This window comes from Pseudomonas sp. NFACC46-3 (assembly GCF_900114515.1).
Taxonomy (GTDB): domain Bacteria; phylum Pseudomonadota; class Gammaproteobacteria; order Pseudomonadales; family Pseudomonadaceae; genus Aquipseudomonas; species Aquipseudomonas fluorescens_Q.
Map to the genome: position 1 here is coordinate 133,106 of NZ_FOTH01000001.1, position 230,686 is coordinate 363,791.

Consider the following 230,686-nt stretch of genomic DNA (forward strand, 5'->3'; position numbering starts at 1 on the left):
CCAGCCGCTACCAAGTGTTTGTATCCGGGTTGATTCATTCAGATAGATGAAGCACCCGGGCTAATGCCAGTCAGTTAAGGATCACATGACACAAAACCTGTGGGAGCAAAGCTTGCTCCCACGGGGTTGAGGCTTAACTGATCGGCATTAGCGCTTACCCTTTCATGGGATAAGCGCCTTTTTCTTGACTCAGCCAGCAGTGACCGTCATGCCACCATCCGCCATGACCACCGAACCGACGATAAAGCTGGCACGGTCCGACGCAAGGAACGCAACCACCTCGGCAATTTCTTCCGGCTGTGCGGCTCGGCCAATAGGCGCGGCTTCACCATGCTGGGCAAGGAACGCCGGGCCGTCCTCGACCACGTCATTAAGGATGTTGGTGACCACATCGCCAACGCCGACCGCATTGACGCGAATACCATCCTCGATGACTTCCAGCGCCAGGGTCCGCGTCAGTTGTGCCAGGGCACCCTTGGAGGCGGTATAAGCGGCAATGGTCGGGAAGGCAAAATAGGACGCGTAGGACGCTATGTTGACGATGGCCCCCGACTTGTTCGGCATCATCGCCTTGACCGCTTCGCGTGAATGCAGGAAGGCCGCGGTGGCGTTGACCGCCTGGATGCGCTCCCAGTCCTGGCGCGTCATGTCGATCACCCGCTTGTTGATGATGATCCCGGCATTGTTGACCAGGATGTCCAGCCGACCGAACTGCTCGACGGCCAGGCCGACGGCGCGCTCGGCAGCGCCATCCTCGGTGATGTCGGCCTCCAGCGGCACCAGCCCGGGACGGGCCAGTTCATGGACGGCGGGGTTGATGTCTTCCGCGACCACCTTGGCGCCGCGGGCGTGCAGCAACAACGCGATGGCCTTGCCGATGCCACTGGCGGCTCCGGTGACCAGTGCCACCTTGCCTTCGACTTCCTGGGGAATGCTGTGTTGGATATCGGTCATGATCGCTCTCCTGCGTGAGCGGGCCGCCGAGACATTCGCCGGCCCGGCGCCCGTGGGCGCTGTCGTTATCGACGGCTTCACTTTCTCGCAACGGCGACTGCCGGGCTTTCGCAGGCTTGCTGGGACTGTCGGGGTTTTGCGCGAATCTGCCCACGCAGGCTTAATCCCATTGCCGGTGACATAGGCCGAAACTCCCACCCCGCCTGGGAGTATCAGCCGATTCAAATTGGCGAGACAGCTGGGCCCGGTCGTACAAAACACTGTTCCGTGACGGGTCGCCCCCATTGCTGTCCTTCTTGCTCCAGTTCCAACTTGAAACCGAAATCCTCGTACAGCTTGCGGGCAGCATCGAGCCCCTGGAACGTCCAGAGGCTCGTTGAACTGAAGCCCCACTCGTCACAGAACTTCATCGCTTCAGCCAACAGGCGTCTGCCAGCGCCCTTGCCTCGTGCCGAATCCTCCAGGATGAAGCAACGCAGTACCGCACTGCCGTCCTCTCCTTCTCCGTCGATGGCAATCGAACCGACCACGCGTTCGCCATCCAGGGCCGACCAGACCTCATTGCGCGGGTTGTGCAAACGCCCCATCAGTTGCGCCATGTCCGATGCCACCAGGCTTTCGAACAACTGGCCGAAGTTCGAATGCCTGGAGTAATAGTCCGCATGCATTTGCACAATGCGGCCAATCACGCCTGGACGGTAGCCCCGGGCAATCTCCAACTGCGCCGGCGCAGGCGGCTCCGTACCGAGTCGATGAGCGTGCAGCGCAACGGCATAGCTGGCAATCCCCTCGCTCACGGTCTGACATTGCTCGCTGGATAAGTGAGACATGGCCGCGACAACCTGTTGGGTGGCGAAAGCATCGATGGCTCGAAGGGTCTTTTGCCCCTGCGCGGTGAGCCGCAGTCGCTTGGCTCGGGCATCCTGTTCATGGGCAATTTCTTCAATCTCACCGGCCTCGACGAGCTTGCGAACCATCCGGCTTACGCTGGATTTCTCCAAGCCAAGCAGCTCGACAAGCTCACCCGCCCTCAGGGATTGGCGATTGCCGAGTTCGACTATTGTGTGCACCGACGACGGCGGATAACCCGTCGCAGCCAGCGTGGCGTGCATGAACCCCAGCTCCCGCACCATGAGACGCGACGCCGAACGGATTTTTTCAATCAGGTCTGGTGGGCACTGGTTCACGGGGGGGCCTCGGACGCAACGAGCCATTAGTTGTATTGCACAACTAAAGACCCATCCATGCGTTCAGTCAAACCTTGCGGTGCATCCCGGATAACTTCAAGACCTTCCAGGCCCATGGCATTGCCGATTGCTGGGCCAATAACGATAACGCCAGGGACTTATAGAGGCTCTGCGGTCTGGATGAGCGAGTTCAGCACCAGCTTGATTTCAACAGCTGGGTCTTTATGCCCTTGCAATATCAGGCCTTCCGCCAGGGCGGTGAAGGTCTTGGCAAGCGCGGCGTAGGCCAGCGGCGGCTTCTTGCCGGCATGATTGAATATGATGGTAATCAACTTGCCCAAGGCCTCGCTGTTTTCCTCATGCAAGTCGTAGTAATGCGGCGAGAATTCTTCATCGCGCAAGGCGATCAATTGCAACTCGGCATCGAGGATCGCACAGCGGGTATTGTTCTTCAGCGTATCGATATAGGCATTCAAGCCGTGGCTCAACTGTTCCGCCGAATATCCCGATGCCAGGGTCGTACTCAGTCGCTCGATCTCAACTCGCTTGAAGCGTTGAGTCAATTGCAGCAGCAAGTCCGATTTACTTGAGAAATTTGAGAAAAAGGCGCCTTTGGAAAAGCCCGCCTCTTCGGCGATAACGTTGACGCTGGCGGCATGAAAGCCCTTGCGGATCATCAGCTCAGTGGCTGTGTCGAACAATTTGTCTCTTGTTACTTGCTGGCTCTCTTCTCGACCTAGTCTCTTTTTAATCACGCCCTCGGCTCCTTTGGCCAAACAAGATAGCTATGTGTGACTGAATGCAACGAATCGATTACTCACTGTACGGAACCCGTTTTCGCCATCATATCTTATACGCGCCTTGTTCAATCATTTACATTTTAACTTTCAAAAAATGCCATGTATGTGCCATGTAGTTGGAACAGCCGCAAAGGCCCCCTAGATGGGGCTACCGGCCCCAGTTTTTGCCGGATAGGCGTGACTCACAGTCTTCGTTTCGCGCCCCTTGATGAGCCCTTGCCGTCCCTTTGAGCGGCTCAAACCGGATATTTTCCTGCCCTCGAGCATGCACCGGAACCTGAAAAAACCTGCACGAAGCCCGATGCAGAGCCATCAGCTCGTCAATCCGACGAAATACCACTTGATTTTCAGATACCGAATGGTTTTTACTTGCGCCGTTGGTGGAGCCCAACGCCTGATCAGCGCATCGAGTCAGTGACACCGCTCTCGATGCAATGCCAGGTCACCTCACAGGAGCGGGATTTTAATGGAATATGCCTTCGTTACAGGCGCTACTGGCCTGCTCGGGAATAATGTCGTTCGTGCGCTGTTAAAGCGGAACATCAAAGTAAAAGCGTTGGTTCGTTCCGTAGAGAAAGCCAGGAAACAGTTCGGCAGCCTGCCTGTGGAGTTCGTCGAAGGCGACATGCTTAATGTCGAGGCCTTCGCCCATGCCCTGCAAGGCTGTGACGCCCTGTTTCATACGGCGGCCTATTTCCGCGACAGTTACAAAGGCGGGAAACATTGGCAAAAACTGTATGACACCAATGTGACCGGCACCGAGCGCTTGTTGCAAGCCGCTTATGACGCCGGTATCCGTCGTGCGGTCCACACCTCCTCCATTGCCGTATTGAAGGGCACTCGGGATCAAGTGATCGATGAAACCATGTCTCGCAGTGAATTGGAGGCTGACGATTATTACTTGAGCAAAATATTGTCCGAACAGAAGGTCCAGCAATTCCTGGCGCAGCACCCGGACATGTTTATCGCCATGGTCCTGCCAGGGTGGATGTTCGGCCCCGGCGATATCGGCCCTACTTCCTCAGGACAGTTCCTGCTCGACTTTGTCGGACAGAAATTGCCCGGTGTACTCCCCGGAAGCTTTTCCGTTGTCGATGCCCGGGATGTGGCCGAGCATCAAATCGCGGCCATCACCCGTGGCAGGTCCGGAGAGCGCTACCTGGCCGCCGGCAATCACATGGACATGAAGAGCATTTTCCAGGCGCTGTCCAGCGTCAGTGGCATAAAAGCCCCAGAGCGAAAAGTGCCTCTGTTCATGCTGCGAATCATCGCGCTTATCTATGAAGGTTACTACCGGATCACAAAAAAGCCGGTGCTCATCAGTACCTCCACGGTCAAGCTCATGGAGCAAGAACAAGGCCGCACTCATTTCAGCCATAACAAAAGCTCAAGAGAATTGGAGTGCAAGTTCCGCCCTGTTGCTGAAACCCTGACCGATACCCTGGATTGGTATCGGAATAACAACTACACAGATGCTTAATTGAAACAATTCATATATAGCCTGCCTCTGTAGTACTTTTTTTGACTAGCCATACATCCAAGGATTGAGAGAGGTTGGTAAATGAAAAGCCTTTCATATAAAGAAGGTTTTCTGCATCGCTTTGTCGGTTTTTCGGAATCGTTTCCCGAGCAAGTTGCTATTCGGCATCTGGACACGGAAGAAGATACCGTTACTTACCGCGAGTTGCACATCAAGGCTGAACTATGCAATGGCGCTCTTACAGCGCTTGGTGTATTGCCTGGCGACAAAGTAGCGCTGGTGCTGCCCAATGGGGTGGCATTCATCGCTTACTACTTGGCGATCATCGGGCGAGGCGCCATTCCGGTCATCCTCAACTACAAGTTGACCCCTTTCGAAATGGCCAGTGTCGTCAGCCTCGCCAGGCCGACGCTCGTGGTCACGACCGAAACGCTATGGGTGCAACACAGTGAGGTGTTCCAGGCTGACAACGGTGTCAGGCACTCCCTAGTGCTGGACGGTGGGAGCGAACCGTCATCGTCCCTGCCCGCCAACGCAACGGCCACCTCTCAACTGCCTTGCCAGGTCGAACCCTTGTTGCTGCCCGAGGGTAATCCGGTCGTCTCGGTCCAATTCACCTATCGGGGCATCGGCAGGCCCCTGGCTGTTTCTCACCGTTATCTCGACCTGACGCAATCGAGCGACGGGCTGCATGAGCACTTTCATCTGCAAGGCGTCGGCTCCGTTCATCTGGTGACGTTGCCACTGTATGCCATCTTCGGCCTGTCCGTGATGATGGTGTTTCCCTTGAGCGTGGGCGCCACCCTGCTGATGACCAACACCCTGCTCAACCGAGACCTCGCTGAAGTCCTGTCCGAGCATCAGGTCACCTTTGCCTGCCTGGTTCCCGATGTCATTCGCTACTTCAATACGCGCCTGGCCAAACGCAAAGGTGCGCTCCTGCCGTTGCACCCGCAGTTGATGATTTACTCGGGGGGCAGCCACCTGCCGGCCGATGAAGCCGAGAAGCTGGGGAAGTTGCTGGGGTGCAATCCGGTGCTGCAGGGCTATGGCTTGACCGAAAGCATGCCCGTAATCGTCCAGAGCTCGATTGGTACGGTCCACCGTGGCGCCATGGGCCAGCCGATCAGCGGCGTGGAACTGCGCATCGTCGATGCCCAGGGCCGGGACGTAGCGCCTGGGCGTATCGGCGAATTGCTGATACGTGGCGCGATGGTGATCGACGGCTATAACGATGCCGAGGACACCAATGCGCGGTTCTTCCGCGATGGCTGGTTCCACAGCGGTGACCTGGTCTGGCAGGACGACGATGGCCATGTGTTTTTCTATTGCCAGCGCCTGCGAATCTCGAAGATCAAGGCGCAGATGGTCGACCTGGTGGAAATCGAATCCGTCGCCCTCAAGCACCCCGACGTGGTGCGCGCCAAGGCCTATATCGTCCCGGACCACAAGGAAGTCAACGTGCTGCACCTGAGCGTCGAAGGGACCGGCGAGCTGACCCAGAACGCACTGTCCACCCTGCTTTCGCGCTACCTATCGGGCTTCAAGCTGCCCAAGACCATCGAGATTACTTCTCTCAAGGAAGAGGCCCATGCACGCTAACAGCACACAACCGGTCCTGGCCGTTTTCGACTTCGACGGCACATTGACCGACCGGCACACGTTCTGGCGCTACATGCGCTTTATCGTGGGCACCCGCTCGTTCTGGCTGCGGATCATTCCCCTGCTGCCCAAGATGCTCAGCGTGATCGTCGGCATCACCCCACTGATGCAAGCACGGCTGGCGTTCATCGCCTGCTACCTGGGCGGCCTGTCGGTGGAGCAAGAGCGCGAACATGCCAAGTACTTCATCAGCGAGCTGCTGCCGCTCTGGCTCAGGCCCGAGGCGTTGCGGCGGCTGCAATGGCATCAGTCCATGGGGCACGTCACCGCGCTGGTGAGCAATTCGCCGGAAAACTACCTGATCCCCTGGGGCCAGGCCGCAGGTTTTGACTATGTGTGCGGCACCCGCCTGGCAACGGCAAAGAACAAGCTGACCGGCGGGATATCCGGTACCAACTGTGTAGAGCGAGAGAAAGTCACGCGGCTCAAGGGCTGCTTGAGCAACCTTGATGATTTTTACATTTATGCCTACGGCGACTCATCGGGCGACGACGCCCTGCTCGGCATTGCCAACTCTCCCTTCTACAGAAACTGGTACTGATCGATGAACACTCTGAGCACGTTGGCCCCCAATCATTTCAAGCGCCCTGGCAGCGCCCCGACCGTCATGATCGTCGGAGCCGGTCCTGTTGGCCTGTCCCTGGCAATCCTGTTGAAGAAATGGGGCGTGTCGTTCCGCATCATTGAAAGGAACGCCGGCCCCTCGACGGCGACCAAGGCGATGGCTATCCATTCCCGGACCCTGGAAATCTTTCGGGACCTGGGCGTTGCCGAACAAGCCATCAGCGACGGCTTCACGATCAACCAGTTTTCGGTGCAGTCGAACGCCAAGCGGGTGCTGAACTACAACTTCTCCTACCTGGACGCGCCCTATCCCCTGCTCCTGAGCCTGCCACAGCCGCAAACAGAGAAAATTCTCCTGGAGCGGCTCAGGGAGCTGGGCGCCGAGGTGGAGTGGAATACCGAACTGGTGGACATCGAAAACCTGCCGGGTTCGGTGCGCATGACGCTCAAGCATGCCGACGGCACCGACGAACACTTCACCAGTCGTTGGGTGGCCGCGTGCGACGGTGCTCGCAGCAACATCAGAAAACGCCTGGACATGACGTTCGAAGGCTCGTCCTACGACCGCTTCTTCATGCTCGCCGATGCCGATATCGAGTGGTCCGGAAGCAAGGATGAGGGCGCATTCTTCCTGGGTGCGCAGGACGGTTACGTGGCCGTTGCACCGATCAGCGCTCAATCGCGTTATCGGCTGTTCATCGAAATGCCCTACAACCTGCCACCAGAAGGCGAGCGCCCGTCCTTGAGCCTGGAGAACTTCCAGCGCTTGTGCGAAGGGCGCGGGCAAAAGATGACGCTGTCCAACATTTCATCGACCACCATCGCCTCTTTCCAGCATCGCCGCGTGCAATCGATGCAACAAGGTTCCGTGTTCCTGCTGGGGGATTCGGCGCATATCGGCAGCCCCATCGGTGGGCAGTGGATGAACCTGGGGGTTTCCGAGGCCTATAACCTGGCCTGGAAAATGGCCTATGTCGATCAGGGCCTGGCGAATCCGTCCTTGCTCGACAGCTACAACGAAGAGCGCTACCCGGTTGCCCTGGAAGTCGAGAACACCGCACACCGGCTGACGGGGCTGATTACGGTCCGGCGTCGCGCCCTGGTGTGGCTGCGCGACAACGTCCTGCCGCTGTTGAGCAACCGCAAAAAGGTCCAGCGCAAACTGCCGTCGATGATTTCCGGTCATCAATATCACTATGAGAAAAGTGACTACATTCAAGAATCGCTGACGAAGAAGCAGCGCAAGAACTGGAGCAAGAAAGGGAAAAAACCCGAGTTCCAGACCGCAGCGCCTCGCGCCGGGCAACTGGCGCCCGATGTCGAACTGTGGCAACTGCAAGGGATGCCGACAAAACGCTTGATCGACTTGTTCCACGGGACATTCACGCTGTTGATTTTCAGCGCGGCCGATCAGTTTTCGCCGTTGTTGCCAGGCTACTACACGCTGGCCAAGTCGGTGGAACAGGACTACCCAGGCATCAAGGCCTACTGCGTGATCGACGCCCTGAGCAGCGCCGGCCTGCCGGCTTGGCATTCGACGTTGCTGGACCCCGATTGGCGACTGCATAAGCGCTATCACGCCAAGGAAGGCACGATGATGCTGATTCGTCCTGACGGCTATATCGCTTTCCTCGGCGCCGATGCAATAACGCTGATGACGTATCTGAACGTAAGGTCCGGGTTGCTCAAGGGCGCCAGGAAAACAATAACTTGCGAGACCGACGCAGTGGAACTCCAACTTTAAGTCGCTCCATGGCTACTGCCAGTTTGATGATTTGATATAAACAAGGCCCTGCCCTGGGCCATGATTTTTGATCTTTCTTACTTATAGAAATATCGACCGACTTGGTTAGGAGAACTTTATGCGCTTGCAACTTAACGATGTTGTGCAGGAATTCATCGTATCCAATGGGAGAATAGCCCATAGCTATTTCTCTCTTTCCGAAAAGATTATTGATTCACTGTGCGAATCCAATGTCGCCAAAGAAGCAATATTGCTGCGACTGCTGGAACAGGCTGAAACAGTCACTGCGCATTATTTCAATGCTCATCAACAAGTCCTTGAAGGCGTTTATGCCAATGGGACCGAAGCAGCTGTCAACCAGAGTGTTCCCGTGCTGGAGCCGGTGCACTTGAACCCGACCATACTGGCGCCGGCGCCTGTCGTCGAAGCCGTCGAAGAGACAGATGCACTTAGCTACGGGCAATGGTTGCGTGCCGAAATCAGCACGGTCACCGGCTTCCAGCCGCAACAGATCGACTTCGATCAGAGCTTCGAGAGCCTGGGGATCGACTCGCTGGGGCTGGTCGATATTTTCGAATCCCTGGCCCAGCACTTCCCGGAAAAGAAAGACCTCACCTCGCAGCTCTTCGATGCCCCTACCCCGACCGCCTTGCTGGCACGGCTTGAAGCCGATCCGCAGGCACCAACGGTGGATGTCCAAGCATGGGTGCTCGACCAACTCGCGGCCATCACCGGCTTTACGGTTGAGCAGATCGACCCGTCACAAAGCTATGAAAGCCTGGGCCTTGATTCGCTGGTGCAGTTGGACTTCCTGGAGTCGGTAGTCGCCATGTGGCCACAACTCAAGGCGCACAGTTCCGAGCTGGCCAACGCCAAACTCCCGCAGGCAACCATTGCCCTGATTCAAGCCGCCCTGGCCGATCCAACACCGCAGGCAGCGCCTGGCGTCGAGCCTTCAGCTGCCACGACGAACACTCAGGGGCAGGAAGAAAACCTGCTGCTCAATGCCCTGTCTCCGTTGATCCCGGACGCAGCGCAGTCGATCGACATCCAGACGCCGTTCGCACAACTGGGCCTCAACGGCTTTGCCCGCGAGGCGCTCTGCCAATCCATGGCGCAACAGTGCTCTGCCAGCGAGTTTGCCGGTGAAGCGCTGATGTCCCGTCGCACTCCTCAAGATGCCTTGTCGCTGCTGGCCAGGCTGAGCTGAGCCCAGCAGCAACAGGAATGGAATCCGGGTGATCGAACAGGTCACCCAGCATTTTGGCGATCAGGGAGACAGGTATGAGTGGCGCAGTAACAACAATGGGCGATTTCTGCTTCAGCGCGATGGCGGGCGAGTTTCCGGGGGCGCCGTCCACGGATGCTCTTTGGCAGTTGCTCTGGCAAGGGCAGATCGCACCGATCGAATCCATGCCGACACGTTGGGAATTGGACAAGGCGTCGATCTATTCAACCAAGGCCGGCGAGAAGGATCGCACGTACCTGGACAGCGCTTTTTGCCTGACCGATGACGCTTCGACCCCGTCACGGCACGAAGGACGACAGGTCGCCATCGGCAAGAAAGTGCTCCAGACGTTGCTCACCCAACTCGCCGGACAAGGCTCGGCGCTGAGCAGGGAGCGCACCGCGCTGGTGGTCGCGACCTCCTGGAGCGACGAGAGCTATTTCGTCACCGGCGTATCCGGAAAAACCGACACGCCGTCGGGCTTTACACCGGGTGAGCAAGTGGCAGAACTGGCGGCAGCCTTTGCCTTGGGCGGGCCGGCGTTGTCGGTAGACACCGCGTGCAGTTCGTTCCCTTATGCCTTGGATATGGCCCAGGCGCTGGTCAACAGTGGCCAGGCTGACAACGCGATTGTCATGGCCCTCAACACCGTGCTGCCGCCCGCACTGTTCCTGGGTTTCTCGCAGTTGACGGCTTTTTCCGCCCGCGCGCGGATGGAAGCGTTCGGCCAGGACGCCGACGGCATCGTGCCGGGCGAATGTGCCGTGGCCTTTCTGGTCGAACCGCTCGCCCAGGCCCTGACAGCGCAGCGTCGTCCCCTGGGCGTGCTGCGCGCCTTGGGCATGTCCGCCGACGGCGCCGAAGGCTCGGTGTTTGCGCCCGGCAAACAGGCCCAGTACTCGGCCTACCAACGTGCCTATCGCGGCCTCGATCCAAGCGATGTGGACTACATCGAGACCCACGGCACCGGTACACCGCTAGGGGACGCAACGGAGCTGGCCTCGCTGAACAGCTTCTTTGCCCCCCATCGTCCGGACGGCAAGAAAATCATCATCGGTTCGATCAAGTCGGTCATCGGCCATCCCCTGGCCGCTGCCGGAGGGGCCTCGCTCGCCAAGGCCTTGATGATACTGCGCCATAAAGGCATCCCCCCGCAGCCCGGTTACCGCCCCAGCACCAAGGTCGACGAGACCTGCCTGCGACTCGCCACCCAGCAGGTACAGCCCCTGGAGGATCATCGATCTGCACTCCGGATCGGCATCTCCAGTTTTGGTTTCGGCGGCGCCAACGCGCACCTGGTGGTGGATGAATACATTCCCGACAACCACTCTGCCGCCCCCCTGACCGCCCCGGCGAGCGCCAGTGGCGTGGTAATGCTCGACCTTGCCATTGTCGAGGCTGAAGCAGCGCTGGGCAGCCACCGTTCCTTGCAGTCATTCCAACAGCAACTCGATCAACCCGCCGCCCCCTCGGTCATGTTCCCTTATGGGCGCTTCGTTGATTACACCCCGGCGCCCGGTCAACCGTTGCTGGGGAAATTCCTCGCCCAAGACCACGTTATTGATATCGATGGCTTTGGCATGGGTCCCAAGCCATTGGCTCATGTCGACCCGTTCAAGCTGTTGATCACCGATCGCGTCAATCATCTGCTGCGACGTTTGCCAGGCGTGGCCGGTTCGCCCGGCACTGCGATGGTCATGTGCTGCAACATGGGCGGCGAGCGCTTCAGCAATGCCTACAGCAGCGCCCACAACTTCTACTCCCGGGCGCAAGGTACGGCACCGGGCGTCGAGGTGACGGACGTGGCAACCATGCTGCCGAACATGTTGTCCGGCTACCCGGCGCAGATTTTTGACTTCAAGGGTTTCCATCAGACCCTGGTCGGCACGGCGGGACTGTTCTGGCAAACCCTGCTGGCCTCGCCGCAATGGTTCAACGATGGCATCACCACGCTGCTGCTCGGCGCAGGGCGTTTTTTCAGCGGTGAAATCGAGGTCGAACGCGCCCGGAGCAACACAATCACGCAAGGTGAAGGACTGGGGCTGATCGCGCTGCGTCGTTATCAACCGGATGCCGCTGACAAACCCTTGCTGGTGATCCGCGCGGCGGTCCTCGCCCACGCTGCCGACTCGTTGGAAGAGGCTTGCCAACGGCTGGGCAAAGCGCCGAGCGACTATCCGAACGTTGACGTCTGTGAGTTGCAGCCTGCTGCGACGCCTGCCAGCGGATCGCTGCAGGAGATGACCGGCTTCCTGGCTGAAGCCAGTGGCATCGAGACCCTGTTGGCGGTGATGTTGAAGGGCAAGACCCATTCGGTGATCGAGGTGCGCGATGCCGGCAAGACGGTGATGTGGCTGTTTACCGAAAAACTTCGCCAATGGAGCCCGGCGGCGGCCGAAGCCAGCTCGCCCATCAAGCATCCCTTCATGTTGCGCTTTGCCCATTCGTCATCCCACGAACTGCAGCAGGTCATCACGCCAGCCCGGCCTGTCAGCGTGGTTCGCGAACCGCAGAACGATGGCGTCGACGTGCAGCAACTCAGCGACATGCTCACCAGCACCTTGCTCTCCGGGCTGCGGGTGCGGGTTCGCGCCATGGAAAGCCTGTTCGCCCTGCACCGTGGCGACACATCCCAGCGCCCGACACGCTGGCAGCGCAGCGCGGAACATATCGTGATCGCCAACGCCCAGCGCAGCCCACAGTCGCTGCACGCCCAGCTCGTGGTGGATGAAGCGCACCCGTACTTCTTCGATCATCCCCTGGATCACGTCCCGGGCATTTTGCTGCTCGAGGGCGTGCTGCAACTGATCGAACTGGCGATGCCCCCTCTGAGCGGACGGGTCGCCTACATCAAGACCCTGACAATCAAGTTCCAGCAATACGTACAGAAGCAAGGCGTGATCGATCTGCACGTCGAGCAAGGCCAGGATCCCCAGGTGTTCAACGCGAAGGTCATGCAGGCCGGGAAAGTGATGTGCACCTGCGTCCTCGGGATGGCCTACAGCTCGGCGTTCGAGACATCGCCAGCCGGCGAATTCACCGCCACGCCGTGCCGTAACAAGGCCCTGTTGCACAAGGCCAGGGAGGAGAACGTCATCGTCAGTGACATGAGCGGTGTCGCCCAGGGCCTGAGCGTGGACACCGTGAAACTGCCGCAGGAGCACTTCTTCCAGGCAGGTGATCCCGAGCACTATTCGATGGTGTATTTCCTCGAAGTCGCTCGCCAGTGCTACATGCAGATCGCCCACAGCCATCTGCGGATTCCACTCAACACCCCGATGAATCTGCTGGCCTTGAGCTTCACCCTGGATCGCCCCATCCCCAGGAACAGCCCGCTGTCATTGGCGCCGCAAGCCGGCTTTGATGCGGCGCTCCAGGCATTCAAGACCAACCGCATCTATATCGACCTGTTCAACCGGGGTGAAAAAATCGGTCAAGCAAGTATTACCGCCCAGGTGCTGAGTCAATCCGCACCGGCGGCCTGAGCATTGAATGGATCTGCCCTGCGCATGACCGTGCCCCCCACAACCAAGGTGTCGCCGTGAACGATGTCAAAGTGCAAGTCATAGTCAAATCGCCCCCTTCTGAAATCTGGAAGATCTGGAGCAATTTTGCAGAAGCGCCGTTATGGGATACCGACGTTCGCCAGTGTCAGCTCGACGGCCCTTTCCAGGCGGGGACACGCGGCAAATGTGTGCTCAAGAACGGCTTGAACATGCCACTGAAACTGGAAGCCGTGAGCCTGCACGAAAGCTATCGCAACAGTGCACGGCTGCTGTGGATCGACCTCGAATTCGATCATCAGATGCGCAGGCTTTCTCCCGACGAAACCCATGTCATCCATAGCGCGAAAATTTCCGGGCCGTTGAGTTTCCTGTACCGCGCACTGCTGCGCAAAGCGTTGACCGCAGCGATGACCACGGCACTGGACAACCTGTGCACGCTGGCTGAACAACGGGCCATCGCTACCCCAGGACACGAGAAAACCGCGACGCCTTTGCACCTCGTGTGAATGCCTCCCGGAGGCATGCGTGCAGAACGCGCCTTCCCGGACTCGCTTTGCTTACTTATCGATAACAGTACATTTCGGATCTAGCATGAACCTACAAAAAAACACCCAGTATCTGCTCATGGCAATCGTTGGCCTGGGGGCTATTGCCCCAGCACCGAGTTTCGCCGACAACCTCGGCCCCTACATCAGTGGCATGGGCGGCGTGAACTGGGTCTCCAAACAGGACCTGACCCAGAACAACAATGATTTCGTCGAGATGGAATACAACCAACCGCTGCACTCGGGCTACGCCACCGGGCTGGCACTGGGCTGGCGGTTCCCGGTCGGGCTACGGCCCGAGGTGGAACTGAGCTACCGCCGCAACACCCTGGACCAATTCAATAACCGGATCTACGAGGGCGGGAGCAGCATCGAGGGCAAAGGCGAAGAGGAAGCCAGCAGCCTCATGGCCAACCTCTGGTATGACATCCCGAACCTGCCTGCCCCCTTGAGCCGGTTCACACCCTATGTGGGCGGTGGCCTGGGCTACGCGGTGCTGACCATCAAGGGCCTGGAAGCCGGTGGCGTCGAGTTCGGCGGCACCCATCGTGACACCGTCTCGGCCTGGCAACTCGGCGCAGGCGTCGCTTACGAGCTGAGCGACCACTGGTCCATGTCCCTGGATTACCGCTACTTCAAGACCGGCGAAGCGAACTTCGGCCAAATCCAGGGCCTGCCCCCGGCTGACGTGGAAACCGAATACAACGCCCAGTCCTTGATGCTCGGCCTGCGGTACTGGCTGTAAGCGCTAGACGGATCGGCGCCTGGTTTTGGCCAGGCGTCAATCATCATCCCGACTAACGCAAAATGCCTGGCGCCTGCCGCCTTTCCGGCAAATCTTCTGGCCCGAAACACATCGTTCACCGAGCCCCATACTGCATCTTGATGACTTCACTGATTCTCTGCGCAACGCCGTTGGCCGGCGGCGTGACGGACCGGATCGACTGACCACGGTAAGGTCCGTCCGCAGGAAACCAATTCTGGACAACCACGACGTTTTTCGGCTGCGCAGCGGAAGCCGAACCGGTAGAGATTTCATTGGTGAACTTGCAGGTATCAAACGTACCGAGGGCCGTCTTGATCGTTTCGCGACCGTTATAAGTCAGCTTCTCGACGACATCGAACTCGATGGTCGCCCCGGCGCTCACGGCTTTGTTTTTGTAGCTGACGGTGACGGTCTGCCCGGGTTGCAGATCAATCGGTGTGGAGGCGGGAGGTTCGTAGGTGGTGGTCACCAACGATGCCCCGGCGCCATGGCGATCACCGTAACGAATCAGTCGACCGTCCTTGATCTCGGCGAAAGTGGTCGTCAGAAAGAACGGCGCGTTGTTCAAGTACGACGTGTGCACCGAAGCCACCGGATTGGCGTCGGCAAATGCCTCGCGCCCCAACGTCTCGGTTTTGCCGCGACTGATAGCCGATGACAGGTTGTCACGGCTTTCATACTCCACCACTGTCCCGGCCTGAAAGTCCACTTCGTTGGTACAAGCCGCAGAAGACGTTGCACTGGCGGTCGAGGCCGACGCATCGGCGCTAAAAGCCCCCCAGCCACTGACGGCAAAGGTCGAGGCGGTGACCGCCGTTGCCAGGCATTTGCGCCAAGCCGGATTGACGTTGGACTTTCTGGCAGGTGTGCTTTTCAAAAAACAGATCCTTGTCCCGATGTGCTCATTGCGATCGATCGAAAAACCGATAACGCTCATAGGTTATGGGACGACTGAAGAACGGCGCTATAGCGCAAGTGTGCTATAGGCTCTGACCTTGTCTGGTCCATTATTCAACCTTGAAACCCTATCGGAGGCTCGCATGACCGAATCACTGGAGCGTTTTATCCAGGCGCAAGCCTCTACCTATGACCATGCCTTGCTGGAACTGCGGCGTGGCCGCAAGGAAGGCCATTGGATGTGGTTCATCTTTCCGCAATTACGCGGCCTGGGCGTCAGTGAGAACGCCACCTACTATGGCCTGCGCGGCATCGACGAGGCGCGTGACTATTTGCAGCACCCGCTTCTGGGACCGCGACTCGAACGCGCGACTCGTGCCGTACTGGACTCGGGAGCCGCTTTGGAGAAACTCCTCGGGACCATCGATGCCATGAAGTTCGCCTCCTGCATGACGCTTTTTGCAGCGGCTGCGGGCGGGCAATCCGTGTATGCCCAGGCGTTGGAGGGTGGGCTGGTGGTCGACTCAAGGACACTGGATCTGCTCAAGGAGCAGGAGAGCAGGAATGTCTGATTACGAAACATGGACGCTGGCAGTACACGTGGCCCAATGGCGCTCCTGCGCGGATTAACGTTCTAGATCGACAACACAAAGCGGCCTCCGCCCTCGATTTCCTCGCCACCCGACAGCGCTTCAGGCACGAACCCGCACCGTTCAAGGACCTTCCTTGAGCCGACGTTGCGCTCATAGACATAAGCCACCAATTGCGTAAGCGCCCAATGCACCCGTGCCGCCTCGATCAGGTGTTGCAGGGCCTGCGTTGCCAACCCTTGCCCGCAAACGCGTTGATCAATGCGATAGCCCACCTCGGCGCTACCGGGTGGTGAGTGGATGCCTTTCAAATTCGCCCGCCCCACTATTCTCCCGCTGGAGTCTTCGATCACGAACGGGTGCCAGGCGCCGGCAGCACAATCGGCCAGATAGCTTTCAACGTGATCGGTGACGCCCGTCCATGAATAAAAGGCAGGGTCGCGTGCGTCGATCTGCGACTCGAACCATTCACGGTTGTGGATTTCGAAGGCCAGCAGCGCTTCAGCATCGGTACTCTTTAACTCACGAATCCTGAATGGTTTCACTGATTGCTTCTCCCTGAGCCTTGAAGCGTAATCGTAAGGTCGAAGGATCGTTCATGGCGAGGATTTCTGCTTGGACGGTCTTGCGTGGGGGCCGCTGCGCGCCCCAGCGGGAGCAAGCTCCCTCGCCACGGGGCTATTGGATGGCCCCTCTAAACGAAAAATGCCCCGTACCTTTCGATACGGAGCATTTCTTCAAGGCTTCCCGCGGATTGCCAGGTATTCACGCGACGGTGAGTATCCTGGTTCAATCGCCTGCAGAATTCAGAGAGATCCTGCAGTTCCGGCGGAACGGAACCTGCCTGGCGTCCTTCAGGCGTTTTGGTTCCAGGGACGGTCTCCATGCTCGTCCTTGATGCGCGTCGGCAAGCCCATCACATCCAACGCCTCGAGGAACGCCTCGGCAGGCAGCTCCTCGACGTTGACCATGCGCTGCACGTCCCACTCGCCACGGGCCACCAGCAAGGCTGCGGCCACGGGAGGCACACCTGCGGTATAGGAAATACCCTGGCTGTCGGTTTCGGCGTAGGCGTCCTCGTGGTCGGCCACGTTGTAGATGAACATCTCGCGCGGCTGGCCATCCTTGACGCCCTTGACCAGGTCGCCGATGCAGGTCTTGCCGGTGTAGCCCGGCGCCAGCGAACTCGGGTCAGGCAGCACGGCCTTGACCACTTTCAGCGGCACGACTTCCAGGCCTTCGGCGGTCTTGACCGGTTGCTCGGAGAGCAGGCCGAGGTTCCTCAGTACGGTGAACACGTTGATGTAGTGCTCGCCGAAGCTCATCCAGAAACGCACGTTGGGCACGTCGAGGTTCTTCGACAGCGAGTGCACTTCGTCGTGGCCGGTCAGGTACAGATTCTGCGAGCCTACGACCGGCAGGTCGTCGGTGCGCTTGACCTCGAACATGGTGTTGCTGGTCCACTGGCTGTCCTGCCAGCTCCACACCTGTCCGGTAAATTCGCGGAAATTGATTTCCGGGTCGAAATTGGTGGCGAAATATTTGCCATGGGAGCCGGCATTGACGTCGAGAATATCGATCGAATCAATGCGGTCGAAATGCTGTTGCTGCGCCAGTGCCGCATAGGCATTGACCACGCCCGGGTCGAAGCCCACGCCGAGAATGGCGGTGATGTTCTTTTCCTGGCACTCCTGGAGGTGGTTCCACTCGTAGTTGCCGTACCAGGGCGGCGTCTCGCAGACCTTGCCCGGTTCTTCGTGGATGGCGGTGTCCAGGTAGGCCACGCCGGTATCGATGCAGGCACGCAGCACCGACATGTTGAGAAAGGCAGAGCCGACGTTGATGACGATCTGCGACTCGGTTTCGCGAATCAGCGACTTGGTCGCTTCGACATCCAGAGCGTTCAGTGCAAAGGCCTTGATGTCGGCGGGTTGCTTGAGGCTACCCTTGGCCTTGACGCTGTCGATGATGGCCTGGCATTTGGAGATGTTGCGCGACGCGATAGCAATACGACCGAGTTCGTCGTTGTGCTGCGCGCACTTGTGGGCCACCACCTTGGCGACACCTCCTGCACCAATGATAAGTACGTTCTTCTTCAATTTCTTCATTTCTCCTTCCGCCAGCTCAAGACAGGCTGGACAGATAGTCGTCGTAAACAAACTCACGAACCACCTCGACGCTGCCGTCGAGCTGCTTCACTACGATGGACGGCATTTTCAGGCCGTTGAACCAGTTTTTCTTGACCATGGTGTAGCCCGCTGCGTCGATGAACGACAGCCGATCGCCGATGGACAGCGGACGATCGAATTGGTACTCGCCGAAAATGTCTCCGGCCAGGCATGACTTGCCGCACACCATGTAGGTGTGTTCGCCTTCGCTCGGCGCCAGCTTGGCGTCCAGGCGATAGATCAGCAGATCGAGCATGTGCGCCTCGATGGAGCTGTCCACCACGGCCAGGTGCTTGCCGTTGTAGAGCGTGTCGAGCACGGTAACTTCCAGCGACGCGCTCTGAGTGATCGCGGCCTCGCCCGGCTCCAGGTAGACCTGCACGCCATATTTCTGCGAGAAAGCCTTGAGCCGTGCGCAGAAGGCGTCCAGAGCGTAGCCCTCGCCAGTGAAGTGAATGCCGCCACCGAGGCTGACCCACTCGACCTTATGCAGCAAGTGACCAAAGCGCTCTTCGATAGTGCCCAGCATCTGGTCGAACAAACCGAAATCGCCGTTCTCGCAGTTGTTGTGGAACATGAAGCCGGAGATATGCTCGATGACTTGCTCGATTTTCACCGGATCCCATTCGCCCAAACGGCTGAAGGGGCGCGCCGGGTCGGCCAGCAGGTAATCGGAGCTGCTCACTTGCGGATTGACCCGCAGGCCGCGGACCTTGCCGGCCGACGCCTCGGTGTAGCGCTGCAACTGGCCGATGGAGTTGAAGATGATCTTGTCGCAGTTGGCGAGCATCTCCTCGATCTCATCGTCGGCCCAGGCGACGCTGTAGGCGTGGGTCTCGCCAGCGAACTTCTGCCGGCCGAGCTTGAGCTCATAGAGCGACGACGACGTGGTGCCGTCCATGTACTGCTGCATCAGGTCGAACACCGACCAGGTGGCGAAGCACTTGAGCGCCAGCAAGGCCTTGGCCCCGGACTGCTCACGCACATAGGCGATCTTCTGCATGTTCGCCAGCAGCTTTTGTTTGTCGATGAGGTAGTACGGCGTTTTGATCATTTTCGAGGCCTCCGGGCAAGGCGAGCCAAAAAAGGATGCGCATTGTGCCTTCACTGACTGCATATCGAAAGAGCGAAAAGCCCCGTTCACGCAATCATCCTGATCCAGGCCCACGCTTTGCGATCACCGGACGTACCGGCTGCCCAGGCGATGAAATGCTGGATGATCTGGTAAAGAAGGGGTCGCCGAAGAGGCGTCGATGCTCGAAATTGAGCCATCGCTGATAGACGGCAATGGGTAACAACCGTTCAGTGCTGATGCATCAGGCCATGCAGCACGCCGAACCTCAGGCCCGGCTCGGAAGCAATCATTTGCGAGATACCAAAGACCTTGAATGCCGCCAGCATGATCGCCAGGCCACCGGGCAGGATGCCCAGGCGATGGCTTTGCAAGCCGGCCAGGCTGAGCTGGTCGACATGGCCGACTTCCAGCAACCGCAGCGACAGACGCAACAATCCACCGTAGGTAATGCCGCCTTGCCCAACATCGTTGAAACCATTGGCCTTGAGCACTTTGGCCAACATCCGCGCCGTACCGGAAGAACCGATTGCCTGCTGCCAGCCCTGGGCGCGATAACCCGCCGCGACTTGTTCAAACTGTAGGACCGCCACCCGCTCAGCCTCCAACAGCGCCTGGGCGGTGATGCTTCCGCCCCGAAAGTAACGCGCACCAAAGGTGCCACTGCCGATGGCGATGCTTTCCGTCAGCAGCGGTTGAGCGCCCTGCCCCAGAATCAGTTCGGTCGAGCCACCGCCGATGTCCACCACCAGCCGCGTGCGCTCGACACCGGGCACGGTATGGGCAACACCGGCATACACCAGCCGGGCTTCTTCATGCCCGGACAGCACGTCGATCCGAAACCCCAGGTGCCGCTCGGCACTGGCCAGGAACAACTGGGCATTCGCCGCTTCGCGCACGGCACTGGTCGCCACCGCCCGCACCCTTGCGGCTTCAAAGCCACGCAGTTTCTTGCCAAATCGGGCGAGCGCCTGCCAGCCCCGATCCAGCGCCAGCTCGTCCAACGCCCCGGCCTGCAGGCCCTCGGCCAATCGGACCGGCTCACGCAGGGTTTTCACTTCCTGGATCACCAGGCGTCGATTGCGCTTGACCGACTGGCCGATCATCAAGCGGAAGGCGTTAGAGCCCAAGTCAATGGCCGCGAACAGGGGGGCGTCGCCTTTCATAGCGGTGTTCCTTGCTTCATCAGCCAGCAGGCACAGGCGCTGCCGGACTTCCCACGATGGTTTGCGAAGATCCTGCCATAGCTTCGATGACACCTGGATGACACACCTTGCACGTTGCCATGCAAGCAGACGCTTGTTGGGGAAACTCCGGGCGCCCCTTGCGCGGTCGAGCGCAATCGATAACCCCAATCTTGCCGACATCCCCTTGGGAAAAACGTTTTAGCCAGGGGAAAAAGCGTGAAGCACAGATGTCAGTCACCGCCATGTAACAAATTGCAACTAGCGTGGATGAAGCGGTGCGATTGCCGGCCATCGAACTGCCACAGCGGGACGACAAGAAGATGCTTGCGCAGTCCGAAGCCACCGACGCGTATCGTGCCCCGGGACTTTCACAGCCCGCCAGGGATGCCCGGCACCGAGCCTTACAACCCCACTGCTCACCGAATCGGATTTCATCATGACAAACCAGACCCTGGTCATGGACTCATCGAGTTCCATCGCCCCCAGTTCAAGACCGCAGCTCAACCGCAAACCGAGTGTAATCACCCTGGTGGTGTTTTTCGCCGTGCTGGGCTGCGGTTTGCTGTTTACCGCCTACAGCCTGATGCACGACATGAACGAACTGGGCACCGTGGTGACCACCTGGACACCGTTCCTGCTGTTGGGCGTGGCGCTGCTGATTGCCCTTGGCTTCGAATTCGTCAACGGTTTCCACGACACCGCCAACGCCGTGGCCACCGTCATTTATACCAACTCCATGGCGCCGAACTTCGCCGTGGCCTGGTCGGGCTTCTTCAACTTCCTCGGGGTGCTGCTCTCCAGCGGCGCCGTGGCCTTCGGCATCATCGCCCTGCTGCCGGTGGAACTGATCCTGCAAGTCGGTTCCTCTGCCGGCTTCGCCATGATCTTCGCCCTGCTGATCGCCGCCATCCTGTGGAACCTGGGCACCTGGTGGCTGGGCTTGCCGGCGTCGTCGTCCCACACGCTGATCGGCTCGATCATCGGCGTGGGCGTCGCCAATGCCCTGATGCACGGGCGTGACGGCACCAGCGGTGTGGACTGGGCCCAGGCGACCAAGATTGGCTATGCGTTGCTGCTGTCGCCGCTAGTGGGTTTCGGTTGCGCTGCCTTGCTGCTGCTGGCCCTGCGGGCCTTCGTCAAGAACCGCTCGCTGTACAAGGCCCCGGAAGGCAATACTCCGCCGCCCTGGTGGATACGCGGCATGCTGATCCTGACGTGCACCGGCGTGTCATTCGCCCACGGCTCCAACGACGGTCAGAAAGGCATGGGCCTGATCATGCTGATTCTGGTCGGCACCCTGCCGATGGCGTATGCGCTGAACCGCACCATGCCGGCCGACCAGGCACTGCAATTCGCCGCCGTGGCGCAAGTCACCCAGCAAGCCCTGGTCAAGCACTCGCCGCTGCCGGCCCCGGAAAATCCGCGAGCGATCCTTTCCACCTACGTGGGCAGCAAGGAGGCGACGCCGCAATTGGTTCCGGCCCTGGCTGCGATGACCGGCAGCATTGGCGCCGAGGTCAAGGGTTACGGCTCGCTGGCCAGGGTCCCCGCCGAAGCCGTGGGCAACGTGCGCAACGACATGTACCTGACCAGCGAAACCATTCGCCTGATGGACAAGAACAAGGTCGGCAACTTCGACGCCGACACCAGCGCCCAGCTGCAATTGTTCAAACAGCAGATCGACAATTCCACGCGGTTCATTCCACTGTGGGTGAAAATCGCCGTGGCCATCGCCCTCGGCCTGGGCACCATGGTCGGCTGGAAGCGCATTGTGGTGACGGTGGGTGAGAAAATCGGCAAGTCCCACCTGACCTACGCCCAAGGTGCCTCGGCCGAAACCGTCGCCATGCTGACCATCGGCGCCGCCGACATGTTCGGTTTGCCGGTGTCCACGACCCATGTGTTGTCCTCCGGCGTGGCCGGCACCATGGTCGCCAACGGCTCGGGCTTGCAGATGCGCACCATTCGCAACCTGGTGATGGCCTGGGTACTGACGCTGCCTGCTGCCATCCTCCTTTCCGGCAGCCTCTACTGGTTGTTCACCAAGCTGTTCTGACCTCTCATTCGCCGAGGCCTCACCCGACGAGGCCCCGGTTCTCCCGCCCGCCTCCCCCCTGTGGGAGCGAGCTTGCTCGCGATAGCGTCAACCCAGACAACCCAGAACCTGTGGCGAGGGAGCTTGCTCCCGCTCGGCTGCGCAGCAGTCGCAAAACCAGACAATGCGGTCTGCCTGTCAGCATGCTGGGGCCTGCTGCGCAGGCCAGCGGGAGCAAGCTCCCTCGCCACGGGGGAATGAGTGAGTTCAAGGCCAGAAACGGTTAATATCGCTCTCCTTCGTCTACCCTCACAGAGCGGCGTACCGCCATCCCCGTGGGCGTGATGCTTCACCATTCCTTGCCTTCATGTACCGGAGATCCTCCATGCTCAAGCGTTCCCTGGCATTGGCCGTCGGCGTTGCCCTGTCTTTTAGCAGCCTGCTGACCCAGGCCGCTGACACCTTGAAAGTCAGTGCGATTCCCGATGAGGCCCCGACCGAGCTGCTGCGCAAGTTCAAGCCGCTGGGTGCCTATCTGGAACAGCAAACCGGCATGAAAGTCGAGTTCGTACCCGTCAGCGACTACCCCGCCGTGGTCGAAGCGCTGGCCACCGACCGCATCGACATGGCCTGGCTGGGCGGCTTCACCTTCGTGCAGGCACGCCTGAAAACCGGCAATGCCATTCCCCTGGTACAGCGCGAACAGGACGCCCAGTTCACCAGTAAATTCATCACCGCCGATCCGGCCGTTAAATCCCTCGCCGACCTCAAGGGCAAGACCTTTGCCTTCGGTTCGGTGTCGTCGACGTCCGGTAGCCTCATGCCGCGCTATTTCATGCTCAAGGACGGCATCAAGCCTGAAAGCTACTTCAGTCGTGTGGGCTACTCGGGCGCCCATGACGCCACCGTCGCCTGGGTCCAGGCCGGCAAGGTGGACGCTGGCGTACTGAACGCCAGTGTCTGGGAAAAACTGGTCGCTGCCGGCAAGGTCGACACGACCAAGGTCAAGGTCTTCGCCACCACCCCTGCCTACTTCGACTACAACTGGACGGTGCGCGGTACCCTCGACCCAGCGTTGGCGGCCAAGATAAAGGCAGCCTTCCTGGCACTCGATCCGGCCAACCCGAAGGACAAGGAAATCCTCGATCTGCAGGCCGCCAGTCGCTTCATCGAAACCAAGCCTGAGAACTACAAGGGCATCGAGGAAGCCGCACGCGCCGCCGAACTGCTCAAATGACCCTGCAACTGACCCAGGTCAGCGTTACCCATGCCAACGGCGTCCAGGCGCTGCGGGGCATTGACCTGCACATCGGCGCCGGTGAGCAGGTCGCCATCATCGGCCCGTCCGGCGCGGGCAAGTCGAGCCTGCTCAACCTGCTGGCCACCGCCCTGCGCCCGGGTAACGGCGAGCTGCAGTTGCTCGGCGAACGCGCCTGGCAGCTGTCTGCCCGCCAGCGTCAACGCCTGCGCGCACGCATCGGCCTGATCCACCAATCGCCCCCGCTGCCGCCGCGCCAACGTGTGGTCACGGCAGTCCTGGCCGGAAAGCTCGGTCAGTGGAGCATCGGCAAAAGCCTGTTGAACCTGTTGCACCCGCTGGATATTCCAGGTGCCAGGGCGGCATTGGCCCAGTTGGACCTGGGCGACAAACTGTTCGCCCAATGCCAGCAGCTGTCCGGCGGCCAACTGCAACGCGTGGGCATTGCCCGGGTGTTGTACCAGGCACCGGAGGTGTTGCTGGCCGACGAACCGGTTTCGGCCATGGACCCGGTATTGGCCGAGCACACGCTTTCGGTGCTTTGCCGCCACGCCCGGGAACACAACGTCACCCTGGTCGCCAGCCTGCATGCGGTGGATCTGGCCTTGGCGCACTTTTCCCGGGTCATCGGCCTGCGGGACGGGCAGATCCTGTTCGACCTGCCAACCGAGGCGGTCGACCGTCCGTTGCTCGACACGCTTTACGCCAACGAACAACTGCAGTCTTCACCAACAACACCCCCCTCTTCCTTGAGCGTGCAGATCCCCCGATGCTGATACGCGATACCCGAGACCCCGCTACCCGCCCGCGCCTGCTGCTCACTCTGCTGGCCCTCGTCTTGCTGTGGCCGGGCATCCAGTTCAGCGAACTGGACCTTCGCGTGCTGGTGGCGGGGGACAGCCAGAGCGAAATGGGCCGGTTTTTAGCGGCCTTCTGGCCTCCAGCCCATGGCGACGAATTTGTCGAACTGCTGTGGCAAGCCACCTTGCAGACGCTGGCGATCGCCACGGCCGGCATGGCCTTGGCGCTGCTGTTGGCGGTGCCCGCGAGCCTGCTGGCCAGCCGCGCCTTGTCGCTGTCGGCGGCCTCCCGTGCCGGGCACCCGGGGTATTGGGGCCAACTGCTGCGCTGGCCTGTGCGCGGCCTGCTGATCTTCCTGCGCAGCGTCCCGGAAATCGTCTGGGCCTTGCTCTTCGTCCGTGCTGTCGGCCTCGGTCCCACGGCCGGCGTACTGGCGATCGCCATTACCTACAGCGGCATGCTGGGCAAGGTCTACGCGGAAATCTACGAGTCGGTCGACCAGCGTCCGGCCCATGCGCTCTTGCAATCTGGCAGCAGCCGGCTCGCCGCTTTCTGCTACGGGATCCTGCCCAATGTCGCGGCCGAACTGTTGTCGTACACGGTGTATCGCTGGGAATGCGCCATCCGCGCCTCGGTAGTGATGGGCTTCGTCGGTGCCGGAGGCCTGGGTCAGCAGATGGACCTGTCGCTGCGAATGTTCGCCGGCGGTGAAGTGGCCAGCCTGCTGCTGACGTTCCTGGTGCTGGTGCTGCTCGCCGATCAACTCAGCCGCCTGCTGCGCTGGAGGCTGGCATGAATCGCCTGATCAACGCGGTCATTGTCCTGGGCATCGGTGCGGCAGTCATTGCCTCGTTCGTCTACCTGGGCATCGACTTGGGCGAACTCGGCGACAGCGGCAACCTGCACCAGATGGGCGCTTATGCGCAGCGCTTTCTCAGCCCGGACCTGAGCCCGGGCCACCTGAAAGCCATCGGTCACGGCGCCTTGGAAACCCTGGCCATGTCCGCCCTCGGCACCCTGCTCGCGGCGGTGTTCGGCCTGCTATTGGCCTTGCCGGCGGCCGGGCGCTTCGGCTGGCCCCTGCAGAGTGCTTCGCGGCTGGTGCTCAATGCCTTGCGCGCGGTTCCGGAACTGGTGTGGGCGGCGCTGATGGTCCTGGCCGCCGGGCTCGGCCCCAATGCCGGCACCCTTGCCTTGGCCCTGCACACCACCGGCGTGCTCGGCCGGCTGTTCGCCGAAGCCCTGGAAAATACCCCTTCGGAACCTGCCGACGCCATCCGCCTGCAAGGTGGCAATGCGGTATTGGCGTTCTGCTACGGCACACTGCCCAACCTCTTGCCCCAGCTACTGGCGTATGTCCTGTACCGCTGGGAAAACAATATCCGCATGGCCAGCGTGCTCGGCTTCGTCGGTGCCGGGGGCCTGGGGCAAATGCTCTACGTCAGCCTCAGCCTGTTCCAGGAGGCCCAGGGCAGCACGGTGATCCTGGCGATGTTGCTGCTGGTTTTCGCGGTCGACACATTGAGCAGCTGGAGCCGTCAACGCTGGGTCAAGGCTTGAAGCCCTAGGCAAAACCAACACTTTCCGTGAAACCACACAACCTGTCGATCGTTCCCACTCCGCGTGGGAATGCAGCCATGGACGCTCTGCGTCCACTCAAAAGCCGAACGCGGAGCGTCCGAAGCGGCATTCCCACGCGGGAACGATCGAATCTCTGATAGCGGCTCGCTCCCACAGCGATTCGGCACTGCTCTACACCCTCTCCATCAGTGCCATCTGGGCAGCCGCGTCTCCCTGCAACAGCTCGATCACCCAGTCGATAAAGACCCGCACCCTGGGCGACAACTGTCGATGGGGCGGGTACACCGCTGAGATCGGCCACGACGGCACGCTGTAGTGGTCGAGCACTTGCACCAGCCGGCCTTCGGCCAATTGCCGTTGCACGTGATAACGCGGCACCTGAATCAAGCCGAATCCCGCTTCACAGGCGGTCACATAGGCGTCGGCATTGTTGACGTTCAAGTCACTGGGCAATTGCATTTCGCGCAGCCGCCCCGCCACCTCGAATTCAAACGGGAAAAACCGCCCATTGCCGGACGCAAAACCAATGGCCCGGTGCGCCGTCAAATCGTCCAACCGCCCGGGCGTGCCGGCGCGGGCCAGATAGCCAGGGCTGGCACACGTCAGTTGATGCAGGCGCACGATGGGGCGCGCCACCAGCGCCTGGTCGACGACATTGCCGGCGCGGATTGCACAATCCACGCCTTCGCGCTGCAGATGAACCTGGCGATCGTGGAAACCGATGTCCAACTGCAACGCCGGGTAGCGCCGGTAGAAATCCGGCAGGCGCGGCAGGATCCAGGTGCAACCAAAGGCAATGGGCATGTCCACCTTCAAGGTGCCGCGCGGCTGGCTCCGTTGCACCGACAGCGAACTTTCCAGGTCATCAAGGTCGTCCAGCAACTGGCCGCTGCGCTGGTAATACGCTTGCCCATCGAGCGTTGCGCGCACCTGGCGGGTGGTGCGTTGCAACAGTTGCACGCCCAGATGGGCTTCCAACTGCTGGATCAGCAGGCTGACGGTGGCCCGGGGCAGTCCAAGGTCATCGGCCGCCTTGCCGAAACCGCCCAGTTCAACGATGCGCCGGAACACCTGCATGGCCTGTAATCGGTCCAATCTCACGCCTCACTATTTAGATATCACGAATAGTTAAACCAATAATCGTGGATTTATCCAGGAAACCCCTTGATAGAGACTGCACAGGTCGTTCATTTCCAGGAGCTATCAACATGAAGACTCGCCAACTCGGCCATCACGGCCCTCACGTTTCCTCCCTCGGCCTGGGCTGCATGGGCATGTCGGATTTCTACACCACGGGCGTGGACGAGCGCGAAGCGATTGCCACGCTGCACCGCGCCGTGGAGTTGGGCGTGACGCTGTTCGACACCGCCGACATGTACGGGCCGCATACCAACGAAGAACTGCTCGGACGGGCCCTGCGTGGCAAGCGTGAAAACCTGTACCTGGCGAGCAAGTTCGGCCTGGTGCGCAGCAGCGATCCCCATGCCCGCGGCGTCAATGGTCGCCCCGACTACGTCCGGCAATCTGTCGATGGCAGCCTCAAGCGTCTCGATACCGATTACCTCGACCTCTACTACCAGCACCGCATCGATCCTGAAGTGCCCGTCGAAGAAACCATCGGCGCCATGGCCGAGCTGGTCAAGGCCGGCAAGGTCCGCCACATCGGGATCTCCGAAGCCAGTGCCGAGACCATCCAGCGAGCCCACGCCGTGCATCCCCTGGCAGCGGTACAAAGCGAATACTCGCTGTGGTCCCGTGAGCCCGAACACAATGGCGTGCTCGATACGTGCCGGCGCCTGGGCATTGCATTCGTCGCCTACAGCCCCTTGGGCCGGGGCTTTTTGACCGGCGAGCTGAAATCACCGGAGGATTTCGCCGCCGATGACTATCGCCGCTTCAACCCACGTTTCCTGGCCGACAACTTCAATCGCAACCTGGTGCTGGTAGAGCAGGTCAAGGCATTGGCCTTGGACAAGGGCATCAGCGCTGCGCAATTGGCCTTGGCCTGGGTATTGGCCCAGGGTGACCATGTCATCCCGATCCCGGGCACCAAGCAACGCAAGTACCTGGAAAGCAACGTGGCAGCGGCTTCGGTGGTGTTGAGCGCTGGTGAATTGGCCCGGCTGGATGGGATTTTCGCAGGCGAAGGTGCCGTGGCGGGCGACCGATACCAGGCGCACACAATGACGTTGTTGAACGGTTGATCCTTCGGCTGGGCTGGCGGTTTCGACAGACCGGATTCAAGCAGGCGCCAGCCCAGCCGATAACCCTATCAATAATAGCTCCCAGACCTCCGGGCTCTGCCAGTTGCATAGGGTAATGATCAATGGGTTTGCCGCTGAATCGCCTGCTAGTGTGGGGCGTCCTGATGTTCCTCACTGCAAGTGTTTGTGCGGCAGAGGCGCCGCTGCGCATCGTGACCGAGGAACTACCGCCCTACAACATGACGCAGAACGGCCGAATGACCGGCATGAGCACCGAGGTGGTCCAAGCCGTGCTCAAGGAGGTCGGCATGGACGCGCCTATCCATTCCATGCCGTGGGCCCGGGCCTACGAACTGGCGCTCAATGAAAGCAACGTGTTGATCTACTCGATCGTCCGCACGCCTGCACGCGAATCGCTTTTCCAGTGGGTCGGCAGCATCGGCCCGACGCAGTGGTACATCTACTCGCTGGCGGACCGGCCGGTGAAACTCGACTCGCTGGCCGATGCCCATGGGCACCAGATCGCCACGGTCAATCAGGACGTGGGTGAGCAATACCTGGTATCGAAGGGTTTTCGCATCGGCGAAGAACTGCAGTCGAGCACCAAGTACGAACACAACTACCGCAAGCTCAAGGTCGATCACGTGGAGCTGTGGATTTCCAATGAGCTCAACGCGCTGTACCTGACGCGCCAGAATGGCGAAGACCCGGACAAGTTGCTGATCCGTTCGCTGGCGCTGCCCGAGCTAAGCAGCGCCGACGGCTTGAGCATGGCGTTCAGCCGCAATACGCCTGCCGATACGGTGGCGAAATTCCGTGCGGGCCTGGAGACCATCCGACGCAATGGCGTCTACGATGCCATCCTGCGCAAATGGTTATGACATGGATGCCAATTTTCGTACGGCCTCCTCACAACCACAGACCAAGGCGTTCAGCTCCCTGGGACGCCGCCTGGTACTGGCAACGCTGTTGTTCTGCCTGCTTTTTACCCTGGTGATGGTCACCTGGCGTACCTGGATGGCCTGGGAAAACAACCTGGCGGAAATGAATTCGGAGCTGGCCCTGATCGACCAAGTGTTCCAGAACACCCTGGCCCATGCCATTTGGGAACTGGACCGTGAATCCCTCGACCAGCAAATCGCCAGCGTCGCCATGGCAGCACCCGTGGGACGCCTGGTGCTGAACATCCTGCGCCCCGGGCAAGCGCCTGAAGTCATCGAACTCAATCGATACCCCGTCGCTCAATCGGGCGTGGTGCCGGTGCTGCATCGCCAACTCATCGCGCAGCCCTACGCCGGGGCCCATGAAAAGGTCGGCGAGCTGACCATCGAAGGCGACAATAACCTGCTGTGGGAGCGCCTCTGGGGCGAAGCACGCAGCATCGTCATCACCCAGCTCATCCAGTCCCTGCTGCTGGCCGGGTTGATCATGACCGTGTTCAACCGCCTGGTGACCGTGCATGTGGTGCACATCGCCCGGCACCTGGGCGAACTGGCGCCGCAAACCCTCAAGCGTCACCTCAAGCTGCAACGGGCGGTGCGGCGCCAAGACGAGCTGAGCCTGCTCGAACGCCAGGTGAATACCCTCCAGGACAACCTGCGCGCCCATTTGGAGCGCCAGCATTCAGACGAACTGGCGCTTGCCGCCAGCCGCGACCAAATGGCCGAACTGGTCGAGGCGCGCACCGCAGAATTGAAGGCGGCCAACCAGGCCCTCGAAGCACTGTCACGTCACGATGATTTGACGGGGCTGGCCAACCGTCGCTATTTCGACGAGTTGAAGGAGATCGAGTTTCGCCGGGCGATCCGCCACAAGACCCCGCTGGCGGTGCTCATGTGCGATGTCGATTTCTTCAAGATCTACAACGACACCTACGGCCACATGCAGGGCGACTTGTGCTTGAAAGAGATCGCCGAGACCCTGCGCAGCGTGTTCGGCCGTTCTGGCGAACTGACTGCGCGCGTGGGCGGCGAAGAGTTCGTCGTGGTCCTGCCCAACATCGACGCCGCCCAGGCCTGCGAGGCCGCCCAACGTTTGCGTGCAAGCCTGGCGGAACGTGAACTGCCCCACAGCGGCTCCAAGGTATCGCCGTTTGTCACCGTAAGCATCGGCGTCGCCGAGCTGGACCCGGAGACCATGGACCATTTCGATCAACTGCTGCAACGCGCCGACCAGGCGCTGTACCGGGCCAAACATAAAGGGCGCGATTGCATCGCCCTGTGAACCATCACGTGCCATGAGGTCTGTATATGCACTATCGCCTAATGCTCTGCTCGTGCCTGCTACTCACCTCGATCAGCCTGCAAAGCCACGCCGAGGCGATCGAAGTCGTGACCGAAGATTCGCTCTATGCCTACCAGCGTGACGACAAGGTCGTCGGGCCGGGCATTCGCATCGCCGAACAAACGCTGAAAAACGCGCAGTTCACCGACTACAGCCTGTCGCTGTACCCGTGGGCCCGGGCCTACGAAAAGGCGCTGCACGAGCCTAACGTATTGATTTTCCCGCTGGACCGCACCCCGGCCCGCGAGCAATTGTTCAAATGGGTCGGTGAAATACATCGGGTGGCGAGCCGGCTCTACAAGATGCGCGACAGTGAAGGCATCGCCGTCAACAACCTCGAGGATGCCAAGCAGTACAGCATTGGTGTGGTGCGAAATGACGCCAAGCAGATTTACCTGCAACAGCGTGGGTTTACCCGGCTGGTCATCTCGGCCAACAACCACGACAACTTTCAAAAGCTGCTGAATCACCAGATCCAACTGCTGCCGATGCCGGAGAACACCGCGCGCCTGATGAGCAAGGATGCCCAAGTGGATTTCACTTCCCTGCAAGAGGTCTATACCCTCGACGAGCAACCCCACAGGGTCCACCTGGCGTTCAGCCTGAGCACACCTGACGAAGTCGTCGCCAGGGCCCAGCGCGCTTTCGAGCAGCTCAAGGCTTCCGGTGAAGTAGCGCGGATCATGAACGAACAGCGGTAGACTCTGGGGGATCACATCACAAGCAAACGATGAGGTATGTCCCGATGAGCCAAGCGTCCTACGTTCCGCCCAAGGTCTGGAAAAACGACGCCCCGTCTGGCGGCCAGTTCGCCAGCATCAACCGCCCTATCGCCGGGCCGACTCACGAAAAAACCTTGCCGATTGGCAAACACCCGTTGCAGCTGTATTCCCTGGCCACGCCCAATGGCGTGAAGGTGACCATCCTGCTGGAGGAACTGCTGGCGTTGGGTCATACGGGTGCGGAATACGACGCCTGGCTGATCAGCATCAGCGAAGGTGACCAGTTCTCCAGCGGTTTTGTCGAGGTCAACCCCAACTCCAAGATCCCGGCCCTGCTGGACCGCAGCGTGGAACCCGCCATTCGGGTCTTCGAATCCGGCTCGATCCTGCTGTACCTGGCGGAAAAATTCGGCGCCTTCCTGCCCACCGATCCGGCGGGCCGCACCGAAACACTGAACTGGCTGTTCTGGCAGATGGGCTCTGCCCCGTACCTGGGTGGCGGCTTCGGACATTTCTACGCCTATGCGCCGGAGAAACTCGAATACCCGATCAATCGCTTCACCATGGAGGCCAAGCGTCAACTCGACGTGCTGGATCGCCGCCTCGGCGAAAGCCAATACCTGGGAGGCGATGACTACACCATTGCCGACATCGCGGTCTGGCCCTGGTATGGCCAACTGGTGCGCAACAACGTGTACGGCGCCGCCGAATTCCTGAGTGCTCACGAATACACCCATGTGCAGCGCTGGGCAGAGGCGATTGCCAAACGACCGGCCGTCCTGCGCGGGCAGCGTGTCAACCGCACGTGGGGTGACGAAGCGAGCCAGGTGCCGGAGCGGCATGAGGCTGCGGATCTGGGCTAAGGGCCAATCGCCACACCTGACGCGCTCAAGCCGGCAGCGTCAGGCCCCGGTCGCTGAAATACCGGCTCAACGTTGCCGCAGACGCTTGGGGATCCGCCAGGGCGACGTAGGTGTCGGGACGCAGCAGATAGGCGGCGTCCCGACACAGCCCGGCTTTATGATGCTCATCCTGCCAGGTAAACGTGTGCAGAGGGATCCGCTGCTGGCTGCTCCAGGCTCTCAGGTCCGCCCGGGCCTCGCCGTAGACGTGCACCTGCCAGCCGATGGAGGCGAGCGGTTCGTAGTTATCGGCGCCCGGCACCGGTACCCAGGGCAAACGGTCACCGCCCAGTACGTCACCGGCCTTGCCGGCACTCAACGGGCTCTCGTGATAATTCAAGGTGGTTTGGGACACTATCCGGAACAGGTACTCACGCACGTTCTCGCTTTTGTAGGCAACACTCGCAAAAAGCGGTGCGATGCGCGTGCGCACGAAGTCGGCAAAATTGCCTTGGGCGGTTGCAAAGGTGAACAGCCGGTCCGTCGTTTCCACAAGCTTTTGCGCAAACGCCTGGCGTTCGGCCTGATAGCTGTCGAGTAATGCATCTGGCGCCTGTCCCTTCACGACCGCCGCCAGTTTCCAAGCCAGATTGATCGCGTCGAGGATGCCTGTGTTCATGCCTTGTCCACCGGCCGGGCTGTGGACGTGCGCAGCGTCTCCCAGCAAAAACGCCCTGCCCCAGCGGAACTGATCCGTGACGCGATGATGGACCCGGTAGGTGGAAAACCAATTCACGCCATTGATCCTGATGTTCAGACCGTTGATCGCGTCATGGCCAACGTCCTCGAACGTCAGCGTCTCTGGACGTTCCGCGCGCTCGTCGCGAACCGTACCGATCAGGCGATATTGGCCAGTTTCGCCATAGAAAAACGCCAACACGAATTCGGATTTATCAAAAGCGATATGGGCCTCATCCGCAGGCTCGAAACCGCTGGCAGACACGTCCGCCACATAGAACAGCTGCTTATAGGTGCCGCCCTCGAAGCCGCTTCCCACCTGATGACGCACGAGCGAGCGCGCGCCATCGCAGCCTGCGAGGAAAGCAGTCGTCAGCACTTCTTCGCGGCCATCGGCGTGCTTCAAGCGCGCGATAACGTAGTCGCCACGGTCCTCGAAGGACAGCAGTTCGGTCTGCCGCTCGACTTCGAGGCCCAGGGACTGAAGCTGTTCGACCAACAACCGCTCATGACGATCCTGGGGGTATATGAGGACAAAAGGATAAGGCGATACATCCCCGCCAGCCTCCACCAGAGGAATCCGCGCCTTGCGTTTGCCCCGGGCCCACATGTTCATGGCCGGGGTCTTGTACCCCGCTTCGATAACCGCATCGGCCATGCCGAGCTGGCGATACAGCTCAAGTGTGCGGGCCTGGACGGCCATGGCACGCGAGGTTTCCCCCGGCCCACTGCTCTTGTCGACGATCCTGACAACAAGCCCCTGCCGGGTGAGCCACAAAGCCAGGACCAATCCCGTAGGGCCGGCTCCCACAATGAGAATGTCCGTTTGCGCCATGTTCATGCCTCTGGAGAAGTGATGACTCTGGAGGCACTTAATGATGGTCGAGGAAGGCCGAATGTCAACGAACGAGCGGCGTGCGAGCTGACTGCTGGGGTTCTGTGATCACTGTGGCTACTGTGGGAGCGGGCTTGCTCACGAAGGCGTCATGACCGTCAACATCGAATTCGCCTGACACACCCAGTCCGATGACCATGAAAAAAGCCAATGCGCCAGTCAGCAAAGGCAGGGAGGTTCAAGGCTCTGCCCTTGCCCAACGGCTTCATTGCCTCGCCTGCTACGCAATACAACACAGCGACCAAGTCTGGGTTTGCAAACCGTCGTGGAATCCAAGTGCGCCTGATTTGCGTGCAGTGCTGCTGAGTCAATTGTCTTACTTTTTTTATAGTGTTTTCTTAGGTTTCGCCGATCCAACGGCATCTGCTGCGGCTTTGCCCGAACCCTACTTCGCCCACCGATGCTACCAACTATCCCCGGCCATTAATCTTGCATGGCTTATCCGAATATTTTTCAACGCCTGGGCGTGCAATTGGGAAACGCGTGACTTCGAAACACCCATGAGTTCACTGATCTCGGTAAAACTTAAATGCTGGTGATAGTGAGCTTGGATAACCCGCTGTTCGTTCGCCGAAAGAAGCTTCACGCACGCCTCCAGCGTGTCGCTCTCACGCTCAACTTCGTAGAGGCTTAGGGGGTTATTGTCCTTGGGTTCCGGATCAACGATCCCAGATTCCAAAAACAGCCCGAACGCCAAGCCAATAGCGACGTTCGCCACCTGCTCCAGATCGGACTCCGCTCGCCCCTCCTCTTGCATGCCGGAAAGACTCTCCAACCGCTCTCGGTAATAGCGCCGTCGATCACTTACGTAACAGGACAAGCCCTTGAGAACGCTACCTCTCACATAAGGTTCGGCATAGGACTGGAAACGCGTGCCCAACCCCGGATTAAACCGGTCAATGGCCTGCAGAAGACCAATCGAGGCCAGGTTCACATAATCCCCCCACTCAGCCAACGGATGCGGGTAGCGAGAATACAAAAGCCCGGCAATCATCCGAAGCCACTGGCCATAAAAAAAGAACAACCGACTCCTGGCCGCCTCTGTTTTGCTGTCCAGCCAGTCGCGCCACAACGCTTGCTCGTCATCGCCTTCATTGCTGGGCTCATCCGTCACCATGGAAGGCTGCACCTTTGCCCTAGCCGAGATTGCGCATCAACGTCTGGGCAATCAGGCCCCAACCGTCGATCAACAGAAACAGCATGATCTTCAATGGCAAAGAAATCGTGATCGGGGGCACCATGATCATCCCCAGCGACATCAGGATTGACGCCACCACCAAGTCGATGATCAAGAACGGCAGGAAGATCATGAAGCCGATCTGAAAAGCCAGTTTCAGCTCGCTCAACATGAATGCCGGCACCAGCTTCACCGGGGACAGCCCTTCCGGTGCTTGTGGCAGCGGATCCTTGGCCAATTCATAAATCAGTCGCAAATCCTCTTCATGGGTCTGCCTGATCATGAAATCGCGGATCGGCACCCAACCTTGCAACGCGGCACCGTCAAGCCCTACTTTGTTCGCTAGGAATGGCTTGATGCCTGCGTCATAGGCTTTTTCCAAGGTTGGAGCCATGGCAAACAACGTCAAGAACATCGACAGGACGATCAACACGATATTCGGCGGCGTCTGCTGCAACCCCAATGCCTGCCTGGTCAACGACAACACCACAATGTTGCGCGTGAACGTGGTCAGGGAAATGACCAAAAACGGCAGGAACGACAGCGCCGTCAATAAGGCCACAACGCTGACCGGCGATTGAATCTGATTGATGTGCAAACTTCCCCATTCAGAGAAGTCATCCGCGGCTGCCGCGAAGGGTGCAAAGCCACTGAGTATCAGGAACAGCAAGCGGCGAGTCATATCGAATACTTCAAGGGCAGACATCCAACGCAGAGGATGAGGGTTGTTCTGGCAAGAGGGTCACGGTCGCTCCATTTGAAGATTCAGTGACCAGGACCTGAGACGTTTCGGTCTTGAGCAGATACACCTTGGTCTTGGTAGACAATCGCACAGCGCGTACACAATGCAACTCGGTCAGATCCGCTAAAGGTTTGCCGGTGCCCACTTGACGTCGCGCGTACCAACGCATCACGCCGTAGACCACGGCCAATAAAACAGCCGTAATCAGCATCACTTTGATCATCAACACAAACGACAGCGGATCATCCTGCCGTAACGCTAATCCAAGCGGTTGGGCTACGGTTTCAGACGTCACAGTATTTCCGTCAACTGAATGCCAAAGTTGTCATCGACTGCCACCAGATTGCCCCGGGCAACCGGTTTACCGTCCAGGCACAGCGACGCCGGTTCATGGACCTGCTCCAACAGCTTGACCACGTCGCCAGCCTTCAGCGCGAACAACTCATCCACGCTCATGGAGGCGTGACCGAGCTGCACCACCAATTCCACGACCACATGCTTGATCAAATTCATGTCTCGCTTGATCAGCGGTGACTGCCCGTCGTTGGCCGCCATCCGGGCTTCTTCCAGCTCAATTGCATCTACCGTTGCCGTCACACCAACACTCCTGATTCATTCATGGGAAATCAACTGCACGGCGACTTGACCTTGCTGCTTAGCCAAGTAGCCACTCGCGATCGCTGGGCCTTCGGCCAGCTGTAGCGAGACCGGATCGGCCAGCAATGCACTGGCCCGTAAGGTGTCCCCAGGACGCAAGTCCTGCATCTCACCGATGGAGAGGCTTGCCAAGGGGATACGCACCGACAACTTCACCCGAGCGTTACCCAAGGCGTGCTTACGCTCAACCAACGGCGTGCGCGCAACGGGCTTCTCAAGCGCAGCATTGAACAATGCCGCATCCAGCGACAGATGCAGCGTCGATTGACCGACGCGCAGTTGCAGCAATACCTGGGCACCGAGTAAACCCCAGGACGGCCGGCGTGACTCAGCGGTTAAATGGGAGACGCCGCTTTGCCCGAGGACCTCAAGCACATCATTGATCAGCGCCAATTGTGCTTCGCGTACCAGATGGCTCGCGGTTTCGTCCTCGGGCGCGTCATGCATGAAAGGACCAAAGATCATCGAAGCCCCATCACCTGCCAGGCTGATTGAGCCATTGACAGATTTGGCGCTCTGCCAAGCCAGTGCCGATGCCCACTCACTTGAATCATCCAGGGCCGAACAGCTCACTTCGCAGGTGTGGTGTGCATCCGGCATACACCACTGCTCATACCAGTGCCTGGCCACGGCCGGTAATCGCTCGCAGGCCATGCGCAGACGAGTCGTGCCGACAAATCCCAACATTCTCATTGGTCAGCCCCCTCTCGTTCCGTTGTACAACTGCTCCAGCATTTCATTGGAGACCGTCATCACCCTTGAGCTGGCCTGATACCCGCGCTGAATAATCAGAATGTCTCCGAACTCCTGGGCCAGATCGACATTGGACAATTCCAGGTAACCACCCTGGACACGCCCAAACTGCTTCTCCCCCGCACGGCCGAACTCGGCCTTCATGGAAGAAGGCGCGTGGTAGAGCGAATTGGCGCCCGCGATCAAGGCACTTTCATCCGCGAAATCCGCCAGCGCCAATTGGCTGCCATCACGTTTCTCGCCGTTGGCGTAGGTGAATTTGAGGATGCCCTTCTCATCGAATGCGAAGCTATTCAGGCCGGCGACTGCGCTACCGTCGACCACACGCGCACCCAGTGTATGGCTCGGTCCGCTGGCGACCTGGGAGGCCAAGTTGAAGCTACCCGGTGTTCCGAAATCCAGCACGATGCTCTGGACCTTGCCATTAACCGTCAACGGGACCGACAACGTGTTGAAACCGGTAGCGGGGCTGCCATCGATACCGAAGGCGATGGTGCCGGTCTGCAACTGAACGCCGCTCGCGTCGGAAACCGTGACACTCCAGCTATTGGCGGGCGTCGTTTTCGGTTCGAACTTTACGCTCAGGGTATGGCTCGCACCGGTCGAGTCGAACACCTGGATCGCGTTGATCTGATGGGTCGCCTCCGTAGTACCGGTGCGAGCCAAGGCCCCCACCATCTCGACTCGAGTGGTCGCCTGCGGCGGCAAGGTGCGCTGCCCCTGGATATTGATATCGCGCAGATTCCCGGACGAGTCGATACCCGCAATGCGTTGCTGGCTGATGGTATCGACCAGATAGCCGTCCTTATCCACCTCGAATTGCCCTGCGCGGGTGTATGACAGCGCGCCCTGCTCATCGCGCAGAACAAAATAACCGGCACCATTGATCGCCACGTTGGTGTTATTACCGGTCTGGCGATTCTCACCCGGCTTGATACGGACTTGGGTACCGGCGATGCCTGAACCAAAACTCTGGCCATCCTGCCCGTTAACGGCGCGGTAAAAAGTATCGCTGCCCCTGTAGCCGGGCGTGTTCATGTTCGACACGTTGTTGGAGACGTTATCCAAGCCTTTGGCGAAGGAAAACAGGCCACTCATTCCATTAAAGAAAGCTTGCAGCATCACGCCCCCTGCCTGACCAGTTTGATTTGTGACAGCCGCACGTCAGTGAGGACCGTACCGTCGGTTCGTTTGACTGACAGCACCGGCCCGGTCGACGAAAACGCAATCGCCGTCACTGAGCCAATCGCCGTTCCCCCCGTGGTGATGCTGACTTCAACTTGGCGCCCCAGCAGGCCCAGGGACTGCGAAGTGGCATTCATGGACACTAGGTTGTCGGTGTTTTCGTTGGTGATCCGGGTTTGCTCAAGGTTGGCGAACTGCGCCATCTGCGCCAGGAACTCACGATTGTTGATCGGCTCCAGCGGATCTTGAAATGTCAACTCGGTCAAAAACAACTTGATGAAATCTTCCTGCCCCAGACGGCTCTGGGCCAACTCCGACGTGGTGGAACTCAGCTCATTACCGATCGCTTCAACGGCCATCGTGTTCACCTATGTAATCGTTCGAAAGAGGCGATGCGCGCCAGACCTGCTGACCGTTGAGCCAGATCTGCTGCGGGCGTTCAGACATCGATGAGGCCCGGCGAGCGAGCTCTTCTATCAGCTCATCGCGTTCTTGCGCGGTGAGCCGGTAGTCACGTACCAACAACTCAACACCTTTACCTCGAGGCAGGAACTGAAAATGTCGATCCGGCCATTTCCCATTCAAATAGCTCAACAGCGGCTGACCGGTGGAGTCCTCTGTGCCCTGCTGCTCGATGGTAACGGGCTCGATCCGGGGTCTATCGGAGCCTTGTGCCAGGACAGCACCGGGCACGGAGGAAATCGCCGAGGTCGTCGACAAAGCGCTGGAAGGGGCTGAATAGGCTTGCTCAGTGTCGATTGAAGCAACGCTGTGCACTCCCGGCTCCGCCAGGAATGTATCGGGCAGATAAGACAGGTGATGCCCGGCGTGCGCACCCAGCGCATACAGCTCAAGCGCCTCGGCAGTCATGGACGTTGACGCGCCGATGGAACGCAATAGCACAACCCGCGCCAGATCCGCGTCAGCAATGGCGGAGTGCACCAGTCGCTCTTCTGACATCACCTGAGGGTTGCGCTGCTGACCTGTGCTCTCGTTTGAGGCGGGTGATTGATCATACAGGCCTATTTTTCGCTCGAAGTCCTTGGCCTGTGTGTCACGAGCGGGAGGACGTTGCTGATCCGCCGCCATGGTCCACAACGATGCCCCTACTTTAACGGCCATGTCCCATCCCCTGAGCTTGCTGTGCATCAAAAATGTCGATGGCTTCGTATTCGCGCGCCGCTTTATCCAGCAGCACCTGCAGTCGATCCTTGGCCTTGTCGATCAGGTCTTCGTTCACTTTGCACTTGAGCAGCTGTGACATGGCCGAATGCGACAGGCTTCGCGCCTCGATGACGGGCTGATGCGCGGCTTCAAGTCGCTGAAAAGCGGCTGTCTGCGCCAATAGGCGTTGTTCGTGCTGGGAGGGATCGAGCGTGGCGCCAATGCATCCCGACGCTTCATGGTGCGCCTGGACGCTGTCGTAGCGTACCTGCTCCACCCTCAACCGATGCTCGGCTTGGGCCAACTCACGGAGACTGCGGTTGTAGGCGAGCTGCGCCCTTTCCCGCTGTATGGCACGCAAACGAGAGGCCGCATTCAACTGCCGCGACTTGCGCCACTCATCTTGCATCGTTCACCCCCTTGCCCAGCCGCTGGAACAACTGATGAACCGTTTGCCAGGTGCTTGATGCGGAGAAATGTTCTTGCGGGGTTTGCTGCAACAACGCATCGAACTCGGGCTTCAAGTCGATCATGGTGTCCAGCAGCGGCTGTGAGCCCTTTTCATAGGCGCCCAGTTCGATCAGGTCCACGCTGTTCTGATAATTGCCGAGGGCTGACCGCAGGCGCTCGACTTGGGTTTTGCGCTCTTGGGTATGCAGGGCGCCCACCAATCGACTGATGCTATGCAACACATCGATGGCCGGCCAATGCCCACGGGCAGCCACACTGCGACTCAAGACAATATGCCCGTCGAGAATGGCACGCATATGGTCAGCCACGGGTTCATTCATGTCGTCACCCTCGACCAGTACCGTATAGACCCCCGTAATGGAGCCTTGCCCATACAACGCCCCAGCGCGCTCCATCAGCGGCGGTAACAGGGCAAATACCGAAGGTGTATAGCCTCGGCTCCCCATGGGCTCGCCCGTTGAAAGACCAATTTCGCGCTGAGCCAGGGCAAAACGGGTGATCGAGTCCATGATCAGCAGCACATGCTTGCCTTGGGCCCGGAACCATTCGGCGATTGTCGTCGCCGTGTAGGCTGCCTGGCGTCGCAGAACCGCCGGTTGCTCGGCCGCCGCAGCGATCACCACAGCCTTTTTCAAACCCTCCGGCCCCAGGCTGTCGCGAATGAAATCCCCTACCTCGCGACCACGCTCGCCGATCAAGGCGATCACGATCACATCGGCTTCTGCATATTTGCTCATCATGCCCAGCAAGGTGCTTTTGCCCACGCCACTGCCGGCAAAAATACCCATCCGCTGGCCGCGCCCAAGCGGTGTGAAGACATCGACGGCTTTCACTCCGGTGAGCAGCGTGGTGTCGATCGGCGAACGGTGCAAAGGATTGATCGGCGCCACGAACCGCGGCATCCGCGTCAGCCCTTCAGGGGCCGGCAAATCATCCAGGGGGTTGCAGGTCGCATCCAGGACACGTCCCAACAGACTGGCCCCCACGGGAACCGTGTAAGGGGTTCCACGGGCATGGACTTCGCTGGCCAGGCATAAACCATCCACCGGGCCATAAGGCATCAACAGGGTAGATTCACTGCGCAAGCCAACCACCTCAGCCGCGATGGCTTCGCCACCGCGAGCCGGGTGGATGTCGACCAACTCACCCAGCCGGACATCCAGGCCGGTGGCGTGCAGCACCATGCCCTGAATCGAACTCAAACGGCCCATCCGCCGACAGAGTCGGGCCTGGGTAAGCTGCGTCAACAGTCGATGCTCAAGCCCCTGCCACACGGCCATCTCCCCCGTTCAACACGGCTGCGACATTGGCCAGTTGCGTCTGCACACCGACATCCAATTGACCGCCGTCGAAGTCGATCAGGCAGCTACCTGGAGAGGCCTGCGGATCGACCTGGAACGACGCCAATAGTGCGTCATCCGGCGCCAGCCGAAGCAACGTTTCGTAATCGCCACGGGCAACACGAATCCGCAGTGGACCGACCAGTTGATATTCTTCGATGGCCCGCCTCGCCAGGTCGGCGATTAACGGACGCGTTTCGGCATGCAGGTCTAAAAGGCGTGTTACCACCGCCAGCGCGAGCCGTCCTACCGAGGGCTCCATGGCTACCATCAACTGTTTCCGTTGCGCCCCCAAGGCTTCAATCAAGCGTGCGAGTTGAAGGCGTTCCGTTTCGAGCGCGGTACGCAAGGACGCCTCCTTCTTCAGCCACTGCTGCTCCTGATGAGCCAGGGCCTCGCTCAGTTGCGTACGGGCCTGCTTGCTGCCTTCCAATAACCCCCTCTCGAGACTCTCTCGCTCTATTTCCGCGAGCTCCAGCGCGAAGGTCTCGCGCAACGCCTGCTTCACATCCGGTTGACGCTCTTCATTGGGCGAGGTGTTCGTCTGGACATTGGCGCCAAGGGTTGGCAGTCGTCGAGTCCCCAGGCTCTGGGAAGGTTGACGCAACACCGTCGACGACAGGGGCGGCTTAGGCGTGCTCATCGCCTGCCTCCTGGACATCCAGCCGGGTCTTTAAACTATTCATCAGTGCCGGAGGCAGGATCTGCTTGGCAAATTTGCCATCCCATCGACGAATCTCACTGCTGTTGGCCAGGCCACCCAACACTTCACGGCGTGCAGTGGATGTCTCCAACTGAAGGACCAACGCGCTCCAAAACGGATGTGTCGCTTTCGAAAGCCTGGCCTTGATGGGGGCAGTGTCGAGCGTCGTGCGGGCTGCCGCTGGCGCTACTGCCAACTCGCTCATCAGGGCCGCGACAACGGAAGGATCGTTGCTCAATCCCAGAAGATTGATTTCTTCCAACAGCACCTCAACCTGGCGCCGCTCCTCAGGTTCCAGTCGCGCCAGAATCCACTCACGGTCTTCGGCATGAGAACAGGCAAGGCGAATAGCCGCTTTACGAAGCGCTGAGAATTCCATGACGTTAACGCCCCTCCAACAGCCAACGGCGCAAGTCCACCAGCAATTGCTCGCGCTCGACTGATGTCAATCGCGGCACCGTGGCAGGGACCGAAACAGACTTGCGTCGTCCTTTTACCCAAAGCAGCAACAGAGCGATCGCCAAGGCAGCCATCGAGCCGATACCCAACCAGCGCGCCCATGGCAACGACAGCTCAGCATCGACGGGGGCAGGCAACTGCGCGCTGCTCACCGGCACCGGCTGCACCGAGGGCTCAGCTACCGGCGTTGTTTCTGGCACGGGCATATCGGGGATGTACACCATTACCAAGCGATCGCCCCGCTTGAGATCCAGCCCCAGCGCCGCTTCAAGCAACGCCTGGATATCTTTCATTTGAGCGTCCGACACCGGTGTGCTGAGCACCACACCAACGGTAATGCGCTCGATTTTGCCAGCCGCATGCTCGGTTTCAGCACGCGCCTTACCCACTTCGTAATCGATTTCCCGGTTGTTCTGGGAACGCTTGCTCGTGGACTCGCCACTGGAGTTCTCGGTGGACTCCGTGCGTTTTTCACGCCGCATTTTGTTCGTCAGCGGTTGCTCGCTGATGGATTTGACACGGTCAAAGTTCATCAGCACCCGCACAGACACATCGACGCCACGATGACCGAGCGGGCGCGCCAGCAATTCTTCGGCCTTCAGTTTGAGCGCCTGCTCGACCTGGGCCGTCAACTGCAGATGCTCCGGCGCCGCCGCTGCGCCATCGGAAGCACTGAGTACCTGCCCGTCTTCGTTGAGCACCGATACGCGCTCAAGCGTCATGCCCTCCACCGCTGACGACACCAGTTGCTGAATACCCCTGACTCGCTGCGGCATCAACGTCCCCGCCGAACGCAGACGCACGATCACCGAAGCCTTGGGTGGTTCTTCCGCCTGTTGGTAGAGGCTGGTTTTCTTGAACGTCAGGTGCACACGGGCATATTCGACTTCGGACATGCTCATGATCGTGCGCGCCAGTTCCCCTTCCATGGCCCGTTGGTAGTTGATTTTCTGGCTGAACTCCGACATACCGTAGTCGGCCTTGTCGAACAACTCGAACCCCGTGCCGCCACGGGTCGGGATACCCGCCTCAGCCAGATACATACGGGCAGAGGCCGCATGATCGGCCAGGACTTCAATCGCACCCTGCTGCGTATTGATCCGATAGGGCACATGCCGTTGGCTCAATGTAGCCAGGATCTGGGCCTGGGACGCCTCGTCGGCGTTTCTGTACAACGCCACATATTGCGGTCGGATCACCCACCACGCCGACACGGCCAGCAGGCCGACAATCAGCAAGGCACCCATCAGAAAGACGCGAGTACGACCCGCCAGGAACGAGGACACCGGTTGATTCTCCATGGCTTAGATCTGCAACCGCGTGAGTTCCTGGTAGGCATCTACCAGACGGTTGCGCACCTCCACGGCCAATTGCAGCGACAGCTTCGCTTGCTCCATGGCCATGACCAGATCGTGAGGCGCAATGTTGTCGCCCAGCGCATAAGCCGACAGCATCTCGCTGGCCTGGCCGGTTTGTGCATTCAGTTGGGTGGCACCCGATTTCAGCAATTCGACAAAGTCGGTGCCCTGAGGCCCCATCGGTCCGTCCGCCAAGGCAGCGGCCGGTGTAAGGTCGGGGGTCAATGCGATAGGCGCAATGGCGGCGGTCATGTCACTTTCCAATTTCAAAGGCTTTGAGCGTCATTTCACGCAAGCTGTTGTAGGAGCGGATATTGGCTTCATAGGCACGGGTAGCCGATACCAAGGTCGCCATCTCCCTGGCGGCTTCGATGTTGGGGTAATGCACCATCCCATTCTGGTCAGCCATGGGATGGCTCGGTTCATGGACCAAGCGGCTGTCGCTACGTGCTTGAGCGTGAACCCGGGGCTGCTGCAACCCCAGTTGGCCGACAAAGCTGGTCGGAGGCGATACGCTGAGCAACGGTGAGCGTTCGCCCGGCCCTATTGCCACGTTGGCGATCGCCAGGTTGTAGCTGGCGACTTCCGCTCGCGAACGCTCATAAGCCATGCTCCCGCGAACGATCTCGCTGATGTTGTCCAAAGGCATCTTCAGCGACCTCCCCGGATAGCCAGCTGCATCAATGCGAACTGGCGTGATACACCGTCTGCCAAGGCTTGGTAGCGACCGCTCGCGGCGGACATCTGCGCCACTTCACCGTCCAGTGCCAATGGCGCGCCCGGCGTATAGCTTTGCAAATACGGTGTGAGTTCGCTGTCCTGCAGCGAACGCAACGATTGGGCGAACAACTCAGGGTCGTTGTGCAAACCGCGCAAGGCGGCCATCGGCTCGTAGCCGTTGAGGCGCATGGCCTTGCCCCCCGGAACGTTGGCCATGGCGATATTGTGAGCCGCGACTTTCGCCCGCAATTGTTCCAGGCTCATGGCGAAGCGCACGGTCTCTATTGCAAGATTCATATCGGTTGACATCAATCTTCCTTATTGAACGATGAGTTCAGCGTGCAGAGCGCCCGCCTGTTTGATGGCTTGCAACACGGTGATGACTTCTCGCGTGCTCAATCGAACCTGATTGAGGGCTTTCACCAGATCTCCCACCGTCGCGCCTTCGGCCAATTTCACCGGGCCGTGTTCTTCTTCATTCACCGTCAGCTCGGTGTCAGGCACGACCACGGTACCGACACTCGGCCCGGTGCGGGCGACCCACGAGGGCTGCGACACCTGGAACTTGGTGCTGATCACGACACTCAGCGATCCCTGGGAAATGCTCACCTCACCCAATCGGACATTGGCGCCCGCGACCACTGTGCCGGTGCGTTCGTTGACCACCACCCGGGCGGCATAATCCGGTGCGACTGAAACGTTCTGTACCCGCGAAATCAACCGCGGCACGGTCATGCCCGCTGACACGGGCACTTCCACTTTGGCGGCATGCACGACACGCACACCGGCCACACCCAACTCGCGACTCAAGGCATCGGCAATACGTTGCGCGGTGGTGTAGTCCGGCTCGTTGAGAATCAGCACCAGTTTTTTCGAAACCTCATCGTTTTCCGAAAAGGCCGAACGTTCGACACTGGCGCCGCGGGGTATACGCCCGACGGTCGGATGGTTCTTCTGCACGGAATTTTCGTTGGCCTCGAAGACATATCCGCCCACCGACATCGGCCCTTGGGCCAGGGCATAGAGCTTTTCATCCGGGCCATACAGGGGGGTCATCAACAAGGTGCCCCCCAGCAGACTGCGTGCATCGCCCAGGGAAGAGACTTCGACGTCCAGCTTGTCCCCGGACTCGCTGAACGAACGCAGGTTGCCGGTGACCATCACCGCCGCCGTGTTGCGGGTATTGAGGTCTCCATCAGCGACATTCACGTTGAAGTTCTTCAGGGTATTGACCAATGACTGGCGAGTGGCCCGATTACGGTCGGTATCGCCGGTGCCGGCCAGCCCCACCACCAGCCCATAACCGATGATGGAATAGTCCCGCACGCCTTGAATGCGCGTCAGCTCCTTGATCCGGACATCAGCCAGCGTCGGCTGCAGCCAAAGGGCGAGCAGCAGGCCCGAGAGCAGTCGAGCAATCATTTTCATAAGATTCGCAGCCACTTGAGCACCCGGAAAACGATGTTCTGCTTCTGAGCATCGGTCACCACACCGTCACCGACGATGTCGATTTGTGCGTCTGCCAGGCGATAGGAAAGCACCGTGTTGTTGTAGGCGATGTCATCGGGTCGAACGAGACCGGTGATACGCACTTGTTGTTTTTCATCGTTGACCGTCACCCGTTGCTCGCCGCTGACGCGCAACAAGCCCTCGGGCAGTTGTTCAATGATCCGTACCGAAACGTTGGTACGAATCTGTCCGCTGCGGTTGGTCTGGCCCGTGCCGTTGGTATCGCCTCTCAAGCCCAGGTTCGCTTGATGCGTATTGCTGTCCAGGCCGGTGCGCGCGGAAATATCGGTATTGCTCTCGGCCCCGGTGCCGGCCGCACTCTGCGCCGTGGTCGATTCCACCACCAGCACCGTCAGGGTATCGCCCAAATGGTAGCCACGGCGGTCTCCCGTCAGTGAGCGATAGCCATCGGGGTTGATCAGGCTCTGCGCGCAAGCCATCCCCGGCAGCAACAGCATCACCAGCCCAGCCTTGCGAACGTTACGGGTCGACATGAACCTCTCCTTTACCGACAACCACCGCCAACAGGCTCGACTCGGCGCCGTCCAACATCACCGGTACGCGTTCTCCCAACACACCCGGACGCAGTGCCTTGCCTTCGGTGCGCAGCATCAGGCCCGGGCCATAGACCACCACGGTCACCGGGGCGTCGCGGTACACCAAGGGCTCGGCCTTGAGATGACGCTTGAGCACCGGCATGCCGGCATTGACCGATTGCGTCAGCCATTGCCCTGCAAGGTCGCCAGGCAAATCGCCGGGCGACAATTGCGCTGCCGCCAGGTCCACCCGCTCCAACCGGGGCTGAGCATCGGCCACCATCTGGTCGGCTCGCCCGTTGCGGCCATAGACCCACGCCTGTTTCCAGGCTTGGACCTTGAACCACACCGTCACCACGCTCGGCCGCTCATGTCCGCACACGGTGCCGCTCAACGCCACGGACACCCGGCTGCGGATGCCCTGGCTCAACAGCCGGATCTGTGGATGCGCCATGGCCGGCAGCTCGCCCATGGGCGTGAGCTGCAGCTCAACCTCAGGCGTGGCCAACTGCGCCTGGATACGTTGGGTGGCCATGCTCAAGGCTTGATTTGCCGCCGAATCGCAACCGGCATCGGGCATCGCCTGGGCGTAGCTCGCACTGGCGAGCCACAGCCCGAGTCCGGCCAACCAATGGATATTCATGAAGGTCAACGGCGCAGGTTATTGATGGTTTCCAAAATCTGATCGCTGGCTTGCAGCAATCGCGCGTTCATCTGATAAGCGCGCTGGGCCAGCACCAGCCCGCTCATCTCGTCGATCAGGTTAACGTTGGACATCTCGACGTAGCCTTGCAACAACACACCCTGACCGTCTCGACCCGGCTCGGCATAAATGGCTTCGCCACTGGCCTGCGTCGGTCGATAGAGGCCGTCGCTGAGCTTCGTCAACGCTTCGGCGCTGGCGAACTTGGCCAATTGCACCTGTCCAACGCTGATGATTTCTCCTGTCTCGGTAATAGTCGCCTGGACTTCCCCGTTCTGCTTGATCACCAAGTTGCGTGCGTCCGGTGGTACGCGCAGGTCGGCCGTCAGCGTCTGCCCGTCCGGCATTGCCAGTTGCCCTTCGCTGTCGAGATGGAAACGTCCCGCGCGGGTGTAGGCCAGCTCGCCCGTCGGCAACGCGACTTCAAAGAACCCATCGCCCTGGATGGCCAAGTCCAGCGCGTTGCCACTTTCGCGGACAGTGCCCGGGCTGAAGACCTGACTCGGCTGCGAAGCCTGGATACCTGCGCCAGTCAGCAAGCTCTCGGTCATGCCACCGCCATCATCGCGTGTCCCAACCTCGCGAACCATGTCGTGAAAGTCCACCTGGCTGCGCTTGTAGCCAATGGTCTGCATGTTCGCCACATTGTTCGAAATACTGTCGATCCATGCCTGGTTCGCGGTCAGCCCGGAGCTGGCAATACTTAATGAGTCAATCACAAGCACATCCCTTGATCAGTTCTTGCCAATTTGGTTGATACCGCTGTTGAGCATGCCGTCGTAGGCCGACAGCGCTCGCTGCATGGTTTCGACATGCCGCGACACTTCCATCATCTTCACCATGTCGGCGCCCATGGCGGCGTTCGAGCGCTCCAATAGCCCCTGATGCACCACGAAGCTCTTGGCGGGTGTGATCCCGGTACTGGCCGCGTATAACCCATCCCCAACGGCCAATAGCTGCTGCGGATTGTCGACGCGCACAATACTCAGGCGCCCTACCGGTCGATCAGCGACACTGACTTCCCCGCTCGCGTCGATCTTGAGCACCCCATCCGCCACTTGCAGCGGACCGTCATCGGCCAATACCGGATAACCCGCCTTGCTGACCAGATAACCGGCCTTGTCGACCTGGAAACGCCCGTCACGACTCAACAACACACCGCCCGGCGTCTTTATCGCAAACCAGGCATCCCCTGACAGCGCCAGGTCTGTGGCCCGCCCGGTGTGTTGCAACGCACCGCCATCGGTGCTGATCCAGGTCTGCGCCTGAATGTCGTCTAGCCCACCTGCAACGCCCGGCCCGGCCACGTTCGACGCCATGACATTGAAGGTGCGCTCGGCCTTGTAGCCAACGGTATTGGCATTGGCGACGTTCTGCGACACGGCTTTCAAGTGATCGACATCGCGCTGGATGACCCCAGCCAGTTGCATGATCAAGTCGCTCATGGGGACTCCAGGCTGGGGAAACCGGGCAGGTCAATCATGCCGGCCGAGGTCACGCGGGCGTGCTGCCCCACTTCATTGACCGAGAGCACCGCCATGTGCGGCACGGCTCGCGCCATGAAGGCCCGCAAGACCCGTCGCAATGGCGCCGCACACAACAGCACCGGTTGCTTGTTGCCGCTGAGCTGGCGTTCGGCTTCCCGGGCGACGGTGGTGACAAATCGCTCCAGTTCCTGGGCCGGCAACAACGCCGATTGCAAGCCTTCGCGAGGACGCGAGGCCGCCAGCATGTAGCCTTCCAGTTGCGGTGCGATCGTCAACACGTTGAGCTCGCCGTTCTTGTCGACCAACCGTTCATACAATGCCGCGCCCAGACGCTCGCGCACCCGCTCGACGAGGTCTTCGGCGCTCTTGTTGCTCCGCCCAGCATCCACCAGCACTTCGAGAATGGTCTCAAGGTTGCGGATAGACACCTGCTCGCGCAGCAACAGTTGCAGCACCCGCTGGATATCCGAGTAGCTGAGGACTTGGGGCACCAGTTCGTCCACCAGGCTGCCCAAGCCGACGCGCTTCTTCTCGATCAACCGCTCGGTCTCGGCACGGGTCAGAAACTCCGGCGCATAGCGGCGGGCCAGCTCGGACAAATGGGTCAACAGCACGGTGTCAGGCTCGACCAGGGTGTACCCCGCCGTGCGCGCCTGGGCCCGTTGCGCCACCTCGATCCAGAGCGCCTTGAGCCCGTAGGTCGGCTCTTTGGTGGCACGCCCTTCGAGAGCCAGCGTCGCGCCACCTGGGTTGATCGCCAGTAACTTATCGAACTCCAACTCGCCTGTCGCAATCACCGCGCCCTGTACACAGACCTGGTAAGTGCCACTGGCCAATTTCTTATCGGCATGCACGTTGAGCGATGGCAAGGCAAAGCCATAATCCTTGGCGAACTGCTTGCGCAGGTTTTCGATACGCAGGCTCAAGGTACTGGTGGCTGCCAGGACGTGAGTCGCGAGGTCAGCGCTCAACCGCAGTTCAAACGCATCGGTGTTCATCAATGCGTAGACATCATCGGACTCGCTGTCTTGCCCTGTCAGCACGTCCTTCTGGGAGTCCTCACCAACGCTGGCCTTGTCCCGCAACTTGCGGTAGGAAAACCACGCCGCCGCGGCAAACGCGCAAAACAGCATCATCAGCGGAATCAAGGGCAATCCTGGCATCATCGCCAGGAACAGGGTGACCAGCGCCACCACCACCAGGGTCTTGGGATAAGCCGAGACCTGTCGCCCCAATTCAGGGCCCAGGCGCGCATCCGTCGCGGCGCGGGTGATGATGATGCCCGCCGCCACGGCAATAATCAGCGAAGGAATCTGCGTCACAATACCGTCGCCCACCGTCAGCAACGTGTAGTGATGCAGCGCATCGCCCCAGCTCTGGCCTTTTTGCAGGATGCCGACCGAGAGGCCGCCGATGATGTTGATCGCAATGATCACAATGCCGGCAATCGCATCGCCCTTGACGAACTTGGACGCGCCGTCCATGGCCCCGTAGAAGTTCGACTCACGCTCCAACTGGCTGCGTCGGCGCTTGGCTTCTTCCTGGTCGATGATGCCCATGTTCAGGTCCGCGTCGATGCTCATCTGCTTACCCGGCAACGAGTCCAGGGTAAAACGAGCGGCGACCTCGGCCACCCGTTGGGCGCCGCTGGTGACGACCACGTATTGCACCACCACCAGGATCAGGAAGATCACGAAACCAACGACATAGTTGCCTCCCACCACGTGGGTGCCCACGGCCGCGATGACCAGCCCCGCATCACCGTCGGTGAGGATCAGCCGCGTCGCGGAGATGTTCAGGGCCAGGCGAAACAACGTGGTCATCAGCAAGAGCGACGGAAAGGTCGAAAAGCTCAACGGCTTATCGATGTCGAAGGTCACCAGCAACACCATCAACGCAACGGCAAAGTTGGTCAGCAGCAGCAAGTCCAACAGCCAGGTAGGGATCGGCGTGAACAACACCAGCAAAATGCCGATGACCGCCACAGCCAGCAGCAGATCGCTGCCCTCGGAAAGCAGGCGTGACAAGAGTGGCTTCATGGCGCAAGCACCTTATTGCCTGGCAGTGCGATGACCCAGCGATAAATCCGCGCTACGTCGGCCTGCGTCGAATCCGGAATCGCCGAATCGACCCGCGCCAAGGCATGCAGCGCCCGCGCCAAGGGCGGACGACGCAAAATCGGTACCTGGTGTTTCCTGGCAACATGGCAGATACGTCGGGCATGCAGGCCGCGTCCCATGGCGAGCACCTTGGGCGCGAGCATGCTGGACGGTCGGTATTGCAAAGCCACCGCGTAATGAGTCGGGTTGGTAATGATGACGTCGGCATCCTTGACCTGCCCCAGCGCAGCGGCCTTCTTCAACAGCGCCTGCTGGATACCTTTGCGCTTGGCACGTACTTCAGGGTCACCTTCGCGGCGGCGATGTTCGTCCTTCGTTTCCCGGCGACTCATACGCATCTGCCGCCCGAACTCACGCCGCGAATACCAGATATCAAACAGCGCCGCGGCCGCCATCACCGCCAATACCGTAAACCCCAACTGCATCAGCAATTGTTTGCCGGCCTGCGGCAACTCCAGGGGAGAGATCGTCGCCATGCCCAACAACTGCGGCAGCACGCTTTGGAACAGGTAATACAAGACCAACGAGAACAACGCGCCCTTGACCAGCACCTTGATCAGCTCAACGAACATGCGTCGCGAAAAGAGTTTCTTGAGGCCCTGGATCGGATGGAGTCGTTTGAAATCGGGCTTCAAGGCCGTCATTGAAAACACCGGGCCACTGAACAACAGGTTCGTCAGGATCGCCATCAGCACCAGCGCACCAATCAACGGCAACAATCCGTACACCACTTGTCGCAGGCTATAGCCGCCCTGCTCGCCCAGGTAACCAAAGCCCTGCCCCAACTGCCCGGCATTGCCGAGCCACCAATGGGTGTGAGCAGCAATGACACTTGCTAACGGGTAGGCGATGGCCGAAAAAACCATCAGGAAGGTCAACAACATGATGAAGGACAACAGATCGGGGCTGCGAGGCACCTGCCCTTTCTTGCGCGCCTCTTCGAGTTTGTAGGGCGTGGCCTCTTCGCTCTTGTCCTGCTGATCGCTCATTGCACACCTGCCGGTGACAAGGCAAACCGCAAGGCGTTTTCAATCAGCAGCGGCAGACGCTGCACGATCATCGGCAAGGTCAGGATAAAAATGAACATGCCCACGCCCAACTTGAGGGGCAAGGACAGGAAATAGACATTGGCCTGGGGCATGGAACGGGACAAGAACGCAAACGCCACATCGATCAGCCACAACCCGAAGATCACCGGCACGACAATCATGAACGCCAGCAAAAACTGCTGCGTCATGACCGTCGCCAAAGACACGGACAGCGTGCTCAGCGACACACTGCCGGGCGGAACCGCCACCAGCAACTGAGCGAACACCCTGAGCAAATCGTGATGCAGATTGAGCACGACAAACAGCGCACCCAACGACCAGACCAACAGCTCGGCCATCAGGCCGGTCATGTTAGAAGTGCCCGGATCAAACACCCCGGCCGCATTCAAACCGATTTGAGTGTCGATCAACTTACCCGCCATATCGACACCGGCATGAGCGGCATGAAAACCGAAGGCCATCAACACACCCAGCAGCAACTCGCCCAACACCACGGGCAGCGTGAAAACAGGGGCCTGGGTGAGCGTCATGCTGCCCACCAACACAGCGGACAGCGCCAGCGCCAAGATCAACCGGACGGTCAATGGAATGCGCGAAAAAAACAGGATCGGCGAAACCACCACGAGCGGAATCAACCTGACCGACACGAGAAGCGCATTGAGGAAGAAGGATGTCAGCACAAACTCACACCAAAAACGCTGCTAGAAGCTAGCGGCCTGAGTTAATGCACTGAGTGCGAATTGTTTGAGGACCGTCAGCATCCAGCCTCCAAAGACCAGCAACATGACAACTGTCACGATCAGTTTTGGGATGAAGGTCAGGGTCATTTCCTGGATCTGGGTCGCGACTTGCAGAATGCTGACCGCAAGGCCGACGATCAGAATGGCCAGGAGTAACGGAGCAGCCACCATTGCGGAGGTTAGAAGCGCTTCTTTGAGCGCGTAGAGCATGAAATCCTGCGTCATCCATAACCCCAACTGAACTTGATCCAAGGTGCACTCTGGGCGCGCCATAGCCTGAATGGCAGATCGCCATGGTTTTGCCATGGTAGCGATTTAGTGTCAGGGGATGCAACAGGATGTTACGTGGTGGGGACGAATGGTGGTGGGAGTGGACTAGGATATTCAGGGAAGCCCGGGAAGGGAGCCGGGGACAGACCACGATTTGAGTTCCTGTAATCGGTCCGCCCCATATATCGTGGTCTACCCCGCTTTTCCCCGTTCCGGCGAATCTAATGCTTGCTGTCTCGGTGCGTCCGTTAGCTATTGGAGTGTTTTGATCCCTCCGATCTAACCGTCATGACTTTCACTACATCATCAATCACTGCTTTGCTCATCTCCATTAGATAATGAGCGGCCCAGGCATGGCGGTCCGTTTTCCTTTCGAAAGTGGCGTCCTCTGCAAGCCGGTAGGCGAGATGCAAGAGATCTGACGCTTGTTGCAACGCTTCATTTAACGGGACACCGCCGTTAACGCGGAACAGCGGACGGTCGGAGCAATAATGGAATGGGGTGTAGCCGATAGTTTTTGCTTCTGCCTGTTCGGTCATTTGCTATCTCCACTGACTGAGATGCAGCGGGACCGCGATACAGAGCTGCAGAGCAGAAGAGGCCGTTTTCTTGATCTATCGATATGCATTGTTCAACTCCCTTGATTCGAAGAGCTGCCGCATCCGTTACCAAGCGAATGGGTGGCAGCTGTGCGCAGGTTGGTAAACCGGGGAATCAAGGAAACCGGCACGTCAGAAGACGTCCCACGCACAGCTGCCATAAAACAAAATCGCAGGCCTGAAAGCCTGCAATCCTGTCCGTGCACTGTTACGCCTTATTCCACCGGGTTACCAAGCCCGGTCGCTGAATGTGCAGCGACATCCAGAGCGTAACGCGACAGAAAACCTCCGGCGAGAGGCTTAGGGCCAGAATAGTGCTTTTGGTGGAATTTTCAGAAGTTTCCTACGTGAGAACCCAGTGACCGCAGTCCCTCAGGGATAGACACGTTTCGCGGACGCAGCTCAAGGTCTCGAAAAATTCTGGAGAAGCTTGAGCACGCGTTGCGAGCAGAGGTACATCAAGAGGCGCGGGCATTGGGAGAGGCCGCAGGGACTGCCTCGTCACTCTCTCCCGCTCACTCCCCGAGCGCACTCTGTCTTTAACTCTTCTACAAAGAGTGACATTTGAAGCGAGGTGAGCGCGAAGAATAGAAATTTCCTCTGCCTCGTGAGGACCAAGCCCAACATATAAATAATTAATTAACACATCATCTACGCACTTGCACATACCTTCCAACAAGATTGTTCCGGAATATGACAGACCACGCTCAAATAAAAAATGGCCGCATTCACCAATGCCCGGAAGGGATTCCTAAGCGCCTACCCCGCCACTATTTCCCTCGCCTAATTTTTTTTCACTCATCAATTATTAATTCGAAAGACTCCGCTAAAACATCCCAGTCAACCCAAGCGACAGGATCCTCAAACAAACCCTCAAAAAGATACATTCGGCAGTCACCAGACTCATTGGGATTAGGAGGTAAATCCTCCACTGAATATTCATCTTTGAAACCGTCTGGATTTTTTGGGTCCCCTATATATTCGGTCACCCCCCTTCGCGACGTAGCAACACCTCGAAACATTAGCTTTCCGGATAATAATCGCGGACCATCGTCCATTAATGGATGTCCCATCATAGGAAGCACCCCATGCACGGGAATACATAAGGTCCTTCCTTCGACCACAGGATTACCTAACCGAGATTCCGTAAAGTGAAGCCTGTCAAAATTTTCAGATACATACTTCATCTTTCTCACCTTTTTTCAAGAATCGTACTTTGGACCTTCCAGTTCGGAATCTTGACTCCATCAGTCGTCCTGAAAATATTATTCTCAAACTGAGGTAACAGCGATCCAGATTCCCGCACTATACGAAGCCCCATACCGTCTAACACCTTGATACTTGGCAAAATAGCTGTTGTATTTCTGGATGTAGAATTAATGATGAGCTGGCCACCCGACTTTAAGGCATCTGCTGCACCAGGGAGCCAAGCCTCGCTTGTGAGCCCTTTAATATATGGATTACTTGCAATAATTTGATCCGCAACACCAGACTTAATTGGTAGCTGCAGAGCGGATGCTCGAATTCCCTGCTCCGCCACAATATCGATATTAATTGCTCCAGGAATCTGAGACGTACGGCCACCGAAGAGATCAATAACTACGGGCCCCTCAACACTGCTTGAGCCAATCTTACCACCTGCCTGCACTGTATACAACTTAGTCCAATCTAATGACGTTTTGATCTCAGCGGAAATCTCAATTGCAGCTCCTTTTAGATATCGCGAGACAGCAGAGGCCCCACTTCCCACCCCACTCCCACCCGGATTACTTAAAGCAAGATCATAAAAAAAGCTTCCAACTCTGGACTCAGCAGCGTCTGCCAATAAGGCAGGGGCGACCCCAAAAGTAAAATTAAGCGGCGTGTTAAATACGTTGCTAACCGTTGCTAGGTTATCGTGTAAAAAATCACCATTCATTGGCTCCCGAGGGATAACCGAATTGTCATTCAAATAAGTCAAAACACTTTCTACGACAGGAATCTCAGGAGCATACGTCTTAACCGCACTCACATTATCACTAGGAACGTCCGAATCTCGAATCGAAATCTGATAATCATAGATTGACGGCCGGACCGTTTCGCTCTCTGAATAAGCAGCTCTCTCCCCAAAGACCATCCCGTACAAATCGGCAGGAAGGATGTTGCCATTATCCAGTGAAGCCCTTGCAAATCTGGCAAGATCGGACCGAGTCATAGTATCCGGCTGCTCCCCATTCTGAAGCATTTGCTCAAATAAATTGCTCCCTACGGATGCATACAATGGGGAATTATTTTCCTGAGTAGCAACCGAGTTATGGACCATATAGTTACCCAGAGCATTCCCAAAAGCATCCGCCGCGACCTGCCCATAATCAGGTCGCCCACCTCCAAACCACTTGTCCTTGATAGTCGCTGACGCGTAGGCACTCACCTGGCCTCGTATAGTCGAGTTCACCAAGCCACTGCTACCGCCTCCAGCGTATCCGGCAATGGTTGCCCCTACGGCCGATGCAGCGACATTGCGCCAACTGAACGACGTATCAAGCCCCACTATTCGGCTGGCGAGCTGGCTATTGGCGTAGTTGAACGTACCCAGCGCCGCATAGCCGGCACCATAACCTCCTCCGTCGCTCATGAATTTAGCAGCTGTCCCTGCCCATGAACCGATGGCACCGGTTTGGGCGAGCGTTCCAAAGCCCGCAGTAGCACCCGCGGTGATTCCGCCCACTGCAACTTGGCCCCACGAAAAGCTATCAACGACCCCCATAGCTTTGCCGGCGAGCTGTGATGCGGCGCTTCCCACCACACCGCCGAGAACTGCGGCCCCTAAACCAGCCCAACCAGCTGCACCAGAGAGAACCGCCACGCCCGTCGCCGCGAGCCCGCCGATCGCCGATGAACCTACGACTGCAGCCGCTGCCGGCGCAGCAGCGCCAGCGGTCAGAACTGTCGCAACAACCGCTACAACGACCATCACAACACTCGCAAGACCACCGCTCTTCTTTTTCTTTGGTTTTGGCGGTGGTGGAGGCCCGGGCGTTGGAGTGTTATCACCAATTATTTCGTCGGGATTGTAAGGCTTGAAAGTAGAGGCATTATTATGCGTGCTACCGACCACATTTGGAATACGTATAGTGCTGCCAGGAATTAAGGGATTAGCAACATCCAGACCGTTAGCATCTGCGATCAGATACCACATCCCTGAGTCGCCCCAAACAGTTTGAGCGATGCTCGCAAGAGTATCCTCCTGACTAACCACATAATTACTTGGACTCTGAGCAGGGTACTCCTTTGAAATCGGCGTCAATGTATCGCTAATTTCCGCAGCACTTGCAGTCCCAACATTAGCCAGGGCCTTACCCTCATGATAAAAATAGTTTTGAGTTTTCTTATCCTTTTCATATCTTGTGGCTATTTGCCCGTCTTTATATGAGGAAAAATTCCTGAGACTAAGCCTGGCACTTACACTACTTACAGCCCCATCCCGATCATAGCTAAATACAGTTGTGCCCGGAGTACTGGGGAGACTTGACGTTACGGTAATAGCGCTTTCTTTATAGGAGCCTGCTGATGGAGTATACGTCGTAGCATAAGTACCCGTATAGTTTACACTCAGACCATCTGACGTATAAACCACATAGCGGGACAGGACTTGGTTGCCTGCTTTATCAAACATTCCCGCCTCACCAAAATAACTTGCTTGCGATTTTTTCTGCACGCCACCTGAAACATTGTACCGTTCCTGCGCCATGATTTTACCGTCACCACGGTAACTATAGTTATTAATAGAACTAACCACGCCAGAAGCATACGAAACTTGAGAAACCCTACTCCCGAATGAGTTATAGACATTCGCAAAACTAAGAGTAGAGGGATCTTTAGAATAAACCGACCCTGCACTATCAGCCCCAAGACCACGTTTGAGCTTAGAAGAATTAGAGCTCAGCACCTGATCCAGGTCATTATAAACATATTCATTGCGCACATATAACTCATTAGAACCGACAGTGCTATCCCACTGCTCCGTGGCGAGACGACGCCCCGCAACGTCGTAGGTCATAGCTGTACCTTTGGATTTACCGCTTACTTTTCCCGCCACTACTTGGGAACCATTAGAGTACCCTTCATCAATCAGAACCCGCCCTTCTTTATCAAATCTGTACCAATTATCAATTTGTGTACGTATGCCCACTTGGTCAGTTGCATCCAAGTAACTTCTACGACGATTCCCAAGTTCGTCAAAATAATATCTCAGGGAGTCTATCCGTGCGCTCTTAACAGCAGCCGTCATCACTCCCGGCGCGCTAGCTCCTACAGGGGCCTTCACCTCCCTTAGCCTGCCCCCCTCATCTAATTTATAGCGAGTTTCCATGCTCACGCTTAAATTCACATTTCCAAATCCATATTTAACACTTTTCGCCGTTACCTCCCTTACCTCCCTCCCCGACAGATCATATTGAAAAGTAAATTCCTCGATAGAAACATCCCCAGGCAACACCATAGGATTTGTTTTCGTTAATGACTTGGACAGGCCATTGGCATAGTATCCATAGTCGACACTCCCTCCCAGATCAATAACTGGCGTCGGAGCGGCCTCTGTTGAAGCGGGAGTATTTACCCGCAGCAATTGTCCAAACCCATTATAGACGTAAGTAGATTGAGCTTTTAAAGGCACCCGACTCGAAATCAGCCGACCAAAATCAGATTCACTATAAGTCCAACTTAACGAATTATTCAATCCGTCACTTTCAAGAACCTTCCTATTCGCCTCGCTATATTCATAAAATCTCTCAACCTTCGATTCATTACGAGTCCTAACAATATTTCCCCGCTCGTCAAACAACGTGTAACGCACATTCCCAGAAACACCAGTAATCGTACTGGACTTATTTGCATTGGCCGTACTAGCCAACGTCTCCTCAACCGCCATACTACCGCTGATCTCACCAACCAACCGCCCCGCTTGATCATACTGGTTGGTTAGCAACGTAACAGCCACCCCATTGCGAACAATCCCATGACTTAACTGACGATCCATTGCGTCATAACGGTCTACCAGCACCGCGCCCAAGGCATCTTGGGTTGCTACTCGATTGCCATTGCTGTCTACTTTGTATTTACGTGAATAACCCAACGCATCAACGTCGCGAATCAACTCTCCGACTTGGTTGTAAACATGTTGACGGGTGCGAAGTTCGGTACTGCTGGCCATTCCCGCATAGGGCCCAACCAAATCCGTCTCCTGAATCAACCGACCTAAGCCATCGTAGCGTTTTTCATGAATCAGACTCGCGCGATAACTCGTGCCATTTTCTCGCAGGATGTCGGTCACCGGCAGAGTTTCAGTCAGTTGTTTGTTGTTGTGGTCATAGGTATAGGTGGTGATATAGCCTCGCGCATCGGTACGGCTGAGCATGTTGCCCCAGCGGTCGTAGGTCTGCCGAATAATTGGGGTCGCCAACGTCAAGGTGATGTTATTGAGAGTGTCGGTATTAAGGTTCGCCTCGAAGGCCGGCAAGTGCTGTTCCAAGGCTCGACTAAGGATGTCATAGCGGGTGTACGTGATGCGGTCGTCGGTGGCGATTGTCGCGTCGCCGACTTGGTTACTGCGTGTGGCTTTGCCGCTCAGGTCATAGTCGAACTTAGCGATGCCTTGGGAATTCCTTTGCTGGATTACCCGCCCCGCCTGATCGTACTGATAGCTGGCTTGCAGATTGCCATTGAGCAGCTGACTGGTCACTTCGCCAAAACGGTTGTACAGCGCCGAGTTGGTCGTGCCTTTTTGCGTATTATCTGCCGCCGTATACCAATCGGTGGTCGAGAGTTGCTGGCCCACAGCATCGTAGATGAAGCTGCGACGCAGGGTTTGGTTTCGCGTCAAAGCCGAGCCACCTACCGTCCAGCCGTTAAGCGCGATGCTGGTCTGCAAGCTCTGTTCGGTACGACGCCCTGCCACGTCGACCTTGTAATTTGTCGCAACGCCATTCGCATCGAGACTTCGTATTTCATAACCATTTGAATCGTATCGCGTGCGGGTAACCTGAGCCAAACCAGCCTGTACGTTACCAGCGCTGTCGGTACCCGCCGCGCGAATCTCTCGGATCTGCTGCCCAAAAGCGTTGAGCAGGAGCGTAGTGATCGGTGATGCAATGACTTCGGCACTGGCAAAAGGATCGACGGCGCCGTTCTTGGCGGTAGCCCTGGCGGGCTCGGTGACTTTGATCACTTGGCCGAGGGCGTTGTAGTCCGTGCTGACGACGTTGCCTTGGGCGTCAGTGACCGTCTTGACGTTACCTACGCCGTCGTAAGTGCTACGGCTGAGCGACAGGTCGGCGGTCACCAACGTGGCGCTGACCACTCCTGTGGTGGCGTTGATGCTCTGCTGCCAGTAGCGCGCACCTTCCACAGTGGTCTGACTGAGACGCCCCATGGCGTCGTAGCTGAAACGAACGCGGCGGTCGTTAACACTGGCCGTCGGGGCCGTCGGCACAGCGCTCTCGCTCCAACTGGCGAGCTTGGTCGCGTAGTCGATCTGCCGGGTCAATTGACCGAGGGCGTCGTACTCCATGCGGGTGTAATAACCAAGGGCATCCACACTGCCGATGCGCTGGCCCCCCATGTCGTAGTAGTACACGGAGCTGGCGCCGGTCTGCACCGTAGCGCCGCTGGCGTTGCGCGCTACCTGGGTCTCCCGCACCAGTTGCCCGAAGGCGTCGTAGCTGTAAAGCGTAGTGGGTGCCAGGTTGGTCAGGGTTGAGGTCGCCACGTTACCGGTGAAGGTGAACAGGCTGACGATATTTTTCTGCACCGCGGTCTTGCGCCCGAGGGCGTCATAGCTGGTGATCAGCGTGCGGTCCTGGGTGGCGTCGGGAACCAGGGTGGTAGCGGTGACATCGGTCGAGAGGTAATAACCCCTGGCCGGCACGGCTTGGGTCAAGGCATTGGCGTAGCGAACGGTACGAATGGTCTGGCCCAGGCCGTCATACGAATAAGCGGTTACGCCCTTGAGCCCGTCGATGTCATAACTGACCCGTCCCAGTACGTCGTAGACCTTATAGCTGTCGACGAAATCGGTGGCCACCGCCCCACTGTTGTTGACTCGCACGCGGTTGCGCACCGCATTGCCGAGGCTATCGTAGGTGACTTCGGTGCTGACCTGGAAGGTATTGGCGGTGCCATCCGAGGCCTGTTGATAGCGACCGCTGAGCTTGTTGTACCAGCCTGGGCTGGTGATGCGAATTTGCCGGCCGATGGCGTCGTAGGCATAGGCGGTGGTGCGCGCCTCGGTCAGTTCGTCCAGCGTCGGATCGGCGGCAACGCTGGCCCGCAGGCGGCCTTCGGTACGGCTGGTGACATTGCCGAGGGCGTCATAGGTATTGCGTGTCACGAGGTAACGGTTCACAGCCGACACCACGCCAGCCTCGGTGATAATGGCCACCGCGACCGCTGGTGTGATTTCTTCCACCAGACGGTTGAGCACGTCGTAATTGTAGGTCCAGACGTGACCGTTTTTATTCGTCAGGGTCTTGCGGTTGCCCACCGCATCGTAGGTGTAGGACTCGACCTTGCCAGCGGCGTCGGTCACGGTTTTTTGTTGACCGGCGGCGTCGTAGGTGTAGGTGGTGGTGCGGTCGCCGGCGCTCTCGGGGCGCAGCAGCTTTTGCAGCTGTTCGACGCTCAGGGCATCGCTCGCGCTATGCACACCGTTGACGCCGGCGACGGACCAATTCGCCTGGCCGGCATCGATATTGGCATTGACGTTCAGTACTTGGCCGGTCGCCGTATCGATCAGTTCCAGCGAATCGACTTCAATCAGGCGGCTGGGATCACCGCTGCTGTCAACGCCATAGTTGTACAACAATAGAGGCACTGCGCTGGAACTGCCTTCGATGAATTTGTTGCGGTTGACCCCTCCACTGTTCGGACTGGTGCCGCTGATGGTGCCTTCGAAGGTCTGCCACCCCATCTCCGGTGTCAGCTTCACTGCCGAAGCTGCGTTATAGGAAAAGGTTCCTCCGGATGTGTTGGCGAGTTTGTTGCCCGCACTGTCGTAAGTCACCACACCGGCATAGACGAGCCCCTCCCCCGTTACCTGACGCAGCTTGACGCGTACGGTATAGGTCTTGGCCGGGTCGATGGCGATCTTTTCGAGCGCGGTAAAAATACCTGAGTTGCCACTCAAAGAGAGCGTCGAGCCGTCACTGCTGCCATACGTGGGACGTTGAATGCGGGTGGCGTATTGGACGGTCTGGGTAAGTCGCCCGTTGGCATCGTACTTGTTCTCGGTAACCGCGCCCTGGGCGTCGATCACGTAGCGTTGACGGCCTACGGCGTCGTAGACGAATTGGGTGTGCCGGTCATCGCTGTCAGGGCGCAGCAGCGCTTGAAGATTTTCGGCGCTGAGGGCATCGCTGCCCTCGTGTATATCCACGGGGCCGGCCACGGACCAGTTCACTTGGCCGGCGTCAGCCTTGGCATTGGCGTTGAGTACCTGGCCCGTCGCCGTATCGATCAGTTCCAGTGAATCCACTTCAATCAAGCGAGTGGGATCACCGCTGCTGTCGACGCCGTAGTTGTACAACAGCAGAGGTACGGCGCTTGCACTGCCTTCGATGAACTTGTTGCGGTTGGCCCCCCCGCTGTTCGGGCTGGTGCCGCTGATGGTGCCTTCGAAGGTCTGCCAACCCATCTCCGGCGTCAGCTTCACTGCCGAAGCTGCGTTATAGGAAAAGGTTCCTCCGGATGTGTTGGCGAGTTTGTTGCCCGCACTGTCGTAAGTCACCACGCCGGCATAGACGCTCCCCTCACCTGTTAGCTGACGCAGCTTGACACGCACGGTGTAGGTCTTGGCCGGATCGATGGCGATTTTATCCAACGCGGTCAACAAGCGAGAGTTGCCGCTCAGGGAAAGCGTCTGGCCATCGCTACTGCCCACCGTCGGCACCTGAATCGGCTTGGCATGACGTACCGTCTCGACCACCCGGCCATTGGCGTCGTACTTGTTCTCGCTGACATACCCCAGGGCATCGACAGTGGCACTCACACGACCGGCAGCATCATAGACATACCAAGTGCTGTTGCCCGCCGCATCGATCTTGCGCGTGACCTGATCGTTCTCGTTGTAACTGTATCGAGTGGTCAGGTTCAGCCCGCTCGGGTCTTGGCGTTCACTGGTACGCCGGCCCAGCTTGTCAAATGCATACAGGGTGACCTGCTGGCTGGGACTGGCCACCGTGCCACGCATCACCTGCACTTGCTGACCCACGCCATCATAGCTGTAACTGGTGGTGAGCTTCAGGCCGTTGGGATCCTGGGTCACCCTTAGCAACTGACCTTTGCGGTCGTAGGCGTAGTCGGTGATACGTTGCTCGGTTTTCCCTTCGGCGTCGACGACCCGCACCTGGCGACCCTGGCCGTCAAAGCTGTAGCGGGTCACGCTGTTGTTGGCATCGGTACGGGTCAGCACGCGGTTGGCGGCGTCGTAGCCGTAGCGACTGATCCGGCCGAGGGCATCGGTCACGGTGAGCAGCCGCCCGGCCTCGTCATAAGCGTTGGTGGTGGTGCGGTTCAGGGCATCCTGGCTGGTGACGAGCTGCCCTTCCTTGTTGTAGCTATAGCGGGTCACCGCACCGGTGCCATTGGTGACCGTCAGAGTCTGGCCGTGACGATTCTTGAGGGTCACCACGCTGACGCCGTCGGGCGTGGTCACCGTCAGGCTGCGCGTGCTGTCGTTGTAGGCGTAGGTGGTGACCTTGCCCAGTGCATCCGTTTGCTTGAGTACTCGACCGAAGGCGTCGTATTCGCTGATTTGTCCCTGGTTGAGTGCGTTCCGGGAAACAATGACTCGACCATTGCTTGCATAGGTCGTGGTGCTGGTCAGTCCCCGACCATCAACCTGGCTGATCACCCGGCCAAAGGCGTCATAAACAGTGGCACTGCTGCGCGCCAAACCGCCGACATCGTCGATGCGGCTTATCTGCTCGCCACGCTTGTTGTAGGTGATGCTGCTGACAATCGTGTTCCCCGTAGCGATTGTACGGGTGACGGATGTTTGATTGCCGAAGGCGTTATAGCCATAACGGGTCACGTAGCCCAGGGCATCGGTCGTGGACGTCAGCAGGCCACGGGTGTCGTAGTCATACACACGCCGATTGTCATTGGCCGCGTCGCGGATCGCTTGTACCAGCGTCTTCAGTTGCGCATTCAACACACCGCCCGACAAGGCGGCGGTGTCTGCCGTGGCCAACCGCCCCGTGAAATCAGTCCGCTCGCGAACATCGCCAAAGGCGCTATAAACCGTTTCGCTGACCTCGCCCATCGCGTTGACGACGTGAGTCAGGCGCCCTGCCGCGTCGTAGTAAGACAACGTCCGGTTACCCAGCGCGTCAGTGGCGCTGGCCACCCGTCCGGCCGCGTCATATTGATAGGTCAAACCGTACTGCGCATAGATCGCAGCCACTTCGGTGGCACTCATACCGGTCGTTACGCGCCCCGACGCTTCACCGAGCAGCTTGCCAATGGTTTGCCCAAAAGCATCGTAACGGGTACGGGTACTGCGCTCTTCAGTGGTGCCCTGGGCTTGGGTTTCACGCACCAGGCGCCCGGCCGAATCGTACTCATACGCCGTGGCCGTGCCATCGGTGGCGACACGCAGGGCCACGCGACCCTGATCGTCAAAGGTGGTGGTCGCGGTTTGTGCCGCACCCGCAGCCACGCCGCTCTTGATGGTGGCGAAGGTTGTCGCAGCGGAAATCGCAGCAGTATAGGCCGTGGCATAACGAATGGTTTTCTGCGTATTGCCCGCTTCGTCGTATACCGTTTCAGTGACGAACTGCTTCTCATCGACACTGCCGATCTGCCGACCGGCCGTGTCGTAGAAATACCAACTCGTCAGATCACCCGCCGAAGGTGGGCGCAAACCAACGAGGGTGCCGGTGGCCCGATTCGCAAGCACAGTCGCGTTCGCATAACGAATGCTCTGTGTCAGCCGACCTGCGGCGTCATGACGGTCTTCACGTAGATAGCCTTCCGCATCCAACTGACCAATTTGATGCCCGCTGGCGTCATAGAAAAATCGCGTTGCGCGATCACCGGTCTGCTGCTTGATCAGCCGGCCTTGCCCGTCATAAGTGAAGGTGGTCAGCGTACCACTGGCATCCGTACTGGCGCTTAGTCGACCGGCATTGTCATAAGACAAAACGGTAGTCCGATCCGCAGAAGCGCTCACCGGCCGAACTTCATCAACCTGTTTCTTGAGCACCGCGGTGCCGTTGTACCAGGCCGAGGTGTCGACCAGGGTTGCGTAGCGTTTTTCCTGGGTACGCTGCCCGGCGGCGTTATAACTGTATTCGGTCACCGCACCGAGGCCATCCACCAGGGCACTGACCCGCCCGGCCTCGTCGTAAAACGTATAGCTGCGCACGCCCGTCGCATCCTGGACCATGACCTGCCGGCCAGCATCATCATAGACATACGAGGTGGAGCGCGATGCCAGGCCGGCTGCCGTCTGTGTCAGACCAAGCAGTTGGCCTCGGTCGTTGTAGGTTTGGGTAATGGTCATGCCGGCGCTATTGGTCACCGCCACCGTACGGCCAGTACCGTTATAAGCGGTTGTCCGTGTGCCAGCCGAGTCGGTCTGGCTGATCACACGCCCCAAGCCATCGTAGACAACCGAGCTGAGGGTAATCTTCCGGCTACGGTCTGCCGCACGGACTACGAACGTCTGCAGAAGCTGACCATGCTGGCTATACACGTACTCGGTTACGCTGGTGCTGCTCTCCTGGATACCTGTACCGGCAGCATTGACCGAGCCGTAAGCGACCCGACGGCTCAAATTGCCGCGGTAGTCATAACTCAGCTCGGTGAGGGTCGAACGGGTTCGGTCTCGCGAACCGACCCAAGTCACCAATTGCGACTCGGTCAACACATCCTGCGGTGTGAGCCCGGTCAGCACAAACAAGGCATCACCGTAGGCGATTTCCTGGGTTCTCAACCCCTGGGCGTTATAGCGATACTCCGTGACCTGGCCACGCCCATCGACCATGAAACGCACCCGATTATTACTGTCGTAGGCCAATCGGGTGACCTGGGCGGTACTGGCCGGCGGCTCTGTCCAGCTCCCGGTGGCAGCGTTCAGGGTCGCTGTCGCGGTGTAGCGAATTTCATTGAGCAACTGATTATCGGCACTATAGCTGCGAGCTACCGTGGCACCCGTCGCATCGCGCTCCAACAGGACATTACCGTTCGCATCGTACTGGTAGGTGACGGCGTTGCCGCGCCCATCCGTGACCTTGATGACATTGCCGTCCGAATCATAAGCATAGCGCGTGGAAAGGCGCTGCCCATCCACCGCCGGGGTCTGCACTTCTATCAAGCGGTCGTTGGTATCGTAGAAGTAGCTCCACTGCTGGCCTGAGCCATTGAGCACATCTGTACGGTTACTGGCGATGTCGTAGCTGAAGGTGGTGGTCCCCGAACCGTCGGAAACCGTCTTGACCCGGTATTCGCCATCGCGCAACTGATAAGTGAAGCTGGCCGAGGTGCCGTCACTTTGCACGACACTGGCGATACGGAAGCTGGCCCCGTCGTAGGTATAGTCGGTACGGTAGACCTTGCCATCGGCAATGCTGTTGTCTTCCGGGCTCAGATCGGTACTGACATTGATCAGTCGGCCTTGAGCGTCATAGCCGTAATACACTTGCTGGGTCAACGCACCGCCCGCAGCATTGCGCGTGTCGACGCGCTCCAGCTTGCCGGACGCGTTGTAGCTCAGCACCAGTTCCTGGCCGGAGCTGTCCTGGACCGAATTCAAGCGTCCATTGGCATCGTAGCCGTAGCTGATCTGCGTGCCGTTGGCGTCGGTGACCGACAGCAGCCTGCCATTGTCGTCGTAACGTTCGACGGTCCGCCGAGAGCCATCCGTCCAGACCATCTGACCGGCACCGGCATCCCAGGTAACGGTGTCATGGGCGCCATCGCCCTCGGTCGATTGATAGCGGCTGCCGTTCCATTGGTAGACCGTCTGATGACCGTCGCCCATGGTACGGGTCACCTGGCTGCCAGAAGTGTTCACGGTGCCGGTCAACAACAGGCTGCGTTCGCCGTCCCAGCGCCAACCATCGGCATCGCCATCGCTCAAGCCGCCCTGGGTGTTGTAGGTGCGGGTGTGCAGCAGATCCTGGCCCAGGCCAGACAATTGCTCGTCGGTAAAGCGCAGCACCAGGTTGCCGTTGCTGACATTGACCAACGCCTGCCCCCCGGCCTGCCCCAGGTTGCCTTGGCCGCCGACACCGCTGCCTCCCAACGAATTCACCGAAGCATTGAACAGCCCTAATCCATTACCGGCGACGATGGCGACCATGATTCCCTTAACTCCCCGACGAAGCTGAGCCGCCCACGCGGCCGAAACATAGCTGCCCGCCCAACGGCCAAGCAGCGCTACTGTCAGTGCTTATGCTCGGCTTTCGAAAAAAGTTTAGGGGAAATGGAAAATATTTTATGAGGCGTTGAAATTGCCTGTTTAACGCATGACAGGCCGCAGCCATCAAGGCAATAATCGCCCGGGAGAACCGCCTTCCCCTTCTTCCGATCGCCGAAAAAGAATCCATTCATGACCATTGATAACTCGTCCGCTGAACAGAATCGCCTGGCGCGCCTGCTCACTTTCCTGGGGCATGATCCGACCAACCTGGCGCTGTTGGCCGACGCGTTGGCATTGGCCATCGATCTTGGCGACGTCATTCATGGCCAACAATTGATCGACCACATGAAGACCCAGGCGATCGAAGAACCCAACATCTGTGCACTGGCTGCCCATGTGTCCTTGCAGGCCGGCCAATATGCAGAAGCGGGCGCTTTCGGGGATAAGGCAATCGAAGGTGGAATCAAGCATCCAGCGGTTATCTTCAACACCGCCCAAGGGCACTTTTACAGCGGCGACTACGCAACTGCCCATACATTGCTTTCGCGCCTGAGCCATGAGGCGCAAAGCCCTACTTCGCTATTGGTGATGCATGCACGCGCCCTGCATCAACTGGAGGAGACTGAAGAGGCCGAGGCACTGGTTGCGCGCGCATTGTTGCAAGATCCGGCAAACATCGAGATTCGCGGGCTACTCGCTCTACTGCAATACGAGAACGACAACTACTCTCCAGCATTGATCACTGCCCACGAGACACTGGCGCAGAACCCTGATCAACTCGATGCGCTGATCGCCTGCGCCTCGGTCCACTTCCACCAACACAACATCACTGCATCACGCAACGCCTGGCTTCATACAATCGCTGTGCATCCTGAATGCGGCCGGGCGTGGTCCGGGCTGGCGCGACTGGAATTCAACGAACTGGAATTCGACGCGGCTGAAGAGCATCTCAAGACGGCGGTCAAGTTCATGCCGGACCACATCGGTACCTGGCATCTTTTGGCCTGGATCTACATTTTGCGAGGGGACAGCATTCAGGCCCGCCGGGCGCTCGACTGCTCTTACGCACTGGACCGTAACTTTGGTGAAACCCATGGTGGATTGGCAATCGTCGACATCCTGGAGGGAATGACAGAGCGTGCCCAAAAAGGTATTCGCCGTGCACTCAAACTCAAACCTGACGGTCTGTCGGCTCGATACGCTGAAGCCCTTCTCCTCCAGCAAGCCGGACACCCGGAAAAGGCAGCTCAAGTGATCGATCAGGTTCTTGACCGTACGAGACCCGATAGCAGCGACACTGGCAGGGTCCTGATGGAGAACTGGCTGCAAACACACCAGAACAAGATCCCCGACCGTCATCCGGACCAACACTAAGCCATCGCACGCGGAGCCCCACATGCTGGACGCATCGGAATATCTACACTTGGCCATCAATGCCAGCCAGAACGGTGACCACCACGCCGCCCTTAACTACCTGAACGCAGCACTTGAAATAGAACCGAAGAATGCAGCGGTCCATTACTTTCGCGCCGCCGAACATGCCGAGCTCGGCCTGCTGGAGCGTGCACATGCGGAAATGATCGAGGCACTTGAACTAGATCCCGAGATGGATATTGCGCGCTTCCAATTGGGTTTGCTCAGCCTGCAATTATCGAAGCTGGACGAAGCCCGAAACGCCTTCAACTCACTGCTGAACACATCGCAGGATATGAGCCTCAGGGAATTCTCCGGGGCCTATCTGGAACTGCTCGACGAACGTACGTCGAACGCTATCACCCGGCTGACTCAGGGTCTGACAGATTGCCCTAATCCGGCATTAAAGGCAGATATGGAACGAGTGCTGGCCAGTCTTTCAGACACCGCCGCCCACATAACTCCTGATCCTACCGAACCTGCGGTATTTCTTGGTGCCTACCGCAACGCCTTCGAGACGCCCTGATGAGCAAGATCGATTCGACTCGCCTCTCCCAGGTCCTGGCTGCGCTGGCCAAGCCTAAGGAACGAGTAACATCGAGCGCAACAAACAACACCAGCGCTGCCAAGGCCAAAAAGGGCGAAAAAGATCTCGAAGTGCTGCGCGTACATTTGCAAAGTCGTCTTCGAGACCTCAAAAGAAATACTGAAGATTTCCACGAGGCGGCCCCAGTCATCACCGTGCAGGAAATCCTGCGCTGGGAGTTTGGCGAAAGCATTCTGGAACATCCCGAATTCGGCAGCATTTCAAAAAAAGTCGCTGAAACCATGCTGGAGGATCAGGCATTGGAGAAGGCCATCTACGGAATCGTTGATCGGATGGTGTCGCCTGAGCCCTAACTCATCCACGTAATGCAGCGAATCTGCCGAACTCGTACGAAAGTCGCTATCCAACAGACGGAGCAAACCCCAACCAAAAGCCCCTATGGACCGCCCCCGCAAATAGCACAAGCTCACGCCCATACAAGTCCCCAGCCGTGACCGCTACAGGGAAAGGACTCCGCACGCATACCTCGTACGCGTCACGTCGCGCTCAACCGAGTCCAGCCATGAACCTACTGAACCTCTTCAACACTGCCCGAGCCCGCACTCAAGGGGCTGTAAGTGTGGCCTGCACCTCTGCTGAATTGGACCAGGCGCTGGCCAACGTACGTATCACCCCTGTGTTGGTCACCGGGTTCGTCTCCCCTCACCTGGACATCGACCGGGTCGCCGCCAAGGTCAAGCAGCGTTTTCCCCAAAGCGCCATCAGCTTGTGCACGACGTCGGGTGAGCTGTGCAACGGTGCGAACACGCTGTACTGCCAGACCGGCGAGAGCTGGGATCGGGTGGTGTTGCAGCTCTTTGACGCCAGTGTGATTGTGTCGGCTGAGGTGGTGATGGTGCCGCTGGAGTGCGAGGACATTCGCGGAGGCGGCAAGCGCTTGGCCATGCGTGAGCGCATCGCCAGGCTGGTGAATAACATCAAGCAGGCGCAAGTGAGCACACCCATTGATCATCGCGATACGCTGGCCTACGTGGTGTTCGATGGTCTTTCAGCTTCCGAGTCGTTCTTTATGGAGGCGCTCTATGAGTCGGGGCGTTTCCCTTGCCTGTTCGTCGGCGGCTCGGCCGGTGGCAAGACGGATTTCAAAAAGACCCTGATCAGTGATGGGCAACGCAGTTATCAGAACCACGCGCAGATTGTCTTCCTGAAAACCGCGGCGGATGTGCGCTTCGGGGTGTTCAAGAGCCAGAACTTCCAACCTGCCGGGCTGACGTTCAGCGTGCTGACCGCGTCGGTCGAAGACCGCACCATCGACCAGGTCATCGACAGCCGGGGGAACATCAAGAGCATGGTCCAGGCGCTGTGCGATGCATTCGAGTGCAGTGCCCAAGCGCTGGAAAAGAAGCTCGCCGATTATTCATTCGCCATCCGTGTGGGCGATGAGCTGTTCGTGCGCTCCATTGCCCGTATCGACTATCAGCAGCAGATCATCCAGTTGTTCTGCGACGTGGCGCCCGGCGAAGAGCTGGTGATGGTCAAGCGCACGCCCCTTCGCGAGGCGACCCGACTCGACTACGAGAAATTCCTCAAGGGCAAGGGCGGCCGTCCGGTGGCCGCTATTCTCAATGACTGCATCCTGCGCCGGCTCAACAACAGCAGCGACCTGGGCAGCATGGCCGGTATTTTCGGGGATGTGCCTTTGGCCGGTTTCTCGACGTTTGGTGAAATTCTCGGTTTGAACCTTAACCAGACACTCACGGCGATTTTCTTCTTCAGGGTCACCAAGGGCGCCAGCTTTGTCGATGAGTACGTCGATAACTTCATCGCCCACTATGGTGAGTTCAAGGCGTTTTTCCTGCGCCGCCAGGTCAAGAAACTGGCCGGCCTGAACCACGTCGTGGTCAAGCAGATCATGGCGTTCAAGATGAACGACTTCAGCAGCGCCTTGGACACTCGCGGCCTGGACAACACCATCCTGCCGGTGTTCGACGGCCTGACCGATCTGGGCCAGGTATTGGCCCAGGCCAGCCAGCAGCAAGCGCAGATGGCGACGCAAATCAAGCACTACTCAGGTGAGCTACACCTGTCGATGGATGACCTGACGGGCACGATAGACCGGCAAAACAGCGTCGCCGAGCAGGCCGGCACGACCGTCGAACAGCTTGCCACGCAAGCGGGTGAAGCGGTGGTCGGCGCCCGTGCGCTCGCCAGTTCGAGCTTGCGTATTCAGTCGATCGTACAGGTCATCCAGCAAATCGCCGGGCAGACCAACCTGTTGGCCCTTAACGCCGCCATCGAAGCAGCGCGGGCAGGTGAAATGGGCAGAGGGTTTGCGGTGGTGGCGGATGAGGTCCGCAAGCTCGCGGAAATCACCCGCAAGAATGCTGCGGAAATTGGCGTGGACATTGACCTGCTCTCGACGGAGATCCAAGGCGTCGCCCAACAGATCGAAGACCAGTCCGTCGCCGTCAGCGCCCTGCGCGAGATGCTCGATGCCCTGGAAGACTCGAGCCGCACCACCGAAGGCACGGCACAACGCACGAAGGCCATCGCGGACACCTTGACCGGGCTGACCCACGCCAGTGCCTGAGCAACTGTTGCAGGGTTTGGTGTTGAATCTGGATGCTGTGGGCTCCCGCAATCCTTTGTGGGAGCAAGCTTGCTCGCGATAGCGGTGGATCAGCTTGCATCGATGTTGAATGTGCCGCCGTCTTCGCGAGCAAACCTGGCTCCCACATTGCAGCATTTCATGCGATATGCAACGTCCGGCCCTTGACCTCCACGAGAGCATTGGCCAGGGCAACCTGGAACAGTTCGACCAACACGTCGACCTCCTCGGCCCGGATGATCAATGGCGGCAGGAACCGCACAACGGCACCATGGCGCCCCCCGAGCTCCAGAATGACGCCCAAGCGCAGGCATTGACGCTGGATTGCCTGGGCCAATGCCGTATCGGCTGCTGGGACACGACTGTCGCTCGCCGTGTCACTGACGATTTCCACACCCACCATCAGTCCTCGGCCGCGTACTTGGCCCAGGCAAGCATAGCGGTCCTGCAGCTGGCGCAGAGCCGCCATGAGTCGTTGCCCCATGACATCGGCATGTCCCGGCAAGTCTTCGCTGATGATATGGCGCAGCGTCGCAGCCCCCGCAGCCATCGCCATTTGATTGCCGCGGAATGTGCCGGCATGGGCACCTGGCTTCCAGGTATCCAATTCTTCGCGGTACACCATCACGGCTAACGGCAGGCCACCACCGATGGCTTTTGAGAGTACGAGGATATCGGGCTCGATATCCGCGTGTTCGAACGCAAACAGTTTGCCGGTCCGACCCAGGCCGGTCTGGACTTCATCGATGATCAGCGCCACGCCGAACTTACGGGTCAATTGGCGCAAGCCTTGGAGCCAGCGTATTGGCGCAGGGATCACGCCGCCCTCGCCCTGCACGACTTCGACCACCACCGCCGCGGGTGGCAGCACACCCGACTCCGGGTCGCTGAGCAGTTGTTCGATAAAATGCAACCCGGCATCGACACCGGCTTCGCCGCCGATGCCGAACGGACAACGGTAGTCATAGGGATATGGCAGAAATTGCACATCGGCCATCAGCGAGCCCAGTGCCTGTTTCGGCCCCAGGTTGCCCATCAGGCTCAACGTGCCCAGTGTCATCCCGTGGTAGCCGCCAGAGAACGACAGAATCGGTTTGCGCCCGGTGGCCGTCCTGGCCAGCTTCAAGGCCGCCTCAATGCCATCGGCACCGGTCGGCCCGCAAAACTGGATGCGAGCATGACGGGCAAAGTTTTCCGGCAGCGCGTTGAACAGGTCTTCGACGAAGCGATCCTTGACCGGTGTCGTCAGATCCAGGGTGTGCAAGGGCAAGCCGGAGTCGAGCGTTTGGCGCATGGCCGCGATGGCTACCGGGTGGTTGTGCCCCAGCGCCAGAGTTCCCGCCCCCGCCAGGCAATCCATGAACAACTGACCTTGGGTATCACGAACATAGAGGCCATGGGCCTCTTGCAGCGCCAACGGAATACGCCGTGGATAAGACCGGGCATTCGATTCACGGGCCGCCTGGCGCTGAAGATACGGGTTGGTGTTCAGTTCACGCGGTGCTTGCTGGCGAAACTGTTCCAGCGTGAAGGTTGCGCTGGATGATAGACGGGGCTGGACGCTTTCCATATTGAATCCCTGAGGTAAAAACTCTGTCGCGGGCGATCAGCCCTGTCCTTGTACTTGCATGGCCTGGCGCAGGCTCAGCGGGCGCATATCGGTCCAGACCTTTTCGATATAGTCCAGACACTCTTGCTTGCTGCCTTTCATGTCGAGCGTGCGCCAGCCATTGGGCACGCTTCGATAATCCGGCCAGATCGAGTACTGCTCCTCATCATTGACTACAACCAGAAAGCGCGTATCCGGACTGTCCAAACTCATTGCTTGCTCCTTGACTGACATGGCGGAAAGACGCCTACGATACAATACTAATGGTAGCGATTCTCATTAATTTTTAAAAATTCATACACTGTTCTCAAATTTCCCTATCGACGATGAACAGTCGCAAGACGGCAACGCCCTGTTTATACTTCGGGCCCCTCTGAACGATAACCGCTCTCAATTCGCGGTCCACGGATGAGTCGATGATTCCCAGCCTTGCCCCGCTGTTCACCGGTCCGCTTGCCGACCATGGTGAAAAGCTGCAACTGCGCAGCCATCCCCGTACAGACGTACCGGGGGACAGGTTCTTCCAGCATGAATATTTCGGCGCATTCGTCGACGACCTGCAGGCACGGTACAAAACCGATGAGCGCCTGGCTCTGGTGTCACTGTGGTCCAAATGGTACTTCAGCACCTTCCTGGCACCCGTGATGGCCGCCAATCTGCTCCAGCAATGCGATCTGCCACTTGCCCTTGCCGACACCGGGATACAACTGGGCAATGACGCCAGGCCACAGGCGTTGCACTTGCCTCATGCCGGCCAGCCTTTGCCAGCCTGCACCGCCTTCGAGCGATTTCATACCCTGGTCGAGGATCATCTGGAGCCCGTCATCGAAACCTTGGTCAGTGTCTCCCAGGCATCGCCCCGGTTGTTCTGGAGCAATGCCGGCAATACGTTCGAATTCGTCACCAGCCGTATCGACCTGCACCCATTGGCCAACGCGTACAGCACCGCACCGGCCAAAGAAATCCTGAATACCCGCCTGCGCCCGAACGGCCGGCGTAATCCTTTGTTCGCCCCCGTGCAGTACCGCGATATCGGCGAGGACGAGCCGCAGCGCCTGAGGCGCATCTGCTGCATTCGCTACCGCCTGCCCGGCGTCGGCTATTGCAGCAGTTGCCCACTCGATGAATGCAAACGGCAGGAACAGCCCGTTTAACTGCAACCTATTTCGCCAGTTGAAAAGGGTTCTCTGTCGCTCGGTCGTAGTCCACGAGATGGCCGTAGTCGAGACGATAGACCCGGTCGGCAACATCGAAATAGCGGTCGTCATGGGTGATTGCAATCACCGTCTTGCCGGCCGCCTTCAGCTCGGGCAGCAGTTCGTTGTAGAACACGTGGCGGAACACCGGGTCTTGATCCGCCGCCCATTCGTCCAGCAGGAACACCTCCCTGCCCTCCATCATCAGCAGTAACAGTGCCAGGCGCTTGCGCTGGCCCTGGGACAGGGCCGTGGTCGACAGGCGCCCGGCAGCGAACTCAACTTTATGGGCCAACCCAAGGCGGTCCAGGTAATGATCCACCCGGGCCTCAAGCCCCTCATGATTGCCCGCTTCGCCCAGCACATCGGCGAACAGATAGAAGTCGGCAAAAATGGCGGCGAAATGCTCCCGGTGCCACTCGCTGGTGTGGGTATCGAGCACCACGCCGTTCAGCGAAACCTGCCCAGAGGTGGGAACGTAGAGCCCCGTCAGGAGCTTGGCCAGGGTCGACTTGCCACTGCCATTGCCACCGACAATGAAAATCAACTCGCCGCGACGAATCGACAGGTCGATCGGCCCCAACTCAAACGCAAATTCGTCACTTTGCCCGGGATAGCGGTAATGCACGTTTGACAGGCGCAACTCACCGAAGGGTTGCGCCGCTTGTGCAGGGGTCTTGAACTGCACCGTCTCACCCAACGCCAGGGCATCGATGGCCTGCAAGGCAACATGGCCGCGAATGACCGCAGGAATGGCATCCAGGATCATCGAGATCGGCGTGCGCAGAAACATGATTGCCAGAACGTAACCCACCACGACCTGTTGGCTGAGCAACCCTAGTCCCTGGCCGAGAAAGAACAGCGTACCGATCAGCACGAACACCAGCAGTGTCGTCCAGTTCAGGTTCACCGCCCACAGCGTGTCGGCACGTACCGACGCCTCCAGCGAGGCCCGCGCGATCGGTTCGAGCTTGCGCTCATAGAGCAGGTGCCGGCGTTCCCGGCTCAGGCCCAACTCGCAACGCCCCTGGATGGCGGCCTCGAACTGCTCGGTCAACTGGTCATCCTGCTGCCGCACGGCCTGCATCAGGGTCTTGACCTTGCGCCCCAGCAGCACGTCAAGACCGACCCCAAGGGCAATCACCCCCAGGGTCAGGAAAAAGAACGGCATGCTCAACCAGGCCATGTAGGCGAGCCCCGCCAACAACAGCAAGCCGTTGTACAAGGAAATCGGCAGTTGCTTGAACGCCGTGGCGACGGTGGTCACGTCCTTGGTCAGCGCGTTGTAGATACGCGGGCTGCCCAGCCGCTCGATGCGTTCGAGTACTGTGCCCAACACCTTGCCCACCAGCCGCAGGCGCAATTGGTAAACCAGGCGATGCCCGATCTGCACCAGCAGCCATTGCGACGTGACACCGCTGATGAACAATAGGATCAGCAGACCACCGAACAGCAACAAGCCCCGGCCGATATCATCGAGCCCATGCTCCAGGCTGCGGTTGATATACCCGATCAGGCCGATACTGGTTGCCGCGCTCAAGGCGCTGCTCAGAATCGCCAGCAGAATGCGCCATCGAGCATCGTGCAGCAGTTCTTTCAATAACATCATGAGACAGACACCACCTTGGCAGAGGTTTGCAACAGTAAAGGCAACAGGCTTTCGACCAATCGAGGCTCTGCGAGCATCTCGTGATGCCCCACGTCCAGCGTCCACTGGCGAACAGCTTGGTGGGTATGCGCTTGCCACTGAGCACGCAAGTCGGCATGGGCATTGCCGCGCCAGAGCCACAGCGGCACATCAACGGTGGGCAAGGCTTGCTCATACAAGCGCATCTTGATCGAGCGATATTGCGCCAATAGCGTGAGCAAATCAGCATCGGCGGCTCCCCATTGCAGATGCGCACGCACCTGGGCATCGTTGAGCAAGCGGGCAACGCCCTCGGCATAGTCCAGACCTGCCAACAGGCCCGTCACACGTTCGCGCAGCGACTCACCGATTGGCTGGGCGTGAGTGCGGCAGTAGAAAGCAAAATCGGCAATCAACTGGCCGGCTTCGTCGCCCTCGCCGGCCAGGCTGCGCTGCGCATCGTGATCGAGCACCACAAGCCCTTCGACGCTAAAGCCGTGGGCTTGTAGATGGGGCACCAGCATCAATGCCAGCCGCGACGCCAGGCTCCAGCCCAGCAGCACCAGCGGGCGCTGTTTCAGCTGGACAGGGATGCTCGCCACATATTGCTGCAACAGCACGTCCATGTCGTCTTCATCCCAGCCCTTTTCCAGGGCGGCCAGACCAAAGACAGCGGCTTTACCGTTTAGATTCTCTACCAACGGCTGATACGCCTGCAGATGCCCTTGCGCGCCATGCACCAGCAACAGGGCCGGCGCATGTTCATGCGCGTCATTCAAGACGTGCCATGGGCCGCCGCTGTGATCGTTACCCAGGCCATGAACCAGGTCACGGACGGTATGCCGCTCGAACAGCAGATTGGTCGGCAATTCGAGAGACAGGCGCTCGCGAATCAGCGACACCACTTTGATCGCCGCCAGCGAGTGCCCACCGACGTTGAAGAAATTGTCGGTCACCCCCAGCTCGTCGACACCCAACACCTCGCACCAAATCGCCAGAATGGCCGTTTCGAGCTCGCCCACGGGCGCCACGCGAGTGTTCTGCAAACGCTGCCTGGCGCGTTCGAGCAGGTTTTTGCGATCAAGCTTGCCATTGCTGTTCAGTGGCAGCGTCTTGAGTGCAAGGATACCGCTGGGCAGCATGTAGTCCGGTAGCTGGCGAGCCAGGGCGGCGTACAGTTGCTCGGTCGTTTGCGACAGGGCGTCGTCCTTGACCACGAAAGCCAGCAAGCGCCCATGGTCGCCTTCGCCGTCCAGCAAGACCGCAGCCTGCAACACGCCCGGCTGGGCCAACAAAGCCTGTTCGACTTCCGCCAACTCCAGGCGAAACCCACGGATTTTCACCTGTTGATCATTGCGCCCCAGAATGCGTACGGCACCATCGGCTTGGCGCAAAGCAAGATCACCGGTGCGATACAGGCGCTGGCCACTGAGTGGATCGACACCAAAGGCACCGCCACCGACACCACCCACATAACCGCGCCCGACACTGGCGCCACTGATGCACAATTCCCCGGCCTGGCCTGACGGCACCGCGCGTTGCTGGTCGTCGAGCAGGTGGATGCGGTTATCACCCAATACCTGATTCAAGGCGCTATCACCCACGCCCTGGCTGACATCGATCGCACGCCATAGCACGCCAACCGTAGTCTCTGTCGGTCCGTAATGGTTGTAGAGGCGACAGGCCGGTTTCGCTTGGGCCAAACGGCTCAGCAAATGCTCACTGAGCGGCTCTCCGCCCAGTACCAGGACCTGACGTGGAAGAATGCCGTTGGGAGCGTGCTCGCCCATCAGCGCTTCGAGGTGCGAAGGCACGATTTTGAGCACGTCCAATGGGTAGCGCTGAAGTTCTTCGGCGAACGCCCGGGCATCGGTCACGGTGGACTGCTCCAGCACATGCACACAACCGCCCTGCAACCAGGCCGGAAACAACACAGTATTTCCCAGATCCGCGAGCAGTGAAGACACCAGGCCATAATGCCCGGCCTCGGGTAACTGGAGCGCGCGGGTCACTTGCGTGACGTAATGGCGCAATTGGCCTTGCTCGATTTGCACACCTTTGGGCTTGCCGCTGGTGCCTGAGGTATAGAGCACGTAGGCCAGGTCTTGCGCCGAACCCTGCACCGGCGAATCGAACACCGGCCCCGTGCATGCCTGTGACCAGCACAGGGTGTCGACCGAGGTATCGGGCAGCAGCCCCTCTACGTACAGCAACAAGGCCGGTCGGGCATCCTCGATAATGTCGGCCAGCCGCAGCGGTGGTTGTTGAGGATCCAGTGGTAGGTACGCAGCACCGACCTTGAAGCAGGCTAGCATCGCGATCAACATCTGCGCCCCACGGGGCAAATACAGGCCAACCACGTGTTCATGGCCAACACCGGCCTGACGCAGGCTGCCGGCAACACGATCGCTCAAGGCATCGAGTTCGGCGTAAGAGAACATTTGCCCCGCATAGCGCAGCGCCGGCCGATCCGGATGTGTCCGGGCGTGCTCGCGCACGGTGGCGACAATATCGAGATCCGGCGCCAGGACGGGGCGCGTCGGTAACGCGCGCAACTCCTCGGGCAAGTGCGGATCGACGCCAGTGATGAGGCCGTTGGGCGACTGCAGCAATTGCTCGAGCCAATGGGCGAAGCGCTTGAGCAAGACCTGCATCTGCTCTTCACGGTACAGACCACGGTCATAGGCCAGTGTCAGTTCCCCACTGTCCTGGGCATCGAGCGTCAGTTGCAATTGCAGTTCGACCGGGGTGTCGAAGGACAGGACTTGCAGCCCCTCCAGCAGCGGTGCATGCACGACACGCAGCCCGGTCTGAAAGCTGGCACGCCACTCGGGCAATAGCTGAGCCTGACCGACATATTCCTGCCAAGCCACCGCGTTTTCCAGTTGCCGTGCCAATGGCCGGGCCAGGTTGATCCAGGTGCTGTGTTCGGACACCCGCACCACCATCGGCAGCGTCTGCTCGAACAGCCCATAGGCTCCCGAGAGTTCTTCATAGTCATCGCGAGGATCGTGCTGCAGACCCAACTGGCCGTGCTGCTGGCCATTGAGCCGGCCCAGCAATGAGCCCCAGGCGGCCAGGGCCAGCGCTTCGGCAGCCACGCCTTCGCGCGCGGCCAGCGCCGTCAACGCCGCTGGCAACGTCTGCGCAAGCTTTAGCTGAACAACGGCATGGTCGCCGCTGGCGATACCATAGCGCTCGATCAGGCGCATGCCCGGTACGTCCTGCAAGGCCAGGTTGCGCCAGAACTGCGTGCCTTGCTCGGCATCCTCGTCCAACTGCAGGCCATTGATCCACTCGACGTATTCGCCGTACTGCATGGGTTCAGTGTCAAACGACGCGGCACGTCCCAACAATTGCTCCTGCAACTGGATCAGGCTGCGTTGATCCAGCGAATAAACCGGGACCGCCAACAACAGATAATCGTCGAGTAGCCAGGCCAACACATCGGGTTGTTCGGCAAGGCAATGCGCCTTGGCCTCAAGCAGCCACTGTTGCTCATCATGCCCGTCACCTGAACGTCCCTCACGCCAGCTCAGGCGCAAGTCGAGGGGCTCGACCACACGCTGGCGCAGTCCCGTGGCGCCAACCGGGCGCTGGTAGCGCAAGCGCAACGCTTGATGCTGCTGCAAGCCGTCACGCAGTCGCTGTTGGACAGTGGCCTCGGGCACGCCCGACAGTTGCATCCGAACCCAGCGCCAGGCCTGCGGATTGGCCTGGGCCAGTTGTTTTTGTTGAGGTGAAAGCGTTAGTCCAAGGTCCATCATGGTTTCAACTCTGCGGGTGTCTCTTCGGTCTGCGCCGGCGCAGCCATGACCTGATCACGACCATAGATTTCACCCATGGCCACCACAATTTTACGCTCGCCTTCGAACGGATCCCGGGCGTGCGCAGCCAGCATGTTATCGAGCATGACCACATCGCCCTGCTGCCAGTCGAAGCGCACGGCACAACGGTCGTAGGCAGCGTTGATGGCCTCGATGGCACTTGGCTCAAGCTCGGAACCATCACCGTAGAACACTTGTCTGGGCATCGCAGTTGTCCCGTCGCGCAGGAACTGCTCACGCACATCGGCATCGAGAAAGGCCGGGTGATAGAGCTGGATCTGATTGAAGAAGCTCTCCTCTCCCGTCAGCGGGTGCAGGATCACCGCAGGACAAACCTGACGGGTGTGCAGATCGTTGGCGCCGCGCCACTCAAAATCGATGTTGCTCTCACGGCAGATCCGCTCGACTTGCTCGCGCTCCTCGGTCTGGAAAAAGTGCTGCCAGCTGACGTCCAGGCTGGTGCTGAAATTGCGCACGTACATCAGTTGCTTGCGACGCAGGTTCGCTTGCAGCCAGGCCGGCAGTTCACGGTAAACCTGGCGGCTGTCGACAATCGGGGTCGCGCCACCGGAAGTGGCGGGCGTCTGGCAGTAGAACCATTGGCGACGCGGCCAGCGATGCTGATGAGCACTCTCGTTGTGGAACAGGATCATCCGATCCTTGGGATAGGGCGTGGACTTGTAGATGTTCTTGCCGCCCTCTTCCTTCGGCAGGTCACCGTACTGACCATATAACTGAGGGCACAAGGCTTGGCAAAAAGCCTCGAAAGCCGCCGGCGTCGGCAAATCAAAGCCACGCAAGAGAATGCCACCGTGCTCGCGCAGCCAGCTTTCGACCTTCTCACGGTTGGCCTCAGCCCAAATGGCCGGTGCCAGTTCGCGGTCACGCAGTTGAATCAACAGGGGGAACTTCGAACCTTCGCGCAACGGTCGGGCTTCAAAGGGCTCGCGGGTAACGGGCGATCCGCTCTGGCGCATCTTGCCCAATTTGCTCATTTTGCGTTGCAGCGGATTGTCCGTGGACATTGCAGCAGTTCCTTTTGGAGTCGGAATCAGGGTGTCGATTGGGTTGTCCGGTGCGCCGAGGGCCATGTCCAGCAGGGACTCGAAGGCATCACGCAAGCGTTCGACCGTGACCGGGCGGAACAGGCTGGTGCGATACACCCAGCGCAGGTTGAACACATCGCCGTCTTCGCTGGCGAACAGGGCCATGTCGAACTTGGAATGGTGCTGCTCGCCCGTCAGTGGTTCAACCTGCAGATTGCCGAGTTGGCGTTGCTGGCGCGGCGTGTTGTCGAGGACAAACAACGTCTGCAACAACGGGTGGACATTCGCCACCCGTGGCAGCTCCAGGCACTCGACGACACGCTCGAACGGGGTGTCCTGCCAGGCGAATGCTTGCAGACAAATCTCCCGGACCTGCTGCGCTTGCTCACGCAAACTCAGTTCCGGTTGCACGCGGATACGCAAGGCCAGCAGATTGACGAAAAAGCCGATCAGCGATTCAGTGGCCGGATGCTCGCGGTTGGCGACGTCCGTTCCGATCACCAGATCACGGCCTTGCGTTTCGCGCTGCAGCACGGCGGCATAGCACGTCAGCAGCACCATGAACGGCGACGTTGCGCTGTCCTGCGCGAAAGCCTTCAGCCGGCCAACCGTGGCCGCTGACAACTGGAAGTCCAGGGCCGCCCCGGTGCCGCTGTCGCGCTCCGGACGGGGAAAATCGAACGGCAGTGGCACCTGCGCGGGAATGCCGGCCAGGGTCTGTCGCCAGAACGCCAGGCCTTCACGCTGACGCAGCTGTACCGCCGCCGAACCTTGCCATACGGCATAGTCGACGTACTGGATCGCCAGTTCGCTCTGGGGCGGCAGCGCGCCCGTGCTGTACGCTTCATAACCCTGGATCAGTTCATCCACCAGCACAGCGCCGGACCAGCCATCGGAGGCGATGTGGTGCATGACCAACTGCAGCACATGTTCCTGCTCACCGAGGCGGTACAGGACGGCCCGCAGCGGTGCCTCGCTGGCGAGGTCGAACGGTCGCAGCGCAATGTCGCGGGCATCGACCGGCCACTGCGCGGCGTTCGAGGCGATCACTTGCAACGCTACCGACATCTGTCCGTGAATCCGCTGGTACAACTCGCCGTTACGCTGGTGATAGGTGGTACGCAAGATGGCATGACGGTCTACCAGCCGGTGCACTGAACGCTCCAGGGCATGACGGTCCAGTTGTCCGCGCAAGCGCACATTGCTGTTCATGTTGAAGCTGCTGTCGGCCAGGTCCAGCTGCTGCATCAACCAGACGCGTTGCTGCGCCGAGGACAAGGGTTGCTCAAGCTGCCGATCGACCTGAGGGATCTGCAACGAAGCCAGATCCAGGTGCTGCGCAAGACCCTCGATGCGCTGCGCAAGGTCCGTCAGTACCGGCGTTTCGAACAGCCAGCGCAAAGGCACTTCAAAGCCCTGTTCCCGCAAGCGCGCACGCACCTGGGCCGCCATCAGAGAATGCCCGCCCAGTTGGAAGAAATGACCGTCAGCAGGAATCTGTTGCAGGTTCAACACCGCTGCCCAGACTTCGGCCAGCAACGCCTCGCTGGCCGTCAGCGGGCGCTGGACGTCCCCCTCGCCGCGGTTTTCCAACTGCAAGCGTGGCAGCTGTTTACGATCCACCTTGCCATTGGTATTGAGGGGCAGTTGTTCCAGCGCCTGCAAATGCGTCGGCAGCATGTAGGCCGGCAAGCGCCCCTGTAAGTAGGTACGGATGGAGGCTGCGTCGGGTGGATTGTCGGGATTGGCGACCCAGAAGGCGGCCAGATGCTCGCCTTGCACGGCCACGACCGCCTGCAGCAGTTCGGGGTGGCTGAGCAGCACGGCCTCGATCTCTCCCAGTTCGATACGATAACCACGCAATTTGATCTGGTCATCGGTGCGACCGAGGTAATACAGCTGCCCATCCGGCTGCCAGCGCGCCAGGTCGCCGGTGCGGTACAAACGCCCACCGTCACGGCTGAACGAATCGGCAATAAACCGTTCGGCGGTCAACCCAGGCTGCCCGGCATAACCGCGGGCCAGACCGTCACCGGCAATATAAAGCTCGCCCACACAACCGGGAGGTACTTCGCACAAGTGCTCATCAAGGATGTGGCAGCGGGTATTGAGCAATGGCCGGCCAATGGGTGCGACGGGCAACTGCAAGGCACCGATCGGCGCCTGGGTGGACCACACCGTGGTTTCTGTCGGGCCGTAGACGTTGACGAGGTGAGCCACGCATTGCCTGATCTCGGTCGCCATTTCCGCCGCCAGCGCCTCACCACCGGCCAGGGCCACACGCCCGGCCAGCACCTGGCGATCGCCTTGCAGCAACATCGCCCAAGTGGCCGGTGTAGCCTGGATGAGATCCACCGCCTGGTCCTGAATCAGTCGCGCAAGCAACATGGGGTCCTGTCGTTCTTCATCATCGGCCAACACCACGGTGCCGCCGCGCACCAGCGGCAGGCACAGCTCCAGGCCGCAAATATCGAAGGTCACCGTGGTCAAGGCCAGATAACGCTGCACGTTTTCCAGTGGCAGCGCCTCTTCCATGGCTAGCAGGAAGTTGGCGAAATTCCCTCGACTGATCTGCACGCCCTTGGGTTGCCCGGTCGATCCGGAGGTGTAGAGCGTGTAGGCCAACTGTTCAAGCGTCGTCGCCAATGCCGGGGCTTGTGCAGGGAACCGAGCCAATGGCAGGTCCGCCCACAGGCAACTGCGCAGGTGTTCGGGCAGGTCCGCGAACAGCTTGTCGCAGAGCAGCAATTGCGGTCGAGCGCGGGTGAGAATCTGCGCCTGGCGTGCCGGTGGATGAGCTGGGTCGAGCGGCAGGTAGCAAGCACCTGCCTTCTGGATCCCCAACAGGCACACCAGCAGTCTTTCGTCCCGAGGCAGGCAGAAGGCAATCGTCGACTCCTGCCCTATACCCTGCGCCAGCAGCCAATGGGCCAGGCGATTGGCCTGGGCGTCCAGCACCGCGTAGCTCAAGCGGCGATCAGCGCAGCACACCGCGATACGCTCAGGATGAACGGCGGCCTGTACTTCAAAGCGCGTGACAAAATCGGCCTCGCTGTGCAGATGCATGGACTTGCCCGCCACGGCCAAAGTTGCGACTGAACCCAGGGGAATTTCCAGCAAGCGCTGCTGAAGATCGAGGCTGACCAGGCTGGCGAGCAATCCCTGGTAATCCTCCATCAGCCGTTGGGTGGTACCGGGGCGCAACAGCGCAGTCGCGTATTCGACAATCAAGCCGGTACGCGCATCAGTCCCGCGGCCTTGGGTGAACAGATTGAACGTCAGGTCGAACTTGGCACTCACCACGCCGTCCGGCAACGCCAGCGTTTCCACGCTGATGCCCGGCAAGTTGAGGCGGCGCGAATCCCGATGGTCGGCCTGGTAGTTGAACATCGCCTGGAACACCGGCGTGCGATCCAGGCTGCGCTCGACATCCAGCATGTCCAGCAGTTGCTCGAACGGCAGCGCCTGATGGGACAAATCATCGGCCAACTGCCCGTTCAGGGTCTGGATAAAGGCTTGCAGGCTTTGCCGGGGATCAATCTGCACCCGATGCGCCAGTGTGTTGACGAACAAACCGACCAATGCCTGGCTCTCGGCCGATTCGCGCCCTGCCACTGGCAAGCCAATGGCGAAATCATTGCGTCCACCATGACGCCAGAGCAGGAGCTGGTAGGCGGCGAAATACAGCACAAAGGGCGTGACACCCAGTGCCCTGGCCCGGGCCTCGACCGCCGCGCTCAACGAAACGGGCAAGGCCAGCTCACTGCGGGAGCCGGCGTAGGCCTGCAGCGCCGGTCGCGTGCAGTGGTCGGGCAGCTCCAGCGGTTCGTTGCTCAGACCTTGCAAGCGTTGTTGCCAGTAGGCCAGCAACTGGCTGCCCTGCTCCCCTTCCAGGCCTCGCCGTTGTGCTTCGATCAATGGCAACAATCCGGTAGTCGCAGGCGTGGCCCGGTCCTGGTAGATCTGCGCAAAGTCCTCGACCAACAAGCCCATGGACCAGCCGTCCACGGCAATGTGGTGGACATTGAACAGCAAGCGATAATCACCCGGTGCCACACAAAATACATCGATTGCCAGCAACGGCCCCTGCGCAAGGTCAAAAACCCGCTTGGCGGCCCCGGCAATGGCCACTGCCTGTTGTGATTCATCCAGGTCCTGGAGGTCATGCACATTGAAGATTGCAGCAGCCGTCTCATCCAGGCGCTGCCGGACTTGCCCTTGCTCTTCGAAAAACCTGCAGCGCAATGCATCATGGCGCGAGACAAGGACCTGGCAAGCGCGCTGCAATCGTGGCACGTCCAGATCGCCGCGCAAGGCCAACAATTGCGTAACGTTGTAAGCCGTTGCAGCCGGATCGAGTTGTTGCATGAACCACACTCGTTGCTGGGCATGGGACAGTGCACGTGACGGCGCCAAGGCTTCGGTTGCCGGCTGCGGTGCAACCGCCGGCGACGCTGAGGAGGTCAGAACCCCAGCCAGTTGCCGGGCGCTGGGGTTCTCCAGCAATTGCCGGGGCATCAGGCGCAGTTCAGCCTGACGCAGACGCGCGATCAATTGCAGGCTGAGGATCGAATCCCCCCCTTCGGCAAAGAAGTCGGCGTCCGGTCCCAGGCCAGGCTGCTCAAGCAACTCGCGAAAAGCCGTGAGGACGGTCAGCAACACGGGGTTCAACCGGCCATCGATGCACAGGGCCATGGTCGCCAAGGTGGAATGCTGCAGGACATCGCGTGGTTGCAACTTGAGTCCTTCGCGCGAGGCCAGGCCGATCAATTGCAGACTGAGAATAGAATCGCCACCGAGGGCGAAAAAATCATCGTCGCGTCCGACGTGCGCACAATCGAGAATCTGACACCACAGCTGCGCCAGGCGCTGTTCCGTGACGCCGATCGGTGGCCGGGCGGATGCATCGACCGACTCGGTCTCGGCCGGCTCAGGCAATGCCCGCCGATCCAGCTTGCCATTGGCCGTCAGAGGCAACGTATCCAGCCCCCACCAATGACTGGGCACCATGTGTTCCGGCAATTGACGCTTGGCCTCGGCTTGCAGAGCCGCCAACGCTTCGGTTGCCAGGGCGGGGCTGAGATACGCCACCAGTTGCGTGCGCCCTTTCACCTCGCAGGCCAGCACCGCCCCTTCGCGAACCTGGGGCTGAGCAGTGAGCCAGGCGCTGACTTCGCCCGGTTCCACGCGAAAACCGCGGATCTTGACCTGATCGTCCTGACGCCCCAGGAACACCAGTTGCCCATTGCGATCCAGGCGAACCCGGTCGCCGCTGCGATAAAAGCGTTGCCCCTGGGCAGTGGAACCAAATACTTGGGCGGTCAACTCAGGTTGACCGAGGTAGCCCTGGGCGACCTGAGGGCCTGCGATCAGCAGCTCGCCGGCGACACCCAGCGGCACCGATACGTCATTGCCGTCTACGATGCGCAAATGGCAATCCGATAACGGCTGCCCCAAGGGCAGATACAGACCCGAGTCAGGGGCGTCGAGAGCCTGGATTTCCCCGCAGATCACGCCGACCGTGGTCTCCGAAGGACCGTAATGGTTGAAGATGCGCAGTTGCGGTGCCAATTCACGCACCCGTGCAAACAAGGCCTGATCGAAACCCTCACCGCCCAGGATCAACACATCCCTGGGCAAGACGCGTCGGGCATCGTCCAGCGCCAACAGCCCGCGTAAATGCGACGGCGCGATTTTCAGGCAATCCACGGGCTGCTCGTCGAGAAAGTCAGCCCAGCCTGGCGGATCGAAGGTCAACGACGCTGGCGGCAGAATCAGCGGATCGCCGGCATTCAGCCCGGCGAACACGCAGGTCAGCCCCAGGTCCGCGGCCACGGTCGCCAACGTCGCCCAGCGGCTACCCGGCTTGGCTTGCACGCGTTGACCGATCGCGCTCGCGTAATGTCCCACGTTGCCATGAGTGACCAGGACACCTTTGGGCTGACCGGTCGAACCCGAGGTATAAATGAGGTAGGCAGGCAGGTGCGGCTGACTGAGGCTCTCGCCCAGCCCCTCGGTGGCCACCGCGGACAAATCGGCGGTACTGAGTACCAGGCGCGCCATGTCGACGTCCGTTTCAGGGGCCTCGGCCAGTGTCACCCACAGCCTGGCGCCACTGTCCTGCAGCAACTGCGCAAGTCGCTGTGGCGGCTGTGCCGGGTCAAGAAACAGACACACCGCACCGCGTTGCCAGCAGGCCAGCATTGCCAGCAGTTGTTCCGCGCAACGGGGCATGCACAGTGCAACCACCTGGCCCGGACCTATGCCCTGCCCGGCCAGTCGCGCGGCCAGCGCGCCGGTTGCGGCACCGAGCGTGGCATAGTCGACGGTTTGCCCAGCGCTGCACAACGCTGCCGCGTTCGGCGTGTGCGTTGCCCAGTGAAGTACTTGCTGATCCAGCGGCAAGGGTATGGCGCCCAACGCGGGGCCACTCAGCTCACTCGGTGGCGAAACCAGCTGCAGTTCGGCCAGACGTCGCTGGGGATGGCTTGATGCCTCTTGGAAAATCGCCAGCAAGTCATCCAGCATCTGCTCAACCGTGGCCGCGTCGAACAATTCGTCGCTGTATTCCAACTCGCAGCGCAGGCGCGCGTCAGCGGTACGTACCAGGCGCAGCGTGAGGTCGAAACGTGCATGACGCTGCGGCGGGTCGAGCACTTCAACCGCGACACCGGGCAATGTCAGGGTGCGGCTTTCGGGTAAATCGACCTGGACGAACATTACCTGGAACAGCGGGTTCGAACGTGGACGGTCAAGGCTTTCGAGGACATTTTCGAAAGGCAGCAACTGATGATCGAAGGCGGCCGCGACGGTGTCGCGGGTGCGCAGCAGCGCGGTGGCGAAGTCCGGGTTGCCATGCAGGCGCTGACGGATCACCAGGGTATTGAGCAACGGGCCTATCAAGGGCATCAACTCTGGGCGATCACGTTGTGCCGCCGAGGTGCCCAGGCACAGGTCGTTCTCGCTACTGTAGCGCGACAGCAAGCAACTGAAGGCCGTCAGGCCGTAAATGTACAGCGTCACCCCATGACTACGAATGGCGGCTTCTACCGCCGTCGTCAGCTGCGGCGAAAGCTCCCGGGCAAGCACCGCGCCGCTATGGCGGCGTTGCGCGGGCGCAGGGCGTGGCCGATCCAGGGGCAATGCCAAGGGCGCCGGCGCATCTGCCAGTTGGCCGCGCCAGAAGTCGATATGCTGCCGGCAGCTTTCGCTGTCCAGCCACTCGCGTTCCCAAGCCGCGTAATCGGCGTACTGGATACTCAATTCGGGTTGACGGGCCGGCTCATTCATTGCCAGCGCCCGGTAAGCCTCGGCCAGTTCCAGGGTCAGTTGCTGAGCCGACCAGGCATCGTAGGCCACATGGTGAATGGTGAAAAACAACCAGGTCGATTGCTCTTGCGCGTCGCTGAAGGCTTGCCAGCGCCAAGGCACCGACTGAGCGAGATCGAAGGGCTCGGCGAGCTGGCGAGCATATTCATCGGCGCACCACTGCTCGTATTCAGAAGCCGCCAGGGTCAACGGTTCGACGGATGGCAGCGGCACTTGTTGCGACTCACAATGGGGCTGCATCTGGCCTTGGGAATCGGTGGTGTAACGGGTGCGCAGGATCTGATGACGGTCAGTCAACTGCTGCATGGCCTGCTGCAAACGCTCGCCATCGAGGCGGCCGTCGAAACGCAGTACCGAGCACAGATTGTAAAGGGCACGACCGCTCAGGGCTTCCGCCGACAGAAAGCGCCGCTGCGCCTGCGCCAACGGCATATGCTCACCTTCGCCAAGCACGGCGGGAACGATTGGCAGGCGCCAGCTATCGATGCCCTTCTCGGCCAGGCGCTGGCGAAAGACTTTTTTCTTGTCCGCGGGCAAGGAAGCCAGCCGCTGCGCAATCTCCAGGAAAGCTTGTTGCGTCATCGCACTCATCCTTACTCTTCCATCTCTGATAACAGGCGCTGCATTTCGTCCAGTGCTTCGTCGGTCGAAGGCCCTTGGGGTTTCTCGATCTGCTCGGCAAGACCGGCGATCGTCGGGTTATGGAACAGGCTGCGCAGCTCGATCCTGATGCCGAAACGGCTCTCGACCTGGGTCATCAGGCGCATCGCCAACAACGAATGCCCGCCCAGCTCGAAGAAACTGTTGAACACCCCGACTTGCGGCACCTCAAGCAGGCTCTGCCAGATGTCGGCCAGTTGCTGCTCCAGTTCGTTACGCGGCGCCACGCCCTGTACAGCGATGGGCTGCGGTGCCGGCAAGGCCTTGCGGTCGATCTTGCCGTTGGCATTGAGGGCAAAACGCTGTAGCTCGATAAAACCGGCCGGGACCATGTAGCCCGGCAACAGGCCTTCGAGATACCGCCGCAGGGCCACTTGATCAATGGGGCTGGGCGCCTGCAGCCAAGCGAACAGGCTTTGACTGCGCGGATCGATCATCACCACGGCCTCTTCCACGCCCGGGTAACGACGCACCAGCGATTCGATCTCACCGGGCTCGATGCGGAACCCGCGCACCTTGACCTGGAAGTCGCTGCGACCGACATACGCCAACCGACCGTCACCGCGCCGGCGTACCAGGTCGCCAGTGCGGTACATGCGGCTGCCAGGTTCGCCGGCATAGGGGTCAGGCAGATAGACCGCGGCCGTTGCGGCGGCGGCATGCTGATAGCCACGGGTAACCCCGGCGCCCGCGATATACAGCTCTCCGGTAGTGCCCAGCGGCACCGGACGCAGCATTTCATCGAGCACATAGCAGCGGGTATTGAGCAGCGGCGAGCCAATATCAGCCACGCCGGACGGCACCTCCTGCAACGCCTGCGTGGTCGACCAGACGGTGGTTTCGGTCGGGCCGTAGGCGTTGATCAGTACCACGCCCCGGCTACGCAGCTCGGTCACCAGTTCGCCCGGAACCGCCTCACCACCAATCAGCCCGCGCACTGGCGGCCAGTCGGCCTGTCCGGTTTCCAGCAGGATCTGCCAGCCGGCGGGTGTCGCCTGGAACACCGTGGCCCGGCGCAGCAAGGCAAACAGTTGATGACCATCGACGACCTGCTCGCGACGGGCCAGCAAGATGGCTGCGCCGTTGACCAGCGGCAAGAACAGTTCCGGCTTGCACATATCGAACGCGTAAGTGGTACTGGCCAGCCAGACATCCGCAGCGCTGAGTGGCAACTGCCGATCGAGACCGGCCAACAGGTTGCTCAGGTTCTCGCGTGTGATCTGCACGCCTTTTGGTGTACCGGTCGAGCCCGAGGTGTAGATCACATAAGCGCGTTGCTGTGGGTTGACCGCCAGCATCAGGTTGTCGGCGCTGCATGCCTCCAGCGACAACTGATCGAGCCAGACGTTGTCGACACCGCTCAAGGCATCGCCACACTGACTTTCGCTGAGCACCAGGGCCGGCCGCGCGTGCTCGATGATGAAGCGCAGGCGATCTGCCGGGTGTTGCGGATCCAGCGGCAAGTACGCCGCGCCAGCTTTGTGAATAGCCAGCAGGGTTGGCAGCAACCAGGGGCCACGACTCAAGCAAACGGCAATCAGCTCATCGGTGCCGACACCCTGTGCACGCAGCCAATGGGCCAGGCGATTGCTGAGGGCATTGAGCTGGGCATAACTCAATTGCTGATCCTGGCAATCGACCGCCAATGCCTGGGGCGTCAACGCCACCTGGCGCTCGAAGCGGGCAATCAAGTCCACTTCGCCGTGCAAGACCTCGGCTGCCTGGTTCCATGGCCGCTGGGCCAGGGCATGATCGGCGTTGGCCAGGTCGATGTCCCATAGGCGCGCCTGTGAGTTTTTCAGCATGCCCTCGAGCAGATACAGATATTCGTCGGCATAACGTTGCGCCGTCCGGGCCAGGAACAGGTCGGTGTTGTACTCCAGCACACATTGCCAATCGTCACCGTGCTGCTCGATGTGCAAGCCGATATCCACCAGGGCGCTGTCACTTTCCACAGCCAGTCGCTGCGCCGGCAAGCCGGCGAAACGGTGCTCATCCTTTGCGGCGACATCGCGCTGGATCAGGTTGAACAACGCCTGGAACAGCGGTGTGTGGCTAAGGTCGCGGCGCACTTGCAACGCCTCCACCAGTCGCTCGAAAGGGACGTCCCCATGCTGCTGTGCAGCCAGGTGAGTGGCTTGCAGTTGCTGCCAGAACTGTTCGACCGGTTGCTGGGCATCAATGTGACTGCGCAGCACCTGGGTGGTCGCGAAGTAGCCAATCAGGTTGTCGGTGTGGGCCTGATGGCGATGGGCGACCGGCAGGCCAATCCAGATTTCACGCTGGCCCGAGTGTCGGGCCAGGAGAACTTTCCAGGCTGCCAGCAACGGCGCGAACGCGGTCAACCCATGGCGTTGCGCGGTCTCGCGCAGCGCCTTGACCAGGGTTGCCGGCAGGCTGAAGCGCAGGCGCTGGCCTTTGTAACCTTGCTCCGCGGGGCGTGGCATGTCGGTCGGCAGGTTCAGCACCGGCGGCTCCCCTGCCAGGCTCCGACGCCAGTACTCAAGCTGCGATTCGATACACGCTTGCCCCGCAGGACTCTGCCAACTGGCGGCGATGTCAGAAAACTGCAGCGGTAGTGGCGGCAAGCAAGCGCCGCGCCCTTCCAGCAACGCCTGGTAGATCAGTTGCAGTTCATTGAAGAAGATTTCCAGCGAACGGGCATCGGCGATGATGTGGTGCAAGGTAACCTGCAGCACACTCAGGCTTTGGCCCTGGTACACACGCACTCGCCACAGCGGGGGCGCCGAAAGGTCGAAGGGACGCTGTGCCTCTTGACTCAGTTTCTGCGCAAAAACTGGCGAATGCGCGTCAATCTCCAGAGGCTCGAAGCTCAACGGCACCGCCGTGAGCGCCTCGACCTGCTGACGTGCGCCCTCGGACGTTTCGCTGAATACCGTGCGCAAACTGTGCTGGCGACTGATCAGTTGCGTCAGTGCCTGCTCCAGCAACGACGGTTGCAGCGCCCCCTCCAGACGCAAGGCGAGGGACAAATGGTAGGCCTGGGTATCGCCCTGCAAACGATCGAGGAACCACAGCCGCTGCTGGGTGAAATGCAGCGGTGCCAAGGGTTCTGCAAAATGACGCAAGACGCCCTCGGCCTCAATGCCCGTCGCCGCCAACTGCGCCGCCAGATCCCGCAGGACCGGCTGCTCGAACACCGTGCGCAAAGGCAGGCGCCGGCCATGCTGTTCGGCCATTCGCGCCACCAGACGCGCTGCCAGCAGAGAATGGCCGCCCAAGGCGAAGAAGTTATCGTCGGCACCCACATCGGTGCAGCCCAACAGCTCCTCCCAGAGCTTGGCCAACGCCTGCTCCCATTCGCCCGAAAGCGCGCCACTGTGGCGGTTACGCTGTACCGGCGCCGGCAATGCCTTGCGGTCAACCTTGCCGCTGGGGCTCAAAGGCAGGGTGTCCAGGCGAACGAACTGGCTCGGCAACATGTAGTCCGGTAATTGCGCGCCGAGCGTCTCACGCAAGAGCGCTTCATCCAGCGGGTCGCCTGCGTAGTAAGCCACCAGACTCGCTGTTTCGCCGTCACCCAGCAGCACGACAGCCGCTTCGCGAACCCCGGGAATACGCGCCAGCAGCGCTTCGATTTCACCCAACTCGATTCGGAAGCCGCGCAGTTTGACCTGGAAATCCAGACGCCCCAGGTAATCCAGGCCGCCCTGGCTGTTGCGACGAACCCGGTCACCGGTGCGGTACATACGGGCGCCAGGCACGAAAGGATCGGGCAGGAAAGCCGCCGCGGTCAGTCGCGCCGCCGCGAAGTAACCACGACCGAGGTTGGCCCCGGCCAGATACAGTTCACCCGGTACACCTGCGGCCACTGGCTGCAGATCAGCATCGAGGACATACGCCGCGGTATTGGCCACCGGTTGTCCGATTGGCACTTCCACACCCGCCTCACCACCACGGCGTACTTCAAAAGTGCTGTAGACCGTCGCTTCTGTCGGTCCGTAACCGTTGATGACCCTGGCGCCCCTGCCCTCGATGGCTTCGGCCAATGCACACGGCAAGGCCTCCCCACCGGAAACGGCACGCACGCCTTGCCAACTGCGCGAGGTGTGCGCCACCAGCATCCGCCAGGTCGCCGGAGTGGCCTGCATGACCGTTGGTTGTCCTGTCATCAATAGCTGATCGATCGCTTGGGGATCACGCGCCTGCTCGCGATCAGCCAACAGGATGCTGGCGCCATGCGCCAGAGGCAGCAGCAATTCGACAATGGCAATATCAAAGGTCGCGGTGGTCAATGCCAGCACCCGATCCCGGGCCGTCATTGGCAAGACCTGGTCCACGGCCAGCATCAGGTTCATCAGGTTGCCGCGGCTGATAGCCACGCCTTTGGGCTGGCCGGTGGAACCGGAGGTGTACAACACGTAAGCGAGCTGCTCCGCCACCAATACCGGAGCCTTGTAGCGGTCGGCAGCGCTCATCGCATCGATATCAAGCAACGGCACGCCACTGTTCCACTGCGCCAACACCGCCAGGCTCGCGGCAGTGCCCAGGCACAGTTTGGGTTGCGCCGCCTCAAGAATGTAACGGCCACGCTCCGGTGGCGTGTCCTCGGCCAACGGCACGTAGGCAGCGCCGGCCTTGAGGATCGCCAGCATCGCCATGGGCAGGCGGGCATCACGAGGCAGGCTCAAGGCCACTCGATCTTCGATGCCAACGCCATGGGCCTGCAAAGCCGCCGCCAGTCGTTCGGCGGCCTGATCCAGTTCGCCATAGCTCAGGCGCTCATTGCCGGCCAGTACGGCGACCGCGTCGGGTTGGCGGGCAACCTGATGAGCAAAGGCCTGGAGGATGTCCTGATGACCGGCCACGCGGAGCCCCTCGATTCGGGCAAGACCCCGTTCGGCGGGTTGCCATGCCAGCTCACCCAAGGCCTGCCCTGGCTGCTCTAGCAACGCATCAAGCAATGCCAGATATTGTTCGGCCATCGCTTGCACGGTCTGTTCGCGGAACAGATCGCTGCTGTATTGAAGGCTCAGGCTGATGCCATGCTCGCTGTCCCGCACGTCCAGGTGCAGGTCACACATTACGCTGTCCGGACGATTGTCCAACGGCTCGGCGATCACATCGGTCAGCTCAAAACGCTCCAGGGCGTTACCCGGAAAGTAGTTGAACATGGCCTGGAACAGGGGGTTGTAACTTACCTGCCGGACCACACCAAGCTGTTCGATCAGGTAATCGAAGGGCAAGTCCTGATGGGACTGAGCCGACACCGACAACGCCTGCAACTCGGTCATCAGTTGCAGCAGACTGCGCTCGCCCGACAGTTTTTTGCGATACACCAGCGTGTTGACGAAGCAACCGACCAGGGGCTGCAGGACCCCATGGTGCCGATTGGCAACGGGAACCCCGACCAGAATGTCGTCCGCGCCGCTGCGGCTGCGCAACAGCAGCTGAAACGCGGTCAGCATCGGGATGAAGTTGCTCCAGCCATGGTGAGCACTGAACGCGCGCAAGCGTGCCGCCAGGGCCTCGGGCACGCGCCGTTCAACACGACCGCCAGCCTGGGTGGCCTGGGCAGGACGAGGAAAATCGGCCGCCAGCTCCAGCACCGGCAACTCGCCGGCCAACTGCTCGCGCCAATAGGCCAGTTCCTGCTCACAGGCCTTGCTGGTCATCCATTGGCGTTGCCAGAGTGCATAGTCGGCGTATTGCATCGACGAGGCTGACTGCTCCGTCACCAGGCCTTGCCGCAAGTTGCGGTACTGCTTGCACACACCGTCGATGATCAATTGCAGGGACCAGCCATCGGCAACGATGTGATGGCAGTTCAACGACAGGACAAATGCATCCGGCGCCAGGCGATAGAGTCTTGCACGCAGTAACGGAGCCGTTTCCAGAGAGAAAGGCGTCATTGCATCCTGACGCAGCAAGTCGTGCAGCGCCTCTTCGCTCTGCACCTCGACCAAAGGCATCTCAAGCTCGGTGCGGGCCAGGATCACCTGGCTCGGCCCGTGAGCTTCGCCGATAAACCCGGTGCGCAGCACTTCGTGCTGATCGACCACCGCCTGCAGGGCAGCCTGCAGGTCGGCGACATGCAACTCGCCGGTCAAGCGCACGGCACCGGCCAGGTTGTAGGCGGGACTTTGCGGATCCAGTTGCTGCAGAAACCACAGGCGCTGCTGGGCAAACGAAAGTGGCAGCTTTTCAGGGCGCGACAACAGCGTTGGCGACAACTTGACCGTGCTGGCCCGGCTTTCCAGCCAATCGGCCATGGCGGCGATGGTCGGGCGCTCGAACACCACGCGCAGAGGCAAATCCTTGCCACTGAGTTTGCCGATCAGGCCAATCAGTTGAGTGGCCAGCAGCGAGTGACCGCCTAGCTCGAAGAAATTGTCCTCGACCCCGACCTGACCGAGCCCCAGCACGCTTTGCCAAGCCTCGACCATCTGCCCCTGCAACTCGCTGCTGGGCGCAACGTAGCGGGCCTGACTTTGCGCGGCGAAATCCGGCGCGGGCAAGGACTTGCGGTCGATCTTGCCATTGCCATTGAGTGGAAAGCGCTCCAGAAACACAAAAGCGCCCGGGGTCATGTACGGCGGCAGGTTACCCAGAACATGCTCGCGCAGGGCCTCGATGCTTGCCTGTGCATCCGCCACCACATAAGCCACCAGGACCTTGGAACGTTGCTGGTCATCACGAGCCACCACCACGGCTTCCCGTACGCCGGGGTAACGGGTCAGGCAGGCTTCGATTTCGTCCAGTTCAATACGGTGCCCGCGGATCTTGACTTGGTGGTCGGTACGGCCGACGTATTCAAGATCACCATTGGGCAGGAAGCGCGCCAGGTCGCCAGTGCGATAGAGACGGGAACCGTCGTTGGCAATCGGGTCTGGCAGGAACACCGCCGCCGTGCGCGCCGGGTCGGCCATGTAGCCGCGCCCGACGCCCACCCCGGCCACGAAGATTTCCCCGACCGCGCCGGCCGGTATCGGCTGCAGGTCGGCATTGAGCAGGTACAAGCGATTGTTCAATGTGGCGCGACCGATCGGCACATTGGTGCGCTGCTCAGGCAAACGCTCGAGCAACGGATGAAAAGCCACATCATCGGAGCATTCGGCCGGCCCATAGGCGTTCATCAACGGGATGGCGGGATAATGCTCGAACCAGCGACGCGCCAACGCCGGCGGCAACGCCTCGCCGGTGGCCAGCACCCAGCGCAGGGACGAACGCTCGAGCCCCGCGTCGAGCAGGCTCTGCATCAACGACGGCACGGCCTCAAGGATACTGATGCCGTGCCGTTCAATGGCTGAAGCCAGCGCCTCAGGATCCTGCACGACGCAATCGCCGAGGATCACCGTGCGCGCCCCCAGCACCAGGCCGGCGAGGGTTTGCCAGACGGAAATGTCGAAGCACTGCGGCGCGGTCTGGGCAATCACGTCGGTCGCATCGAGCCCCAGCCCCGGCAGTTTGCCGAGAATGTTATTGAGCATGCCCGCATGCGCCACCATGGCTCCTTTGGGCGTGCCGGTGGAACCGGAAGTGAAGATGCAATAGGCCAACGAGCGGTCGTGAACCGGGATGTTCAACGCGTCATCGCTGTAGCTGCTCAACACCGCCGGATCGTAGAGCACCGATTGGGGACGCTGCTCAAGGTAGTCCAAAGCCTCCATCGCCAGCTCGCCCTGCCCTGCACTGTGAATCAGCAGTGGCGTTCGACTCTGGCGCAGGACCTGCGCCAGCCGCTGAGGCGGGTTGCGTGGGTCGAGCGGCAGCCAACCGGCACCGGCCTTGAGGGTGGCGACAATCATCACCACCAGGTCCAGGCCTCGCTCGTCGAACACCGCGACCAAATCGTCGGACTTGACCCCCTGCGCCCGCAAGTGCCGGGCCAGACGGTTGGCGGCGCGGTTCAACTGGTCGAAGGTCAGGCTTTGCTCGCCGTGAACCATGGCAATGCGCTCGGGTGTCTGGCGAACCTGTTGCTCAAACCGCTCGATGTACAGCGGTTGCAGCAGTTGTTCATTGGCCGCCAGACCACCCCCGGCCCAAACTTGATGCTGGTGGGCAATCTCACGCTCATCGAGCATCGCCAAGTGGTGCAAAGGGGTCTCGGCGTTCGTGTGCAGGGCATCACCGATGTTCAGCAACAAGGTGCGGAAGTGGCGCAGCATCTGCTCGACTTCTTCGCGCAGGAACCAGTCGGTCTGGTAGGTCAGTTGCAAATGCAGCCGCTCACCCGGGACGATCACCACCGTGATGGGATAGTTCGTATGGGTGCGGTTGGCCATGTCGCTGATCAGGTAGTCCAGTTGCCCCTGGCGCAAGTCGGCGGCAATGGGGGCGTTCTCAAAGACGAACAGGCTCTGGAACAAATCCTGACGCTGTACTTCGCTCCAGCGCTGGATCTCGGCCAGGGACACACTCTCGTGTTCGCGCAGGCTCAGGTTCTCGGTCTGCAAGGCCTTCAGCCATGGACCCAGCGCGTCATCCGGGCGCCAACGCCAGCGCAGCGGCAAGCTGTTGATGAACAGACCGACGATGCTTTCCATGCCTTGCAGGTGCACTGGGCGACCGGCGACCGTGATACCGAACACCAGGTCGCGATCACCGCTGTAACGCGCCAACAGCAAAGCCCAGGCCCCCTGCACCAGGGTGTTCAGGGTAATGCCGTGTTGGGCCGCCGCGCTTTGCAGTGCCTGGGTTTGCTCAAGCTCCAGATGTTCGACACAGTCCTCAACGGGCTCGGCGGCGCCCTGAATGCGCCCGACATGACCGAAGCCAAATTCATTGGGCGTGTCGAAACCCGCCAGGCGCTGTTGCCAGAACGCCTGATGATCTTCCGGCTTCTGGGTTTCCAGCCAGCGAATGAAATCACGGTATGGACGCGGCGCCGGCAAATTCAGGCGGCGACCTTCCTGGGCGGCGCGGTAGCCGTTGAGGAAGTCCATCATGATGATCGAGAAGCACCAGGCATCCATCAGAATGTGGTGATAGCTGCGCACGAACTGGTAGGTGTCGGGCGCCAGCTTGTACAGCCTGACTCGCATCAGGGGGGCCTTGGTAAAATCCAGTCCCTGGGCGCGTTCTTCGCTGAGCAATTGCTCCAGGCGATCCTGCTGCTCACCTTCGCTTAGATGCGACCAGTCCTCATAGGTGATCGGCAATTCGACCTGCTTGTGCACGACCTGCATCGGTCGCTTCTGCTGCTTCCAGACAAAAGAGGTGCGCAGCAACTCATGGCGCTCCACCACCTGCGCCCAGGCCTGACGAAAAGCGGCCAGATCGAGATTGGGCATGACCATGACATGACGGTATTGCAGCAGGTACATACCCTTGCCAGGGTGCAGCAGGCTATGAAACAGCAGCCCCTGCTGCATGGGAGCCAGCGGGTAAATCGCTTCGATATTGCGCGAAAGTGCTTTGACCTTGTCGTTCATGCTGACGGTATCCGAACCTGTAATGTAGGGGGGCGCAATAGATGTCACTGCTCGAGTTGTTCGAGCAGCCCCAGGAACTCATCGTCGGACAAGCCGGAGTCGGCGAAGTCCGAAGCTGTGGCGCGACCGGCCGTGGGGGCCAGGCAGTGCTCCAGCAAGGCCGCAATACGCTGCTGGAATTGCTGCGCCAACTCGCGGACCAACGCTGGCTCGTGGACCTGCGGGGCATAACGCCATTCGATATGCAGCCGACCTTCGTTCACCAGCGCGGTGACATCCAGCAAGTGCGTACGGCGGGTGCTGTCGGCGCGCATGCCCGGGCAGATCGGCCGAGCCAATCGCCAAAGGCTGGACGCATCGAGCCATTGGTCGACCCGCCCCAGGTAGTTGAAGGTCAGCAGCGAGGCCGCCCCCAGGCCATGGGCCGGGTCGAGGCGCAGCAATCCGTAACCCATGCCTTGTTCAGGTACGCGGCGCAGGGCTTCCTTGGCGGCGATGATCGAGTGTTCGCAATCCCATGAGGTGTCGACGGCCAGCGGATAGCGGCTGGTATGCCAACCAATCGAGCGGGACAGATCGGGGCTCTGCTCCCAACCGCTGCGACCGTGGCTTTCCAATTCGAGGGTGACGCGCTCCCGCCCCTGCCACTGGCCGATGGTTCCGGCCAGCGCGGCCACCAGCAGATCCTGGACCTGGGTGCCGTACGCCCCATGACAATCGCCCAGTAACACCTGCGTCTGCTCAACCGACAATTGCGTGTCCAGCGTCCGGCTCTCACCGTACAAGCTGACCTGTGCAGGTACGACGCCCTCGGCGGCCAGCTGCTCGTGCCAGAAATCCACCTGCGCCACTACATCAGGCTCACCGCGGTGGCGCTGCAACGCTTGGCTCCACACATGGAAACCTGCCGTGACGGCGGGCAGAACCATGTCCGGTTGCAGGTACAGGCCTTCCAACTCTTGCAGCAGAACCTGCCACGACACCGCATCGACCAACAGGTGATGGGCCGTGCAAAGCAATTCCCGGCTGTGAGGGAAGTACACCCAGCGGATCAGCGGTGCCTGGGCCAGGTTCCAGCCCTGCTGCGAGCGTTGCAGCAGCGCTTCGGTCAAGGGTTCTTCCACAACCTGGAACAGCGCTTTGACCTGTTCCTGGGAAAAGCGCTGATAGCGTTGTTGCCAGCCCTGCGCCGATGTTTCAAAGGTCAGGCGCAAGCTGGCGTGGCGCTCAAGCAACGAGCCCAGGGCCTGGGTAAACCGCTCCTGATCCAGTGGCTCGTCCAAAGCCAGCAACAGCGACTGGTTCCAGTGTTCGGCCAGGTTTTGCTGCTGGGCAAAGAACCAATCCTGGATCGGCGTCAAGGCGAAAGCCGTGGTGGGCTCAGGCCCGTCGCTGGCAGGCTGCGCATTCATCGCGCCAAGGTCCACCACCTGCTCGGCCCAGCCGCGCACGGTGGGGTATTCGAAAATCTGCTTGGGTTTGAGCTGCAGACCCTGTTGCTTGGCCCGGGCGATGATCTGCAAACTCAGAATCGAGTCGCCGCCGACCGAGAAAAAATTGTCGTCTACCCGCAGATCCGGGTTATTGAGAATCTCCCGGGCGATTTCGAGAAGGCGTTGCTCGAGGGTCCGCCGTGGTGTCTGCACCACCCGGGCCAAGGCTCGCACGCTTTGTTCGGCAAACAACTGCTTGGGTGTCATCAGAATCTGTTGCTGGCGTGCCAGGGCAATGATTTGCAGGCCAAGAATGGAGTCGCCACCCAAGGCAAAGAAGTTGTCATCAGGCCCCACCTCGGGGTTGCCGAGCATCGCCCGCCAGATGTCCAGCAACGCGGCTTCCACGGCGCTCAAGGGCTGATCGCCCAACGGCCCTGCCCCATGCAGCGGCGCCGTCGCTTGCTCAGCCAGGCGCAACAATGCCTGACGATCGACCTTGCCGTTGGGCAGCAAGGCGAAGCCGTCGAGACAATGCCACTGAGTCGGTTGCATGTAGTCCGGCAATTGCCGTTGCAGCGCCGTCTGGATTTCGGCCAGTGCGGCCGACGGCGCGACCAGGAAGGCTACCAGTCGATTGCCCGACAACGGCGTGGGGCTGTTGAGCACCCTGACATCGCTGACAGGAGGCATGGCGCGTAACTGTGCCGCGACCTCCGCCGGCTCCACCCGGTAGCCCCTGATCTTGACCTGCTCATCGAGGCGACCGAGAAACTCCACCTGCCCCTGGTGATTGAGTCGCACGCGGTCCCCAGTGCGATAACCGTGCTCACCAAAGCGTGCGTGATCGGCATCGGTGGCACTGAGATACCCCTGAGCGACGGTCGCCCCTTGAACGTACAGTTCACCGCTGACGCCGATCGGCAACAGAGCGCCATCAAACGAGCGCACGCTGACCTGGACATTGGCCAGTGGCCGCCCCAACGGTGCGGCACCGCTGGCATCGACCTCATGGGTCAGCACCCCGACGGTGGTTTCGCTGGGTCCATAGTGGTTGACGATGCGCAAATCCGCGCTCAAGGCACGCAAGCGTGTCACCAACTCGTGACTCAGGGCCTCGCCGCCCACCACCAGGCATCGACGCGGCAACAGCCGCTGCGGGTCTTTGGCGATCAACAAGGCGTTGAGGTGCGACGGCACGATTTTCAACAGGTCGACGGGCTGGTGTTCAAGCACGGCAGCCAGTTCCTCGGCGTCGAAGGCCAGTTCCTCGGCCAGCAGGCGCAGACAGCGGCCGCTCAGCAGTGCGCCGAACAAGGCCGTGTGGCCCAGGTCGGTCGCACAGCTGGCCAGACTCGCCAGACTCGCATCGGCCGGCAGCTTCAGGCGTTCAAGGCATCCACTCACGTAATGAATCAGATTGCCCTGGCTGACCTTTACGCCCTTTGGCCGGCCGCTGGAGCCCGAGGTGTACACCACGTAAGCCGCAAGATCGGCCGCCAGGGCCGCTCGCAAAGGTGACTCACTGGACAATTGCACAGACGGCAACGCCAACCACCGAACCTGCCCAGGCAACCACTCGGGTCGCGCGCCCTCACTGATCCACACCTTGGGCATTGCATCCTGACAGATAGCCTGCAAACGCGACGACGGCCACTGCGGATCGAGGGCCAGGTAGGTCGCGCCACACTGCCAGGTTGCGAGCATATGCATCACCAACTCACGACTGCGCGGCAGGCACAAGGCAATGCGCTCACCGGCCAGGCTCGAAGCCTCCTGCAAGCGTTCGCCGCGGGCGACCACAGCACGTCCCAGCTCGGCATAGCTGAGCGTACCCTGCTCATCCTGAAGAGCAATCGACTGCGGCTTGCGCTCACACTGCTCAGTGAACGCCTGCCAGGCGTTGCTGACGGCGACCGACGCATCCTCCCCGCTCAGGAATGACTGCTGCTCGGGCACCAACCAGTCGAGTTCGGCAAACGGCCTTTTGGGCTGTTCGATCGCCGCGAGTGCCAAGGCGACGAACTGATCCCGATAGCGCTCAATCGTTTCATGGCGGTACAACGCCTTGCTGTAACGCCAGCGGCAGAGGAACCCCTCCTCCTCGTCGATGATCACCATGTTCAGTTCGTGGGCCGCGCCGCGCTGCTCCGACAGCAAGCGGTCGACGTACTGCTCGAAAGGCGCGATGCGTTCCTTGTTCAGCGTGAACATATGTTGGAACAGCGGCGCCCTGCCCACCTGGCGCGGTAAATCCAGTTGCTTGACCAGGCGCGAGAATGGGTAATGGCGGTGCTGCAGGGCTTGCTTGACGGTGGCATCTACCTGCCTGGCCCAGTCGCCGCTGGACAGATCCCGACGCAGACGGCAGCGAATCGGCAGCGGATTGACCAGGTAGCCCGGCAGATTGACGTGCTCGCGTCGCAAGCGCCAACCGCTGGGCGTCCCCAGGACGAAATCGTCTTGGCCTGACAGCACGCCGAGAAATTGCTGGAACAGTGAGAACCACAGCACATACGGCGTCACTCCCACCTCTCGGGCTACGGCGCGAAACCGTGCCGTGGTGGCCGGATCGAAGCGGACCGACAACTCCCCACCTTTGAATGCCTGATTGCTGCCGTAGGGAAAATCCGTCGGCAACTCCAGCGTCGGCGCTTCGGCCAGTTGTGCCTGCCACCAGGCCAGTTCCACGGGCTCGGCCGCTTCGCTGCGGATGTGCAGATCACTGCAGTAGTTGCGATAGGCGTCGGGATTCACGGCGGGCAGCGGCTGATCGTTGATCAATGCGAACAGCTCATTGAGCACAATGTAGAACGTGGCCAGATCCGCCGCGATGTGATGAATCACCAATAGCACGGTGTGCTCGACATGGCCGTCGCGTGCATTGCTCAAAAGGACGACCCGACTGACGTCCCCCTCTTCCAGCTTGAAGGGAAGATCGGCCGACTCAGTGATACGTTGCTGCAACGTCTCTGCGCCCGCGTCTTGCAGGGCCACACACTGCAACGGCTGGACCCGCTCGCGGTGGCTCCACTGCAACAACTCGCCGTTGCGCTCGGCATAGGCCGTGCACAACATCGGATAGCGCCGCTGGACCGTCACCCAGGCGTCCTGCAGGCGTTGAGGCAAGTCTTGGGTAACGAACTGCGGCTTGATCCGTCCGGCATAGGCAATGTTATAGGCGCAGCTGTCAGGCTCCAGGCGCTGAAGGAACCAGAGCGCCTGCTCGTTATCCGTCAGGGGCCGGGCAGCAAAATAATCGGGGTGCTGTTGCAGCCACTGCAGAATTTCGGCGTCGCGTGCATGGAGCTCGGCACTGAGCTCATCATCCAGCGCACCTGGCGATCCGTGCGTAACGATCAATTGACCTTGGGCTATCGATAGGCGAATTCCACGCAGCCAGCAGCGATGCATCAGGCGATCGAGCATTTGATGTCCTTGATTGTACTTGTTCGAAATAGGCCGCCCATTACGACGGCTTTCTGAAAGTGGGAGGCGATCAGCTTGCCGAGACTGGTTCTGCCATGGCGACCACGACCTTGCGCGATCCCTGGAAGGTCGAACGACCGTGAGCGACCAGCATGTTGTCGAGCATCAAGACGTCACCCGCCTGCCAGGGAAAACTCACCTGACAGCGCTGCAGCACTTCGCGGATGTGCTCCAACGCTTCCAATTCAATTGGCGAGCCGTCGCCATAAAACACGTTACGCGGCACGCCCTGCTCCCCGACGATGGAGATCAATGTCTCGCGCACCGACGCTGCCAGGTTGGAGATATGGAACAGATGAGCCTGGTTGAACCACACCCACTCCCGGGTCACCGGATGCTGGGCAACGGCCTGGCAGACCTGGCGAGTGGAAAGCTCGCCATCGTCCGTCCACTGGAACTCGATGTTGCTGGCGCGACAGAAACGCTCGACCTGGGCACGGTCTTCGGTGCTGAAAGCCTGTTGCCAGGGCAAGTCCAGGCCATTGCCGTAATTGCGCACGTACATCAGGCGTTTCTCGGCAAAACGCTGACGGATAGCAGGATCGAGTTGCTGGTAAACGAGACGGCTGTCGGCTATGGGGGTTTCACCGCCGACCGGCGAGGCCTGCATACAATGAAACCAGATTTTCATCGGCCAATTCAGCGAATAGGACTGTTCATTGTGCAGCGGGATAACCTGATGGGCCGGGTACTCGGTGGAGGTGTATACCCGGTTGTTGAGCTTGGTGCGCGGGGTGGAAGCGTAGTCGTAGGTCAGCAGTTCATGGCCGAAGCTACGAGCAAATTCCTCGAAGTCCGCCTCTCCCTTGAACGCAAAACCGCGAAACAAAATGCCACCCGCACGCGGCAACTCAGTTTCTACGACCTGCTGGATCTGCGCTCGACTGGCTTGCCAGGCATCGCCGGCAAGCGGAGCCTGGAATATGAACGGCAGGGTCTGCTCGTTACCCGGTACAACATCCATGAATTGAACCTGTGCACGCATCAAACCGCTTTCCATTTAAGCCCCCCGCCATCGCGATCAGCGTATTTTTCGAGAGCATAAACTAATACAAACGAGTAACACCTGCAATAGAGAATCATTGTCATTAATGACAATTGTATTGCAGATGATACGTTTTACTTGGTCTGCAGCACGCTCTCGCGCTCGGCGATATGCGACATCAGCAGATAGGCAGAACCCACCAGGCCCTGCATCGTATCGGCATAGCGGCTGCGATTGAGGTACAGGAATTGGCGATTCTTCACTGCAAACAGATTCTGCCACTGTGGGGACTGACGAAACGCCGCTGTGCTGGCTTCTGAGTCGAGCAACTCTTCATACGTGTCAATAATGAAATCGCTGTCGAAGTCGCCGATGCGTTCCAGGCTGTAAGGCACGTTCTGCCGCGCCTCGCGGTACGCGGCGACACGCCCCAGGCCAAAGTCGGCAATGACGTCGTCCATGCCGCCGCGACCGATCAGTTGAAAGCCGTCGCTGTAGACTTCCAGCGTCGTGACGGTAATGCGCGAAGGATCTTTCACGCGCTTCTTGAACTCGCTGACGACCCATTGATATTCGTTGAGCATTTCCGCATAGCGCTGCTGCTTGCCGACCAGGTCGGCGAGTTGTTTAGCGTAAGTCTTGATGTCGCTTTCCCGAGCGGGGAGCAGCACGACCGGGGCGATTTTGCTGAGCTTGTCCTTGAGGTCGGCGTGATAGGACAAACCCACGATCAAGTCAGGCTTCAAGGCTGCAATGGCTTCCAGATCGGGCGCCTGGTGCGAGCCGATATACTGAATGCCCGTCACATCGAACCGCTCCTGCGTCCCGCGGAACAACACGTCCGAGAACAGCTTTTTGCGCCCCGTCGAACCACAGGGTTTGACCCCCAACTCCAGCAACTGGGCCGTCAGGCTGAAGTCATGCAAAGACACAATGCAATGCGGCGCCACGGGAACCTCGACTCGGCCAAAACTGTTCTCGAACACTTTGGTTTCAGCGGCGCCAGCCTGTACAGCTACCAATGCCAACGGCACACATAGCATGCCAAGCACACCTCGGAAAAAACCTTTAACCCGGTCCCGCACGCGTTTACCTCCACACATTTCCAATGAGCGTCGCTGTGTTTTCAGCGACTGCGTTGACGCGCCAGCAAAACAATCAGATACGGCGCGCCGATGATTGCGACAACCAGCCCTGCGGGCAACTGCAGGGGCGGCAAAAGCCCCCTGCCCAGCGTGTCACCGGCCAGCACCAACAACGCACCGACCAAGGCCGACAAGGGGATCAAGGCGCCATGACGGTCACCCGCCATTTGGCGCGCCAGATGAGGCGCCACCAGCCCGACAAACGTCATGGTGCCCACGTTCGCCACTGCAGCCGCCGTTAACATGACGCTGCACAGCAACAACGAAACCATGATCCACGTGACATTCAGCCCTCGACTGAGTGCGACTTTTTCACCCAACTGCAACAGATTCAACTGGCGATGACAGAACAGCAACGGCACCCCAGCCACCAATAGCCAAAGGCCGAGGCTATGAACCTGCGGCCAACTGGCTCGGTGCAAACTGCCGCCAAGCCACATCAGGGCCGACTCCACCTGATCGATATTGCCGTAAGTGATGAGCAGGTCGGCCACCGCGCTAAGCATCGCGGTGAGACCGACGCCGACGAGGATCAAGCGCAACGGCGAGATGCCCTGGCGCCAGGACAGCAGCGCAACGAAGAAAGCCACCGCCAACCCGCCGGCCAGTGCCGCCAATGGATAGAATTCCAGAGGTAAAAGCGCCGGCCAGAGCACGATAATCAACAACATGGTGACGCTGGCGCCTGATTCCACGCCCACCAGGCCCGGCGCCGCCAGCGGGTTACGCGTCAACGACTGCATCAACAGACCCGCAAGGGACATGGCCGCACCGGCCAGGACCGCCAGCAAGACACGCGGCAGCCGCAGCTCCCAGAGCAGGTTGCGCATTGTCGAATTGACTTGCTCAGGCGCCAGCAAGGCCTGCCAGACCTGGGCGACACTCAGTGAGTAGCTGCCGACGGTCAATGCGTACAGCGCCAATGCAGCAACGGCAACCATCAGCAACAACACTGAAATCAAGTCGATCGGTCGCGCAATCCAAGGCAACAACGGATACGCCCGGGGCAAGGTCAATCCCGCTCGCATCATCTGACCTTCCTCAATACCAGCACGACAAAAATAGGGCCGCCGATAAGCGCCGTCACGATACCGGTATTGAGTTCGAACGGACGCACCACGGTTCTTGCCGCGATATCCGCCAGAATCAGCAGCAACGCTCCCAGCAACGGGGCGGCCAGCAACAGTCGACGATAATCATCGCCGAACAACAGTCGCGCCGCATGAGGCACCACCAGACCGACAAAGCCAATGGGCCCCGCCAAGGCCACTGCCCCCCCAGACAACAGCACCACCGACGCCAAGCCCAGCACGCGCATTTTCAACAGATTGACACCCATGCCGGCCGCAGCCTGCGGGCCAAGACGATGGGCATTCAATGCACGGACGTTCACCAGGCACAGGCACATGCCGAGCAAGACATAAGGCCAGACCCAAGCCTGCATCGAGCCCCCGGTCACTCCGATGGAGCCGGTAAGCCAGCGCCGCAGACTGTCGAGCCCCTGTTGATCGAGCAGCAGCAAAATCGAGGTAATGGCGCTGAACAGTGCCGCGATCATCGCTCCGGACAGTGTCAGCCGAATCGGATTGTGCCCCCGACCCGCCAACAGCAGGACGCCGACAGAGGCCACCAATGCCCCCGCAAATGCAAACAATGGAATCATCGACATATCGTTGCCCGGCAGCACCAGCAAACCGAACACGACGAATAACGCAGCACCGCTGTTGATGCCGAGAATGCCCGGATCGGCCAACGGGTTATCACCCACCGCCTGCATGATTGCACCGGCAAGCCCGAGGCTGGCCCCCACCAGCATCGCGACCAGCAGACGCGGTAAGCGGCTGCCACGGATGACGCTCTGGTCGGGGTTGCCCGGCGCATAGGCGACCAAGGCCTGCCAAGCTTCCTGCCAAGGTATGTCCTTTGCGCCGACGGCCAGATGAAGCAGCGAGGTCAAGGCAATTGCCATCAACAAGCCCAACCAGACCGGCAACCGTAAACCCTGACTCACATCGCCTCCCGCACAGCCAATGGCTGGCTTCGGCTCGTCTGCGGCACGCATAACGGATCACCGGAATAAGGGTCGGTGATGATGTGCGCATCCAGATCAAACACCGCTTTGAGATTGTCCCGAGTGAACACCTTGGCAGGGACGCCTTGGGCGAGCACACGCCCTTCGCGCATCATCACCAAATGGTCGGCATAACGCGCCGCCTGGTTCAGGTCGTGAAGGACCGCCACGATGGTTTTGCCTTGCTCACGAAGATCCACCAGCAACTCAAGCAGCGTGATCTGATGCGCAATATCCAGAAATGTCGTTGGCTCATCCAGAAGGATCACCGGCGTATCCTGGGCCAGGGTCATTGCAATCCAGCAGCGTTGCAGTTGTCCACCCGACAGGGTGGCCAAGGAACGATCAAGCAAAGGACTGATGCCCGCCAAGTCAATGGCGCGGTCAATTGCCTGTTGATCCTGTTCGGACCATTGGCGCCACCAGGTCTGCCAGGGAAAACGCCCCTGCATCACCAGCTCGCGCACACTCATACCCGCTGGCGATGTCGTGCGCTGCGGCAATAACGCCAGGTGTTGTGCCAGCGTTCGACGCGAATACTGCCCCAGCCGCTTCCCCGACAGCTGCACGTCGCCCGCGCTCGGCCGCAGCATATGCGCAAGCACATTTAACAACGTGGTCTTGCCGCACCCGTTCGCCCCGATCAACGCCGTGAAACGCCCTTCAGGAATATCCAGGCTAACACCGTTGAGAATCTGCTGTTCGCCATAGCTCAGCCGCACATCGGTGGCTTTCAGCATGACCGTCCCTCCACGCCCAAAAGGCCTGATCGAATTATTCGTCGAGCAACGCCCCCGCGATATTTCTTTCGTCCGGTAACACCGTAGGGAGTCAGCCGGGGGGCATAAGTGGGCGACAGGATATGTCGAAAATAAAATAATTGCCTACAAGACTGACAACACTAATGCAAACCCTTATCATTTACAGCTAACATATGGCCAGTAGACACCAACCCTGATGGTCTATTGATCGAACTGAATCAGGGCATAAGGCCCCCAAAGCCAAAATGTAAACTCAAGGACTCCCTCGATGCTCGGAAAAAAAACAACAGTTGGCACCGAAAAACGTTACGTCATGCGTCATCCCGCATTTCACCTGAGCACCCTTGCACTGGCTTTGGGGAGCATTTTTTCAGCGCAGGCGATCGCCGCGCAGGATGAAACATCCGATAAGGGTACAACCGTTCAACTCGGTGAAATCAACATCAACGCCGCCGCCCCGGAGAACCCGACAGGCCCGGTCAACGGCAAAGTCGCCTTGCGCAACACCAGCGCCACCAAAACCAACGCAGCCATCACTGAGACGCCGCAGTCGTTGTCCGTGGTGACCGCCGATGAAATGCGCGATCGCAAATCAGACACCCTGGCCGACGCCCTGAGCTACACCCCGGGCTTCACCAGCCAGCCCAGCAGCTTCAACCGGACCTCCGATCGGTTCCGCATTCGTGGTTTCGACGTAGAGTCCGCCACCGGCGGCTCGCTGCGCGACGGCCTGCGCCTGCAAAACAACTCCTACGACGGCGTCCAAGAACCCTTCGGCCTGGAGCGCGTGGAAGTGATCCGCGGCGCGGCCTCGGTCTTGTACGGGCAGCTGTCACCGGGTGGATTCGTCAACGGCGTCAGCAAGCGCCCGACGGAGGCGCCGCTGCACGAGTTGGGCCTGCAATATGGCAATCACGATCGCAAGCAACTGACAGCGGACTTCAGCGGCCCTCTGGGCGACAGCGAGACGCTTAGCTATCGCTTGACCATGCTCAAGCGCGACAGTGACACCCAGCAGGACTACATCAACGACGACAAGACCTACATCGCCCCGGCCCTGACCTGGCGTCCCAACGAAGACACGTCGCTGACATTGCTGTCCTTCTATCAAAAAAGTGACACACGCTTCTCCGCCCCCCTGCCCTATCAACTCGTCAAAGGTGTCGGCAACGGCCCCTTCACCATCGGCCGCCACGATTTCATCGGTGAGCCTGACTACGACGATATGAATGGCGAAATGTCCGCCATCGGCTACGAGTTTGAACACCGTTTCGACGAGCACACCCGCATCAGCAACAAATTGCGTTACTACGAAGCGGATGTGAAATGGAAATACCTGCAGGTTCGGACAGGGGCCCCAGTCAATACCGCAGCCACCACGGGCCTCCTGGCTCGTCAGTACAGTGATCGCCATGAGCGCTCCAGAGCCCTGGCCAGCGACACTAACGTCGAGACACGCTGGAACATCGGCGGCGTGGAAAACACCTTCCTGGTGGGCGCTGATACCTACGATGCGTCGTACGATTCGCATAACTTCCGGGCCAACGCACCTTCTATCAATATCGGTGACTACAACTACGGGCAACCGGTAGTGGTGGACAAGGATCCGAGCCGTGATCGTGGCTCACAGATCGATACCCTGCAGACAGGCATCTACCTGCAAGACCAGATCAAGTTCGACGACCACTGGTTGCTGTTGCTCGGTGGCCGCCACGACTGGGCCAGCCAGGATCAAAAAGCCTTTGCCCCTGGTCGGTCTCCGGCTCATCAAAGCAACGAAGCCACCACCTGGCGTGCGGGCCTTGTGTATCAGGCGGATAACGGCCTGGCCCCGTACATCAGCTACAGCGAATCGTTCTTCCCGGTCGCGGTGGCCGAAGCGACTGATGGGCAGACCTTCGATCCTACCGAAGGCAAGCAGTACGAAATTGGTATTCGCTACCAGCCTCCTGGCAGCAACACCCTGTTGAGCGCAGCGGTTTATGAACTGACGCAAGAGAACGTAGTGAAGCGCGACCTGGCGGGCGAAAATCCCCAGCAGATTGGCGAACAGCGCTCCCGCGGCCTGGAGCTGGAAGCCAAGACGGACGTGACGCCTCAACTGAGTGTCATCGCGACCTACGCCTACACCGATGCGCGCATTACCAAAAGCCAGATCCAGAGCGAAGTAGGCCAGCGCAGCGAAGACACGCCCTACCATCAGGCCGCCATATGGGCAGACTACAACTTCGCCTTGTTCGGCTTGCCGCAGTTGAAGGTCGGTGGTGGTGCTCGCTACAAGGGAACCACCCAGGCCTCGGGTATCGACTCGCAGATGCCGGCCTATACCCTGTTCGATGCCATGGCCAGCTACCAGATCGACAAGAACTGGGACATCGCCCTCAACGCAAACAACGTGACGAACAAGAAATACACTTACTGTGAAGTTGCCATCTGCCGCTACGGCGACGAGCGCGAGTTGGTAACCTCCGTTAATTTCAGGTGGTAAGATCGGCTCGGTCGGCGCTGGCAGGGGTCGACCGAGCCATGTAACGCAGCAGAAATCCAAGCACCAGATAGAAGCTGGGTGACACTGGCTTCTACCCCCCTCAAGGGCGATCAAGCGCCTGTTCATACAAAAAACCGATCACGTCCCAAGGACAATAGACCAATCAGGTATTGCTAACCAGGATTGCGGCATAGGCCTGGGGAATCAAGGCTATCGGACCGTATCACCGCGCACTGGCAGGTACGGTTTGTGGTCTATAGTTCCTAGCAAATCCGAAATATTTTCGCTCGTGCAACCTGGAGCAACATCCTCTCGAGCCATAAACCGCGTCGGATAACCACCCGCCTTCAATAGTGAAATGCAGGGAGCACACTATGCCGAACCAGCGGCCCGAGACACTGAGGTTGGCCCCTGGCCCTGCCCATCATGCAGAGATTGATGGCGATACCGAGGCCGGCGTATTTCGGTTTGGCATCGACCAGGCCAAGGAAGCCTACATTCTGTTTCCGATGCTGGCCGCGTTGCTGTTGCTGGCCATCTGGACCGCGACCCTGTACCTGATCAAGGTTGAACATGCCCGCGCGCAGCAGAGCGCCGCGACGGCAAGCCTGGAGATGGGCGCCACCTACGAAGCGCAAATGTTGCGCGCCATTCACGAAATCGATCAAACCCTCAAACTGGTCAAATACACCTACGAAGCTGAAGGTGAGCCTAATCCCTTGCGCCGTCTCCAGGAGCGGGCCTTGTTGCCGCCGGCCTTGGTGTTCGACGTCAGTGTGGTCAGCCCGGACGGCAGGCTCGTGGCAAGCACGCGGGTCAACGAGCGGGAAAATATCGCCGACCCTGATGAGCAGCAAACGCTGCGCCATAGCGACTCACTGTCCATCAGCCACCCGTGGAAAAGCCCTGTCACCGGAGAATGGCGCCTGCGTTTCAGCCGGCGACTCGACGCGAAGGATGGCGGGCTTTCCGGGATCGCCAGGGTCGAGGTCGATGCGGCCTATTTTGTCAGCAGCTACGACGCCTCGAAACTCGGCGACCAGGGTGCGCTCGGGCTGCTTGGCACCGACGGCATCTTCCGCGTACGGCGCACCGGGGAAACGGTACTGGCCGGCGATACGGTCAATTACAGCGCCGTGGTGCCGGACGCCGAAAACACCGAGACCGTGCTCTCGGTCAACGGATGGGACGGGGTGCGGCGCTACACCAGTGCCCGCCAGCTCTACGACTTTCCGTTGGCGGTGATTGTGGGCTTGTCCGAGCAAGAGCAACTGGCCGCAGTGAACCAGCAAGCGCGCACCTATCTCTGGCGCGCCGCAGGCGGCAGCCTGGTGCTGGTGTTGTTGGTGAGCCTGCTCGCCCGGATGAGCTGGCAACTGGCGCAGAGCCGTTTGCGCGCCGCCGAAGCCCAGACGCAACTGGCCGCGGCCGCCCGTCAAGCCGGCATGGCCGAAATCGCCACCAACGTCTTGCACAACGTGGGCAATGTGCTCAACAGCGTGAATATCTCCGCCGACCTGGTCACCCGCAAGCTGCGTACCAGCAAGGCCTTGGGGCTCGGCAAAGCGGTGCAAATGATGAACGAGCATGCCGAGGACCTCGGCGACTTCATCTCCCACGACGAAAAAGGCAAGCTGCTGCCCGGCTACCTGAACCAACTGGTAGACGCGCTTGCGATCGAGCAACAGAGCATGGCCGAGGAACTTGGCCAGCTGACTAAAAGCGTTGACCACATCAAGGAAATCGTTTCCGCCCAGCAATCGTATGCGGGCACCTCTACCATTGCCGAAACCGTGCAGATAAAGGAACTGATCGAGGATGCCTTGCGCATGAACGCCGGCATCATCGCGGCGCGCCAGATAACCGTGGTACGAAAATTTGCCGAAACGCCCTTGTTGCTGTTGGACAAGCACCGGGTGCTGCTGATCCTGGTCAACTTGATAAAAAACGCCAGCAGGGCGATGGATGACAAGCCTGAGCTTGCTCATCAAATCATCCTTCAGAGTGAGATGCACCAAGGAGACACCCTGGTGATCAAGGTCATCGACAATGGCGAAGGCATCGCGCCCGAGAACCTGACGCGAATATTTGCCCATGGCTTTACCACGCGCAAGGACGGTCATGGTTTTGGTCTGCACAGCTGCGTCCTGGCGGCCATGGAGATGGGCGGTTCACTGGAAGCCCACAGCGATGGCCCGGGAACAGGGGCGACCTTTACGCTCAAATTGGCGATCTAGGCTACGCTTCGGTGGTTTCACGCAGTTTCAGCCAACGTTACAAGGAACAGACGAATGGCGCTCCATGCAACGAGGTCACGTTGACCCTATGGCGACAAGACCCAATACACTGGCCCTGGCCGTCATGACGCTGTATGCCGGCGGCTCCAGCGCCGATACAGCCGATACGTCGATGTTCTCGTTGAGCAGCTTCGGCACGGTGGGGATCGTTCACTCCAGCGAGAAAAAAGCCGACTTCACGTCCAGTATCTTCAAGCCCAACGGCGCGGGGCATTCGCGCAACTGGAGCGCCGACGTCGACAGCCTGATCGGTGCCCAGCTGACCGCCACGTTCACCCCGCAGCTGTCAGCTGTGGTGCAGGTCATTTCCGAGCAGCGCTACGACAACAGTTACCGACCCTTTGTCGAGTGGGCCAACATCAAGTACCAGTTCACGCCGGACTTCAACGCACGCATTGGCCGTACCGTGTTGCCGTCGCTCCTGGTCTCCGACACTCGAAAAGTGGGCTATACCCTGCATTGGGTGCGAGCGCCCATGGAGGTCTACAGCCTGATGCCGATTTCCAGCAGCGACGGCATCGATGGCAGCTACCGGTTTCGAGTCGATGAAATCACCAACACGGTGCACGCCCACTACGGCCAGACCGACAGCCGCGACTCCGACGGGACCGGCAAGGCGCTGACGAGAAATCTCTGGGGGGTCACCAACACCACCGAGCTTGGCGTCCTCACCACACGCATCACCTACATGAAGGCCGACCTGACCCTGGAGCCGTTCAATTCACTCTTCGATACCTTCAGGGCGTTCGGTCCGGAAGGCGTCGCCATCGCCGATCGCTACGATTCCGATGACACCCCCGTCGACTTTATCGGCTTGGGTGCCAGCTATGATCCGGGCGACTGGTTCGTCATGAGTGAATGGGGGCGTCTGGATAGCCGTTCCGGCCTGGGCAGGACCAGCGCCTGGTACATCAGCGGCGGGTACCGCATCGCAGCGTTCACCCCCTATGTCACCTACGCGCGCTCCAGAACCGAAACAGAAGTCTCCAGCCCGGGCCTGACGCTATCGGCCTTGCCGCCGGCCCTGGCGGGCACGGCCGCCGAACTCAACGGTGCGCTCAACAGCATCCTGGGCTCAAACGAAGGCCAGCAGACCCTTTCCTTGGGCGTGCGCTGGGACTTCACCAAGAACATGGACGCCAAAGTGCAATTCGATCACACACGTTTCAAGGGCAACTCGGTCGGTCCGTTGATCAACCCCCAACCGGACTTCACGTCGGGGGGTTCGCTCAACGTCATCAGCCTGGCTGTTGATTTTGTCTTCTGATGGAGCAGGCCATGTGGGTTGTGAGACTCATCGGATTCGCCATGGCGGGGCTCGCCCTGTGCGCCGCCAGCGCTGCCGTCAAGGCCGAGGTGGTGGTGGTGGTCGCCGCGTCCAGCCCGGTGAAGACGCTCGCGCGCAATCAGGTGGCGGATATATTCCTGGGCAAGACCAGTCGTTTCCCCGACGGAGGACAGGCAACGCCCATTGACCTGACGGAAGATTCGCCGACCCGCGACGAGTTCTACACAACGTTCACGAGCAAATCCGCCTCCCAGCTCAAGGCGCACTGGTCGAAAATCATCTTTACCGGCAGAGGCCAACCGCCCCAGGCTGTTTCAAGCAGTGCGGAGGTCAAGAAGCGTGTTGCAGAGAACCCCGGCACCATTGGCTATATCGATGCTCAGGAGGTAGACGGCAGCGTCAGGGCACTGCCGCTTGACCCGCAATAAGCGCGGCCTCAGGTATCGAGATCCGTGCCAGCCGCCTGGGCTTGCAGCAACACCTTGAACTGATCGGCGGGCACCGGTTTGTTGAAGTAGAACCCCTGGAATTCGTCGCAGGCATTGTCGCGCAGGAAATCGGCCTGCTCCTTGGTTTCCACGCCTTGGGCCACCACGGTCAGGCTGAGGGTCCGGCCCATGGCAATAATGGCCTCGGTCAGGGCTTTGTCTTCCGACACGCTGCTGGTATCGCAGATACACGAGCGGTCAATCTTGATGACATCCAGCGGAAACTGTTCGAGGGCAGAGAGCGAAGAATAGCCAATGCCGAAATCATCGATGGCGATGCGGACCTTCAGGTGTTTGAGCCCGGTCAACACGTTCAACGCTTTCTTGACGTCCTGCATGAGCAGGCTCTCGGCGATCTCCAGCTCCAGCAGACGTGCATCCATACCGGTTTCGGCCAATATCCCAGCCAGGTCCGTGAGCAGGTTCTCATCGGCAAACTGCCGTGCCGTGAGATTCACGGCGACCCCCAGGCATGGTAATCCCTGTTGCTGCCAGGCCACGTTTTGCTGGCAGGCGGTCTTGAGCACCCACTTGCCGATCGGCACGATCAAACCGGTCTCTTCCGCTACCGGGATGAATTGCATCGGTGCCACGATACCCAGGTCCGGGTGATTCCAGCGCAGCAGCGCTTCCATGCCGGTAATGCGGCCACTGCCAATATCTCGCTTGGCCTGGTAGTGAAGCTGGAACTCGTGGCGCTCCAGGGCGTGGCGCAAGCTCAGCTCCAGCGTCATCCGCTCCAGTGAGTCCGCGTTCAGCTTCGCGGAGTAGAACTGGAAATTGTTCTTGCCGCACTGCTTGGCCTGGTACATCGCGATATCGGCGTTTTTCTTGAGGGTCTGCTCGTCCAGGCCATCCTGTGGGAAAACGCTGATGCCGACGCTGGCGGTCACCCGGAACTCCTGGCCCTGGAGGTTGAAAGGCCGGGCAATGGCCCCAAGGATTTTCTGGGCAGTGGTTGCCACGTCCTTGTCATCAGACAGCTCTGGCAGCAGGATCACGAATTCGTCGCCGCCCAATCGAGCCACCGTATCGCTGGTGCGCAGACACGCCTTGAGTCGCAGCGCCACCTCCTTGAGCAATTGATCGCCGGCATCGTGCCCAAGCGTATCGTTGACTTGTTTGAAGCGGTCGAGGTCAAGGAACAGCACTGCCAGTTGCCGATGATAACGACTTGCCTCACCGATGCTCTGGCTCAACAGCTTGCTGAACAGACTGCGATTGGGCAACGCCGTAAGGCCGTCGTGATAAGCCAGATACTCGACATTTTCGGCGTAGGCAATTTTCGCCTCGCCTGCGCGCAGACGGCTTTGCACCAGCTGCCAGCTCATCCGGGCGAGCAGCCCCGCCAACAACACCAGCAACAGGCTGCCGCCGGCCGTGCGCCAGAGGTAGGTGTGCGCTTGCCGCGTCACTGTGGCCAGTTGTTCTTCTTCGGACAACCCGACGATCACCGCCAGCGGAAAATCGTAGAGCTGACGGGCGCTGGTGTAGCGCCGCACGCCGTCCGTCCCGTTGATCAAGCGTACGGCGTCAGTGTTTTCGGTGTCCGGCACCACGGCGGCGTAATCGACCTCATTGCCGGCCGATATCGCTTCCCCGCTACGCCGTGCCCGAAAGACGCCGTCGATGCCCAGCAGGCCGAGCAAGCCCTGATTGCCAAGCTTCGAGGTGTCATAACTGCTGACGAAATAGGCCGCATCGACTTCAACCATGGCAATCCCGGCGAATGCGCCATCCCCCGTGTCGAGCCGCCGGCTGAAACGTAGCTTCCACTCCCCCGTCGCCGGGCTTTTCCACGGGCGGCTGATCGACAGTGCAGTGTCACGCCCCACCGTTTGCAGCTCATCCTTGGCAATCTGGTTTCCGACCTCACTCGACTGGGTACTGGCCACGACCAGACCTCTGGCATCCACCACGCTGACATCAAACAAATAAGGTGAAGGCAGCAAGGCGCGTGCCTTGAGCTTGGGCAGCGGGTTTGTCTCGCGCTCGGACTCGTAGGTGTACTTGACGAGTTTGAGGGTCTGGTCGATTTCACGCACCGCCCGTAGGATCTGCGCTTCGTAGGTGGCGCCGATTTCCAGGCTCGCCTCGGCGATGCCCCGCTGCGCGCGGGTCTGTTCGACCTTGATCAGGTACAGGGTTCCCGCCCAGATGACCGACAGCAGGAGAGCCGCCAACAGCGGGAACAGAATGTAGGCTTCCTTGGCCTGATCGAAGCGGCGCCGAAACAGATCGCCCGTCGCATCGGACAAGGGGTTTTCACGAGGGGCAACATCCTGGGCCGACGTCAGTACACTCGCCCGTTGGATCGCCATGGTGTGCTCCCTGCATTGTTCACTGCTGACGGCCTGCGGATATCCGACGCGGCAATGCTGCGAGGCGTCCATGGTTCCTGGCCGCCGGCACTGAAGGATTCCGGACCTGCACAAAACTATAGACCACAAACTGTGCCTGCCAATGCCAATCGGCACGCCGACCGTGGCTTTGCACTGGTTGTAATGACGAAGTGCAGTTGACTCCCCTGACTTATTGGTCCAGTTTTTAATGCAACAGTGCCCTGCAAGTCTTTCATGCAGGACGCAATGCCTGATGAATCCTGTTCGTTAATCAAGGGCCCCTGCCAGCCTATGAATGATGTACGTAGGACCTACCCTGCCGTTGAACGCCAATGGATGCCCCTGTGCCGTTGATTCCCCTGGTTGTGTGTGACGACTCCAACATGGCGCGCAAACAGGTGTTGCGCGCGCTGCCTGCAGACTGGCCGGTTTCGGTCACCGAGGCGGTCAACGGGTGCCAGGCGATGGACGCCATACGCCAAGGCCTGGGGCAAGTGGTGCTGCTCGACCTGACCATGCCGGAGATGGATGGCTACCAGGTGTTGAGCGCATTGCGCGCCGAGGGCTTGAAGGCGCAAGTCATCGTGATTTCCGGTGACGTCCAGGACGAGGCGGTGCGCCGCGTGCTTGAGCTGGGCGCGCTGGCGTTCCTGAAAAAACCTTTCGACGAAAACGAACTGCGCCAGACCCTCACCCGGGTGGGGCTACTGACCCGATCCGACCAGGTGCCGTTGCAGAATCGTTCGGCCACGAACACGGCCATCGGTTTTCACGATGTGTTCCGCGAGACGGTCAACGTGGCCATAGGCCGGGCGGCGGCCCTGATCGCCAAGGTATTGGGGGTCTTTGTGCAGTTGCCGGTGCCGAACGTGAACATCCTCGAGGTCGGGGAACTGCATATGGCGCTCAACGACGTCGGCAGCTCCCAGCAACTCACGGCCATCTGCCAAGGTTTCATCGGCAGCGGCATCGCCGGCGAGGCCCTGCTGATATTCCATGACTCGGAAATCGCCGACATCGCGCAATTGATGCAGCGCGAGAGCGCCGATTATTCGGACCTGGAAATGTTGCTGGACCTTTCCAGCGTCTTGATCGGCGCGTGTCTCAGCAGCATTGCCGAGCAGATCGATGTGGTGTTTTCCCAGGGCCATCCGCAGATTCTCGGCCAGCACGCGGCCATCGAGGAACTGATCCAGGGCAACCGCATGCACTGGAAAAAGACCCTGGCAGTGGAAATCAGCTACAGCCTGGAAGGGCACGATATTCGCTTCGATCTGTTGCTGCTGTTCACGGAAGACTCCATCGAACGGTTGACCCACAAACTCGCCTATCTGATGAGCTGAGCCATGAACGATTCCATCGATCTGAACGAGTTTCACTGGTTGCTGGCCATCGTTCAGAGCATCGACGTCGGTGTCGTGGTGCTCGACCGAGAGTACCGTGTGCAGGTCTGGAACACCTTCATGGAGAACCGCTCGGGGGTGCAGCCCAAGGATGCCCACAATCAGCATTTTTTCAGCCTGTTCCCTGAAATCGATCGCCAATGGTTCAGCCGCAAGGTGGAAAGTGTCGCGACCCTGGGCACGCCAGCGTTCACGGTCTGGGAGCAGCGCCCGTACCTGATTCGGTTCAAGAGCTACCAGCCGATCACCGGCCAGGAAGCGTTCATGTACCAGAACACCACGCTGCTGCCGCTGCGCTCGCCTGACAACACCATCAAGCACATCTGCCTGGTGATCTATGACGTCACCGACGTCGCCACCAACCGGCATCAGCTCCAGGCCGCCAACGCGCAGCTGCAGCTACTCTCCAGCACCGATCGGCTGACGGGGCTCTACAACCGCGGTCATTGGGAAAGCAACCTGAAAGCCGCCTACGCCCGGCACCAGCGCTACGGCCATGCGTTGAGCCTGGTGATGCTCGATATCGATCACTTCAAGCGGGTCAACGACACCTACGGTCACCAGGCCGGCGACAAGGTCATCGAGCAAGTCGCCAGGCTGTTGCGCGAACATGCGCGCGACTCCGATGTGGTCGGGCGATATGGCGGTGAAGAGTTTGGCGTGGTGCTTTCGGATACCGACAGCAGCGGCGCACACGCGTTCGCCGAACGCATGCGGCACTCAGTGGAGGCGCTGGAGGTGGTGTACAACGACCAGACCATCCGTTTCACCATCAGCCTGGGCGTGGCCGACCTGAGCCAGCCCTCGAACGACCACGCCGACCTGATCGCCAGGGCGGACCAGGCGCTGTATACGTCGAAGAAGACCGGACGCAATCGGGTGACGGTGCATGAATAGACATCCCACATTTTTTCCAGGTGATCGTGAGACTTGATGCCAACCACACATCCCCTGTGGGAGCGAGCTTGAACCCACAGGGGATGTGTACGGCGTTCACTTACCCACTAGGGTTGGGGGAGTCGCGCCATATTTACCCAGCAGCTTGAGCGTCACGCCATTTGTCCAGCCGAAGCCGTCCTGCAGTTCATATTCACCGCCTCCCCCGCCGTCACCGCGCCCGGACAGTTCGTATTTCTCCACCAGCTTGTTTTCCTTGCGGTAAAGGCTCTCGACCTGCTGCAAGAAGCGGCTGCCAATTTGCTGCGCCAGGGCGGTTTGCTGGTATCGGTCCAGCCCCTCCACCGCGACCCATTGCAACGGTGCCCAGCCATTGGGTTCGTCCCACTGCTGGCCATTACTGACCTGGGTGGTGGCGATGCCGCCGGGGCGCAACAGGCCGTCACGTACCGCATCGGCGGTGCGATTGGCATGCTCGACAGACGCCAGCCCCGTATACAGCGGGAAAAGCGTCGCGGCCGTGAGCTGCTGGCGTGGCTGGTTGCGTTGCCAGTCGTAGTCCACGTAGAAACCTTTGTCGGCATTCCACAAATGCTTCTCGATGGCACGCTGGCGCAGCTCGGCGCGCCGGCCGTAAGCCTGGACACAGGGGATGTTCTGCACCGTCTCGCAAGCTTTGGCGATGGTGTTTTCGAGATGATAAATCAGGCTGTTGAGGTCCACGGGCACGATGGCCGTGGTGCGTATGCTCGCCAGGTTCTGGCCGTCGTCCAACCAGCGCGAGCTGAAGTCCCAACCGCTTTCAGCGCCGGCGCGCAGGTCACGCCAGACCTCTTCCTTGGGCCGGTCCGGCGCTCGCTCGGCGGTGCTGACATCTTGTAACCAAGACTCCTGTCGAGGCGTCGGGCTGGCATCCCAATAGCGGTTGAGCACACTGCCATCGGCGAGTTTGACCACGTGTCGCGCGGCCGAACCGGGCTTGAGTGACTGGGCGCCCTCCATCCAATAGGCATACTCCTTCTGCAATTGCGGCAGGTATCGTCCATAGGCCTGGTCGCCTTCGATACGCGCCTGCAACTCCACCATGTAAGCGAAGAATGGAGGCTGCGACCGGCTCAAGTAGTAGGTGCGATTGCCGTTGGGAATGTGGCCGTAGGTGTCGATCATGTAGGCAAAGTTGTCGGTCATCTGCCGGACCTGGGCCTTATCACCACTCTGCTCAAGTCCCAACATAGTGAAATACGAATCCCAGTAATACATCTCGCGAAAGCGTCCGCCGGGCACCACATAGGGCTGCGGCAGGGGCAACAAACTGCTGTAGGCCGGCACCTGGCTGTAGGATCGACTCAGTACCGGCCAAAGACTGTCGATATGTTCCTTGATCGGAGCGCCGGGCTTGGGAGCCGGGCTTTCGACTTCGCCGGATTCGATGAAGTTGTCTTTCACGAAAGCCTTGATATCGAAGCCATCACGGTTGCGTCGGTCCAGGTAATCGGCGCGGATCTGCGCCGGATCACGGTTGGGCAGTGCGTCCACGAAATGCTTCTGGTCCGTGAACACCTGCTCGCGTTGCACCGCTTCAAAGAGTTCGGGGTAGGTTTGGTCGGGAGGGAGATTGGCCCGTCCTTGAGCGTCTGCATAGCTCCATGTCGCGGGCGGCTGGCTTGAACACGCGACGCACAGCAGCGCGGCAAAGGAAAGGCTGGTGAAGTACAGAGGTCGCATCGGCTGCTCCATCATCTTGTCGTTCCTGACAAACGAGTGACATGACCGGATAGACCTGGGTTCAGTAAAAAATCTTCGATAGCCTCACTCGTATTGACTCAACTCATTCCATTGTCCGTTGAAGACACTGCCATCCTGCACCGAGGCCAAGGGAATACCGACCACATAGTTGATGTGGATGGCCTGGATGATTTCTTTCGTTGTCGCGCCGTTGCCCTGCGCCGCATCGAACATCGGATTGGAAACATTCGCCGAATCCACCCGCAATATCGCCAGGTTCTCGTACTGACCACTGACGATATGCTTGGCGTAAGTACTGTACTGACTCTTGAGATGCTTCTCAGGGAACAGGTATACGCGGTGACGGGTGACTTCCTGTTCGTCGTCGGCCACCAGCTCTTCATAGGCATAGGCCAGTTCGCTGAGAAAATGCTGGTGGTGAAACGACAGATCCAGCCTATCGATCTCTTGGACTGCTTTGCCGTAAAAGGAATTCTTCGCCCTATGGGCCTTGGCCTGTCGTTCGTCGAACAAGTCCTCGTCCAACGGTGCCGAGGCGCTGCGCAGCTTCTCGACGTACCTTGCCAGAATCTCTTTGAGGTCCGCGTCGGCCGCAACAACGCCTTTTTTTGCGGGAATGGGCGGATAGACACCGACCTGCTCGACATAGGGAATATCGTCTACGACGGCAAAATCCTTGTTGGAAAAAGCGATCTGCACCCTCGCCGTTGCCGCTCGCTCATTGAAAAGGATCGTGCGCGGTGAATAACCTGCCACCGCCAGTTCCTTGAGGAGCATCTTGAAGCGTGCAAGGCGATTGTGTTCGCGCATCTCAATCCGGTTCTTTTGAGTTGCACCGAATGCCTGGGCCGCGGATGCCTTTCGTTTGGCGGCGGGGGCCAGCCCGGCGGCGCTGATATTCGCCAGGTTAGCCTTGTTCGTCACATGGTAAAGAAATGACATGGCGCCTCCTTGGCGGTGCGGTGGACACGAAAATCACGTTGCCTTTACGAACCAGGCCCAGCACCCGAGCGCTGGCTGGGCGAATCAATCGGCCCCGGGGCCGGCAGGTTGATCCTAAGTACAGTAGCCCCAGTCCTTCCAAAAGCAACCCGTCGGTTGTAGATCCAGCAAAGGCGACCCGCATTCGGTCATGACAGGCCCAAGCAGCCGTCCACCCTGTCGGTCACTGAAATGCACTCAATGCATCCGTGGGAAATCGGTCATTCCCACGCAGTGGTGGGAACGATCAAAACCAGCGGTTTGGCTTGTGTGGCGAGGGAGCTTGCTCCCGCTGGGTCGCGAAGCGGCCCCAGAACCTGCCAAATGCGGAGCATCAGACACACCGCACCCGCCGGTTCACGACTGTTTCGCAGCCGAGCGGGAGCAAGCTCCCTCGCCACAGGTCCATCATTTTTCCTGAGTGAACCGCATGACCTGTGGGAGCGGGCTTGCTCCACACGTTCAACTGACCGGCATCAGAACCAGGTTTCCATCTGGATGCCGTACTGCCAGACACCGCCGGCGTTGAAGTCAGTCTTGCCGAAGGAGTCCGTGGTGCTGTACCTGTCCAGGTCCGACGACCAGTTCATGACGCTGGCGAACAGGCGCAGCTCAGGACGCGTGAGCAGATCGCCCAGGTCGGGCTTGAAGGTCGGGGCGACCGTGAATTTCCAGAAGTTGCCGTCAACCGCATTGCGTTGCAGGTAGCCCTTGGGGTCCAGCTTCATGGTTTGCCAGCTCATCTCGTAGGCCATCTCGAAATTGCTGTTGATTTCATTGGCCAACCGCACGTTCAGGGTCATCCAACGGTAATCGTCGCCCTTGACGTAGCGGTCCTTGCTTTGCTCAGCCAGCAGGCTCGGGCCAATGCGCCAGTCGGACGCCAAGGGCGTTTCGCCGTACAGCGCCAGGCGCACCGCGCGGGCATCGTCGATCAGTTCACCGTCCGAGCCAACGTTCTTGACCTCAGCCCCCAAACCCTGCCCATAAAGCAGCGCCGTCTTGAAGAAGCCTTCGCGGCCGAAAAAGTTTTTCTGGTGATTGGCGATCATGCTGTGCAAGCCGGAATCGGCCGGCGTCAGCCCCGCTTCGTTGGTGCGGGTAGCAAAGTCGTTTTTCTTCGACCCGATGGCGTTGAACATCCACTGCCACTGCCCGCCGTCGAAAAACTGGTTGGACGTCAGGATGTAGCTTTCCACATCGGCATTGACGCCGCCCTCACTGAAATCGCCGTAGTTGCGACCGATCAATGAGTAGTTCGAGCGCCAGTTCTTGTTCATCTGTATATCGTAGATACCGCCACCGGTGCCGGCCAGATAGACAACGTCGGAGTCCAGCCAGTGGATGTCGAAATTGTCCCTGTCGAAGCGCTTGCCGGCCCACAGGGTGGAGTTTTCGAACATCGAGTTGCCCTTGAATGCCGCGAGGTGATCGAGTTCGGTAAACACCTGACGCACGTTCAGGTTGCTTTCATCGGCGGTCCAGTCGTTGGAGCTCTCCACACCATCGGCAATGGAAACCGTGAACTTGGAGTGGGTGCCGTTCTGCGCGTACTGCTCTTTCGACAGGTCGATGCGCATGTAGGTGTCGTCTTCGTTGCCGAGTCGCCCGACCGCGCCACCCACAGAACCGGCCGGAGTGGTGTACGGACCGCCACGACCACCGCCCAATCCATCATTGATCAGCAGCCCGGAGCGGGCGTAGCCCTTGAAGCTGAAGCCGTCGGTAAGGTGTGCGCCACTGCCCTGTTTCTGCGTGCTTTGCTGGCTGGCTTCGAGTTTTGCCAGGCGAGCGTCGAGCGTGGGGACCGTAGCGGCGGACGCCACCGGTTGCATAGCGGGCGTGGCGAGTTTGAGTTGCTGCAACTCCCTGGCGAGTGCCTGGGTTTGCTGTTCGGCGGCGGCTGCGCGTTTTTCCGCTGCGCTGGCACGGGCCTCGAAAGCGGCCATGCGCTCTTCTAGAGTCGCGGCCTGAGACGTGGTCGCCGCGGCGCCGAGCACGCCTGCGAGTAGCCAGCTTGATGCTTTCTGCATGTGGATTTTCCCTGTTTTGTTTTTATTGTTCTGTTGCCGCGACCGGCCTTTTCGCCCAGGTTCTGAATTGTCAAACCAAAGGAAAAAAAGGATGCCTCATCGCAAATACACTGCTACATTTGGCGATGTTAACGTTAACTTTTCTAAAAACAAAAATAAAGAGGGCTTTATGAAACAGCTCAAATCGATCCTTCCAGCGGCACTGCTCGGCCTGTGCGTCGGGTTTCCATCCCTCTCCACAGCCGCCAGCCTGACGATTTCCTGCGGTGCCGTGGGTGCTGAATTGCAACTGTGCAAGGAGGCCGTCGAGGCGTGGTCGAAGCAGACCGGCAACAGCGTCGAAGTGGTTTCCACGCCTAACTCGGCGACCGAGCGGTTGTCGTTCTACCAACAGATCCTCAGTGCGCAATCCAGCGACATCGACATCATCCAGATCGACATGGTGTGGCCGGGAATGTTGGCCAAGCACTTGATGGACCTGCGCGAAGTGCTTCCTGCCAACGCGACCCAGGGTTACTTCCAGGCCCAGGTGGACAACGCTACGGTGAACGGGCGCCTGGTGACCATGCCGTGGTTCACGGACTCGGGGCTGCTGTATTACCGCAAGGACCTGCTCGAGAAGTACAACAAGCCCGTGCCCCAGACCTGGGAAGAAATGACCACGACTGCCAGGGCTGTCCAACAGGCCGAACGCGATGCCGGGAACGCCAATGCCTGGGGTTATGTATTCCAAGGGCGCGCCTACGAAGGCCTGACGTGTAACGCACTGGAATGGATCAGCAGCCAGCCGCAAGGCGGGCTGGTCAATCAGCAAGGCGACATCGTGGTCAACAGCCAGGCCTCAAGGGCCGCATTGACCCTGGCCAAAAGCTGGGTGGGAGACATCTCCCCGCGTGGCGTACTCAATTACACCGAGGAAGAAGGACGCGGCGTCTTCCAGTCGGGCAATGCGTTGTTCATGCGTAACTGGCCTTATGTCTGGGCCCTGGTGCAAAGCCAGGACAGCGTCGTGAAGGACAAGGTCGGCGTCGCTCCCCTGCCCCGCGGCGGCGAGACGGGCACCCATGCGTCCACCCTCGGCGGCTGGGGCCTGGCAGTGTCGCGCTACAGCGCCAACCCCAAGCTCGCCGCAGAACTGGTGAGCTACCTGAGCAGCGCCCAACAACAGAAACACCGCGCCCTGGTGGGTGCCTACAACCCGGTGATCGAGTCGCTATACCAGGATCCCGAGTTGCTCGCGGCCATGCCGTACTACAGCCAACTGCGCAGCATCCTCAATGATGGGGTCATGCGCCCTGCTTCAATCACCGCCGACCGCTATCCACGGGTCTCCAATGCTTTCTTCGATCAAGTGCACGGCGTGCTGGCAGACGAACGGCCGGTCGATCAGGCGTTGGCCGAACTGGAAAGCGAACTCACGCGCATCAAACGCCGGAACTGGTAAGCCACAAGGAAGGAAATCACCATGTCTGTCTCCACTACACTCGCCCCCGGCGACGACGAGTACCTGCTCAATCGGGAAACGCCGGTACAACGCCGTCGCGTTCGCGCCGCCTGGCTGTTCCTGAGCCCGATGTTGCTATGCCTGGCCCTGGTGGCGGCCTGGCCGCTGCTGCGCACATTCTGGTTCAGCTTGACCGACGCCAGCCTGGCCGACACGGGCGATGCAACCTTTGTCGGCTTGAGCAATTATCTGTTTCACAGCAGCGCGGGCTGGTCCGGCATCCTGGTCGATCCGCAGTGGTGGAACGCGGTGCGCAACACCCTGCATTTCACCGTGGTGTCAGTGGGATTGGAAATCGTACTGGGGCTGATGGTGGCGTTGCTGCTGAACGTCAAGTTCACTGGACGCGCGCTGGTGCGGGCGTTGATCCTGATTCCCTGGGCGATCCCGACCATCGTCTCGGCGAAAATCTGGTCATGGATGCTCAACGACCAGTTCGGCATCATCAATCACCTGATGCTCGGCCTCGGCCTGATCGATGCGCCCCTGGCCTGGACAGCCGACGCGGACCTGTCGATGTGGGCAGTGATCATCGTCGATGTCTGGAAGACCGTGCCTTTCGTCACGCTGCTGATGTTGGCGGCCTTGCAGATGTTGCCCAGCGACTGCTACGAAGCCGCCAGGGTCGATGGCATTCACCCGGTGAAAGTGTTCTGGTGGGTCACCCTGCCACTGCTGATGCCGGCATTGCTGGTGGCGGCGATCTTTCGCATCCTCGATTCCTTGCGGGTGTTCGATGTCATCTATGTGCTGACCTCGAACTCATCGAGCACCATGAGCATGTCGGTCTATGCCCGTCAGCACCTGGTGGAATTCCAGGACGTCGGTTACGGCAGCGCCGCTTCGACCTTGCTGTTTCTGGTCGTGGCGGTAATCGCCATGGCGTACCTGTACCTCGGACGCCGTCAGCTGGAGGTTCGTTCATGAGCCCGCGCCTGCTGAAAAAGGCCCTGCTGCGCGCCGGGTTCTGGTGCCTGATCGGGATCTTGCTGCTGTACGCGGTCTTCCCGTTCTACTACGCCATCGTGACGTCGCTGAAGCCGTCCAGCGCCTTGTTCCAGGTGAGCTACTGGATCGACAACCCCGACTTCTCCAACTATGCCGCCGTGCTGGGCCAGGCCTCGTTCCTGCGGGCCATCGGCAACTCGCTGGTGGTTGCGCTGTGCGTGGTCGCGCTGGCGTTGCTCCTCAGCCTGACCGCCGCCTATGCCCTGGGCCGGGTGAAGTTTCGCGGACGCGGCGTGGTGTTGATGATGGTCCTGGGCGTCTCGATGTTTCCACAAGTCGCGGTGCTGTCGGGATTGTTCGAAGTGATACGTGCCCTGGGCCTGTACAACACGTCCTGGGCGTTGATCCTGAGCTACACGATCTTCACTTTGCCCTTCACCGTCTGGGTGCTGACCACCTTTATGGGACAACTGCCTCATGAGCTGGAAGAGGCCGCGATCATGGACGGTGCGTCACCCTGGGTCACGCTGACCCGCGTGCTGTTGCCGTTGCTCTGGCCGGCATTGGTCACCACGGGGCTTCTGGCCTTCATCGCCGCCTGGAACGAATTCCTGTTTGCCCTGACCTTCACCCTGACCGACTCGCAACGCACGGTCCCGGTCGCCATCGCGCTGATTTCCGGCGGCAGCCCTCATGAATTGCCTTGGGGCTTGTTGATGGCGGCGTCGGTGCTGGTCACGGTCCCATTGGTGATTCTGGTGCTGATCTTCCAGCGCCGCATCGTTTCCGGCCTCACTGCCGGTGCGTTAAAGGGTTGAGGCCCAACACAGACAAGAAAGGAACAGCATCGTGATCAAGTTGAAGCTGGACAACGTGAACAAACAATTGGGCGGCGCACGCATTCTTCGCGACGTCAGCCTGGAAATCTCGGCGGGTGAATTCGTGGTTTTCGTCGGCCCTTCGGGCTGCGGAAAGTCGACCTTGCTGCGGCTGATCGCCGGGCTGGATTCGATCTGTGACGGCGACCTGCTGATCGACGGACGCCGGGTCAATGACCTGGAACCGCGCGAGCGTGGCGTCGGCATGGTGTTCCAGTCCTATGCGCTGTACCCGCACATGAGCGTCTACGACAACATCAGCTTTGGCCTCAAACTGGCCAAGACCGAAAAGGCCAGCCTGCGCGAGCGAGTGCTGAAAACCGCGCAAATCCTGCAGTTGGATAAACTGCTGCAGCGCAAGCCACGGGAACTGTCGGGTGGACAGCGCCAGCGAGTGGCCATGGGCCGGGCCATGGCGCGGGAACCGGACATCCTGTTGTTCGACGAGCCACTGTCCAACCTCGACGCCTCTCTGCGCGTGCAGATGCGCAACGAAATCGCTCGGCTGCATGGGCGACTGGGCTCGACCATGATCTACGTGACCCACGACCAGGTTGAAGCGATGACCCTGGCCGACAAGATTGTCGTGCTCAATGGCGGCCGCATCGAGCAGGTCGGCTCGCCACGCGAACTCTATGAGCACCCGGCCAGCCGCTTTGTCGCCGGTTTCCTCGGTTCGCCCAAGATGAACTTTCTGCCGGCGCGCCTGCACTCCCCAGGTGAAACCAGCCAGATCGACAGCCCTTTATTGGGCATGACGCCCCTTCCCTTCGACAGCGCCCACCTGGCGGTGGGCAGTCCGCTGACCCTGGGGATTCGCCCGGAACACATGTCGCTCAAAGCGGCGCAAGGCAGCGCCGGGGTCCGCGTGGTCGGGGTCGAATACCTGGGCAGCGAAACCTACGTGCACCTGGAGTCAGGCGAGGATGAACCCTTGATCTGTCGCTGCGAAGTCAACGCCGGATGGCGAGTGGGCGATCGGGTTGAACTGCAACTGGCGTTCGGCAGCGTGCATCTGTTCGACGCGGATGGCACGGCCTTGAGGCGCCATCCTGCTGTTATTGAAGTCCTCCCGGAGGACGTCCCGCAGCGCTCGCCAAAAGCAGGCGCCCTATGACTGTGTCTGTGAATGCCATGAACGCCCCCATGCCCTCCCCCCTTGAACATGCGCAGCAGGCGCTGAGTGAAGGTCAGTCTCGTCTCATCGGCGATTATCGACCGGCCTATCATCTGGCGCCTGTCGCAGGCTGGATGAACGACCCTAACGGGGTGGTGTTTTTCCGTGGCGAGTATCACGTGTTCTACCAACACCACCCTTTCGATGCCAAATGGGGTCCGATGTATTGGGGGCACGCCAAGAGCACCGACCTGGTCCATTGGCAGCATCTGCCCCTCGCCCTGGCGCCAGGCGATGATTTCGACCGCCACGGCTGTTTTTCCGGTAGCGCGGTGGTGTGTGGCGACACCTTGGCGCTGATCTACACCGGGCACACCTGGCTGGGAGAAGTGGGCGACGAACGCTTTATCCGCCAGGTCCAGTGCCTGGCCACCAGTGACGACGGCATCCGGTTCGTCAAGCATGGCGCCGTCATCGAGAACGCGCCGCAAGAAACGATCATGCACTTTCGCGACCCCAAGGTCTGGCGGGAGGATGGCTATTGGTACCTGATTGCCGGCGCGCGCCTGGGCGACAAGCCGCTGCTGCCGCTGTACCGCTCCACCGACCTGCACACCTGGGACTTCCTCGACTACGTGTCCAGTGGCAATGAGGGCGATGGCTACATGTGGGAATGTCCGGACCTGTTTCGCCTCAACGGGTGTGACGTGCTGCTTTACTCCCCCCAGGGGATGAAACCCGAAGGTTACGAACGCCTCAACAAGTACCAGACCGGTTATCGCATTGGCCGGCTCGACAGCGAATGGCACTTCACCGGCGGGCCGTTCATCGAACTGGATAACGGTCACGATTTCTATGCCGCGCAAACCTTGGAGACCGCCGATGGTCGGCGCCTGGTGTGGGCTTGGCTGGACATGTGGGAAAGCCCGATGCCGAGCCAGGCCCATCACTGGTGCGGCATGCTCGGTTTGCCTCGCGAGCTTGAACTGCACGGCGATCGCCTTGGCGTGTTTCCGGCACGGGAACTGACCGCGCTGCGCCAGGCGCCGCTGCCGAGCGTCGCGCCGTGGGGCGAATCGGGCAGCCGTTGGGTGCCACAAGTGAAGGGCGACAGGCTCGAAATCCATGTGCATCTGGATCTGCTCGACTGCACCGAAGGCCACCTGGGCATCGCCTTGCGCTGCAGTGCCGATGAGCAGGAACAAACCCTGCTTTATTACGACGCGTCACTGCAACGCCTGGTACTCGATCGCAGCCGCTCGGGTGCGCAAGTGAGCGGTCAGCGCAGCGTGTCGATCGAGCCTTCGCAAACACAACTGCACCTGCGGGTATTTCTCGATCGCTCGTCCATCGAGGTGTTCGAGGAAAACGGCCGCTTCAGCTTCAGCAGCCGCCTCTATCCGCGACCCGACAGCCTCGGAGTGAAACTATTGGCGAACGGGACTGGCGGGCGCGTCGCCATTCCCAAGGCGTGGCCGCTGGACTCGGGTTGGCTGTGAGTACTGTCATTCGAGTCGCGAGAAGCCCAGGGCCTGTGTCATGATTCTGCGTCAACCTGACTGGCCGCACTTCGCATGACTTCCGTGAAAGACGTTGCACAGCTGGCCGGCGTATCCCTGATGACGGTTTCGCGCGCGCTCAACACGCCGGAAAAACTGAGCCCCGAAACCCTTCAGCGGGTACGTCGCGCCATTGATGAACTGCAATTCGTACCGAGCCTGTCGGCGCGCAGGATGCGCGGCGACAACCTGCAGGCGCGCACCATCGGTGTGTTCGCACTGGACACCGCGACCACGCCGTTTGCCGTCGAGTTGCTGCTGTCCATCGAACAGACCGCGCAGCAGGCAGGCTGGAACGTCTTCATCCTTAACCTGTTGAGCAACCCGCCCACCGACCAGAACATCGACCTGATGCTGTCGCACCGCCCCGACGGGTTGATCTTCAGTGCCATGGGATTGCGCCAGGTGAGCATTCCCGAACGGCTCAAGAGCAAACCGCTGGTGCTCGCCAATTGCCTGGCCGATGACAGCCACTTGGTCAGTTATGTGCCGGATGATGAAGCCGGGCAGCATCGAGCCATGCAGCATGCGTTGAGCCAAGGCTATCGGCGCCCGCTGTGTATCAATTTGCCGAGGAAGAGTCTTGCCTGGGGCCTGCGTCAACAAGGCCTGAAACGCGCCTGTCAGGCTGTCGGGCTGGCACCTGAAGCACTCCTGCAGTACGACCTTTCCGATCACGACGCCTATGATGAAACCGCCGCCATTCTCGACCGGCATATCGTTGACGGCCGTCCGCAATTCGACATCCTGGTCTGCGGCAACGACCGCATTGCCTTTTGCGCCTATCAGTTGTTGCTGGGGCGCGGCCTGAAAATTCCCGACGATGTCGCAGTGCTCGGCTATGACAACATGATCGGCATCGCCGAACTGTTCATGCCGCCACTGACCACGGTACAACTGCCGTACTACGAGATCGGGCGCCAGGCGGCCCGGCACCTGATCGAGAACCTCGAGGTATCGGGCGCCCAGCCGGTGGATTGCCCCCTGGTGGTCAGGGCGTCGCTATAAGACCGCCGACAAACCCGTGGCGAGGGAGCTTGCTCCCGCTTGAGTGCAAAGCACTCACAAAAAAGGGCCGCTTCGCAGCCCAGCGGGAGCAAGCTCCCTCACCACGGGCGCACCGTTTTTCTTAAGTGAACAGCATTCTGATCACTAAGGCTGCTTCGCGGGCGACGACGGCAGCGCCGCGATGATCCGGGCGCGGCACACCTCGAGGATTTCATCGGCCAGCGCGGAATCGTCCGGGCAGGCCCGTGACAACACGATCGCACCGACGGCATGCGCCAACATGTCGAGCATTTTTGCCCTGATCGCTTCCTGCGGCGCGTCTTGCCCGGCCTCGTACCGGCTTTCGAGCGCGGCCAGCATGTCTTCGATGCCGTTGGCAAAGGTAGCCTTCAGCTCGGGCGATTGACGGGCAGCGTCGCCACACAGTGCCGCCATGGTGCAACCGCTACCCCGGCCGTCACGGTGGTCCCTGGACACGTAAAGATCGACGAAACCAGCTACGTCGATGCCTGCATTGTCGGTCAGCGACTGCGCAAGGCTATTCGCCGCCGCTTCGGCCATCAGGTCGGCCTTGGAGCCGAAATGCTTGTAGAACCCGCCATGGGTGAAGCCGGCGGCCGCCATCAAGTCCGCCACACCCACGCCGTCAAAGCCTCGCTCGCGAAACAAAACAGAGGCCGTCTCGACGATGTGCTCCCGATTTGCCTGGGCCTGGGCCTTGGTCACCCTCATTTTTCACTCCCTCGTGCTGCTCGAAATTCATGCCCACATCATACATAGATGTCGAGCATAATCAAATTCGTTGACAGCTTAGATTTCGATCATCATCCTAATGAAAAGCGCGCTCACCTCGCCAGGTTGCACGCGCTCCCCTTTATCCAAACCTACGGAAACAAGACGCCATGACCGACCAGATCCTGTTCACACCCTACACGTTGGGTGATCTCACGCTTTCCAACCGAGTGGTCCTGGCGCCGCTGACACGTAACCGTGCGGGGCAAGGTTTTGTGCCCAGCGAGTTCGCTGCCACTTACTACAGCCAGAGAGCGTCGGCAGGCCTGTTGATCTCCGAGGCGTCGCAGATCTCCCAGCAAGGCCAGGGCTATCAGGACACCCCCGGGATCTACACCCAGGCCCAGATCGACGGCTGGCGCACGGTCACCGATGCCGTGCATGCCAAAGGCGGGCGGATTTTCCTGCAACTGTGGCATGTCGGCCGCGTTTCCCACGTCGACCTGCAAGCGAATGGTGCAGCGCCAGTGGCCCCCTCTGCTCTGCGTCCGGCGACCAAGGTATTCGTCAACAACCGTTTCGAAGACGTTTCCGAACCGCGAGCGCTGGACATCAGCGAGTTGCCCGGGATCGTCAACGATTTTCGCCAGGCGGCGGCGAACGCCATCGCCGCGGGATTTGACGGCGTAGAGATCCACGGTGCGAACGGCTACCTGTTGGACCAGTTCATCAAGGACGGCGCCAACATGCGCACCGATGCCTACGGCGGCTCGATTGAAAATCGTGCTCGCCTGCTGCTGGAAGTGACGGCGGCAGTGGTGGACGAAGTCGGCGCCAGCCGCACCGGCCTGCGCATCTCGCCGGTCTCGCCGGCCAATGGTGTGTCCAGCAGCGCGCCACAGGCCCAGTTCGACTACCTGATCGACCAGCTCAACACCCTCGACATCGTGTACCTGCATGTGGTCGAAGGCGCGACCGGTGGGCCGCGCGACGTTGCGCCCTTCGACTTTGGTGCCTTGCGCCAGCGCTTCAAAAACACCTACATCGCCAACAACGGCTACGACCTGGACCTGGCGACCTCACGACTCATCGAAGACAAGGCTGACCTGATCGCCTTCGGCCGGCCGTTCATCGGCAATCCGGACCTGGTGGAGCGGCTCAGAACCGGTTCGCCTTTGTCGGCATTCAATCCCGCTACCCTCTACGGTGGTGGTGCGACGGGCTACATCGACTATCCAACGCTCGCTGAATCCAGCGCGCAGTAACACTGGCCAGACCCGACCGCGCGCCTGAACAACAGCGCGCAACTCGCTCATCGATACCTTGCAGAAGAGAATCTCCATGGACACTCGCACAACTGTTCTCATCACAGGCGCCTCCACCGGTATTGGCGCTGTCTATGCCCAACGCTTTGCGCAACGTGGACACGATCTCGTCCTGGTGGCCCGAGACAGCGCGCGCCTGGAAGCGCTGGCCGCCAAGCTGCGCAGCGAACACAACGTTGCCGTCGATATTCTCCAGGCCGACCTGACCCAGCTCGGCGACCTGACAACCGTCGAAGCCCGGCTGCGCGACGACGCCAACATCGGCATCCTGGTCAATAACGCCGGCGCCGCCCAATCCGGGACCTTCATCGAACAGTCGACCGACAGTGTCGCGCACCTCGTGTCGCTCAATACCACCGCGCTGGTCCGGCTGGCCAGCGCCATCGCCCCACGCCTGGTGGAAGCGGGTGACGGCGCGATCATCAACATCGGCTCCGTCGTTGGCCTGGCACCGGAGTTCGGTATGTCGGTCTACGGCGCGACCAAGGCGTTCGTGCTGTTTCTCTCCCAGGGACTCAGCCTGGAACTCTCTCCGAAAGGCGTCTACGTACAAGCCGTCCTGCCAGCGGCCACCCGCACTGAGATCTGGGAACGCGCGGGTATCGATATCAACACCCTGAATGAAATCATGGAAGTCGGTGACCTGGTCGATGCCGCACTGGTTGGTTTTGATCGTCGCGAGCCGGTGACCATCCCGCCCTTGCATGAAGAAGCACGCTGGGATGCCTTGCAGGCCGCACGTCAAGGCCTGCTCGGGCAAATCCGGCAGTCCCATGTCGCCGAACGCTATCAAGACCCGGCGTGATCATCGTTTAGCAGGTGCCGGCGCGAAGGACAGCGCCGGTATTTCCGGATGCCGGGCCAAATGATCACTGCACTGCATCCCTTATGAGAGCAAAGCACCATGAAAGCATTTTTAATCGACCGCTACGGCAAGCACAGTGGTCGTATCGGCGAGCTACCGGCCCCTGACGTGGGTGACCACGACGTTCTGGTCCGCGTGCAGGCTGCCAGCGTCAACTTGCTGGATTCAAAGATCAGCAAAGGCGAATTCAAGCTGATCCTGCCCTACTCCTTTCCCTTGGCATTGGGTCATGACTTGGCCGGGGTCGTGGTCCGCGTGGGATCCCGTGTCGAGCAATTCAAGCCGGGCGATGAAGTCTATGCCCGCGCCCCGGACGGGCACATCGGCACCTTCGCCGAGCAGATTTCAGTGAACGAAAATGCCCTGGCCGTGAAACCGGCAAACATCAGCATGGAAGAAGCCGCCGCCCTGCCCTTGGTCGCCCTGACCGCCTGGCAGGTACTGGTTGAAACCGCTCGGCTGAAGAAAGGCCAAAAGGTCTTCATCCAGGCCGGTTCAGGTGGCGTCGGCACCGTCGCCATCCAGCTTGCCAAGCACCTCGGCGCCTTCGTTGCGACCAGCACCAGCACCCCCAATGTGCCGTGGGTCAAAGCCCTGGGCGCAGACGTTGTCATCGATTACAAGCAGCAGGATTTCGCCAGCGTCCTGCAGGACTATGACATCGTGTTGAACAGCCTGGGCGCCGATGAGCTGGAGAAATCGCTGAAGATCCTGAAACCAGGCGGCCAACTCATTTCCATCTCCGGCCCCCCCACCCCACAGTTCGCCCAGGCCCAGGGACTTTCCTGGGTGCTGAGACTGATCATGGGCCTGTTGAGCAGCGGTATACGCCGCAAGGCCCACCGAAAGGGAGTGAGCTACGCCTTCGTGTACATGCGTGCCAATGGTCCTCAGCTGCGGGAGATCACCACCCTCGTCGAGTCCGGCAGCATCAAGCCGGTGCTTGACCGATCCTTCCCCTTCGACGCGACAGCCGATGCCCTGAGCTATGTCGAACAAGGACGATCGAAGGGTAAGGTCGTCATCAAGATCCACTCGGGAATGGCCGATGAGTGAAAGCGTATCGGCGCCGCAGAGTCTGGCGCACATTGATGCTTGAGCAATGAGGAGCGTCAGGCCGGTACCACCTGAAGAAAAAGCGCTGATTTGACCTGTGGGAATCGGTTGACTACCTTGAAACTCACCCATCTCGTTCGACAAGGAGTGTCGACATGCGCGCAACTGCTCGTGCGTTTTTTAACCTGCCCCTGGCATTCCATACGGTAGCTGCCCAGTCGCCGCATGATCCGCTGAAGCCCCGCATCAACCCCAACTACAACATCCTCAAGGACGCGCACCAGGAACTCGATGCGGCGGCTGGTTGCCATTCGCTCTCGCGTTGAGTCGCCCTCGCCCATAACACTGCCAATGCCCGCGACAAGCTCAATGAAACCCGCCGGCCGGCACCACGAACCCTGCGGTTTCCCTTTCCCGGCATGGAATGCCGCGCCGGCTACCGGCTCCAACACAAGGAAGTCATGTCATGAAGACACGTTTGAAAAGGATCACGCCATTGCTCGTCCTCCCGTTGTTCTGGCAAACGACAGCGGCCAATGCCGAGTCGTGCGAAGAGACGCTGAAACGGGTGGAAGGTTTGTACAACAACACCGTCGACAGTTGCCGGCAGGACCCGGCCTCGGATTGTTCGGGGTTGCTGATCAGGGGCACTCACCGCGCCAACCCGGCGAAGGGCGAGAAATGGGATGTCTGGAACCCGAGCCCGAAAGCGAAGGAACTGGGTACCTTTGCCGCCTCCTGGATGCGGGTCGATGGCATCAGCTATGAAGATCCTGGCATGAGCACCCAGAACGGCTACATCATCACACCGATCGACCAGGTACGCGAACCGGAAACCCCGGTGCACATCTACTGCGCATTTCCGAACGATGCCTGGACCGACTTTCGCGATGACCGAGGCTGCGGCAACAACAAAAACACCGCCCAGACAGAGGCTGTCTGCCAGGCCATGGCGCCGCCTATCCTCAACGCCAATGCCTGGGTCGCGCATTTCACCCGGTTCAACAACGACAGGAAGCAAGACCAGTTGCAATGTGGATTCAATATGCGCAACCCCATGAGCAGCCGGGAACGGGTCGACGCGTTTCGAAACTTCATGGGCGCCCGGCAAGTCATCAATACCCGCGAATTTCAAACCCAGACCGAACTGCGCCTGGGGAACCCGAAAGACGATGCATTGCCGATCCTGGCGTTTTTCTACAGCGATCAACGGGGCTTGAACGATGCCCTGGCCAACCAACGGGACTACAAAGACAAGACCGGCAAGGATCGCAACATCATCAAGATCGACTTCCCCAGGACGCCGGGCAGCAAGGCCACGTTCTCCTGCACCCGAACCACGCCGCCCACGCAACAATTCTGTGAACGCTACATCGAATCCAGCACTTGGGTCCGCCGCCCTGATCCCAAGCTTGGGCCCGATACCTGGTCGCTCCAGGTCGTGCCCACGGCCTGCGGCCGTGCGATCAAGGATGACCAGACCGACAGGATGTTTGCCGAGCTGTACAACAAGCACAAAGACGACGGGCAATGGCGGCAGTACAGCGTCTATGGCGGATCCATCCGCCGGCAACTAGTGTGTCATCTGGCGGCCACCTTCGATGGCAAACCCGTCAGGAACAAGCCCGAGTGGAACCTTGAGCCGGCACGTCCTTACGTCGACCAGGCCAGGGCTGTCGCACAGTACTGCAATCCTTACTGAGGTTTGAGCGGCAAAGCCGACCTGCCGATTCCGAGTATCGGCAGGTTGCCTTTCCAACGAAGTGCCAGAGCCGTGTTGCGGGCATCATGACCGAATGAACGACGCCCCCTGCGCTGCCATCGTCCGAAGCAGCGGAGCCACCCGCAGCCCTCGCTCAGGAAGTAAGGCCGTCCAGCCGGAAAGCGCCTCGACGATCCCTGGCAAGCCAATTCGGTCGGCATGGTAAAGAAGCCCGCCCCGGTAACGGGGGAAGCCGTAGCCGTGAATCCAGACGAGGTCGATGTCATTGGGGCTGTCCACGATGCCTTGCTCCAGCAGGTGCGCGGCCTCATTGACCATGGCGAACAGGCACCTATTGAGGATTTCCTCATCGTCAATTGCACGCGGCTCGATGCCCCGGTTCTGTCGATGAGCCACGAGCATCCTGGCCACATACGGGTCCGGCAGGCCCCGGCGCTGGCCTTCCTCGTATCGATAGTAACCGGCCGCTGTTTTCTGTCCGAGACGCCCCGCCTCATGAAGCTGTTCGATCCAGTTGCAACGGCGTTCCGATGCGCTCAATAGATCGGCCCGGCCCTGTCGGTTTCGCCAAGCGATATCCACGCCCGCCAGATCACGCAGTTCGAAGGGCCCCATCGGGAAACCGAACTGCCGGATGACCCGGTCCACATCTTCTGGAGCCGCCCCCTCCTCCAGCAGGAAACCCGCCTCGCGCTCGCGAACGGCCAATAGACGGTTGCCGACAAAACCATAGCAATTGCCCACCGCGACAGCGGTCTTGCCCAGCCGTGCGCCCAATTGCAGCACCGTTGCCAGGACCTCCGGTTGGACCTGGGGTGTCCTGACCACCTCTAGCAGCTTCATGACGTGCGCCGGGCTGAAGAAGTGCATGCCGATGACATCGCCCGGGCGGGTGGTCACGGCAGCAATGGCCTCGATATCGAGGTACGAGGTATTCGTCGCGAGGATGGCGCCCGACTTGGCGAAGTGGTCCAGCTGCCTGAACACGGCCTGCTTGACGGCGAGGTCCTCGAACACGGCTTCGATAATCAGATCGGCGCTGGCAACGCCTTCGATGCTTGAGTCGAACTCGATCAGGGGGGCACGTCGGGCGGCTTCGTCGGTATCTAGCCGACCTTTTTCCACGGCGCTGGTGAAGTAGTGGTCGATGGTCGCGCGGCCACGCGCCAAAGCCTCGGGTTGCGTGTCGATCAGGCGTGTGGCGATTCCGGCATTGGCCAGGCACAGCGCAATGCCGCTGCCCATGGTGCCGGCACCGATCACCGCAACGAGGTCGATGGGGCGAGTGGGCGCTTGCCTGGCCAATGCGCGACATCGGGAGGCCAGGTCCCGTTCGGCGAAGAACACGTGCCGCAATGCCCTGGCCTGCTCGCCATGGCGACGAGCGATGAAGCGCTCACGCTCGTTCGCCATCCCTTCGGCGAAGGGAAGCTGCCAGGCACCTTGCAGTGCTTGTAGGGCGATGCTGGGCGCTTCCTGACCCGCTGCCTTGCGAATGATCGCCTGGGCGCGTTCGTGGATAAGCTGCGGGTCGAACGGCGCGACCGACAGGTCGCAGACCCGAGGGACGGGCTTGTCCATGACCTCCCTGGCGAAGTCGCTGGCACACGCCAGCACCGAGGTGTCGCTCAACCGATCCAACAAACCGATCGACAACGCCTGTTCCGCACCGATACGTTCGCCCTCCAGCACCATCGCCAGCGCTACCTCCATGCCGCACAACCGAGGCAAGCGCTGCGTACCCCCCGCTCCGGGTATCAGGCCCAGGCTGACTTCCGGCAAGGCGAACTGCACATCAACTGCGGCCACTCGGTAATGGCAGGCCAGGGCCAGTTCGAACCCACCACCGAACGCCGAGCCATGCAGCGCCGCAACGACAGGTTTCGACGCCTGTTCAATCGCGGCCAACACATCAGGGAGATGAGGGGCCCGCAGGGGCAGGTCAAACTCCTTGAGATCGGCACCGGCGACAAACGTCCGGCCCTGGCACGCAATGACAATCGCCTTGATGGCGCTGTCGCTCAACGCTTCTTGCAGTCTTTTGAGCAACTGCTCCCGAACCTCCTGCGACAGGGCATTGATCGGTGGATTGTCGATGATGACCTGGCCGATATCACCTTCACGTTGGAGCACTACAGTGGCGTGCATCGGTTACCTCCCGTTGAATGGCTTGGATTACAGAAGCGACAGTGGGTAGCTGACGATCACACGTACATCGTCAGCGTCCCGGGCGAAGTCCGCTCTATAGGTGGCGCTGCGAACCCGCATGCTCATGCCTTTCATCGAACCGCTCTGCACCACGTATTGCAGTTCGACGTCGAGCTCGCGTTCACCATCGGAATCCGCGCCCGCGACGTCGGCCCGGCTGCCGCGCACATAACGCGTCATGAAGCTCAGCCCCGGCACGCCGACCGTGCCGAGGTCGAAGTCATAACGAGCCTGCCAAGAGCGCTCGTCCTTCTCGGCAAAGTCGCCCACCTGGACGAAGTTCACGAGGTAAGGGTCGGCGCCAGCCACATAGGGAAACGCGGAGTCCCCGGACATCTTCTGGTAGCCCAGCCCAAACGAATGACCTTTCAGCCTGTAAGTGCCCAAGGCGCTGAAGGCGCGGTTGTCGATGTGCCCGCCTCGTGCCTGACCGTCGCTGTCACTGTCGAAAAAGCGCACATCGCTGGTGAAGGCGCCCCAGTCGCCTTTCCTGCGGTCGGTCAGGCCCAGGAAGCGCTGTTTGTAGACGTCTTCGAGGACGGCGTACTGGGCAATCAGGTCGGTCGTCTCACTGGCGTGAAAGGCCCCGCCGAGGAGGTTGAAATCGCCCCCGTCGAGGGGGCCGCTGAAGCGGCGGTTCTTATTGTTCAGCTCAAGACCGGTCGAGCCCGACTGGTCCCTGTACACCGTACCCTTGATCTGTGCCGCGGTGAGTTCAAGAGGCTTCCACTCATTGACCTGTACCTGGGCCCCCTCGAAGGTCTGCGGCAGCAGACGCCCGTTGTTGGCGACCAGGGTTGGCCATTTCGGCAACAGGGTCCCGACCCGCAACTGGCTGTCCGAGACCTTGACCTTGAGGGTGCCGCCCGCCTTGGAATAACGGTCCGGGACATCTCCATCGTCCTGGACCGGCAGCAGCCCCGTGCCGGAACGCCCTGGCCCGGAATCGAGCTTGATGCCCAGCATGCCGATCGCATCGACACCGACCCCGAAGACACCAGGGGTGAAGCCGGACTCATAGCGCAGGATAAAACCCTGGGCCCACTCCTGGCGTCTTGACTGGCCCGCGCCTTCGCGAAAATCCCGGCTCATGTAGAAATTGCGCATTTCCACAGAGGCCTTGCTGTCTTCAAAGAACCCTTCGGCACCTGCCACCGGCAGATACACGGCAAAACCCACCCCTGCCGCACAGAGCGGCATTGTTTTCATCGATTTCATGACTGCTTACCGAGAGGAAGCCGAGCTCTGCCAATGTGCTTCTTGACGCGCCGGCCGGTTGGAGTTCAAACGCGCTTCAGCGCACCTGGGTCAGGTAGTCCTGGGCCTTGCCCGGGATCTTTTCGTTCTGGACGGTGCCCAGGAACTTGATTGCACGCTCGACATCGGTGTCCGTCAGGTACGGAGTCTGCGGGAATGACTTGCGATTGCTTTGCCAGGCGGCGGCATAGACCTTGTCATTCACCCCGTCGAAACGGCTGCGCACGGCTTTCATGGCTTGCTGCGGCTGTTCATTGATGAGCTTCGTTGCATCGCCCAGGGCCGCGAGGAAGGCCTTCACGATTGCTGGGTTGTCCTCGGCCCATTGCCGGCGAGCGCTGAGGGCGATCGAAGGATACCCATCCAGCTCGGCGACCATGCCTTCGGACATGTCCAGCAGGGTGAAGCCATTCTGCTCGATGACCGCACTGTCCGAAGCCGGCGATGACAGGGCAAAGCCATCGATCTTGCCTTGGGCGAACGCCGCCAGCATGGCCGCGCCGTTATTGAGGTAAAGCAGCGTGAAGTCTTTTTCCGACTGCAGGTGAGCCTGCTGACCGAGAAAACGCACCAGGAAATCGGCACTGCCACCGGCCCCGCTCACCGCCAGGCGCAGGCCCTTGAAAGCGGCCAGGCGTTGCTCGACGGTGGAGTTGGCGTCCAGGCCGAGCCGATCAGCCACCTCTTGGCGAATGACGACGTTGCTGGCGTATTGACCGACCATGCGCCCCAACAGCGTGATGTCGGCGCCCTTGATCTTGGCATTGATCGCATTCTGGATGGCGCATGAGCAGAACTCGACTGATCGGCTGGCAAGGCCCGAAGCCGCGGCACCGCCACCCTTGAATTTCACCAGCTCGACATCCAGGCCATGTTTTTCAAACAGGCCGCCGTCGAGTGCGACGAACAACGGCATATGCACGAAGCCTTCCGTTCCCAAAGCGACTTTTACGGGCTCGGCAGCTTGCGCCTGGAACGAGACAGCACTGAGTACGACGCTGAGTCCTAAAGCAGATATCCAACCTTTGATAGACATGATGCGACCCTCTGTTTTTGTTGTTGTGATGGTGTTGCTCAGACCGAGATTTCTCGCTCGTCCTGTTCTTTCTTCCACGGCATCAGGTACGTCTCCAATGCGCGAACCGCCGCCTGGAGCAGCAGCGCCAAGGCGATGATGGCGATCAGCGCGGCGAATACACCGGCCGTGTCCAATTGCCCCGCTGCGTCCTGCAACAGGTAGCCCAGTCCGCGGTTGGCGGCCATGATTTCACCGACGATGGCGCCGATCAGGGCATAGGGCACCGACAGCTTGAGGCCGGTGAACACCCACTGGATGGCCGATGGCAGTACGACCTTGGTGATCAGGTGGTGCTCCTTGGCGCCCATCAGGCGCAGGATTTCCAATTGCTCGCGCTCCACCGCGCGGACGCCGCTGTAGGTGTTGAGGAACACCAGGAAGAACACGATGGTGGCGGTCAGGATGATCTTCATTTCGATGCCGATTCCGAACCACATGATGAATAGCGGCGCGAGGGCGACTTTCGGCAAGCTGTAGATGGAGGTCAGGATGGGGTCCAGCAGCTTGGCGAGCAGCGCGTTGCGCCCCAGGATCAAGCCCACCGTGATACCTGCCAGGGCACCTAAGAAAAAGCCCACCAAGGTTTCCACGACAGTGATCCAACCGTGGGCGAACAGTCGGCCACTGACGACCAGCTCAATGAAGCGCCGGCCGATTTCCAATGGCGAGCTGACGAAAAACGGGTCCACCAAGGGACCGGAAGCGAACTGCCAGGACAAAAAAATCGCAGCGAAGATGGCGAGACGACCGAGAAAGATATTCATGTGCAGGGGTTCTCCAAGACTGGGCCTTTAGGCGTCGTGATCCGGCGTGATGATTTCCCAGAGGTCGCCACAGAGCTGGTGGTAGCGCGGGTTCTTGCGCAGTTGGATGATGTTGCGATCGTCACCCAAAGGAATCGGCACATCGCGGACAATCGTGCCCGGCCGACCGGAGAAGACCAGGCAGCGATCGCCCAGGGCCACGGCTTCGTCCAGGTCATGGGTGACGAACAACACGGTTTTCTTGAGCTGGCGGCTGAGCTTGAACAGCTCGGTCTGCATGCGGATCCGCAGTTGCGCATCCAATGCGGCAAACGGCTCGTCCATCAACAGCGTCTCAGGGTCGTACGCCAACAAGCGAGCGAGGGCCGCGCGCTTGCGCATGCCACCGGAGAGCTGGCTCGGGTAGGCCTTTTCATGCCCATCGAGGCCAACGAGGGTCAGCAACTCACGGATACGCGCTTCACGCCTAGCCTTGGGCACGCCCTGGATTTCCAAGGGAACGGCGATATTGCCGGCCACATCCCGCCATGGCAGCAGATGATCGCTCTGGGTCATGTAGCCGGTGCGGCCGTTAACGCCTTGCACGGCCTCGCCTCGGTACAGCACCTCGCCGGTGGTGGGGCAAAACAGCCCGGCGACCATGTTGAGCAAGGTCGACTTGCCGCAGCCGGAGGGGCCGATGATGGTCACCAACTGACCTTGCTGGATATCGACGTTGATGCTGTGGGACGCCTGCTTGGCAACGCCTTTCACTGTGAAAGACTTGGACACGTCACGGAAAGAAACCACCGTCGGAGCGGTGACCGTGGCGCTGATCGGGGAACTGCGCGACTGGATGGCAATATGGGGACTGTTCATAGAGACCTGCTTGTTTTTATGAGTCTTAAATGAGCGTTCTTTGATTATGCGAGCGTGATTTCCAGGGTAAAGACAGCTGTTCCACAGAGTGGAACGGCTGTCCCTCATGCCATGATCGTCAAGCCGTCCAAGGCCATCACCCCGCTTCCGGCAGGACGCACCAGCAACGGATTGATCTCGGCTTCAATCAGGCGCTCGCCCAACTGCATGGCCATGTCCGAGAACGCGACGATGCAGTGCGCCGCAGCTTCGGTGTCGGCCTTGGGCATCCCGCGATAGCCGTCCAGCAACGGGTAGGTGCGCAACTCGCGCAGCATCTGCCGGGCTTGTTCGAGGTTTACCGGAAGCAAGTGCAAGGTGGTGTCCTGGAACAACTCCGCCGTCACCCCGCCCATTCCAAGCAGGAGCGCCGGGCCCAGTTGCGGGTCCCGGTGAAAACCGAGAATGAGTTCCTGCCCGCCGGTGACCATTTCCTGGACGAGAAAGGTTGGCGGCTCGAACCCCACATGACGGCTGACCTCGGCACGCATGCGATCCAGCCGTGAGCCAATATTTCCGGCATCCAGATGCAAGGCCACGCCGCCCACTTCGCTCTTGTGCGGAATCTGCTCGGAAAGGACCTTGAGGGCGACGTGGCCGCCCAGTTCCTGCGCGGCCTGAGCGGCTTGCTCCCTATCACGAACCACCCGCTCCCGCGTCACCGGGATGCCGAAGCTGGCGTACAAGCGCTTGCTGCGCTCTTCATCGAGCGGACCACTTGGCAGGTCCTGGGCAGCCTCAGGCCGGGCCTGCACAGTGCCTGGCTCATCGGATGGCTCGTTCCATGTGGCCTGTGCCGCCAATGCCTTCAGTGCGCTGGCGCAACTTTCCGGCGCGCTGAACGCCACGCCACCTGAGCCATTGATGCGTCGGGCCGCAGCCGGAGCATGGGGGCTGATGTACGCCAGCACCGGTTTATCGGAGCTGGCCAGGCTGTCGCGAATGGCATCGGCCATCAGGTGGGGCTGAGCAACACCGGAAGAGCCCACGACGCTGATCACCGCATCGAAATCCGGACTGTCGAGCAGGATGCCAATGGCCGCGCGCATCAGCTCCGGCTGCAGCCCCGCCAAGGTCAAGTCGATCGGGTTGCGGTCCAGGACCGCCTGGTCGCCAATATCCAGGTCACGCAGTTTTGCCGCGGTCTGCGCACCGGGCGTGGGGGTTTCGAAACCGCTGACGCCGAGGCTGTCGGCGATCAAGGTGCCCGCGCCGCCGGTCGAGGTCAGAATGGCAACCCGCCGGCCACGCATGCCCCTGCCACGGGCCAAGGCAAAGGGAATGTCCAGCAGGTCGGCAAACGTCTCGGCCCGAATCACCCCAAGCTGACGGAAATAGGCGCAGTACAGAGCATCGGAGCCGGCCATAGCCCCCGTATGGGAAGCTGCCGCATGGGCACCGGCTTGGGAGCGTCCCACTTTGAAGACCACGACAGGCTTGCCGGCAGCGCGAGCCTTGCGCACCGCACGGGAAAATTTTTCACTGTCGCGCAAGCCCTCCAGATAAAGGGCAATGACCGAGGTCGCGGGATCGTCGGCCAGGTAATCGACGAAGTCGGCGACATCCAGGTCGACCTCGTTGCTGGTGGAGATCAGCTTGGAAAAACCGATTCCGGCAGCAACGCCACGGGACAGCAGTGCGCCCAAGATCCCGCCACTTTGCGATACGACGGCTACACGGCCGACCAGCAGCTCGTCCATGTCCAACGCACCGCTGGCCGACAGCGTGACCCGCTCGGTCAGGTTGACCAGGCCGATGGTGTTCGGGCCCAGGATCCTCATCGCCCCACGGGCCGCTTTCAGTTCGTCCTGGCGCAACGCACCCGTCGTGCCAGTTTCACCATAGCCACCGGCCAACACAATCGCTGCGGGGCATCCCAATGCCGCCAGCTCGGCGACGGCCTGGTTGGCGCGCGCCGGCCCTAGGAGAATGATCGCCACGTCCGGCACTTCCGGCAGCTCGGCAATACTGGGGTAGCAGCGCAGTCCGTCGATATCTTCATAACGTGGATTGACGGGATACAAGCGTCCCTGGAAACCGTGCTTGCGCAAGAACGCGATGGGCCGGCCCGAGGTTTTGCGAGCGTCGCCCGAGGCGCCGATGACCGCGACGCTGGCGGGACTGAGAAGGCGTGCAATCTGGTTCATGGTTCAGCTCCGCTCGGCCTTGCCGGCAAGGAAGGCGGCAACCGATTCGTGATGCTCGCTGGAGGTGTAGCAAATGCCCTGGGCCTGGCTGCCCATGGCGAAGATCTGGCTCTGGGTGAGCTCGAAGGTGTTGTTCAGGATCGACTTGCTCAACGCCAGGGCCGTGGCGGATCCCCCCGCGAGTTGCAACGCCCAATCGTGGGCCGTCGGGAGAAGATGTTCGTGGTCGACAACGCGATCGATCATGCCGATCCGCTGGGCCTCCACCGGCGCCACCGTGCGTCCGCTGAAGATCAGTTCCTTGGCCTTGGGCAGGCCGACACGACGGGGCAGGAAATACAAGCCGCCGCCATCCGGAATCAGGCCGCGAGCGATATAGCTCATCGCAAAGCTGGCCTGCTCGGAGGCCACGATGAAATCGCAGCTCAACGCCATGTCGCAGCCCAAGCCCGTCGCGGCGCCATTCACTGCGGCGATGGTCGGCTTGGGCAGGTTGTGCAGCAGCGACACCGCGTGATGAACCCGCTGCTGACGCTTCCAGCCATTGAACGCCACGGAACCGGCGGGAGCGCTCATGCGTGCTTGCATGCCCTTGATGTCGCCACCGGCGCAGAAGCCCTTGCCGGTGCCGGTCACGATCAACGCCTTGATCGAATTGTCGGACGCAATGTGCTCCAGATGCTCGATCAACAATGAGCGCATGTCGTCGCTGATTGCGTTGCGCGCTTGAGGACGATTGAGGGTCAGGGTGGCGATGCCTTCGACAACAGACAGTTCGACCGGGCAAGACAATTGCTCAGGATTGGTCATACGGTGCCTCTTTTATTATTCGGTTGATTGACTGCCCGGCGCTGAGCCAAGCTTGGATTCAATCTGCGGGAGAGCGAACCTGATGACAACGCGACCGTTCCACCTGTTGGAACAGGGTGATACTGGCCTTGCTTCGGCAAACATTCCCGGGCAAGGCAAGGCGCCGCTCAACCGATCCCTTGAGCGCGGCCTCGATTTGCTGAGGGCGTTTCGGCCGGGCACCGAATCCCTGACCAATGGTGATCTGAGCGAGATCGCGGGTTTGTCGAAATCCACCGTGAGTCGGTTGACCCAGACCCTTGTTCACGCCGGTTTCCTGGATTACGACCCGACGACGGGCACCTACCGACTGGCGCCCTCCCTGCTTGGGCTGGCGCATTCGATGTACCACGCCAGTACGCTGTTGCAGGTCGCCACGCCGTTGATGTTGCAAGTGGCTCGCGAACATCAGGTCAACGTCAGCCTCGCCGCCGCCGATGGCGACGAGATGATCTACCTGGAGTCGATTCGCTTGGGCAAGCGCAAGTCGCCGCGCAATGTACTCGCCGGGCAGCGCTTGCCCATGGACGTGACGTCCCTGGGCCGGGCTTATCTATCGGGGCTTGAAGAAGGACAACGCCGGCCATTGCTGGAACTGTTCAGCTCGCGCCGATGCGAGTCCCGCGCCAGCCAACTGATCCAGGAGATCGACGATGCGGTGAGGCACGTATGGGCGACCGGCTACTGCGTGGCCTCGTGGCAGCCGGAGGTCATGGCGATTGCCACCCCGCTCGGACACCCGGCCTATCGAACCCATGCGCTGAACATCAGCCTGGCGACCGTTGAAACCGCACAGGAAGTGGAAGCGCGTTATGCAACGGTACTGCTGGATCTGGCGCAGGCGATCAGGCAGGCACTGGCAGACGCCCGTGCCGACTGATCGTCAGTAGAGGCCCTTACCAAACAGCAATGTGCGAATCCGCCCGGGGCTCGGTACCGCCGCACAGCACGCCGCTGAGCGGGTCACGCAGGATGATCTGGCCGCGGCCATAGTCGGTCAGATCGCTGGCGATCCGGACCTCATGCCCCCGTCGCGCCAGGGCATTGGCCAGGTCCCGTGAGGCCCCGTGCTCGATCCCGACCTTCATCGCCCCCAGCCATTGCCAGCGCGGTGCATCCAGCGCCGCTTGCGGGTTCAGGCCGAAATCCACCAGGTTCATGACCATCTGCACATGCCCCTGGGGCTGCATGTAGCCGCCCATCACGCCGAAGGGACCGAGGGCCTGGCCATTGCGGGTGAGGAAACCGGGAATAATGGTATGGAAGGTCTTCTTGCCTGGAGCCAGGCAGTTGACGTGGGTCGGATCGAGGCTGAATTCCTGCCCGCGGTTCTGCAGGGCAATACCGCTGTCGGGCAGCACCACACCGGAGCCGAACCCGTGGTAGTTGCTCTGGATGAACGAGACCATATTGCCCTCTCCATCCGCGGTCGCCAGGTACACCGTGCCGCTGGCGTGGGGGTCGCCGGGCGCGGGCGGCTGGGCCTGTTCGCCGATCTGCCGACGACGGCCGGCACTGTAGTCATCGCTGAGCAGGTCGGCCACCGCCACGCGCATGTGCAAAGGATCGGTGATGTAGTGCAGGCCGTCGCTGTAGGCCAGCTTCATCGCTTCCAGTTGGCGATGCCAGGTCTGTTGGCTGTCACGGTGATCGAAGTCGAAGCCTTCCAGTATCTTCAACGCCATCAAGGCCACCAGGCCCTGCCCGCTCGGTGGGATTTCCCAGACATCCACGCCTCGGTAATTGACATGGATGGGCTCCACCCACTGGGCGCGATAATCCTTGAGGTCCGAGGCCCGCAGATAGCCGCCGCTGGCCCGGGAATGGGCGTCCAGGCGCTCGGCCAATGCACCGCGATACAGGCTCTCGCAGCGGGTGTCGGCCAACTCCTGGAGAGTACGCGCCTGGGCCGGGTTGCGAAAAACCTCCCCGGCCCGTGGCGCCCGGCCTTCGATCAGGAAAGTCTCGAACCAGGCCTCGAGGACGACATCGCGATGGGGCGTGAACTCGTTCACCGCGACCTGCCATTGATGGGCAACCACCGGCGACAGCGCAAAGCCGTCCCGCGCCAGGCTGATCGCCGGTTGCAGCAGCTCGGCAAAAGGCAGCTTGCCAAAGCGGCGGGACAACTCGGCCCAGGCCGACGGGCAGCCAGGGACGGTCACCGGTGTCCAGCCATAGAGCGGCATCTGCTCATGGCCGGCGGCCTTGACCGCCTCGATGCTCAAGGCCGCCGGCGCATGGCCGTTGCCGTTGAGGCCGTGCAACTGACCCTTGCACCAGACCAGCGCGAAGGCATCGCCGCCGATGCCACAACCGGTGGGTTCCACCACCGTCAGTGCGGCTGCCGTGGCGATGGCGGCGTCGATGGCATTGCCGCCCTTTTGCATGATCTCGATGCCCGCCTGGGCAGCCAGGGGCTGGGACGCGGCGACCATGCCTCGACGGGCGAAAACGCTTTGGCGTTGCGACGGATAAGGGTATTCGTGGGCAGAAAATTTTAGCATGGTGAAGGCTCTTCGATACAGGAATTCAGTGGCCGGGAAAGGTCATAACACGCGACTGAGAAAAGCCCGGGTACGAGGATGGACGGGGTGACAGAAAATCTGTTCCGGCGGCCCCTGCTCGATGAGCTCGCCCTGGTCCAGGACCACCACACGGTCGGCCACTTCCCGGGCAAAGCCCATTTCATGGGTCACCACGACCATGGTCATCCCCTCCTCGGCCAACTCCTTCATTACTTGCAACACCTCGCCGACAGTCTCCGGGTCGAGGGCGCTGGTGGGTTCATCGAACAACATGGCTTGGGGTTTCATGGCCAGGGCCCGGGCAATCGCCACCCGCTGTTGCTGGCCGCCGGAAAGCATCGACGGGTAGTGATCGGCCTTGTCCGCCAGGCCGACCCGCTCCAGCAGACCGCGGGCCTGTTCCAGCGCTGCGGTGCGGGTCACGCCAAGCACTTGGATCGGCGCCTCGATGATGTTCTCCAGGGCCGTCATGTGAGGAAACAGGTTGAAGCGTTGGAAGACCATGCCGATATCCCGCCGCTGACGGGCGATGTTGCGCTCCGACTCACGCACCAGGCTGCCGTCGGCCCGCTCGCGATAGCCCATGGCCCGGCCGTTGACGCGGATATGCCCGCCCTGGATGTCCTCCAGCAAGTTGATGCAGCGGATGAAGGTGGTCTTGCCGGAGCCCGAAGCGCCGATCAGCACCACCACTTCGCCGCGCCGCACTTGCAGGGAAATGCCCTTGAGAATCTGCAGCTCGCCGAAGGACTTGTGGACATCCAGCGCCTCGATAATCAGCTCTTCGCTTTTATGCGCCATGGTTAACGTGCCCTCAGCAGGTTCAGGGTGCTGCGACCGAACATCCGCGTCGAAGCCGGCGGCGGTGACGAGGGCCGGTCCGACTGACCGAAACGAGTCTCCAACCAGCGCTGGAAAAAGCCCCACAACGTGGTCAGCAACAGGAAGTAGATCGCCACCACCAGATACAGTTCGAACACCCGGAACGTCGCCGAGGTGACCATCTGGGTACTGAGCAACAATTCCTGTACGCCGATCACGCTGACCAGCGTGGTGTTCTTGAGCATCACGTTGAACTCGTTGCCCAGCGGCGGAACGATGACCCGGAACGCCTGGGGCAGGACAATGCGGCGCATCAGTTTGGCGAAGGTCATGCCCAGCGAGCGCCCGGCCTCGTATTGGCCCTTGTCCACCGCACCGATGCCGGCGCGGATGATCTCGGCCATGTAGGCTCCCTCGTTGAGGCCCAGGGCAATGATCGCCGCCTGGATATTGCCGGGGATCACCAGGCCGAACAGGTCGATGTCTTCGAAGCGGAAAATCCCGCCGGCGGCCAGCGCGGTGTAGAGAAAGACGATCTGCACCAGCAACGGCGTGCCGCGCATCAGCCACACGTAAAAACGCACCGGCAAATGCAGCAACGGGTTGCTCGACAACCGCAGCAACGCGGCGGCCAGCCCGAGGGCACAGCCCAGCAGCATCGCCAGCACACTGATCAGGCAGGTCAGCCAGAGCCCGGTGAGGTACACCCCGCTGGGCTGCAGCAGGTACTGCCAGAACACATCCCAATTGAAATTCATCGGTGGTTCACCTCAATCAAGTGTGTCACTGGCGACATGCCATTTGCCAAGCAACTGGGTGTAGCTGCCGTCGCTGCGCATATCGCCGATCACCTGCTGCACGGCGGCGGTCAGTTGCGGATCGTCTTTGCGAATGCCCAGGCCGGTGAGAATCCGGCTGAAGGCTGGCACGCCCTCCTCGAACAGATCGGGCGCCATGGCCGCGTAGTAACCGGCGGTTTCCACGGTGGTGCCGTAGGCGTCGACCTGGCTGATGCGCAGGGCCTGGAAGGCATCGGTGTCGGTGTTGTAGACCACCAGCTTCATCGCCGGCTTGCCGGCCTTGGCCAAGGTTTCGTTCTCGGCGTCGAGCAGGGTCTTGATGGTGGAACCGTTAAGTACTGCGACCTTATCTCCGGAGAGATCCGACAGCGTCTTGAGGCCCTTCGGATTGCCCTTGGGCACCACCACCGCCTGGCTGGAATACATGTAGTTGACGATGTCGATCACCTCGCGGCGTTCGGGCTTGTCAAACAGCTGGTCGACGATCATGTCGCACTGTCGAGCCAGCAACGCGGGGAGCAATCCGGAAAAGGGAATGACCCGCCATTCCACCTTCTTGTCGCCCAGGCGCTTGGCGATTTCCAGCCCCAGGTCCACGGTCAGTCCCTTGGGTTTCTGCGCCTCATCGAAAGACACCAGCGGCGGCGAATCCATGCCCGAGCAGTAGACGAGTTTATCGACCTTGAGCAAACGCTCCGGGACAACGGGCGCGGCAACCGCCCACTGCGCACAGAAACCCAAGGATAAAGCGGCAACCAACAGGCGAGGCTTATGCATGACCAGACACTCCAGTTCAGTAAGTAACGGGCAGTACTCAAAGTCAGAACACGGGCAGGTCTAATCTCCTGCTCTCGTTATTTTTTCGATTGCAGGAACTCGATCAATTCAGGAACGGTGCCTTCGATGTGCGCACGCACCACCGCCTCGGCCTTCCCGGCATCGCCCGCACGCAGGGCGTCGAGGATCAGCATGTGCTCCTGGCGCGCACTCAGGGGCTTTTCCACATGCTGCAACCACAGGCGCATGGGCGCTTCGATCAAGGAATACAGCGCGCTGATCTGCTTGAGCAATCGCGGACGACCGCTGAGGCTGCACAGGTATTCATGGAACGCGCGATGGCGGCTGACCCACTCGGCGCTTTCCTCGCGGTAATCGTCCATCTCGTCCAGCAGTCGCTCCAAGGCAGCCAACTGGCGCTCGCCAATTCTGGCTGTCGCGACACGGACTGCCAGGCCTTCCAGGGCGCTGCGCATCTCGAAGACTTCGTGCAACTCGTCGATGTCCAGGCCGCTGACAATCGCCCCGCGATTGGGCCGCAGAGTCACCAGGCCCTGGGCATCCAGACGACGAAAGGCTTCGCGCACCGGCATCCGGCTCATGCCGATCTCGTTGGCAATGTCCTCGGCAATCAGCCGGTCGCCTTTGCGTAACCGGCCGCCACAAATGGCATCGAGCAGGAAGTTGTAGGCCTCCTCCTCGGCGGTCATCGGTGGGCGTTCAGCGTAAGTCGGGGCAAATTGCATGGCAGCACCTTCTGCATTTTTGTATCCAATTATCCATGGATTCAAAAAAGCAGAATGCGTGCCAAGCTCTCCCATGATCATGCAAGCGTTTGATTTTAAAGAGTTTTTAGAGGAAAACGACTGCCTGCCCGAAGCCTTGGATCGCACACGTGTGCTACCAAATAGCTCAGCGACTGCCTGTTATGGGTGCATGAGGGCGCTTCGGTAACACCGCAATGCCAGTTACCTAAGGATTTGTAAGATTAATTGTGGCGAGGGGATTTCACTGCGCATTTGGAGCTCATCAGGCAGGTGCCCTGGGTGTATCCGAGGGTGACTCGCCAAACAACGCCCGGTAATGGGCTGCAAAATGACTCAGGTGGAAAAACCCCATCGCCACGGCGATTTCACTGACGTTGAGTGCCGCCGCACGGGTCGTGATCAAACGCCGGCGCACGGCATTGAGCCGCAGGTTGCGCAGGTACTCCACCGGGCGCATCCCGGTGACCGCCTGGAAACTGTTCTGCAGGGTCCTGCGGCTTACCCGCAATTGCTCGCACAAATCGAGGATGCTCAAGGGCACCTCTGCGCTGGCGACGACCAGCTCCTGGCAACGCTTGACCAGATAGGCACTGACGGCAAAATTGCCGCGCCGGCCACGCACCTCGTCCGAAGCGTGACTGAACAGGTCGAGAAAGGCGTTGAGCAGGACGTCTTCGAGGATTTTTTCCGAAGCCGGATTGACCGCGTCCGCCTGTTCCAAAAGGTGACGGAACAGTGGGTGGATCCTTTGCTGCACGCGGCGCAGCACCGCCTCATCCACGCTGACCTGGGACACGCTTTTCAAACGCTTGAGCTGTTCGCTCGACAGTTCGTAGGCCGCCAGCTTGGCGAACCGCACCGTGTCGACATTGGCCGCAAAGAAGTGCATGCCTTCCGGAGCGTGCAAGACGAAGTCCTCGCCATCGCGCAACAGCACGACGCTGTGGGCGCCCACCTGGTGCCCCTGGACCACCGGCGCACCGCCCAGCGACATGGCGATGCACAAGCGCCCTTTTGGCGCGCAACCGTGCTGCACCACGCGTTTATCCAGCACCTCCTGGAAAATCTGGAAACGTTCGGCGCACACCTGGCGCAGCTCGCTGGAAAGGCAGCCACGCCCGAGTTGGTCATAGACCTGTTGCCAGCCCAGGATCGAACCGGCGTGTTGCTGAGGATCATTGAAGGTACGGACTTCGGCGAACATGATCATTGGTCCTCGGTGGCGCTGCGTTTATTGCCTGGTACGGTTGTTCAAGGACATCTGAACCCCGTGGCGAGGGAGCTTGCTCCCGCTTGAGTGCGAAGCGCTCACAAAAATGGGTCTGCTGCGCAGCCCAGCGGGAGCAAGCTCCCTCGCCACGGGGTTCAGATGTCCTTGAGTGAGCGGTGCTTACTGCCGGAAAACCAAAGCCAGTTCCATGCCAAGCATGTACAACCGGTACTCGCCAGCCTTGATGTCCAGAGGAGCTAATAAAGATCCGGACAACACCACCTGGCCCGCTTCAACGCACTGCCCGTCGGCCAGCAAGCGCCGCACCAGCCAGCACAGGTTGGTCTGGGGCGTGTCCTCGCGCGCCTGGGCATTGCCCTCGCCACAAGGCACCCCATCGCACGCCAGGCGATAATCCACGTGGGCCAATTGCTCGGGATGGAACTTGACCCGCGAACCCAGGCAATACAGCGCCGCGGCGGCATTGTCGGCAAGAAACCCGCCGACGCCGAAACGCCAACCCTGCCAGCGACTATCGGCAATTTCGAAGGCTGGCGCGACCTCGGACACGGCAGCGAGGATGTCCTCGTCGCTGTAGAAACCGGGCACCAGCGTACGTCCCAGGACAAACGCCAGCTCGATTTCCAACTTCGGCTGGATCAGCCGCGCAAGCGACACCCCACGGCCGGGTTCCACGACCATGGCATCGGTCAGCGCACCCAATACCGGTTCATCAATACCGAAACGGTCCTGGGCGGCGCGACCGGCGAAGGCCACTTTCCATCCGGTCAACCGCTCACCAGCGGCCTGGCGCCGACGCAGCGCCTCGCGTTGCAAGGTGTAGCCGGTCGGCAGGTCGACGGCCTCTGGTTCCAACGAAGGCAAGGCGTGCACGGCCTGCGCGGCATCGTGAAGCCGAACCAACAGATGATCTTCGCGGCTCATGAGAGTTGCTCCGCCAGTTTGCGCAAGACGCCTTCGAGCCGCTCGGGTGTGGTAATCGCGGCAACGAACCGATCCGGCCGCACCACCACGACGCAGTCACGCACCTTGGCAAACCATTCGCCCAAGCGGTTATCGACGTCTTCGACGCAAATGGCGCCGCTGGCGGACAAGGGTTGGTTACGCCCCACGCCACTGCGCGAGCGATTGATCTGGATGAAACGCATCTCCCAGCGCGCCCACCAGGCGGCGGTTTGCTCGCTGAGCTGTTCACTCGGATTGACCCGATACCCCAACACCGCATAGGAATGCCCCAGCACATCGTCCAGGCGCCGGCGCTGCCCCTGGGCGTCCTCGACAGACGGCTGGATGAACAATTGCCCGACCAGATCATCCTCATGCAGCTCGGCACGCTCGTGATGAACCAGGCCTTTGGTGATGGTCGCCTTGGGTTTGAACTTGAATTCCAGCAAGTGCGAGCGCAGGTTGTCGACGCTGTTGACGGCCTGGAACAACCAGTCCCGCACACCGGCCATCAACGGGTTGGTCAGCCCCAGCACTGCCCCCATGTTGTCGGCCAACGCGATGAGGTCGGTCGCATGCCCACGGCGCTCCTGATCGTAACTGGCAAGAATCGCCGGCGATGCCCGACCTTGGAGAATCGCGGCAAGCTTCCAGGTGACGTTGGCGACATCACGCAGGCCCGAATTGAGCCCCTGCCCGGCCCAGGGCGGGGAAATATGCGCCGCATCGCCCACCAATGCCACACGCCCCTGGACAAAGCGCGCCGCGACCCGGGAGTTATGGGTGTAGGCGCGGATCCGGATGATTTCCAATTGATCGACTGCATCGCCGATATGCCCACGGATCAAGTCCCGGATCGTCGCCTCTTCGCACATCTGGGTCTCGTCTTCGCCCTCCAGGAGCATGAACTCCCAGCGTCGTTGCTGATACGGCAGGTAGATGCAGACGAAGGGTCGCTGGGGGTCGGCATGCAACGCCGTATAGGGTGCATCCAGACTGTCGTTGGCCGTGTCGATCACCACCCATTTGCGCGGATGGGTCAGTCCCAGCAGTTCGATGCCAAGTTTCTTGCGCACGCTGGAACGTCCGCCATCGGCACCGATCACGTACTGTGCCTGCAATTGATAGAGGTCGCCCTGGGCGTCACGCACCTGCAAGGTCACGCCCTCGGCATCCTGCTCCAGATCGAGCATTTCATGGCCCTGGCGCAGCTCGACACTGGCGTGCTTGCCCAATTGCTCGCGCAATGTGGTTTCCAGCAACTGTTGCATGAAGATGTTGCGCATCGGCCAGCCATAGTGAGCCGTGCTCGGCTTGACCTCGGCAAAACAGACGCCTCGCGCATTGTAGTAACGCAAGGGCACGTTGCAGATCATGTCGCGCGCGGCCAACTCGGCGATGCCGATGCCCTGCAACACCCGCAGCGCTTCGTCATCCATGCCCACCGCGCGCGGATACGGCAGGACGCCGTCAGCCAATTCAAGGACGATGCAGTCGATGCCGTACAGCCCCATGTAATGAGCGGCCGTGATCCCGTTGGGGCCGCCGCCCACGATGACAACCTGGGTTTTCTCCTGCTTCATCGCTATTCACCGCTTTGTTGTTGTGGTTGTAGGCATTGGTCATACAAATAGTCCATGACGACAAGGTTGAACATTTCGCTCTGGTCATCATGGACGTAATGGCTGGCGTCGGCGATCTCCTCTGTGCGTACCCACCCATTGGCCTGCTTGATCGACTCAAGGGTCGCCAAGGGCAGGAAATCGGAACGGGCGCCACGAATGAACAGCGTCGGGCAATCCAGCGCCCGTACCGCCGGCCACAGGTCGGTCGGGGTAATACTCAGGCGCGCCTGGGCAATACCTTGCTGGTCGTGACGCCATTCGATTCCAGCCAGGGTTTCCTTCATGGAATACATCAACCTGGAAGCCAGCCCCGCCTGAGAGAGGCCAGGTCGCGCTTGCAGCCAGAACTGGGCGGCGCTCTCCCAGTCAGGAAACAACAACGGTGTCTGGCTCATCTCGCGCCGAATCCGCTCGGCGCCGTCACCGCTGACCGAAGAACCCGGGCCAATGTCCTCGATCACCAACGCTTGCAGTCGTCCCGGATTCAGCCGCGCATACTCCAGTGCATTGGTGCCACCAAGGGAATGCCCCACCAGGACGAAACGCTGCAGCCCCAAATGCGCCACCAGATCTTCAAGATCGTTGACATAGGCCTCGGTCCGGTAACTGGCGGCATCCGCCCAGTCACTGTAGCCACGACCGCGCTGGTCAAGGGCATAGCAGCAGTACCCCTCGCCCAATGCATTGGCCAGGCCATCCCAGGTCTGGGCATAGGATCGCAGGCCGTGCAGCAGCACCACCGCGATGCCCGACGGGTTGCCCCAGGACAGATAATGCAGGCGCAGCCCTGATCGATTGGTGAAGAACTGGCTGTTTGCAGACATTCGTTGGCTTCCCACGTCAGCGCACCTCAATACAGGCCGTCATTGCCCTTGACGTCAGCGGCCTGGAGGCCACCCAGGCGTGCATGCAAACGCCCGCGCGTGGCGAAGGCCCAGATGATGATCAACTCGTCGGCCGACGGACCATCGCCGAACGTCAGGGAAATGCTGTCGTAATGGGAGCGGACATACAGCGCGTCCTTGTGGGCCAGAGGCACGTCGATGGTCACGCCAGGCCCGCCACGCTTGCCGGTGGAAGGCACCCAGGACTTGCCGCCGCCCAATGCGACGCGGATCGGATCCGCCGCCGGGTTGGTCAGCAATGCATTGCCGTGCTCGTACTCGCCCTGGCTGCCCACCAGGCACGCCTTGCCGTAGCTGACGATCTTGTGCTGGCCCGCCAGTACCCGGATGCGCCGACCAAACTCCTGGCCCAGCAAGGGTGACGGTTCGATCAACTCGGCCAGGCTTTCACTGAAACGGCCGGCATACGGGTTGGCGATCACCGCACCAATGGCGTACTTGAACAGCGGCTCACCATCGGCCAACTGGCCCGTTTCGTTGGCCAGGGTTTCCTCGACGAAGGTGTACCATTTGCGGATGTGGTAACTGGCGAAATTCGCGGTTTTCATAAGAGCAGTCTCTTTCAAAGTGGGTCGAGATCGAAATGCCGGCTGGGGGCCCCAGCGGCCTTGAAGCGGGCCTTGCCGCGCTCGTCGTCATGTTCGGATTCGAGGAAGAATTCCAGGCGATTGCCGTCGGGGTCGTTGAAATACACGCCGTTGCCGATCTCGTGGTCGGTGATCTTCACCACCTCGACGCCCTTGTTCAGCAACATGCCGTAGAGCTTGCGCAGGGTGGTCATGTCGCCCGCAATCTCCAGCCCGTAGTGCTGCAGCCCCAGGCCGCCCTGGTGGGCCCCGGGTGCTGCGCGGAGCAACGCGATGTCGTGGTGCTTGGCACCGAAGGCCATCATGATCCAGCTTTCACCCCGGGCGCTTTCATGCATGCCCAGCACGTCGGCGTACCAACGCGCCGACACCTCAGGATCGCTCACGGATAGCGACAGGTGAGTACGAACGACTTCGACTTTCATCGCGCGATACCTCAGTTCTTCTTGATGATGGATTGATGCCCGGACTTGATTTGTGCCACGGCGGGTGTCCAGAGCACATCAGCGATTTCACTGAATTCACGCCACTGCTTCTGCCAGCCGTCACCGCCATTCTCGGAAGTGAACAGGTGCCCGTACTTGGTACCGGCGACAATCTGGCGAGGGTCGGCGGGGTTCAAGGCAATCGCCCAGACACAGGAGTTGGGCTGTTGTGGCAGCGGCAGCACCTCCCAACCGAGGGCGGCATCCCGGGACACCAGGACCTTGCTGGTCGTGCCTGGAGTGCCGTCGGAGATGCTCAGGTAGAGCGTGTCCTCGCTGCCCAACGGTGCATTCATGGCGCGTACGTAGTACAGGCCGAAGGCTTCCCGGGCGACGATACCGGTCCAGGTCTGCCCCTCGTCGAGGCTGCGGTAAACGGCGTTGACGCACACCACGACGATGACCTTTTGCCCATGGTTGGGCAGGACCACGATGTTGTGCACGTCCGAGTTGTAGTCCCACAGCAGGCGGTCATCGACGCGGGTCCAGCTCTCGCCACCGTCACGGCTGTGGAACAACCCGCCCTCTTCCAGGCCGAACCAGAGCTGGTTGCGGTCCGTCGGATCGTAGGCGAAGGCCAGCAAGCGTGGACGACTCACGCCATCGCAGAACTCCGGGATCTCCACGGGGGCACGATCCCAGTGCTGGCCACCGTCGAGGGTGCGCCACAGCACGGCGCGCGACGGTGCACCGGTGCCGACGAAAATGCGCTGTGCATCCTGTGGGTCCACGGCCACTTTCCAGACGGTCTGCCCATTGAACGGCGAATCCACCCGCTGCCAATGGCCGCCGGTATCGCGGCTGATGCACAGGCCGACGTCGGTACCGGCGTAGATCACCTCCGGGGTCCCCGGATGGAAACTCAGGGATCGGGTGATCGCGTCGAATTCCAGGTCCTGGCCAAGGCCCAGGCGATGCCAGGTACGGCCATCGTCGGCACTGCGGATCACCGCTTGCCCGACGGTGGCGACCAAAAGGGTTCCGTTACTCATCACTGCTGCTCCTCAAATGAAGATGCCACGGGTCAAGCCGCCGTCGATGCCAATGGATTCCCCGGTCACGGCACCTGCCTTGGGGGAAGCGAGGAAACCGATCAGCCAGCCCATTTCAATGGGCGCCAAGGTGCGCCGGATCGGCGTCGCATCGATGTAGCCCTGCTCCACCTGCTCGGGCGTCTTGCCCTGCTTGATCCCTTCGCGCTCGTAAAGCTCCTGGATGTGCGGGGTGTCCACGACGCCGGGGTGGATCAGATTGACCGTGATGCCGGCTGGGCCCAGTTGGTCGGAGAGTGTCTTGGTCATGTGGGCGATGGCCAGGTTACGCATGCCCGAGAGGACCTTGCTGCCACGCCCGGTCAGGCCACCGATATTGATAATGCGACCGAAGCCGCCGGCCTTCATGTGTGGGGTCACGGCCTTGGCGCAACGGAAATAGCCGATCACCTTGGTGTTGAGGTCCGAGAGCAATTCGTCGTCGCCGGCATGCTCGATATCGTTGCGCACCACACCGGACGGTGCCGCGGCGCCATTGACCAGGATGTCGATGCGCCCAAAGTGCTTGTGGGCAGCCTCGACCATGTCGGACACCGCCGACATCTGGTTGGTGTCACAGAACAGCGGCAGCACCTCGTTGCCGGTCTGCGCGGTGATTTCCTCGGCGGCTTGCTGGAGAAACTCCATCCGCCGTGCGCAGATCACCACCTTGCAACCTTCCTGGGACAGAAAGCGCGCGACTTCCTTGCCGATGCCCATGCCACCGCCAGTGACGATCGCCACGCGGCCTTGCAATTCCAGATCCATAGCAGTTCCTCTTGTGATTGTTCGGCTCAGGCGAGATCGACGAAGACACTCTTGGTTTCGGTGTAGGCATCGATCACGTTCTTACTCATTTCCCGGCCCCAGCCGGATTGCTTGTAGCCACCAAATGGCGAGGCCGGGTCGACGACGTTCCAGCAGTTGATCCACACAGAGCCGGCCTTCAACTGGGCGGCCACGCGATGGGCGGAACGCAAGTCACGGGTCCAGAGACCGGCGGCCAGGCCGTAGGGCGAGTCGTTGGCGCGCAGCACCAGTTCATCGATCTCGGTCCAGCTCATGACGGTCAGTACCGGGCCGAAGATTTCCTCCCGGGCGACACAGGCGCGCTCGGCGCGGTCGAGAAACACGCTGGGGCGGATGAAGTGGCCGCGCTCCAGGTGGGCCGGCCGATCACCGCCACAGATCAGCTCGGCGCCTTCTTCCTGGCCCCGTTGCAGGTAGCCACGCACCGTGCCCAATTGCCGGGCCGAGACCAGCGGGCCCATGCTGCTGGCCGGATCCAGGCCCGGCCCCAACACATGGGCGGCTGCGTGGCGCTGGAGTTCTTCAAGCACCTGATCGAGGACGCTGGCGTGCACGTACAGACGCGATCCGGCGGTGCAGACCTGGCCCTGGTTGTAGAAAATGCCATCGGCGGCGCCCTTGGCGGCACGGGTGATATCGGCGTCCGGCAGGATGATGTTGGGGGACTTGCCACCCAGCTCCAGGGAGACCTTTTTCATGTTGCCGGTGGCCGCCTGGGCGATCAGTCGCCCCACCTGGGTCGAACCGGTGAAGGCGATCTTGTCCACGTCCGGGTGCTGGGCCAGCGGAGCGCCGGTATGCGCACCGAGGCCGGTGAGCAGGTTGACCACCCCAGCCGGGAAACCGGCGGCCTCGATCAATTGCACCAGGCGAATCGCAACCAGAGGCGTCTGCTCGGCGGGCTTGAGCACCGCGACACACCCGGTCGCCAGCGCCGGGCCAAGCTTCCACACGCACATGGTCAGCGGGAAGTTCCACGGCACAATCAAGGCGCAGACGCCCACCGGCTCACGCAAGGTGTAGTTGAGCATCGGCGCGCCACTGGAAGGCGATACCGGCAGCGTGCTGCCTTCGATCTTGGTCGGCCAGCCAGCGAAATAACGAATGATATTGGCCGCACTGGCCGCTTCGCCCCGGGCCGCGCCGATCGGCTTGCCGTTTTCCAGGGTGATCAGTTGCGCCAGCTCTTCGCGATGCTGGTCGAGCAGTTCCGCCAGGCGAAACAGCAACAACCCGCGCTGGGCCGGTGAGTGCTGCGCCCAGGGCCCGGTGAAGGCCGCGCGGGCGGCAGCGACGGCGGCATCCACGTCACGTTCACCGCCTTCGGCGACTTCCGCCAGGGTGTGCTCAGTGGCCGGGTTTTCCACGGCAAACCGACGGCCGTTGGCGGCATCCTGCCAGGTGCCGCCGATAAACAGGCGCCCGGGCTGCGACAGGAACTTCTCGACCGCAGGTAACAATTGAATCGGGTTCATATCCGCTCCTTCACAGTGCCATTTCAATCAGGCAAGGACCGCCATCGGCCTTGGCGTTGGCCAGGGCGCGCTGCAACTCACCGTTGGTGTGCACGGTGCTGGCCGGCAAGCCGTAGCCCTTGGCCAAGGCCTTCCAATCGATGCGCGGACGGTCCAGCACCGTCAGGCTCAGGGCCTCGGGGCCCAGCTCGGCCATGCCGAAGCGCCGCAGCTCGTTCTGCAAAATGGCGTAGCGATGGTTGGCCGCGATCAGGATCACCACCGGCAGTTGCTCGCGGGCGATGCTCCACAAGGTCTGGATGGTGTACTGGGCACTGCCGTCCGATTGCAGGCAGAAGATGCGGTTGCCGCGCTCGGCCATGGCGGCGCCAAAGCCCACCGGGATGCCCTGGCCGATGGCCCCACCGGTGTTGGTCAAGACCCGATGCCGTGCGGCATGGGCCGACGCGGTGAAGAATGGATAGCCGCACGTCCCGCCTTCCACCGAAACGATGCAGTCGTCCGGCAGCGATGCAGCCAGCACCTGCCCCACGGACTGCGGGGTCAACGTGGCTTCGCCGGGCGGCAGTTCGATACCGATTGGCGTTGGCACATAAGCCGGCGCTTCAAGCGCATCGGCAAGTGCAGTGAGCGCGCCGGCAACATCGTCCCCTACTTGCGCCAGGCAGAGCAGGCGTTCACGTTCGGCCAGGCGAGAAGCGATGCCTTCGTAGCCGAAATAACTGATCGGGTCCGGCACGCCGGCGCACACCACCGCGTCGTACTGGTCAAGGATCTCAATGGCCACTTCGGGGAAGTACGGCAGGCGATCCAGGTCAGGCAAACCACCGCCGCGATAGCTCAGGCGCGGAAAGGTTTCGGCGAACAGGCGTACGCCCGGCAACTGAGCCAGGCGCCCCGCCGCTTCGAGTCCGGCGACGGACAAGCCTTGGTCGCCAACGATAAACACCAGGCGCTGGCCATCACGCAGGGCCTGGGCGACCGCCTCGATCCGGTCACCGGCAAAACGGCGAACCGGGGCCTGCAATGCCGTGAAGGCTTTCTCGTGCCGCACCGTGTTGGCTTGCAGGTCCATCGGAAGAATCAGGCTGGCGATCTGCCCGTTGGCTTGCCAAGCGGCACGCACTGCCTCTTGGAAATCTTCGCCAACACCCGATGCGGTGCGCGATGTGCGCACCCACCCGGAAACACTCCCGGCCAGCGCCTGGATATCACTGGCCAGTGGCGGATCGTAATTGACGTGCCATGACGCGTGATCGCCGATGACGTTGACGATCGGTGTGTTGGCGCGACGCGCGTTGTGCAGGTTGGCAATGCCATTGGCAAAGCCTGGCCCCAGGTGAGTCAGGGTCATCGCCGGCTTGCCGGCAATCCGGCCGTAGCCGTCCGCAGCACCGGTGCACACCCCTTCGAACAAGGACAACACCGGCTTGAGGGCTGGCGCACTGGCCATGGCTGCCACCAGGGGAATTTCAGTCGTTCCGGGATTGGCGAAGCAATATTCGATACCGCTCGCCACCGCCGCTTTCACTATCAGTTGCGCACCATTCATTTCCAGCCCTCTTGATCGAGCGTTTGCAGTGGCTGAGATTTATCACACAGAAAAACCCTTCACTCAAGTATTTTTACATACAAAAGCTCTTATTTTGAGATTTATGCAAAATAACAACGCGAATACCACCTTCAATATGTTTGTTTTTCTCAAGCACTGGCGTATCGTGGCGACGCCCTGTTCGCCGAACGAGCGGGCTTTTCATCATCGGCGCACCTACCTATAGTGCTCACCCAACGACCACCTACGCGCCATTCCCCCCTTTAGGAGCGAAATGAGCAGTCTGAGCAAAATGCTGAGTGTGCTGGACCTGTTCGGCCCGGAAACGCTGAAGATCGACCCCGACACCATTGCCGAACGCATGGGCCTGTCACGGGCGACTGTGTACCGCTACGTCAAGGATTTGTGTGATGCGGGCCTGCTGGTCAGGGTCGATGCCGGCAGCTACGGCCTGGGGCCACGCATCATCGAGCTCGACTGGATGATGCGCCAATACGACCCGATCCTCGTGGCGGGCCGCGAGTTGATGCACGAGCTGTCCGACGCCACTGGCCTGGCGGTATTCGCCAGCGTTTTTTACGACGGCCGCATCATCAACACCTACATCGCCGAACCCAGTGACACCTACCAGTTCGCATTCGGCCGCGGCCAACCACTGCCGTTTTTTCGCGGTGCGCAATCCAAGGTATTGATCGCCTTCCAGAAGGGTCGGCGCCTGCAACGCCTGTTCGAAGAACACCTGGCCAACGACCCCGACAGCGGCCATGACTGGGCAAGCTTTTCCAAAGCAGCGAAAAAGATCCGCAAGGATGGCTATTGCATGACCCACGATGAACTCAACCTGGGCCTCACCGGTATCGCGGCGCCGATCGTCAACCCCGAGCTCGACGAGGTGGTGGGCAGCCTTTCAGCCGTCGGCAGCACCGACAGCTTCAAACTGCTGCGCCAGGAAACCGTGATTGAAATGGTGATGGACACCACCCGGCGGATTGCCGAGCGGATGCAACATCCGCCTGCTGTCAGCTAGACAACAGGGACACTGCTCACTCAAGAAAAACGCTCCCCTTGTGGCGAGGGAGCTTGCTCCCGCTGGACTGCGCAGCAGGCCCAAAGAGAGGGGCCGCTGCGCGACCCAGCGGGAGCAAGCTCCCTCGCCACAGGGTTTATCGAACCACTCCTGCCTCAGAACGGCACGGCCACCGTCACCTGGCTGTACACGTTGGTGCCATTGCCCGCCACTTGATTGCCCCCGGTCGTTGCATCCCGATCCGGCTTGTAGAGGCCTATCAGCGGAGTGATGATCAGATGCTCGTTGACGGCCCACTCGGCATACAGATCCAGCTCACGGGCATCCAGGTTCAGGACGTTGTCTTTACGCACAGTGTTGTAATCGAAGTACAACGCACCGAGGGTCATGTTCTCCAGCGGCTTGGCTGTCAGGCCGACATGATGAATGCCCGTGTTGCTGTTGAAGGGCCCGGCATAATTGCCCGCGACTTCACCCTGGAACCACGTGCCATAACCCGTGCTCTGCCCGGTGAACAGCGAATCCCATTTCTGCGAATAGCGGGTGTAGCGGTACGTCAGCTTGGGTGCCCAGGCGAGATCGGCAAAGGTGTAGCCGACCTCGGCGTACCAGGCGTTCTGCGGGCCGGCGTCCTTGTCCTGCCAAGCGTATTCGAACGCCAGGCTGGCGTTCTCGATGCCCGCGTCGCCTTCACCACGGACGCTGTAGACGTCCATGCCCTTGCGTTGCTTCTGGAAATCGCTGGCCCACTGCTCGTTGACGTCGAGGCCATGTATCCAGGTCAGCCCCAACGTGCCCACCTTGGCGGTGTAATCGAGCGTGCCGGCGGCCAGTTCGGTTTCGGCCTGGGCACGGTTATCGGACTTGAGCCACACCACGCTGCCATGCAGCCCCTCCTGCCCGCCCAGACGTAATACGGCGGTTTGATCGAATGCATGCCGGGCAGCCAGGTAATAGGCGCCACCGCGATTCAAGCGACCATCGGCAGGCCCCTTGCCCAGGTTCGGCCCGTCATCGTTGATCAAGAATCCCCTGCCGAGCTTGACCACCTGGCGGCCGCCGGAGATATCGACACCGTCCTGCCCCAACACAGGGAACAGATCGGCGGAACGCCAACCCAGGTAAGCGTCTTCGATCTTCGTCGTGCGCTCGCTGCCCAGCGTATTGCCGGCCGCGTCGCCGTCGCCCCAGGTGGCGGAACTGACCAGGCTGAACGCCCCGTAGGCGATGCCATGGCCGGCCAGGCCCTGGTCGCCGCTGACGCCATACTTGATGAAGCCTTCGCGCCAGGTTGAACCACCAGGCCTGCCGTCGTAGTTCTTGCGGCTGTTGAAATGACCGAACACGGCCAGCATGTCGGCGTTGAGGTGAGTGTCGTCATCGGCATACAACTCATAGGCCTGGACCTGACTCGCAGCGCAGAGCGCCAGCGTACAGGCAAGGCCACTGCCGAAAAATCCCACACGCGATAGATTTCGCATGGCTGGAGCTCCTTGTGATGCGCCCTTATAGGCTGTTTTTATATGCAGGAGCCGGCACCGCAAGCGGCACCGGCTGGCCGGGCTAACGACAGTCGGCAAGCGCGCTGTCCAGCGCACCGGCCATCATGGCGGCCTCGTCAGAAGTGAGGGTCAGCGGTGGCGACATCACGATTTTGTTGCCTATCGGGCGCATCAATACGCCGGCGCGGCGCGCCTGCTCGGCAATGCGCGAGGCCAGGCCCGTAGCAGGGTCAAGCGGCTCGCGCGTGGCCTTGTCCGCCACCAGGTCCACGGCGATCATCAAGCCCTTGCCGCGCACTTCGCCCACCACCGCATAGCGTTCGGTCAACGGTTGCAGTTGCTCCAGCAACTGGGCACCGACCTTCCCGGCGTTGCCCGGCAAATCCTCGGCCTCGACGATGTCCAGCACCGCCAGGGCCGCCGCACAGGCAGTCGGGTGCCCACTGTAGGTGTAGCCGTGCATGATTACATGGCTGAAGCCAGGGCCGTTCTCGATGGCATCGACCATGCGCTGGTTGAAGACCGTGGCCCCCATGGGGATGTAACCGGCGGTGATGCCCTTGGCCAGGCACAGTACGTCGGGGGCGACACCCCAGCCACGACTGCCGAGCATGCAACCGGTGCGGCCGAAACCCGTCACCACTTCATCGGCGATCAACAAAATGCCGTGGCGGTCGCAGACTTCGCGCAGCCCCTTCCAGTAGTGCGCCGGCGGCACGATCACGCCGCCAGCGCCCTGCACGGGTTCGGCGATCAGCGCGGCAATGGTCTGCGGGCCGAGCAGCGCGATCTGGTCTTCCAACTGACGAATGCAGTGAGCGGTCAGTTCTTCCGGATCGCGGCAGTCCCAGGGGTTGCGGTACAGCCACGGCGTATCGAGCAGATGACAGCCCGCCAGCAGCGGCCCGTGGTTGTAGTGATACACCCCGTTGCCGCCCACGGAGGTGCCGCCCATGTGCACGCCATGGTAACCATTGCGCAATGACAGAAAGCGCGTGCGCCCTGGCTCGCCGCTGGCGATCCAGTATTGGCGGGCCATTTTCAGGGCCGTCTCGACCGCATCGGAACCGCCTGAACTGAACAACACCCGGGCCATGTTTTCCTGGGCGAACATCGACGTCAGCCGCTCAGCCAGGTCGAACACCCGCGGATGAGCGATGCCGTCGAAGGTCTGGTAATAAGCCAGTTCGTCCAACTGCGCGGCAATGGCTGCCTTCACTGAAGCCCGGTTATGGCCCACGTTCACGTTCCACAAGCCGCCGACACCATCGAGCATGCGATGGCCGTCGATGTCGGTGATGTAGTTACCGTCGCCACGGGCGATGATCAACGTCTTGGACCGGTTCGCCGGCGCCGAAGAACTCATCGGGTGCCAGAATTTTTTTTGTGCTGTCTTGTATTGCTCGTACATGGTTGTACTCCTCACTCTGTTTCACGCTTGCGTACGTACAGCAGTTGCTGGCCGGTGAACTCCAGCAACCCTTCAAGGCCGAACTCGACGCCGAACCCGGACATCTTGCTGCCGCCAAACGGCGTATTCGGCTGGATCTGCGCATGGCAGTTGACCCAGGCCATGCCACATTCCAGGCGACTGGCCAGGGCCTGTGCCTGCTCGCTGTCGCGGCCCCAGACCGACCCTCCCAGGCCCATGTCGCCGGCATTGGCGCGGCGCAGGACATCCTCGACATCCTGATAGGCGATCAGGGGCAACACCGGACCGAACTGTTCCTCGTCCACCAGGCGCTGGCCATCGGTCACATCGGCGACCAGCGTCGGCGGATAGAAAAAGCCCGGGCGGTCCAGGCGAGCACCGCCGCACAACACCCGCGCCCCCTGGGCACGGGCATCCGCCACCAGCTCTTCCACCAGCGTCAGCTGTTCGAGGTTCTGCACCGGGCCAAACGTAACCCCCGGCGCCAGGCCGTCACCCACCACCTGACGCCTGGCGATAACGGTCAGGGCCTCGGCAAAGGCCTCGTACTGGGATTGGTGGATATACAAGCGCTTGAGGGCGGCGCAGGTCTGCCCCATGTTCAGGAATGCGGCCTGGAAAATATCTTCGGCAACCGCCTCGACCGACGTGCCTGGCAGCACGATGGCGGCATCGTTGCCGCCCAGCTCCAGCGTCAGGCGCTTGAGGTTGCCGGCAGCGCCGCGCATCACGCTTTGGCCGGTGGCGGTGGAGCCGGTGAAGACAATCTTCTGGATACCGGCGTGGGAGGTGATCGCACTGCCGAATCCTTGTTCACCGGTCACGCTATTGATCACGCCCCGAGGCACGTGGCGAGCGATGATCTCCACCAGGCGCAAAGTGCTCAGGGGGGTCAGGCTCGACGGTTTGCTGATCACGCAGTTGCCGGCCCGCAACGCCGGCATGATGTGCCAGACGGCGATCATGAAGGGCCAGTTCCAGGGCGTGATCGACGCAACGACGCCCAACGGCTTGCGGTGCAGTTCAATGCGCTGGGTTGGGGTTTCTTCCACCAACTCCACAGGGATCTGCTGCTCGGCGGCATAGCGCGTCCAGGCCACCGCGCCCATCACTTCGAAGAACGCCAGTTCCAGCGGCTTGCCCTGCTCCAGGACAATCAGCCGGGCCAACGAATCGGCGTCGAGCTCAATGTCCGCTGCAATGCTCCGCAGGCGCTGGCGGCGATCTTCATGGCTGCTGTATCGCCACTCGACAAAGGCCGACTGTGCCGCTTCGACGGCGAGGTCCAGCTGGGCCAGGGAACCGGCCGCACAGCGGGCGAACACGCTGCCCGTCGCCGGATTGACCACATCGAAGTGGCCGTTTTCGCCGTCGACCCGGGCCCCATTGATGAGCATTTGATAATCGTGCATAGCATCTTCCTTTCACGCGCTGCCGAACCGTCCCGAACGACAGCGCAGTTTTTTGTGTGGTTTGACGTGGTCGCGTGGCGCCCTAGAGCTTGTGGCTGCCCAACGCCATGAACCGCTCGGGCGAGGACTTGCGCAATCGGGCGGCGAGGAACACGCCGACGATCAGCGCGGCGGGAATGACGGCGCAAAGGCCGTAGGACAACAGTTGGCTGGCGCCGGTCAGCACGTCGAAATGAATCACCGCAAGGGCCAGGACCGCCAGCAATGCCAGGCACGAAAAGACCGGAAGAATCCGACCGCGCCAGAGCCCCAGCTTCAGCTCCGGATGAGCGCGAAAATAGACAAACACCGCCGCTGAGGTCAGCGCCATGAGCAGGATCACGCACAGCGTGGCCAGGTTGGAAAACCAAGCGAACAGCTGAAGGATCGGATCGGCGTCCAGCGCGGCGAAGATCAGTACCACCACCGCCGCGATCAGGCTTTGCAGGACCGAGCCCATGTGCGGACTCTGGTGCACGCGATGGGTGGTGCCCAACCGGCTGTGCAGCAAACCGTCACGGCCGATGGCATAGAAGTAACGGGCCGCGGCATTGTGAAACGCCAGCAGCCCGGCGTAGATGCTGACCATGAACAGCACGCGGATGATCTGGGTCAGGTGCGGGCCGACAAAGTGATCAGACATGCCGTAGATGAACGTCGTCGGATCCTGGAGCGCCTGCAGGGTCGGCACGATCTTGTCGGCCCCGACGCCGATCACCATCGCCCAGACCGACAGGGCATAGAAACCACCGATCAACAGCACCGAGCTGTAGGTAGCAATGGGAATCGTACGGTGCGGGTTCCTGGCCTCCTCGCCGTAGATGGTGGTGGCCTCGAAGCCGATGAATGCCGCGAAGCAGAACAGCAAGCCGATGGACGGCGTGCCGCTGAACACATGGCTGCGCTCGAACGAATCGAGATTGATGCCACTGTCACCGCCGGTCTTGAGGATGGCGAAATCCAGCGTCAGGATCGCCAGGTACTCAGCAATGACCACTACCGACAGCACCCGGGCCGACAGGTCGATCTTGCGATAGCCAAGAATCGCGACGCTCGCCATCGCCAGGAGCGAATAGGTCCACCAGGGCAAGTCCAGGCCAAAGACGCTGGCCATCGTGCCACTGACCACGCCGCCGAACATGCCGTAGAGGCCGACCTGGAGAATGTTGTAGGCGAACATCGCCAGCACCCCCGCCGCTCCGCCGGCCAAGCCACCCAGGCCGCGGGAGGTGAAGGCATAGAAACCACCGGCGTTGGTCATGTGGCGGGACATGGCGGTGTAGCCCGCCGAGAACGCCAGTAACACCAACAAGGCCAGGATCAGCAATGCCGGTGTGCCAGCGCCGTTGCCGAGCATGATGCCAATGGGGAAACCGCCGGCGATAACGCTCAAGGGACTCGCCGCCGAAATCACAAAGAAGATGATGAAACCGACACCCAAGGCGCCGCGTTTCAACTCCGTCGAGCTGCTGATCGGGAAAGATACGCTCATTGTTCTTGACCTTATTGTATGAGGCAGTTGTTGCTGGATCGGGGACGGCCAGCTTCGCCGACTTCCAAAAGCTTATTGTTCTGCTTGCACGCTGGATTCGATCCTAGGCCCTTGCCAAAACCCTTCGCTATCCCAAAACGGCAGCATCCAAAGCGCTGCCCCAAAACAGGTCAGTCCAATGCTGTAACGCTGACCATGTCCCTGGACCAAACAACAACCCGTGGCGAGGGAGCTTGCTCCCGCTGGACTGCGCAGCAGGCCCAGAAAAGAGGGGCCGCTTCGCGGCCCAGCGGGAGCAAGCTCCCTCGCCACAGGTTTTGTGTTTTCTTGGCGGAACCGCATTGCCCAATGCCGGCGCACAACGGCTGCCGATTCGGGATAACCGACAGGCGCTTGCTGCCGCAAGATAGCCTCGCCCGTCCTTCAAACAGTGCTGGGCACAGAACAATAAAATTCCCTAAGCGCAGGAAACTTCAGCATGTTTTTCGCTCGTCTCTCTATCCAATGGCGGATCACGCTCTTGAGTGGCCTGTGCCTGCTCGCCGTCGTCGGGGCACTGACCGGCGCTTCCCTGTATCAGAACCAGCAAGGCGCAACGCTGCTCAAGCAGCAGAGCAGTCAACTGCTGGGGCGCTCGGCCCTGGAAGGTTTGCAGGCTCAGGGCCTGGCCCACGGTCAACGGGTGGAACGCTTTTTCAGCGAAACGGCGATCTATGGGGAGGATTTTGCCCAGCAGGTCCTGCAACTGCGCGCCCAAGCGTGGAACGGGCGACTGACGCCAGGGCAACTGCGCCGGGACCTGATCGCCGCAACCCGCCAAGCCCTTCAGAACCGCGAAAAAGTCCTCGGTTTCTACGTGGTGCTGCTTCCCGACGCGCTGGTCGGTGAAGATAGCGGTTTCACTGGCCAACGCGATCTGGCCGGTAATGAAAAAGGTCGCTTTGCCCTATATTGGTCGCAAAGCCAACCCGGCCATTTGGTGCAGGAGGTGCTCAGCGAAGCCCAGATCAGCGCCAACACCGCACCACCGGGTAGCGAGCCGGCCAACGCCTGGTACGTCTGCCCGCAGACCCAGGGACGCACCTGCGTGACAGAGCCCTACGCGATCGAGGTCGAAGGCCAGAAGACCTTGATGAGCAGCATCTCCATACCGTTGCTGGACCAGGGCAACGTCATCGGCGTGGTGGGCATGGACATCAGCCTCGATACCCTCCAGCAACTCGCCGCCAGCCTTGCCAACGACCTGTACCCCGGCCACAGCGAGATCAACATTCTTTCCCCATCAGGGCAAGTCGCCGGCCACAGCGGCACGGTTGACGGCATCTCCATCGACGTCCAGCAAGCCGTGCAAACCGTTCCCGCCAATACGCCCTGGCAATTGCAGATACGCGTGCCTGAGTCGCTTGTGCAAGCGCCGGCCCTGCAAATGCAGGCCCAGTTGGACGACAAGCGTCGCCAGTCCAATTGGTTCAACCTCAGCCTGGGCTTGCTCGCCAGTTGCCTGGGCCTATTGCTTATCTGGCTGACGGCCTACGGCGTCACACGCCCCTTGCTCAGGGTGGCGCACATGCTCGACGCCATTGTCGAGGGCGACGGCGATCTCACCCAACGCCTGCCCAACGACCGCTACGATGAATTGGGCCACCTGGCGAAGGGCTTCAACCGCTTTCTCGACAAATTGCAGCCCATTATCCGCGATATCCAGCAAGCCTCCCTGGACACCCGCGACACCGCCGATACGTCGGCGCAGGTGGCCCGGGAAGTCAGCGCAGGCATGCACACGCAGTACCGGGAAGTCGAGCTGGCCGCGACCGCCCTGCATGAAATGAGCACCAACGCCCAGGAAGTGGCCCGTCACTCCCACCAGGCAGCCGATGCCGCCAGCGTCGCCGAAAACGCCAGCCGATCGGGGCGTGAATTGTTCGCCAATGCGGTCACCAGTATCGACAGCCTGGACCGGCGCCTGGAGACCACGCTTGAACAAGTGCAGGCGCTGGACGGCAACAGTCAACACATCGGCCAGGTGCTGGACGTGATCTGCGCCATTGCCCAGCAGACCAACCTGCTGGCCTTGAATGCCGCCATCGAAGCCGCCAGGGCGGGGGAACAGGGACGCGGCTTCGCGGTGGTGGCTGACGAAGTTCGCCATCTGGCCAGCAACACCCAGAACTCGGTCGAGCAGATACGCACGGTGATCGAGGCGTTGCAACAGTTGAGCCAGGAGGTCGTGCACAGCACTCAACTGAGCCGCGAACAGGCCAGGGACAGCGTCGTTCAAGTCGAAAAGACCCAGGCGGCACTGCGACACATCAGCGACGCCGTGGAAGTGATCGAACACATGAACCAACAGATCGCCAGCGCCGCCCTGGAGCAAAGCGCTGTCGTGGAAGACATCAGCCATCGCGTCAGCGACATTCGCGCAATCAGCGAAACCTTGACCAGCCGCATGGAAGAAGCGTCGCAGGCGAGCCACTCGTTGCATGCCATGGCCAACCATCAACAGCAGTTGGTGGGGCATTTTCGGATCTAGTGGCCCCTGAAACAGACCACTGGGGTGCTTACACAATTTCACAGAGGGCCTACAAAGCTTCACCCCTGCCGTTGGCCTCGATCCCTACCATGGGCGGCTCAATAGTGGGGAAGCACCATGTCCAAGAATCCTTTCATCACACTGGGCCTGCTGGTCGGCGCGCTGCTGCTCAGTGGCTGTGATAGCGCCTCGACCCCAGACGCCTCCTCCCCGCTGGCAAGCGTGCGTATCGAAACCGTTCAGGCCCGGCCACTGTCGATCAGCAACGAGCTGAGTGGCCGGATCGCCGCGCCGCGGGTAGCCGAAGTGCGGGCGCGGGTGGCCGGGGTAGTCTTGCAACAGGTGTTTCGTGAAGGCCACGACGTCAAACAGGGCGAGCTACTGTTTCGCATCGATCCGGCGCCATTCAAGGCCGACCTGGACAGTGCCGAGGCGGCGTTGCGCAAGGCCGAAGCCAATGCGTTCCAGGCCCGTTTGCAGGCACAACGTTACGCCCAGTTGATCGATGACAAAGCGATCAGTGGCCAGGATTACGACAACGCCCGGGCCAGCGTGCGCCAGACCGCCGCCGATGTCGCTGCCAGCAAGGCCGCGGTGGAACGGGCGAAACTGAACCTGGGGTACGCCACGGTGACCGCGCCGATTTCCGGACGTATCGGTCGCGCCCTGGTGACGGAAGGTGCCTTGGTCGGGCAGAACGAAAGCACGCCGTTGGCGTTGATCCAGCAACTGGACCCGATCCACGCCGACCTCACGCAATCGACCCGCGAACTCAACGACCTGCGCCGCGCCTTTCGCGCAGGGCTCTTGCAAGCGGTCGGCCAGGACCAGGCCAAGGCCACGTTGATTCAGGACGATGGCAGCCCCTATCCGCTGCCCGGCAAATTGCTGTTCACCGACCTCAGCGTCGACCCGAGCACCGGCCAGATCACCCTGCGCAGCGAATTCCCCAACCCCGACCTGGACCTGCTGCCCGGCAGCTTCATCCGCGTGCGCCTGGAACAGGCGGTCAACAGCCAGGGCATCACTGTGCCGCAACGGGCCGTCCTGCGAGACAGCGCCGGGGTTGCCCAGGTGCTGATGCTGGACGCCGAACAGAAGGTCAGCCAGCAACCTGTGCAACTGGGCGCCGCGCAAAACGATCGCTGGGTCGTCACGCAAGGTTTGAAACCCGGCGACCGCATCGTCATCGAAGGCCTGCAACACGCCCGTCCCGGTGAGCAGGTCCAGGTCGATGACACCCCACTTCCCCTCGCCCAGGTTCCCGGGCCACAGGCAGGACACTAAGCCATGCCGCAGTTCTTCATCGACCGTCCGGTGTTCGCTTGGGTGGTCGCGCTGTTCATCCTGTTGGCCGGTATCCTGGCCATCCCGCAACTGCCGGTGGCGCAATACCCGGTCGTGGCCCCGCCCCAAATCGAGATCTACACCGTCTACCCGGGTGCCTCGGCGCAAACCGTGGACGAAAGCGTGGTCAGCCTGATCGAGGAAGAACTCAACGGCGCCGACAACCTGCTGTATTTCGAGTCCCAGAGCAGCCTGGGTAGCGCCACCATCACCGCGACCTTCCAACCCGGCACCAACCCGGAACTGGCCCAGGTCGATGTGCAGAACCGCCTCAAGGCCGTGGAGTCGCGCCTGCCGCAAGCGGTGACCCAGCAAGGCTTGCAAGTGGACAAAGTCTCCGCTGGCTTCCTGCTGCTGATCACCCTCACCTCCAGCGACGGCAAGCTCGACGACGTAGCTCTGAGCGACTACCTGGCGCGCAACGTGATGAACGAGATCAAGCGCCTGGACGGTGTCGGCAAAGCCCAGTTGTACGGGGCCGAACGGGCCATGCGGATCTGGATCGACCCGCAGAAACTGGTGGGTTTCAACCTGACTCCGGCCGACGTCAACGCAGCCATCGTGGCGCAGAACGCCCAGGTATCGGCCGGTAGCCTGGGCGATTTGCCGAGCCGCCACACCCAGGAAATCACCGCGACCATCGTCGTCAAAGGCCAGCTCAACACACCGCAAGAGTTCGCCGACATAGTGCTCAAGGCCAACCCCGATGGCTCGACGGTGCGCATCGCCGACGTGGCACGGGTAGAAATCGGCAGCCAGGAATACCAGTTTTCCACGCGCCTGAACGGCAAGCCGTCCACTGCCGTGGCCGTGCAACTGTCTCCGGGCGCCAACGCCTTGAACACCGCGACCCTGGTGCGCAACAAGATGGACGAGCTGTCGCGCTACTTCCCGGCCGGCGTGGAATACAAGATTCCCTACGACACGTCGCCGTTCGTCAAGGTCTCGATCACCAAGGTGATCTACACCCTCGGCGAGGCGATGTTGCTGGTGTTCGCGGTGATGTTCCTGTTCCTGCAGAACATCCGCTACACCCTGATCCCGACCTTGGTGGTGCCGGTGGCGCTGATGGGCACCTTCGCGACGATGCTCGCGCTGGGGTTTTCGATCAATGTGCTGACCATGTTCGGCATGGTGCTGGCCATCGGCATCCTGGTGGACGACGCCATCGTCGTCGTGGAGAACGTCGAGCGGATCATGGCCCGGGAAGGCTTGTCGCCCAAGGAGGCCACACGCAAGGCCATGGGGCAGATCACCGGGGCGATCATCGGCATCACCCTGGTGCTGGTGGCGGTGTTCATTCCGATGGCGTTCATGCAGGGCTCGGTGGGGGTGATCTACCAGCAGTTCTCGCTGTCGATGGCGACATCGATCCTGTTCTCGGCCTTTCTCGCCCTGACCTTGACCCCGGCGCTTTGCGCGACCTTGCTCAAACCGATCGCCAAAGGTGATCACCACGCCAAGACTGGATTCTTCGGCATGTTCAACCGTGGTTTCGACCGATTCGGCGAGCGCTATCAAGGTTGGGTGGCCTATGCGGTAAAACGCAGCGGCCGTTATCTGCTGATCTACGGCGTGTTGCTGGTGGGCATGGGCGTGCTGTTCAGCCGCCTGCCCTCCTCGTTCCTGCCGGTGGAAGACCAGGGCTACACCATCACCGACATCCAGCTGCCACCGGGTGCCAGCAAGAATCGTACGGTGCAGGTGGTGGAGCAGATCGAAGCCCACAACGCCGGCGAACCGGGGGTCGGTGACAGCACGATCATTCTCGGTTTCAGCTTTTCCGGCAGCGGCCAGAATGCGGCCCTGGCCTTCACCACCCTCAAGGACTGGTCGCAACGCGGCGCCGAGGATTCGGCGGCGTCGATTGCCGACCGCGCCAACCTGGCCCTAGGTCAAATCAAGGATGCCATGGCGTTCTCGGTGCTGCCGCCGCCGGTGGATGGCCTGGGCACTTCCAGCGGTTTCGAGTTCCGTTTGCAGGACCGTGGTGGCCTCGGCCATGCCACCTTGATGCAGGCCCGCAGCGAATTGCTCGCCGCCGCCGACAAAAGCCCGATGCTGATGAATGTGCGTGAAAGCGCCCTGGCGGAGGCGCCGCAGGTGCAATTGGAAGTCGACCGCGAGCAGGCCAATGCCCTGGGCATTTCCTTTGCCGACGTCGGCAGCGTGTTGTCCACGGCAGTGGGTTCGGCCTACATCAACGACTTTCCCAACCAGGGGCGGATGCAGCGGGTGGTGGTCCAAGCCGAGGGCGACCAGCGCAGCCAGGTCGAGGATCTGCTGAAAATCCACGTGCGCAACAACAGCGGGAAAATGGTCCCGTTGTCGGCATTCGTCCAGGCCCACTGGACCCAGGGGCCGGCGCAATTGACCCGCTATAACGGTTATCCGGCGGTGAGCATTTCCGGCGAACCGGCACCGGGCTACAGCACCGGACAAGCCATGGCCGAAATCGAACGGCTGGTGGCCCTGGGGCCGACGGGCCTGGGCCAGGAATGGACCGGGTTGTCCTTGCAGGAACGCCTGTCCGGCAGCCAGGCACCCATTCTGTTGGGCCTGTCGCTGCTGGTAGTGTTCCTGTGCCTGGCGGCGCTGTACGAGAGCTGGTCGATCCCGACCTCGGTGTTGCTGGTGGTGCCACTGGGTGTGCTCGGCGCGGTATTGGCCGTGTCGTTGCGCGGCATGCCTAACGATGTGTTTTTCAAGATCGGGCTGATCACCATCATCGGTCTGTCGGCGAAAAACGCGATCCTGATCATCGAGTTCGCCAAGAGCCTGTACGACGAAGGTCACGACCTGATCGACGCCACGCTACAGGCTGCACGCCTGCGCCTGCGGCCGATCATCATGACCTCGCTGGCCTTCATCCTTGGGGTGGTCCCGCTGGCGATTGCCACGGGCGCCAGCTCGGCGAGCCAGCAGGCCATCGGTACCGGAGTGATCGGCGGGATGATCACCGCCACACTGGCGGTGGTGTTCGTGCCGGTGTTTTTTGTGGTGGTGATGAAGCGTGTCAGGCGTGTTGAACCCAAGTGAGGCCAGGCCGGAGCACCGCTATCGCGAGCAAGCTTGCTCCCACATTGGGTCTACAGCGGACACCATATCCGCGTGCATCCGGAATCGTTCTGTGGGAGCGGGCCCAGCCCTCAGTCCGCCTGCACCGTGACCTGGCGCTGTTCGCCCAGGCCCTGGATCCCCAGGCGCATGGTCTGGCCCGGCCGCAGGAACACCGGGTTGGGCTTGATGCCCAAGCCGACGCCGGGCGGCGTGCCGGTGGAGATCACATCCCCTGGTTGCAGGCTCATGCACCGGCTCAGATAGGCAATCAGTTGCGGCACGCTGAAGATCAGCGTACGGGTATTGCCGTTCTGATAGCGGTGTCCGTCGACCTCCAGCCATAGGTCCAGCGTATGCGGGTCGGCGATTTCGTCCCGCGTCACCAGCCACGGCCCAAGGGGGCCGAAGGTGTCGAAGCCCTTGCCCTTGTCCCAGGTGCCGCCGCGCTCCAGTTGCCATTCGCGCTCGGACACATCGTTGATGACGCAGTAGCCGGCGACATGCTCCATGGCATTGGCTTCGTCGATGTAGCGCCCGCCTTTACCGATGACCACGCCCAGCTCGACTTCCCAATCGGTCTTGAGCGAGCCGCGCGGGATCTGGATGTCGTCGTTCGGCCCGCAGATGGCACTGGTCCATTTGTTGAAGATGATCGGCTCTTTCGGCACCTCCATGTTCGACTCGGCCGCATGGTCGGCGTAGTTCAGGCCGACGCAGATGAATTTGCCGACCTGCCCGACACAGGCACCGATGCGCGGCTGGCCGGCCACGAGCGGCAGGCTGCGCGGGTCGAGGGTGGCGAGCGCTGCCAGGCTGTCCGGGCCGAGGGCCTGCCCGGCGATATCCGGCACATGGGCCGAGAGGTCACGGATCTGATTGTCGGCATCCAACAGCCCGGGTTTTTCCGAACCTTTTTCGCCGTAGCGCAATAGTTTCATGTCGTGCTCCTGCTCAAGTGAAGACCGGGGTTCAGATGCTCATGCCACCGTCGATGATGTGGATGGCACCCGTGGTGTAGGCGGACGCATCGCTGCCCAGGTACAACGCCAACTGCGCGATCTCTTCAGTGTGGCCGATGCGGCCCATGGGCTGGCGGTCGAGAAATTGCCGGTAGACCTGCGCCTCATCCACGCCCTGCTGCGCGGCCTGGTCAGCGATGCGCTGACGCAACGAGGGTGAATCCACGGTGCCTGGGCAGATCGCGTTGCAGCGGATGCCCTGGCTGACGAAGTCGATGGCGACGGCCTTGGTCAGGCCCACGACTGCGGCCTTGCTGGTGGCATAGGCGAAGCGATTGGGCACGCCCTTGACGCTGGAGGCCACCGAAGACATGTTGATGATCGAACCGCCGCCACGGGCCAGCATGCCCGGCAGGAACGCATGGATCATCCGGTACATGGCCGTGACATTGAGGTCCATCGAACGTGCCCAGGCCGCTTCATCGCATTGCAGTATGTTGCCGCTGTGCACGTAGCCTGCGCAGTTGAACAACACGTCGAGCCCACCGATGCGTTCACAGGCGGCGCTGATGGCAGAGGGCGACGTGACGTCCAGGGGCATGGCGGTGATCCCTTCGATCCCCGCCAGTGCCTGGATATCGATGTCAGTGGCGAACACCTCGGCACCGGCCCGGGCGAAGGCAACGGCGCTGGCCAAGCCAATGCCCTGCCCCGCTGCCGTGACCAGTGCGCGCTTGTTTTGTAGGTTCATGCGGTCTCCAGTTGCGCTGCCGTGGTGGCGTGCTTGGGTGTCCTGCCGAGCATCGAGGCGGGAATGGCCAGGATCAGTCCACCACTGACCAAAAGACACAAGGCCAGTACATAGGTGCCGTTGTTGATGTTGCCCGTGAGGGTTTCCGCCACCGCGGTGATCATCGAACCGGTGAAGCCCGACAGGTTGCCGATGGCGTTGATCATGCCAATGCCGGCTGCGGCGGCGACGCCCGACAGCACGGTGCCCGGCAGGGTCCAGAAAATCGGCATCAGGCTGAGAATCCCGGAAGCGGAAACACTGAGAAAGAGCACGGACAACACCAGGTTGTCGGCGAAGAACGCACTGAGGATCAGGCCGGCTCCGCCAATGAACGCCGGGATCGCCGCGTGCAGGCGCCGCTCGCCGGTGCGGTTGGAGTGCCGGGCGTTGAGTAGCATCGCCACCACTGCCACCGAGTAAGGAATGGCGGTCAGCAAACCGATGTGCAAGCTGTTGGTGATACCGGTGCTCTTGATGATCGACGGCATCCAGAACGCCAGGCCATAGAAGCCGGTGTTGAAGGTCAGCAGGATCAACACCAGCAACCACACCCGAGGATTGAAGAACACTTCACTCAAGCGCGTGGCCTTGCCCTGGTTGTCGGTTTGCAGGTTGGCCTTGAGCAGGGCTTTTTCCGCGACAGACAGCCATTTGGCTTTGTCGATGTTGTCGGCCAGGCAGACGATCACCACGAACGCCATGATGATCGAAGGAATGCCTTCGATCAGCAACATCCATTGCCAGCCAGACAGGCCATGCACCCCTTGCATGCTGTTCATCAGCCAACCGGAAAGTATCCCGCCCAGGGTCAGACTGACCGGCAACGCCAGCAGGAACCCGGACATCACCCGGCTCTGCCGATGGGTCGGGAACCAGTAGTTGAGGTACAGGATCACGCCGGGGAAAAAGCCCGCTTCGCAGATGCCCAACAGGAAGCGCAGCACGTAGAACATGCTGCTCGATTCGATGTGGAAGAAGCCTGCCAGCGGCACGGTGTAGGCCACGGCCATGGAGATCACCGCCCAGGACAGCATGATCCGGGCAATCCAGAACCGCGCGCCAAAGCGATGCAGCAACAGGTTGCTGGGGACTTCGAAGAGGAAATAGCCCCAGAAAAACATACTGGCGCCCAAGGCATACACCGTGTTGCTGAACTGCAGCTCGTTGAGCATGTCGAGCTTGGCGAACCCGATGTTCACCCGATCGAGGTACGCCGCCATGTAGCACAACAGCAACACGGGCAGGATCCGCCAGACCACCTTGCGGTAGGTCCGGTCTTCGAAATCCAATTCGCAGGCGGGAGCCTGCGCGGGCAACTGCTCGGAGATGGTTTGCATGAGGTAACCCCTGATTGTTTTTATTGGGTCACGTCGAATGAGCGAATCATCCGGCGATTGAACGAGGACTCTACTGTCGGGGATCGATTCTTTCCCAATGGCATTTTTGGATTAGTCGATAACCGCCCGTTATCAAGGTTCTAGAAATCCGGACGAGGATTTAAGTCAAGGCGCATGACTTGTGGCGAGGGGATTTATCCCCGCTGGGCTGCGCAGCAGCCCCAAAAAGCTCAACGTGAAATCAACCTGACAGAAGGCGGGGCCGAGTTTAGGACTGCTGCGCAGTCCAACGGGAATAAATCCCCTCGCCACAGGCTAACCATGTCCCCGGACCAAACAGTTTCGATTGCGTCTTCAAATCATCTGGCGGGCGTTGTCCTTGAGAATCTCGGCGAACTCCAGCGCCGCGCCTACCAACGGCTCATCCTTGCGCGTGAGAATGCCGTAGTCCTGCGGCACCAGGTGCAGCGGGGTGTCGAGGGTCTTGAGCTGGCCGCTTTCGAGCAGCGGATCGACCATCGCATGGGGCAGCATGCCGATCATGGGCCCGCGTTGCAGCACCTGGAGGAAGGTCTGCATGGAAATGGTGTCGATGGTGTTGCGCGGCATTCCCACCCCGGCCTCGGCGAACGCCAGCTCCATGCGTGCGCGAATCGGCGTGCCGACCGGGTAGAGAATCCATGGCAAGTCCACCAACTGCTGCAAGGAGACCGGGCCCGCGCCGGCCAACGGATGGCGATAGTTGACCACGATGCAGAACGGCTCCGGGGCCAACGGCTGGAAGTCATAGCGCTGCTGCTGGCTTTGATCGGTAAAACGGGCCACCGCCAGGTCGAGCGTCTTCTCTTCAAGCATCTCCATCAGGTGGTTACTGGTCTGCTCCACCACTTCAATCGACAGCAACGGCCAGCGCTGCTTGATCTGCAAGATCGCCTCGGGCAAAGCCACCGCAGTGGCGGCAAAGATCCCGCCGACCTTGAGAAAGCCGTGACCACCCTCGCGCAAGCTGCTGATTTGCTCGACGAACGAGCGCGCATCATTCAAGGCAATCTGCGCATACCGCAGTACGTGTTCGCCCAAAGCTGTAGGCGGCATGCTCCGTGGCAGCCGTTCGAACAGCGCAAAGCCGAGCAGGCTTTCGATTTCCTTGAGCATCTTGCTGATGGCCGGCTGGCTGAGGTTCATCTGCTGCGCCGCCAGGTGCATGTTGCGGGTGCGCCCCAAGGTGTCGATCAGCAGCAAGTGGCGGAATTTGAGCCAGCCACAGAAGCTGGAGAAGGACAGATCTGACATGGCTATTCCTCAGGCCGGCGATAACCCGACGTTATCAAATACTGAATATATCTCATTGGAGTTTATCGAGCGGCCACCCTAGCGTGAAGGCTTTACGAACAGGAAGACTTGCCATGTCGCTACTGCTTACTCCCGAGAATACCCTGCCGGTCGATGGTATGGCCGGAACCCTGATTGGTCGTGCCTGGGTGCCGGGCCGAATCGCCGGGCCTTCGCCCATTGCGTTGCGCAGCGACGGTGTATTCGATCTCTCGGATCGTTTTGCGACATTGAGTGATCTGCTGGAAACAGAATCGCCGCTGGCCGCCGTGCGACAGACGCCCGGCACCTTCATCGCCAGTGTCGAAGCCCTGCTGGCCAACACCGGCCCTGATGCCGACCCGAGCAAACCGTCGCTGTTGCCGCCACTGGACTTGCAAGTGATCAAGGCCGCCGGCGTGACCTTCGCCGCCAGCATGATCGAGCGTGTGATCGAGGAACAGGCCGGCGGCGATGCAGCGAAGGCCGAAGCCGTACGCGCCACCGTCCGCAGCGTGATCGGCGACAACCTGCGCACGATCGTGCCGGGCTCCGAGCAAGCCATGCGCCTCAAAGCGTTGCTTATCGAACAGGGCATGTGGTCGCAGTACCTGGAGGTCGGCATCGGCCCGGATGCGGAGATCTTCACTAAGGCACCGGTCCTGGCCGCCGTGGGCAGCGGCAGCCGCATCGGTATTCACCCCGGCTCGCACTGGAACAACCCGGAGCCCGAAGTGGTGCTGGCCGTGAACAGCCGGGGCCAGATCCTCGGCGCCAGCCTGGGCAACGACGTCAACCTGCGGGATTTCGAAGGCCGCAGCGCACTGTTGCTGAGCAAGGCCAAGGACAACAACGCCTCCTGCGCCATCGGGCCGTTCATTCGCCTGTTTGACGAACACTTCAGCCTGGATGATGTCAGGGAGTGCGTGGTCGATCTTCAGGTACACGGCGAGGATGGCTACCGCCTGCACGGCTCCAGCTCCATGAACCAGATCAGCCGCGACCCGCAGGACCTGGCAGGCCAGACACTCAACGCCAATCACCAATACCCGGATGGTTTTGTGCTGTTTCTCGGTACCCTGTTCGCCCCCACCGAAGACCGCGATCATGCCGGCAGCGGTTTCACCCACAAACGCGGTGATGTGGTCAGCATCAGCAGTCCGTTGCTCGGAAGCCTGCATAACCAGGTGACCCACAGCTGCGACGCCGCCCCCTGGACCTTTGGTGTCAGCGCCTTGCTGCGTAACCTTGCCGCCCGAGGACTGCTGGACCGCTAAAACGCCGTGACCGATTCATCCAATTACAAGAGAGAAATGAATCATGAGTGACACGCCAAAACACCGCCTGCGCAGCGAACAATGGTTCAATGACCCGGCTCACGCGGACATGACCGCCCTGTATGTCGAACGCTACATGAACTACGGCATGACCCGCGAAGAACTGCAGTCGGGACGCCCGATCATCGGCATCGCCCAGACCGGCAGCGACCTGACCCCCTGCAACCGTCATCACTTGGAACTGGCCCAACGGGTCAAGGCCGGTATCCGTGATGCCGGCGGCATTCCCATGGAATTCCCGGTGCACCCGATCGCCGAACAGTCGCGTCGCCCCACCGCCGCACTGGACCGCAACCTGGCGTACCTGGGGCTGGTGGAGATTCTTCACGGTTACCCATTGGACGGCGTGGTGCTCACCACCGGCTGCGACAAGACCACCCCGGCCTGCCTGATGGCCGCGGCGACCACCGACCTGCCGGCCATTGTCCTGTCCGGCGGGCCAATGCTCGACGGCCACCACAAGGGCGAACTGATCGGCTCCGGCACCGTACTCTGGCATGCACGCAACCTGATGGCCGCCGGCGAGATCGACTACGAAGGCTTCATGGAAATGACCACTGCGGCATCGCCGTCGGTGGGTCACTGCAATACCATGGGCACCGCCTTGTCGATGAACGCCCTGGCCGAAGCCCTGGGCATGTCGCTGCCCGGTTGCGCGAGCATTCCGGCGCCCTATCGCGAGCGCGGGCAAATGGCTTATGCCACCGGCAAGCGCATCTGCGACCTGGTGCGGCAAGACATACGCCCCTCACAGATCATGACCCGCCAGGCCTTCGAGAACGCCATCGCCGTCGCCTCGGCACTCGGCGCTTCGAGCAACTGCCCGCCGCACTTGATCGCCATCGCCCGGCACATGGGCGTCGAGCTGAGCCTGGAGGACTGGCAACGGATTGGCGAGGACGTGCCGCTGCTGGTCAATTGCATGCCGGCGGGCAAGTACCTGGGCGAGGGTTTCCATCGGGCCGGAGGCGTGCCCTCGGTCATGCATGAACTGCAAAAAGCCGGGCGCCTGCATGAAGACTGCGCCACGGTCAGCGGCAAGACCATCGGTGAAATCGTCAGCAACAGCCTGACCAGCAACACCGATGTGATCCATCCCTTCGACACCCCGCTCAAGCACCGGGCCGGCTTCATCGTGCTCAGCGGCAACTTCTTCGACAGCGCGATCATGAAGATGTCGGTGGTGGGCGAGGCGTTTCGCAAGACCTACCTGTCCGAGCCCGGCGCCGAGAATAGCTTTGAAGCCCGGGCCATCGTATTCGAAGGACCGGAGGACTATCACGCGCGGATCGACGACCCGGCGCTGGACATCGACGAGCGCTGCATCCTGGTGGTCCGTGGCGTTGGCACCGTAGGCTACCCCGGCAGCGCCGAAGTGGTGAACATGGCCCCGCCGGCGGCGCTGATCAAGCAAGGCATCGACTCCCTGCCCTGCCTCGGCGATGGACGTCAGAGCGGCACTTCGGCGAGCCCGTCGATCCTCAACATGTCCCCGGAAGCGGCCGTGGGCGGAGGCCTGGCGTTGCTGAAAACCAACGACCGGCTGAAAGTGGACCTGAACACACGCACCGTGAACCTGCTGATCGACGACGCCGAGATGGCCCAACGCCGCCGCGAATGGACGCCGAATATCCCACCCTCGCAAACACCTTGGCAGGAGCTGTACCGGCAACTGGTGGGACAGCTTTCCACAGGGGGCTGCCTGGAGCCGGCGACGTTGCATCTGCGCGTGATTGCCCGCAGTGGTGAACCGCGTCACTCGCACTGAGCCGAGCGGCCGATTGTTCACGCACGTTGAATGCTGATGACAATCCAGAGGGATTTATTCCATGGACCTGAAGGGGAAAGATGCGCTTGGGTTGTTGACCCTACCGAATCTTTCCTACACCACGGAGTCGATCCATGCCATTTGCCAACTACAAATTCCCCGAAGGAATCCTGGACCACGTCCGCAAAGAAGAGATCATCCATCGCACCACAGAGATGTTCGTCGAGTACTTCGGCGAGGGCGTTCGTCCGTTCACCATGGTCCTTGTCGAAGAGGTTGCAGACGGCGGATGGGGGCGCGCCGATGAAACGCTGACGCTGGCGAAGATGGGCCTGCCCGCCAAAGGGCAATAGCGCCCAGGGAGTATTCGCAGAGGTATCGCCCCTTGCACAATGCAGGGGTCGTTATCGAATTCATGCGTCAGCGTTTCAAGCAACCCTGCCAGGGATTCCCCATGACCACTCAAGTCTTATCGTCGCTGCGCCACGTGTTAGCCGCTGCGACTGAACGAGTCGCCCGCGTCGAAGCGCTCCTGTATACCTTGCTGCGGATCATCTTCGCCGGGGTCCTGCTGACCCACGGTTTGCCAAAGGTTCTGCGCATTTCCCACGGTTCGATGGCGGATCCAATGGCCGCCTCGATCAACCTCATCCAGAACGTGATGGGGCTGCCTTTCGCGGCACAGCTTGCCTTCCTGGTCATGCTGCTGGAGACGGTCGGCGCGCTCATGTTGGCGATAGGGCTCGGCACCCGACTCGTCGCCCTGCTGATCGCCATTGAGATGGTTGCGATCAGCTATGCGCTGGGGCCGACATGGCCCTGGATAGATCGAGGCATCGAGTTTCCTGTGCTGATGGGGTTTCTTGCCCTCTACATCGTCGCGCGCGGCGGCGGTGCCTACTCATTGGACTCGCGCCAACGGTAGCCCCCCCATAACCATGGACCCCGCGTCAGTTTGCAGCGTCGTGCGCAGTCGCGGCCACTGCCTGGAGCCCACCAAGGGCATAGCTCATCATGTGGTCGATCAAACCCTGCGGCTCGAGACTCAACCCTTGCAGCACATGCTGCTTTAACGGCTGATGGGCTATAAGCAAGAAAAGACAGGGGGCGAAGACACTGATGGCGCTGCGCAACGTTGTCGGGTGATCCGCTGGCAAGTTCATGATTTGCCCAAGCAAGCCACGCAGAATGTGCGCCTTGGGAAACGACTGCTCCTTGAGTACCACCTCAAACTCGGTAGAAGGCGAAAGCACTTCGCGCGTGAGCACTTTCAGCGCCCAGCCATCCGGATGGTCGTGCAGGCGCTCGACCAACACGGTGATGAGGGCACGTAATTTGTCTTGCGGCGAGCCGGGCCGCTCGTTAAGCGAAACCAGAGTTTCCATCCGCACCAACCGAGCGTGGGCTTCGAGCAATACCGCGCGGTACAGGCCCTCTTTGTTTACGAAGTGATAATTCACCGCCGCACTGTTGGCTTGCGAACGTTCGCAAATCTGCTTGCTGGTGGTGTTGGCCAATCCCTGTTCGGCAAACAATTCACCCGCTTTTTCCAGAATCTGCAGCCGCGTTGCCTGCCCATCGAGCCGCGAAGCACGAGGCAGGGAAGGCTTGCCAATGGCATTGTCCATGAGCTCATCTCTTTATAGTTCTAATTCAAATTTGACTTTTTATTTCAGCCTACCTATTTTGGTCCCGTCATTGTCCCTTTACAACACCGCGCGAGGACTTCGCAGCCGATGCTCCGGGCTTTTCGCGCACTATCAAGGAAATACCGTCATGGAAGCGCGCGTAATGACACCTTTCACCTACTTCTCATTGCCAATGCAGAAGCAGTTCCTGGCCAATCAGCAGGCCATCCAAGGCAAACCCTACGCCGACTTTTTCCGCTCGAAGATCAGCGTGCCGCTCAGTGCCGTCGAAAAAATACAGCAAGGCCCCATGCCCTTGGCTGACGCCTTGACGCCCAGCGTTGAAGACCTTAACCGCATGCTCGCCGCTGATTTCATCAGCGAAGAGGCCGGATACGCCCTGCTGCCAGGGCCGATGGCCTATGTGCAAAGTCGCAAGTTTTTTCCCAACTGCACCGCGCAGATGCTCAAGTGGTGGTTCATGTGGCATCCACTGGAGGCTGAACGCTACACCCTGTGGTTTCCTTATGCCCACGTGGAAAACCCCTGCGTTCATCACGAGCGCCTCCTGGACGATACCCTGACCTTCGAGGAGCGCTTGTATGGCAATACCTTTTGCGCCTCAGAGTACGTCGGTGACCGCCTCATGCACCTGCACATTGATTTCAGGGCCCCCTGCGAACTGGGCTTCTGTCCGGATCTTTACCGCGAATCCAAAATAGACGGCAGTGTCAGCGCCTTGATGAGCCTGGCCCACGAACCGCAAGTACCGGTGTCGCTGATGGCGCACTTGTTCAAGGAATGCCCGGAGGGTTTGTACCTGACGAGCCGTTACTGGGTCGGCAGCCACCCCGCCATGCAGCGTTTTCCAGGCGCCGAGCGCGCCGCCCAGCTACTGGAAGAAAACGGCCTGGGAGAAGTGGAGCTGGAAACCCTGGCTTATGAATTTGCGGTGCATGACTTGTGTGAGTTCAACCACCTGGCCAGCATCCTGCCGAGCCTTCATGCACGATTCAGCGGCGCGAAATAAGCCCAACCCCACCGATAATCAGGCTTCGGCGGCGTCTTGAACCGCCGCCGAAGTCGGGCGCAGTACCCCGTTCATCAGCAGTGTCGTGAACTCATTGATATCTGCCTCCACCTCCAACTGCTCGGTCAACAGCCGGTACCAGCAAAACCCAAAGATCATGTCCAAGAGCAATTCACGCGATGTATCCTTGGGCAACTCGCCCTGCTGAATAGCTTTTTCCACCAGCTTGCGAGGCAACTCCCTACGCCGCTCCATGAACTCGTCTTTCAGCTTGGGCAGCGTGCTGGGATCGAGCTGGGCCTCAGCAATGACGCATCGAAAAGCCTCCCCGCAAATCGTTTCTCGCCAGACCTTCCAGAGATTGAGCAGCAAGAAATTGAGGTTCTCCTTGAAAGTGCCTTTATCAGGCTCCTTGCGAATCTGCTCGCTTTCACTCTCGTAGACCTCGGCGATCAAGGCCGCCTTGTTACCCCACCACCGGTAGATTGTCGGTTTGCTCGCGCCAGCGCGGCGGGCCACCGCCTCGATGCTCAACCCCGAGTAACCGCACTCTTTAAGTGTTTCTATGGCAGAAATGATGATCGCTTTGTGCGTGTGAGGGCTCCTCAATGAGCCAATGGAGCTCCGAGATGGTTTACGGGCCATAAATCAAAATCTCCAATATGGCGCTTGACAAAAGAGACTCAGGGTATAGGATTCTCTCGAAAAGCAATGAAACGGATCGTTTCGTTTTGTATATTTATATGATCTCAGCTTCGGCTTAGCAGGGGGTCTCTTGAGCGCTTATTACCTCTATATAGGGAGACATGAGAAGGAAATTCATAAATTTTTAACGCTACCTTAACGATACGGTACGTTTCGTATCATACATAATGATTGCACGAAAACAAACCTATTGTTCATAGGTTGACCGGTAGGTTCTGCTGCTTGGACCCGCCGATTTATGGGGCATGGGACCGCCATTTATCACTTTGCGAGCACCAATAGATAGTTTCTAAATATTTCATGCGCCTGTCACGGCTTTCTGCCAGCAGGTGAAAGAACGGAATCTGGAGGAAGTACACATGAATAAAGTAGGAATTGTGAGCTATGGCGCGGGCATCCCGGTCTGCCGGCTCAAGGTGGACGACGTGATCCAGGTGTGGAAAAACACCGATTTGAGCTTGGTAAAGGGTCAATTGGGCGTCCTTGAAAGGGCTGTGCTGCAACCTGATGAAGACGTCATTACCTTGGGCGTCCTCGCCGCCCAGCGCGCACTGGACAAAGCGCCGCCTTGTCCCCTTGAAGCGCTTTATCTTGGCACCTGCACCAATCCATATGACTCCCGGGCCTCGGCCGCGATCATCCTGGAAATGCTTGGCTGCGGCTATGACGCCTTTTGCGCAGACGTGCAGTTTGCCGGCAAATCCGGCACCAGCGCCCTTCAGATTGCATACGCCTTGGTAGCATCGGGCATGGTGGGCAACGCGTTGGCAGTGGGCGCCGATACGATCAACCGCAACACCGCCCCCGGTGATTTGACAGAGTCCTACGCCGGAGCGGGCGCCGCTGCCCTGCTGTTGGGTACCGAAAATGTGATCGCGCATTTTGACGCAAGTTTTTCTTGCGCGGCGGATGTCGCTGACAACATCAGGCCTCAAGGGGACCGCTATATCCGGTCGGGGATGGGATTGGGCTCGGACAAGAACAGCATCGGCCTGGAAGACCAGACTCGCCGTGCTGCCTCGGGATTGATGGCCAAGATCCATGCGCAGGCCGGTGATTTCGATTATGTCGTCTTCCAACAGAACCTGGTTTCAACCCCCTACTCTCTGGGCAAGCACCTGGGATTCACGACGGCGCAAATCGAACCTGGCATCTATGCCCAGTGTGTCGGCGATGCTGGGGCAGCAAGCCCTTTGCTGGGCTTGGTCAACGTCCTCGATCAAGCGCGTCCCGGTGAACGAATCCTGGTGGTTTCCTATGGGTTTGGTGCGGGCAGCGATGCCATTGCCTTGACCGTCACCGATGCCATCGAAGCCTATCAAAAGACCAACGTTCCGCTGCGCACGCTGCTGGAGGATAAGTACTACGTGGATTACGGGACGTCGATCAAGTACGAGTTCAAATACTTGCGGCCCGACTACGCCCTGACGGCCTATCTCTGATTCCAATTCATCCAGCAAGGAGCACTTTTTATGAGCGCACGACGCGTTGCTATCGTTTCGGCTGCCTATACCCCTAAGCCCGGCAGTTCCAGAGTTCGCCAGACGTTCAAGGAGATGATCGTCGAGTCCGCCTACCAAGCGCTCAACGCCATCAAGATGCATCCCCGCGAACTCCAGGCTGTTGCCTACGGCTACCACGGTGAAGGCATTTCTGAATACGGAGGCCTGGGCCCGACCATTTCCGATGCCTTGGGTATCAGCCCTGCCCCCACGTTCATGAGTACTGCCAACTGCACGAGTAGTTCGGTGTCTTTCCAGATGGCTCACCAAATGGTCGCCTCAGGTGAATACGACATCGTCCTGTGTGGCGGTTTCGAAAAAATGACCGACCACATCAACTACGCCGAGTACATTGGCTCCAGCACCGAATGTGAATACGATTATTTTCTAGGCATCTCACACACAGACGCCTTCGCCCTGGCGACCGCCGAGTATTTTGAAAAGTTCGGCTATGCAGGACGTGAAGCGGATGTATTGGCAACCTTTGGGCGGCAGATGCGTATCTATGCCCATAACACCCCCACCGCCACCCGCTACGGCGTGCCGATTCCGTCCCTTGAAGCGCTCAAGAGTAGCGAAGCGTGTGGCTCGATGTTGGCCTGGGGCGAAGCCAGTGGTTGCGCCATCCTGGTTGCCGAACACCTTGCGCACCGTTACACGACCCAACCGGTATTTATCCGCGGCTGTGCCTACACCGGTGTATCGCACTATTTCGGCACGCGTTATCACAACCCGACGTTGCAATTTCCGGGGCTGCCAAAAGATGTAGGCATGGCAGTTTCCGCCAACTCGATGGCCTGCGCAGAAATCGCCTACAAAAAAGCCGGCATCACTGCAAAGGATATCGATGTGGCGCAAGTCTACGACTTGCTGGGCGCCGGGTTGATTCAAATGGAGTCCATGGGTGTATGTGGTCCAGGCCAGGCAGGCGACTTCGTATTGGAAGGCGGCATAGCTCTTGATGGGCAACTTCCCCTGAACACTGACGGCGGCAACATCGGACGCGGCCACGCCTCCGGTTGCGATGGGATTTTGCACATTACTGAATTGTTCCGACAGCTTCGCGGCGAGTCCAACAACCAAGTCAAAGGCGCCCGTATTGGTGTCTCGCAAAACCTGGGCGGTTACGCCGCGCACAACAGTGTCATTGTGCTTTCCAACGATTAAGGAGCCGACCATGTCCCTTTACCCTGAACAGATTCACCGCATGACCACCGCCAGCATGTTGCGCGAATGGCGCGAGCATGGCGGCAAATACCGCCTCGAAGGCAGCCGTTGCCAGGATTGCGAAGAAATTTTCTTCCCTCGGCGCACCGTCTGCGGCGCGTGCAATTCGTTGAATGTGGAACCGTATCGCTGCGCACGCACCGGCACGATCCAAGTCAGCGCCCATGCCGAGAATCCGATACTGGCAGCCATGGGCTATGGCGAAACCGTGCCCCGCTTCATGGCGATGGTGCGTCTGGATGATGGCTTGGTGATTGCCTCGGAAATCGTAGATGTCACCGATCCCCGGCAAGTCGTCAGCGGTGCGCCCGTGCGCATGGTTATTCGCAAACATGTCCGGGAAAGCAACTTGGCCTGGCAATATGCCTATAAGTTTGTATTGGTGAAATAACAAACAAGGCGTCCGCCACATCCGCTCTTTCGATAACAACAGTCAAGTTTTTTGGCTCCCCAGCCCGCAGCTTTGATTCTGTTTTTCAGAGTCTTGCTTTGCAGTCATTGCCTTAAATGTGCTTCTAACTTTATTGGCTTCTAGCCGAGGACTTGTCATGTCTACTCTTTGCAAACCCAGTCTGTTGTTTCCGCAATACAAGATCACCCAGCAACAAATGATCGAGCATCTAGAGCAGTTGCATGATGATCATCCACGAATGGCACTTGCCAAACGAATGATTCAAAACACACAGGTGAACGAACGGCACTTGGTCCTGCCTATCGATGAACTGGCGGTGCACACTGGCTTCACCCACCGCAGCATCGTTTATGAGCGCGAAGCCCGCCGCATGTCATCCATCGCGGCGCGCCAAGCCATTGAAAATGCCGGACTGACCATCGACGACATTCGCATGGTCGCGGTGACATCGTGCACCGGTTTCATGATGCCCTCGCTCACGGCCCACTTGATCAATGACCTGGGGCTGCGGACGTCGACCGTACAACTGCCCATCGCTCAATTGGGCTGCGTGGCAGGCGCTGCGGCGATCAATCGAGCCAATGATTTTGCCAGCCTGGCGCCGGACAACCATGTCCTCATCGTCTCCCTGGAGTTCTCGTCGCTCTGCTATCAACCCCAGGACACCAAGTTGCACGCGTTCATATCGGCGGCGTTATTCGGCGATGCCGTATCGGCCTGCGTCATGCGCGCCGATGACAAGGCGCCTGGTTTCAAGATCGCCAAGACCGGGTCTTACTTCCTGCCTGATAGCGAGCACTACATCAAATATGACGTTAAGGACAGTGGCTTTCACTTTACCCTGGACAAGGCCGTCATGAACTCCATTAAAGATGTCGCACCAATGATGGAGGAATTGAACTACGAGACCTTCAATCAACATTGCGCTCAAAACGACTTTTTCATCTTCCATACCGGCGGACGGAAAATTCTTGATGAACTGGTCCTGCAACTGGACCTGGAACCCGGCCGGGTCGCGCAGTCTCGCGACAGTTTGAGCGAAGCCGGGAACATCGCCAGCGTGGTGGTCTTCGATGTGCTCAAGCGCCAGTTTGACAGCGGGCTTGTCGATGGCGCGACTGGCATGCTGGCGGCCTTCGGCCCCGGTTTCACCGCTGAAATGGCCGTGGGCAAGTGGGTCGCCTGACAGATCCGATAAAACACCGACACCCAGCCAGGGGCACACCTGCCCCTGGCTGCCGGAGTATGAATCGCAGGCGTTCACCTCGCTCAAGAGGGCTTCGAAAGCGCTAGGGAAAGAAGGAAAAGAACATGGAGATGAAGTATCTGGTCGCTCGACCTTGGGGCGGCTATGAAAGACGCATGATCACGCTTCTGTCGCTGAGCTTCGGGCTGGTAGGACTGGACAGGTTCATTATCATGCCGCTGTTCCCGGTGATCATGCGTGACTTGGCCCTGGACTATCAGGACTTGAGCATGTTGTCGGCCATCCTGGCATTTGCGTGGGGAGGCTCTGCCCTGTTCATGGGCGCCGCCATCAGGGTACTGGGCCCCAAGAAGTTGCTGGTGCTGTCGATCACCCTGCTATCGATTCTGGCCGGTGCGTCTGCATTGATCACCGGCCTGGTGGGCCTGGTGCTCTTGCGCGCCTTGATGGGCGTCTGCGAAGGGGCCTTCACTCCGGTCAGTATCATTGTCACCGATGAAGTCTCTCAGCCTTCCCGGCGCGGACTCAATCTAGGGATTCAACAGGCCTTGTTCCCCATCATCGGCCTGTGCCTCGGACCGCTGCTGGCGGGCGTATTGCTGGAAATGTCCGGATCCTGGCGCGCCGTATTCGCCATCATTTCGTTACCCGGCCTGTTAGTGGCCTGGTACCTCTATAGAACCTACCAACCGACCCAGGCGCCCAGCACGGAGTCGATTGCACATACCTCCAAAAGCCAGTGGAGGGCGGCCCTGTCCTGCGGGAATGTGCGGCTCAATATTGCCTTGATGCTCTGCATACTGACGTGCCAGTTCGTTCTGTGCGCCCTGCTCCCTAGCTACCTGACAGACATTCTGCACCTGAGCAATTTCTCCATGGCCATGATCATTTCTGCAATTGGCCTGGGTGGTTTTTTTGGCCAACTGGTCATTCCCGGCTTGTCCGACCAACTGGGTCGCAAGCCCGTGGTCTCGATCTGCTTCATGATCAGCGCCCTGTTGGTGGGTTTATTGATCGTCAGCCCACCGTTGCCCTGGCTACTGTTCCTTCAATTATTTTTCTTGTCCTTTATCAACTTCAGCCTGATCTGCATGACGGTCGGTCCACTGACCAGCGAATCAGTGCCGCCCAGTTTATTGGCCACCGCGACGGGCCTGGTGGTGGGCTGCGGAGAGATTCTTGGAGGGGGCGTCGCCCCTGTCGTCGCCGGCTACATCGCCATGACGTGGGGACTTACCGCGATTCTGTTCCTGGCACTGGCCGGAAGTATCACGGGGGGCTTGCTGTCCTTACGGCTCAAAGAGGCAAACCCGGCGTTCAACGGACTCAAGGACTACGCCCCCCTATCCGCACGCTTGACCCTGGAGGATAAGTAATGACCCACTATGTAATGTTGCTGGACTCTCCAGTGCCGCGAGGAGGCCTTGGCGTATTTGACTTCAAGTCCGGGCAAAGCCGGGAGGTGCGTCCACCCCAGGGAAATCTTTATGAAGCCCTGGCTCATTGCGCGGATCGGAATATGGACTGGGAGTCTTATCTCAAGGACCTGCCGTCCACGCCCTACCCGCTTACGCCTGCGGCGGTGAAATACCGACCGCCGCTCAAGCCCGATAACAACTTGTTGGTCCAGATCAGCGAAATCACGCTCTGTACCGCCAAGACAGAACAAGCCTGGTATTACAAAGGTAACGGCCGACTGCTCAAGACCGACGGCGACCCTTTGCAGGTGCCCTATCATTCACAAAGCATCAGTAGCGAGCCGTGCATTGTCTGCCTCTATTGGGTCGACCCGTTTGGTGCGCTGCGCTTCATTGGTTTTACCCTGGGTAACGATATCCACGATCATGTATTGCACAGTCGCGACGCCATTTCTTCAACGCATGCGCACTTGCGCACCTGTGCGATTGCCCCGGCATTGATCGTGGGGGAATTGCAGGCTGACTTGGCCATCAATGTCCAGATAGAACGCGACGGCCAACCCTTGACGGCAAGTCACCACCGGATGAGTTTGCATCGCTGGCAGAGTCTGCGTCGATACTCGGAGGAGTTCCTGGAGAAACATGAGCAGTTTCTCGAGCCCGGGCTGGTTCATTACGTGTTTCACAGCTTGAGTCATCGCACCGCGAATGTGCCGCTCCAGCACGGTGACTGGCTCAGCATTGACTGCCCCGAGCTGGAATTGGCCATGAGCAATCAAATCGTCGAAGAGGAATTGGTGTCGCTGGTGCCCTTGCCTGCGCGGCGCGCACCTGACCATGACTGTATCGACCGACCGCTGCCCGTGCCGAAAAAGTTCTGATCGACCGTTATAAACGAGGGGGGTGGCCCTTGGTTTGAGCCACCCTTGCCCGCTTCTTAGAAATCGACCGTGGCCGAGAGTTGCAATGTGCGCGGAGAGCCTGGAGAGAACGCCCCATACGAGGCGACACCCGACCAGTATTCGCGGTCAAAGACATTTTGGACCGTGGCTCGGAAAGTCGTCGGTCGACCTTCGATCTTGGTGGCGTAGCGAGCGCCCGCATCGAAACGGGTCCAGGCATCCAGCTCCTGGGTGTTGGCCTGGTTCACGTATTGGCTGCTGGTGTAGATCGCGCCACTGGTGAGGGTAAAGCCTTCCACCCACGGGGTGTCCCATTCGGCCCACAGGTTGGCTTGCACGTCTGGCACGCCCACCGGCTTATTGCCACGGTTGGCCGCTGTGGCGGAATCCGTCAGCTCACCATCGAGCAATGTCACGCCACCCATCAAACGGGTGCCGGGGGCCACTTCGCCGAACACGCTCAGTTCCACGCCACGGTTGCGCTGTTCGGCCTGCACCGAGAAAACATTGTTCGCACCGAGTTCGCCACTGGGCTTCTCGATCTGGAACAGCGCCAAGGTGGTCATGAACGTGCCGTGCTCGTACTTGACGCCCATCTCGTGCTGCTTGGATTCATAAGGTGCGAATGTTTCTAGAGAATTGTTCGCGTTGGCTGGCGCAACGTCACCTTTACTCAGCCCTTCGACATAGTTGTAGTACAGCGACACGTCCTCCCAGGGTTTGACCACCACGCCGACCATCGGGGTCGTGGCACTGTCGTCATAACGGGAACTGACCGAACCCGTCTCGCTGTAATTGCGTGATTCGACCTTCTGCCGGCGCAACCCCAGGGACAGTTGCAGACGGTCATCCAGTACCGACAATGTGTCGGTCAAGGCGAAACCGGACAATTGCGACTCGGAAACCCGTGACACCCTGGGTGCATTGATGGTCGGCTTGGGCACGTCCACCGGGTGATAAATGTTCGAGGGGATATCTGCCCCCCGGTTGATGCCCCGGGACAGCTCATCCTGATAAGTGCTCGCCATCAGCGTGGTCGTGTGGCTGACAGGGCCGGTATCGAATATCCCGCGGATCCCCACGTCGGCTGTCGAACGGTCCACATTGAATTTGTAGTACCCCGGCCTGTTGGTGATATCGCCTGCACTATTGATGATATCTGGCACTTGGTCGGACATTCGCTTGACGTCCGAACGACCGCCACCGGCGTGGGCAAACACCGTGACCGCGTCCGTCAAGTCGTATTCGCCACCCAGCAACGCCGATTGCTCCTTGGTGTCCGACCAGCCCCATTTCTGTGATGCATTGGTACGACCGTTGGGGGCGGATGGAATTTCAACGCCACGCGCGACGGTGAAGGGCCGCGAGGCACCGTCAAAGTTTTCTTTTTGGCTGATGAAGTCGAGGTTCAAGCGCAAACGCTCGCCCCGATAATCCAGGGCGATAGCTCCGATACCAAGTTCGCGTTCCTGGTCGTCGATGGCCGTGTCGCCACCCTGGAGGCTGCCGTTGAAGCGCACGCCAAACTGGTTTTCCGAGCCGAATCGACGGCTGACATCCAGGTGCCCGCCCACTTGGGAGTCGGACGCGTAGCTGCCGGTAAAGCGCGTCAGGTCTTCGTCCAACGGACGCTTGGGAACGATATTGATCACCCCGCCCACCCCGCTGTTCGGAGACATGCCGTACATCAGCGCCCCCGGTCCCTTGAGCACTTCGACCCGTTCGGCGTAGTCGGTGAACACCCGGTAGTTGGGTGCCACGCCGTATACGCCGTCGTAGGCCAACTCGCCGAGGTTACCCTCGCCGATGGGAAAACCACGGATGAAAAACGAATCGACGATGCCGCCCACCTGGCCCGTCGAGCGCACCGAAGGGTCTCGTTGCAGGGCGTCGGCCACGGTCACGGTTTGCAGGTCGGCCAGGGTCTTGGCGGTGTAGCTGGTCACGCTGAACGGCGTGTCCATCACGTCCTTGTTGCCCATCATCCCCAAGCGTGCGCCGCGCGCCACTTGACCACCGGCCAACACGGGCGGCAGTGCACCTGGGTCGTTGTGGGTGCCGCTGATGGTGGTGGCGTCAAGGGTCAAGCCTTGGCCGTTGTCCTTGGAGGCGTCCAGGGTCTTATCGGCGGCAGGCGCCTGTTCGGGGGTTGCCGCCCAGGCGGTGGCGCTTCCTGCGACCAGAATGAAACTCAGCGTGGCGCTACGAATCGCGACGGATAACGCAGACTCACCACAAGGTCGACGTGCAACAGACATGGCTTAAGGATCCTTTTCAACGAGAGAAAATGGTAATCACTCCTATTGCCAGTCGACCTGCGGAAAAGTATCACCTCCCGGGGATTATTTTTTCAGACTGCGCCAAAGCACTCGCGCATACCGACGCTGCTGCGGTATCGACACCTTGCAACCTCTCGTGCAGCCGGGCATCTTGCCGACCCTGTCATCGCCAGCAGCACACGCTACCCTACCCGCTTGCTGGCGTTTAACCACCGAGGCTGATCATGTCCCACACAGGTGTCGTCCAGGGTTCGAGCGTCAGAGTCCTGATTTATCTTCTGTTCGCGATCCAGCTCATCTCGATGGGCGCGATGGAAATGAGCGGGCCATTTTGGCCGGTTCACCTGCGCGGGCTGACGTCGTCGGCGTCGGTTTTCAGCTTCGCCAGCATTGCCGTGTATGTCGGGCCGATGCTGGGCATCATGCTGACCAGCACCTTTTGGGGCCGTATCGGTGATCGCTACGGCCATAAGTGGATGATGATCCGCGCCCTGGCAGGCTTGTCGCTGACCCAGCTCGGGCTGGCGCTGTGCAGCGATATCTGGATCATTCTGGTCCTGCGCTTCTTGCAGGGCGCCTTTGCCGGATACATCGCCCCGGCGCAGGCCTACGGCGTCAGTATCGAAGCCCCATCGCGGCGAGCGAGGCTGTTCGCGATTCTGCAAATATCCACCAATGTCGGCTCATTGCTCGGCGCAATAGTCGGGGGGCTGATCCTCGACTACGCCACGTTCTTCTGGATCAACCTCACCGCCTCGGTGTTGTGCGCAGTGTGCACGGTGGTGGCCGCCGTGGCCTTGCCGGATGTGCCGCCAGTGAAGAGGTCCTCGGCGAGCCAGGCCCCGGCAGCGAAGAGCCGTACCGACAGTATCTGGCAAGGATCGTCGTTGCTGTCGTTGTTATGCGTCATGGGCATTCTGCTGTTGGCGCGGATGCTGCCGCAAACATCATTCTCCTTGTATGTGAGCGCGGTATTCGTCGTCAGCAACTCGCTCGTCGGCCTGTGCTACGGCTTGCTGGCGCTGGGTTTCATTCTGTCGGCCACGGCCTGGTCGCGCTATTTCGAGCACCATACCCAACAGCAAACCTTGCAGCGCATCCTCTACATCGTGCTCGGTTGTGTCGTCTTGACCGCCCTGGCGGGGATCACGCGCAACGTCATCGTATTTGTCATTGCCTACTTCATCTGGGGCGTGCTGCTGGGTGCCACCACGCCAGTGCTGATGGCCCTCATCTCGAAATCCGCCGACAGCTCACGACAAGGCCACGTGCTGGGCATTGCCCAGGGCACCACGCAATTCGCTTCGATCGCGGGCATTTCGATCGGTGGATTGCTCAGCCAGGTCTACGGGTTGCAATACACCTACCTGTTCGTTTGCCTGGCCTATGTGCTGGCGCTGATCCCCATCATTGCATTGCGTTATAGGCCCGAGGGCCTTGCGCGTGGCTGAAACAGGGTTGCTGAATGCCGCTTGCGTCGCGGGCAAGTTGTCCTTTAGCATTGGGAATACTTCTCAATTGCAAAAAAACGCAGCCATGAGCGAAATCCTGCCCGCGAACAACGACCAGCATCTGCGCGTGATCGAAGATCTGTACGCCGGCCATCACAGCTGGCTGTACGCCACGCTGAAGAAGAAACTGGGCAATGCCATGGATGCGGCGGACCTGGCGCAAGACACCTTCACGCGCATTCTCGCCTCCCAAGTCACGGCCATTGATCAGCCCCGGGCCTACCTGAGCTGCGTGGCCAAGGGCATTCTCATCAACTGGTATCAGCGCAAGGCCCTGGAACGTGCCTACCTGGAGGCGCTCGCGCATCTGCCGGCCCAGGAAGTGCCGTCCCCTGAGTTGCGCTTTCTGGTGCTGGAAACCCTGCACGAAATCGACGCCATGCTCGACACCCTCCCGGCGCCGGTCAAACGGGCATTCCTGCTGTCGCAGATCGGCGGCCTGAAATACGACGACATCGCCCAACAGCTGAACGTCTCGCTGATCACGGTCAAGCGCTACATGAAGCAGGCATTCGTGCAGTGCTTGATGCTGGTGGAATGAATGCTCACCCGTCGCCGTGAGCCGCCGCTCGACCCCAAGGTCCTCGAAGAAGCCGCCGAATGGCTGATGCGCTTGAGCGAAAGCGACCTCAGTGACACCGAGCGCGCCGAATGGGAATGCTGGAGGGCCAGCAGCCCCGAGCGCGGTCGGGCCTGGTCTCGTGCGCAATTGCTGCAAAGCAAGCTCGGCGGCTTGCCACGAGCGTTAGCGATGTCGGCGCTGGATCGCCCAAGCAGCCCCGAACGACGCGCGGCCCTTGGCAAACTGGCGTTGCTGCTGGCAGCGGTGCCTGTCGGTTGGGGCAGCTGGAAACTGGCGCAATCGCAGCAATGGTCCGCCGATTACCGCACCGCCATCGGCGAGCGCCGCGAGTTGACCTTGGCCGACGGCTCTCACCTCACCCTCAATACCGGCACGGCCATCGACGTGCTGTTCGACACCCGCCAACGGCTCCTCCATGTGCGCGAAGGGGAAGTCCTGGTGCAGACCGCGCCGGATGCCTCACCACAGGCCCGACCGTTCCTGGTCAGCACCCGCGAGGGCCGGATGCAGGCCCTGGGTACGCGGTTCATCGTGCGCCAATTGCCATCGCGCACCCATCTGGCGGTACTCGAAGGTGCGGTGCGGATTGAATTGGCCGAGGCTCGCCAGGCCGCGCCGCTCATCGTCAACGCCGGACAGCGCACCGACTTCTCGTCCCAGGCCTTCGGCCCGTTGACCCCGACCGATCGCAACGCCAGCGCCTGGACCCAAGGCATGCTGATGGCCGACAGGATGCGCCTGGCGGATTTTGTCGTCGAACTGGCGCGCTATCGCCGGGGCTTCGTGCGGTGCGACCCGTCCATTGCCGAGCTGCGGGTGTCCGGCGCTTTTCCCATCAGCGATACCCAGCGCACGCTCAACATGCTGGTGCAAACCTACCCGGTCCTGGTCACCGGTCATTTGAGCGGTTACTGGGTGACGCTCTCCCCGGCCTGACCCCACAAAAAATATTTGCTGCTCGGGTGATACTTTTTTTGATCTCAACTGGCAAAGAAAGGAATAACCATTTCATCTCGTCCATAGGGTCATCCATCCATGCTCGTTGCACGGCCCCTGCGTCCGGATCGTCCATCCAAACCCGTCATGCGCAGTGTGCTGTTGGGCCTTGCGTTGAGCACGGTCACCGGGTCGTTCGCCTTCGCCACCGTGCCCGCGCAACTGGAAGCCGTCGCCCCCCGCGCCTATGAGATCGCCCCGGGGCCGCTCGGCCCTGCCCTGTCGAGCTTTGCGATAACCGCCGGCATTGCCTTGTCGTTCCAGCCTTCGATCACTGAGGGCCTGGTCAGCCCGGGACTTTCCGGCACTTATCCGGCAGCACAAGCACTCACCCAGCTACTGGCCGACAGCGGCGTGGAGATGGTTGCCCGCGACGATGGCAGCTACACACTGGTGCTGCGCCGGGTGTCCCTGCCGCAGATCAGCGTCGACGCCACGGGCAGAAGCAGCACCGACCTGCCACCTACCGACGCCAACGGCCAGGTCGCCCGCGGCGCACGCCTCGGCCTGCTGGGCAACACCGATGTGATGGAGGCGCCGTTCAGCATCAGCAGCTACACCTCGACGATGATCAGGGATCAACAGGCGACCACGGTGGGCGACTTGCTGGAACGCGATGCTTCGGTGCGCTCCACGGGCCAGGCGGGCGGCATCGTCGACTCGTTCTTTATCCGCGGTTTTCCGCTGGGGGAAGGCAACCTCGGTGAGTTGGCTTTCGACGGTGTGTATGGCGTGGCGTCCAATTACCGGGTGTTCACCGATTACGCCGAGCGCATCGAACTGGTCAAGGGCCCCGCCGCGCTGCTGTACGGCATGTCGCCCAACAGCGCCGTGGGCGGTGTGATCAACGTGGTCCCCAAGCGCGCCCTCGACGAGGACCTGACCCGATTCACCAGCCGCTACGCCACGAACTCGCAACTGGGCGGCCACCTCGACGTCAGTCGGCGCTTTGGTGAAGAACGCCGGTTCGGGATCAGGCTCAACGGTAGCCTGCAGCAGGGTGATACGGCCATCGACAAGCAGTCCCGGGACGTCGGTACCGGCGCCATGTCCCTGGACTACCAAGGGGATCGCCTGCGCATGACCCTGGACCTGATCAGCCAGGATGAAAAATTCGACGCCGCCTCCCGCCCTTTCCTGATCGACCCTGGCGTGCAAATCCCCTCCGCCGCCAACGGCCGCACCAGTGTCAGCCAGGACTGGGGGCGCTCCCGGGCCCGGGACAAATCGGCGTTACTGAGTGGCGCGTACGACCTCAGCGACCATCTGACCCTGTTTGCCCACGCCGGCGGCGGAAAATCCGAGGTCGAGCGCATGTCCGACCAGACCCCGACCATCATCAACGCCGCCGGCGACACGTCATCGGTTCCCGGTTATTACAAATTCAACGTCCAGCGCTACACCGTCGACGCCGGCGCGCGCCTGGGCTTCGACACCGGGCCGGTCAACCACCGCGCGGTGCTGCAAGTCAGCCGTTATCGCGATGAGTTGTCCCGGGGCATTATTTCCGGCCCCACCATCCTCTCGAACATCTATCACCCGGTCGACCGGCCCAGGCCCAACATCGCCGAACCTCACACGCCAAAAATCTCCGAAAGCGAGCTGTCGGGCGTCGCCCTGGCCGACACCTTGTCGGTACTCAATGAGCGCCTGCAGATCACCCTCGGGTTGCGCCGGCAAAACATCCAGTCGGACAACTACAACACCATCGTTGCCACCCCGTCCTACGACAAAAGCAAGACCACCCCACTGCTCGGTATCGTCGCCAAGCCCTGGGACCATGTCGCGCTGTACTACAACTACATCGAAGGCCTGAGCAAGGGCGACATCGCGCCGGCTGCCGCCACGAACGCCGAAGAAATTTTTTCTCCCTACATCTCCCGCCAGCAGGAGATCGGGGTCAAGCTCGACTACGACCGCTTCATGGCCACCCTGGCGCTGTTCCAGATCAAGAAACCCAGCGGCGAATTGTCGTCCAGGGTGTTTTCGGTCCAGGCCCAGCAACGCAACCGTGGCGTGGAACTGAACCTGTCCGGCGAGATTGCCCGGGGCACGCGCCTGCTCGGTGGCGTGACGCTACTCGACGGGGAACTGACCCGCACCAGCGTGGCCGCCAACCGCGGCAATACACCGGTGGGCGTGCCCAAGGTCCAGGCCAACCTCTGGGCCGAGTGGGACACCCCGGGCATCGCTGGGCTGACCCTGACCAGCGGCGCGATCTACACCGCCAGCCAGTACGTCGACCAGGCCAACACCCAGGAGCTGGATGCCTGGACCCGCTTCGATGTCGGTGCCCGCTATGCCACACGCATTGCCGAGCGGCCCACGACATTTCGCGCCACGGTGCAGAACGTCTTTGACCGTGCCTACTGGTCAGGGGTCGCGTCCTATGGCGCGTTTTCCCAAGGCGCACCGCGCACGCTGTTGTTATCCGCCACCGTTGATTTCTGAAACCTGCGGGTCGGGGCGGCGACTTGCGCCGTTGTCCGGCCCGGCTTTTGTAAAGGCCTGAACCATGGTTACTGTTTTTCGCCGCCCTCACACCCTCGCCGCCCTGCTGTTCGCCGGGCTGCTCGGTGTGTCGTTTCTCTCACTGACGCCCCGCAATGCCTTGGCCGCCGATGCGGATCCAGCCCTGGGCAGCGTGACCGACCTGCTCGGGCGCCAGGTCAAGGTCCACCTCCCCGTCAGGCGGGTGATCCTCGGCGAAGGCCGCCAGTTGTATCTGGTGGCGGCGCTGGACACGCAAAATCCCATCGAACGCATCGTCGGTTGGCGCAAGGACCTGATCCAGTCAGACCCGGACACCTACGGCGCCTACCTGCGCAAATTTCCCGACATTGCCAAGATCCCGACCTTCGGCGGGTTCGAGGACGGCACCTTTGACATCGAACAGGCCATCTCCCAGCGCCCGGACGTGATCATCCTCAATATCGAAGCCCAGCACGCCACCGAGGATGCGCGCTACATCGAGAAGCTCGACGCCTTGGGCATCCCGGTGGTCTACGTGGACTTTCGCAACAACCCGATGCAGAACACCGAGCCGACCATGCGCCTGTTCGGCCAACTGTTCGGCAAGCAAGCCCGTGCCGAAGCCTTCATCGATTTTCGCAACCAACAGATTCGACGGGTCACCGACCTCATTGAAGCGCGCCACCCTGCCCGGCCAAAGGTCTTCATCGAACGCATCGGCGGATACACCGATGATTGTTGCCTGAGCTTCGGCAACGAGAACTTCGGCCTGTTCGTCGAAATGGCCGGTGGCGACAACATCGCCAAAGGCATCATCCCCACCACGTTCGGCCAGTTGAACGCCGAGCAAGTAGTGATCGCCAACCCAGCGCAGGTGGTAGTCACCAGTGCCAACTGGGAAGCCTTTGCACCCGGTGGCCATTGGGTCGGCGTCGGCCCCGGGGCGGACATGGCCCAAGCCAGGAAAAAATTGGCGTGGTACACCCAGCGGCCGGCCTACGCCGGCATCAAGGCCCAGGACGACCAGGCGTTCCACGCCATTTGGCATCAGTTCTACAACAGCCCCTATCAGTTCGTGGCCATCCAGCAATTGGCCAAGTGGTTTCACCCGACGTTGTTCGCCGACCTGGACCCGGACGCCTCGTTCCGCCAATTGCACGAGCAGTTCCTGCCGGTCCCTTATGAGCCGGGTTACGCCGTCAGCCTGCGCCAGACTGAGGACCAGCCATGACTTCGTTGAACGAAACCCTGGTCATGCAGCGTGACACCTACCGGCGCCTGGTGCTGCGCAAGCGGCTCATTCTCGGGGGGCTCACGCTGTTGCTGATCTGCAGCGTCCTGCTCGACCTGGCTCTCGGGCCGGCACGCTACAGCCTCGACGAAGTACTCGGCGCGCTGTTTTCACCGGAGAGCGCATCGCCCCAGGTCCGCGTGGTGATGTGGGACATCCGCCTGCCCGTGGCGCTGATGGCCGTTGCGGTCGGCGCCGCGTTGTCACTGGCCGGCGCGCAGATGCAGACGATCCTCAACAACCCGCTGGCCAGCCCGTTCACCTTGGGCATTTCCGCCGCCGCCAGTTTCGGTGCGGCCATGGGGCTGGCGTTTGGCGTGGTCTTGTTCCCGTTGGCGGCGCAGTACATGGTGCCGGTGAACGCGTTCATCATGGCCATGCTGTCGGCGTTGCTGATCCACTTCCTGAGCCTGCGCCGCGGCGTCACCGCCGAGACTATCGTGCTGCTCGGCATCGCCCTGGTGTTCACCTTCAACGCGTTGCTGGCACTGGTGCAATTCTTCGCCACCGAACAAGCCGTGGCCGCCGTGGTGTTCTGGACGATGGGCAGCCTGACCAAAGCCACCTGGCCCAAGCTGGGGGTGATCTGCCTGGTGATCCTCGTCACTCTGCCGATTTTCGCCCGGCGCGCCTGGGCCTTGACCGCTCTGCGGCTGGGGGACGACAAGGCCGCGAGTTTCGGCATCAACGTGCGCGGCCTGCGCTTTCAGACGCTGATCATGGTCAGCCTGCTCGCCTCGTTCCCGGTGGCGTTTGTCGGCACGATCGGCTTCATCGGCCTGGTCGGCCCGCACATCGCGCGGATGCTGATCGGTGAAGACCAACGGTTCTTCCTGCCGGCGTCCTTGTTGACCGGCGCATTGATTCTGTCCGCCAGTTCGGTGATCAGCAAAACCCTGATCCCTGGGGCCATTTTCCCCATCGGCGTGGTCACGTCGCTGATCGGCGTGCCCTTCTTCATTTCCTTGATTCTCGGCGGGAAGAAAAACTCATGGTAACGATCCGGCTGGAGAACCTCGGAGCTCGCTATGGCCAGCGCACGGTCATTCACGGCGTGACCACGGCAGCTTTTGTCGGCGGCCAGGTGGTGGCGGTGGTCGGCCCCAACGCGGCGGGCAAATCCACCTTGTTCAAGCGCATGGCCGGGTTGATCGACGGCCCCGGACAGGTGGTCCTGGAGGGCTCGAAAAAGGGACCGCAGGGCATCAGCTACATGCCCCAGGGCTTGAACGCCAGCGCCCGGTTGACGGTGTACGAGTCGGTGCTGCTGGCGCGCAAGCAGCTCACACCGGGCTGGGTCGTCCATGATGATGAATTGAAGCTGGTGGACGACATTCTCGCCGCGCTGGGCATCACTGAGTTGTCGTTCCGTAATCTCGGAGAGCTCAGCGGCGGACAGCAGCAACTGGTGTCGATCGCCCAGACCCTGGTGCGCGAACCGGAAATCCTGTTGATGGATGAACCGACCAGCGCCCTGGACATGCACCGGCAGGTCCAGGTGCTGGGCTTCATGCGTGCCCTGGCGCGCAAGCGCGAAGTCATTGTATTCATCGCCATCCACGACCTGAACCAAGCGCTGCGCTTTGCCGATCAGGTGCTGGTGGTTGCCGACGGCACCGCCCAGGGCAGCGGCCCGAGCGCTGAGGTAATTACCGAGTCGATGCTTCGCAAGGTCTACAAGGTCGAGGCGCGGATCGAACGATGCAGCCGCGGACAGCACCACATCCTGATCGACGATATCGTTTGAGCGCACACCCGGGCCTTGCGCCAAAGGCCCGGGACCTAGGCGACCCCGCCGTCAGGCACTGCAAGGGTGTCTGCCTGGGTCACGCGGCTTGGCCTGAAGGTCTCAGGCATCGCCAGCAACAGGCCGAATGCCAGCGCGGCAATCGCCGCCAGGGTCAGGAATGCCGCGCTGTAGCCAGCCCCTTGCACCACAAAGCCGGCCAGGCTGTTACTCAACGCCGCGCCGACCCCGAACACCGTCGACAACACCCCGAGGCTGACGTTGAAACGCCCGGTGCCCTGGGTAAGGTCCTTGACCACCAAGGGAAACAACGCGCCAAACAGCCCGGCACCGATCCCATCGAGCAACTGCACCGCCACCAACCAATAGGGGTCATTCGAGAGCACGTACAACACACCTCGTATGGGCAGGATCAGGAAGCCGGCCAGCAACAACGGCTTGCGTCCCCAGGCATCGGCCTTGACGCCGACCAGCCAGGCCATGGGCACCATGACCAGTTGCGCCGCGACGATACAGGCCGACGTCAACGGCGTGGCCAGGTGCACATTGGCCTGGGCGAGCTTCTGGCTGACCAGCGGGAGCATCGCCGCGTTCGCCAGGTGGAACAGCCCACAGCAAATGGCGAACAACAACAGCGTACGGTTATCCAGCAGGACCCGCAGCGTCGAGGGTACAGGGCCGTGGACCAACTGCCCCGCCTCCAGGCCTCGGGCCACGTCATGGTCGATGGCCTCGGCGGACACGCAACTGACCGCGACGATGCTGGCCAATGCCATGGCGGCCATCAGGTAGAACACCGCGATGGGACCGAACAACCAGGCAAACCCACCCGCCAGCAGCGCAGCGCAGGCATTGCCCGCGTGATTGAACGTCTCGTTGCGCCCAGTGCGCCGCGTAAAGGCCCGGGCACCGGTAATGCCCAGAGAGATGGCCGCAATGGCCGGCGCGAAGACTGACGCTGCCACGGCGCCGATGGCCTGGGTCAACGCCACCAGGCCAAAGGACGAGGTGAACGGCAGCACCAGGCATCCCAGCGTCACTGCCAAGGCCGCCACAGCCACCACGGCACGCTTGCTGCGCACCCGGTCGATCAACGCACCTGCGGGCGCCTGGGCGACGAGCCCGGCCATGGCCGCCACTGTCATCACCACGCCAATGCTGGCCGGGTCCCAGCGATGCACCGCCAGCAGGTAGATTGCCAGGTAAGGACCCAACCCATCACGCACATCCGCGAGGAAGAAATTCAGGCCATCCAGGGAAAGGTTGTTACGTCGGTCTCGGTTGCGATCCATAGCGGCCTCGACGGGCATTGCCCCAAAGAAAATTGACGCAATGATGTCGCAAAGAATCGAACCGGGCCACCGTGATGAGCGCGGGGCCACTGAGAAAACCGTGGCGAGGGAGCTTGCTCCCGCTGGGTCGCGAAGCGACCCCAAAACCTGCCGAACGCGTAACACAGACACACCGCACCCGCCGGTTCACGACCGCTTCGCAGCCGAGCGGGAGCAAGCTCCCTCGCCACAGGTCCATCGTTGTTTCTTAGGTGAACTGCATGACCTACCAAAGCGCGATGTCGTAGCTGAAGTAGATACGATTGCTGTCACGGCCACGGGAAAAGTCCGAGCGATAGACGTAGTTGCGCAACTTCACCCCCAGCCCCTTGAACGTACCCTGCTGCACCACGTAGGCGATCTCTGCGTCACGTTCCCACTCTTTGACCGTGGTGTTGGACTTGCCGTCGTTACCGCTCAGGTAGCGGGTGGAAAATGTCAGGCCAGGCACACCGAGGCGAGCGAAGTCGTAGCCATAACCGAGCATCCAGGTCTTCTCGTCTTCCTCGATGAACTTGCCGATCCCGACGTTGCTGAAGGAGTACACCGTGGCGCCGCTGACATAAGGCAGGCCCGCCTCGCCGCTGAGGGTTTGATAGCCGGCGCTCAGTGTGTGGCCGACAACGGCGTAGGACAGCGACCCGCTGAGCATGTCGTTGTCGATCTTGCCGCCGTAGGCCGAACCCGAATCGACGCTGTTGAAGTAGCGCAGGTCGCTGGTCAATACCCCGGCGCCCAGGGGCAGATCATGCTGGATGCCAACAAAGTTCTGTCGATAGAAATTCTCCAGCTCGCCATAGAAATAGCTCAGGCGGATGTTTTTGCCCAACTTGTAGTCGGCACCGGCATAACTGAAATCACCGGACTTATCGCCGCCATAGCCATCGGGCACAATGGGCATGCTGTCGCTCGAATCGCGCAGCTTGAAACGCTCCAGATACCCGCCAGTGACGGTGAGGTTGTCGATGTCAGTGCTACTGATCTGAGCGCCCTGGTAAGTCTGGGGCAACAGCCGTGCATCGTTGTAGACCAGCACCGGAGTCTTGGGCAGCAAGGTGCCATATTTGAGTGTGGTCTTGGCTATCCTGGCCTTGGCGGTCATGCCCGCGCTGGCGAACTCATCGGCGGCGCGACCGTCGTCATGCACCGGCAGCAGGCCGGTGCCGCTGCGGCCACGCCCGGAATCGAGCTTGACCCCGAGCAGGCCCAGGGCATCGACCCCGAAGCCGAGGGTGCCCGGTGTAAAGCCTGACTGGTAATCCAGCAGGAAGCCCTGGGCCCATTCGGTGCGCTCACTCTTGGCTGTCCTTGCCGCCCGCGTGCTCATCCCGTGCTCATCGCGGAAATTTTCGTTGAAGTAGACGTTGCGCAATTGCAGCTTCAGCTTGCTGTCGTCGATGAAACCTTCGGCGCTGGCCGAGGCCAGGGGCAACAGGCCAAGGATTGGAAACAAAGCCCCGCGGGTCAGCAAAATGGTCATGTCTGGCTACTCGTTGTTGTTATTGGACGTGCAGGCCTTCTCACCCCCATTTGCAGGGGGCGTGTCAGGCAGGAAAACAAGGTTGTCGGGTGAATCAGGAAAACAGCGTCAGTGCCCCGGTCAACAGGGCCAACGCGGTAATCACCAGGGACGTGAGCACCGCCCACTTGACGGTGGCTTTCTGGAAGTCGCCCAAGTCGCGGTCGACCATACCCACCAGCAACAGCGTCGAGGCCACCAGTGGGCTCATCAGGTGCACCGGCTGGCCGAGAATGGACGCCCGGGCAATTTCGACCGGATCAATGCCATAGGCGGCAGCGGCATTGGCCAGGATCGGCACGACCCCGAAGTAGTAGGCATCGTTGGACAATACGAAGGTCAACGGCATGCTGGTAATCGCCACCACCAGCGGGAAGAGATGGCCCCAGGAAGGCGGAATCCAGTCGACCAGGGTTTGTGCCAACGCATCGACCATTTTCGTCCCGGAGAAAATCCCGGCGAAGATGCCCGCGGCAAACACCAGCAGGACCACGGTCATGGCGTTGCCCGAATGGGCGAGAATGCGCTCCTTCTGAATATCCAGTTGCGGATAGTTGATCATCAGCGCCAGGACGAAACCGATCAGGAACAGGATCGCCGAGTGCATCAGCCCCATCACCAGCGCAACCATCACCGCAATCACCAGCAGCAGGTTGACGTAGGCCAGCTTCGGACGCTTGTGCGGCGTGTCCTCGATGATCGCGTTGATGTAGCAGTCACCGCCACCGCTTTGCAGCTGGACGTTGCCGATGCGCTTGCGCTCGGCACGGCCCAGCAGGAAGGCCGTGAACACCACCCACATCGCACCGCCGATCATGGTCGGCAGCAACGGCACGAAATACTCACCGGCATCCAGGCCCAACGCTGCGATCGCGCGGGTCGCCGGGCCGCCCCAAGGGGTCATGCCGCTCATGATGCTCAAGGAGAGCATGGAAACAGTCGCCAGGATCATCGGATTCATGCCGATGCGTTTGTACAGCGGCAACATCGCGGCACAGGTGATCATGTAAGTCGTCGTGCCGTCACCGTCCAGCGCCACCAACAGCGACAGCAGCGCAGTGCCCACGGCGATCTTCATCGGGTCACCATTGACCCGCTTGAGGATCTTGCGGATCAACGGGTCGAACAGACCGGCGTCGATCATCAGGCCGAAAAACAGGATCGCGAACAACAACAGTGCCGCCGACGGCGCGACCATTTTCAGGCCGTCCAACATCATCTTGCCGGTGGTCCCGCCAAAGCCGCCGAGCACGGCAAAAACGATGGGGACCACCGTCAGGGCGACGATCGGTGACAACCGTTTGGTCATTATCAGGAAGGTGAAGACCACCACCATGGCCAAGCCAAGTAAAGCGAGCATATGTCAGTTCTCTTGTTGTTATGAGTAGCTTGGCTGACATTCAGGCGCACGCCCCCCAACCCGCCAGGCAACACGCAAAAGTGCCTGGCGCAGGTAGTGAGTGAGCGGATGTGGTGCCGTCGAGTCAGCCGCGAGCGGCTAGATGTGTTTGGCGACCTTCGTGTCGTCCCAGGTAGAGTCCGTTGCCGAGGTCTGCGTCAGGGCCGGTTTGCCATCCAGGGTCCGCAACAGGACTTCGCGGTCGCAGGCATTCTCCGAAAGGGAGATCACCACGGTCGCAACGGCGTTGCTCGCCAGGCTGGTCAACGCCCGCGCTTCGGACATGAACCGGTCGATCCCGATCAACAGGGCCAGGCCCGCCAGGGGAATATCGTGGATGACCGTCAAGGTCGAGGCCAGGGCGACAAACCCACTGCCGGTCACACCCGCGGCACCCTTTGACGACAGCAGCATGATCGCCAGCATGGTGATGACCTGGGTCAGCGTCAGGTCGATGTTGCAGGCCTGGGCAATGAAGATCGCCGCCAGCGACAGATAGATCGCCGTGCCGTCGAGGTTGAACGAGTAGCCCGTCGGCAGCACCAGCCCCACGACCCCTTTCTTGCAACCCAGGGCCTGGAGTTTTTCCAACATCCGCGGCATTACCGGTTCGGTCGAGGACGTGCCCAGCACCACCAGGAATTCTTCACGCAGATAACGCAGCAGCTTCCACAGGCTGAAACCGTGGGCGCGGCAAAGGCTGCCCAACACCACGAAGACGAAGAAGGCGCAGGCGATATACAAGGTCATGATCAGCTTGGCCAGCGAGCCCAGCGACGTGATGCCGTACTGCCCCACCGTGAAGGCCAAGGCCCCGAAAGCGCCAATCGGAGCGAAACGCATCAGGTAGGAGAAAATCTTGAACACCATGTGCGAAGCTGACTCCAGTACCTCCAGCACAGGCTTGCCGCGCTCGCCCAGGGACGACAGGGCAAAACCGCAGAGCACCGCGATAAACAGCACCGGCAGCACCTCGCCTTTATTGAAAGCGCCGATGAAGGTGTCGGGAATGATGTGCATGAAGAAATCCACCACACTCAGTTTCGCGGCGGATTCGGTGTACTGCGACAATCCTTGGGTGTTCAACTGGGTCGGGTCGATGTTCATGCCCGCGCCGGGCTTGAACAGGTAGACCGACACCAGGCCGATGATCAGGCTGATCACCGTCAGCGCCAGGAACAACAGCATGGTCTTGCTCAACAAACGTCCCAGCGAGCGCTTGTCGCTCATGCCGGCGATACCGGTGACAATGGTGCAGAACACCACCGGCGCGATCATCATCTTGATCAACTTGATGAAGGCATCACCCAGCGGCTTCAAGGCAATCGCCTGTTGCGACCAGAAATGCCCGACGACCACGCCCAGCAGCACAGCGCAGATGATCTGGAAGTAGAGCGATTTAACAACTTTCATGGCATCACCCATTTTTAGAATTGTTCTGATGCAAAAGACCCTGGCTGCCTAGGCTATCCGGCCAACCGTTGGGACGCAGTGGCGTAGACGTAACCTGAGAAAAGCCGGCGCGCGGTACGCACCACCGAGGCCCGGATGGTCTCACCCTTTTCACCGGTGTAGGACAGTACGACATCGATACCGCCGCTTGGGTGCTCAATCCGAACCTGTTGCAAGCGCGGCTCGCTGACGGTGCGAAGCAACTGTGCGACGACGCTGCCTTCGGTCACACACGCGGTGGCCAAGCCTATGGAGCCGGTGATTGCCAGGGCGCGGTGACAGTTATGCGGCATGAAATAACGCACCTGGACCGTCCCGCCAGACTTGGCCGGAGACACCAGCACCGGTTTGGGAATGACCTTGTCACTGACATCACCCAAGCCCATGGCCAGGCCGGCTTTCAGACGCAGGGACTCCAGCCGCTGCAGGAAGGCTTTATCGGCGTCCAGCTCAGCGGGGCTTTCATCGCCGCGCTTGCCGAGCTGACTGGCTTGAACGATCACCATCGGCATCGCCATGTCGATGCAGGTCACCGGGATACCGTCGATCAGGTCCTGGGTCTGCCCGGTCGGGAAGAGTTTCCCCGTCTTGCTGCCCGCCGCATCGAGAAACGTCAACTGTACCGGAGCGGCTGTGCCAGGCACGCCGTCGATGGCGGTGTCGCCTTCATAGCTGACCTTGCCTTCCGGGGTTTGCACGTGGGCATTCACGAAAGTCCCGGTGTTGAGGTTGCGAATACGCACCCGGGTCAGATCGCCGGAAGGCTTGACCAGCCCCTGCTCGATGGCAAAGGGGCCGACGGCGCAGAGCATGTTGCCGCAGTTGGGGGCGGTATCGACCCGACGCTGGGAAACCATGACCTGGACGAACAAATAATCGACATCCGCGTCAGGGTGCAGCGATGGGCTGACGATCGCCACTTTGCTGGTTTGTGGGCTGCCGCCACCGATACCGTCGATTTCCAGCTCGTGGCCGGAACCCATCAGGTTGAGCAGCAGCTCGTCACGTTCGGCGATGGCGACCGGCAGATCCCAGGCGAGAAACACCGGGCCTTTGGACGTACCGCCGCGCATTAGCACACAAGGAATTCGCTGCATGATCACTAACTCTTGTTGATCAATCTTGATAATTGATGCTCTGGACACAAGAGTGGCAAAATTTGAAAAGTGTTTCCAATGCAAAGATCAGAGAGATTATTGCGTTTCACAAATGAATTACTTTACGATGATTTACACCGCGCATCCCCCTCTCCGGTGAGGTAGAACATGGAATATGAACTCCAGGACATACGATCTTTCGTGAAAATCGCCGAATTGGGCAGTTTCCACGAAGCCGCCGATGCGCTGCACCTGTCACAACCGGCCCTGAGCCGACGGATGAAAAAACTCGAAGAGGGTCTGGGTACCGCTTTGCTCGATCGCACGACCCGCAAGGTCAGCCTGACGAGTGTCGGCCGTGATTTCCTGCCCAAGGCGCGGCGCCTGCTGGATGATTTCGATGACTCGATTCTCAACATCCGCGAGCTGGCGGAGCGGCAGATCGGCCGGGTGACCTTGGCTTGCATCCCCACGGCGGCGTTCTATTTCCTGCCTTCGGTGATTCGCCTCTATAACGAGCGCTACCCGAAAATCCGCATCCGCCTGCTCGACCTCAGCGCCAACGAAGGACTCGAAGCGGTACTGCGTGGTGAAGCCGACTTCGGCATCAACATGATGAGCGGCCAGCACCCGGACATCGAGTTCGTGCCCCTGGTCAACGAACCCTTTGTGCTGGCCTGCCGGCGCGATCATGAACTGGCTGAACGCAGTGCGGTTACCTGGTCGGAACTCAGTGATTATCGGCTGATCGGCGTCGGTCGCCTGAGCGGCAACCGCATGCTGCTGGACCACGCACTGTCGGGCCTGAGCTGGCGCCCGCAGTGGTTTTACGAAGTGCAGCACTTGTCGACGTCGCTGGGACTGGTCGAGGCTGGCCTCGGCGTGTCGGCGATGCCCAGCCTGGCGATGCCGGCCGGGGATCATCCAACGCTGGTCAGCGTGCCGCTGATCGAGCCGGTGGTAAACCGCTCGCTGGGCCTGGTCTACCGCCGGGGCGCATCGCTTTCCCCGGCTGCGGAGAAGTTTGTCTCGATCCTGCTTGAGCAGTGGCCGCAATGAAGCGAGAGCCTCCACACCGCCAGCGCGGCGAAGCTGATCAAGGCGCCTAGCAGGCTGACCGCCATCCAGCCCCACAGCGCATAAACCTGGGTCGCGGCCGCCGCGCCCAGTGCGCTGCCCACCGAGTAGAAGCACATATAAGCACCGACCATGCGACTTTGGGCGTCGGGCCGTGCAGCGAAGATCAAGCTCTGATTAGTGACATGCACGGCTTGTACCGCGAAGTCGAGCAATACCACGCCGCACACCAGTGCGATCAGGGAGGTCTCGGTAAACGTGATGGGCAGCCAGGAGAGCATCAGCAGCCCCAGCGACCAGCCGGTAACGCGTTGTCCGAAGCCTTGATCCGCCCACCGGCCGGCCCTTCTGGCTGCCAGGGCCCCGGCGACGCCGGCCAGGCCAAACAGGCCGATGGCCGTGTGTGAAAGCGCCAGCGGCGCGGCACTCAGCGGCAGCACCATGGCGGTCCATAACACCGAAAACGCGGCAAAGATCAGCAAGGCCAGCAGCCCCCTGATCCGTAGCACCGGCTCGGTCATGAACAGTTTGAACAGCGACCGGATAAGCGCCAGGTAAGGCTGCCGGTCTGGTGACGACACGGCGGCAGGCACCACCGCCCAAAACACTGCCGCGATGGTCAGCATCAATCCCGCGGAAACGAAATAAACCCCGCGCCAGCCCGCCAGATCGGCGATCACTCCAGAGGTAAACCGCGCCAGGAGAATACCCAGGACAACGCCGCTGGTGACGGTTCCCACGGCCTGCCCCCGCTGGGAGGGCGTGGACAGCACGGCGGCATAGGCCACCAGCACTTGGACAACCACCGCCAGCAAGCCCATCACGATCATCGCCCCCAGCAAAGCCAACCAATGCTGGGCTGCACCGACGGCCGCCAGCACAAGCGCGGACAACACCAATTGCGCGCAAACCAGTCGTTTACGGTTGACTCTGTCCCCCAGCGGGACGATGAACAATAACCCCAGCGCGTAACCCACCTGAGTGGCCGTCACCACCACCCCGATCAATCCTGGCGCGACGCCCAGGCTCTCGGCCATTGAAGCGAGCAAGGGCTGGGCGAAGTAGACATTGGCGACGGCCAGTGCGCAGGTCACGGAAAACAACAACGTGAGCGCCGGCGAAAGCCCCGGGCACTGCTGCGCATTCAAAGAACCTGTGGCGAGGGAGCTTGCTCCCGCTGGGCTGCGAAGCGGCCCCTTCCGTGAGCGCTTCGCACTCAAGCGGGAGCAAGCTCCCTCGCCCCCCTGTTTGTCCGAAGGCTGCTGGGTGAAACAGTCGACATCGGCTGTCATGCGCGTCTCCTTGGCGCTAAACTAGTTTCAATTAAAAACCTGAGTGGATTGTTGCCCGATCAGGTTTCATTTTGCAACCACAGACATCGACTGGACTTGCGATCCTTTTTTCAGAAGGTCAATAAAATGGAAAACGCTTCACCACAAAACAGCGAATGCCCGGTAGCCAGGACACTGGACGTGATTGGCGATCGCTGGTCGCTCATGATCATTCGTGACGCATTCGATGACATTCGCCGCTTCAGCGAATTTCAGAAGAGCCTGGGCGTGGCCAAGAACATTCTGGCTTCGCGACTCAAAGCGTTGGTCGAGGCCGGTGTGTTCGACGTTCGACCCGCATCCGATGGGAGCGCCTACAAGGAGTACGTCCTGACGGACAAAGGCCGGGAAATCTTTCCGGTCGTGGTCAGCCTGCGACAGTGGGGCGAACGCTTCCTGTTCGAGCCAGGAGAAACGCGTTCCGTGCTGCTGGACAATACGTCCGGGCAGGCGCTCATGCCGATGGATGTTCGTTCCTCAAACGGTCAGAAACTCGAACCGGCCGATTGCCACAGGGTGAGGCTCATTGCCGACAACCCGACGTGATATTGATCGACCCTATCCCTTCAGCACCAGAGACATATCCGCGTACCTGGCGCACATGAAATCGACAAATGCGCGAACCTTCGGTGCAGCAAGACGTAGGAATGCAACCGGTGACGCTCTGCGTCACATCCAGAAGCGGAACGCGGAGCGTCCCTGGCGACATTCCCACGCAGGAGCGTGGGAACGATCAACCGCTAGTGCGGTACAGTCACTTCGTCCAGCGCCAGGTCGGTCGGCGGAAGACCAACCTGGCGCATAACGACGAAGGCTTGCTCCAGCAACGACTACTCGCTAAACCAGCTGGCGAACCCCCAGAGACAAGATCAAACCACCACACAGTCGATCAATTGCTTTTTTCCTACCTTGATAGGCACAAGCAATCCTGGGCTGCGAAAGCATAATTGCGACCATTCCATACCAAGCCATTGAAACCACCACGACAACTGCCAGCATCGACAAAAACGTGCCTGGCGAAACGTGGGCGGGAGCCGCGGCTGAAAAAACAGCGGCATAGAAAGCCATGGACTTGGGGTTGCCAATGTTGGTGACCCGGCCAGGCGCATTCAACCGGTCGAGGCACTCCCCCTACTCCTCGGCAGGCCTCATATGAAAAATCGTATAAGGCAGGATCAGCGTATCGGCGACGATGCTAAACGGAAGGTCGACGACTGCAAACGGTGCCAGCGCGCGTGAATACACGTCGTTGTCATTCGTCGAGGCCTTGATGATCTCGATATCGGTCGCCGCACCGCAGTAAGGATGGCGACCGCAGAGCTGTCCCATGCCAAAGGTTTCGTTGGCCGTGGCGCATCCGCCCAGCAGCGCCATCGTCAAAGCCATTACTACGATCCGCATGACGCGCCCCTCCTCAGGAAAGGCCGGACTGTAGCATTAAAGCCGCCCCAACGGCTCAGTGCCCAAGGCAAGGCCCCAGCAGGGTCGCGAACCACTCGATGGACATCCCGAGGGCGGCTGCACCGATAGAAACGTTATGGCGGCTGTATTCAGACAACCCCAGGTTCTCCTGTAGGATGCACAACCTCTCAACCAGTCGCGAATGTGAACAATGGAACTGCACTCAATTCTCGCCTTTACCCTGGTCGCGGCCATCGCCATCGCTAGTCCTGGACCTGCCACCTTGATGGCGATCAATAACAGCCTGGCCTACGGGCCGCGTTACGCGGTGTGGTCGTCGGTGGGCAACGCCAGCGGACTGTTCTGCTTGTCGGCCGCCGCGATGCTGGGTCTCGGCGCGTTGCTCGCCAGCTCCGAATGGCTGTTCAACGCCGTGAAAGTCCTCGGGGCGGGTTATCTGTTCTACCTGGGCGCCAGGCAGTTGTTCAAAAAGAGCCCGATACTCGCGCAGGATGTGCAAGCCGATGGCAAGACCAGCAAGCCATCGCGTTCAAAGCTATACAAGTCGGCCTTTCTGACAGCCATCACCAACCCCAAGGCGACGATGTTCTTCACCGCCCTGTTCCCCCAATTCATCGACCAGAGCGCCGCACTGCTGCCGCAGTTTCTGCTCCTTACCTCGATATTCGCCGGCTTGTCGCTGGTTTCCTTGAGCCTGTATGCCGCCATTGCGGCCCAGGCCAAAGGCGTGCTGAAACGGCCAGCGTTTTCCGTGTGGATCAGCAGGCTCGTCGGCTCGACGTTCATCGGCTTCGGTGCGGCCATTCTGGCGATGCGTCGACCGGCCGTTTGAGACATCTTTCGATCCGGACCTACCAGATACCGAGGTCACGACGCTTGAAAAGCGTCGACCTCACACCCTCCCCATCCGCTCTCCCTCGCTCCTACTTATAGGCAACAGTGAAATCCTGCCTGCGCACTCCAGATATTTAACTTGACGCAAGAGATTACGATCATCATATTCATGAAAATATTATGAGCGTCATGTGCAAATCTCCGTCACTGCACCGAGATCGCGAACCACAGTCTTGGCGTTTGGCATGAACGCCTTTGCCCGCCAACCAAGCCTAGGGGAGGATGTATGGAAGCCAGAACTTCATTGGCGATTACCGCTACGCAACCGCACGCCTCCACACAACCATTGACCGGCAAAGTCGTGGCGCTGCTTGCAGGCCTGGCGGCGATCAGCATGCTGTCTACCAACATCATCCTCCCGGCGTTCGCGGAGATAGGCAAAGACCTGGGCGTGACCGCTCGCGAGCTCGGCCTGACGCTGTCCAGTTTCTTCATCACATTCGCCTTGGGCCAACTGGTGGTCGGGCCGCTGGCCGACCGCTACGGGCGCCAGAAACTGGTGCTCGGCGGCCTTTCAGTGTTCGTGGTCGGCACCGTCATCGCCGGCCTTGCCACCACCCTTGATGTGCTGATCGCCGGGCGCGTCGTCCAGGCGTTGGGCGTGTGCGCAGCCTCGGTGCTGTCGCGCGCCATCGCACGGGATCTGTTCGAAGGCGAGACCCTGGCCCGCGCCCTGTCGCTGACGATGATCGCCACTGCCGCGGCGCCGGGTTTTTCGCCGCTGGCTGGCAGTGTCCTGTCCGTCACGCTCGGCTGGCGCGCCATCTTCATCCTGGTGGGACTGGCCGCCGTGGTACTGGCTTTTTTCTACGTACGCGACCTCGGAGAAACCCATCCCGCCGATCGCCGGGCGCCGCACTCGGCCAAGAGCGTGGTGCTCGCCTATGGCAGATTGGCACTGGACAAGCGCTTCATCCTCCCTGCCCTTTCAATGAGCCTGCTGATGAGCGGCCTGTTCGCCTCCTTCGCGGCGGCACCCGCCATCCTGATGCAAGGTATTGGCCTGACCTCGTTGCAAACCGGCCTGTATTTCGCCGCTACGGTATTCGTCGTGTTCGCAGCCGGCATGGCGGCCCCGCGCCTGGCGCATCGTCATGGCGCCCGAATCGCCACACTCGTGGGCATTGCCTGCGCCATGGCTGGCGGCGGCCTGCTGCTCGTCGGCCCAGCCGCGCCTGGTCTTGGGTGGTATGCCCTCTCGATGATCACCTTCCTGTGGGGCATGGGCCTGGCCAATCCGCTGGGCACGGCAATCACCATGGGGCCTTTCGGCAAGGAAGCCGGGATGGCCTCCGCATTGCTGGGTTTTCTCTCCATGGGGGCGGCTGCTCTGAGCACCTGGCTGGCCTCGGTCTTGAGCTTCGCGCCGGTCACGACGCTGGGTGGGATTCAGACGATGGCCTGCCTGGTGGCGCTGGTGCTGTTTCTGTTGCGGGGGCGTCTTTGAGGACGCTTTCTCGGCCAAGCCAAAAGCTCGCCTCCCTGCGCCAATCAGTACACCGGCCAGGTTTCAACAATCTTGCCACCGCGCACGGCCAGCAAATCACCAAATTGCAGCAGCACGGATTCAGTCTGGGTCGGCCGTAAAAACACCTGGTCCTCCACGTTCAACCCTACGGCCAGGGAGCCGTTGACCATTTCCTGATTGGAGCTGCGACCATAGAGCTCATTGCTTTGCAGCCCCTTGGGTGACTCGAACTCGGCCATCCAGTTACCGCCGTAGAGGAAGAATGTTGCGCGCTGGTTAGGGTCCCACCAGGAGAACAATCGGGACTTGTCATCCAGGGCTGGGAAATTGACGGCGCCAGTGCTCTTTAGCACCGGCGTTGCGATAAAGGCCGCCGGCACATGCTCGACCAGCGATGGCAGGTCGTAATGGGTCGGCTTGAGAAACGCCGTTCCCACCGAAACCTCGCTGCTCAAGCGTTCCTGCTCATGTATACCGTAGCTGGGGCTACCGGCCGTATTGAGCGTGAGCCCTTCGTGCCAAAGCGCAGGGAAGTGTTCACGCAGGTAATTCACATGGCCGTTGTAAATGACCATCACCTTGTCGAACAACGCCTGGGACGAACCGAGGACCCTGGGCACGCCCATGCCGACAAACGGGTCATACCCCATGAAGCCTGAAAATTCGAGCTGCTGCGGATGCGCGCTGATCAGCGTCAGCATCTCGCCGAGCACAGCGTGGTCAGCGACTCCGCCACGGTGCAGGCCGACATCCAGCTCGATATTGACCCGCATCCGGATGCCCAGGCCTTGCGCCAATGCCAGGTAATCCATCAGCCGCCGGGGGGTATCGAGCAACCATTGCAGTTGCCTGGAAGGGTCGAAGGCGCCCTTGTGGGTTTGGTAAAACACCTCGGCCGAGCGTACCGGTAAAGGCTTGCCGAGCAAGATGTCAGCCTCGGGAAAGGTCACCGCGTCGTGATTGAGGAACGGCTGGTGGAACGACATCAGTCGCCGGGTATCGGTACGTTTGGCGATGTACGCCAACAGTCCCGGTGATGGCAGGGATTTCTCCACCAGACGCAAATGTTTACCGGCGCGTGTAACGGATTGCGTGACCACATCGATATTGTGATCGAGCAGGTCCAGGTCAATCAGCATCACGGGGCGCATCGGCCCATGGCGCTTGAGCTCCTGGTTCAACGCGCGGAAGTACTCGTTGTAGGGGCTGCCCCGATCGCTCGGACGCAACAGCGCCCCCGCCCCGACCATCAATGCACCCACTCCGGCGGTGCCGAGCATAAAGGTTCTACGATTCATCAGGACGCTCCCTCTGCGTGCGCAGTCAGGTGCACGTTACGGCAGCGCTACCCGACTGTTGAGGCTATGGGAGGTCAGAAAGGGGACTTTGGCGGCCAGGCTTTGATCGAATCCTGCTAGACCCTGGACGTTGCAATGAACCCTGTGATGGCCGCCACCACATCGGCGCCCCGTTCAAGATAGGGCACATGGCCGGCGTCCTCGATGAACTCGCCGCGTGCATCGGGCAGTTGCTGGAGCAGGTTGTCCAGGGTCGCCGGCAAGAATACCTGGTCATGCCGGCCCCAGATCACCAGCGTCTTGGCAGCGATCTGGGGCAACCGTTCGAGCAGCACGTCCAGGCCTTCGCGACGGAAATCCTCGACGACCCGCTGCACCGCGGCAAACCTCGACTTGCCGCTGGCCGCCATGGCCTGGGCCAAGCGCCCTCCTACCTCGGGCGGCGCCTGGAACACCAGGCTCCAGAAGCGCTTCATCTCTTCGATCGTACGATAGCCAAACACCGTGCCCGCCCCTTGCAGGCTGGCTTTCAACGTGGGGCCTAGCGCTTGCTCGCCCAGACCGGCAGGCGCCAGCAAGACCAAGTGACTGACACGCTGCGGGTGTTTGGCGGCATACAGGCCGGCCACGCACCCGCCCAAAGAACTGCCGACCAGCACGAAGGGACCCTCGACGAGTGTATCCAGCAGGCCTTCGAGTTCCGCCAGCATTGCCAGGGGACCAAAGCCGGCACCCGCCTCATATACGGATTGGCCATGCCCCGGCAAGTCGACGAAAACGCAGTGGTGATGACGCGCCATGCCCAGCATCGCAGGGCCCCACTGATCCTTGCTGGCGCCCAGGCCATGGAGCATGACCAGCGTCGTCCGCTGTTGCCGTGCAGGGCTTTGCAGATAGGCCAGGCGTCCATGTTTACCGGTGTGCCAGCGCAGTTTCAAACCGAACTGCCAGCGGTGGACCAGGCGCAAAGTGCCGAGCAGCAATCGATCAACGCGGTTCATCCGCCACTCCTTGTCCTTTGCTACCGGCCTTGAGGAAGAATCTTGCCGGCAGGCGCAGTTGGCATAGCGCCACGCCTGACAGCGTCAACACGGCGCCGATCACCAGGCGCTGGCTGAAACCTTCGGCGAGCATGACCTGGCTGACAGCGATCGCGAACACCGGCACCAGAAGCAGGTACGGGCTCAGTTGCTGCATCGAGTTGCGACCGAGTAACCAGAACCACAGACCGAACCCCAGCAGACCACCACTGAGTGCGGTGTAGAGCACCGCCCACCACGCCTGGGCGCTGGCCGTGTAGACGCGCGTCCATTGCTCGCCTTCCTGGACGAACGACCACAGCAACAGTTGCGGTGCGGCGATGACCGCCGTCCAGGCACTCAAGGCCAGCGGGTCCAGTGGCCCGAGACGCTTGGTCAACACTGACCCGGCAGCGAATGCCAAGGCCGCCAGCGCCACCAGCAACATGCCGATGAACGTCCCGCCCGCCGATGGCGTAGCCAGTAGCACCAGGACACCGGCGAACGCCAGCACGATGCCCGCCAGGAGCCGCAGTTTCAGGACTTCCCCCAATAACGCGAATGCCAGGACGAGGGTAAACGGTGCCGCCAATTGATAAATGATCGCCGAGGTAGAGGCGTCTACCCGGGCGATACCGCAATACAGCAAACCGAAATGCAAGGTCCCGGTAATCGTGGCGATCAGGGCCACGGACGCAAACTGCTCACGCTTGACGCGTTTGAGCAGCGGCAGGAGAAACAGCGCCATGATCGCGTAGCGCATGGCGACCATGAGGATAGGCGGCAACTCGGCGCCGCCGATTTTCACTGCAGTGACCTGCGCGCCCCAGAGAAACGCGACCAGTAACGCGAGCAATGAATCTTTCAATGGCATGACAGTTATCCCTTCTGAAATTGAATGGGCCGCAGGATTCTTTCCGGCTTGCCTGTCGCAAGGGCTGGGGGGTTAAGTCGACAGTGATGCTCGCAGAGCCGGTCCAATGTCTCGCGCAGGGCCTGCTCCGCTTCAGGATCGTGGGCCAGTTGGGTCTGGAAGCACGGCGGAAATCCCGAGCCGACCAGAATCATTTTGTTGAGCAGCACGTTCAGCGCGACCTGGGAGAAAACCGCCGTGTGACCATAGCGTCGGCCGACGACCGCAATTGCCGCGAGTTTGTCGCGCAGCGGACGCTCCCGAGGCCGCAGGAAGCCATAGCCGACTCGCTCCAGAAACGCCTGGAAGCGACTGTTGGTGCCATAGGCATGCATGACGGGGAGATAGAGCACCGCATCGGCGCGGTCCAGCCGCGCCACCAACTGCCCGACGTCGTCCTGCACTTGGCAGTCCTGGTCGGAACAGGCGTTGTCGGCGTCGCAGTAGTCGATCCGGTAATCCTTGAGCCAGATGTCATCGACCGCGACCTCCTCGCCCAGGTGGCGGCGCACCAGCGCCACCACCCGTGCACTGACACCACAAGGTCGGCTTGACCCGACAATGATGGTCAGATTCATGATTCAGGACGCCTCCCGCAACCCTTCTTCGCCAGCCAGGTAGGCGCGCAAAGCCTCTTCCATCAACTGCCCGGTCAGCCAGAGCGTGACGCGTGCCACTTCCTTGATCTGACGACGATCTGCTTCGGTCTTCACCGCACGCTGCATCGCCATACGCACTTCCTCGGCGTGCTTCTCGTCGATGGTCGAGTGGGCGACGAAGAAAGTCATCTGCTCATCCTTCAAGCCCAGGTCGGCACGGAACCGTTCCAGGATCGGTTGGATGTGCTCGTAGACGTCCTCGGCCCAGTAGCTGTAGCCCAGGCGAGCGATCGGCCCCTTGCGGATGGCCACATCGTTGAGAAAGGCGATCAGTGCCTGGGTCGGCGCCAGGGGCGCCGGCATGGCTTGCGGCAACAGCCCGACCGACTCCAGGTCACGCAGCACCATGCGCTCGTGGCCCAGCTCTTCCAAGGCGTGCTTGTAGACGAAGCGCAACAGCGTCGTTTCCTCTGGATCGGCACTGAAGGCGCAGGCGGCCTGGTTCACCGAGTTGTAGCGGGTGTAGTGGTAGACCTGCAGCATGAGCTGTTGGTAGAGGGCTGGCGGCGTTGGGTTCTCCAGGCTGAATTTCCAGTAGGCGCCCTGCTTGATCTGGGCCCAGCCCGCGTCGACGATAGCGTCGAGTTCCTTGAAGAATGCTTGCATTTCAATTGGCTCCTTTAACATTGAGGTAAACACTTTCGAGTTCCAGGTAGACGAGGCTGTAGCGCCGCTCGACCTGTTCCCCGGTCCAGGTAACGTCATCCACCAGCACGCGCCCGCCCAGGCCGACATAGAGCGCAGCCAATTGGCCGCGGCACAGTGCCGAGATGAATCGCAGGTGAGTGTTGGCTTTCAGCCAAATGGCCGCTTGCAGGAGAAACATGCGCAGGTGCCGACCGCCGCGGTACCGCTCGTCCAGCACCAGGCGATTGGCATCGAAGGCATCCGTCGATTGTTCGAAATAGGCCTGCACGTCGACCGCTCGCTCGACAAAGCTCAGGCCATGACCCAGCGGCGTGACGCGCAACGTCCCGACCACTTCGTCCTTGTCCAGGTAGACCAGGTGATAGGACAAGGCGTCGCGCACCTGCTCCCTTCGCTCGAAGTCGTCCTCCCGTGCCGGGTTGGTCCCCAGGTAGCGACTCCTGAGTTGCCTGACGGACTCGAACAGTTCATTGGCGTTGTCAATCACGCGAACAGACAGGCTCATCGCTGACCTCACTGGCCTTGACGCTGATCGACGATGCGCGCTTCTTTCCAGCTGAACCAACTGCCAAGGTTCACATGCTCGGCCAGATCGCCCACCACCATGACCGTGGCATCGACCCCCAGCCGTTCGCGCAGGCGCTCCTTGATCAGCAGCACCAGACGTCCACGATCGCCTTCGAAGAAGCGCGACATTTCCAACTTGGCGATGACGGTGTCGCGATCATTGGCGCGACTGAGGATGATCTGGTAACCAAGGCATTGTTCGACGCCTTCAAGCAGCGCCTGCTCGATCTGCGCGGCCGAGAAGGCGCGATCGTTCAGTTGCACGGCATCCTTCACCCGACCGACGACCTTGACGGTCTGGCGCATCGATTGCGGATAGCCGGGGCGCGACTGGATCGAAACCAGATCACCCGTGCGGTAGCGAATCAACGGCTTGCTGCCAGGAATCAGCATGGTCACGCACAACTCACCGTCGCCGGTGCAGCCCAGGCTTTCCCCGGACTTGGGATTGAGCACCTCGATGATGTAGTTGAGGCGATGCGGCACCAACTGGTCGTTGGCGTTGCAGGCCGCGATGATCATCGCTTCCTGGGAGCCATACAGGCTGTTGTAGGCCTGCGCCCCCCACAGGCTGTAGAGGTTGTTCTTCAACGCAGGGGTGCACAGCTCGCCGCTCATCATGAACGCGCGCAGGGCGAAGTCCTCGCGTGGGTTCAAGCCTTGGCGCTCGGCTTCCTTGGCCATGGCCAGCAAGAGCCCCGGCGCCGATGCGAGCACGCCGATCCGCAGGTCCTTGAGCAGTTGCAGCGCCTTGGGCCAACCGATCACCGGTGAGTGCGGCCAGATCTTGGCATTGCACAGGTCGAGCTGGGTGCAGACATCGCCCAGGGTGTCACCGAAGGAATGGACCTCGGTAGGTCCCATGATGCCGACCACGGTCTTTTCGCCCGGGAAATGCTTTTCGATCACGGCCTGGTAGGCCATGGCCAGTTGGCGATTGCTCGCGTAGCTCTCCTTGCGGTCCCGCGGGCATGGCGTGGCGGGCCCGGTGGTCCCCGTGGTCTCGTAATAGAAGATGCTGTCTTCCAGCGGGCCGGACAAGATGTCGAAGCCTGCTTCGCGCAGATCATCCTTGGTTGTGAATGGCAAGGTGGCGAGGTCATCCAAGGTCAGCGAACGCTCGTCGACCTGGGCAAGGTGCCTGGAATAGAACGGCGAGGACCGCTTCACGTGGCCGACCACTTCCCGCAACTGTGCCTGGTGCCAGGCCGCCAGCTCGGTGTCGCTGAGGACGTCGGTCCAATAGGCATGATGAATCGGATCGTACCGTTTCTTGAATGTCTCTAAATGCTCTTTCATTTCAGCCGCTCAGGTTTGATGGGTTACTGGAACTCAACGGCCGCTACGTTAGTAACAGAACTTATAAATACCCAGCTGAGCTATCTCGCAGTTGTGCGCGCACGAGTTTCTTGTTAAAAGCACGCGCGGTTACATACGCGCAGGGATAGCTCTGTCGACATTCAGAAATGAATGAAAGATTAATATGCCCTCAGCAGTTGACAGGCCCCAGGGCACGCTGGTAATTTCGCCGCACTGCCAATTATTCCCGCAGTGCTTAGCCAAGACTGGGATGTCTAAAAATGTACTATCACCTTTCTGCTATCAGTTCCTCCCACAGCTATCCCGACAGCTGTTCCCGGGCCATTCTGGCCATCTTCAAAAGCAATATCTGGCGTCGCTAATCTAGCGAAGACCGGAGCCTGTCTGCTGCCTGCCAGCAACGTCCTGATCTTTCCCCTCTGAAATCGAAGGCGCTCGCGTCTTGTGCCCTGCGCAACAATTGGCTGCAATCCATTGCAAGCTTTTTAGTGCGCGCGACATGAACAGCGTCCGTCCCGTCTATTCAGAATATCCGTCAACACGTATTTAAAGTGCCTGCGCGCTTTATATTCCCGTGGCGCTCTCTTAATCGAGCGCCTGAATCGTTACACCTTGAATATGGTATTAACCGTGAATAAAAATTTAATTGGCGTGAATGTTCTTCGCCGTGAAGAACGTCGACCTACGGATGCACTTGGCATATATGCAAATGCACTGGAACAACTCGGTCGCGAGTCTGTTTTCATTCTTGAATCACTGTCCGGCCCAAGCCGTGATCGCCGGGCGACGATCGTCGGGCTCGAACCGCTTTTCGAAGTGTGTATCGATGAGGGCCAGGCCCAACTGCGAGGCTGCGCCGCCCTGTGTGAACATTTGTCCGCCAGCCTGCGGCAAGCGGGCATGCAGGTCGATCCGGAACACAAGATCCATCTACCCGACAGCGAGGCTGCGTGGAACCTGCTCCGGGCGATCCAGGCAACGTTCCAACCGGCGTCCAATGCCCCTTCCAGCCTGGCCTTCTTCGGCTATTTCTCCTACGACTGCGTTCGCCTGATCGAGCGACTTCCCGATCTGGCCAAACAGACCTACGATTACCCGCTCATTGCCCTGTCGGTCTATCAGACCCTGGTTTATTTCCACAGCAATGGCATCGTCGAAACCCTGATCAATAACCACGATCTCTGGTCGCCCCGCACGTTGGAGGACTACCCCTTCCTGAGCTCAACCCCGGCATCCGAGGCGCTGGCCCCGCTACCGTACCCCGAGGGCTTCGAGGAAGAGCGCACGGTGACCCCGGAGCAATTCGTCGAGCGAGTCGAAGTGGCGATGGAGCACATCCGCGCCGGCGACGTCTACCAGATCCAGCTCGGTCATGAGATTCGCATCCGCTCGCAGGTTTCGCCGTTCGATGTGTACCAGAACCTGCGCCTGCGCAACCCTTCCCCCTACATGTACCTGGCCCACGTAGGCGGCATCGACTTGATCGGCGCCAGCCCCGAGCTGTTCGTCAGGATCAAGGACGACTTGATCGAGATGCGCCCGATCGCCGGCACCGTGGGCAAGAAGCCTGGCGTCGATCCGACTCAGTTGGTCCTGGAGCTGACCCGCTCCGAGAAGGAGCGCGCAGAACACCTGATGCTCATCGACCTGTGTCGCAACGATATCGGTCGCGTGTGCCAGGCCGGCTCGCTGGAGGTCGATGAGTTCATGCTGGTGGAAGAGTACTCGCACCTCTACCACATGGTGTCGAACGTTCGCGGCTTGCTGCGCCCGGGCCTGGATGCCTTCGACGTGATCAAGGCCTCGTTCCCCGCGGGCACCATGTCCGGCGCGCCCAAGGTCAGGGCGATGGAGCTGATCGAAGGGATGGAAAGCAACCGCCGGGGCATTTATGCCGGGGCCCTGGGCCTGGTCGGTTTCGATGGCAGCGTCAACACCGCATTGTGCATTCGCTCGACGGTCTTCGATGAGGGTACGTACCACTTGCGTGCATCCGCCGGAGTGGTGGCCGATTCGGTGCCAGAGCTTGAGTGGAAAGAGACGCTGTACAAGATGGGGTCCGTCTATCGAGCAGTGACCGGGCAGGAGATCGCACTGTGAAAGTATTCTTGATCGATGCCTATGACAGCTTCGTCTTCATCATCAGCCAATACCTGGAACAACTGGGGCTGGAAACCCACGTCGAGCGTCACGACGTACCGGACCTCATCCAGCGCATTGAAGCGTTCTCACCGGATTTCTGCGTGCTGGGCCCTGGGCCTGGGCATCCGGCCGATGTGGGCTACATCGAAGTGATCAGGCACTTTCAGGGACGCCTGCCGCTGCTGGGTGTGTGCCTGGGTCACCAGGCCATCGGCCTGGCCTTCGGTGCCCAGGTTTGCCGGGCCCCACACGTGATGCACGGCAAGGTGAGCACGATCGAAAACGACGGCAAGGGCGTCTATGACCACACCCAGGCACAGGCGATTCGGGCGACCCGCTACCACTCGTTGATGATCAGCGAGCAGCCATTACCCGACTGCCTGGAGATCACATCCAGATCCACGGACGACGGCTATGTCATGGGCGTGCGCCATCGCCACCTGCCGGTGGAAGGCGTGCAGTTCCACCCTGAAAGCATCCTCACCGAAAACGGCCTGGACCTGTTCCGCAGCTTCATCCGGTGTCACGTGCACAAGTGATCCATCCGGAAGGGGCATGCGCCCCTTCCTTCCCCATACTGCGACTGCGTCATTCCTGCTACAACGAGAGCGATCCGTTTATGGACAAACACCACTCCCCCGCCTGCGGCCGGACCCAGGCCGAGCGTGCCGCTACGCTGGCCGCCTTCACGAGCCTCGCCAAGGATGCCAACCGTTGCGATTGGGAGCGCCTGCTGAACAAAGTGCTGCGCCAACTCGGCTTCGGCAGCTACCTCATCAGCCTCGGGCCGGCAACGCCGAGGGATACCGACCCTCTCGCTGGCCTCATCACCACCTTTCCCAAACGCTGGCTGGAACACTACCGCTGTGATGGGTTGATCGAGATCGACCCGATACTCAGGCACTGTCGACGCGAGCTGGTGCCGCTTTTCTGGGACAGCGAACGACGGCGCGCCCGGGGACGCTCCCGGCATTTCTGGGAGCAACGCGAGCTACACGGCCTGCGCAGCGGCGTGAGCATCCCACTGCGCTACGAAATGCTCAGGGGAACCTTGAGCGTGGCCTTCGACGACACACAGATCACCGAACAGAAAGGGTTTTCCAACCCTGCCGTCTACCAACTGTTCATGCTCATCCCCTACCTGCTCGCCGGGATACGACATCAATTGCAACGGCCTGCCCAACCGCGCCAGGACCTGACGCCCAAGGAAATGGACTGCCTGTACTGGGCCAGCGAAGGCAAGACCACCTGGGAAATCAGCCACATCCTGACCTGCTCCGAACGCACCATCGACTTCCACCTGCTCAATGCGCGACGCAAGCTGGGCTCGGTAAGCCGCCAACAGGCCGTCAGTGCTGCGGTGGCTTGTGGGTTGGTCATGCCGACCGTTATCTCGCCGACTTACCGGTGCCAGGAATGAGCACAAAAGAGCGCGCTACGACAGTCCATCCTCAGGGATAACCTGATGGCATCTTCGAGTCAGCGATGGCAATCATCCGACCGGCAGCGCAGGCCCGTGTGCGGCCGGGCAGCCAGTTCATACCCGATGCCTGCAGCATTCGCCTCGGGTATCCATCCCCTCTTATGTCAGGTCGGGCCATGCCCGGATCAATGTGGGAGCTTTCTCGCGATGAGGCCATCCCAGCCGACGCCTCATCGCCTGACCCGCGGCCATTGCGAGCGAGCTCGCTCCCATTGGGATGCACTCAATCGTCGTTAAATGGCGCTTCTGCATCCCTTTCACCCGGCGGACCGGGCCGTTGCAAAGCCGAGCAATTCGCGCCATGGCCCGGCCCCTCGAGCTGGGCCCCGACGAAGGCAAATGCATCGTCCAATGAACCAAGCAGCACCCCGTCATGGCCCAGGCCTTCATAAGTCCGCCAGGTGACTTGATTACCAGCGGCACACAACGCCGCCGCGACCGCATACTGCCGCACGGGCGTGATCGTTTGATCGGCCTGGCCGGTGGCAATGAATAACGGGAAGGCAATCGACGCCTGTGGCATGTCGGTCGTTGGGATGCGCGCAGCATCCAACGCCTCGGGGGCAATGGTCACAAGCTCGGCAAGCGAACCTACCTGCAACGCTTTGGATTTGAGCGCAATGTCACGGGTACAGCCCTGCCGGGCGACACTCAGCAGTTCAAGACCTTTGGCCGTCAGGATCTCCTCTATCCGTGGCCCCTCCTCGCGCAAGCCACCGGACGCCAATGCCAGGAACACCGTATTGGAATGCCGAGGCGGCAGCGCAATGGGGCCATGGGGAAATGTGCTGTTCGGGGCCGTAAGTACTGCGCCCCGGATAGAAAGCTCCGGTGCGTAGCGACCGGCAAGGATCGCCGCGCCCAACGCCGCCCCTCCCCCCTGGGATTGCCCGGCCAGGATCGTGTAAGGGGCAATCAGACCCGGCCTGATCGAACGGGCAGCGCGAATCGAGTCCAGAACAGAGCGTCCCTCGGCCTGCCAGAACGTATAGGGATGCGGCCCTGGCCCTCCCAAACCTTGATAATCGGTGGCGACAACCGCGAAGCCGTGCGCCAGCCAACGATTGATGTACGCCGCATCACGGTCGCGCCATCCAGTCCAGGACGGCGCGCAGGCATCGGCAATCCCCAGCGTACCGTGGGCCCAGGCCAACAGCGGCCAGCCTTGCGCCGGTGGACTTCCCCTTGGCAGGTACAACGCCCCGCTGACCGGAACGAGCCCGGAGTGCCAGCGCTCGTCGGTTGAGCTGTAGAGCAGGCGCAAAGCCTGCGCGGCCGCGGGCAGTTGCGGTTGCACCGCCAGCGTCTCGCTTCGCAGCAAGGCACCGGGCAACGCGGGCATTGCCTCAGGCCAGCGGTAAAACGCCGACAGCGTTCCGTCTCCCGCGTCTGGGCCAACGGGAAGCGTGCCAGTCGCCAGGGCATTGGCCGCCATAACGACGAATGAGCCGATGCAAATTCGTGCAAAGCCCGCGATTCGAAACAGGTTCATGGGCAGTTCACCTGAGCGAAAAGTGCCTTGCGCAAAGCGCTGCCCTGCGCAGCAATGATATTGCCCACGACAGGGGCCACCTCATTGAATCGGATAAATCCGTGGGTCATGTTCGCGAGCACTTGCAGGCTCGTCGCCACACCCGCGCTTTCCAGTCGGCTCGCCAGTTCACGGTTTTCATCCAGTAACGGGTCCAGTTCGCCAACCACCAATCGCACGGGTGGCAGGCCGGCCAAGTCAGCGACGATCGGCTGCACCCGCCAGTCATCCTCGTCATTGAGCAGGTAATTCGCCCAGTAGGCGCCCATGGTCTCGACCGACAGATTCTGCCCCCCGTACCCACCCAGCCTTTGCCACGAATCAGAGCTCATGTCGCGCGAGTAGCTGCCGTAGAACAGCAACAACTGCTGCAGCACATCAAATCCCGCATCGCGTAAGGCAATCGCAGCCCCCAAGGCCAGGTTGGCACCTGCCGAATCCCCGCCCAGGGCATAACCGCGTACAGGGCAATCGGTGATCGCGCCCAGCTTGATGACCCGGCTGACAATCGACACCACCTCGTTGAACGCCACCGGAAAATGATGTTCCGGCGACAGCGCATAGTCGATGGACAGCACCGCCAGGCCACTGTCGCGCACCAGCTGGCGCAGCGGCGCGTCCCAGCCGGCGAGCGAACCGTGGCGAAATCCACCGCCATGGCAATAGAACATCAAGCAAGGCGTCTCATCGCCCTCCGGCCAATAGAGCTTGCAGGGCACCGTTCGGCCATCGACGGCAAACCCCAAGGTGCGCTCATAGGACAGCGGCACGCTGCGGTGTGCCGCCCAGGCATTGATCCGTTCCAGTTGCGCCCGGACACTTTGCACATCCCCATGAACAATCGGCAGCAGCCCCTGTTCGCGCAGCATCGTAGCCACGGCCACCAGATCAGGGTGAACCGGCGGAGGTGAATCCGCCGACAGGCATTCAATGCGACTCATGGCCGATCGTCCTCACCGGTTCCTAGCGCGTCGAGCAGGATGAATGCCCATTGAGCCCCATGCATGTCGCGGTCCTGCAAGGCGCCCTGTACCACAGGACGCGGCAGGCTGATCTTGATCACGCTCAGCGCCTCGATGGGGAAAACGCTGATCGACTGCGCAGGCCTGCGGAACAGCTCGGCAATCGCTGGTGCTTGCAACTTTGGCTCCGCTGCCAGTTGCGCGAAGGTGTCCGAGTCCTTGCAGAACACATCGATGGTCAGGGAAAACGGCCCGGCGTTCTTGGAGCGGATCTCATAACCCAATGTTTGCAGAGTGTTCATCTCACGCGCCCTCGACTGTCTTGATAACAAACCGGAAAGGTGCCAACGGATCCGCCACGACCATCACATGACTGAGCACGAACTCATGCACCACGCCCCGGTCCATCGAGGCCGGCGAGAAAGGAAACGCGTGGGTGGGCAGGTCTTTGTCGCCGGGCAACGGAAAGTGCAGCAGGTAAGGATTGAGCAACGCGACCATGTCCTGGGTGCGCTCGGCGGTCGCCGACGTCGCGATTGCCATGACGCCGATTTCCACGGGGGTACCCACCCGTGATTCAAGCGCTCCCAAGGCTGAATTCTTGCCGATGGCGCGGAACTGCAAGTCATAGTCATCGGCACCGATGCCCAGGTGTTTTTCGATTCGCTGACGCATGACCGAATCCA

Annotated in this window: 176 protein-coding genes and 4 pseudogenes (1 of these 180 only partly in view); 73 read left to right on the plus strand and 107 right to left on the minus strand. The window is 60.5% G+C overall.

The features are described 5' to 3' along the window. Positions 1-189: 189 nt before the first annotated feature. The 3 genes from BM300_RS00620 to BM300_RS00635 all read right to left on the minus strand — a co-directional run bounded on the left by BM300_RS00620 (position 190) and on the right by BM300_RS00635 (position 2,896). On the minus strand, positions 190-954 hold the full coding sequence (locus BM300_RS00620; RefSeq protein WP_092221877.1) for an SDR family NAD(P)-dependent oxidoreductase: 765 nt from the start codon (positions 952-954) through the stop codon (positions 190-192). 221 nt (positions 955-1,175) lie between these two features. Then, a complete protein-coding gene (locus BM300_RS00630) occupies positions 1,176-2,087 on the minus strand; it encodes a bifunctional helix-turn-helix transcriptional regulator/GNAT family N-acetyltransferase (protein ID WP_092461637.1) in 912 nt (303 codons plus the stop codon). A 212-nt stretch (positions 2,088-2,299) separates the two neighbouring features. After that, positions 2,300-2,896 (minus strand): TetR/AcrR family transcriptional regulator, encoded by a 597-nt coding sequence (locus BM300_RS00635; protein WP_063321617.1) that lies wholly within the window; start codon positions 2,894-2,896, stop codon positions 2,300-2,302. A gap of 511 nt (positions 2,897-3,407) precedes the next feature. On the opposite strand from BM300_RS00635, the gene BM300_RS00640 reads away from it, so the two are divergent. The 8 genes from BM300_RS00640 to BM300_RS00675 all read left to right on the plus strand — a co-directional run bounded on the left by BM300_RS00640 (position 3,408) and on the right by BM300_RS00675 (position 14,415). Beyond that, a complete protein-coding gene (locus tag BM300_RS00640; protein ID WP_092461639.1) occupies positions 3,408-4,421 on the plus strand; it encodes an SDR family oxidoreductase in 1,014 nt (337 codons plus the stop codon). An 81-nt stretch (positions 4,422-4,502) separates the two neighbouring features. After that, positions 4,503-6,023: a class I adenylate-forming enzyme family protein gene (locus BM300_RS00645; protein ID WP_092412010.1), complete on the plus strand. Its 1,521-nt coding sequence runs from the start codon at positions 4,503-4,505 to the stop codon at positions 6,021-6,023. After that, a complete protein-coding gene (locus tag BM300_RS00650) occupies positions 6,013-6,624 on the plus strand; it encodes an HAD-IB family hydrolase (RefSeq protein ID WP_003201018.1) in 612 nt (203 codons plus the stop codon). Before BM300_RS00645 ends, BM300_RS00650 begins: the two co-directional genes overlap by 11 nt. A gap of 3 nt (positions 6,625-6,627) precedes the next feature. After that, positions 6,628-8,391 (plus strand): FAD-dependent monooxygenase, encoded by a 1,764-nt coding sequence (locus tag BM300_RS00655; protein WP_092461641.1) that lies wholly within the window; start codon positions 6,628-6,630, stop codon positions 8,389-8,391. Positions 8,392-8,509: 118 nt separating this feature from the next. Continuing rightward, positions 8,510-9,601, plus strand: a complete 1,092-nt coding sequence (locus BM300_RS00660) for an acyl carrier protein (RefSeq protein ID WP_092461643.1) — start codon at positions 8,510-8,512, stop codon at positions 9,599-9,601. 74 nt (positions 9,602-9,675) lie between these two features. Beyond that, on the plus strand, positions 9,676-13,104 hold the full coding sequence (locus BM300_RS00665; protein WP_092461645.1) for a polyketide synthase family protein: 3,429 nt from the start codon (positions 9,676-9,678) through the stop codon (positions 13,102-13,104). Positions 13,105-13,160: 56 nt separating this feature from the next. Continuing rightward, positions 13,161-13,631, plus strand: coding sequence for an SRPBCC family protein (locus BM300_RS00670; protein ID WP_063321623.1), 471 nt, complete (start codon positions 13,161-13,163; stop codon positions 13,629-13,631). An 85-nt stretch (positions 13,632-13,716) separates the two neighbouring features. Beyond that, positions 13,717-14,415: an outer membrane protein gene (locus BM300_RS00675; RefSeq protein ID WP_092221855.1), complete on the plus strand. Its 699-nt coding sequence runs from the start codon at positions 13,717-13,719 to the stop codon at positions 14,413-14,415. 115 nt (positions 14,416-14,530) lie between these two features. Here the strand turns inward: BM300_RS00675 and BM300_RS00680 are convergent, their stop codons facing one another. Next, entirely contained in the window at positions 14,531-15,373 is an 843-nt protein-coding gene (locus tag BM300_RS00680) for a hypothetical protein (protein ID WP_092461647.1), read from the minus strand. 103 nt (positions 15,374-15,476) lie between these two features. Between BM300_RS00680 and BM300_RS00685 the strand changes: the two genes are divergently transcribed. Next, complete coding sequence (locus BM300_RS00685; protein WP_063321631.1) at positions 15,477-15,905, plus strand: DUF1810 domain-containing protein; 429 nt, start codon at positions 15,477-15,479, stop codon at positions 15,903-15,905. Positions 15,906-15,967: 62 nt separating this feature from the next. Here the strand turns inward: BM300_RS00685 and BM300_RS00690 are convergent, their stop codons facing one another. The 4 genes from BM300_RS00690 to BM300_RS00705 form a co-directional block, all read right to left on the minus strand. Beyond that, positions 15,968-16,468 carry a GNAT family N-acetyltransferase gene (locus BM300_RS00690; protein WP_092461649.1) on the minus strand — a complete coding sequence of 167 codons (501 nt, stop codon included), beginning with the start codon at positions 16,466-16,468 and terminating at the stop codon, positions 15,968-15,970. A 309-nt stretch (positions 16,469-16,777) separates the two neighbouring features. Then, positions 16,778-18,022 (minus strand): saccharopine dehydrogenase family protein, encoded by a 1,245-nt coding sequence (locus BM300_RS00695; protein WP_063325102.1) that lies wholly within the window; start codon positions 18,020-18,022, stop codon positions 16,778-16,780. Positions 18,023-18,047: 25 nt separating this feature from the next. Next, on the minus strand, positions 18,048-19,145 hold the full coding sequence (locus BM300_RS00700; protein WP_058545429.1) for a carboxynorspermidine decarboxylase: 1,098 nt from the start codon (positions 19,143-19,145) through the stop codon (positions 18,048-18,050). Positions 19,146-19,393: 248 nt separating this feature from the next. After that, on the minus strand, positions 19,394-20,329 hold the full coding sequence (locus tag BM300_RS00705) for a Ppx/GppA family phosphatase (RefSeq protein ID WP_092221848.1): 936 nt from the start codon (positions 20,327-20,329) through the stop codon (positions 19,394-19,396). A 457-nt stretch (positions 20,330-20,786) separates the two neighbouring features. Between BM300_RS00705 and BM300_RS00710 the strand changes: the two genes are divergently transcribed. From BM300_RS00710 to phnE (BM300_RS00730), 5 genes are all read left to right on the plus strand, one after another. Next, entirely contained in the window at positions 20,787-22,406 is a 1,620-nt protein-coding gene (locus BM300_RS00710) for an inorganic phosphate transporter (protein WP_063321634.1), read from the plus strand. Between the two features lie 364 nt (positions 22,407-22,770). After that, positions 22,771-23,622: a putative selenate ABC transporter substrate-binding protein gene (locus BM300_RS00715; protein ID WP_014339226.1), complete on the plus strand. Its 852-nt coding sequence runs from the start codon at positions 22,771-22,773 to the stop codon at positions 23,620-23,622. Then, complete coding sequence (locus BM300_RS00720; RefSeq protein WP_092461651.1) at positions 23,619-24,419, plus strand: phosphonate ABC transporter ATP-binding protein; 801 nt, start codon at positions 23,619-23,621, stop codon at positions 24,417-24,419. Before BM300_RS00715 ends, BM300_RS00720 begins: the two co-directional genes overlap by 4 nt. After that, positions 24,413-25,240, plus strand: coding sequence for a phosphonate ABC transporter, permease protein PhnE (phnE, locus tag BM300_RS00725; protein WP_092461653.1), 828 nt, complete (start codon positions 24,413-24,415; stop codon positions 25,238-25,240). The genes BM300_RS00720 and phnE (BM300_RS00725) overlap by 7 nt, the downstream gene beginning before the upstream one ends. Beyond that, on the plus strand, positions 25,237-26,004 hold the full coding sequence (gene phnE / locus BM300_RS00730) for a phosphonate ABC transporter, permease protein PhnE (RefSeq protein ID WP_092461655.1): 768 nt from the start codon (positions 25,237-25,239) through the stop codon (positions 26,002-26,004). The genes phnE (BM300_RS00725) and phnE (BM300_RS00730) overlap by 4 nt, the downstream gene beginning before the upstream one ends. A 192-nt stretch (positions 26,005-26,196) precedes the next feature. Here the strand turns inward: phnE (BM300_RS00730) and BM300_RS00735 are convergent, their stop codons facing one another. Further along, a complete protein-coding gene (locus tag BM300_RS00735) occupies positions 26,197-27,120 on the minus strand; it encodes a LysR family transcriptional regulator (RefSeq protein ID WP_092461656.1) in 924 nt (307 codons plus the stop codon). A gap of 113 nt (positions 27,121-27,233) precedes the next feature. On the opposite strand from BM300_RS00735, the gene BM300_RS00740 reads away from it, so the two are divergent. From BM300_RS00740 to yghU, 5 genes are all read left to right on the plus strand, one after another. After that, positions 27,234-28,229 (plus strand): aldo/keto reductase, encoded by a 996-nt coding sequence (locus tag BM300_RS00740; protein WP_092461658.1) that lies wholly within the window; start codon positions 27,234-27,236, stop codon positions 28,227-28,229. A 122-nt stretch (positions 28,230-28,351) separates the two neighbouring features. Further along, on the plus strand, positions 28,352-29,110 hold the full coding sequence (locus BM300_RS00745; protein WP_092141951.1) for a substrate-binding periplasmic protein: 759 nt from the start codon (positions 28,352-28,354) through the stop codon (positions 29,108-29,110). Position 29,111: 1 nt separating this feature from the next. Further along, positions 29,112-30,452 (plus strand): diguanylate cyclase, encoded by a 1,341-nt coding sequence (locus tag BM300_RS00750; protein WP_063321642.1) that lies wholly within the window; start codon positions 29,112-29,114, stop codon positions 30,450-30,452. Between the two features lie 26 nt (positions 30,453-30,478). Continuing rightward, on the plus strand, positions 30,479-31,213 hold the full coding sequence (locus BM300_RS00755; RefSeq protein WP_092221833.1) for a substrate-binding periplasmic protein: 735 nt from the start codon (positions 30,479-30,481) through the stop codon (positions 31,211-31,213). A gap of 44 nt (positions 31,214-31,257) precedes the next feature. Continuing rightward, positions 31,258-32,097 (plus strand): glutathione-dependent disulfide-bond oxidoreductase, encoded by an 840-nt coding sequence (gene yghU, locus BM300_RS00760; RefSeq protein ID WP_092461660.1) that lies wholly within the window; start codon positions 31,258-31,260, stop codon positions 32,095-32,097. 25 nt (positions 32,098-32,122) lie between these two features. Here yghU and BM300_RS00765 read toward each other — a convergent pair whose 3' ends face one another. The 29 genes from BM300_RS00765 to BM300_RS00900 form a co-directional block, all read right to left on the minus strand. Beyond that, positions 32,123-33,649, minus strand: a complete 1,527-nt coding sequence (locus BM300_RS00765) for an FAD-dependent monooxygenase (protein WP_092461662.1) — start codon at positions 33,647-33,649, stop codon at positions 32,123-32,125. 463 nt (positions 33,650-34,112) lie between these two features. Next, positions 34,113-34,826 (minus strand): sigma-70 family RNA polymerase sigma factor, encoded by a 714-nt coding sequence (locus tag BM300_RS00770; RefSeq protein WP_092141966.1) that lies wholly within the window; start codon positions 34,824-34,826, stop codon positions 34,113-34,115. A 19-nt stretch (positions 34,827-34,845) separates the two neighbouring features. Next, entirely contained in the window at positions 34,846-35,568 is a 723-nt protein-coding gene (gene fliP, locus BM300_RS00775) for a flagellar type III secretion system pore protein FliP (protein WP_170861992.1), read from the minus strand. Positions 35,569-35,578: 10 nt separating this feature from the next. After that, positions 35,579-35,923 (minus strand): hypothetical protein, encoded by a 345-nt coding sequence (locus BM300_RS00780; RefSeq protein ID WP_092461665.1) that lies wholly within the window; start codon positions 35,921-35,923, stop codon positions 35,579-35,581. Beyond that, entirely contained in the window at positions 35,920-36,225 is a 306-nt protein-coding gene (locus BM300_RS00785) for a FliM/FliN family flagellar motor switch protein (protein ID WP_072338974.1), read from the minus strand. Before BM300_RS00785 ends, BM300_RS00780 begins: the two co-directional genes overlap by 4 nt. 15 nt (positions 36,226-36,240) lie before the next feature. Continuing rightward, a complete protein-coding gene (locus tag BM300_RS00790) occupies positions 36,241-36,978 on the minus strand; it encodes a FliM/FliN family flagellar motor switch protein (protein ID WP_256575766.1) in 738 nt (245 codons plus the stop codon). 3 nt (positions 36,979-36,981) lie between these two features. Then, positions 36,982-38,160 carry a flagellar basal-body rod protein FlgF gene (flgF, locus tag BM300_RS00795; RefSeq protein ID WP_092461669.1) on the minus strand — a complete coding sequence of 393 codons (1,179 nt, stop codon included), beginning with the start codon at positions 38,158-38,160 and terminating at the stop codon, positions 36,982-36,984. Then, positions 38,160-38,582, minus strand: a complete 423-nt coding sequence (locus BM300_RS00800) for a flagellar hook assembly protein FlgD (RefSeq protein WP_013693099.1) — start codon at positions 38,580-38,582, stop codon at positions 38,160-38,162. The genes flgF and BM300_RS00800 overlap by 1 nt, the downstream gene beginning before the upstream one ends. Beyond that, positions 38,572-39,345 carry a hypothetical protein gene (locus tag BM300_RS00805; RefSeq protein WP_256575767.1) on the minus strand — a complete coding sequence of 258 codons (774 nt, stop codon included), beginning with the start codon at positions 39,343-39,345 and terminating at the stop codon, positions 38,572-38,574. The genes BM300_RS00800 and BM300_RS00805 overlap by 11 nt, the downstream gene beginning before the upstream one ends. After that, positions 39,335-39,796 (minus strand): hypothetical protein, encoded by a 462-nt coding sequence (locus BM300_RS00810; protein WP_092461671.1) that lies wholly within the window; start codon positions 39,794-39,796, stop codon positions 39,335-39,337. The genes BM300_RS00805 and BM300_RS00810 overlap by 11 nt, the downstream gene beginning before the upstream one ends. After that, complete coding sequence (locus tag BM300_RS00815; RefSeq protein ID WP_092461673.1) at positions 39,786-41,138, minus strand: FliI/YscN family ATPase; 1,353 nt, start codon at positions 41,136-41,138, stop codon at positions 39,786-39,788. The genes BM300_RS00810 and BM300_RS00815 overlap by 11 nt, the downstream gene beginning before the upstream one ends. After that, complete coding sequence (locus BM300_RS00820) at positions 41,116-41,841, minus strand: FliH/SctL family protein (protein ID WP_092461675.1); 726 nt, start codon at positions 41,839-41,841, stop codon at positions 41,116-41,118. The genes BM300_RS00815 and BM300_RS00820 overlap by 23 nt, the downstream gene beginning before the upstream one ends. Beyond that, complete coding sequence (locus BM300_RS00825; RefSeq protein ID WP_092461676.1) at positions 41,828-42,280, minus strand: hypothetical protein; 453 nt, start codon at positions 42,278-42,280, stop codon at positions 41,828-41,830. The genes BM300_RS00820 and BM300_RS00825 overlap by 14 nt, the downstream gene beginning before the upstream one ends. Positions 42,281-42,284: 4 nt before the next feature. After that, entirely contained in the window at positions 42,285-43,661 is a 1,377-nt protein-coding gene (fliF, locus tag BM300_RS00830) for a flagellar basal-body MS-ring/collar protein FliF (RefSeq protein ID WP_092141987.1), read from the minus strand. A gap of 3 nt (positions 43,662-43,664) precedes the next feature. Continuing rightward, positions 43,665-43,970: a flagellar hook-basal body complex protein FliE gene (gene fliE / locus BM300_RS00835; protein WP_072338987.1), complete on the minus strand. Its 306-nt coding sequence runs from the start codon at positions 43,968-43,970 to the stop codon at positions 43,665-43,667. A gap of 1 nt (position 43,971) precedes the next feature. After that, on the minus strand, positions 43,972-44,367 hold the full coding sequence (locus tag BM300_RS00840; protein ID WP_092461678.1) for a flagellar basal body rod protein FlgC: 396 nt from the start codon (positions 44,365-44,367) through the stop codon (positions 43,972-43,974). A 2-nt stretch (positions 44,368-44,369) separates the two neighbouring features. Beyond that, positions 44,370-44,747 carry a flagellar biosynthesis protein FlgB gene (locus tag BM300_RS00845; protein ID WP_072338989.1) on the minus strand — a complete coding sequence of 126 codons (378 nt, stop codon included), beginning with the start codon at positions 44,745-44,747 and terminating at the stop codon, positions 44,370-44,372. Between the two features lie 9 nt (positions 44,748-44,756). Beyond that, positions 44,757-45,866 (minus strand): flagellar basal body P-ring protein FlgI, encoded by a 1,110-nt coding sequence (locus BM300_RS00850; RefSeq protein WP_072338992.1) that lies wholly within the window; start codon positions 45,864-45,866, stop codon positions 44,757-44,759. Next, positions 45,863-46,441, minus strand: coding sequence for a flagellar basal body L-ring protein FlgH (locus BM300_RS00855; RefSeq protein WP_083569069.1), 579 nt, complete (start codon positions 46,439-46,441; stop codon positions 45,863-45,865). Before BM300_RS00855 ends, BM300_RS00850 begins: the two co-directional genes overlap by 4 nt. Further along, a complete protein-coding gene (flgA, locus tag BM300_RS00860) occupies positions 46,428-47,126 on the minus strand; it encodes a flagellar basal body P-ring formation chaperone FlgA (RefSeq protein WP_092461680.1) in 699 nt (232 codons plus the stop codon). The genes BM300_RS00855 and flgA overlap by 14 nt, the downstream gene beginning before the upstream one ends. Before the next feature lie 5 nt (positions 47,127-47,131). Continuing rightward, the gene (locus BM300_RS00865; protein ID WP_069970903.1) at positions 47,132-47,905 is read right to left on the minus strand and encodes a flagellar hook-basal body protein; all 774 of its coding nucleotides are present in this window, start codon (positions 47,903-47,905) and stop codon (positions 47,132-47,134) included. Positions 47,906-47,920: 15 nt separating this feature from the next. Continuing rightward, a complete protein-coding gene (locus BM300_RS00870) occupies positions 47,921-48,631 on the minus strand; it encodes a flagellar hook-basal body protein (protein ID WP_072338996.1) in 711 nt (236 codons plus the stop codon). After that, positions 48,628-50,712 (minus strand): flagellar biosynthesis protein FlhA, encoded by a 2,085-nt coding sequence (locus tag BM300_RS00875; RefSeq protein WP_092461682.1) that lies wholly within the window; start codon positions 50,710-50,712, stop codon positions 48,628-48,630. Before BM300_RS00875 ends, BM300_RS00870 begins: the two co-directional genes overlap by 4 nt. After that, a complete protein-coding gene (locus BM300_RS00880; RefSeq protein ID WP_027912328.1) occupies positions 50,709-51,782 on the minus strand; it encodes an EscU/YscU/HrcU family type III secretion system export apparatus switch protein in 1,074 nt (357 codons plus the stop codon). Before BM300_RS00880 ends, BM300_RS00875 begins: the two co-directional genes overlap by 4 nt. Beyond that, positions 51,779-52,522 carry a flagellar biosynthetic protein FliR gene (locus tag BM300_RS00885; protein WP_092461684.1) on the minus strand — a complete coding sequence of 248 codons (744 nt, stop codon included), beginning with the start codon at positions 52,520-52,522 and terminating at the stop codon, positions 51,779-51,781. The genes BM300_RS00880 and BM300_RS00885 overlap by 4 nt, the downstream gene beginning before the upstream one ends. Before the next feature lie 21 nt (positions 52,523-52,543). After that, positions 52,544-52,834, minus strand: coding sequence for a flagellar biosynthetic protein FliQ (locus BM300_RS00890; protein ID WP_256572540.1), 291 nt, complete (start codon positions 52,832-52,834; stop codon positions 52,544-52,546). A 266-nt stretch (positions 52,835-53,100) separates the two neighbouring features. Then, complete coding sequence (locus BM300_RS00895; RefSeq protein ID WP_092461686.1) at positions 53,101-53,391, minus strand: DUF3077 domain-containing protein; 291 nt, start codon at positions 53,389-53,391, stop codon at positions 53,101-53,103. An 854-nt stretch (positions 53,392-54,245) separates the two neighbouring features. Further along, positions 54,246-54,638 (minus strand): hypothetical protein, encoded by a 393-nt coding sequence (locus tag BM300_RS29835; RefSeq protein ID WP_139232327.1) that lies wholly within the window; start codon positions 54,636-54,638, stop codon positions 54,246-54,248. A gap of 5 nt (positions 54,639-54,643) precedes the next feature. Continuing rightward, positions 54,644-66,790 carry a LysM peptidoglycan-binding domain-containing protein gene (locus tag BM300_RS00900; protein WP_092461688.1) on the minus strand — a complete coding sequence of 4,049 codons (12,147 nt, stop codon included), beginning with the start codon at positions 66,788-66,790 and terminating at the stop codon, positions 54,644-54,646. 249 nt (positions 66,791-67,039) lie between these two features. Here BM300_RS00900 and BM300_RS00905 point away from each other — a divergent pair, with 249 nt between their 5' ends. From BM300_RS00905 to BM300_RS31565, 5 genes and pseudogenes are all read left to right on the plus strand, one after another. Next, positions 67,040-68,224: a tetratricopeptide repeat protein gene (locus tag BM300_RS00905; RefSeq protein ID WP_072339009.1), complete on the plus strand. Its 1,185-nt coding sequence runs from the start codon at positions 67,040-67,042 to the stop codon at positions 68,222-68,224. A 22-nt stretch (positions 68,225-68,246) separates the two neighbouring features. Continuing rightward, positions 68,247-68,789, plus strand: a complete 543-nt coding sequence (locus BM300_RS00910) for a tetratricopeptide repeat protein (RefSeq protein ID WP_072339011.1) — start codon at positions 68,247-68,249, stop codon at positions 68,787-68,789. Beyond that, complete coding sequence (locus tag BM300_RS00915; protein WP_072339013.1) at positions 68,789-69,163, plus strand: hypothetical protein; 375 nt, start codon at positions 68,789-68,791, stop codon at positions 69,161-69,163. The genes BM300_RS00910 and BM300_RS00915 overlap by 1 nt, the downstream gene beginning before the upstream one ends. A gap of 209 nt (positions 69,164-69,372) precedes the next feature. Next, positions 69,373-70,527: pseudogene (locus BM300_RS31560) on the plus strand (FIST signal transduction protein); the annotation flags it as partial. 372 nt (positions 70,528-70,899) lie between these two features. Then, the gene (locus BM300_RS31565) at positions 70,900-71,400 is read left to right on the plus strand and encodes a methyl-accepting chemotaxis protein (protein ID WP_223471818.1); all 501 of its coding nucleotides are present in this window, start codon (positions 70,900-70,902) and stop codon (positions 71,398-71,400) included. A 157-nt stretch (positions 71,401-71,557) separates the two neighbouring features. On the opposite strand, the gene BM300_RS00925 is transcribed toward BM300_RS31565, so the two are convergent. Both BM300_RS00925 and BM300_RS00930 read right to left on the minus strand, forming a co-directional pair. Continuing rightward, positions 71,558-72,988: a diaminobutyrate--2-oxoglutarate transaminase gene (locus BM300_RS00925; RefSeq protein ID WP_092221825.1), complete on the minus strand. Its 1,431-nt coding sequence runs from the start codon at positions 72,986-72,988 to the stop codon at positions 71,558-71,560. A 36-nt stretch (positions 72,989-73,024) separates the two neighbouring features. Further along, a complete protein-coding gene (locus BM300_RS00930; protein WP_018600641.1) occupies positions 73,025-73,240 on the minus strand; it encodes an MbtH family protein in 216 nt (71 codons plus the stop codon). 203 nt (positions 73,241-73,443) lie between these two features. Between BM300_RS00930 and fhuF the strand changes: the two genes are divergently transcribed. Continuing rightward, positions 73,444-74,181, plus strand: a complete 738-nt coding sequence (fhuF, locus tag BM300_RS00935; RefSeq protein ID WP_092142014.1) for a siderophore-iron reductase FhuF — start codon at positions 73,444-73,446, stop codon at positions 74,179-74,181. Positions 74,182-74,188: 7 nt separating this feature from the next. On the opposite strand, the gene BM300_RS00940 is transcribed toward fhuF, so the two are convergent. The 10 genes from BM300_RS00940 to BM300_RS00985 form a co-directional block, all read right to left on the minus strand. After that, a complete protein-coding gene (locus BM300_RS00940; protein WP_092461690.1) occupies positions 74,189-75,832 on the minus strand; it encodes a cyclic peptide export ABC transporter in 1,644 nt (547 codons plus the stop codon). Then, complete coding sequence (locus tag BM300_RS00945; protein WP_256575775.1) at positions 75,829-79,614, minus strand: non-ribosomal peptide synthetase; 3,786 nt, start codon at positions 79,612-79,614, stop codon at positions 75,829-75,831. The genes BM300_RS00940 and BM300_RS00945 overlap by 4 nt, the downstream gene beginning before the upstream one ends. Beyond that, a complete protein-coding gene (locus BM300_RS00950) occupies positions 79,614-88,634 on the minus strand; it encodes a non-ribosomal peptide synthetase (protein WP_170861993.1) in 9,021 nt (3,006 codons plus the stop codon). The genes BM300_RS00945 and BM300_RS00950 overlap by 1 nt, the downstream gene beginning before the upstream one ends. 11 nt (positions 88,635-88,645) lie before the next feature. Then, entirely contained in the window at positions 88,646-98,110 is a 9,465-nt protein-coding gene (locus tag BM300_RS00955) for a non-ribosomal peptide synthetase (protein WP_092461695.1), read from the minus strand. A 44-nt stretch (positions 98,111-98,154) separates the two neighbouring features. Beyond that, positions 98,155-102,972, minus strand: coding sequence for a non-ribosomal peptide synthetase (locus BM300_RS00960; protein WP_092461697.1), 4,818 nt, complete (start codon positions 102,970-102,972; stop codon positions 98,155-98,157). Between the two features lie 70 nt (positions 102,973-103,042). Continuing rightward, the gene (locus tag BM300_RS00965; protein WP_256575776.1) at positions 103,043-104,017 is read right to left on the minus strand and encodes a TauD/TfdA family dioxygenase; all 975 of its coding nucleotides are present in this window, start codon (positions 104,015-104,017) and stop codon (positions 103,043-103,045) included. A gap of 134 nt (positions 104,018-104,151) precedes the next feature. Continuing rightward, entirely contained in the window at positions 104,152-105,060 is a 909-nt protein-coding gene (locus tag BM300_RS00970; protein ID WP_063321655.1) for an ABC transporter substrate-binding protein, read from the minus strand. An 83-nt stretch (positions 105,061-105,143) separates the two neighbouring features. Further along, complete coding sequence (locus BM300_RS00975) at positions 105,144-106,193, minus strand: FecCD family ABC transporter permease (protein ID WP_092461701.1); 1,050 nt, start codon at positions 106,191-106,193, stop codon at positions 105,144-105,146. Beyond that, positions 106,190-107,173: a FecCD family ABC transporter permease gene (locus BM300_RS00980; RefSeq protein ID WP_063321657.1), complete on the minus strand. Its 984-nt coding sequence runs from the start codon at positions 107,171-107,173 to the stop codon at positions 106,190-106,192. Before BM300_RS00980 ends, BM300_RS00975 begins: the two co-directional genes overlap by 4 nt. Then, positions 107,170-107,973, minus strand: a complete 804-nt coding sequence (locus tag BM300_RS00985; protein WP_092221812.1) for an ABC transporter ATP-binding protein — start codon at positions 107,971-107,973, stop codon at positions 107,170-107,172. Before BM300_RS00985 ends, BM300_RS00980 begins: the two co-directional genes overlap by 4 nt. A 289-nt stretch (positions 107,974-108,262) precedes the next feature. Between BM300_RS00985 and BM300_RS00990 the strand changes: the two genes are divergently transcribed. The 4 genes from BM300_RS00990 to BM300_RS01005 all read left to right on the plus strand — a co-directional run bounded on the left by BM300_RS00990 (position 108,263) and on the right by BM300_RS01005 (position 114,495). Continuing rightward, positions 108,263-110,482 (plus strand): TonB-dependent siderophore receptor, encoded by a 2,220-nt coding sequence (locus tag BM300_RS00990; protein WP_092344760.1) that lies wholly within the window; start codon positions 108,263-108,265, stop codon positions 110,480-110,482. A 374-nt stretch (positions 110,483-110,856) separates the two neighbouring features. Beyond that, positions 110,857-112,719, plus strand: coding sequence for an ATP-binding protein (locus tag BM300_RS00995; RefSeq protein ID WP_092221808.1), 1,863 nt, complete (start codon positions 110,857-110,859; stop codon positions 112,717-112,719). A gap of 88 nt (positions 112,720-112,807) precedes the next feature. Then, on the plus strand, positions 112,808-114,046 hold the full coding sequence (locus BM300_RS01000; protein WP_092221806.1) for a porin: 1,239 nt from the start codon (positions 112,808-112,810) through the stop codon (positions 114,044-114,046). 11 nt (positions 114,047-114,057) lie between these two features. Then, positions 114,058-114,495, plus strand: coding sequence for a type 2 periplasmic-binding domain-containing protein (locus BM300_RS01005; RefSeq protein WP_063321661.1), 438 nt, complete (start codon positions 114,058-114,060; stop codon positions 114,493-114,495). Between the two features lie 8 nt (positions 114,496-114,503). On the opposite strand, the gene BM300_RS01010 is transcribed toward BM300_RS01005, so the two are convergent. Then, positions 114,504-116,876 carry a putative bifunctional diguanylate cyclase/phosphodiesterase gene (locus tag BM300_RS01010; RefSeq protein WP_092461703.1) on the minus strand — a complete coding sequence of 791 codons (2,373 nt, stop codon included), beginning with the start codon at positions 116,874-116,876 and terminating at the stop codon, positions 114,504-114,506. 353 nt (positions 116,877-117,229) lie between these two features. Between BM300_RS01010 and BM300_RS01015 the strand changes: the two genes are divergently transcribed. Both BM300_RS01015 and BM300_RS01020 read left to right on the plus strand, forming a co-directional pair. After that, positions 117,230-118,240, plus strand: coding sequence for a response regulator (locus BM300_RS01015; RefSeq protein ID WP_092142049.1), 1,011 nt, complete (start codon positions 117,230-117,232; stop codon positions 118,238-118,240). Between the two features lie 3 nt (positions 118,241-118,243). Next, positions 118,244-119,197 (plus strand): GGDEF domain-containing protein, encoded by a 954-nt coding sequence (locus BM300_RS01020; RefSeq protein ID WP_092221804.1) that lies wholly within the window; start codon positions 118,244-118,246, stop codon positions 119,195-119,197. Positions 119,198-119,293: 96 nt separating this feature from the next. Here BM300_RS01020 and treA read toward each other — a convergent pair whose 3' ends face one another. The 3 genes from treA to BM300_RS01035 all read right to left on the minus strand — a co-directional run bounded on the left by treA (position 119,294) and on the right by BM300_RS01035 (position 123,957). Beyond that, positions 119,294-120,922, minus strand: a complete 1,629-nt coding sequence (gene treA / locus BM300_RS01025) for an alpha,alpha-trehalase TreA (RefSeq protein WP_092462029.1) — start codon at positions 120,920-120,922, stop codon at positions 119,294-119,296. 84 nt (positions 120,923-121,006) lie between these two features. Continuing rightward, a complete protein-coding gene (locus tag BM300_RS01030) occupies positions 121,007-121,885 on the minus strand; it encodes a hypothetical protein (RefSeq protein ID WP_092461705.1) in 879 nt (292 codons plus the stop codon). A 515-nt stretch (positions 121,886-122,400) separates the two neighbouring features. Beyond that, positions 122,401-123,957 carry a carbohydrate porin gene (locus BM300_RS01035; RefSeq protein ID WP_092461707.1) on the minus strand — a complete coding sequence of 519 codons (1,557 nt, stop codon included), beginning with the start codon at positions 123,955-123,957 and terminating at the stop codon, positions 122,401-122,403. A gap of 169 nt (positions 123,958-124,126) precedes the next feature. Between BM300_RS01035 and BM300_RS01040 the strand changes: the two genes are divergently transcribed. The 6 genes from BM300_RS01040 to BM300_RS01065 all read left to right on the plus strand — a co-directional run bounded on the left by BM300_RS01040 (position 124,127) and on the right by BM300_RS01065 (position 130,971). Continuing rightward, positions 124,127-125,401, plus strand: coding sequence for an ABC transporter substrate-binding protein (locus BM300_RS01040; protein ID WP_092461709.1), 1,275 nt, complete (start codon positions 124,127-124,129; stop codon positions 125,399-125,401). A gap of 21 nt (positions 125,402-125,422) precedes the next feature. Beyond that, on the plus strand, positions 125,423-126,388 hold the full coding sequence (locus tag BM300_RS01045; RefSeq protein ID WP_063321669.1) for a carbohydrate ABC transporter permease: 966 nt from the start codon (positions 125,423-125,425) through the stop codon (positions 126,386-126,388). Then, positions 126,385-127,227, plus strand: coding sequence for a carbohydrate ABC transporter permease (locus tag BM300_RS01050; protein ID WP_063321670.1), 843 nt, complete (start codon positions 126,385-126,387; stop codon positions 127,225-127,227). The genes BM300_RS01045 and BM300_RS01050 overlap by 4 nt, the downstream gene beginning before the upstream one ends. Positions 127,228-127,258: 31 nt before the next feature. Further along, on the plus strand, positions 127,259-128,404 hold the full coding sequence (locus BM300_RS01055) for an ABC transporter ATP-binding protein (RefSeq protein WP_092461711.1): 1,146 nt from the start codon (positions 127,259-127,261) through the stop codon (positions 128,402-128,404). Continuing rightward, on the plus strand, positions 128,401-129,903 hold the full coding sequence (locus BM300_RS01060; protein ID WP_092461713.1) for a glycoside hydrolase family 32 protein: 1,503 nt from the start codon (positions 128,401-128,403) through the stop codon (positions 129,901-129,903). The genes BM300_RS01055 and BM300_RS01060 overlap by 4 nt, the downstream gene beginning before the upstream one ends. Positions 129,904-129,978: 75 nt before the next feature. Next, positions 129,979-130,971, plus strand: coding sequence for a LacI family DNA-binding transcriptional regulator (locus BM300_RS01065; RefSeq protein ID WP_092221797.1), 993 nt, complete (start codon positions 129,979-129,981; stop codon positions 130,969-130,971). A 144-nt stretch (positions 130,972-131,115) separates the two neighbouring features. On the opposite strand, the gene BM300_RS01070 is transcribed toward BM300_RS01065, so the two are convergent. Then, the gene (locus tag BM300_RS01070; protein ID WP_063321674.1) at positions 131,116-131,703 is read right to left on the minus strand and encodes a TetR/AcrR family transcriptional regulator; all 588 of its coding nucleotides are present in this window, start codon (positions 131,701-131,703) and stop codon (positions 131,116-131,118) included. Between the two features lie 170 nt (positions 131,704-131,873). On the opposite strand from BM300_RS01070, the gene BM300_RS01075 reads away from it, so the two are divergent. The 5 genes from BM300_RS01075 to BM300_RS01090 all read left to right on the plus strand — a co-directional run bounded on the left by BM300_RS01075 (position 131,874) and on the right by BM300_RS01090 (position 136,651). Further along, positions 131,874-132,968, plus strand: coding sequence for an alkene reductase (locus BM300_RS01075; RefSeq protein WP_092461715.1), 1,095 nt, complete (start codon positions 131,874-131,876; stop codon positions 132,966-132,968). Positions 132,969-133,044: 76 nt separating this feature from the next. Continuing rightward, complete coding sequence (locus BM300_RS01080; RefSeq protein WP_063321676.1) at positions 133,045-133,833, plus strand: SDR family NAD(P)-dependent oxidoreductase; 789 nt, start codon at positions 133,045-133,047, stop codon at positions 133,831-133,833. Positions 133,834-133,932: 99 nt separating this feature from the next. Further along, a complete protein-coding gene (locus BM300_RS01085; RefSeq protein ID WP_092221793.1) occupies positions 133,933-134,949 on the plus strand; it encodes an NADP-dependent oxidoreductase in 1,017 nt (338 codons plus the stop codon). Between the two features lie 155 nt (positions 134,950-135,104). Then, positions 135,105-135,275, plus strand: a complete 171-nt coding sequence (locus BM300_RS30935) for a hypothetical protein (protein WP_170861994.1) — start codon at positions 135,105-135,107, stop codon at positions 135,273-135,275. A gap of 140 nt (positions 135,276-135,415) precedes the next feature. After that, positions 135,416-136,651 (plus strand): DUF2599 domain-containing protein, encoded by a 1,236-nt coding sequence (locus tag BM300_RS01090; RefSeq protein ID WP_092344741.1) that lies wholly within the window; start codon positions 135,416-135,418, stop codon positions 136,649-136,651. An 84-nt stretch (positions 136,652-136,735) separates the two neighbouring features. On the opposite strand, the gene BM300_RS01095 is transcribed toward BM300_RS01090, so the two are convergent. The 7 genes from BM300_RS01095 to BM300_RS01125 form a co-directional block, all read right to left on the minus strand. Beyond that, positions 136,736-138,820, minus strand: a complete 2,085-nt coding sequence (locus BM300_RS01095; protein ID WP_092461717.1) for a 3-hydroxyacyl-CoA dehydrogenase NAD-binding domain-containing protein — start codon at positions 138,818-138,820, stop codon at positions 136,736-136,738. A gap of 27 nt (positions 138,821-138,847) precedes the next feature. Further along, the gene (locus BM300_RS01100; RefSeq protein WP_092461719.1) at positions 138,848-140,089 is read right to left on the minus strand and encodes an OprD family porin; all 1,242 of its coding nucleotides are present in this window, start codon (positions 140,087-140,089) and stop codon (positions 138,848-138,850) included. An 85-nt stretch (positions 140,090-140,174) separates the two neighbouring features. After that, positions 140,175-141,173 (minus strand): ABC transporter substrate-binding protein, encoded by a 999-nt coding sequence (locus tag BM300_RS01105; protein ID WP_092344735.1) that lies wholly within the window; start codon positions 141,171-141,173, stop codon positions 140,175-140,177. A gap of 38 nt (positions 141,174-141,211) precedes the next feature. After that, positions 141,212-141,979 (minus strand): ABC transporter permease, encoded by a 768-nt coding sequence (locus BM300_RS01110; protein ID WP_092344733.1) that lies wholly within the window; start codon positions 141,977-141,979, stop codon positions 141,212-141,214. A gap of 27 nt (positions 141,980-142,006) precedes the next feature. Continuing rightward, entirely contained in the window at positions 142,007-142,837 is an 831-nt protein-coding gene (locus BM300_RS01115) for an ABC transporter ATP-binding protein (RefSeq protein WP_092344731.1), read from the minus strand. A gap of 104 nt (positions 142,838-142,941) precedes the next feature. Beyond that, complete coding sequence (locus BM300_RS01120; protein ID WP_092461721.1) at positions 142,942-145,023, minus strand: acetate--CoA ligase family protein; 2,082 nt, start codon at positions 145,021-145,023, stop codon at positions 142,942-142,944. A 3-nt stretch (positions 145,024-145,026) separates the two neighbouring features. Continuing rightward, a complete protein-coding gene (locus tag BM300_RS01125) occupies positions 145,027-145,833 on the minus strand; it encodes an enoyl-CoA hydratase/isomerase family protein (RefSeq protein ID WP_092344727.1) in 807 nt (268 codons plus the stop codon). Between the two features lie 82 nt (positions 145,834-145,915). Between BM300_RS01125 and BM300_RS01130 the strand changes: the two genes are divergently transcribed. Then, positions 145,916-146,752: an IclR family transcriptional regulator gene (locus tag BM300_RS01130; protein WP_092344725.1), complete on the plus strand. Its 837-nt coding sequence runs from the start codon at positions 145,916-145,918 to the stop codon at positions 146,750-146,752. Positions 146,753-146,768: 16 nt separating this feature from the next. Here the strand turns inward: BM300_RS01130 and BM300_RS01135 are convergent, their stop codons facing one another. The 15 genes from BM300_RS01135 to BM300_RS01205 form a co-directional block, all read right to left on the minus strand. Continuing rightward, a complete protein-coding gene (locus BM300_RS01135) occupies positions 146,769-148,379 on the minus strand; it encodes a gamma-glutamyltransferase family protein (RefSeq protein WP_092461723.1) in 1,611 nt (536 codons plus the stop codon). A gap of 42 nt (positions 148,380-148,421) precedes the next feature. Continuing rightward, positions 148,422-149,201, minus strand: a complete 780-nt coding sequence (locus BM300_RS01140; protein ID WP_092461725.1) for an amino acid ABC transporter ATP-binding protein — start codon at positions 149,199-149,201, stop codon at positions 148,422-148,424. Between the two features lie 2 nt (positions 149,202-149,203). Next, complete coding sequence (locus BM300_RS01145; RefSeq protein ID WP_060742708.1) at positions 149,204-149,980, minus strand: amino acid ABC transporter permease; 777 nt, start codon at positions 149,978-149,980, stop codon at positions 149,204-149,206. Between the two features lie 12 nt (positions 149,981-149,992). Beyond that, positions 149,993-150,799 carry an ABC transporter substrate-binding protein gene (locus BM300_RS01150; protein WP_092344719.1) on the minus strand — a complete coding sequence of 269 codons (807 nt, stop codon included), beginning with the start codon at positions 150,797-150,799 and terminating at the stop codon, positions 149,993-149,995. Positions 150,800-150,876: 77 nt separating this feature from the next. Continuing rightward, positions 150,877-151,545, minus strand: coding sequence for a GntR family transcriptional regulator (locus BM300_RS01155; RefSeq protein WP_072339094.1), 669 nt, complete (start codon positions 151,543-151,545; stop codon positions 150,877-150,879). Between the two features lie 283 nt (positions 151,546-151,828). After that, a complete protein-coding gene (locus BM300_RS01160) occupies positions 151,829-152,770 on the minus strand; it encodes a helix-turn-helix domain-containing protein (RefSeq protein ID WP_072339096.1) in 942 nt (313 codons plus the stop codon). 186 nt (positions 152,771-152,956) lie between these two features. Continuing rightward, positions 152,957-153,721: a 2-keto-4-pentenoate hydratase gene (locus BM300_RS01165; RefSeq protein ID WP_092461727.1), complete on the minus strand. Its 765-nt coding sequence runs from the start codon at positions 153,719-153,721 to the stop codon at positions 152,957-152,959. Further along, positions 153,718-155,325: a bifunctional 3-(3-hydroxy-phenyl)propionate/3-hydroxycinnamic acid hydroxylase gene (locus tag BM300_RS01170; RefSeq protein WP_092461729.1), complete on the minus strand. Its 1,608-nt coding sequence runs from the start codon at positions 155,323-155,325 to the stop codon at positions 153,718-153,720. The genes BM300_RS01165 and BM300_RS01170 overlap by 4 nt, the downstream gene beginning before the upstream one ends. A gap of 2 nt (positions 155,326-155,327) precedes the next feature. Continuing rightward, complete coding sequence (locus tag BM300_RS01175; protein ID WP_092461731.1) at positions 155,328-156,191, minus strand: alpha/beta fold hydrolase; 864 nt, start codon at positions 156,189-156,191, stop codon at positions 155,328-155,330. 26 nt (positions 156,192-156,217) lie between these two features. Beyond that, on the minus strand, positions 156,218-156,820 hold the full coding sequence (locus BM300_RS01180; protein ID WP_092461733.1) for an amino acid synthesis family protein: 603 nt from the start codon (positions 156,818-156,820) through the stop codon (positions 156,218-156,220). A 14-nt stretch (positions 156,821-156,834) separates the two neighbouring features. After that, positions 156,835-157,284 (minus strand): VOC family protein, encoded by a 450-nt coding sequence (locus BM300_RS01185; RefSeq protein WP_058546791.1) that lies wholly within the window; start codon positions 157,282-157,284, stop codon positions 156,835-156,837. Between the two features lie 11 nt (positions 157,285-157,295). Next, positions 157,296-158,336, minus strand: coding sequence for a VPS10 domain-containing protein (locus tag BM300_RS01190; protein WP_092344709.1), 1,041 nt, complete (start codon positions 158,334-158,336; stop codon positions 157,296-157,298). Positions 158,337-158,348: 12 nt separating this feature from the next. Continuing rightward, positions 158,349-159,143 (minus strand): SDR family NAD(P)-dependent oxidoreductase, encoded by a 795-nt coding sequence (locus BM300_RS01195; RefSeq protein WP_092344707.1) that lies wholly within the window; start codon positions 159,141-159,143, stop codon positions 158,349-158,351. 26 nt (positions 159,144-159,169) lie between these two features. Then, a complete protein-coding gene (locus tag BM300_RS01200; RefSeq protein ID WP_092344705.1) occupies positions 159,170-160,660 on the minus strand; it encodes an aldehyde dehydrogenase family protein in 1,491 nt (496 codons plus the stop codon). 10 nt (positions 160,661-160,670) lie between these two features. Further along, positions 160,671-162,212: an acetolactate synthase large subunit gene (locus BM300_RS01205; protein ID WP_092461735.1), complete on the minus strand. Its 1,542-nt coding sequence runs from the start codon at positions 162,210-162,212 to the stop codon at positions 160,671-160,673. A 274-nt stretch (positions 162,213-162,486) separates the two neighbouring features. Between BM300_RS01205 and BM300_RS01210 the strand changes: the two genes are divergently transcribed. Continuing rightward, complete coding sequence (locus BM300_RS01210; RefSeq protein WP_072339114.1) at positions 162,487-163,239, plus strand: IclR family transcriptional regulator; 753 nt, start codon at positions 162,487-162,489, stop codon at positions 163,237-163,239. 155 nt (positions 163,240-163,394) lie between these two features. Here the strand turns inward: BM300_RS01210 and BM300_RS01215 are convergent, their stop codons facing one another. The 4 genes from BM300_RS01215 to BM300_RS01230 all read right to left on the minus strand — a co-directional run bounded on the left by BM300_RS01215 (position 163,395) and on the right by BM300_RS01230 (position 169,116). Further along, positions 163,395-164,720, minus strand: a complete 1,326-nt coding sequence (locus BM300_RS01215; RefSeq protein WP_092461737.1) for an alginate export family protein — start codon at positions 164,718-164,720, stop codon at positions 163,395-163,397. A gap of 82 nt (positions 164,721-164,802) precedes the next feature. Beyond that, positions 164,803-166,152 (minus strand): aminotransferase class III-fold pyridoxal phosphate-dependent enzyme, encoded by a 1,350-nt coding sequence (locus BM300_RS01220; protein ID WP_092461739.1) that lies wholly within the window; start codon positions 166,150-166,152, stop codon positions 164,803-164,805. A gap of 11 nt (positions 166,153-166,163) precedes the next feature. Continuing rightward, positions 166,164-167,585 (minus strand): aldehyde dehydrogenase family protein, encoded by a 1,422-nt coding sequence (locus BM300_RS01225; RefSeq protein WP_092461741.1) that lies wholly within the window; start codon positions 167,583-167,585, stop codon positions 166,164-166,166. 82 nt (positions 167,586-167,667) lie between these two features. Next, positions 167,668-169,116, minus strand: a complete 1,449-nt coding sequence (locus tag BM300_RS01230) for an APC family permease (RefSeq protein ID WP_092461743.1) — start codon at positions 169,114-169,116, stop codon at positions 167,668-167,670. A gap of 478 nt (positions 169,117-169,594) precedes the next feature. On the opposite strand from BM300_RS01230, the pseudogene BM300_RS31570 reads away from it, so the two are divergent. From BM300_RS31570 to BM300_RS01245, 4 genes and pseudogenes are all read left to right on the plus strand, one after another. Further along, positions 169,595-170,788 (plus strand): annotated as a pseudogene (locus BM300_RS31570) (HAMP domain-containing protein); the annotation flags it as partial. 261 nt (positions 170,789-171,049) lie between these two features. Beyond that, positions 171,050-171,646: pseudogene (locus tag BM300_RS31575) on the plus strand (methyl-accepting chemotaxis protein); the annotation flags it as partial. A 117-nt stretch (positions 171,647-171,763) separates the two neighbouring features. Continuing rightward, complete coding sequence (locus BM300_RS01240; RefSeq protein ID WP_092142078.1) at positions 171,764-172,933, plus strand: efflux RND transporter periplasmic adaptor subunit; 1,170 nt, start codon at positions 171,764-171,766, stop codon at positions 172,931-172,933. Between the two features lie 3 nt (positions 172,934-172,936). Continuing rightward, the gene (locus BM300_RS01245; RefSeq protein WP_092461747.1) at positions 172,937-176,032 is read left to right on the plus strand and encodes an efflux RND transporter permease subunit; all 3,096 of its coding nucleotides are present in this window, start codon (positions 172,937-172,939) and stop codon (positions 176,030-176,032) included. Positions 176,033-176,142: 110 nt separating this feature from the next. Here BM300_RS01245 and BM300_RS01250 read toward each other — a convergent pair whose 3' ends face one another. From BM300_RS01250 to BM300_RS01265, 4 genes are all read right to left on the minus strand, one after another. Then, entirely contained in the window at positions 176,143-176,991 is an 849-nt protein-coding gene (locus BM300_RS01250) for an ureidoglycolate lyase (protein WP_092221787.1), read from the minus strand. A gap of 31 nt (positions 176,992-177,022) precedes the next feature. Then, positions 177,023-177,763: an SDR family oxidoreductase gene (locus tag BM300_RS01255; protein WP_092461749.1), complete on the minus strand. Its 741-nt coding sequence runs from the start codon at positions 177,761-177,763 to the stop codon at positions 177,023-177,025. Continuing rightward, positions 177,760-179,142, minus strand: a complete 1,383-nt coding sequence (locus BM300_RS01260) for an MFS transporter (protein ID WP_092461751.1) — start codon at positions 179,140-179,142, stop codon at positions 177,760-177,762. The genes BM300_RS01255 and BM300_RS01260 overlap by 4 nt, the downstream gene beginning before the upstream one ends. Before the next feature lie 354 nt (positions 179,143-179,496). Further along, entirely contained in the window at positions 179,497-180,435 is a 939-nt protein-coding gene (locus tag BM300_RS01265; protein ID WP_063321685.1) for a LysR family transcriptional regulator, read from the minus strand. Between the two features lie 113 nt (positions 180,436-180,548). Between BM300_RS01265 and BM300_RS01270 the strand changes: the two genes are divergently transcribed. From BM300_RS01270 to BM300_RS01285, 4 genes are all read left to right on the plus strand, one after another. After that, positions 180,549-181,730: a fumarylacetoacetate hydrolase family protein gene (locus BM300_RS01270; protein ID WP_092461753.1), complete on the plus strand. Its 1,182-nt coding sequence runs from the start codon at positions 180,549-180,551 to the stop codon at positions 181,728-181,730. Positions 181,731-181,773: 43 nt separating this feature from the next. Beyond that, positions 181,774-183,558 (plus strand): IlvD/Edd family dehydratase, encoded by a 1,785-nt coding sequence (locus BM300_RS01275; protein ID WP_092461755.1) that lies wholly within the window; start codon positions 181,774-181,776, stop codon positions 183,556-183,558. Between the two features lie 134 nt (positions 183,559-183,692). Next, positions 183,693-183,911, plus strand: coding sequence for a tautomerase family protein (locus BM300_RS01280; protein ID WP_092142102.1), 219 nt, complete (start codon positions 183,693-183,695; stop codon positions 183,909-183,911). Between the two features lie 101 nt (positions 183,912-184,012). Next, positions 184,013-184,483: a DoxX family protein gene (locus BM300_RS01285; protein ID WP_092461757.1), complete on the plus strand. Its 471-nt coding sequence runs from the start codon at positions 184,013-184,015 to the stop codon at positions 184,481-184,483. A gap of 25 nt (positions 184,484-184,508) precedes the next feature. Here BM300_RS01285 and BM300_RS01290 read toward each other — a convergent pair whose 3' ends face one another. Then, positions 184,509-185,186, minus strand: a complete 678-nt coding sequence (locus BM300_RS01290) for a TetR/AcrR family transcriptional regulator (protein WP_092461759.1) — start codon at positions 185,184-185,186, stop codon at positions 184,509-184,511. Positions 185,187-185,334: 148 nt separating this feature from the next. Between BM300_RS01290 and BM300_RS01295 the strand changes: the two genes are divergently transcribed. Continuing rightward, on the plus strand, positions 185,335-186,216 hold the full coding sequence (locus tag BM300_RS01295) for a 2,4-diacetylphloroglucinol hydrolase (protein WP_092461761.1): 882 nt from the start codon (positions 185,335-185,337) through the stop codon (positions 186,214-186,216). Positions 186,217-186,234: 18 nt separating this feature from the next. Here the strand turns inward: BM300_RS01295 and BM300_RS01300 are convergent, their stop codons facing one another. After that, on the minus strand, positions 186,235-186,861 hold the full coding sequence (locus BM300_RS01300) for a TetR/AcrR family transcriptional regulator (RefSeq protein WP_063321691.1): 627 nt from the start codon (positions 186,859-186,861) through the stop codon (positions 186,235-186,237). Between the two features lie 419 nt (positions 186,862-187,280). On the opposite strand from BM300_RS01300, the gene BM300_RS01305 reads away from it, so the two are divergent. The 6 genes from BM300_RS01305 to BM300_RS01330 all read left to right on the plus strand — a co-directional run bounded on the left by BM300_RS01305 (position 187,281) and on the right by BM300_RS01330 (position 193,568). After that, on the plus strand, positions 187,281-188,363 hold the full coding sequence (locus BM300_RS01305; protein WP_092461763.1) for a hydroxymethylglutaryl-CoA synthase: 1,083 nt from the start codon (positions 187,281-187,283) through the stop codon (positions 188,361-188,363). A 30-nt stretch (positions 188,364-188,393) separates the two neighbouring features. Beyond that, positions 188,394-189,590: a thiolase family protein gene (locus BM300_RS01310; RefSeq protein WP_057447984.1), complete on the plus strand. Its 1,197-nt coding sequence runs from the start codon at positions 188,394-188,396 to the stop codon at positions 189,588-189,590. A 10-nt stretch (positions 189,591-189,600) separates the two neighbouring features. Further along, positions 189,601-190,041, plus strand: a complete 441-nt coding sequence (locus tag BM300_RS01315) for a Zn-ribbon domain-containing OB-fold protein (RefSeq protein WP_013693033.1) — start codon at positions 189,601-189,603, stop codon at positions 190,039-190,041. Positions 190,042-190,198: 157 nt separating this feature from the next. Further along, complete coding sequence (locus BM300_RS01320; RefSeq protein ID WP_063321692.1) at positions 190,199-191,248, plus strand: type III polyketide synthase; 1,050 nt, start codon at positions 190,199-190,201, stop codon at positions 191,246-191,248. Positions 191,249-191,379: 131 nt separating this feature from the next. Continuing rightward, the gene (locus tag BM300_RS01325; protein ID WP_092142728.1) at positions 191,380-192,645 is read left to right on the plus strand and encodes an MFS transporter; all 1,266 of its coding nucleotides are present in this window, start codon (positions 191,380-191,382) and stop codon (positions 192,643-192,645) included. Further along, positions 192,645-193,568, plus strand: coding sequence for a hypothetical protein (locus BM300_RS01330; RefSeq protein WP_063321693.1), 924 nt, complete (start codon positions 192,645-192,647; stop codon positions 193,566-193,568). Before BM300_RS01325 ends, BM300_RS01330 begins: the two co-directional genes overlap by 1 nt. A 56-nt stretch (positions 193,569-193,624) precedes the next feature. On the opposite strand, the gene BM300_RS01335 is transcribed toward BM300_RS01330, so the two are convergent. Next, positions 193,625-195,847 (minus strand): TonB-dependent receptor, encoded by a 2,223-nt coding sequence (locus BM300_RS01335; RefSeq protein WP_092142121.1) that lies wholly within the window; start codon positions 195,845-195,847, stop codon positions 193,625-193,627. 245 nt (positions 195,848-196,092) lie between these two features. Here BM300_RS01335 and BM300_RS01340 point away from each other — a divergent pair, with 245 nt between their 5' ends. From BM300_RS01340 to BM300_RS01370, 7 genes are all read left to right on the plus strand, one after another. Beyond that, a complete protein-coding gene (locus BM300_RS01340) occupies positions 196,093-197,319 on the plus strand; it encodes an MFS transporter (RefSeq protein WP_092142124.1) in 1,227 nt (408 codons plus the stop codon). Between the two features lie 85 nt (positions 197,320-197,404). Continuing rightward, a complete protein-coding gene (locus tag BM300_RS01345; RefSeq protein ID WP_092221772.1) occupies positions 197,405-197,920 on the plus strand; it encodes a sigma-70 family RNA polymerase sigma factor in 516 nt (171 codons plus the stop codon). Further along, positions 197,921-198,898 (plus strand): FecR domain-containing protein, encoded by a 978-nt coding sequence (locus BM300_RS01350; protein ID WP_092461765.1) that lies wholly within the window; start codon positions 197,921-197,923, stop codon positions 198,896-198,898. 99 nt (positions 198,899-198,997) lie between these two features. Further along, positions 198,998-201,409 (plus strand): TonB-dependent receptor, encoded by a 2,412-nt coding sequence (locus tag BM300_RS01355; RefSeq protein WP_092461767.1) that lies wholly within the window; start codon positions 198,998-199,000, stop codon positions 201,407-201,409. Between the two features lie 64 nt (positions 201,410-201,473). After that, a complete protein-coding gene (locus BM300_RS01360) occupies positions 201,474-202,661 on the plus strand; it encodes an ABC transporter substrate-binding protein (RefSeq protein WP_092461769.1) in 1,188 nt (395 codons plus the stop codon). Further along, a complete protein-coding gene (locus BM300_RS01365) occupies positions 202,658-203,719 on the plus strand; it encodes a FecCD family ABC transporter permease (RefSeq protein WP_092461770.1) in 1,062 nt (353 codons plus the stop codon). The genes BM300_RS01360 and BM300_RS01365 overlap by 4 nt, the downstream gene beginning before the upstream one ends. After that, on the plus strand, positions 203,713-204,468 hold the full coding sequence (locus BM300_RS01370; RefSeq protein WP_092412074.1) for an ABC transporter ATP-binding protein: 756 nt from the start codon (positions 203,713-203,715) through the stop codon (positions 204,466-204,468). The genes BM300_RS01365 and BM300_RS01370 overlap by 7 nt, the downstream gene beginning before the upstream one ends. A 35-nt stretch (positions 204,469-204,503) precedes the next feature. On the opposite strand, the gene BM300_RS01375 is transcribed toward BM300_RS01370, so the two are convergent. The 5 genes from BM300_RS01375 to BM300_RS01395 all read right to left on the minus strand — a co-directional run bounded on the left by BM300_RS01375 (position 204,504) and on the right by BM300_RS01395 (position 211,266). Continuing rightward, on the minus strand, positions 204,504-205,760 hold the full coding sequence (locus BM300_RS01375) for an MFS transporter (protein WP_092461772.1): 1,257 nt from the start codon (positions 205,758-205,760) through the stop codon (positions 204,504-204,506). A gap of 265 nt (positions 205,761-206,025) precedes the next feature. Next, complete coding sequence (locus BM300_RS01380) at positions 206,026-207,279, minus strand: OprD family porin (protein ID WP_092461774.1); 1,254 nt, start codon at positions 207,277-207,279, stop codon at positions 206,026-206,028. A gap of 94 nt (positions 207,280-207,373) precedes the next feature. Beyond that, positions 207,374-208,678 (minus strand): CitMHS family transporter, encoded by a 1,305-nt coding sequence (locus tag BM300_RS01385; RefSeq protein WP_092142151.1) that lies wholly within the window; start codon positions 208,676-208,678, stop codon positions 207,374-207,376. A gap of 138 nt (positions 208,679-208,816) precedes the next feature. After that, complete coding sequence (locus BM300_RS01390) at positions 208,817-210,142, minus strand: dicarboxylate/amino acid:cation symporter (RefSeq protein ID WP_092461776.1); 1,326 nt, start codon at positions 210,140-210,142, stop codon at positions 208,817-208,819. Between the two features lie 41 nt (positions 210,143-210,183). Further along, a complete protein-coding gene (locus BM300_RS01395; protein ID WP_092344667.1) occupies positions 210,184-211,266 on the minus strand; it encodes a 4-oxalomesaconate tautomerase in 1,083 nt (360 codons plus the stop codon). Positions 211,267-211,434: 168 nt separating this feature from the next. On the opposite strand from BM300_RS01395, the gene BM300_RS01400 reads away from it, so the two are divergent. Further along, positions 211,435-212,325 carry a LysR family transcriptional regulator gene (locus BM300_RS01400; protein ID WP_003200706.1) on the plus strand — a complete coding sequence of 297 codons (891 nt, stop codon included), beginning with the start codon at positions 211,435-211,437 and terminating at the stop codon, positions 212,323-212,325. Here the strand turns inward: BM300_RS01400 and BM300_RS01405 are convergent. Further along, positions 212,250-213,635 carry an MFS transporter gene (locus tag BM300_RS01405; RefSeq protein WP_256575779.1) on the minus strand — a complete coding sequence of 462 codons (1,386 nt, stop codon included), beginning with the start codon at positions 213,633-213,635 and terminating at the stop codon, positions 212,250-212,252. The genes BM300_RS01400 and BM300_RS01405 overlap by 76 nt on opposite strands. Before the next feature lie 126 nt (positions 213,636-213,761). Here BM300_RS01405 and BM300_RS01410 point away from each other — a divergent pair, with 126 nt between their 5' ends. After that, complete coding sequence (locus BM300_RS01410) at positions 213,762-214,220, plus strand: winged helix-turn-helix transcriptional regulator (protein WP_092461780.1); 459 nt, start codon at positions 213,762-213,764, stop codon at positions 214,218-214,220. Between the two features lie 291 nt (positions 214,221-214,511). On the opposite strand, the pseudogene BM300_RS01415 reads toward BM300_RS01410, so the two are convergent. Then, a pseudogene (locus BM300_RS01415) lies at positions 214,512-214,775 on the minus strand (LysE family transporter); the annotation flags it as partial. 30 nt (positions 214,776-214,805) lie between these two features. Beyond that, positions 214,806-215,075 carry a YceK/YidQ family lipoprotein gene (locus tag BM300_RS01420; protein ID WP_027912369.1) on the minus strand — a complete coding sequence of 90 codons (270 nt, stop codon included), beginning with the start codon at positions 215,073-215,075 and terminating at the stop codon, positions 214,806-214,808. A gap of 211 nt (positions 215,076-215,286) precedes the next feature. Here BM300_RS01420 and BM300_RS01425 point away from each other — a divergent pair, with 211 nt between their 5' ends. Together BM300_RS01425 and BM300_RS01430 are read left to right on the plus strand one after the other, a co-directional pair. Next, a complete protein-coding gene (locus BM300_RS01425; RefSeq protein ID WP_003200689.1) occupies positions 215,287-215,928 on the plus strand; it encodes a LysE family translocator in 642 nt (213 codons plus the stop codon). Between the two features lie 288 nt (positions 215,929-216,216). Further along, positions 216,217-217,437, plus strand: coding sequence for a multidrug effflux MFS transporter (locus BM300_RS01430; RefSeq protein ID WP_063321718.1), 1,221 nt, complete (start codon positions 216,217-216,219; stop codon positions 217,435-217,437). A 44-nt stretch (positions 217,438-217,481) separates the two neighbouring features. On the opposite strand, the gene BM300_RS01435 is transcribed toward BM300_RS01430, so the two are convergent. From BM300_RS01435 to BM300_RS01465, 7 genes are all read right to left on the minus strand, one after another. Further along, the gene (locus tag BM300_RS01435) at positions 217,482-218,687 is read right to left on the minus strand and encodes a DSD1 family PLP-dependent enzyme (RefSeq protein WP_170862008.1); all 1,206 of its coding nucleotides are present in this window, start codon (positions 218,685-218,687) and stop codon (positions 217,482-217,484) included. A 185-nt stretch (positions 218,688-218,872) separates the two neighbouring features. Next, positions 218,873-219,757, minus strand: coding sequence for an alpha/beta fold hydrolase (locus BM300_RS01440; RefSeq protein ID WP_092461787.1), 885 nt, complete (start codon positions 219,755-219,757; stop codon positions 218,873-218,875). After that, positions 219,744-220,649, minus strand: coding sequence for a DMT family transporter (locus BM300_RS01445; RefSeq protein ID WP_092142176.1), 906 nt, complete (start codon positions 220,647-220,649; stop codon positions 219,744-219,746). The genes BM300_RS01440 and BM300_RS01445 overlap by 14 nt, the downstream gene beginning before the upstream one ends. A 5-nt stretch (positions 220,650-220,654) precedes the next feature. Continuing rightward, entirely contained in the window at positions 220,655-221,266 is a 612-nt protein-coding gene (locus BM300_RS01450) for a flavodoxin family protein (RefSeq protein WP_003200650.1), read from the minus strand. Between the two features lie 3 nt (positions 221,267-221,269). After that, positions 221,270-221,953: an iron-containing redox enzyme family protein gene (locus tag BM300_RS01455; RefSeq protein WP_092344661.1), complete on the minus strand. Its 684-nt coding sequence runs from the start codon at positions 221,951-221,953 to the stop codon at positions 221,270-221,272. A gap of 1 nt (position 221,954) precedes the next feature. Then, a complete protein-coding gene (locus BM300_RS01460) occupies positions 221,955-222,500 on the minus strand; it encodes a GNAT family N-acetyltransferase (RefSeq protein ID WP_003200646.1) in 546 nt (181 codons plus the stop codon). An 8-nt stretch (positions 222,501-222,508) separates the two neighbouring features. After that, positions 222,509-223,861: a phenylacetate--CoA ligase family protein gene (locus tag BM300_RS01465; protein WP_092344659.1), complete on the minus strand. Its 1,353-nt coding sequence runs from the start codon at positions 223,859-223,861 to the stop codon at positions 222,509-222,511. Between the two features lie 639 nt (positions 223,862-224,500). Between BM300_RS01465 and BM300_RS01470 the strand changes: the two genes are divergently transcribed. The 3 genes from BM300_RS01470 to BM300_RS01480 all read left to right on the plus strand — a co-directional run bounded on the left by BM300_RS01470 (position 224,501) and on the right by BM300_RS01480 (position 227,444). Beyond that, positions 224,501-225,982 carry an anthranilate synthase component I family protein gene (locus BM300_RS01470; RefSeq protein ID WP_170862009.1) on the plus strand — a complete coding sequence of 494 codons (1,482 nt, stop codon included), beginning with the start codon at positions 224,501-224,503 and terminating at the stop codon, positions 225,980-225,982. Next, entirely contained in the window at positions 225,979-226,563 is a 585-nt protein-coding gene (locus BM300_RS01475) for an anthranilate synthase component II (RefSeq protein WP_063321726.1), read from the plus strand. The genes BM300_RS01470 and BM300_RS01475 overlap by 4 nt, the downstream gene beginning before the upstream one ends. Positions 226,564-226,643: 80 nt before the next feature. Then, the gene (locus BM300_RS01480; RefSeq protein ID WP_092344655.1) at positions 226,644-227,444 is read left to right on the plus strand and encodes an autoinducer binding domain-containing protein; all 801 of its coding nucleotides are present in this window, start codon (positions 226,644-226,646) and stop codon (positions 227,442-227,444) included. 286 nt (positions 227,445-227,730) lie between these two features. Here BM300_RS01480 and BM300_RS01485 read toward each other — a convergent pair whose 3' ends face one another. The 4 genes in view from BM300_RS01485 to BM300_RS01500 are tightly spaced (at most 1 nt apart) and all read right to left on the minus strand, a layout consistent with a single transcriptional unit that may run on beyond the window. Then, a complete protein-coding gene (locus BM300_RS01485) occupies positions 227,731-228,999 on the minus strand; it encodes a lipase family protein (protein WP_092344653.1) in 1,269 nt (422 codons plus the stop codon). Then, positions 228,996-229,979, minus strand: coding sequence for an alpha/beta hydrolase fold domain-containing protein (locus BM300_RS01490; protein WP_092344651.1), 984 nt, complete (start codon positions 229,977-229,979; stop codon positions 228,996-228,998). Before BM300_RS01490 ends, BM300_RS01485 begins: the two co-directional genes overlap by 4 nt. Next, on the minus strand, positions 229,976-230,302 hold the full coding sequence (locus tag BM300_RS01495; RefSeq protein WP_092344649.1) for a DUF4387 family protein: 327 nt from the start codon (positions 230,300-230,302) through the stop codon (positions 229,976-229,978). Before BM300_RS01495 ends, BM300_RS01490 begins: the two co-directional genes overlap by 4 nt. Before the next feature lies 1 nt (position 230,303). Further along, positions 230,304-230,686, minus strand: the final stretch of a protein-coding gene (locus tag BM300_RS01500) for an acyclic terpene utilization AtuA family protein (protein WP_092344647.1). Its footprint extends 985 nt past the window's final position; 383 of the gene's 1,368 nt are visible here — the last part of the coding sequence; its start codon lies beyond the right edge, outside the window; its stop codon occupies positions 230,304-230,306.

What these genes read in the sequence shown, in the direction of transcription:
- BM300_RS00620 (WP_092221877.1), bottom strand. Translation starts at nt 954, where the DNA reads ATGACCGATATCCAACACAGCATTCCCCAGGAAGTCGAAGGCAAGGTG.
- BM300_RS00630 (WP_092461637.1), bottom strand. Translation starts at nt 2,087, where the DNA reads ATGGTGCGGGAGCTGGGGTTCATGCACGCCACGCTGGCTGCGACGGGT.
- BM300_RS00640 (WP_092461639.1), top strand. Translation starts at nt 3,408, where the DNA reads ATGGAATATGCCTTCGTTACAGGCGCTACTGGCCTGCTCGGGAATAAT.
- BM300_RS00645 (WP_092412010.1), top strand. Translation starts at nt 4,503, where the DNA reads ATGAAAAGCCTTTCATATAAAGAAGGTTTTCTGCATCGCTTTGTCGGT.
- BM300_RS00650 (WP_003201018.1), top strand. Translation starts at nt 6,013, where the DNA reads ATGCACGCTAACAGCACACAACCGGTCCTGGCCGTTTTCGACTTCGAC.
- BM300_RS00655 (WP_092461641.1), top strand. Translation starts at nt 6,628, where the DNA reads ATGAACACTCTGAGCACGTTGGCCCCCAATCATTTCAAGCGCCCTGGC.
- BM300_RS00660 (WP_092461643.1), top strand. Translation starts at nt 8,510, where the DNA reads ATGCGCTTGCAACTTAACGATGTTGTGCAGGAATTCATCGTATCCAAT.
- BM300_RS00665 (WP_092461645.1), top strand. Translation starts at nt 9,676, where the DNA reads ATGAGTGGCGCAGTAACAACAATGGGCGATTTCTGCTTCAGCGCGATG.
- BM300_RS00675 (WP_092221855.1), top strand. Translation starts at nt 13,717, where the DNA reads ATGAACCTACAAAAAAACACCCAGTATCTGCTCATGGCAATCGTTGGC.
- BM300_RS00680 (WP_092461647.1), bottom strand. Translation starts at nt 15,373, where the DNA reads ATGAGCGTTATCGGTTTTTCGATCGATCGCAATGAGCACATCGGGACA.
- BM300_RS00685 (WP_063321631.1), top strand. Translation starts at nt 15,477, where the DNA reads ATGACCGAATCACTGGAGCGTTTTATCCAGGCGCAAGCCTCTACCTAT.
- BM300_RS00700 (WP_058545429.1), bottom strand. Translation starts at nt 19,145, where the DNA reads ATGATCAAAACGCCGTACTACCTCATCGACAAACAAAAGCTGCTGGCG.
- BM300_RS00705 (WP_092221848.1), bottom strand. Translation starts at nt 20,329, where the DNA reads ATGAAAGGCGACGCCCCCCTGTTCGCGGCCATTGACTTGGGCTCTAAC.
- BM300_RS00710 (WP_063321634.1), top strand. Translation starts at nt 20,787, where the DNA reads ATGACAAACCAGACCCTGGTCATGGACTCATCGAGTTCCATCGCCCCC.
- BM300_RS00715 (WP_014339226.1), top strand. Translation starts at nt 22,771, where the DNA reads ATGCTCAAGCGTTCCCTGGCATTGGCCGTCGGCGTTGCCCTGTCTTTT.
- BM300_RS00720 (WP_092461651.1), top strand. Translation starts at nt 23,619, where the DNA reads ATGACCCTGCAACTGACCCAGGTCAGCGTTACCCATGCCAACGGCGTC.
- phnE (WP_092461653.1), top strand. Translation starts at nt 24,413, where the DNA reads ATGCTGATACGCGATACCCGAGACCCCGCTACCCGCCCGCGCCTGCTG.
- phnE (WP_092461655.1), top strand. Translation starts at nt 25,237, where the DNA reads ATGAATCGCCTGATCAACGCGGTCATTGTCCTGGGCATCGGTGCGGCA.
- BM300_RS00740 (WP_092461658.1), top strand. Translation starts at nt 27,234, where the DNA reads ATGAAGACTCGCCAACTCGGCCATCACGGCCCTCACGTTTCCTCCCTC.
- BM300_RS00745 (WP_092141951.1), top strand. Translation starts at nt 28,352, where the DNA reads ATGGGTTTGCCGCTGAATCGCCTGCTAGTGTGGGGCGTCCTGATGTTC.
- BM300_RS00750 (WP_063321642.1), top strand. Translation starts at nt 29,112, where the DNA reads ATGGATGCCAATTTTCGTACGGCCTCCTCACAACCACAGACCAAGGCG.
- BM300_RS00755 (WP_092221833.1), top strand. Translation starts at nt 30,479, where the DNA reads ATGCACTATCGCCTAATGCTCTGCTCGTGCCTGCTACTCACCTCGATC.
- yghU (WP_092461660.1), top strand. Translation starts at nt 31,258, where the DNA reads ATGAGCCAAGCGTCCTACGTTCCGCCCAAGGTCTGGAAAAACGACGCC.
- BM300_RS00765 (WP_092461662.1), bottom strand. Translation starts at nt 33,649, where the DNA reads ATGGCGCAAACGGACATTCTCATTGTGGGAGCCGGCCCTACGGGATTG.
- BM300_RS00770 (WP_092141966.1), bottom strand. Translation starts at nt 34,826, where the DNA reads ATGGTGACGGATGAGCCCAGCAATGAAGGCGATGACGAGCAAGCGTTG.
- fliP (WP_170861992.1), bottom strand. Translation starts at nt 35,568, where the DNA reads ATGACTCGCCGCTTGCTGTTCCTGATACTCAGTGGCTTTGCACCCTTC.
- BM300_RS00790 (WP_256575766.1), bottom strand. Translation starts at nt 36,978, where the DNA reads ATGAGAATGTTGGGATTTGTCGGCACGACTCGTCTGCGCATGGCCTGC.
- flgF (WP_092461669.1), bottom strand. Translation starts at nt 38,160, where the DNA reads ATGCTGCAAGCTTTCTTTAATGGAATGAGTGGCCTGTTTTCCTTCGCC.
- BM300_RS00800 (WP_013693099.1), bottom strand. Translation starts at nt 38,582, where the DNA reads ATGGCCGTTGAAGCGATCGGTAATGAGCTGAGTTCCACCACGTCGGAG.
- BM300_RS00805 (WP_256575767.1), bottom strand. Translation starts at nt 39,345, where the DNA reads ATGGCCGTTAAAGTAGGGGCATCGTTGTGGACCATGGCGGCGGATCAG.
- BM300_RS00810 (WP_092461671.1), bottom strand. Translation starts at nt 39,796, where the DNA reads ATGCAAGATGAGTGGCGCAAGTCGCGGCAGTTGAATGCGGCCTCTCGT.
- BM300_RS00815 (WP_092461673.1), bottom strand. Translation starts at nt 41,138, where the DNA reads ATGGCCGTGTGGCAGGGGCTTGAGCATCGACTGTTGACGCAGCTTACC.
- BM300_RS00820 (WP_092461675.1), bottom strand. Translation starts at nt 41,841, where the DNA reads ATGAGCACGCCTAAGCCGCCCCTGTCGTCGACGGTGTTGCGTCAACCT.
- BM300_RS00825 (WP_092461676.1), bottom strand. Translation starts at nt 42,280, where the DNA reads ATGGAATTCTCAGCGCTTCGTAAAGCGGCTATTCGCCTTGCCTGTTCT.
- fliF (WP_092141987.1), bottom strand. Translation starts at nt 43,661, where the DNA reads ATGGAGAATCAACCGGTGTCCTCGTTCCTGGCGGGTCGTACTCGCGTC.
- fliE (WP_072338987.1), bottom strand. Translation starts at nt 43,970, where the DNA reads ATGACCGCCGCCATTGCGCCTATCGCATTGACCCCCGACCTTACACCG.
- BM300_RS00840 (WP_092461678.1), bottom strand. Translation starts at nt 44,367, where the DNA reads ATGCCTTTGGACAACATCAGCGAGATCGTTCGCGGGAGCATGGCTTAT.
- BM300_RS00845 (WP_072338989.1), bottom strand. Translation starts at nt 44,747, where the DNA reads ATGTCAACCGATATGAATCTTGCAATAGAGACCGTGCGCTTCGCCATG.
- BM300_RS00850 (WP_072338992.1), bottom strand. Translation starts at nt 45,866, where the DNA reads ATGAAAATGATTGCTCGACTGCTCTCGGGCCTGCTGCTCGCCCTTTGG.
- BM300_RS00855 (WP_083569069.1), bottom strand. Translation starts at nt 46,441, where the DNA reads ATGTCGACCCGTAACGTTCGCAAGGCTGGGCTGGTGATGCTGTTGCTG.
- flgA (WP_092461680.1), bottom strand. Translation starts at nt 47,126, where the DNA reads ATGAATATCCATTGGTTGGCCGGACTCGGGCTGTGGCTCGCCAGTGCG.
- BM300_RS00870 (WP_072338996.1), bottom strand. Translation starts at nt 48,631, where the DNA reads ATGAGCGACTTGATCATGCAACTGGCTGGGGTCATCCAGCGCGATGTC.
- BM300_RS00875 (WP_092461682.1), bottom strand. Translation starts at nt 50,712, where the DNA reads ATGAAGCCACTCTTGTCACGCCTGCTTTCCGAGGGCAGCGATCTGCTG.
- BM300_RS00880 (WP_027912328.1), bottom strand. Translation starts at nt 51,782, where the DNA reads ATGAGCGATCAGCAGGACAAGAGCGAAGAGGCCACGCCCTACAAACTC.
- BM300_RS00895 (WP_092461686.1), bottom strand. Translation starts at nt 53,391, where the DNA reads ATGACCGAACAGGCAGAAGCAAAAACTATCGGCTACACCCCATTCCAT.
- BM300_RS29835 (WP_139232327.1), bottom strand. Translation starts at nt 54,638, where the DNA reads ATGAAGTATGTATCTGAAAATTTTGACAGGCTTCACTTTACGGAATCT.
- BM300_RS00900 (WP_092461688.1), bottom strand. Translation starts at nt 66,790, where the DNA reads ATGGTCGCCATCGTCGCCGGTAATGGATTAGGGCTGTTCAATGCTTCG.
- BM300_RS00905 (WP_072339009.1), top strand. Translation starts at nt 67,040, where the DNA reads ATGACCATTGATAACTCGTCCGCTGAACAGAATCGCCTGGCGCGCCTG.
- BM300_RS00910 (WP_072339011.1), top strand. Translation starts at nt 68,247, where the DNA reads ATGCTGGACGCATCGGAATATCTACACTTGGCCATCAATGCCAGCCAG.
- BM300_RS00915 (WP_072339013.1), top strand. Translation starts at nt 68,789, where the DNA reads ATGAGCAAGATCGATTCGACTCGCCTCTCCCAGGTCCTGGCTGCGCTG.
- BM300_RS31565 (WP_223471818.1), top strand. Translation starts at nt 70,900, where the DNA reads ATGGATGACCTGACGGGCACGATAGACCGGCAAAACAGCGTCGCCGAG.
- BM300_RS00925 (WP_092221825.1), bottom strand. Translation starts at nt 72,988, where the DNA reads ATGGAAAGCGTCCAGCCCCGTCTATCATCCAGCGCAACCTTCACGCTG.
- BM300_RS00930 (WP_018600641.1), bottom strand. Translation starts at nt 73,240, where the DNA reads ATGAGTTTGGACAGTCCGGATACGCGCTTTCTGGTTGTAGTCAATGAT.
- fhuF (WP_092142014.1), top strand. Translation starts at nt 73,444, where the DNA reads ATGATTCCCAGCCTTGCCCCGCTGTTCACCGGTCCGCTTGCCGACCAT.
- BM300_RS00940 (WP_092461690.1), bottom strand. Translation starts at nt 75,832, where the DNA reads ATGATGTTATTGAAAGAACTGCTGCACGATGCTCGATGGCGCATTCTG.
- BM300_RS00945 (WP_256575775.1), bottom strand. Translation starts at nt 79,614, where the DNA reads ATGGACCTTGGACTAACGCTTTCACCTCAACAAAAACAACTGGCCCAG.
- BM300_RS00950 (WP_170861993.1), bottom strand. Translation starts at nt 88,634, where the DNA reads ATGACGCAACAAGCTTTCCTGGAGATTGCGCAGCGGCTGGCTTCCTTG.
- BM300_RS00955 (WP_092461695.1), bottom strand. Translation starts at nt 98,110, where the DNA reads ATGAACGACAAGGTCAAAGCACTTTCGCGCAATATCGAAGCGATTTAC.
- BM300_RS00960 (WP_092461697.1), bottom strand. Translation starts at nt 102,972, where the DNA reads ATGCTCGATCGCCTGATGCATCGCTGCTGGCTGCGTGGAATTCGCCTA.
- BM300_RS00965 (WP_256575776.1), bottom strand. Translation starts at nt 104,017, where the DNA reads ATGCGTGCACAGGTTCAATTCATGGATGTTGTACCGGGTAACGAGCAG.
- BM300_RS00970 (WP_063321655.1), bottom strand. Translation starts at nt 105,060, where the DNA reads ATGCTATGTGTGCCGTTGGCATTGGTAGCTGTACAGGCTGGCGCCGCT.
- BM300_RS00975 (WP_092461701.1), bottom strand. Translation starts at nt 106,193, where the DNA reads ATGATGCGAGCGGGATTGACCTTGCCCCGGGCGTATCCGTTGTTGCCT.
- BM300_RS00985 (WP_092221812.1), bottom strand. Translation starts at nt 107,973, where the DNA reads ATGCTGAAAGCCACCGATGTGCGGCTGAGCTATGGCGAACAGCAGATT.
- BM300_RS00990 (WP_092344760.1), top strand. Translation starts at nt 108,263, where the DNA reads ATGCTCGGAAAAAAAACAACAGTTGGCACCGAAAAACGTTACGTCATG.
- BM300_RS00995 (WP_092221808.1), top strand. Translation starts at nt 110,857, where the DNA reads ATGCCGAACCAGCGGCCCGAGACACTGAGGTTGGCCCCTGGCCCTGCC.
- BM300_RS01000 (WP_092221806.1), top strand. Translation starts at nt 112,808, where the DNA reads ATGGCGACAAGACCCAATACACTGGCCCTGGCCGTCATGACGCTGTAT.
- BM300_RS01005 (WP_063321661.1), top strand. Translation starts at nt 114,058, where the DNA reads ATGTGGGTTGTGAGACTCATCGGATTCGCCATGGCGGGGCTCGCCCTG.
- BM300_RS01010 (WP_092461703.1), bottom strand. Translation starts at nt 116,876, where the DNA reads ATGGCGATCCAACGGGCGAGTGTACTGACGTCGGCCCAGGATGTTGCC.
- BM300_RS01015 (WP_092142049.1), top strand. Translation starts at nt 117,230, where the DNA reads ATGGATGCCCCTGTGCCGTTGATTCCCCTGGTTGTGTGTGACGACTCC.
- BM300_RS01020 (WP_092221804.1), top strand. Translation starts at nt 118,244, where the DNA reads ATGAACGATTCCATCGATCTGAACGAGTTTCACTGGTTGCTGGCCATC.
- treA (WP_092462029.1), bottom strand. Translation starts at nt 120,922, where the DNA reads ATGCGACCTCTGTACTTCACCAGCCTTTCCTTTGCCGCGCTGCTGTGC.
- BM300_RS01030 (WP_092461705.1), bottom strand. Translation starts at nt 121,885, where the DNA reads ATGTCATTTCTTTACCATGTGACGAACAAGGCTAACCTGGCGAATATC.
- BM300_RS01035 (WP_092461707.1), bottom strand. Translation starts at nt 123,957, where the DNA reads ATGCAGAAAGCATCAAGCTGGCTACTCGCAGGCGTGCTCGGCGCCGCG.
- BM300_RS01040 (WP_092461709.1), top strand. Translation starts at nt 124,127, where the DNA reads ATGAAACAGCTCAAATCGATCCTTCCAGCGGCACTGCTCGGCCTGTGC.
- BM300_RS01045 (WP_063321669.1), top strand. Translation starts at nt 125,423, where the DNA reads ATGTCTGTCTCCACTACACTCGCCCCCGGCGACGACGAGTACCTGCTC.
- BM300_RS01050 (WP_063321670.1), top strand. Translation starts at nt 126,385, where the DNA reads ATGAGCCCGCGCCTGCTGAAAAAGGCCCTGCTGCGCGCCGGGTTCTGG.
- BM300_RS01060 (WP_092461713.1), top strand. Translation starts at nt 128,401, where the DNA reads ATGACTGTGTCTGTGAATGCCATGAACGCCCCCATGCCCTCCCCCCTT.
- BM300_RS01065 (WP_092221797.1), top strand. Translation starts at nt 129,979, where the DNA reads ATGACTTCCGTGAAAGACGTTGCACAGCTGGCCGGCGTATCCCTGATG.
- BM300_RS01070 (WP_063321674.1), bottom strand. Translation starts at nt 131,703, where the DNA reads ATGAGGGTGACCAAGGCCCAGGCCCAGGCAAATCGGGAGCACATCGTC.
- BM300_RS01075 (WP_092461715.1), top strand. Translation starts at nt 131,874, where the DNA reads ATGACCGACCAGATCCTGTTCACACCCTACACGTTGGGTGATCTCACG.
- BM300_RS01080 (WP_063321676.1), top strand. Translation starts at nt 133,045, where the DNA reads ATGGACACTCGCACAACTGTTCTCATCACAGGCGCCTCCACCGGTATT.
- BM300_RS01085 (WP_092221793.1), top strand. Translation starts at nt 133,933, where the DNA reads ATGAAAGCATTTTTAATCGACCGCTACGGCAAGCACAGTGGTCGTATC.
- BM300_RS30935 (WP_170861994.1), top strand. Translation starts at nt 135,105, where the DNA reads ATGCGCGCAACTGCTCGTGCGTTTTTTAACCTGCCCCTGGCATTCCAT.
- BM300_RS01090 (WP_092344741.1), top strand. Translation starts at nt 135,416, where the DNA reads ATGAAGACACGTTTGAAAAGGATCACGCCATTGCTCGTCCTCCCGTTG.
- BM300_RS01095 (WP_092461717.1), bottom strand. Translation starts at nt 138,820, where the DNA reads ATGCACGCCACTGTAGTGCTCCAACGTGAAGGTGATATCGGCCAGGTC.
- BM300_RS01100 (WP_092461719.1), bottom strand. Translation starts at nt 140,089, where the DNA reads ATGAAAACAATGCCGCTCTGTGCGGCAGGGGTGGGTTTTGCCGTGTAT.
- BM300_RS01105 (WP_092344735.1), bottom strand. Translation starts at nt 141,173, where the DNA reads ATGTCTATCAAAGGTTGGATATCTGCTTTAGGACTCAGCGTCGTACTC.
- BM300_RS01110 (WP_092344733.1), bottom strand. Translation starts at nt 141,979, where the DNA reads ATGAATATCTTTCTCGGTCGTCTCGCCATCTTCGCTGCGATTTTTTTG.
- BM300_RS01115 (WP_092344731.1), bottom strand. Translation starts at nt 142,837, where the DNA reads ATGAACAGTCCCCATATTGCCATCCAGTCGCGCAGTTCCCCGATCAGC.
- BM300_RS01120 (WP_092461721.1), bottom strand. Translation starts at nt 145,023, where the DNA reads ATGAACCAGATTGCACGCCTTCTCAGTCCCGCCAGCGTCGCGGTCATC.
- BM300_RS01125 (WP_092344727.1), bottom strand. Translation starts at nt 145,833, where the DNA reads ATGACCAATCCTGAGCAATTGTCTTGCCCGGTCGAACTGTCTGTTGTC.
- BM300_RS01130 (WP_092344725.1), top strand. Translation starts at nt 145,916, where the DNA reads ATGACAACGCGACCGTTCCACCTGTTGGAACAGGGTGATACTGGCCTT.
- BM300_RS01135 (WP_092461723.1), bottom strand. Translation starts at nt 148,379, where the DNA reads ATGCTAAAATTTTCTGCCCACGAATACCCTTATCCGTCGCAACGCCAA.
- BM300_RS01140 (WP_092461725.1), bottom strand. Translation starts at nt 149,201, where the DNA reads ATGGCGCATAAAAGCGAAGAGCTGATTATCGAGGCGCTGGATGTCCAC.
- BM300_RS01145 (WP_060742708.1), bottom strand. Translation starts at nt 149,980, where the DNA reads ATGAATTTCAATTGGGATGTGTTCTGGCAGTACCTGCTGCAGCCCAGC.
- BM300_RS01150 (WP_092344719.1), bottom strand. Translation starts at nt 150,799, where the DNA reads ATGCATAAGCCTCGCCTGTTGGTTGCCGCTTTATCCTTGGGTTTCTGT.
- BM300_RS01155 (WP_072339094.1), bottom strand. Translation starts at nt 151,545, where the DNA reads ATGCAATTTGCCCCGACTTACGCTGAACGCCCACCGATGACCGCCGAG.
- BM300_RS01160 (WP_072339096.1), bottom strand. Translation starts at nt 152,770, where the DNA reads ATGTTCGCCGAAGTCCGTACCTTCAATGATCCTCAGCAACACGCCGGT.
- BM300_RS01165 (WP_092461727.1), bottom strand. Translation starts at nt 153,721, where the DNA reads ATGAGCCGCGAAGATCATCTGTTGGTTCGGCTTCACGATGCCGCGCAG.
- BM300_RS01170 (WP_092461729.1), bottom strand. Translation starts at nt 155,325, where the DNA reads ATGAAGCAGGAGAAAACCCAGGTTGTCATCGTGGGCGGCGGCCCCAAC.
- BM300_RS01175 (WP_092461731.1), bottom strand. Translation starts at nt 156,191, where the DNA reads ATGTCTGCAAACAGCCAGTTCTTCACCAATCGATCAGGGCTGCGCCTG.
- BM300_RS01180 (WP_092461733.1), bottom strand. Translation starts at nt 156,820, where the DNA reads ATGAAAACCGCGAATTTCGCCAGTTACCACATCCGCAAATGGTACACC.
- BM300_RS01185 (WP_058546791.1), bottom strand. Translation starts at nt 157,284, where the DNA reads ATGAAAGTCGAAGTCGTTCGTACTCACCTGTCGCTATCCGTGAGCGAT.
- BM300_RS01190 (WP_092344709.1), bottom strand. Translation starts at nt 158,336, where the DNA reads ATGAGTAACGGAACCCTTTTGGTCGCCACCGTCGGGCAAGCGGTGATC.
- BM300_RS01195 (WP_092344707.1), bottom strand. Translation starts at nt 159,143, where the DNA reads ATGGATCTGGAATTGCAAGGCCGCGTGGCGATCGTCACTGGCGGTGGC.
- BM300_RS01200 (WP_092344705.1), bottom strand. Translation starts at nt 160,660, where the DNA reads ATGAACCCGATTCAATTGTTACCTGCGGTCGAGAAGTTCCTGTCGCAG.
- BM300_RS01205 (WP_092461735.1), bottom strand. Translation starts at nt 162,212, where the DNA reads ATGAATGGTGCGCAACTGATAGTGAAAGCGGCGGTGGCGAGCGGTATC.
- BM300_RS01210 (WP_072339114.1), top strand. Translation starts at nt 162,487, where the DNA reads ATGAGCAGTCTGAGCAAAATGCTGAGTGTGCTGGACCTGTTCGGCCCG.
- BM300_RS01215 (WP_092461737.1), bottom strand. Translation starts at nt 164,720, where the DNA reads ATGCGAAATCTATCGCGTGTGGGATTTTTCGGCAGTGGCCTTGCCTGT.
- BM300_RS01220 (WP_092461739.1), bottom strand. Translation starts at nt 166,152, where the DNA reads ATGTACGAGCAATACAAGACAGCACAAAAAAAATTCTGGCACCCGATG.
- BM300_RS01225 (WP_092461741.1), bottom strand. Translation starts at nt 167,585, where the DNA reads ATGCACGATTATCAAATGCTCATCAATGGGGCCCGGGTCGACGGCGAA.
- BM300_RS01230 (WP_092461743.1), bottom strand. Translation starts at nt 169,116, where the DNA reads ATGAGCGTATCTTTCCCGATCAGCAGCTCGACGGAGTTGAAACGCGGC.
- BM300_RS01240 (WP_092142078.1), top strand. Translation starts at nt 171,764, where the DNA reads ATGTCCAAGAATCCTTTCATCACACTGGGCCTGCTGGTCGGCGCGCTG.
- BM300_RS01245 (WP_092461747.1), top strand. Translation starts at nt 172,937, where the DNA reads ATGCCGCAGTTCTTCATCGACCGTCCGGTGTTCGCTTGGGTGGTCGCG.
- BM300_RS01250 (WP_092221787.1), bottom strand. Translation starts at nt 176,991, where the DNA reads ATGAAACTATTGCGCTACGGCGAAAAAGGTTCGGAAAAACCCGGGCTG.
- BM300_RS01255 (WP_092461749.1), bottom strand. Translation starts at nt 177,763, where the DNA reads ATGAACCTACAAAACAAGCGCGCACTGGTCACGGCAGCGGGGCAGGGC.
- BM300_RS01260 (WP_092461751.1), bottom strand. Translation starts at nt 179,142, where the DNA reads ATGCAAACCATCTCCGAGCAGTTGCCCGCGCAGGCTCCCGCCTGCGAA.
- BM300_RS01265 (WP_063321685.1), bottom strand. Translation starts at nt 180,435, where the DNA reads ATGTCAGATCTGTCCTTCTCCAGCTTCTGTGGCTGGCTCAAATTCCGC.
- BM300_RS01270 (WP_092461753.1), top strand. Translation starts at nt 180,549, where the DNA reads ATGTCGCTACTGCTTACTCCCGAGAATACCCTGCCGGTCGATGGTATG.
- BM300_RS01275 (WP_092461755.1), top strand. Translation starts at nt 181,774, where the DNA reads ATGAGTGACACGCCAAAACACCGCCTGCGCAGCGAACAATGGTTCAAT.
- BM300_RS01280 (WP_092142102.1), top strand. Translation starts at nt 183,693, where the DNA reads ATGCCATTTGCCAACTACAAATTCCCCGAAGGAATCCTGGACCACGTC.
- BM300_RS01285 (WP_092461757.1), top strand. Translation starts at nt 184,013, where the DNA reads ATGACCACTCAAGTCTTATCGTCGCTGCGCCACGTGTTAGCCGCTGCG.
- BM300_RS01290 (WP_092461759.1), bottom strand. Translation starts at nt 185,186, where the DNA reads ATGGACAATGCCATTGGCAAGCCTTCCCTGCCTCGTGCTTCGCGGCTC.
- BM300_RS01295 (WP_092461761.1), top strand. Translation starts at nt 185,335, where the DNA reads ATGGAAGCGCGCGTAATGACACCTTTCACCTACTTCTCATTGCCAATG.
- BM300_RS01300 (WP_063321691.1), bottom strand. Translation starts at nt 186,861, where the DNA reads ATGGCCCGTAAACCATCTCGGAGCTCCATTGGCTCATTGAGGAGCCCT.
- BM300_RS01305 (WP_092461763.1), top strand. Translation starts at nt 187,281, where the DNA reads ATGAATAAAGTAGGAATTGTGAGCTATGGCGCGGGCATCCCGGTCTGC.
- BM300_RS01310 (WP_057447984.1), top strand. Translation starts at nt 188,394, where the DNA reads ATGAGCGCACGACGCGTTGCTATCGTTTCGGCTGCCTATACCCCTAAG.
- BM300_RS01315 (WP_013693033.1), top strand. Translation starts at nt 189,601, where the DNA reads ATGTCCCTTTACCCTGAACAGATTCACCGCATGACCACCGCCAGCATG.
- BM300_RS01320 (WP_063321692.1), top strand. Translation starts at nt 190,199, where the DNA reads ATGTCTACTCTTTGCAAACCCAGTCTGTTGTTTCCGCAATACAAGATC.
- BM300_RS01325 (WP_092142728.1), top strand. Translation starts at nt 191,380, where the DNA reads ATGAAGTATCTGGTCGCTCGACCTTGGGGCGGCTATGAAAGACGCATG.
- BM300_RS01330 (WP_063321693.1), top strand. Translation starts at nt 192,645, where the DNA reads ATGACCCACTATGTAATGTTGCTGGACTCTCCAGTGCCGCGAGGAGGC.
- BM300_RS01335 (WP_092142121.1), bottom strand. Translation starts at nt 195,847, where the DNA reads ATGTCTGTTGCACGTCGACCTTGTGGTGAGTCTGCGTTATCCGTCGCG.
- BM300_RS01340 (WP_092142124.1), top strand. Translation starts at nt 196,093, where the DNA reads ATGTCCCACACAGGTGTCGTCCAGGGTTCGAGCGTCAGAGTCCTGATT.
- BM300_RS01345 (WP_092221772.1), top strand. Translation starts at nt 197,405, where the DNA reads ATGAGCGAAATCCTGCCCGCGAACAACGACCAGCATCTGCGCGTGATC.
- BM300_RS01350 (WP_092461765.1), top strand. Translation starts at nt 197,921, where the DNA reads ATGCTCACCCGTCGCCGTGAGCCGCCGCTCGACCCCAAGGTCCTCGAA.
- BM300_RS01355 (WP_092461767.1), top strand. Translation starts at nt 198,998, where the DNA reads ATGCTCGTTGCACGGCCCCTGCGTCCGGATCGTCCATCCAAACCCGTC.
- BM300_RS01360 (WP_092461769.1), top strand. Translation starts at nt 201,474, where the DNA reads ATGGTTACTGTTTTTCGCCGCCCTCACACCCTCGCCGCCCTGCTGTTC.
- BM300_RS01365 (WP_092461770.1), top strand. Translation starts at nt 202,658, where the DNA reads ATGACTTCGTTGAACGAAACCCTGGTCATGCAGCGTGACACCTACCGG.
- BM300_RS01370 (WP_092412074.1), top strand. Translation starts at nt 203,713, where the DNA reads ATGGTAACGATCCGGCTGGAGAACCTCGGAGCTCGCTATGGCCAGCGC.
- BM300_RS01375 (WP_092461772.1), bottom strand. Translation starts at nt 205,760, where the DNA reads ATGGATCGCAACCGAGACCGACGTAACAACCTTTCCCTGGATGGCCTG.
- BM300_RS01380 (WP_092461774.1), bottom strand. Translation starts at nt 207,279, where the DNA reads ATGACCATTTTGCTGACCCGCGGGGCTTTGTTTCCAATCCTTGGCCTG.
- BM300_RS01385 (WP_092142151.1), bottom strand. Translation starts at nt 208,678, where the DNA reads ATGCTCGCTTTACTTGGCTTGGCCATGGTGGTGGTCTTCACCTTCCTG.
- BM300_RS01390 (WP_092461776.1), bottom strand. Translation starts at nt 210,142, where the DNA reads ATGGGTGATGCCATGAAAGTTGTTAAATCGCTCTACTTCCAGATCATC.
- BM300_RS01395 (WP_092344667.1), bottom strand. Translation starts at nt 211,266, where the DNA reads ATGCAGCGAATTCCTTGTGTGCTAATGCGCGGCGGTACGTCCAAAGGC.
- BM300_RS01400 (WP_003200706.1), top strand. Translation starts at nt 211,435, where the DNA reads ATGGAATATGAACTCCAGGACATACGATCTTTCGTGAAAATCGCCGAA.
- BM300_RS01405 (WP_256575779.1), bottom strand. Translation starts at nt 213,635, where the DNA reads ATGACAGCCGATGTCGACTGTTTCACCCAGCAGCCTTCGGACAAACAG.
- BM300_RS01410 (WP_092461780.1), top strand. Translation starts at nt 213,762, where the DNA reads ATGGAAAACGCTTCACCACAAAACAGCGAATGCCCGGTAGCCAGGACA.
- BM300_RS01420 (WP_027912369.1), bottom strand. Translation starts at nt 215,075, where the DNA reads ATGCGGATCGTAGTAATGGCTTTGACGATGGCGCTGCTGGGCGGATGC.
- BM300_RS01425 (WP_003200689.1), top strand. Translation starts at nt 215,287, where the DNA reads ATGGAACTGCACTCAATTCTCGCCTTTACCCTGGTCGCGGCCATCGCC.
- BM300_RS01430 (WP_063321718.1), top strand. Translation starts at nt 216,217, where the DNA reads ATGGAAGCCAGAACTTCATTGGCGATTACCGCTACGCAACCGCACGCC.
- BM300_RS01440 (WP_092461787.1), bottom strand. Translation starts at nt 219,757, where the DNA reads ATGAACCGCGTTGATCGATTGCTGCTCGGCACTTTGCGCCTGGTCCAC.
- BM300_RS01445 (WP_092142176.1), bottom strand. Translation starts at nt 220,649, where the DNA reads ATGCCATTGAAAGATTCATTGCTCGCGTTACTGGTCGCGTTTCTCTGG.
- BM300_RS01450 (WP_003200650.1), bottom strand. Translation starts at nt 221,266, where the DNA reads ATGAATCTGACCATCATTGTCGGGTCAAGCCGACCTTGTGGTGTCAGT.
- BM300_RS01455 (WP_092344661.1), bottom strand. Translation starts at nt 221,953, where the DNA reads ATGCAAGCATTCTTCAAGGAACTCGACGCTATCGTCGACGCGGGCTGG.
- BM300_RS01460 (WP_003200646.1), bottom strand. Translation starts at nt 222,500, where the DNA reads ATGAGCCTGTCTGTTCGCGTGATTGACAACGCCAATGAACTGTTCGAG.
- BM300_RS01465 (WP_092344659.1), bottom strand. Translation starts at nt 223,861, where the DNA reads ATGAAAGAGCATTTAGAGACATTCAAGAAACGGTACGATCCGATTCAT.
- BM300_RS01470 (WP_170862009.1), top strand. Translation starts at nt 224,501, where the DNA reads ATGGTATTAACCGTGAATAAAAATTTAATTGGCGTGAATGTTCTTCGC.
- BM300_RS01480 (WP_092344655.1), top strand. Translation starts at nt 226,644, where the DNA reads ATGGACAAACACCACTCCCCCGCCTGCGGCCGGACCCAGGCCGAGCGT.
- BM300_RS01485 (WP_092344653.1), bottom strand. Translation starts at nt 228,999, where the DNA reads ATGAACCTGTTTCGAATCGCGGGCTTTGCACGAATTTGCATCGGCTCA.
- BM300_RS01490 (WP_092344651.1), bottom strand. Translation starts at nt 229,979, where the DNA reads ATGAGTCGCATTGAATGCCTGTCGGCGGATTCACCTCCGCCGGTTCAC.
- BM300_RS01495 (WP_092344649.1), bottom strand. Translation starts at nt 230,302, where the DNA reads ATGAACACTCTGCAAACATTGGGTTATGAGATCCGCTCCAAGAACGCC.